The organism is Rhizobium quercicola, from assembly GCF_021168455.1.
Classification (GTDB): Bacteria; Pseudomonadota; Alphaproteobacteria; order Rhizobiales; family Rhizobiaceae; genus Ferranicluibacter; species Ferranicluibacter quercicola.
Genome location: NZ_JAJOZR010000008.1, coordinates 1 through 226259 on the forward strand (window position 1 = coordinate 1; position 226259 = coordinate 226259).

At 65.6% G+C, this 226259-nt stretch carries 218 protein-coding genes, 2 tRNA genes, 1 other RNA gene and 1 pseudogene (1 of these 222 running past the window's edge); 107 read left to right on the plus strand and 115 right to left on the minus strand.

Annotated elements, in window-relative coordinates; translation table 11 throughout:
* Window positions 1-154 precede the first annotated feature (154 nt).
* Both LRX75_RS13125 and LRX75_RS13130 read right to left on the minus strand, forming a co-directional pair.
* Window positions 155-418 carry a BON domain-containing protein gene (locus LRX75_RS13125; protein ID WP_231815042.1) on the minus strand — a complete coding sequence of 88 codons (264 nt, stop codon included), beginning with the start codon at window positions 416-418 and terminating at the stop codon, window positions 155-157.
* A 217-nt stretch (window positions 419-635) separates the two neighbouring features.
* A complete protein-coding gene (locus LRX75_RS13130) occupies window positions 636-908 on the minus strand; it encodes a DUF982 domain-containing protein (RefSeq protein WP_162742885.1) in 273 nt (90 codons plus the stop codon).
* A 131-nt stretch (window positions 909-1039) separates the two neighbouring features.
* On the opposite strand from LRX75_RS13130, the gene LRX75_RS13135 reads away from it, so the two are divergent.
* A complete protein-coding gene (locus LRX75_RS13135) occupies window positions 1040-1984 on the plus strand; it encodes an AEC family transporter (RefSeq protein WP_231815044.1) in 945 nt (314 codons plus the stop codon).
* A gap of 86 nt (window positions 1985-2070) precedes the next feature.
* Here LRX75_RS13135 and LRX75_RS13140 read toward each other — a convergent pair whose 3' ends face one another.
* Entirely contained in the window at window positions 2071-2727 is a 657-nt protein-coding gene (locus tag LRX75_RS13140) for a c-type cytochrome (protein ID WP_231815046.1), read from the minus strand.
* Between the two features lie 180 nt (window positions 2728-2907).
* Here LRX75_RS13140 and LRX75_RS13145 point away from each other — a divergent pair, with 180 nt between their 5' ends.
* From LRX75_RS13145 to LRX75_RS13155, 3 genes are all read left to right on the plus strand, one after another.
* The gene (locus tag LRX75_RS13145; RefSeq protein WP_231815048.1) at window positions 2908-3672 is read left to right on the plus strand and encodes a 3-deoxy-manno-octulosonate cytidylyltransferase; all 765 of its coding nucleotides are present in this window, start codon (window positions 2908-2910) and stop codon (window positions 3670-3672) included.
* Window positions 3669-4523, plus strand: coding sequence for a prephenate dehydratase (locus LRX75_RS13150; RefSeq protein WP_231815050.1), 855 nt, complete (start codon window positions 3669-3671; stop codon window positions 4521-4523). Before LRX75_RS13145 ends, LRX75_RS13150 begins: the two co-directional genes overlap by 4 nt.
* A gap of 174 nt (window positions 4524-4697) precedes the next feature.
* The gene (locus tag LRX75_RS13155) at window positions 4698-5759 is read left to right on the plus strand and encodes a porin (protein ID WP_231815051.1); all 1062 of its coding nucleotides are present in this window, start codon (window positions 4698-4700) and stop codon (window positions 5757-5759) included.
* 87 nt (window positions 5760-5846) lie between these two features.
* On the opposite strand, the gene nudC is transcribed toward LRX75_RS13155, so the two are convergent.
* Window positions 5847-6815 carry an NAD(+) diphosphatase gene (gene nudC, locus LRX75_RS13160; RefSeq protein WP_231815053.1) on the minus strand — a complete coding sequence of 323 codons (969 nt, stop codon included), beginning with the start codon at window positions 6813-6815 and terminating at the stop codon, window positions 5847-5849.
* Window positions 6812-7219 carry an HIT domain-containing protein gene (locus tag LRX75_RS13165; protein WP_231815055.1) on the minus strand — a complete coding sequence of 136 codons (408 nt, stop codon included), beginning with the start codon at window positions 7217-7219 and terminating at the stop codon, window positions 6812-6814. The genes nudC and LRX75_RS13165 overlap by 4 nt, the downstream gene beginning before the upstream one ends.
* 108 nt (window positions 7220-7327) lie before the next feature.
* Between LRX75_RS13165 and ffs the strand changes: the two genes are divergently transcribed.
* From ffs to LRX75_RS13180, 3 genes are all read left to right on the plus strand, one after another.
* Window positions 7328-7424: signal recognition particle sRNA small type (ffs, locus tag LRX75_RS13170), an RNA gene on the plus strand.
* Between the two features lie 117 nt (window positions 7425-7541).
* A complete protein-coding gene (locus LRX75_RS13175) occupies window positions 7542-9446 on the plus strand; it encodes a DNA polymerase III subunit gamma/tau (protein WP_231815057.1) in 1905 nt (634 codons plus the stop codon).
* Window positions 9447-9469: 23 nt separating this feature from the next.
* Entirely contained in the window at window positions 9470-9793 is a 324-nt protein-coding gene (locus tag LRX75_RS13180) for a YbaB/EbfC family nucleoid-associated protein (protein ID WP_231815059.1), read from the plus strand.
* Between the two features lie 29 nt (window positions 9794-9822).
* Here LRX75_RS13180 and LRX75_RS13185 read toward each other — a convergent pair whose 3' ends face one another.
* Together LRX75_RS13185 and LRX75_RS13190 are read right to left on the minus strand one after the other, a co-directional pair.
* Entirely contained in the window at window positions 9823-10689 is an 867-nt protein-coding gene (locus LRX75_RS13185; protein WP_231815060.1) for a DUF2865 domain-containing protein, read from the minus strand.
* A gap of 85 nt (window positions 10690-10774) precedes the next feature.
* Window positions 10775-11395 (minus strand): MOSC domain-containing protein, encoded by a 621-nt coding sequence (locus tag LRX75_RS13190; protein WP_231815062.1) that lies wholly within the window; start codon window positions 11393-11395, stop codon window positions 10775-10777.
* Between the two features lie 90 nt (window positions 11396-11485).
* On the opposite strand from LRX75_RS13190, the gene recR reads away from it, so the two are divergent.
* Window positions 11486-12091, plus strand: coding sequence for a recombination mediator RecR (gene recR, locus LRX75_RS13195; RefSeq protein WP_231815064.1), 606 nt, complete (start codon window positions 11486-11488; stop codon window positions 12089-12091).
* Window position 12092: 1 nt separating this feature from the next.
* On the plus strand, window positions 12093-13346 hold the full coding sequence (locus LRX75_RS13200) for a lytic murein transglycosylase (RefSeq protein WP_231815066.1): 1254 nt from the start codon (window positions 12093-12095) through the stop codon (window positions 13344-13346).
* 10 nt (window positions 13347-13356) lie between these two features.
* Here LRX75_RS13200 and LRX75_RS13205 read toward each other — a convergent pair whose 3' ends face one another.
* Window positions 13357-14988 (minus strand): MFS transporter, encoded by a 1632-nt coding sequence (locus LRX75_RS13205; protein ID WP_231815068.1) that lies wholly within the window; start codon window positions 14986-14988, stop codon window positions 13357-13359.
* Between the two features lie 318 nt (window positions 14989-15306).
* On the opposite strand from LRX75_RS13205, the gene rimP reads away from it, so the two are divergent.
* From rimP to infB, 4 genes are all read left to right on the plus strand, one after another.
* Window positions 15307-15942 carry a ribosome maturation factor RimP gene (rimP, locus tag LRX75_RS13210; RefSeq protein WP_231815071.1) on the plus strand — a complete coding sequence of 212 codons (636 nt, stop codon included), beginning with the start codon at window positions 15307-15309 and terminating at the stop codon, window positions 15940-15942.
* Window positions 15943-16024: 82 nt separating this feature from the next.
* Complete coding sequence (gene nusA, locus LRX75_RS13215) at window positions 16025-17647, plus strand: transcription termination factor NusA (protein WP_231815074.1); 1623 nt, start codon at window positions 16025-16027, stop codon at window positions 17645-17647.
* 5 nt (window positions 17648-17652) lie between these two features.
* On the plus strand, window positions 17653-18366 hold the full coding sequence (locus LRX75_RS13220; protein WP_420851199.1) for an RNA-binding protein: 714 nt from the start codon (window positions 17653-17655) through the stop codon (window positions 18364-18366).
* A gap of 106 nt (window positions 18367-18472) precedes the next feature.
* Window positions 18473-21133: a translation initiation factor IF-2 gene (infB, locus tag LRX75_RS13225; RefSeq protein WP_231815077.1), complete on the plus strand. Its 2661-nt coding sequence runs from the start codon at window positions 18473-18475 to the stop codon at window positions 21131-21133.
* Between the two features lie 63 nt (window positions 21134-21196).
* Here infB and LRX75_RS13230 read toward each other — a convergent pair whose 3' ends face one another.
* Window positions 21197-21646, minus strand: a complete 450-nt coding sequence (locus tag LRX75_RS13230; protein WP_231815080.1) for a DoxX family protein — start codon at window positions 21644-21646, stop codon at window positions 21197-21199.
* 218 nt (window positions 21647-21864) lie between these two features.
* Here LRX75_RS13230 and LRX75_RS13235 point away from each other — a divergent pair, with 218 nt between their 5' ends.
* The 6 genes from LRX75_RS13235 to LRX75_RS13260 all read left to right on the plus strand — a co-directional run bounded on the left by LRX75_RS13235 (window position 21865) and on the right by LRX75_RS13260 (window position 25266).
* The gene (locus LRX75_RS13235) at window positions 21865-22155 is read left to right on the plus strand and encodes an Rdx family protein (RefSeq protein ID WP_231815082.1); all 291 of its coding nucleotides are present in this window, start codon (window positions 21865-21867) and stop codon (window positions 22153-22155) included.
* Entirely contained in the window at window positions 22152-22577 is a 426-nt protein-coding gene (locus tag LRX75_RS13240) for a YqaA family protein (RefSeq protein WP_231815084.1), read from the plus strand. Before LRX75_RS13235 ends, LRX75_RS13240 begins: the two co-directional genes overlap by 4 nt.
* 119 nt (window positions 22578-22696) lie before the next feature.
* Complete coding sequence (locus LRX75_RS13245; RefSeq protein WP_231815085.1) at window positions 22697-24166, plus strand: phosphomannomutase; 1470 nt, start codon at window positions 22697-22699, stop codon at window positions 24164-24166.
* A 95-nt stretch (window positions 24167-24261) separates the two neighbouring features.
* A tRNA-Leu gene (locus tag LRX75_RS13250) sits at window positions 24262-24348 on the plus strand.
* Window positions 24349-24664: 316 nt separating this feature from the next.
* A complete protein-coding gene (locus LRX75_RS13255; protein ID WP_231815087.1) occupies window positions 24665-24889 on the plus strand; it encodes a hypothetical protein in 225 nt (74 codons plus the stop codon).
* A 149-nt stretch (window positions 24890-25038) separates the two neighbouring features.
* The gene (locus tag LRX75_RS13260; protein WP_231815089.1) at window positions 25039-25266 is read left to right on the plus strand and encodes a hypothetical protein; all 228 of its coding nucleotides are present in this window, start codon (window positions 25039-25041) and stop codon (window positions 25264-25266) included.
* A 50-nt stretch (window positions 25267-25316) separates the two neighbouring features.
* Here the strand turns inward: LRX75_RS13260 and LRX75_RS13265 are convergent, their stop codons facing one another.
* Window positions 25317-26348 (minus strand): hydroxyacid dehydrogenase, encoded by a 1032-nt coding sequence (locus tag LRX75_RS13265; RefSeq protein ID WP_231815091.1) that lies wholly within the window; start codon window positions 26346-26348, stop codon window positions 25317-25319.
* A gap of 144 nt (window positions 26349-26492) precedes the next feature.
* On the minus strand, window positions 26493-26810 hold the full coding sequence (locus tag LRX75_RS13270) for a hypothetical protein (RefSeq protein ID WP_231815093.1): 318 nt from the start codon (window positions 26808-26810) through the stop codon (window positions 26493-26495).
* Between the two features lie 194 nt (window positions 26811-27004).
* Here LRX75_RS13270 and LRX75_RS13275 point away from each other — a divergent pair, with 194 nt between their 5' ends.
* Window positions 27005-27631 carry a ribonuclease D gene (locus LRX75_RS13275; RefSeq protein WP_113149692.1) on the plus strand — a complete coding sequence of 209 codons (627 nt, stop codon included), beginning with the start codon at window positions 27005-27007 and terminating at the stop codon, window positions 27629-27631.
* A 10-nt stretch (window positions 27632-27641) separates the two neighbouring features.
* Here LRX75_RS13275 and LRX75_RS13280 read toward each other — a convergent pair whose 3' ends face one another.
* Window positions 27642-27986, minus strand: a complete 345-nt coding sequence (locus LRX75_RS13280; protein WP_231815095.1) for a DUF6665 family protein — start codon at window positions 27984-27986, stop codon at window positions 27642-27644.
* Window positions 27987-28099: 113 nt separating this feature from the next.
* Complete coding sequence (locus tag LRX75_RS13285; protein WP_231815097.1) at window positions 28100-29482, minus strand: nicotinate phosphoribosyltransferase; 1383 nt, start codon at window positions 29480-29482, stop codon at window positions 28100-28102.
* Window positions 29483-29766: 284 nt separating this feature from the next.
* Between LRX75_RS13285 and LRX75_RS13290 the strand changes: the two genes are divergently transcribed.
* Complete coding sequence (locus tag LRX75_RS13290) at window positions 29767-32142, plus strand: hypothetical protein (protein WP_231815099.1); 2376 nt, start codon at window positions 29767-29769, stop codon at window positions 32140-32142.
* A 114-nt stretch (window positions 32143-32256) separates the two neighbouring features.
* On the opposite strand, the gene rpsA is transcribed toward LRX75_RS13290, so the two are convergent.
* From rpsA to LRX75_RS13305, 3 genes are all read right to left on the minus strand, one after another.
* Complete coding sequence (gene rpsA, locus LRX75_RS13295) at window positions 32257-33963, minus strand: 30S ribosomal protein S1 (RefSeq protein ID WP_113149424.1); 1707 nt, start codon at window positions 33961-33963, stop codon at window positions 32257-32259.
* 137 nt (window positions 33964-34100) lie between these two features.
* Window positions 34101-34733, minus strand: coding sequence for a (d)CMP kinase (cmk, locus tag LRX75_RS13300; RefSeq protein WP_231815102.1), 633 nt, complete (start codon window positions 34731-34733; stop codon window positions 34101-34103).
* Window positions 34730-35539, minus strand: a complete 810-nt coding sequence (locus LRX75_RS13305; protein WP_231815105.1) for a hypothetical protein — start codon at window positions 35537-35539, stop codon at window positions 34730-34732. Before LRX75_RS13305 ends, cmk begins: the two co-directional genes overlap by 4 nt.
* A 204-nt stretch (window positions 35540-35743) precedes the next feature.
* On the opposite strand from LRX75_RS13305, the gene LRX75_RS13310 reads away from it, so the two are divergent.
* Window positions 35744-36136, plus strand: a complete 393-nt coding sequence (locus LRX75_RS13310) for a TIGR02300 family protein (RefSeq protein ID WP_092931577.1) — start codon at window positions 35744-35746, stop codon at window positions 36134-36136.
* A 215-nt stretch (window positions 36137-36351) separates the two neighbouring features.
* Window positions 36352-36427: transfer RNA gene (locus tag LRX75_RS13315), tRNA-Ala, on the plus strand.
* 58 nt (window positions 36428-36485) lie between these two features.
* Here LRX75_RS13315 and xth read toward each other — a convergent pair.
* The gene (gene xth / locus LRX75_RS13320; protein ID WP_231815108.1) at window positions 36486-37259 is read right to left on the minus strand and encodes an exodeoxyribonuclease III; all 774 of its coding nucleotides are present in this window, start codon (window positions 37257-37259) and stop codon (window positions 36486-36488) included.
* A gap of 975 nt (window positions 37260-38234) precedes the next feature.
* On the opposite strand from xth, the gene LRX75_RS13325 reads away from it, so the two are divergent.
* The 6 genes from LRX75_RS13325 to LRX75_RS13350 all read left to right on the plus strand — a co-directional run bounded on the left by LRX75_RS13325 (window position 38235) and on the right by LRX75_RS13350 (window position 43136).
* Window positions 38235-38684 carry a helix-turn-helix domain-containing protein gene (locus LRX75_RS13325; RefSeq protein ID WP_113149428.1) on the plus strand — a complete coding sequence of 150 codons (450 nt, stop codon included), beginning with the start codon at window positions 38235-38237 and terminating at the stop codon, window positions 38682-38684.
* Window positions 38684-40558, plus strand: coding sequence for a hypothetical protein (locus LRX75_RS13330; protein WP_231815111.1), 1875 nt, complete (start codon window positions 38684-38686; stop codon window positions 40556-40558). Before LRX75_RS13325 ends, LRX75_RS13330 begins: the two co-directional genes overlap by 1 nt.
* A gap of 99 nt (window positions 40559-40657) precedes the next feature.
* Entirely contained in the window at window positions 40658-40861 is a 204-nt protein-coding gene (locus LRX75_RS13335; protein WP_113149430.1) for a hypothetical protein, read from the plus strand.
* 5 nt (window positions 40862-40866) lie between these two features.
* Window positions 40867-42042 (plus strand): YcaO-like family protein, encoded by a 1176-nt coding sequence (locus tag LRX75_RS13340; RefSeq protein WP_231815113.1) that lies wholly within the window; start codon window positions 40867-40869, stop codon window positions 42040-42042.
* A gap of 7 nt (window positions 42043-42049) precedes the next feature.
* Window positions 42050-42781: a TfuA-like protein gene (locus tag LRX75_RS13345; RefSeq protein WP_231815116.1), complete on the plus strand. Its 732-nt coding sequence runs from the start codon at window positions 42050-42052 to the stop codon at window positions 42779-42781.
* A gap of 112 nt (window positions 42782-42893) precedes the next feature.
* Window positions 42894-43136 (plus strand): hypothetical protein, encoded by a 243-nt coding sequence (locus tag LRX75_RS13350; RefSeq protein ID WP_231815118.1) that lies wholly within the window; start codon window positions 42894-42896, stop codon window positions 43134-43136.
* Window positions 43137-43234: 98 nt separating this feature from the next.
* On the opposite strand, the gene LRX75_RS13355 is transcribed toward LRX75_RS13350, so the two are convergent.
* The 11 genes from LRX75_RS13355 to LRX75_RS13405 form a co-directional block, all read right to left on the minus strand.
* Complete coding sequence (locus tag LRX75_RS13355) at window positions 43235-44023, minus strand: ABC transporter permease (RefSeq protein ID WP_231815121.1); 789 nt, start codon at window positions 44021-44023, stop codon at window positions 43235-43237.
* A complete protein-coding gene (locus tag LRX75_RS13360) occupies window positions 44020-44958 on the minus strand; it encodes an ABC transporter ATP-binding protein (protein ID WP_231815123.1) in 939 nt (312 codons plus the stop codon). Before LRX75_RS13360 ends, LRX75_RS13355 begins: the two co-directional genes overlap by 4 nt.
* The gene (locus LRX75_RS13365; protein ID WP_231815126.1) at window positions 44955-46121 is read right to left on the minus strand and encodes an ABC transporter permease; all 1167 of its coding nucleotides are present in this window, start codon (window positions 46119-46121) and stop codon (window positions 44955-44957) included. The genes LRX75_RS13360 and LRX75_RS13365 overlap by 4 nt, the downstream gene beginning before the upstream one ends.
* 168 nt (window positions 46122-46289) lie before the next feature.
* Window positions 46290-47201, minus strand: a complete 912-nt coding sequence (osmF, locus tag LRX75_RS13370; protein ID WP_231815127.1) for a glycine betaine ABC transporter substrate-binding protein OsmF — start codon at window positions 47199-47201, stop codon at window positions 46290-46292.
* Window positions 47202-47339: 138 nt separating this feature from the next.
* Entirely contained in the window at window positions 47340-48962 is a 1623-nt protein-coding gene (gene abc-f / locus LRX75_RS13375) for a ribosomal protection-like ABC-F family protein (RefSeq protein WP_231815128.1), read from the minus strand.
* A 101-nt stretch (window positions 48963-49063) separates the two neighbouring features.
* Window positions 49064-50341 (minus strand): arsenic transporter, encoded by a 1278-nt coding sequence (locus LRX75_RS13380; RefSeq protein WP_231815130.1) that lies wholly within the window; start codon window positions 50339-50341, stop codon window positions 49064-49066.
* Window positions 50342-50404: 63 nt separating this feature from the next.
* A complete protein-coding gene (locus tag LRX75_RS13385) occupies window positions 50405-51622 on the minus strand; it encodes a CHASE3 domain-containing protein (RefSeq protein ID WP_231815132.1) in 1218 nt (405 codons plus the stop codon).
* Between the two features lie 145 nt (window positions 51623-51767).
* Complete coding sequence (locus tag LRX75_RS13390; RefSeq protein WP_231815134.1) at window positions 51768-52727, minus strand: sugar-binding transcriptional regulator; 960 nt, start codon at window positions 52725-52727, stop codon at window positions 51768-51770.
* A 155-nt stretch (window positions 52728-52882) separates the two neighbouring features.
* Complete coding sequence (locus LRX75_RS13395) at window positions 52883-53815, minus strand: sugar phosphate isomerase/epimerase family protein (protein WP_231815136.1); 933 nt, start codon at window positions 53813-53815, stop codon at window positions 52883-52885.
* A 10-nt stretch (window positions 53816-53825) separates the two neighbouring features.
* Window positions 53826-55337, minus strand: coding sequence for a glycerol-3-phosphate dehydrogenase (locus tag LRX75_RS13400; protein ID WP_231815138.1), 1512 nt, complete (start codon window positions 55335-55337; stop codon window positions 53826-53828).
* The gene (locus LRX75_RS13405; protein WP_231815140.1) at window positions 55334-57016 is read right to left on the minus strand and encodes an FGGY-family carbohydrate kinase; all 1683 of its coding nucleotides are present in this window, start codon (window positions 57014-57016) and stop codon (window positions 55334-55336) included. The genes LRX75_RS13400 and LRX75_RS13405 overlap by 4 nt, the downstream gene beginning before the upstream one ends.
* Window positions 57017-57888: 872 nt before the next feature.
* Between LRX75_RS13405 and LRX75_RS13410 the strand changes: the two genes are divergently transcribed.
* From LRX75_RS13410 to LRX75_RS13430, 5 genes are all read left to right on the plus strand, one after another.
* Window positions 57889-58545, plus strand: a complete 657-nt coding sequence (locus tag LRX75_RS13410) for a DUF2291 family protein (protein WP_231815142.1) — start codon at window positions 57889-57891, stop codon at window positions 58543-58545.
* Window positions 58542-60137, plus strand: a complete 1596-nt coding sequence (locus tag LRX75_RS13415) for a sugar ABC transporter ATP-binding protein (protein WP_231815144.1) — start codon at window positions 58542-58544, stop codon at window positions 60135-60137. The genes LRX75_RS13410 and LRX75_RS13415 overlap by 4 nt, the downstream gene beginning before the upstream one ends.
* A 2-nt stretch (window positions 60138-60139) precedes the next feature.
* Complete coding sequence (locus LRX75_RS13420) at window positions 60140-61180, plus strand: ABC transporter permease (RefSeq protein ID WP_420851201.1); 1041 nt, start codon at window positions 60140-60142, stop codon at window positions 61178-61180.
* Window positions 61181-61308: 128 nt separating this feature from the next.
* Complete coding sequence (locus tag LRX75_RS13425; RefSeq protein ID WP_113149446.1) at window positions 61309-62256, plus strand: D-ribose ABC transporter substrate-binding protein; 948 nt, start codon at window positions 61309-61311, stop codon at window positions 62254-62256.
* A 156-nt stretch (window positions 62257-62412) separates the two neighbouring features.
* Window positions 62413-63258 carry a DeoR/GlpR family DNA-binding transcription regulator gene (locus LRX75_RS13430; protein ID WP_113149447.1) on the plus strand — a complete coding sequence of 282 codons (846 nt, stop codon included), beginning with the start codon at window positions 62413-62415 and terminating at the stop codon, window positions 63256-63258.
* Window positions 63259-63273: 15 nt separating this feature from the next.
* Here the strand turns inward: LRX75_RS13430 and phnF are convergent, their stop codons facing one another.
* Complete coding sequence (gene phnF, locus LRX75_RS13435; RefSeq protein WP_231815146.1) at window positions 63274-64005, minus strand: phosphonate metabolism transcriptional regulator PhnF; 732 nt, start codon at window positions 64003-64005, stop codon at window positions 63274-63276.
* A 155-nt stretch (window positions 64006-64160) separates the two neighbouring features.
* Here phnF and phnG point away from each other — a divergent pair, with 155 nt between their 5' ends.
* From phnG to LRX75_RS13490, 11 genes are all read left to right on the plus strand, one after another.
* Entirely contained in the window at window positions 64161-64565 is a 405-nt protein-coding gene (gene phnG, locus LRX75_RS13440; RefSeq protein ID WP_420851204.1) for a phosphonate C-P lyase system protein PhnG, read from the plus strand.
* Window positions 64562-65152, plus strand: a complete 591-nt coding sequence (phnH, locus tag LRX75_RS13445; protein ID WP_231815148.1) for a phosphonate C-P lyase system protein PhnH — start codon at window positions 64562-64564, stop codon at window positions 65150-65152. Before phnG ends, phnH begins: the two co-directional genes overlap by 4 nt.
* A gap of 3 nt (window positions 65153-65155) precedes the next feature.
* Window positions 65156-66259: a carbon-phosphorus lyase complex subunit gene (locus tag LRX75_RS13450; RefSeq protein WP_231815151.1), complete on the plus strand. Its 1104-nt coding sequence runs from the start codon at window positions 65156-65158 to the stop codon at window positions 66257-66259.
* Window positions 66256-67155, plus strand: coding sequence for an alpha-D-ribose 1-methylphosphonate 5-phosphate C-P-lyase PhnJ (locus LRX75_RS13455; protein ID WP_231815152.1), 900 nt, complete (start codon window positions 66256-66258; stop codon window positions 67153-67155). Before LRX75_RS13450 ends, LRX75_RS13455 begins: the two co-directional genes overlap by 4 nt.
* Window positions 67152-67925, plus strand: a complete 774-nt coding sequence (phnK, locus tag LRX75_RS13460) for a phosphonate C-P lyase system protein PhnK (RefSeq protein ID WP_231815155.1) — start codon at window positions 67152-67154, stop codon at window positions 67923-67925. Before LRX75_RS13455 ends, phnK begins: the two co-directional genes overlap by 4 nt.
* Window positions 67926-67954: 29 nt before the next feature.
* Entirely contained in the window at window positions 67955-68707 is a 753-nt protein-coding gene (gene phnL / locus LRX75_RS13465) for a phosphonate C-P lyase system protein PhnL (RefSeq protein ID WP_420851202.1), read from the plus strand.
* Window positions 68704-69324, plus strand: a complete 621-nt coding sequence (locus tag LRX75_RS13470; protein ID WP_231815158.1) for a DapH/DapD/GlmU-related protein — start codon at window positions 68704-68706, stop codon at window positions 69322-69324. The genes phnL and LRX75_RS13470 overlap by 4 nt, the downstream gene beginning before the upstream one ends.
* A gap of 123 nt (window positions 69325-69447) precedes the next feature.
* Entirely contained in the window at window positions 69448-70311 is an 864-nt protein-coding gene (gene phnC / locus LRX75_RS13475) for a phosphonate ABC transporter ATP-binding protein (RefSeq protein WP_231815160.1), read from the plus strand.
* A 29-nt stretch (window positions 70312-70340) separates the two neighbouring features.
* Window positions 70341-71336: a phosphonate ABC transporter substrate-binding protein gene (phnD, locus tag LRX75_RS13480; RefSeq protein ID WP_231815163.1), complete on the plus strand. Its 996-nt coding sequence runs from the start codon at window positions 70341-70343 to the stop codon at window positions 71334-71336.
* Between the two features lie 87 nt (window positions 71337-71423).
* Window positions 71424-72254 carry a phosphonate ABC transporter, permease protein PhnE gene (gene phnE, locus LRX75_RS13485; protein WP_231815165.1) on the plus strand — a complete coding sequence of 277 codons (831 nt, stop codon included), beginning with the start codon at window positions 71424-71426 and terminating at the stop codon, window positions 72252-72254.
* A 72-nt stretch (window positions 72255-72326) separates the two neighbouring features.
* The gene (locus tag LRX75_RS13490) at window positions 72327-73466 is read left to right on the plus strand and encodes an alpha-D-ribose 1-methylphosphonate 5-triphosphate diphosphatase (RefSeq protein ID WP_231815167.1); all 1140 of its coding nucleotides are present in this window, start codon (window positions 72327-72329) and stop codon (window positions 73464-73466) included.
* Between the two features lie 20 nt (window positions 73467-73486).
* Here LRX75_RS13490 and LRX75_RS13495 read toward each other — a convergent pair whose 3' ends face one another.
* From LRX75_RS13495 to LRX75_RS13520, 6 genes are all read right to left on the minus strand, one after another.
* On the minus strand, window positions 73487-74146 hold the full coding sequence (locus LRX75_RS13495; RefSeq protein ID WP_113149458.1) for a peroxiredoxin: 660 nt from the start codon (window positions 74144-74146) through the stop codon (window positions 73487-73489).
* A gap of 185 nt (window positions 74147-74331) precedes the next feature.
* Window positions 74332-74934 (minus strand): DUF922 domain-containing Zn-dependent protease, encoded by a 603-nt coding sequence (locus LRX75_RS13500; protein WP_231815169.1) that lies wholly within the window; start codon window positions 74932-74934, stop codon window positions 74332-74334.
* Window positions 74935-75003: 69 nt separating this feature from the next.
* Entirely contained in the window at window positions 75004-75180 is a 177-nt protein-coding gene (locus tag LRX75_RS13505; RefSeq protein ID WP_165906652.1) for a hypothetical protein, read from the minus strand.
* Window positions 75177-75344 (minus strand): hypothetical protein, encoded by a 168-nt coding sequence (locus tag LRX75_RS13510; RefSeq protein WP_231815172.1) that lies wholly within the window; start codon window positions 75342-75344, stop codon window positions 75177-75179. The genes LRX75_RS13505 and LRX75_RS13510 overlap by 4 nt, the downstream gene beginning before the upstream one ends.
* A gap of 238 nt (window positions 75345-75582) precedes the next feature.
* Complete coding sequence (locus LRX75_RS13515; RefSeq protein ID WP_231815175.1) at window positions 75583-76893, minus strand: NAD(P)/FAD-dependent oxidoreductase; 1311 nt, start codon at window positions 76891-76893, stop codon at window positions 75583-75585.
* A 401-nt stretch (window positions 76894-77294) separates the two neighbouring features.
* The gene (locus tag LRX75_RS13520) at window positions 77295-77477 is read right to left on the minus strand and encodes a hypothetical protein (RefSeq protein ID WP_231815177.1); all 183 of its coding nucleotides are present in this window, start codon (window positions 77475-77477) and stop codon (window positions 77295-77297) included.
* A 221-nt stretch (window positions 77478-77698) separates the two neighbouring features.
* On the opposite strand from LRX75_RS13520, the gene LRX75_RS13525 reads away from it, so the two are divergent.
* The 3 genes from LRX75_RS13525 (at window position 77699) to LRX75_RS13535 (ending at window position 78403) form a co-directional block, all read left to right on the plus strand.
* Window positions 77699-77872, plus strand: coding sequence for a DUF1328 domain-containing protein (locus tag LRX75_RS13525; RefSeq protein WP_110800399.1), 174 nt, complete (start codon window positions 77699-77701; stop codon window positions 77870-77872).
* Window positions 77873-77952: 80 nt separating this feature from the next.
* The gene (locus LRX75_RS13530) at window positions 77953-78111 is read left to right on the plus strand and encodes a YqaE/Pmp3 family membrane protein (RefSeq protein WP_092986011.1); all 159 of its coding nucleotides are present in this window, start codon (window positions 77953-77955) and stop codon (window positions 78109-78111) included.
* 103 nt (window positions 78112-78214) lie between these two features.
* Window positions 78215-78403 (plus strand): hypothetical protein, encoded by a 189-nt coding sequence (locus LRX75_RS13535; protein ID WP_231815179.1) that lies wholly within the window; start codon window positions 78215-78217, stop codon window positions 78401-78403.
* Here LRX75_RS13535 and LRX75_RS13540 read toward each other — a convergent pair.
* Entirely contained in the window at window positions 78400-79638 is a 1239-nt protein-coding gene (locus LRX75_RS13540; protein ID WP_231815180.1) for a TIGR03862 family flavoprotein, read from the minus strand. The genes LRX75_RS13535 and LRX75_RS13540 overlap by 4 nt on opposite strands.
* 154 nt (window positions 79639-79792) lie before the next feature.
* Here LRX75_RS13540 and LRX75_RS13545 point away from each other — a divergent pair, with 154 nt between their 5' ends.
* Together LRX75_RS13545 and LRX75_RS13550 are read left to right on the plus strand one after the other, a co-directional pair.
* Entirely contained in the window at window positions 79793-80593 is an 801-nt protein-coding gene (locus LRX75_RS13545; protein WP_231815182.1) for a YdcF family protein, read from the plus strand.
* On the plus strand, window positions 80590-81225 hold the full coding sequence (locus tag LRX75_RS13550; protein WP_231815184.1) for a trimeric intracellular cation channel family protein: 636 nt from the start codon (window positions 80590-80592) through the stop codon (window positions 81223-81225). The genes LRX75_RS13545 and LRX75_RS13550 overlap by 4 nt, the downstream gene beginning before the upstream one ends.
* 15 nt (window positions 81226-81240) lie before the next feature.
* On the opposite strand, the gene irrA is transcribed toward LRX75_RS13550, so the two are convergent.
* Window positions 81241-81660: an iron response transcriptional regulator IrrA gene (gene irrA, locus LRX75_RS13555; protein WP_092931486.1), complete on the minus strand. Its 420-nt coding sequence runs from the start codon at window positions 81658-81660 to the stop codon at window positions 81241-81243.
* A gap of 301 nt (window positions 81661-81961) precedes the next feature.
* Here irrA and fabA point away from each other — a divergent pair, with 301 nt between their 5' ends.
* From fabA to fabI, 3 genes are read left to right on the plus strand one after another with little or no spacing between them, the layout of a single operon-like run.
* Window positions 81962-82477: a 3-hydroxyacyl-[acyl-carrier-protein] dehydratase FabA gene (gene fabA / locus LRX75_RS13560; protein WP_113149465.1), complete on the plus strand. Its 516-nt coding sequence runs from the start codon at window positions 81962-81964 to the stop codon at window positions 82475-82477.
* Between the two features lie 55 nt (window positions 82478-82532).
* Window positions 82533-83756 carry a beta-ketoacyl-ACP synthase I gene (fabB, locus tag LRX75_RS13565; protein WP_113149466.1) on the plus strand — a complete coding sequence of 408 codons (1224 nt, stop codon included), beginning with the start codon at window positions 82533-82535 and terminating at the stop codon, window positions 83754-83756.
* Window positions 83757-83762: 6 nt separating this feature from the next.
* The gene (fabI, locus tag LRX75_RS13570) at window positions 83763-84569 is read left to right on the plus strand and encodes an enoyl-ACP reductase FabI (protein ID WP_231815186.1); all 807 of its coding nucleotides are present in this window, start codon (window positions 83763-83765) and stop codon (window positions 84567-84569) included.
* Window positions 84570-84682: 113 nt separating this feature from the next.
* On the opposite strand, the gene LRX75_RS13575 is transcribed toward fabI, so the two are convergent.
* The 6 genes from LRX75_RS13575 to rbfA all read right to left on the minus strand — a co-directional run bounded on the left by LRX75_RS13575 (window position 84683) and on the right by rbfA (window position 92162).
* Window positions 84683-85699: a class I SAM-dependent methyltransferase gene (locus LRX75_RS13575; protein WP_231815188.1), complete on the minus strand. Its 1017-nt coding sequence runs from the start codon at window positions 85697-85699 to the stop codon at window positions 84683-84685.
* A gap of 170 nt (window positions 85700-85869) precedes the next feature.
* Window positions 85870-88002: a polyribonucleotide nucleotidyltransferase gene (pnp, locus tag LRX75_RS13580; protein ID WP_231815190.1), complete on the minus strand. Its 2133-nt coding sequence runs from the start codon at window positions 88000-88002 to the stop codon at window positions 85870-85872.
* A 293-nt stretch (window positions 88003-88295) separates the two neighbouring features.
* Complete coding sequence (gene rpsO, locus LRX75_RS13585; RefSeq protein WP_092931474.1) at window positions 88296-88565, minus strand: 30S ribosomal protein S15; 270 nt, start codon at window positions 88563-88565, stop codon at window positions 88296-88298.
* Between the two features lie 197 nt (window positions 88566-88762).
* A complete protein-coding gene (locus LRX75_RS13590; RefSeq protein ID WP_231815192.1) occupies window positions 88763-90469 on the minus strand; it encodes a sensor histidine kinase in 1707 nt (568 codons plus the stop codon).
* Window positions 90470-90733: 264 nt separating this feature from the next.
* Entirely contained in the window at window positions 90734-91669 is a 936-nt protein-coding gene (truB, locus tag LRX75_RS13595) for a tRNA pseudouridine(55) synthase TruB (protein WP_231815194.1), read from the minus strand.
* Between the two features lie 79 nt (window positions 91670-91748).
* A complete protein-coding gene (rbfA, locus tag LRX75_RS13600; protein WP_231815196.1) occupies window positions 91749-92162 on the minus strand; it encodes a 30S ribosome-binding factor RbfA in 414 nt (137 codons plus the stop codon).
* A gap of 178 nt (window positions 92163-92340) precedes the next feature.
* Between rbfA and LRX75_RS13605 the strand changes: the two genes are divergently transcribed.
* The 3 genes from LRX75_RS13605 (at window position 92341) to LRX75_RS13615 (ending at window position 94469) form a co-directional block, all read left to right on the plus strand.
* Window positions 92341-93081: a type 1 glutamine amidotransferase gene (locus LRX75_RS13605; protein WP_231815199.1), complete on the plus strand. Its 741-nt coding sequence runs from the start codon at window positions 92341-92343 to the stop codon at window positions 93079-93081.
* A 110-nt stretch (window positions 93082-93191) separates the two neighbouring features.
* Window positions 93192-93971, plus strand: coding sequence for a pentapeptide repeat-containing protein (locus LRX75_RS13610; RefSeq protein WP_231815201.1), 780 nt, complete (start codon window positions 93192-93194; stop codon window positions 93969-93971).
* Window positions 93972-94010: 39 nt separating this feature from the next.
* Complete coding sequence (locus LRX75_RS13615) at window positions 94011-94469, plus strand: GFA family protein (protein ID WP_231815203.1); 459 nt, start codon at window positions 94011-94013, stop codon at window positions 94467-94469.
* A 3-nt stretch (window positions 94470-94472) separates the two neighbouring features.
* On the opposite strand, the gene LRX75_RS13620 is transcribed toward LRX75_RS13615, so the two are convergent.
* The 4 genes from LRX75_RS13620 to lepA form a co-directional block, all read right to left on the minus strand.
* Window positions 94473-94772, minus strand: a complete 300-nt coding sequence (locus tag LRX75_RS13620) for a CcdB family protein (protein ID WP_231815205.1) — start codon at window positions 94770-94772, stop codon at window positions 94473-94475.
* Entirely contained in the window at window positions 94772-95002 is a 231-nt protein-coding gene (locus LRX75_RS13625) for a type II toxin-antitoxin system CcdA family antitoxin (protein ID WP_231815207.1), read from the minus strand. The genes LRX75_RS13620 and LRX75_RS13625 overlap by 1 nt, the downstream gene beginning before the upstream one ends.
* A 243-nt stretch (window positions 95003-95245) precedes the next feature.
* A complete protein-coding gene (locus LRX75_RS23415) occupies window positions 95246-95620 on the minus strand; it encodes a YegP family protein (protein ID WP_420851203.1) in 375 nt (124 codons plus the stop codon).
* A gap of 149 nt (window positions 95621-95769) precedes the next feature.
* Window positions 95770-97650 carry a translation elongation factor 4 gene (gene lepA, locus LRX75_RS13640; RefSeq protein ID WP_269456205.1) on the minus strand — a complete coding sequence of 627 codons (1881 nt, stop codon included), beginning with the start codon at window positions 97648-97650 and terminating at the stop codon, window positions 95770-95772.
* A gap of 76 nt (window positions 97651-97726) precedes the next feature.
* Between lepA and LRX75_RS13645 the strand changes: the two genes are divergently transcribed.
* Genes LRX75_RS13645 through LRX75_RS13655 form a run of 3 tightly spaced genes read left to right on the plus strand, consistent with a single transcriptional unit; the run spans window position 97727 to window position 99630 of the window.
* Window positions 97727-98326, plus strand: a complete 600-nt coding sequence (locus LRX75_RS13645; RefSeq protein ID WP_231815211.1) for an XRE family transcriptional regulator — start codon at window positions 97727-97729, stop codon at window positions 98324-98326.
* Entirely contained in the window at window positions 98323-98910 is a 588-nt protein-coding gene (locus LRX75_RS13650) for a GNAT family N-acetyltransferase (RefSeq protein WP_231815214.1), read from the plus strand. Before LRX75_RS13645 ends, LRX75_RS13650 begins: the two co-directional genes overlap by 4 nt.
* Window positions 98911-98964: 54 nt before the next feature.
* Window positions 98965-99630 (plus strand): YiaD family glycine zipper/OmpA-like lipoprotein, encoded by a 666-nt coding sequence (locus LRX75_RS13655; RefSeq protein ID WP_113149479.1) that lies wholly within the window; start codon window positions 98965-98967, stop codon window positions 99628-99630.
* A 59-nt stretch (window positions 99631-99689) separates the two neighbouring features.
* On the opposite strand, the gene LRX75_RS13660 is transcribed toward LRX75_RS13655, so the two are convergent.
* On the minus strand, window positions 99690-100754 hold the full coding sequence (locus tag LRX75_RS13660) for a lysine-2,3-aminomutase-like protein (protein ID WP_231815217.1): 1065 nt from the start codon (window positions 100752-100754) through the stop codon (window positions 99690-99692).
* Complete coding sequence (gene epmA, locus LRX75_RS13665; protein WP_231815220.1) at window positions 100751-101815, minus strand: EF-P lysine aminoacylase EpmA; 1065 nt, start codon at window positions 101813-101815, stop codon at window positions 100751-100753. Before epmA ends, LRX75_RS13660 begins: the two co-directional genes overlap by 4 nt.
* A 211-nt stretch (window positions 101816-102026) precedes the next feature.
* Between epmA and efp the strand changes: the two genes are divergently transcribed.
* A complete protein-coding gene (gene efp / locus LRX75_RS13670) occupies window positions 102027-102596 on the plus strand; it encodes an elongation factor P (protein WP_231815222.1) in 570 nt (189 codons plus the stop codon).
* 78 nt (window positions 102597-102674) lie between these two features.
* Here the strand turns inward: efp and LRX75_RS13675 are convergent, their stop codons facing one another.
* On the minus strand, window positions 102675-103004 hold the full coding sequence (locus LRX75_RS13675; RefSeq protein WP_113149482.1) for a hypothetical protein: 330 nt from the start codon (window positions 103002-103004) through the stop codon (window positions 102675-102677).
* Between the two features lie 43 nt (window positions 103005-103047).
* Complete coding sequence (locus LRX75_RS13680; protein ID WP_062471330.1) at window positions 103048-103302, minus strand: GlsB/YeaQ/YmgE family stress response membrane protein; 255 nt, start codon at window positions 103300-103302, stop codon at window positions 103048-103050.
* A 232-nt stretch (window positions 103303-103534) separates the two neighbouring features.
* On the opposite strand from LRX75_RS13680, the gene mbfA reads away from it, so the two are divergent.
* Window positions 103535-104518, plus strand: coding sequence for an iron exporter MbfA (mbfA, locus tag LRX75_RS13685; RefSeq protein WP_231815224.1), 984 nt, complete (start codon window positions 103535-103537; stop codon window positions 104516-104518).
* 45 nt (window positions 104519-104563) lie between these two features.
* On the opposite strand, the gene LRX75_RS13690 is transcribed toward mbfA, so the two are convergent.
* On the minus strand, window positions 104564-105184 hold the full coding sequence (locus tag LRX75_RS13690; protein WP_231815226.1) for a transglutaminase-like cysteine peptidase: 621 nt from the start codon (window positions 105182-105184) through the stop codon (window positions 104564-104566).
* 465 nt (window positions 105185-105649) lie between these two features.
* On the opposite strand from LRX75_RS13690, the gene LRX75_RS13695 reads away from it, so the two are divergent.
* The 5 genes from LRX75_RS13695 to LRX75_RS13715 all read left to right on the plus strand — a co-directional run bounded on the left by LRX75_RS13695 (window position 105650) and on the right by LRX75_RS13715 (window position 111049).
* Window positions 105650-107008, plus strand: a complete 1359-nt coding sequence (locus LRX75_RS13695) for an extracellular solute-binding protein (RefSeq protein ID WP_231815227.1) — start codon at window positions 105650-105652, stop codon at window positions 107006-107008.
* 81 nt (window positions 107009-107089) lie between these two features.
* Window positions 107090-107980, plus strand: coding sequence for a carbohydrate ABC transporter permease (locus LRX75_RS13700; protein WP_231815229.1), 891 nt, complete (start codon window positions 107090-107092; stop codon window positions 107978-107980).
* A 7-nt stretch (window positions 107981-107987) separates the two neighbouring features.
* Window positions 107988-108875: an ABC transporter permease subunit gene (locus LRX75_RS13705; protein ID WP_231815231.1), complete on the plus strand. Its 888-nt coding sequence runs from the start codon at window positions 107988-107990 to the stop codon at window positions 108873-108875.
* 39 nt (window positions 108876-108914) lie between these two features.
* Entirely contained in the window at window positions 108915-110036 is a 1122-nt protein-coding gene (ugpC, locus tag LRX75_RS13710; protein WP_231815233.1) for a sn-glycerol-3-phosphate ABC transporter ATP-binding protein UgpC, read from the plus strand.
* Between the two features lie 74 nt (window positions 110037-110110).
* A complete protein-coding gene (locus LRX75_RS13715; RefSeq protein ID WP_231815235.1) occupies window positions 110111-111049 on the plus strand; it encodes a sugar phosphate isomerase/epimerase family protein in 939 nt (312 codons plus the stop codon).
* 33 nt (window positions 111050-111082) lie between these two features.
* On the opposite strand, the gene LRX75_RS13720 is transcribed toward LRX75_RS13715, so the two are convergent.
* Window positions 111083-111883 (minus strand): alpha/beta hydrolase, encoded by an 801-nt coding sequence (locus LRX75_RS13720; protein WP_231815237.1) that lies wholly within the window; start codon window positions 111881-111883, stop codon window positions 111083-111085.
* A gap of 234 nt (window positions 111884-112117) precedes the next feature.
* Between LRX75_RS13720 and infC the strand changes: the two genes are divergently transcribed.
* Window positions 112118-112654 (plus strand): translation initiation factor IF-3, encoded by a 537-nt coding sequence (gene infC / locus LRX75_RS13725; RefSeq protein ID WP_092931434.1) that lies wholly within the window; start codon window positions 112118-112120, stop codon window positions 112652-112654.
* 100 nt (window positions 112655-112754) lie between these two features.
* Here the strand turns inward: infC and LRX75_RS13730 are convergent, their stop codons facing one another.
* A complete protein-coding gene (locus tag LRX75_RS13730) occupies window positions 112755-114272 on the minus strand; it encodes a glycosyltransferase family 39 protein (protein ID WP_231815239.1) in 1518 nt (505 codons plus the stop codon).
* A gap of 1 nt (window position 114273) precedes the next feature.
* Window positions 114274-115275, minus strand: coding sequence for a glycosyltransferase family 2 protein (locus tag LRX75_RS13735; protein WP_231815240.1), 1002 nt, complete (start codon window positions 115273-115275; stop codon window positions 114274-114276).
* Between the two features lie 144 nt (window positions 115276-115419).
* On the opposite strand from LRX75_RS13735, the gene LRX75_RS13740 reads away from it, so the two are divergent.
* From LRX75_RS13740 to pheT, 8 genes are all read left to right on the plus strand, one after another.
* Entirely contained in the window at window positions 115420-116343 is a 924-nt protein-coding gene (locus tag LRX75_RS13740; RefSeq protein ID WP_231815242.1) for a lysylphosphatidylglycerol synthase domain-containing protein, read from the plus strand.
* Window positions 116344-116489: 146 nt separating this feature from the next.
* Window positions 116490-116693, plus strand: coding sequence for a 50S ribosomal protein L35 (rpmI, locus tag LRX75_RS13745; RefSeq protein WP_029620731.1), 204 nt, complete (start codon window positions 116490-116492; stop codon window positions 116691-116693).
* A 37-nt stretch (window positions 116694-116730) separates the two neighbouring features.
* A complete protein-coding gene (gene rplT / locus LRX75_RS13750) occupies window positions 116731-117135 on the plus strand; it encodes a 50S ribosomal protein L20 (protein ID WP_062595423.1) in 405 nt (134 codons plus the stop codon).
* Window positions 117136-117240: 105 nt separating this feature from the next.
* Window positions 117241-118326 carry a phenylalanine--tRNA ligase subunit alpha gene (gene pheS, locus LRX75_RS13755; RefSeq protein ID WP_231815244.1) on the plus strand — a complete coding sequence of 362 codons (1086 nt, stop codon included), beginning with the start codon at window positions 117241-117243 and terminating at the stop codon, window positions 118324-118326.
* Between the two features lie 37 nt (window positions 118327-118363).
* The gene (locus tag LRX75_RS13760; protein ID WP_231815246.1) at window positions 118364-118654 is read left to right on the plus strand and encodes a BrnT family toxin; all 291 of its coding nucleotides are present in this window, start codon (window positions 118364-118366) and stop codon (window positions 118652-118654) included.
* Complete coding sequence (locus tag LRX75_RS13765) at window positions 118596-118913, plus strand: BrnA antitoxin family protein (protein WP_231815247.1); 318 nt, start codon at window positions 118596-118598, stop codon at window positions 118911-118913. The genes LRX75_RS13760 and LRX75_RS13765 overlap by 59 nt, the downstream gene beginning before the upstream one ends.
* 120 nt (window positions 118914-119033) lie before the next feature.
* A complete protein-coding gene (locus LRX75_RS13770; protein ID WP_231815249.1) occupies window positions 119034-119507 on the plus strand; it encodes a hypothetical protein in 474 nt (157 codons plus the stop codon).
* A gap of 18 nt (window positions 119508-119525) precedes the next feature.
* Window positions 119526-121958 (plus strand): phenylalanine--tRNA ligase subunit beta, encoded by a 2433-nt coding sequence (gene pheT, locus LRX75_RS13775; protein WP_231815251.1) that lies wholly within the window; start codon window positions 119526-119528, stop codon window positions 121956-121958.
* 72 nt (window positions 121959-122030) lie between these two features.
* On the opposite strand, the gene LRX75_RS13780 is transcribed toward pheT, so the two are convergent.
* From LRX75_RS13780 to LRX75_RS13795, 4 genes are all read right to left on the minus strand, one after another.
* Window positions 122031-123068, minus strand: a complete 1038-nt coding sequence (locus LRX75_RS13780) for a CobW family GTP-binding protein (RefSeq protein ID WP_231815253.1) — start codon at window positions 123066-123068, stop codon at window positions 122031-122033.
* Window positions 123065-123361, minus strand: a complete 297-nt coding sequence (locus LRX75_RS13785) for a hypothetical protein (RefSeq protein ID WP_231815256.1) — start codon at window positions 123359-123361, stop codon at window positions 123065-123067. Before LRX75_RS13785 ends, LRX75_RS13780 begins: the two co-directional genes overlap by 4 nt.
* Before the next feature lies 1 nt (window position 123362).
* Window positions 123363-124262: a polysaccharide deacetylase family protein gene (locus LRX75_RS13790; RefSeq protein ID WP_231815258.1), complete on the minus strand. Its 900-nt coding sequence runs from the start codon at window positions 124260-124262 to the stop codon at window positions 123363-123365.
* 63 nt (window positions 124263-124325) lie between these two features.
* Window positions 124326-125276 (minus strand): aldo/keto reductase, encoded by a 951-nt coding sequence (locus LRX75_RS13795; RefSeq protein ID WP_231815260.1) that lies wholly within the window; start codon window positions 125274-125276, stop codon window positions 124326-124328.
* Window positions 125277-125503: 227 nt separating this feature from the next.
* Between LRX75_RS13795 and LRX75_RS13800 the strand changes: the two genes are divergently transcribed.
* Both LRX75_RS13800 and LRX75_RS13805 read left to right on the plus strand, forming a co-directional pair.
* Window positions 125504-126490 (plus strand): Gfo/Idh/MocA family protein, encoded by a 987-nt coding sequence (locus LRX75_RS13800; RefSeq protein ID WP_231815262.1) that lies wholly within the window; start codon window positions 125504-125506, stop codon window positions 126488-126490.
* Window positions 126491-126644: 154 nt separating this feature from the next.
* Window positions 126645-127799 (plus strand): IS4 family transposase, encoded by a 1155-nt coding sequence (locus tag LRX75_RS13805; RefSeq protein ID WP_231815265.1) that lies wholly within the window; start codon window positions 126645-126647, stop codon window positions 127797-127799.
* 80 nt (window positions 127800-127879) lie between these two features.
* On the opposite strand, the gene LRX75_RS13810 is transcribed toward LRX75_RS13805, so the two are convergent.
* The gene (locus LRX75_RS13810) at window positions 127880-128143 is read right to left on the minus strand and encodes a spike base protein, RCAP_Rcc01079 family (RefSeq protein ID WP_231815267.1); all 264 of its coding nucleotides are present in this window, start codon (window positions 128141-128143) and stop codon (window positions 127880-127882) included.
* 144 nt (window positions 128144-128287) lie between these two features.
* On the opposite strand from LRX75_RS13810, the gene xseA reads away from it, so the two are divergent.
* From xseA to LRX75_RS13830, 4 genes are all read left to right on the plus strand, one after another.
* A complete protein-coding gene (gene xseA / locus LRX75_RS13815) occupies window positions 128288-129856 on the plus strand; it encodes an exodeoxyribonuclease VII large subunit (RefSeq protein WP_231815466.1) in 1569 nt (522 codons plus the stop codon).
* Window positions 129857-129925: 69 nt separating this feature from the next.
* Complete coding sequence (locus LRX75_RS13820) at window positions 129926-130537, plus strand: NAD(P)H-dependent oxidoreductase (RefSeq protein WP_231815269.1); 612 nt, start codon at window positions 129926-129928, stop codon at window positions 130535-130537.
* A gap of 50 nt (window positions 130538-130587) precedes the next feature.
* The gene (locus LRX75_RS13825; protein ID WP_092985922.1) at window positions 130588-130938 is read left to right on the plus strand and encodes a MarR family transcriptional regulator; all 351 of its coding nucleotides are present in this window, start codon (window positions 130588-130590) and stop codon (window positions 130936-130938) included.
* Window positions 130939-130974: 36 nt separating this feature from the next.
* On the plus strand, window positions 130975-131841 hold the full coding sequence (locus tag LRX75_RS13830; protein WP_231815271.1) for a C40 family peptidase: 867 nt from the start codon (window positions 130975-130977) through the stop codon (window positions 131839-131841).
* Window positions 131842-131850: 9 nt separating this feature from the next.
* On the opposite strand, the gene LRX75_RS13835 is transcribed toward LRX75_RS13830, so the two are convergent.
* From LRX75_RS13835 to LRX75_RS13865, 7 genes are all read right to left on the minus strand, one after another.
* Window positions 131851-132813, minus strand: a complete 963-nt coding sequence (locus LRX75_RS13835; RefSeq protein WP_231815272.1) for a 2-hydroxyacid dehydrogenase — start codon at window positions 132811-132813, stop codon at window positions 131851-131853.
* A 35-nt stretch (window positions 132814-132848) separates the two neighbouring features.
* On the minus strand, window positions 132849-134477 hold the full coding sequence (locus LRX75_RS13840; protein ID WP_231815275.1) for an ABC transporter ATP-binding protein: 1629 nt from the start codon (window positions 134475-134477) through the stop codon (window positions 132849-132851).
* A complete protein-coding gene (locus tag LRX75_RS13845) occupies window positions 134474-134971 on the minus strand; it encodes a type II toxin-antitoxin system VapC family toxin (protein WP_231815277.1) in 498 nt (165 codons plus the stop codon). Before LRX75_RS13845 ends, LRX75_RS13840 begins: the two co-directional genes overlap by 4 nt.
* Window positions 134968-135279: a hypothetical protein gene (locus LRX75_RS13850; protein ID WP_231815278.1), complete on the minus strand. Its 312-nt coding sequence runs from the start codon at window positions 135277-135279 to the stop codon at window positions 134968-134970. Before LRX75_RS13850 ends, LRX75_RS13845 begins: the two co-directional genes overlap by 4 nt.
* Before the next feature lie 63 nt (window positions 135280-135342).
* Window positions 135343-136485 (minus strand): ABC transporter permease, encoded by a 1143-nt coding sequence (locus tag LRX75_RS13855; protein WP_231815280.1) that lies wholly within the window; start codon window positions 136483-136485, stop codon window positions 135343-135345.
* Window positions 136485-137576, minus strand: a complete 1092-nt coding sequence (locus LRX75_RS13860; RefSeq protein ID WP_113149512.1) for a microcin C ABC transporter permease YejB — start codon at window positions 137574-137576, stop codon at window positions 136485-136487. The genes LRX75_RS13855 and LRX75_RS13860 overlap by 1 nt, the downstream gene beginning before the upstream one ends.
* Before the next feature lie 177 nt (window positions 137577-137753).
* Entirely contained in the window at window positions 137754-139661 is a 1908-nt protein-coding gene (locus tag LRX75_RS13865; protein WP_231815282.1) for an extracellular solute-binding protein, read from the minus strand.
* Between the two features lie 184 nt (window positions 139662-139845).
* On the opposite strand from LRX75_RS13865, the gene mepA reads away from it, so the two are divergent.
* The 6 genes from mepA (at window position 139846) to LRX75_RS13895 (ending at window position 146039) form a co-directional block, all read left to right on the plus strand.
* Window positions 139846-140964, plus strand: a complete 1119-nt coding sequence (mepA, locus tag LRX75_RS13870) for a penicillin-insensitive murein endopeptidase (RefSeq protein ID WP_231815285.1) — start codon at window positions 139846-139848, stop codon at window positions 140962-140964.
* A 74-nt stretch (window positions 140965-141038) separates the two neighbouring features.
* A complete protein-coding gene (locus tag LRX75_RS13875) occupies window positions 141039-141419 on the plus strand; it encodes a methylglyoxal synthase (protein WP_231815287.1) in 381 nt (126 codons plus the stop codon).
* Window positions 141420-141539: 120 nt separating this feature from the next.
* Window positions 141540-142565, plus strand: coding sequence for a glucokinase (locus tag LRX75_RS13880; RefSeq protein WP_231815289.1), 1026 nt, complete (start codon window positions 141540-141542; stop codon window positions 142563-142565).
* 102 nt (window positions 142566-142667) lie between these two features.
* Complete coding sequence (locus tag LRX75_RS13885; protein ID WP_231815291.1) at window positions 142668-144509, plus strand: ABC transporter ATP-binding protein; 1842 nt, start codon at window positions 142668-142670, stop codon at window positions 144507-144509.
* Window positions 144510-144517: 8 nt separating this feature from the next.
* Window positions 144518-145339, plus strand: a complete 822-nt coding sequence (gene dapB, locus LRX75_RS13890; RefSeq protein ID WP_231815294.1) for a 4-hydroxy-tetrahydrodipicolinate reductase — start codon at window positions 144518-144520, stop codon at window positions 145337-145339.
* A 64-nt stretch (window positions 145340-145403) separates the two neighbouring features.
* Window positions 145404-146039: a 2,3-bisphosphoglycerate-dependent phosphoglycerate mutase gene (locus LRX75_RS13895; RefSeq protein WP_231815297.1), complete on the plus strand. Its 636-nt coding sequence runs from the start codon at window positions 145404-145406 to the stop codon at window positions 146037-146039.
* A 151-nt stretch (window positions 146040-146190) separates the two neighbouring features.
* Here the strand turns inward: LRX75_RS13895 and LRX75_RS13900 are convergent, their stop codons facing one another.
* Both LRX75_RS13900 and LRX75_RS13905 read right to left on the minus strand, forming a co-directional pair.
* Window positions 146191-147063, minus strand: a complete 873-nt coding sequence (locus LRX75_RS13900; protein ID WP_231815468.1) for a methylated-DNA--[protein]-cysteine S-methyltransferase — start codon at window positions 147061-147063, stop codon at window positions 146191-146193.
* A gap of 97 nt (window positions 147064-147160) precedes the next feature.
* Entirely contained in the window at window positions 147161-147661 is a 501-nt protein-coding gene (locus LRX75_RS13905; protein WP_231815299.1) for a DUF2244 domain-containing protein, read from the minus strand.
* Between the two features lie 85 nt (window positions 147662-147746).
* Here LRX75_RS13905 and nth point away from each other — a divergent pair, with 85 nt between their 5' ends.
* On the plus strand, window positions 147747-148463 hold the full coding sequence (nth, locus tag LRX75_RS13910) for an endonuclease III (RefSeq protein ID WP_420851205.1): 717 nt from the start codon (window positions 147747-147749) through the stop codon (window positions 148461-148463).
* Window positions 148464-148466: 3 nt separating this feature from the next.
* Here nth and LRX75_RS13915 read toward each other — a convergent pair whose 3' ends face one another.
* On the minus strand, window positions 148467-149681 hold the full coding sequence (locus tag LRX75_RS13915; protein ID WP_231815303.1) for an MFS transporter: 1215 nt from the start codon (window positions 149679-149681) through the stop codon (window positions 148467-148469).
* 260 nt (window positions 149682-149941) lie between these two features.
* Here LRX75_RS13915 and LRX75_RS13920 point away from each other — a divergent pair, with 260 nt between their 5' ends.
* Entirely contained in the window at window positions 149942-150934 is a 993-nt protein-coding gene (locus tag LRX75_RS13920) for an adenosine kinase (protein WP_231815304.1), read from the plus strand.
* Window positions 150935-150993: 59 nt separating this feature from the next.
* Here the strand turns inward: LRX75_RS13920 and LRX75_RS13925 are convergent, their stop codons facing one another.
* A complete protein-coding gene (locus LRX75_RS13925; protein ID WP_231815306.1) occupies window positions 150994-151578 on the minus strand; it encodes an SH3 domain-containing protein in 585 nt (194 codons plus the stop codon).
* A 284-nt stretch (window positions 151579-151862) separates the two neighbouring features.
* Here LRX75_RS13925 and LRX75_RS13930 point away from each other — a divergent pair, with 284 nt between their 5' ends.
* The gene (locus tag LRX75_RS13930) at window positions 151863-152867 is read left to right on the plus strand and encodes a 2-hydroxyacid dehydrogenase (RefSeq protein ID WP_231815309.1); all 1005 of its coding nucleotides are present in this window, start codon (window positions 151863-151865) and stop codon (window positions 152865-152867) included.
* Here LRX75_RS13930 and moeB read toward each other — a convergent pair.
* From moeB to LRX75_RS13960, 6 genes are all read right to left on the minus strand, one after another.
* Window positions 152864-153628 carry a molybdopterin-synthase adenylyltransferase MoeB gene (gene moeB, locus LRX75_RS13935; RefSeq protein WP_231815311.1) on the minus strand — a complete coding sequence of 255 codons (765 nt, stop codon included), beginning with the start codon at window positions 153626-153628 and terminating at the stop codon, window positions 152864-152866. The two genes, LRX75_RS13930 and moeB, sit on opposite strands and share 4 nt — an antisense overlap.
* Window positions 153621-154763 carry a DNA replication/repair protein RecF gene (gene recF / locus LRX75_RS13940; RefSeq protein ID WP_231815313.1) on the minus strand — a complete coding sequence of 381 codons (1143 nt, stop codon included), beginning with the start codon at window positions 154761-154763 and terminating at the stop codon, window positions 153621-153623. The genes moeB and recF overlap by 8 nt, the downstream gene beginning before the upstream one ends.
* A 112-nt stretch (window positions 154764-154875) precedes the next feature.
* Window positions 154876-155610, minus strand: coding sequence for a glutathione S-transferase (locus tag LRX75_RS13945; protein ID WP_231815315.1), 735 nt, complete (start codon window positions 155608-155610; stop codon window positions 154876-154878).
* A 148-nt stretch (window positions 155611-155758) separates the two neighbouring features.
* The gene (gene dnaJ / locus LRX75_RS13950; protein WP_110727601.1) at window positions 155759-156892 is read right to left on the minus strand and encodes a molecular chaperone DnaJ; all 1134 of its coding nucleotides are present in this window, start codon (window positions 156890-156892) and stop codon (window positions 155759-155761) included.
* Window positions 156893-157161: 269 nt separating this feature from the next.
* Window positions 157162-159081 carry a molecular chaperone DnaK gene (gene dnaK / locus LRX75_RS13955; RefSeq protein WP_231815317.1) on the minus strand — a complete coding sequence of 640 codons (1920 nt, stop codon included), beginning with the start codon at window positions 159079-159081 and terminating at the stop codon, window positions 157162-157164.
* Window positions 159082-159312: 231 nt separating this feature from the next.
* Window positions 159313-161580, minus strand: a complete 2268-nt coding sequence (locus LRX75_RS13960) for a transglycosylase domain-containing protein (RefSeq protein ID WP_231815320.1) — start codon at window positions 161578-161580, stop codon at window positions 159313-159315.
* 627 nt (window positions 161581-162207) lie between these two features.
* Between LRX75_RS13960 and LRX75_RS13965 the strand changes: the two genes are divergently transcribed.
* Entirely contained in the window at window positions 162208-162471 is a 264-nt protein-coding gene (locus LRX75_RS13965) for a hypothetical protein (RefSeq protein WP_231815322.1), read from the plus strand.
* Window positions 162472-162564: 93 nt separating this feature from the next.
* Complete coding sequence (locus LRX75_RS13970) at window positions 162565-162834, plus strand: hypothetical protein (protein WP_110727608.1); 270 nt, start codon at window positions 162565-162567, stop codon at window positions 162832-162834.
* Between the two features lie 58 nt (window positions 162835-162892).
* On the opposite strand, the gene queC is transcribed toward LRX75_RS13970, so the two are convergent.
* From queC to LRX75_RS13990, 4 genes are all read right to left on the minus strand, one after another.
* Window positions 162893-163609 carry a 7-cyano-7-deazaguanine synthase QueC gene (gene queC / locus LRX75_RS13975; RefSeq protein WP_231815324.1) on the minus strand — a complete coding sequence of 239 codons (717 nt, stop codon included), beginning with the start codon at window positions 163607-163609 and terminating at the stop codon, window positions 162893-162895.
* Window positions 163610-163825: 216 nt separating this feature from the next.
* Window positions 163826-165358 carry a YifB family Mg chelatase-like AAA ATPase gene (locus LRX75_RS13980; RefSeq protein WP_231815326.1) on the minus strand — a complete coding sequence of 511 codons (1533 nt, stop codon included), beginning with the start codon at window positions 165356-165358 and terminating at the stop codon, window positions 163826-163828.
* 139 nt (window positions 165359-165497) lie between these two features.
* On the minus strand, window positions 165498-166457 hold the full coding sequence (gene gshB, locus LRX75_RS13985; RefSeq protein WP_231815328.1) for a glutathione synthase: 960 nt from the start codon (window positions 166455-166457) through the stop codon (window positions 165498-165500).
* Between the two features lie 129 nt (window positions 166458-166586).
* Window positions 166587-167138, minus strand: a complete 552-nt coding sequence (locus tag LRX75_RS13990; RefSeq protein ID WP_231815330.1) for a cupin domain-containing protein — start codon at window positions 167136-167138, stop codon at window positions 166587-166589.
* Between the two features lie 203 nt (window positions 167139-167341).
* Here LRX75_RS13990 and LRX75_RS13995 point away from each other — a divergent pair, with 203 nt between their 5' ends.
* Window positions 167342-167848 carry a hypothetical protein gene (locus tag LRX75_RS13995; protein ID WP_231815332.1) on the plus strand — a complete coding sequence of 169 codons (507 nt, stop codon included), beginning with the start codon at window positions 167342-167344 and terminating at the stop codon, window positions 167846-167848.
* Between the two features lie 72 nt (window positions 167849-167920).
* On the opposite strand, the gene LRX75_RS14000 is transcribed toward LRX75_RS13995, so the two are convergent.
* The 3 genes and pseudogenes from LRX75_RS14000 to LRX75_RS14010 form a co-directional block, all read right to left on the minus strand.
* On the minus strand, window positions 167921-168865 hold the full coding sequence (locus tag LRX75_RS14000; protein WP_231815333.1) for a lysylphosphatidylglycerol synthase domain-containing protein: 945 nt from the start codon (window positions 168863-168865) through the stop codon (window positions 167921-167923).
* A gap of 239 nt (window positions 168866-169104) precedes the next feature.
* Window positions 169105-170511, minus strand: a complete 1407-nt coding sequence (locus LRX75_RS14005) for a M20/M25/M40 family metallo-hydrolase (protein WP_231815334.1) — start codon at window positions 170509-170511, stop codon at window positions 169105-169107.
* A 174-nt stretch (window positions 170512-170685) separates the two neighbouring features.
* Window positions 170686-171102, minus strand: a pseudogene (locus LRX75_RS14010) (MarR family winged helix-turn-helix transcriptional regulator); the annotation flags it as partial.
* Window positions 171103-171569: 467 nt separating this feature from the next.
* Here LRX75_RS14010 and polA point away from each other — a divergent pair.
* Both polA and LRX75_RS14020 read left to right on the plus strand, forming a co-directional pair.
* Window positions 171570-174587, plus strand: a complete 3018-nt coding sequence (gene polA, locus LRX75_RS14015) for a DNA polymerase I (protein WP_231815335.1) — start codon at window positions 171570-171572, stop codon at window positions 174585-174587.
* 27 nt (window positions 174588-174614) lie between these two features.
* Complete coding sequence (locus LRX75_RS14020; RefSeq protein ID WP_231815336.1) at window positions 174615-175598, plus strand: isopenicillin N synthase family dioxygenase; 984 nt, start codon at window positions 174615-174617, stop codon at window positions 175596-175598.
* Window positions 175599-175769: 171 nt separating this feature from the next.
* On the opposite strand, the gene LRX75_RS14025 is transcribed toward LRX75_RS14020, so the two are convergent.
* Together LRX75_RS14025 and LRX75_RS14030 are read right to left on the minus strand one after the other, a co-directional pair.
* On the minus strand, window positions 175770-176063 hold the full coding sequence (locus LRX75_RS14025) for a type II toxin-antitoxin system RelE/ParE family toxin (RefSeq protein ID WP_231815337.1): 294 nt from the start codon (window positions 176061-176063) through the stop codon (window positions 175770-175772).
* Complete coding sequence (locus LRX75_RS14030) at window positions 176060-176305, minus strand: CopG family ribbon-helix-helix protein (RefSeq protein ID WP_231815339.1); 246 nt, start codon at window positions 176303-176305, stop codon at window positions 176060-176062. The genes LRX75_RS14025 and LRX75_RS14030 overlap by 4 nt, the downstream gene beginning before the upstream one ends.
* A gap of 143 nt (window positions 176306-176448) precedes the next feature.
* Between LRX75_RS14030 and LRX75_RS14035 the strand changes: the two genes are divergently transcribed.
* Window positions 176449-176778: a helix-turn-helix domain-containing protein gene (locus LRX75_RS14035; protein ID WP_231815340.1), complete on the plus strand. Its 330-nt coding sequence runs from the start codon at window positions 176449-176451 to the stop codon at window positions 176776-176778.
* A gap of 84 nt (window positions 176779-176862) precedes the next feature.
* On the opposite strand, the gene LRX75_RS14040 is transcribed toward LRX75_RS14035, so the two are convergent.
* The 4 genes from LRX75_RS14040 to dut form a co-directional block, all read right to left on the minus strand.
* Window positions 176863-177489: a TetR family transcriptional regulator gene (locus LRX75_RS14040; protein WP_231815341.1), complete on the minus strand. Its 627-nt coding sequence runs from the start codon at window positions 177487-177489 to the stop codon at window positions 176863-176865.
* Between the two features lie 83 nt (window positions 177490-177572).
* Window positions 177573-180752, minus strand: a complete 3180-nt coding sequence (locus LRX75_RS14045) for an efflux RND transporter permease subunit (RefSeq protein WP_231815342.1) — start codon at window positions 180750-180752, stop codon at window positions 177573-177575.
* 9 nt (window positions 180753-180761) lie between these two features.
* Window positions 180762-182066 (minus strand): efflux RND transporter periplasmic adaptor subunit, encoded by a 1305-nt coding sequence (locus LRX75_RS14050; protein WP_231815343.1) that lies wholly within the window; start codon window positions 182064-182066, stop codon window positions 180762-180764.
* A gap of 210 nt (window positions 182067-182276) precedes the next feature.
* Entirely contained in the window at window positions 182277-182759 is a 483-nt protein-coding gene (gene dut, locus LRX75_RS14055; RefSeq protein ID WP_231815344.1) for a dUTP diphosphatase, read from the minus strand.
* Between the two features lie 113 nt (window positions 182760-182872).
* On the opposite strand from dut, the gene LRX75_RS14060 reads away from it, so the two are divergent.
* Window positions 182873-184456 (plus strand): peptide chain release factor 3, encoded by a 1584-nt coding sequence (locus tag LRX75_RS14060; RefSeq protein ID WP_231815346.1) that lies wholly within the window; start codon window positions 182873-182875, stop codon window positions 184454-184456.
* A 158-nt stretch (window positions 184457-184614) separates the two neighbouring features.
* Here LRX75_RS14060 and otsA read toward each other — a convergent pair whose 3' ends face one another.
* The 8 genes from otsA to LRX75_RS14100 form a co-directional block, all read right to left on the minus strand.
* The gene (gene otsA / locus LRX75_RS14065) at window positions 184615-185988 is read right to left on the minus strand and encodes an alpha,alpha-trehalose-phosphate synthase (UDP-forming) (RefSeq protein WP_231815347.1); all 1374 of its coding nucleotides are present in this window, start codon (window positions 185986-185988) and stop codon (window positions 184615-184617) included.
* Window positions 185989-186052: 64 nt separating this feature from the next.
* Complete coding sequence (otsB, locus tag LRX75_RS14070) at window positions 186053-186886, minus strand: trehalose-phosphatase (protein WP_231815348.1); 834 nt, start codon at window positions 186884-186886, stop codon at window positions 186053-186055.
* Window positions 186887-186944: 58 nt separating this feature from the next.
* A complete protein-coding gene (locus LRX75_RS14075; RefSeq protein ID WP_338110319.1) occupies window positions 186945-187625 on the minus strand; it encodes an HAD family hydrolase in 681 nt (226 codons plus the stop codon).
* 749 nt (window positions 187626-188374) lie between these two features.
* The gene (iolB, locus tag LRX75_RS14080) at window positions 188375-189175 is read right to left on the minus strand and encodes a 5-deoxy-glucuronate isomerase (protein WP_231815350.1); all 801 of its coding nucleotides are present in this window, start codon (window positions 189173-189175) and stop codon (window positions 188375-188377) included.
* A gap of 213 nt (window positions 189176-189388) precedes the next feature.
* On the minus strand, window positions 189389-190291 hold the full coding sequence (iolE, locus tag LRX75_RS14085; protein ID WP_231815352.1) for a myo-inosose-2 dehydratase: 903 nt from the start codon (window positions 190289-190291) through the stop codon (window positions 189389-189391).
* 38 nt (window positions 190292-190329) lie between these two features.
* Window positions 190330-192222: a 3D-(3,5/4)-trihydroxycyclohexane-1,2-dione acylhydrolase (decyclizing) gene (gene iolD, locus LRX75_RS14090; RefSeq protein WP_231815354.1), complete on the minus strand. Its 1893-nt coding sequence runs from the start codon at window positions 192220-192222 to the stop codon at window positions 190330-190332.
* 96 nt (window positions 192223-192318) lie between these two features.
* Complete coding sequence (locus LRX75_RS14095; RefSeq protein WP_231815472.1) at window positions 192319-194247, minus strand: bifunctional 5-dehydro-2-deoxygluconokinase/5-dehydro-2-deoxyphosphogluconate aldolase; 1929 nt, start codon at window positions 194245-194247, stop codon at window positions 192319-192321.
* A gap of 106 nt (window positions 194248-194353) precedes the next feature.
* On the minus strand, window positions 194354-195271 hold the full coding sequence (locus LRX75_RS14100) for a MurR/RpiR family transcriptional regulator (protein ID WP_113149707.1): 918 nt from the start codon (window positions 195269-195271) through the stop codon (window positions 194354-194356).
* 247 nt (window positions 195272-195518) lie between these two features.
* Between LRX75_RS14100 and LRX75_RS14105 the strand changes: the two genes are divergently transcribed.
* On the plus strand, window positions 195519-196325 hold the full coding sequence (locus tag LRX75_RS14105; protein ID WP_231815356.1) for a class II glutamine amidotransferase: 807 nt from the start codon (window positions 195519-195521) through the stop codon (window positions 196323-196325).
* Here the strand turns inward: LRX75_RS14105 and coaBC are convergent.
* From coaBC to ubiE, 7 genes are all read right to left on the minus strand, one after another.
* Window positions 196322-197581, minus strand: coding sequence for a bifunctional phosphopantothenoylcysteine decarboxylase/phosphopantothenate--cysteine ligase CoaBC (coaBC, locus tag LRX75_RS14110; RefSeq protein WP_231815357.1), 1260 nt, complete (start codon window positions 197579-197581; stop codon window positions 196322-196324). The genes LRX75_RS14105 and coaBC overlap by 4 nt on opposite strands.
* A gap of 100 nt (window positions 197582-197681) precedes the next feature.
* Window positions 197682-200216, minus strand: a complete 2535-nt coding sequence (locus tag LRX75_RS14115; protein WP_231815474.1) for an HWE histidine kinase domain-containing protein — start codon at window positions 200214-200216, stop codon at window positions 197682-197684.
* Between the two features lie 37 nt (window positions 200217-200253).
* A complete protein-coding gene (locus tag LRX75_RS14120) occupies window positions 200254-200745 on the minus strand; it encodes a biliverdin-producing heme oxygenase (protein WP_231815358.1) in 492 nt (163 codons plus the stop codon).
* 171 nt (window positions 200746-200916) lie between these two features.
* Window positions 200917-202863 (minus strand): MacB family efflux pump subunit, encoded by a 1947-nt coding sequence (locus LRX75_RS14125; RefSeq protein ID WP_231815476.1) that lies wholly within the window; start codon window positions 202861-202863, stop codon window positions 200917-200919.
* 23 nt (window positions 202864-202886) lie between these two features.
* Window positions 202887-204167 (minus strand): efflux RND transporter periplasmic adaptor subunit, encoded by a 1281-nt coding sequence (locus LRX75_RS14130; RefSeq protein ID WP_231815359.1) that lies wholly within the window; start codon window positions 204165-204167, stop codon window positions 202887-202889.
* A gap of 156 nt (window positions 204168-204323) precedes the next feature.
* Window positions 204324-205898, minus strand: a complete 1575-nt coding sequence (ubiB, locus tag LRX75_RS14135) for a 2-polyprenylphenol 6-hydroxylase (RefSeq protein WP_231815360.1) — start codon at window positions 205896-205898, stop codon at window positions 204324-204326.
* 55 nt (window positions 205899-205953) lie between these two features.
* A complete protein-coding gene (ubiE, locus tag LRX75_RS14140; RefSeq protein WP_231815361.1) occupies window positions 205954-206730 on the minus strand; it encodes a bifunctional demethylmenaquinone methyltransferase/2-methoxy-6-polyprenyl-1,4-benzoquinol methylase UbiE in 777 nt (258 codons plus the stop codon).
* A gap of 220 nt (window positions 206731-206950) precedes the next feature.
* Between ubiE and mutM the strand changes: the two genes are divergently transcribed.
* The 3 genes from mutM to dnaA all read left to right on the plus strand — a co-directional run bounded on the left by mutM (window position 206951) and on the right by dnaA (window position 210865).
* On the plus strand, window positions 206951-207847 hold the full coding sequence (gene mutM / locus LRX75_RS14145) for a bifunctional DNA-formamidopyrimidine glycosylase/DNA-(apurinic or apyrimidinic site) lyase (protein ID WP_231815362.1): 897 nt from the start codon (window positions 206951-206953) through the stop codon (window positions 207845-207847).
* A 201-nt stretch (window positions 207848-208048) separates the two neighbouring features.
* Complete coding sequence (rpsT, locus tag LRX75_RS14150; protein ID WP_062471541.1) at window positions 208049-208315, plus strand: 30S ribosomal protein S20; 267 nt, start codon at window positions 208049-208051, stop codon at window positions 208313-208315.
* A 1086-nt stretch (window positions 208316-209401) separates the two neighbouring features.
* On the plus strand, window positions 209402-210865 hold the full coding sequence (gene dnaA, locus LRX75_RS14155; RefSeq protein WP_231815364.1) for a chromosomal replication initiator protein DnaA: 1464 nt from the start codon (window positions 209402-209404) through the stop codon (window positions 210863-210865).
* 70 nt (window positions 210866-210935) lie between these two features.
* On the opposite strand, the gene LRX75_RS14160 is transcribed toward dnaA, so the two are convergent.
* Window positions 210936-212354, minus strand: a complete 1419-nt coding sequence (locus LRX75_RS14160) for a leucyl aminopeptidase family protein (RefSeq protein ID WP_231815365.1) — start codon at window positions 212352-212354, stop codon at window positions 210936-210938.
* 174 nt (window positions 212355-212528) lie between these two features.
* Between LRX75_RS14160 and LRX75_RS14165 the strand changes: the two genes are divergently transcribed.
* Entirely contained in the window at window positions 212529-213395 is an 867-nt protein-coding gene (locus tag LRX75_RS14165) for a tetratricopeptide repeat protein (protein WP_231815366.1), read from the plus strand.
* 93 nt (window positions 213396-213488) lie between these two features.
* Here the strand turns inward: LRX75_RS14165 and LRX75_RS14170 are convergent, their stop codons facing one another.
* From LRX75_RS14170 to LRX75_RS14210, 9 genes are all read right to left on the minus strand, one after another.
* The gene (locus LRX75_RS14170; RefSeq protein WP_231815367.1) at window positions 213489-214457 is read right to left on the minus strand and encodes a type II secretion system F family protein; all 969 of its coding nucleotides are present in this window, start codon (window positions 214455-214457) and stop codon (window positions 213489-213491) included.
* Window positions 214458-214469: 12 nt separating this feature from the next.
* Entirely contained in the window at window positions 214470-215480 is a 1011-nt protein-coding gene (locus LRX75_RS14175) for a type II secretion system F family protein (RefSeq protein WP_231815368.1), read from the minus strand.
* Window positions 215481-215483: 3 nt separating this feature from the next.
* Window positions 215484-216944, minus strand: a complete 1461-nt coding sequence (locus LRX75_RS14180; RefSeq protein WP_231815369.1) for a TadA family conjugal transfer-associated ATPase — start codon at window positions 216942-216944, stop codon at window positions 215484-215486.
* A gap of 45 nt (window positions 216945-216989) precedes the next feature.
* Window positions 216990-218279, minus strand: coding sequence for a CpaE/TadZ family protein (locus tag LRX75_RS14185; protein WP_231815370.1), 1290 nt, complete (start codon window positions 218277-218279; stop codon window positions 216990-216992).
* Window positions 218280-218306: 27 nt separating this feature from the next.
* On the minus strand, window positions 218307-218993 hold the full coding sequence (locus tag LRX75_RS14190) for a CpaD family pilus assembly protein (RefSeq protein WP_420851206.1): 687 nt from the start codon (window positions 218991-218993) through the stop codon (window positions 218307-218309).
* 75 nt (window positions 218994-219068) lie between these two features.
* Complete coding sequence (locus LRX75_RS14195; RefSeq protein WP_231815371.1) at window positions 219069-220616, minus strand: type II and III secretion system protein family protein; 1548 nt, start codon at window positions 220614-220616, stop codon at window positions 219069-219071.
* Between the two features lie 23 nt (window positions 220617-220639).
* On the minus strand, window positions 220640-221452 hold the full coding sequence (gene cpaB, locus LRX75_RS14200; protein ID WP_113149567.1) for a Flp pilus assembly protein CpaB: 813 nt from the start codon (window positions 221450-221452) through the stop codon (window positions 220640-220642).
* 135 nt (window positions 221453-221587) lie between these two features.
* A complete protein-coding gene (locus tag LRX75_RS14205; protein WP_231815372.1) occupies window positions 221588-222100 on the minus strand; it encodes an A24 family peptidase in 513 nt (170 codons plus the stop codon).
* A gap of 150 nt (window positions 222101-222250) precedes the next feature.
* Window positions 222251-222430 (minus strand): Flp family type IVb pilin, encoded by a 180-nt coding sequence (locus LRX75_RS14210; RefSeq protein WP_132711954.1) that lies wholly within the window; start codon window positions 222428-222430, stop codon window positions 222251-222253.
* Window positions 222431-222734: 304 nt separating this feature from the next.
* On the opposite strand from LRX75_RS14210, the gene LRX75_RS14215 reads away from it, so the two are divergent.
* The 5 genes from LRX75_RS14215 to LRX75_RS14235 form a co-directional block, all read left to right on the plus strand.
* Complete coding sequence (locus tag LRX75_RS14215) at window positions 222735-223106, plus strand: pilus assembly protein N-terminal domain-containing protein (RefSeq protein WP_231815480.1); 372 nt, start codon at window positions 222735-222737, stop codon at window positions 223104-223106.
* A 97-nt stretch (window positions 223107-223203) separates the two neighbouring features.
* The gene (locus LRX75_RS14220; protein ID WP_231815373.1) at window positions 223204-223797 is read left to right on the plus strand and encodes a TadE/TadG family type IV pilus assembly protein; all 594 of its coding nucleotides are present in this window, start codon (window positions 223204-223206) and stop codon (window positions 223795-223797) included.
* A 1-nt stretch (window position 223798) separates the two neighbouring features.
* On the plus strand, window positions 223799-224395 hold the full coding sequence (locus LRX75_RS14225) for a TadE/TadG family type IV pilus assembly protein (RefSeq protein ID WP_231815374.1): 597 nt from the start codon (window positions 223799-223801) through the stop codon (window positions 224393-224395).
* Between the two features lie 130 nt (window positions 224396-224525).
* Window positions 224526-225743, plus strand: a complete 1218-nt coding sequence (locus LRX75_RS14230; RefSeq protein ID WP_231815375.1) for a phosphopentomutase — start codon at window positions 224526-224528, stop codon at window positions 225741-225743.
* Window positions 225740-226259, plus strand: partial view of an adenosine deaminase gene (locus LRX75_RS14235; protein WP_231815377.1) — the 5' portion only. It continues 449 nt past the right edge of the window; the window shows 520 of its 969 coding nt (coding positions 1-520); its start codon is at window positions 225740-225742; the stop codon falls past the right edge of the window. The genes LRX75_RS14230 and LRX75_RS14235 overlap by 4 nt, the downstream gene beginning before the upstream one ends.

Here is a 226259-nt window from a genome sequence, read left to right on the forward strand (position 1 = left end):
GACCGCCGAACGATCGAGGAGGCTTGGCGCGAGGTCGGAAGCCTCCTCACTCACTTCAGCCCAACAGAATGCGCCGCGTACCTGCGACACGCAGGGTATGGTGCAATAACAGCCTGACAGACTCTAGTCCCGTCTTTCCAGACTTCGGAAACGCTCAGTGATGGCGGATGGTTACTGTGTTTTCGACAAGATGGACGCCGATGACGGATGCCGCTGCCTGCTCGACGCAGCCGACCTCCGCCTCGTTGGCAACGGAGCCGGAGAGGATGATGGTTCGCCCGATGGCCATGACGTTGAGGTGCGTCGTATCCACAAGCGCGACATACTGGATGTAGCGGGCAACCTTGCCCGCGAGGTCGTCGTCCCGCAGGTGCGGTTCGTCGTCGCGTCGGGAATAGATCTGCTTGTCCATCGGCATGCCCGCATCCCTCGTTGCTTGCCGGCCGCTTGCTGCCTCAGCCCCTATCAGGGCCTCGTGCCGATCGGCCTTCGGGTGACGGGCAAACGCCGGGTCTTGCCGGAATGTTCCATCGGGGCGGATGCCTGCCGCCAATAGCGGGCCAAAGCGTTTGGCGATCGGCATGTCGTTCGCGCAGAACCGCTGCACACTTTTCCGCGACACGCTCCAAGAGACATCAAGAGACCGGTGGGCGGCTCTCGTCGACGTGAATATAGGCCTCCACCGCAGCGGCGATGAAATCCTCGCGTGCGTAGTCGGCGGGCTGCTCTCCGTTGAGAACATAGCGACACATCCGGATGGCGGCCTTGTAGGCGGCGCCCTCATGGGTCGGCCATCTGTCGAGCAGGACTTCCGCCGCCTCCCGCGTATTGCGAACGACGCTGTAATCCCCGATGCCGTCCAGTTCGAGCAGAACCGGTTGCCGCCACCATTTTTCGCTGACCGCCATGTCCAATCCCTTCATTGCGGGTGACCGGCCGGCAATATGACAGTCGAGGCTTACGCTAGCATTGCGTCGCAAACGGAAAGGTTGCGAACCGCGTGCAAAGCAGTCTATGCGATAGAGGCACGGAGTGTCTCATGTCCGACGTCCTGATCAATGTCCTCCCCCTCTTCGTTCTGATCTTTGCCGGCTGGCTGATCGTGCGCACCGGCTATCTGAAGCCGGCCGTCGGCGATGCGCTCGGCGACTTCGTCTTCAAGGTTTCCGTGCCCATCCTGCTGTTTCGGACCATCGCGACGGCGGATTTCACCGGGGGCTCGCCCTGGCCGCTGTGGGTCGCCTATTTCTCCGGCGTCGCAGTCGTCTGGACGCTCGGCCATTTCGTCGCCACGCTCGGCTTCGGGCGGGACCGGCGCATCGGCGTCCTCGCCGGGGTCTCCTCGGCCTTTGCCAACACGATCTTCATCGGCCTGCCGCTGGTCTCGCGCAATGTCGGCGATGCCGGTATCGTTGCGCTGTCCATCCTCATTTCGGTCCATCTTCCGGTGATGATGATCGCCGGCACGATCCTCATGGAGCGGGCGGAGCGCAAGACCAATGGCGGCGTGGCGCAAAGCCCGCTGGCGCTCGCCCGCGGCATCCTGCGGAACCTCGTGCGCAACCCGCTGGTGATCGGGCTCGTCTGCGGCGCGCTGATGCATGTGGCCAACCTGCCGCTGTCAGGACCGCTCCGGATCGCCATCGACCAGACCGCCGCCGTCGCCGGCCCGGCCGCGCTGATCTCGATCGGGATGGCGCTCGACAAATACGGGCTCTCGGGCAATCTCGGCCTTGCCGCCTTCACCAGCACGCTGAAACTCGTGGTGCTGCCCGCCTGCGTCTTCGCTGCCAGCCATCTGCTTGGGCTTGATCGCGACTGGACGGCAGCGCTGGTGCTGACCTCCGCCGTCCCCACCGGCGTCAATGCTTGGCTGATCGCCAACCACTTCAATGTCGGCCACGGCCTTGCATCCTCGACCATCACGCTGACCACGGCGTTCGGCGTCGTCACCGTCTCCGCCTGGGCCTACGTGCTTCTCTGACGCCACAGCAGACGCCTTTCTTCCGGACATGAAAAAGCCCGGCGCGGGCCGGGCTTCGATAGGGGCTGTCTCTGGAAGGAACCGGCTTACTTCGCCGGTGCAGCAGGTGCCGGTGCAGCAGGCACCGGTGCAGCAGGTGCGGCACCTTCGGCGGGGGCCGCCGGTGCGGCGCCCTCTGCCGGCGCGGCGGATGCGGAGGCCGCGGGAAGGGCGACCGGTGCGTCGGACTGGCCACGCAGCCAGGCGATGAGATTTGCGCGCTCATCCGGCTTCTTCACGCCGGCAAAGCCCATGGCGGTGCCGGGCACATGCTTCTTCGGCGCCTCGACGAAATAGCTGAGGTGGTCGTAGGTCCAGGTCTTGTTGGCCTCGGCGAAGGTCTTCATGCCGGCCGAATAGGCAAAGCCCTCATGCGAGGCGATCGGCCGCTCGACCACGCCCCAGAGATTGGGGCCGACCTTGTTCGGTCCGCCCTTCTCGATGGTGTGACAGGCGGCACATTTCTTGAACACCGCTTCGCCGGCGCTCGCATCGGCGCTGGCCAAGAGCGGCTTGATGTCGACCTCGACCTCGGCTGCAGCACCCGCTCCCGCTTCGCCCGTCGTTTCCTCCGCGATGATGGCGAAGCCCGGCTTTTCCGGCGCTTCCGAATGGAAAATCCCCTCGGAGGCGATCGATACGGACATCAGCACGAAGACCGTTCCGAGAAAGGCTCCCACGGCCATATTTACATGCGAGTTCATCAACACACCTCCCCTTGCGTCCGGCTTCAAGCTTATGCGCGCGCCGCCGATATGAACAATCTGCCCCGGCACCTTGAAATCGCGCGGAAGCTATGTCTTTTGACCGAGCGTTGCAACAGCGATATCCGTGCCGGACGAACCACTTCTGGCACTTTTCGCGTGCGTTTTGAAGGGCTCGGCATGAAAAGCGACAATTTGGCCAGAACACTCGTGCTGATCCCGGCGCGAATGGCCTCCACGCGGCTTCCCGGCAAGCCGCTGGCCGACATTTGCGGGCTGCCGATGATCGTTCAGGTGGCGCTGCGCGCACGCGACGCAGCGGTCGGACGCATCGTCGTCGCCGTCGATCACCCCGACACGTTCGACGCCGTGACGGCTGCCGGTTTCGAGGCCGTGATGACGCGCACCGACCATCCGTCCGGCTCCGACCGCATCTACGAGGCCCTGACCCTGTGCGACCCGGACGGCCTGGTCGAGACCGTCATCAACGTGCAGGGCGACCTGCCGACGATCGAGCCGGAGACCATCCGCGCAGCCCTGCGGCCGCTCAACGATCCGGCCGTGGATATCGCGACGCTGACCGTCGAGATCGTGCACGAGGCGGAAAAGACCAACCCCAACGTGGTCAAGGTCGTCGGCGCACCGCTGTCCGACAGTCGCCTGCGGGCGCTCTATTTCACCCGCGCGACCGCGCCGCACGGGGCGGGGCCGCTCTATCACCATATCGGCCTTTACGCCTATCGCCGCGCCGCTCTCGAGCAGTTCGTCGCCCTGCCGCCCTCGTCGCTCGAAAAGCGCGAATCGCTCGAACAGCTGCGGGCACTGGAGGCGGGCATGCGCATCGACGTGGAAATCGTCAGCTCCATTCCGCTCGGCGTCGATACGCCTGAGGATCTCGAGGCCGCACGGCGGCTGCTGTCGACGCGCATCGGAGCCGCATCATGATGCCCGTCACGAACCGCATCTCCTTCCAGGGCGATTACGGCGCCAATTCCGACATGGCCTGCCGGGACATGTTCCCGACGATGGATCCCCTGCCCTGCCAGACCTTCGAGGATGCCTTTCTCGCCGTCGAGAACGGCGAGGCGGATCTCGCGATGATCCCGATCGAAAACACGATCGCGGGCCGCGTTGCCGATATCCACCATCTCCTGCCCGAATCACGCCTGCACATCATCGGCGAATATTTCATGCCGATCCGCTTTCAGCTGATGGTGCTGCCGGGCGTGTCGCGCAGCGAGATCCGGACGGTGCACAGCCACATCCATGCGCTCGGCCAATGCCGCAAGATCGTGCGTGCCAATGGCTGGAAGCCGGTCGTGGCGGGGGATACCGCAGGTGCCGCCAAGCTCGTGTCCGAGACCGGCGACCGCTCCATGGCCGCCCTTGCGCCACGGCTGGCGGCAGACCTCTACACGCTCGACATCGTCGCCGAGAACGTCGAGGATACCGAAAACAATGTGACGCGCTTCGTCGTGCTTTCGCGTGACGAGAAACCGATCCGGCGCGATGCGGATGCCGACCTCATCGTCACCACTTTCGTCTTCAATGTCCGCAACATCCCGGCCGCGCTCTACAAGGCGCTGGGCGGCTTTGCCACGAACGGCATCAACATGACGAAGCTGGAGAGCTACCAGATCGGCGGCAAGTTCATCGCGACGCAGTTCTACGCCGATATCGACGGGCATCCCGACGACGCGAACGTCAAGCGGGCGCTGGAGGAACTGCGGTTCTTCTCCGAAAAAGTCCGGATCCTCGGCTCCTACCCGGCACACCCGATGCGGCGCGTGTTATAAAAGTCGCGCCCCTGCGAAATCCTTCGCGCAGGGGCGGACCGACCGAAAATGTGGGGTAGTGTTTGTCGCGCGAAAGTGATTGCGTACGGCAAAGAGGTGACTGATTTGCGGCGATGCCGCGCGCGCCTCTCGTTTCGACAGCCGCGGGACGGCGGCATCCGGAGGACGCCTACCATGATCATCAGAACCCTTTTTCTTGCCTCGACGGCAGCCCTTTCCATCACCGCCGGCGCGCAGGCCGCCGATGCCATCGTGGCAGCGGAACCGGAAGCCATGGAATATGTCCGTGTCTGCGACGCCTTCGGTGAAGGCTTCTTCTACATTCCGGGCACGGAAACCTGCCTGAAAATCGGTGGCTACGTCCGCTTCGACAACAATGTCGGCGATAGCCCCTATGACGGCGAAGATCAGGCCTGGTCGCCGTTTACGCGCGGGACCCTGACGCTCGACGCCCGCAGCGATACCGAATACGGCCAGCTGCGCTCCTTCATCGAGATGCGCTCGGAAGCCAGCGGCGGCGAGACGACGAGCTACATCAATTCCGGCTTCATCACGCTCGGCGGCTTCATGGCCGGCGTCAATGATTCGCGCTACGACCTGTTCCTCAATTCGGCCGGCAACATCATCAACGACGACGTCATCGACTATACCGGCAGCCGGACCAACCAAATCAGCTACCAGTGGGGCGGCGACAAGGGCTTCTCGGCCTTCATCGGCCTCGAGGAAGGCGGCGGCTCCTACGACACCGGCTTCCTCGGCCGGCCGACCGAAGATTACAAGGGCGCCCATCCGCTGGCCGGCGCGCGCATCCAGGAAGACTGGGGCGGCCTGTTCGTCATCGGCGGCTATGATACGGAAGCCGATGCCTTCGGCGGCAAGATCCGCGCCGACGTCGTCTTCAACGATGTGTTCAAGATCTTCATCATGGCCGGCTACCAGTCCGACTGGGACAACGACAAGGGCATCGGCAACACCCGCCAGCGCAACTATTACGGCCCTTGGAACGGCGACTGGGCGGCCTGGGGCGGCTTCACCGCGACGGTCAACGACAAGACCTCCATCAACGGCCAGGTCGCCTATGAAGAGGATGGCACGCTCGCGACTGCCCTCAACATGGAGTACATGATCGTCGATAACTTCAAGGTGCAGCCGGAATTCAACTACACCAAGTTCGACGGCGAGCGCGGCAATGGCGATGCCTTCGGCGGCACGATCCGCTTCCAGCGCGACTTCTGATCGCGGTTTTTTCCAGCGGCACGACGGATAGGAACCGGCGCCTGCGCCGGTTCTCTTCGTTTCAGGCTGTTCGTTTTCGGGCGGCCGTCAGGCGGGCCAGTCCAGCCAGTCGCGCATCAGCTGGTGGGCGATCGCGCCCTTGGGCGGTGTGGAGGGATGGCTCGCGTCCTGGCCCGTGTTGCGGGCGAGCATGGCGCGCGTTTCCTCGCGGGTAAACCAGCGGCAGTCTTCCAGCTCCAGATCGTCCATGCGGATGTCGCTCGACTGCGCTTCCGCATAGCAGCCGATCATCAGGCTGTGCGGCATGGGCCAGGGCTGCGAGGCGTGGTAGCGCACGCGGCCGGTGCGGATGCCGGATTCCTCCAGCGTCTCTCGGCGAACGGCATTCTCGATCGTCTCTCCCGGCTCCAGGAACCCGGCAAGGCAGGAATACATGCCTTCCGGAAAATGCGGGCTGCGGCCGAGCAGGCAGAGATCGCGCGCGACGTCGATCGTCAGCATGATGACGACGGGGTCGGTACGCGGGAACGCCAGATGGCCGCAGGCCGTGCACACCCGCCGATATCCGCCGCCCTTGGCCTCCATCGGGCTGCCGCACTTGCCGCAGAAGCGGTTGGAGGCATTCCAGGCGATCAGGCTTGCTGCCTGCGCGAACTGTCCGAGGAGTTCGTCGGGCAGCATCGCCTGGCGATAGAGGCTGCGGCCGTCGGCGAGCTTGAACGGCTCCTCCAGCGTCGCCTCCGTGCGGTTGACGGGAACGGCGATCCGCGGCTCGCCCGATGGCAGCCGGCCGAGAAGGACGGCAGCCTCGAGATCCGGCTCGAGAGCGGCGATCTCGTAGGGCGCAAACAGCGGGTCGATGATGTTTTCGTCGTGCTTGACGACCAGCTTTCCCTCCGCAAAGGCGAAAAGATGCGCGCCTTCCGTCTTCAGCGCCTGTTCCAGGCAATCGTCGCTTCGCTGTTCGCTCTCGCGCACGAGATGATTCTCCGCGAAGGCAACGAGCGAGCTCGGTTCGGGATGGGGTCCCTTGAGGTCGAAAATGGGGTGGGTCATGTCAGGGATTCCGTCAGACGGTGGAGGAAATCGTCGCGCTCGGCCTTGTCCCAGGCCTGCGCCGTGCCGAAGCCCCAGATCGGGCCGGGCCAGTTCACATCCCCTTCGGTGCGGGCGACGACATGGACATGGAGCTGCCGGACGATATTGCCCAGGGCGCCGATATTGATCTTGGTCGCTCCGGTCACCCGTTTCAGGGCGGCCGCGACACGGTTGGCTTCATCGGACAGCGTCGCCTGCTCGTCGGGCGGCAGATCGAACGTCTCGCTGACGGCGTTTCGCTCGGGGATGAGGATGAGCCAGGGCCAGCGGGCGTCCCGGCTCAGCCGGAGCTGGCAGAGATCGAGATGGGCCACGAGGTCGCTGTCGCGCGCCAGGCGCGGGTCGAGATCGAACGGGGTCACGGTTCCTCCTTCCGGCATGCGTCGTCTTTTTCAGAGTTCTGACAGGGATGCCAGATTCTTCCAAGGGCCGACTTGCATTCCGGCGCGATATTGCCGATATGGAGGTCGGGAGGTTGGTGGTGGACGAGCCACTCGCCAACCGGGTCAGGTCCGGAAGGAAGCAGCCCCAACGAGCCCGGCACGGGTCATCGTGCCAGCCTCCCACCCTCAGGGTCTTCGTGAGAGACCTTGAACCTTCAGACCAGCGCCGCCCGTTCGCAAGCTCGCTGCCGCGTCTAAAGCTTGCCGACTGTCCGGACAGACGGAACCAGCGGCGGGGCGCATGAACGACATCACCACCACATCTCCTGACGCAGCCTCGACCGAGAAGCCGGCCGCCTATCGCGTGCTGGCCCGCAAGTACCGGCCGAAGGATTTCTCCGACCTGATGGTGGGGCAGGAGCCGATGGTGCGGACGCTGACCAACGCGTTCGAGACCGGTCGCATCGCCCAGGCCTACATGCTGACCGGCGTGCGCGGCGTCGGCAAGACGACGACCGCCCGTATTCTCGCGCGCGCCCTTAATTACAAGACGGACGAGATCGACAAGCCGACGATCGACCTTCGCACGCCCGGCGAGCACTGCCAGGCGATCATGGAAGGCCGGCATGTCGATGTAATCGAGATGGACGCCGCCTCGCACACCGGCATCGACGACATTCGCGAAATCATCGAGCAGGTGCGCTACCGGCCCGTTTCCGCGCGCTACAAAGTCTATATCATCGACGAAGTGCACATGCTCTCGACGCAGGCCTTCAACGGGTTGTTGAAGACGCTCGAAGAGCCGCCGGAGCATGTGAAGTTCATCTTCGCCACGACCGAAATCCGCAAGGTCCCGATCACCGTCCTGTCGCGCTGCCAGCGGTTCGACCTGCGGCGGATCGCGGCGACCGATCTGGTCGGCCTGTTCTCCACCATTCTCGGCAAGGAGGGCATTACGGCGCAGGCCGAGGCGCTGGCGATGATCGCACGCGCCGCCGAGGGCTCGGCCCGTGACGGCCTGTCGCTGCTCGACCAGGCGATCGCCCATGGCGGCGGTATCGTGGAAGCCGAGGCGGTGCGCAGCATGCTCGGCCTTGCCGATCGCGCCCGCATCGTCGATCTCTTCGGCCATGTGGTGCGCGGCGATGTGAAAGCGGCGCTGGAAGAGTTTGCCTGGCAGTACGAAGCGGGCGCCAGCCCGGCCGTCGTGCTGACCGATCTTGCCGATTTCACCCATCTCGTGACCAAGCTCAAATTCTCCGCGGAAGCAGCCAACGACCAGTCCCTGAGCGAGGTCGAGCGGGTGCGCGGCGCGGAATTCTCCGCCGCCGTCGCCGTGTCCACCCTGTCGCGGATCTGGCAGATGCTGCTGAAGGGCATACCGGAGACGGAGAATGCCGCGCGTCCCGCGGGGGCAGCCGAAATGGTGCTGATCCGGCTGACGCATGCGGCCCACCTCCCCTCCCCGGAAGACGCCGCGCGCCGGCTGCTGGAGATGTCGGGCAGCGACGCCGGACGCCCTGCGCCCCGCGGGCCGGCCCCCGGCCATGGTGGCGGCGCTGGCAACGGTGCGGCCTCGTCCCTACCGCCACAGGGCCAGAGCAGCCTTCAGGCGCGCGCCGGCGAACCGGTCACGCCCTCGCGGATGACGGCCAATGGTGCGGCCATGCTGCGCGCCGTGCCGGAGGCCGAGCTTCCCGCCGCGCAGGAGCGCGGAAACATCGACATCCAGCCGGCATCGGCCGAACCGGTCGTGCCGCTGCGCTCGGTCGCCGATATCGTCGATCTCTGCCAGAAGAACCGCGACATTCTTTTGAAGACGCTGGTGCGCAATTTCGTGCGTCTCGTACGGCTCGAACCGGGCCGTCTGGAAATGAACGTTCCGGACGACGCGCCGAAGACGCTGGTGACCGATCTGCAGCGGCGGCTGGAAGAATGGACCGGCCTGCGCTGGATGGTGACGGTGAGCCGCGAGCCCGGCCAGCCGACGATGGTGGAGACCGAGGCGGCGGCGAAGGAGCAGCGCTTCAACGATGCGCGCCAGGACCCCGACGTCGCCGCCATCCTCGCCCGCTTTCCCGGCTCGAAGATGGTCGACGTCCGCATCAAGGTGTCGGAGGTCGAGCTGGACGAGACGCCAGAGGTGGCCGCTGTGGCCGAGTCCGAAGAGGGCGACATCCTTCCCGGCGACGATATCGAACATTAAGTGATCAGCAGAGGAGACGGACGATGCGCGACATCATGGGTATGATGGGCAAGGTCAAGGAAATGCAGGCCAAGATGGAGAAGCTTCAGGAGGAAATCGCCCTCCTCGAAGTGGACGGCACCTCGGGCGGCGGCCTCGTCACCGTCCGGCTCGATGGCAAGGGCATGCTGAAGAGCATCAATATCGACCCGTCTCTCTTCAAGGAAGACGATGTCGAGATCCTCGAGGACCTGATCGTTGCCGCGCACAAGGACGGCAAGGACAAGGCCGAGGCGATCACCGCGGAGAAGACCCGCGAACTGACCGCCGGCCTGCCGATCCCGCCCGGCATGAAACTGCCGTTCTAGCGTCCGTCCGGTTCATTGCGAACGTTCGCTCAGGGCTCCGGCAGAAATGCCGGGCCGACCATGCGCACCTTGCGCGGAAGCCTCGGAATATCGGTCTTCGTGCCGCGCAGGCTGACATTCATGAAAAGTCCCGTCGTCGGCTGGTTTTCAAGGGCCGCAAGAACCGTCGGCTCCCCTGCCGGACTTGCCTCCGCGGCCGCCTCTGTCACCGTGGGCGGAGCGATCGCGGCGGGTGTCGGCCGCGCAGCCGTCGAGGACAGCCGGCTCATGTCGCAGGCCTTGGCCTCGGCCGCGGTGCGATAAAGGCCAGCGGTGGCGAGATCGCCATAGCGCTTGCCCGACGACAGCGAAATCATATCCTTCGGGTCGCCTTGTCCCACGTCGTGGCGAAAGACGTCCATATCCGCAGTGTCGCAGATGGCCTTGCACTGCGCGGCGAGAGTCTCGGTCGAGGCGGGTGTGGCCGCGAAGCCGGAATTGGGCGTCGGGAAATAGTATCCGTCGGACAGCCGCACGCAGAGCGTTGCGGCGCGTGTCGTCGCGGCTTCGGCCGCGACCTTGACGGGCTTGCGCACAACGGCGCGTTTCGGCTTCGGCTTGACCTCCTCCCGCACGGTGCGGACAACGGGCTTACATGCGGACGGCAGGGCGGCCAGTTCGGCGCGCGCCTGCGCGATGCGACCGGCGATTTCCCGGCAGGCAAAGCCGCCGCTTCCGACGGTGCAGGCGTGATTGCGTGCCATGGCCATGTTGGAGGCGATCTGGCGCTGGAGGCGCGACGCTTCGCTGCCCGACGGCGTACAGGTCTTGGCAAGGCTATGGCTTGCGGGTACCGCGACAAGGAGAAGGAGCGCGAGCCATCCCGCCGGCCGTCTGATCCTGTCTGCCCGAGCCATCGCATCTCTCCATCACCAGCCTCACGGGCATGCCGAGGACATAGCCGAGAGGACGGCGCGCGCGAAGCGGATCCTTAAGGAATGGTTAAGGCGCGCAGGCATCCAGCTGGGCGCGAACGCGCGCGCTGATCGGGGCTGCGCGGTAGCGGGCGCGATCCTCCTCCGACAGGGTCTTGACCGAGGCTCCGAGCATATCCGGCATCGTGATCCTCGGCCCCTGAAATGCGCGATAGGTGACCGCATCGCCGATCCCGAGCGTGCCTTGCCGCAGCACGCGGCAGTAGAAGCCGGGCCTTGCGACCCTGCGGAACCTGCGGGCGAAGCCGGGATCGTTCAGCCGCAGCGACAGCGTCGAGCAGGGGATGCGGGTGGAGGTGACCTCCAGGGTCACGCTCTCCGTCTCGAACCGGTCGCCGACGGCAATTATCCGACTATCGATCTGCGAAATCACGAGGTTTTCCCCGAACAGGCCGGGCTCGATCTTCTGGCCGAGCTCGTCCGCCCAGGCCGCGAGATCCAGAGAGCCGAGACCGTAGACCGCCTGATCCGGTCCCCCGTGATATTTGCGATTGCAGACGGCATCGCCGGCGAGCCCCGCGGCATCGACGATGACGGTGCCGCCCTGCGGATGCTTGACGATGCCGGTCTTCGCCTTCTTGCCGTCGATGACGGCGGCAGGACCGAGGCAGACGGCGTCGATCTTCATGGGGCCCCTTCTTTCCTCCGCCCTTGCGGATCGTGGCTGCGCGATGCAAAGCATTTTCACTCGCGCCGCATATGGGGTAGAACGCGCCTCATGGCAAAGCGAGTCACCGGCCCCGAAATCGAAAAACTCATCCAGCTTCTGGCGAAGGTGCCGGGCCTCGGGCCGCGCTCGGCGCGCAGGGCCGCGCTGCACCTCGTCAAGAAGAAGGACCAGCTGCTGGGGCCGCTCGCCGACGCAATGGTCGAGGCGCACCGCAAGGTGCGGATCTGCTCCTGCTGCGGCAATGTGGACACGAGCGATCCGTGCAGCGTCTGCACCGATGCGCGGCGCGACCATAGCTGCATCATCGTGGTCGAGGATGTCGCCGATCTCTGGGCGCTGGAACGTACAGGCGCCATGAACACCGCCTATCATGTGCTCGGCGGCACGCTGTCGCCGCTCGATGGCGTCGGGCCCGACGATCTCAACATCCGCGGCCTGGTCGATCGCGTGGTCAAGGGCGAAGTGCGCGAGCTGATCATCGCCGTCAACGCCACGGTCGAGGGCCAGACCACGGCGCATTATATCACCGACCAGCTCGACGGGCTGGACGTTCGCATCACCCGGCTTGCCCATGGCGTTCCCGTCGGGGGCGAGCTCGATTATCTCGACGACGGCACACTGACCGCGGCTCTGCGGGCGAGAACGGCAATCTGATATGACAGTCCTGAAACAATTCCGCCGCCTGGGCCTTGCCGCCCTCCTCTGCGCCGCAACCGCCGCGCCGGCGCTCGCCGCCTCCAGGACCGAGACCGAGGCCCAGTTCCGCCGCTGGCTGCAGACCGACCTCTGGCCGCAGGCACAGAAGGGCGGCATTTCCAAAAGCGCATTCGACAAGGCCTTCGCGGACGTGAAGCTCGACTGGGACCTGCCGGACCTCGTGCCGCCGGGTTCCGGGCCGCAGGGCGAGCAGAAGCAGAGCCAGGCGGAATTCGCCTCGCCCGGCGCCTATTTCTCCGAAAAACGCTTGCAGGGGCTGGCCGCGACCGGCCGGAGTCTCGCTTCGACGCATGCCGCAACCTTGCGGCGGATCGAGAAGACCTATGGTGTGCCCGGGCCGATCGTGCTGGCGATCTGGGGTCGTGAGTCCGGCTTCGGCCGGGCGAAGATCCCGCATCCGGTGCTCGATGTGCTCGCGACCAAGGCCTTCATGTCGACCCGCGGCGAGCTCTTCACCCGCGAGTTGATCTCCGCCCTGCACATCCTGGAAAGCGGCGACGTTGATGAAGCCGACATGCGCGGCTCGTGGGCGGGCGCCATGGGCCAGCCGCAGTTCCTACCCTCGAGCTTCCTGCAATATGCCGTCGATTTCGACGGCGACGGGCGGCGCGACATCTGGAACTCGGTGCCCGACGTGCTCGGCTCCATCGCACATTACCTGTCGGAAAAGGGCTGGCAGCGCGGGCGCGACTGGGGCTTCGAGGTCACGATCCCGCAGAACGTTTCCTGCGCGCAGGAAGGGCCCGATCTCGCAAAGCCGCTCGGTCAATGGGCTGCGACCGGCATCACCCGCATCTCCCGCAAGGCGTTTCCCCGCAGCGAGGCCAAGGCCGGTGGCATGATGCTGGTGCCAGCCGGCCGCCACGGGCCGGAATTCCTGGTCACGCCGAATTTCTACGTGATCAAGGAATACAACAATTCCGACCTCTATGCCCTCTTCATCGGCAATCTCGCCGACCGGATCGGCCAGAACGGCGGGGCCTTTCAAGGCAGCTGGGGCGATGTCGGCAAGATGCTGCGCTCGGACGTGCTGACCATGCAGAAGCGGCTGGAGGCGCAGGGCTACGACATCGGCAAGGCCGACGGGCTGGCCGGTTACAAGACCCGGCGCTCGCTCGGGCAGTGGCAGGAGAAGAACGGCCTTGCGGCGACCTGCTTCCCGGATGCGGGGCTGAAGGCGACACTGCGATAGATCACACGGCTCAGTGGCCGATATCGACCTGCCGTTTGAACTGCTCGTATTCGTGCGGCAGGATGGTCTGGCGCTCGATCATCCGGTGAACATACGGTGCATTTTCGCCGCGGTGGAGCGCGCGGAGCTGTTCGTGGATCGCCGCGTCGTCCTGCGTACGCCGCTGGTTGTGGCGGACATACTCGACCCATGTCGGCACGTGGTAGGTCTCCGTCCAGATCTCCGGCCGCTCCAGATCGCGCATCAGGGTCCATTGGCCGGCACCGTCGCGGATGCGGACGCGGCGGCGCTCCGTCATGATCGACAGGAATGCCTCGACATCGGCCAGATCGATCTCGTAGTCGATCATCACGACGATCGGTCCGCTTCTCGGCTTCAGGTCGAGTTTCAGCATGGGTTCGGTGAAACGCCCGAGCGGATCGAGATTGAGCGCCTTGAACTCCGGCAGGGCGAAACGCAGGCCGACAGCCGCGCCGAACAACATGACGACCGCCGAGGCGACGAGCGCCGTCGAGGGGCCGTAGGCCTCCGCCGCCGCACCCCAGACCCAGCTGCCGAGCGCCATGCCGCCGAAGGTCGTGGTCTGGTAGAGCGACAGGGCCCGGGCAACCACCCAGCGCGGGGTGGAGAGCTGCACCGTGGTGTTGAACAGCGACAGGGCCAAGACCCAGCCGGCACCCGACATGAGCATGGCCAGGCCCGTGACGATCTCCGAGCGGCTGAGCGCGGCCATGACGGCGGACAGGGCAAAGCCGAGGAAGGCGATGCGCACGATCGCTTCGCCGGCCAGACGCTCGCGCAGCCGGGCGCTGAGCAGCGCGCCGCCGATGGCCCCGATGCCGAAGGCGCCGAGCAGGACACCATAGGTCAGCGGCCCGCCGGCCACGAGATCGCGCGCGACCAGCGGCAGAAGGGCGAGGATGGCGCTTGCGGACAGGCCGAAGAGAAAGCCGCGCAGCATGACCTTGAGGATGTTCGGCGACATCGCGACATAGCGCAAGCCCGCCCCCACGGCACGCGCCAGCGGCTCGCGCGGCAGCGCGTTCGGCGCCGGCGTCCGCTTCCAGCGCAGCAGCGCCGTGATCAGCGCGAAATAGGTGAGCGTGTTCACCGCGAAGGCCGCCGCCGCGCCCGCCGCCGCGACGATGACGCCGCCGATGGCCGGGCCGACGCTGCGCGTCATGTTGAAGCCCATGCTGTTCAGCGACACGGCGCCCGGCAGGTCCTCGCGCGGAACCATGTCGCCGACGGAGGCCTGCCAGGCCGGGTTGTTCAGCGCCGTGCCGCAGCCGATGAGAAAGGTGAACATCAGGAGCAGCCACGGCGTGATGAGCCCGAACCAGGCGAACGCCGTGAGCAGCGCCGACACGACGAGCATGAAGACCTGCGCGACCAGCATGATCCGCCGCCGGTCGAAACTGTCGGCCAGTGCGCCGGAGATCAGGGAAAACAGCATGATGGGCAGTGTCACGGACGCCTGCACCAGGGCGACCATGTTCACCGAGGTGGAGATCGAGGTCATCATCCACGCCGCGCCGACGGACTGGATGAGGCCGCCGAAATTGGAGGCAAGGCTTGCGATCCAGATGATGCGGAAGGTGTCGTGGCGGAAGGGTGCCAAGGGCGATGTTCGATCTGGCACGTCCGTCTCCTTCTTCACGCACGATCTAGCCGCAGATAGCCTTGCCGCACCCTGCGGGGTCACGACTGCAGTTCGGGGAACGGCATCCTCGGGCGGCTTGAGGTCCTCGAAGGCAATGTAGCCCGAAGGCCGCGGGCGGCAACCCGCACCGGCGGTCGAAATTCGGCAGTCGGGCCGCATCGGCGCGGCGCTTGCAATTGCGGCGGATGCGGCGTATATGACGCTCAAATTCTTGATCGGTTGATGAAGAGTGGGCCCGCAAGGACCCGCTCTTTTTTATTACCATCATGACAGAACATGCATGACGGGAGACATCGCTTGTCCGACATCGACACGGCAGACATCCAGCAGGAACCGCGCCTGATCACCGAGACCGGGATCGATCGCCGCGTCGCCGACATCATCGAACCCGTGCTGATCCCGATGGGCTACCAGCTGGTGCGCGTGCGGCTTTCGGCCCAGAACGGCGCGACGCTGCAGATCATGGCCGAGCGCACCGACGGCACCATGACCGTGGAAGACTGCGAAGCCGTCTCCACGGCGATCTCGCCGGTGCTCGACGTGGACGATCCGATCGGCAAGGCGTATCATCTGGAAGTGTCCTCGCCGGGTATCGACCGGCCGATGGTGCGCAAGGGCGATTTCGTGCGGTGGACCGGCCATCTCGTCAAGTGCGAGACCTCGGTTCTCGTGGAGAACCGCAAGCGCTTCCGCGGCGTCATTCTCGGTGCGGATGCGGACGGCTTCACCATCGAGCGCGACCAGCCGGGTCCGGACGAGGCGCCGACCGTCGTCGTGCCGTTTTCGGCACTGGCTGAAGCCAAGCTGATCCTGACGGACGAGCTGATCCGCGATGCGCTGACGGCCGACAAGAAGGCCAAGGCCGCACGCGAGGCGGCGAACGAGAATTTCGAAGAGCTCGACGGCGACGACGAGACCCCTTCGCAGGAATGATACGCGCCCGACCGGCGCTTCTCCACTGGAGCGCCGGCCGAGAGGCACCACCCGGACTATTCGACCTACGGAGACCTACCCCATGGCAGTCAGTGCTAACCGGCTCGAACTTCTGCAGATCGCGGATGCCGTCGCGCGCGAAAAGGTGATCGACCGCGAGATCGTGCTGGCCGCCATGGCCGACGCGATCCAGAAGGCGGCGCGCTCGCGCTACGGCTCGGAAAGCAACATCCGCGCCGACATCAACTCCAAGACCGGCGAGATCCGCCTGCAGCGTCTTCTGGAAGTGGTCGAGGTCGCCGAAGACTACGGCACGCAGATCCCGCTGGAACTGGCGCGCGACCGCAACCCGGACGCCAAGCTCGGCGACTTCATCGCCGATCCGCTGCCGCCGATGGATTTCGGCCGTATCGCCGCCCAGTCCGCCAAGCAGGTCATCGTCCAGAAGGTTCGCGAAGCCGAGCGTGACCGCCAGTTCGACGAATACAAGGACCGCATCGGCGAGATCGTCAACGGGACCGTCAAGCGCGTCGAATACGGCAACGTCATCGTGGACCTCGGCCGCGGCGAAGGCATCATCCGTCGCGACGAGATGATCCCGCGCGAGAACATGCGCTATGGCGACCGTGTCCGCTCCTATGTCTACGACGTGCGCCGCGAACAGCGCGGTCCGCAGATCTTCCTGTCGCGCACGCATCCGCAGTTCATGGTCAAGCTCTTCACCATGGAAGTGCCGGAGATCTACGACGGCATCATCCAGATCCGCTCGGTCGCCCGTGATCCGGGTTCGCGCGCCAAGATCGCCGTCATCTCCAATGACTCGTCGATCGATCCGGTCGGCGCCTGCGTCGGTATGCGCGGCAGCCGCGTCCAGGCCGTCGTCGGCGAGCTTCAGGGCGAGAAGATCGACATCATTCCGTGGAGCCAGGATCCGGCCTCCTTCATCGTCAACGCCCTGCAGCCGGCGGAAGTCGCCAAGGTCGTTCTGGACGAGGATGCAGAGCGCATCGAAGTCGTCGTGCCCGACGAGCAGCTGTCGCTGGCCATCGGCCGTCGCGGCCAGAACGTCCGTCTGGCATCGCAGCTGACCGGCTGGGACATCGACATCATGACGGAAGCCGAAGAGTCCGAGCGCCGCCAGAAGGAATTCAACGAGCGCACGAACCTCTTCATGGAATCGCTCGACGTGGACGAAATGGTTGGCCAGGTTCTGGCGTCGGAGGGCTTCGCGCAGGTCGAGGAACTCGCCTATGCCGAACTCGACGAGATCGCCTCGATCGAGGGCTTCGACGAGGAGACCGCCAGCGAGATCCAGACGCGTGCCCGCGAATATCTCGACAAGCTGGAAGCCGAGATGGACGAGAAGCGCAAGGCGCTGGGCGTCGAGGACGAGCTGCGCACGATCAACGGCATGACCGGGCAGATGCTGGTGGCGCTCGGCCAGGACGGCATCAAGACCATGGAAGACTTCGCCGGCTGTGCCGCCGACGATCTCGTCGGCTGGTCGGAGCGCAAGGACGGCGAGACCAAGCGTTTCGAAGGCCTGTTCTCCAAGCTGGAAATTTCGCGCACGGAAGCCGAAACCATGATCCTTCAGGCGCGCCTGGCTGCGGGCTGGATTACGGAGGAAGACCTTGCACGCGAGACCGAGGCACTCCAGATAACGGAAGGTGTCGAGGAGGACGAGGCGGAAGCCGCGTCCTGATCCCCATGAATTCCGTACCCAACCCGCCAGACATGGCACCGGACGATGTGAACGTCCCCGCGGAGGACGACGACGTGCCGCTCAACGGGCGCATGTGCATCGTCACCCGCACGAGCGGCCCGGCCGATGACGGCCTGATCCGCTTCGTCGCGGGGCCGGACGGCCGGGTGGTTGCGGACCTGAAACGCCAGCTGCCGGGTCGCGGCTGCTGGGTCACCGCCGAGCGGGCGGTTCTGGAGACGGCGATCAAGCGCAAGCTCTTTGCGCGGGCGCTGAAGACGGCGGAGGCCAAGCCCGGCCCCGAGCTTCTGGACGAGGTCGACAGGCTTCTCGTCCAACAGCTCGTCGGCATGATGAACATGGCGCGAAAGGCCGCGCAGTTCATCACCGGGTCTTCGAAGGTGGAACAGGCGGTTCGCGGCATGGCGGCGCTCGCCACGTTCCACGCCACCACGGCCGCACCCGACGGTGTGCGGAAAATAGACCAGGCGCGCAAGGCCATGAGCTTTGTCGCCGATGACGGCGAGCAGATACCCACCTTCCGCTTCTTCACCGGAGAGGAATTGGATACGTTGCTCGGAAGTAATTCTTTTATCCATGCCGCAGCGCTTGCAGGGCAGGCGGGTGAGGGTGTAGTGAAGCGCGCAAACATGCTGGAAAGATACCGGGGCGACGTGTCCCCCCGTGCCTTCGGCGACGCTTCCCAGCCGACATTATGACGCGGGACACCGGCCACGGCCGTGACGACCGCAATACGGTAAGACGACAATCGAACGACGGGGTCTGGTGATACGCATCCGGCTTCGATCTTAGGAACGGAACGGAATGACCGATAACAACGACGACAAGACCCTGAGCGGAGCCGGCAAGAAGACTCTGACGCTGCGCCCCTCCGGCGTGAGCCAGGGCACAGTCCGCCAGGACATGGGCCGCGGCCGCACGAAGGCTGTCGTGGTCGAAACCCGCAAACGCCGCCCCACACGGCCGGAAGACGAGAAGCCGGTCGCACCGATCGCCTCGGCTCCCGTTCGTGCGCCGCAGCCGCGCCCGCCGGAAACGCGCCCCATGCAACAGACCACGGTTCGCCCGCAGCCCCAGGCGCCGCGGCCCGATCCGGCGCGTCCGCGCACCGGCGTGGTTCTGAACCAGCTGTCTGCCGGTGAAATCGATGCGCGCCGCCGCGCACTCGCCGAAGCGCAGATCCGCGATGCCGAGGAAGCCAAGGCGCGCGCCGCTGCCGAAGAGAAGCGCAAGATCGAGGAAGCCGAGCGCCTGAAGCGCGAAGCCGAGGAAGCCGCCCGCCGCGAAGCGGAAGAGGCTGCCCGGCCCGCCGCCGAGCGCGAAGCCGAGAAGGCAGCGCTCGCCGCTGCCGCCGAAGCCGAAAAGGCAGCGGCCGCCGCAGCCGCGGCTGCGCCGCCGGTCGTCGAACGCCCGGCGCCCGTCATCACGACGGACGCGAACGGCGTGCGTACGCGCCGCACCAACGAGGCCGAGGAAACCCGCCCTGCCCGTCCGGGCGCGGTGCCGGTTCGCGGCAAGCCCGTGCGTCCCGAGCCTGCCAAGGCTCCCGCACGTCCGAAGACCGAGGAAGAGCGCCGCAAGGGCAAGCTGACGCTGACGGCAGCGCTCGACGACGACGGCAATGCCCGTGGTCGCTCGCTCGCGGCCATGCGTCGCCGGCAGGAGAAGTTCCGCCGCAGCCAGATGCAGGAAACGCGCGAGAAGGTCATGCGCGAGGTCATCCTGCCGGAAACCATCACCATTCAGGAACTGTCGCAGCGCATGTCCGAACGTGCCGTCGACGTCATCAAGTACCTGATGAAGGACGGCCAGATGATGAAGCCCGGCGACGTCATCGACGCCGATCTCGCCGAGATCATCGCCGCCGAATTCGGCCACACCGTCAAGCGCGTATCGGAATCCGACGTTGAAGAAGGCATCTTCAACCAGGCCGACGACGCCGGCGAAATGGTGTCGCGTCCTCCGGTCGTGACCATCATGGGCCATGTCGACCACGGCAAGACCTCGCTGCTCGACGCCATCCGCCAGACGAGCGTCGTCTCGGGCGAAGCCGGCGGCATCACGCAGCATATCGGTGCCTATCAGGTGGAACAGAACGGCCAGAAGATCACCTTCATCGACACGCCCGGCCACGCCGCCTTCACGGCCATGCGTGCCCGTGGTGCGCAGGCAACCGACATCGCGATCCTCGTGGTCGCGGCCGACGACAGCGTCATGCCGCAGACGATCGAATCCATCAGCCACGCCAAGGCTGCCGACGTTCCGATCATCGTGGCGATCAACAAGATCGACAAGCACGAAGCCAACCCGGACAAGGTGCGCCAGCAGCTGCTGCAGCACGAAGTGTTCGTGGAATCGCTCGGCGGTGAGGTCCTCGACGTCGAAGTGTCGGCCAAGAACAAGGTCAACCTCGACAAGCTGCTCGAGGCCATCCTGCTGCAGGCTGAAATCCTCGACCTCAAGGCCGATCCGAGCCGGACGGCCGAAGGTATCGTCATCGAAGCCCAGCTCGATCGCGGTCGTGGCTCGGTCGCCACCGTTCTTGTCCAGAAGGGCACGCTGAAGCCCGGCCAGATCATCGTGGCCGGCGACCAGTGGGGCCGCGTGCGCGCGCTCGTCACCGACAAGGGCGACCATGTCAAGGAAGCCGGTCCGGCGACCCCGGTCGAAGTCCTCGGCCTCTCGGGAACGCCGGCTGCCGGCGATCGCTTCGCCGTGGTCGAGAACGAAGGCCGTGCCCGCGAGATCTCCGAGTATCGCCAGCGCCTGACGCGCGACAAGGCGGTTGCCCGCCAGTCCGGCCAGCGCGGTTCGCTCGAGCAGATGATGAGCAAGCTGCAGAACACCGGGTTCAAGGAGTTCCCGCTGGTCATCAAGGGCGACGTGCAGGGTTCGGTCGAAGCCATCATCGGCGCGCTCGATCGTCTCGGCACCGACGAAGTTCGTGCCCGCATCGTTCATTCGGGCGCCGGTGCGATCACCGAGTCGGACATCGCGCTGGCGGAATCGTCGGATGCTGCGATCATCGGCTTCAACGTTCGCGCCAACGTCCAGGCACGCCAGGCGTCCGAGCGTTCGGGCATCGAGATCCGCTACTACAACATCATCTACGACCTGGTGGATGACGTGAAGGCAGCGATGTCGGGCCTGCTCTCGCCGGAGCGCCGCGAAACCTTCCTCGGCAATGCCGAAATCCTGGAAGTATTCAACATCACCAAGACCGGCAAGGTCGCGGGTTGCCGCGTGGTCGAGGGCAAGGTCGAGCGTGGTGCGGGCGTCCGCCTCGTGCGCGACAACGTCGTCATCCACGAAGGCAAGCTCAAGACCCTCAAGCGCTTCAAGGACGAAGTGTCCGAAGTGCCGGTCGGTCAGGAATGCGGTATGGCCTTCGAGAACTACGAGGACATCCGCGCCGGCGACACCATCGAGTGCTTCCGCGTGGAGCACATCACCCGCACGCTGTAAGGCGCAGGTGGATCACAGGTTTGAAAATGGCGGCTTCGGCCGCCATTTTCATTTCTGGTTTGCTCAGATCTGGCGGCCGAGCTTTGCGTCGACCGATTGCGCGTTCGAGCCGCGCACGGCGAAGTAGAGAAAGATCGCCGCCCACAGGATGGACTTCTCCGCACCGGCCAGCCCCTCGGCCTTGACGATGCCGTGGACGTAGACGGTCACCAGGAGAACGATCATCGAGGCGAAGGCTGCGGGCCGCGTGAAGAGGCCGATGGCGACGAAAATGCCGCCGAAGAACTCGGTGGCGGCGAGCAGCGGCGACCAGAAGACGCCGGGATAGAAGCCGAGGCCCTCGACCATGCCGACGGCGCCGAAGGGGTTGGTGATCTTGCCGAAGCCGTGGGTGACGAGAAGAGCGCCGGCGACGACGCGCAGGACGGTTTCCGCCGTCGTATCGAAGGGACGATAGAGGCGCTGGAGGGTGGGGAAGATCGGCCGCGGGCGGTCGGAAACGGGATCGGTCATCAAATGGGCTCCTGGGTTCGGGGCAAACGACGTGCCCTCCCCCTCTTCCCGCAGATAATCGCCACCGCAAGGCGCGCCGTCGAAAAACCTGAGGCTTCAGGTTAACATTTGCGTGAAAGTCCCGATCGAAAACCGGCCGGACCCTGCGCGAACCGTTTCGGTCAGCCCGGGAATGCAGTAAGCCTCGTGCGCAACCACACCGCCCAAGGAGCCCGCTCATGAGCCAGGGAAAACCCCGTGTCAGCATTCTCTATTGCACGCAGTGCAACTGGCTTCTGCGCTCCGGCTGGATGGCGCAGGAGTTGCTGCAGACCTTTCCGGACGCGCTGGGCGAAGTCGCGCTGATCCCGGGTACCGGCGGAAACTTCGAAATCCACGTCGGTGAGACCCTGATCTGGGAGCGCAAGCGCGACGGTGGGTTTCCCGGACCGAAGGAGCTGAAGCAGCGGGTGCGAGACATCATCGCGCCGGAGCGCGATCTCGGACATACGGATCGGCCTTCCTCTTGAGTCTTGCAGCCCTCGCCGGCGTCTTTGCCGCCGCCTTCCTGTCCGCCACGCTTCTGTTCGGTCTTTCCGAAGCCGCCGTCATCGCCGCCCTTCAGGATCCGAACCTGCCGCGCGGCTTCGTCTTTCTGGTCGCAACGGCCGGCAATGTGCTGGGAGCGGTCGTCAACTTCGTCCTCGGCCGCTTCTTCCTGCGGTTCGAGGGGCGGCGGTGGTTTCCGGTATCGCAGAAAGGTCGGGCACGGGCGGAGGCCATCTTCCGGAGATACGGCCAGCCGGTGCTGCTTCTCTCCTGGGTGCCCGTTATCGGCGATCCGCTGACGCTGGCAGCCGGCCTGCTGCGCATGCCGTGGCTGCCGTTCCTGATCTATGTCTCCATCGGCAAGGCGGCGCGCTATGCCGTGCTGGTCTGGGCGTTCGGATGAGGCGGCCTCTTTAACCGCCTTGCGCTTTTTCCGCCGCGCATCGCGCGTATGCCTGTGATGCGGCACGGCTTTGCGATATTCCTGCCTGCAACGCTTCGCAGACGCAGGAGAGCCGCGACATGAGCCTGAAATTCGGAACCAGCGGATTGCGTGGCCTGTCTGTCGATCTCGAGGGTCCGGCGGCCGCGCTCTATGCCACGGCCTTTGCGCATTATCTGCTCTCCACCGGCCAGGCGAAGCGCGGCGATACCGTCCTCATCGCCCGGGATTTCCGCGCGTCCAGCCCGGCGATCGCGGCGATTGCCGCGGGTGCCCTTCAGCGCGCCGGCCTGACCGTTCTCGACTGCGGCACCGTACCGACGCCGGCGCTGGCGCTGCAGGCGCTGTCCACGCGGTCCGCGGCCCTGATGGTCACCGGCTCGCACATCCCCGCCGACCGCAACGGCATCAAGTTCTACCGCCCGGACGGCGAAATCGCCAAGGCGGACGAAGAGGCGATCACCGCGGCGGCGGATCGGCTTCGCGCCAGCCAGACCGCGATCGATGCCACGCCGGCCGACGTGCCGACCATCGCGGCCACGGTGCGCGATCTCTTCGTCGCCCGCAACGTGCGCCTGCTGCCCGATCGCGCGCTCTCCGGCCTCCGGGTGGGCGTCTACCAGCATTCCACGGTCGCGCGCGATCTCTTCGTCGAGGTTCTCGCGCATTACGGCGCCGACGTCGTGCCGCTCGGACGCTCGGAGACCTTCATTCCGGTGGATACCGAAGCGGTCTCCCCGGAGACCGTGGCGGCCTTGCGCGGCTGGGCGCGCGAACATCGGCTGGACGCAATCGTTTCTGCCGATGGGGACGGCGACCGCCCTCTCGTCGGCAACGAGGCCGGCGAACCGATCCGGGGGGATCTCCTCGGTCTGATCGCCGCCGAATTCCTCGGCGCCACCGTCGCGGTCACGCCGGTCACCTCGAATTCGGGGCTGGAGCGCCGCGGGACGACCGAGATCCTGCGGACGCGCGTCGGCTCTCCCTTCGTCATCGCGGGCATGCAGGACGCGGCGAAGGCCGGGCATGAGCGGGTGGTCGGCTTCGAGGCCAATGGCGGAACGCTGACGGGAAGCGCCGTGATGGTGAACGGCACCACGCTTGCCGCCCTTCCGACCCGCGACTGCTTCCTGCCTGTGCTGGCGATCCTCTCCGAGGCTGCAGAGCGCCGTCAGCCGCTGTCGGCCATCGTCGACCGCTACAGCCTCCCCATCGCCCTCAGCGACCGTCTGGAGCGGTTTCCGGTGGAAACCAGCCAGGCCTTGATGGCACATCTCCGCAGCAGCCCTGCGGCGCTTGCGGCCTTCCTGGAACCGCTCGGCGTACCCGCGTCCGTCAGCGATATCGACGGCCTGCGCGTGACGCTTGCGGACGACAGCATCGTCCATCTCCGCCCCTCCGGCAATGCGCCGGAAATGCGCTGCTACGTCGAAGCGGAGACGGAAGCCAAGGCTGTCGCCCTGCTGACCGCCGGCCTTGCCCGCATTCGCGCCTGGGCCGACCCGGCAGGCTCAAGACAGGCGACGGAGCCCGGGAAAGCCGCAGAATGAAAAGATAGCGAATACAGCACCTTACTCAAGGTGTCGTGAATTCTTCAAAATCGCTGTTGACACCGGACGCCCGGCCTTTTACATCCCCGCTCGTCGCCCAGATGGCGGAATTGGTAGACGCGCCAGCTTCAGGTGCTGGTACCCGAAAGGGTGTGGAGGTTCGAGTCCTCTTCTGGGCACCAAATTCCCGAGAACGATCCATAAAGCCCTGCTCGCGCAGGGCTTTTGGCGTTTCGGGACATGGATGCACCAGAGCGCGGCCATCGGATGTCGGCGGGCCGTGCCTGCGGCGGGGTCATACGGGCTATGAACCGCGTGCGGAACCACCATGTCGAACGGCATGTCACAAAACTCTTACTTTTCATCGTGCAGAAGTCACGCTTCTCAGCCGACGAGATTTCGCATCTTCTTGAACATGTTTCCATGATTCGCGGCGCGCCCGTTTGCACCTCGGAGGGAACGCGTCGAGCTTCATGATCAAGCGAAGGGGGTGTCGTGATGGGGAAAAACGATAACGTTGAAAACTGGGCCGTGCTGCGGGCGCAGCAGATCCTGATGCGGGAGGGCATGGACCTTGCCGTGTCGGCCCGCGATGCGAATACGGGGGCGGTTCGCGCCAAGGGAAAGCTTCTGGCCATGGCGATCGCCGCATCGCTGATGGAGGCATCCGCCTCGTCCCTGCGGGCCGAGGGGACCTCCCAGGGCGCCATTCGCCATATGTAACGCCCGGCGTCGCTCTGCGGCGCCACCGCTGCGGCGGCGTGTCGTCCCGGCGTCGCGTCGTTACGCAGCCAGCGGGCCACAGATCTAGCGATGTCGAGACGGGCACGACACAGCTACAGTGCGCCTTCCTGAAGAGGGAGGGAGCCTTCATGTCGTTTCTATCGGATATGGCGCTCGAGCAAACGGAGATCGATATCGTCTATCGGGCGCTCGATCTCTGGTGTCGGGAGATCGGCGCGCCCATCGACAGCACGGACGGCCGCGATGTCGCGACCGTGCTGCTCGCTCTCTACAAGACGGGCCATACGAACGAGACGGCGCTTCTGGCGGCGATGCGCAGGATCAACCCCGAAGGGCCGATCCCCGCCTCTCGTTAAAAAGGTCCTGACGGCCGAAGCCGCGGCACAGTTTCGGGATACACCTGGTCTCAGTTGTTGGTGACGGGCTTGGAGCGCATGCGGGAGACGGTCTCGCGCTCCGCGCGCTTGCAGCGCATGGGCGGCAGTCCGCGATCCATCAGGTCCATATCCTCCAGCACCATGTCGCCCATCTTCTTGAAGGCGCTGTCGAGCGCCCCCGCCCGGTGCGCGGACCGCAGGAAGCCGGGCAGGCTGCGGACCTTGTGGTCGAGCGGCAGCGGCTCTTCGGGGAAGACATCGCTGGCCGCGACGATATGGCCCGCTTCGACGGCGGCCATCAGATCGTCGAAATCCACCACATTGGCGCGGCTCAGCAGAATGAAGGCGGCGCCCTTCCTCATCCTTGCGAAGGCCTGCGCATTCAGGAAATTCTGGTTCTCGCTGGTCACGGCCGCCACGACGAAGATGAAATCGCTTTCGGACAGCACGGTGTCGAGATCCGCCGGAATGACGCCGTTGTCCTTGAGGATCGAAGCGGGCAGCCACGGATCGAACACGCGCGTGACCGTCCGGAAGCCGGTAAGCACCCGGTTCAGCGCCTTGCCGAGGTCGCCGAAGCCGATGATGCCGACGTTGGAACCGCTCAAAAGCCGTGCCGTCCGGTTGCCGTCGCCACCCCAGAGCTCGCGCCCTTCCCGGAAGTCGAGATCGGCATCGACCATACCGCGCGCGATGCCGAGCGCCATGGCAAGGCCCAGTTCCGCGACCGGCTCGGCAAAGACCTGCCCGGTGGTGACGACATGGATGCCGCGCTCGAACAGCACGTCATAGGGCATATTGTTGATCAGGTTGCTTTCCACATTGAGGACGCAGCGCAGCTGCGGCATCCGCGCGAGCGTCGCGGCATCGAGCGGCGGCTGGCCGAGCACGTAGCGCGCCGCTCCCAGAACATCGCCATCGAGGCTCGCCACCGTGTCTGCCTCCACCTCCACGATCCGGTATCGGTCGTGGAGAACGCCGAGGGCTTCCGGCGTGAAAATCAGATCGAGCGTTCGCGGCTCGGGCGCGCTGATCACCAGCGGCTTTTCGTTTTCGGACATTCGCATTCCTCCCGCATCATTCCGGCCCTGTCTCCTCGCGGTCGAGCCTCACAGGGCAGAGGCCGGACCGTCGCTCCAACCTCCCGCGGTTGACGACGACCCTGCGTATCAGAGGGAAGGGGTGGAGGACATCGGGGGATGGCGTCAATAATTGAAGCCGCGAAGCTGCCGGTAGTTCGACGGCGGCAGGCGGGGAGAGACAAACTCCGGGCCGCCATCGCGGCTGCAGACGTTGACCGTGTGATAGCGCGGCCCCCGACTGGGCAGGATATTGCCCTGCGCGCGATCGATCAGGGCCTGCTCGCAGCGCAGATTGCTGGTCGTGCCGATCGGATCGAGTGGCTCGACGCCGGGCAGGCTATCGAAGGTGACGACCGGCTGTTGCGGTTGCGCGGCAACCGGCATCGTCGTCGCGCTGAGCACTGCCAGGATGCCGAGAAGAACGATCGATCCGATTCGCATACCTGCTCGTCCCATGGCTCACGCCCCTTTCGCCCATCATCCGGCAGCCAAGCGAACGCTATCGCATCGGGGCCGGTTCCGCGTTATACCGCCTGAGCATTCCACCGGTTGCGGCACCGCCTTGGTGACAGCCCCGACCGTCGACAATGGCCGGCAGCCTGCCCATCGGGCAGGATGATGATGTGGGGAATTCCATGCCGAATACAATACGGTTTCACGAAGGTGATATCGCCGCGGAAGACGCCGCCCGCTACAAGGGCGCGATCGCGGTGGATACCGAGACGCTGGGCCTCGTGCCGCGTCGCGATCGTCTCTGCCTCGTGCAGCTTTCGCCGGGCGACGGAACGGCCGATATCGTGCAGATCGCGCCGGGACAGACGACAGCGCCGCACCTCGTGCACATGCTGGCCGATCCGGCGCGGCAGAAGATCTTTCATTATGGCCGGTTCGATATTGCCGTGCTCTTCCACACCTTCGGGGTCACCACGACCCCGGTGTTCTGCACGAAGATCGCCTCACGCCTCGCGCGCACCTATACCGACCGCCACGGCCTGAAGGACAATCTGAAGGAAATGCTGGAGGTCGATATCTCCAAGCAGCAGCAATCGTCCGACTGGGCCGCCGCCACGCTGACGCCGGCACAGCTGGACTATGCCGCCTCCGACGTGCTGCACCTGCATGCTTTGCGCGACAAGCTGAACCAGCGGCTGATGCGCGACGGGCGGATCGACCATGCGGAGGCATGTTTCGCCTTCCTGCCCACCCGCGCGAAGCTCGACCTCATCGGCTGGGAGGCCACGGATATCTTCGCGCACAGCTGAGCGGGCATCGTCACGTTTGCGAGGGCTTGCGCACCACGCCGAGGCGGGCGACGACCTCCTTGGGAATGCCGTAGCGCTCGATGGCATCGCGGTTGGAGCGCAGGCCGCAGATCTCCCGCTGGATGAAGAAGGACCAGACGGCGTCGGCCGCCGCATCCAGCAGCGCCTCGCGGCCCTCCGGCGTCGTCTCCGGCTCGCCGAGCCCCTGCAGCGCGGCGATCGCCTTTTCCACCCTCAACCCATGACGACCGAGCGCATCGGCGCGTTCGGCCATCAGCTCGTATTCGAGGATATCGAGGCCGCCCTGACGGGCACCTCCGGGATTGCCGAACGATTGGGGTGGCCTGACCGACATTTCGGACCTCCTGCTTGCGTCTCGCCGTGCGGCCGGGCAGCCGTCGTGCGTCCGGCGTCAGTCCGGATCTGGGGATCGCGCCCCTGCCCTGCAAGAGGTGCGGTACCCTCATCTCACCGGGCCTGCGCGCGAACCTCCTCGAACGACCAGTCCTTCAGCAGGCGGCCGTCCTGCCAGACGGGCCGCAAATGGTTCTCGCGGCCGGCCAGCGCATCGAGCCGCACGGCCTCGAGGCCCGCCATACCGGACACGACGGCCTGCCGGCCGGCTTTCGAGGCCTTGACGTTCATCGTGGCCGGGCGCTTCCAGACATCGTGCCAGCGGCCGGCCGTGTCCTGGCGCGCATTGGCCTTCATGGCGAAGGCGTAGCTATCGCGGTTGACCTTCTGGAGAATGCCGCCCCCCATGGCGAAGGTCATGTTCTCCGCCGAATAGCCGAAGGCCTCCAGCCGGTTCAGGATCTGGTTCATGTCGGCAAGCGTGATGCCGTCGCCCTGGATCACCCGGACGCAACGGTCGAGAACCTTGAAGCCCTTGCGGTTCTGCGTCGTGCCGAAACGGTAGTCGAGCTGCTGCACCACCTGCACCGGGGTCTCGATCGGGTCGCCGCTGTCCGGCCGGATATAAACGGTGGCGCCGCTGGCCTTGACCGTGTCGCGCAGCTGCTTGCCCCAGATGAAGGATACGGCCTGATTGATGTCGTAGCTGTCGGACACCACGGCGAAGGCGCCGGAGGGCGCAAAGCGCGAGACCATGTTGGCATAGGCATCCGCCTCGCGGTCGCCGCCCCAGGCCGTCATGGTCGAGTGCTCGGAGGCGGGCATGGAACGCCCGGCCATGACGGCACCATAGCAGCGGCGTGCGGTGAGGACGCCGGACAGCGTGTCCGTGCCGGTGAAGTGGACGAGATGGGCGGCACCGCCGATGCCGGCCTGCTCGAACGCGCCGACGCCGCGGGCACCGTAATCCAGCAGACGCGAGGGCAGCAGAAGCTCGGGCTCGTCGGCCGTGCGCTCCAGCGCGTCGCGCAGCGCGAGCTTGACCTTGCGGACATTGCTGGCAACGGTCGAGGGATACCAGACGGCGCGCAGCAGGGCCGTCTCGATATGCGAGGTCAGCCACCAGCAAGCCGGGTCGGTGTTGACGACCTGAACCAGCGGCACGCCCCGGCGCGTTAGGGTGCCCTCCGGCAGCGCCTCGATCCGCAACGGCAGGTAGCCGCCATGCGCGTTGACGATATGCATCCAGCCGGCGCGATCGAATGGCAGGCCGTGCGCCTGCGCGACCTCCTCGGCCTCGGCAACGTCGCTCATGGCGACCGGGCGGCTCAGCACATCCTTCAGGAAGATCTGGAGACCGAAGAACACCACGTCGATCAGATCGCTCCCGCCGCGTGTTTCGATATAGGAGGAGATCGCGGCTGTTTCCGGCGGATATTGCAGGAAATGGCTGAGCTTGTAGCTGTCGGTGTTGAGGATGAGATTCGCCCAGTTCATGTCGTTCGGCCTTCCGTCCATCGCGCGGCATGCGATCCGCAATCCGGTAACGATATCGTAACCATATTGCGCTAATCTGGAGACATTCATGCCAAGCCGGCTCTTTTTCCGGCACGTGCTGCCTCCAGGTGTATCCTGTCGGGCATGCGCATGACGCGCCCATGGACATCGTGACACCGGCACGTTTGCCGCGCCTGAACCCGCCGGCGGCAGGGCACTCCCGTTCCCTGCGTCGCTCTTCAGCAATCGCACCCGGCCGAAGCCGGTTATGGACGGAGACTGCCATGCAGACATCGACCGCCATCTCCCGGAGTGCCGCCGCCGCCCTGACCGATGGCGGGACGGCGAAGGACCGGCACGTGCTGCCGGCAGCGGCGACGAAGCGGTTCGATGCCATCCTCCATGTCATCGAGATCGTGCTGCGCGACATGGCGAATGCCGATCCGGCAACGCGCGTCGCGCTGGCGCGCCTGACCGAAGCGCTGGCCCGGATCGTCGATTTCCCCCCGCAACCGCAGGAGAGCCTGCGCGACTTCACCCGCCGGCTGGCCGCCCATATGGACGTTCTGCCGCCTGCCGCCCGCGCGCTGCTCGAGAAGCAGCTGAACCAGCAGCCGCTGCTCGCGGCCTTGAAGATGCTGGTGGAAACGCTGCGTCCGGCGCTGACGCTCGATCTGCGGATCGACCTGCCGCTCACGCGCGACGGCCTCTGGCACCCGGATGCCGTTTCCGCCCTTTTCCCCGACGAGGACGAGCGGCCCGCCTTTCGCCAGCCGACGATCCAGGCGCCGCTTCCCACCCGCATGGCCTTTTCGCAGGCGCCGGGCGTGGCACCCGGTGCGCCGCATCTGCAGCAGGCTCTGGGGCAGGCCTTCTCGCCCGAGACGACGGCGCGGGCGCCCGCTGCAACAGGCTATCCGCCGCAGACCGCGGACGAACCCCTGCCGCCCCTTCGGGAAGCCGCAGCGTTCCTCGCCTCCGACGCCCACGCGCTCGCGCAGGCCGTGGCCATCGCCCGGGGGCATGCCGCCGATGTCCCGATCGGCCTCGTCGCGGATCGTCCGCCCGCCGACCTCGATCCGACCGCTGCGGGTATGGTCCAGCCCGACATCGAGACGGCCGCTGCGGGAACCCCGCCTGAAACGGGCACCAATGAGCCTGCCGACGCGCATCTCGCGAGCGTCGCAAGGCCGGACCGGCCGATCACGTCCTTGGCGGAGCCTCATTCTGCGTCACCGAAGCTCGCCGCCGCGGAAGGCCTTCAGCCTGCAGAGGACGAACAAACGCTTCGTTCGGGGCCCATGGCATCCAAGCCCAGCGAGACGATCTCCAAAGGTGAGCTCCCGGTGCTCGCACGGCCGACCGACACTGTCGCCCGCCAGATGCCGACCGGGGCGGAAGCGGCAAGCGCCCTCCTGCAGCCGGAGGAAGACGCGACGGGCCAGCCCGTCGCGCCACCGTCGCTGCGTCCGATGCCCCGAACCGATGAATCGACCCGCAGCTTCGCAGCGGCCACGGCCGTGTCGATCACCGGCGGCGGCGAAGGGCGTGCGGTGGCACAGCCGGTCGCCGTGGGGCCTGCAACCGTCTCCGAGCCTCCGAACCCGAGACGATCCGAGGGGGTTCCTTCGACGCACAGCCAGCTATCGTTCGAACCGAAACAGACACCGCGCAGTGCAACGCCGATGCAGACGGACCGGACCACTGCCGCCGGCCCCTCCCCCGCGCAGGCGGCTGAAGCTGCGCGCAAGACCGTGACAGCAGCAGCCACAACGGCAAACCGCCTTGCCCCGCACGCGACAGAAGGCCTGCCGCTTGCCACAGGCGAGCATCCGATCGAAGAGACGATCACGTTTCGCGTTCGCCCGATCCTGTCCGACATGCCTGCCGCGCGATCGAGACAGGAACAGGCGCCACCGGCGGGAGACGTCACGGCGCGGTCCGCCGCGGCGGAGCATGATGGACAACGCGCGCGGCGGCCCGGTCTATCGCCCGACGCAGATCGCAGCGCGGACGCGCATCGCTCGCGCGAACCGGGCGGCGCCGCGTTCGATCATCTCCTGCCCAAGGTGGAGATCGCCCTGATGACGACGGGTGCCCGCGAGGTCGCCAACACGATCGGGCAGCTCAATGAATGGGAGACACTGTTCTACATGCTGTCTGGCAGCCTCGGTGAGACCTCCGAGACGCCTGCGCCGCAGGAGGCCTCTCTCGCGCCAGAGCGACAGGAGGAGACGGGCGGTGCGCGTCCGCCTGCAGGCCATGGCGTCGAGGAGGACCTGCTGTCGGTCACCGACGAGGATCGCACGGCGCAGGCGGCCGCTCCGCAGCCATCCGCCGAAGACGCGCCTCCCGTGCCACTTCTGCCGCGCGGTCTGGAGGTCGCCATCGCCCGGGAAACGATCGGCTATCCGTTCGTGCCCTACCTCCCCGTCGCCGATACCGGCAGCGTCGAGGTCGAAGAGGACGAGCCTCGTCGCCAGCGCCGCGAGAACGAGGCCGGCTTTTCCGGAGGCGAGGAGGACGGGAGCGGTGGACGCGAATCCGGCGCATCGTCGATGCAGGACGAGACACCCGGCGCCGAACCGTCCGAAGACAAAGAGGACGGCGAGCGTCATGACGCCTACGATCTCTACCAGCGCCTTTCGGACCTGCCCTGATCGCCACAGACCGTCCGCTTTGTCACGACCCAACGTAAAAGGCCCGCGGCGATGTCTCGCCGCGGGCCTTTCGTTTCAAACCATGTTCGACGGAACTGTCGAACGGAGCAAGGATTACTCGTTGCCGCCGCGGTTCTTGAGGGCTGCACCCAGAATGTCGCCGAGCGACGCGCCGCTGTCGGACGAACCGAACTGTGCGACGGCTTCCTTCTCTTCGGCGATTTCCAGCGCCTTGATCGAAAGCATGACCTTGCGGTCCTTCTTGGAGAAGTTCGTGACGCGGGCGTCTACGGTCTGGCCGACCGAGAAACGCTCCGGACGCTGCTCGTCACGGTCGCGCGACAGGTCGGCACGACGGATGAACGAGGTGATGTCCTCGTGGTTGACGAGACGAACTTCGAGGCCACCGTCGTTGACGGCGATGACTTCGCACGAGACGACGGCGTTCTTGCGCAGTTCGCCGGACGTTGCGGCTTCGCCGACCGCATCCTTGCCGAGCTGCTTGATGCCGAGCGAGATGCGCTCCTTGTCGACGTCCACATCGAGAACGACGGCCTTGACCATGTCGCCCTTGTTGTATTCCTCGATGACCTGCTCGCCCGGACGGTTCCAGTCGAGATCCGACAGGTGCACCATGCCGTCGACGTCGCCGTCGAGGCCGATGAACAGGCCGAATTCGGTCTTGTTCTTGACTTCGCCTTCAACTTCCGTGCCAGCCGGGTGGCTGTGCGCGAAGGCCTGCCACGGGTTCTCGAGCGTCTGCTTGAGGCCGAGCGAGATGCGGCGCTTGGTCGGATCGACTTCGAGAACGACAACATCGACTTCCTGCGTCGTGGACAGGATCTTGCCGGGATGTACGTTCTTCTTGGTCCAGGACATTTCCGAGATGTGGATCAGGCCTTCGATGCCCGGCTCCAGCTCGACGAATGCACCGTAGTCGGTGATGTTGGTGACGGTACCGGAGATCTTCTTGCCGACCGGGTACTTCGCACCGATGCCATCCCACGGATCCGACTCGAGCTGCTTCATGCCGAGCGAGATGCGGTGGGTTTCCTGGTTGATGCGGATGATCTGAACTTTGACCTGCTGGCCGATGTTCAGGATTTCCGACGGATGGTTGACGCGGCGCCATGCCATGTCGGTCACGTGCAGCAGACCATCGATGCCGCCGAGGTCGACGAACGCACCGTAATCGGTGATGTTCTTGACGACGCCGTCAACGACCTGACCCTCTTCGAGGTTCTGGACGATTTCCGAACGCTGTTCCGCACGCGATTCTTCGAGAACGGTCCGACGCGAAACCACGATGTTGCCGCGACGCTTGTCCATCTTGAGGATTTCGAAGGGCTGCGGGTTGTGCATCAGCGGGGTGACGTCGCGGATCGGGCGGATATCGACCTGGCTGCGCGGCAGGAAGGCAACGGCACCGTCCAGATCGACGGTGAAACCGCCCTTGACCTGGTTGAAGATGACGCCTTCGACGCGTTCGCCGGCTTCGAACTTCACTTCCAGGCGCATCCAGCTTTCTTCGCGGCGAGCCTTCTCGCGCGACAGAACGGCTTCGCCCAGAGCGTTTTCGATGCGCTCGACATAGACTTCGACTTCATCGCCGACCTTCAGCGTGCCGTCCTTGGCCTTCGCGCCGAATTCCTTCAGGGCGACGCGGCCTTCGACCTTGAGACCGACGTCGACGATGGCGACGTCCTTCTCGATGGCCGTGATCACACCCTTTGTGACGTAGCCTTCGGCCAGATCCTGCTGGGCAAAGGATTCCTGCAGCAACGCTGCGAAATCGTCGCGGGTGGGTTGTGCTTGAGACATGAATACTCCTGGTCGTGCCATCGGGCACGGGCGCCGGGGGTTTGCGTTGATCATATCCGATGACCCTCCGCTCCCGATCGCCCCATAGGGCATCGTATCGGGAACAATTCCGGCGCGGGGACGGTCGGTTCGGACTGCTAGTGCGCTAACGCGGCGTCGATCACTGACTTCGCCGCTGAAAACGCCGCCTCTATACCCATTTCCGAGGTATCGATCAAGTGCGCGTCTTCGGCGGGGCGCAAGGGGCTGTCGGCGCGCCCCATGTCGCGCTCGTCGCGCTTGAGGATATCGGCGAGGACGGCAAGATAATCGGCGGGCACGCCGTGTCCCGTCATCTCGTCGAAACGCCGCCGCGCACGCACCTCGGCCGAGGCCGTGACGAAGAGTTTCACCTGCGCCTGCGGGCAGACGACGGTGCCGATGTCGCGGCCGTCGAGCACCGTGCCGGGGGTGCGGCCCGAAAATGCCTTCTGCGCCTCGACCAGCGCACGCCGGACCGCCGGCATCACCGCGATCTTCGAGGCGGCTTCGCCGATCTCGTGCGCCGCGAGGACGGAGCGATCGAGCCCGGCCAGATCGACCTTGAACGCCATGGCCTCCGCCACCGCCTCGTCGTCGAGCGACAGGCCGGCATCGAGCAGCGCCTTGGCGGTCGCGCGATAGGTCAGCCCGGTATCCAGATGGTGAAAGCCGTAGGTTTCGGCGACCCGGCGCGAAAGCGTGCCCTTGCCCGCCGCAGCCGGTCCGTCGATCGCGATAATGAATGTCATGGTCTCACCTGAAAATGAATATGGTCGTCGTGACGCGCTGCGCGGCATCCCTGAAATCGAATGGCGTCATCCCCGACGCCGAGCCTTCTGGCAAGATGGGGCTCGATGAAGATCTTTTCCACACCGAGATCCGTCCCAAGCGTCGAAAGCCAGGAAACGGCGGCAGCGGTCTGGGCCTCGTCCAGTGGCAGACGCTCGAACATCGGCTGCAGCACATCGAGATCCCACCGGAAGCTCAACAGGTCGTGCCGCCCGGCGCAGGGAAGCACATCGCCGGGCTGCGGCTCCTCGAACGCGAAATAGCCGAGCGGTGAGCGCGTGACGCCGTTCAGCGGCTCGCCGTCGGGTGCCCGATAGTAGAAGGCGACATCGAGCTTTCTGCCATCATTGTGCGACAGATGCGGCAGAAGCGGAAAACCGCGAAAAAACGGAAAATTCGCATCGAGCGCCAGCGTGACGGTGCCGGGATACGTCGTCTCCATGTGGCGGGCGAGCGCGATCGCGGCCGTCTTCATGGCCGGCGTCACGTAGTTGCGGTTGAGCGCGCAGAAGAGCGGCGACCGGACCGCCAGCGGCATATCCGCCTGCCCGCAGGACAGCGGCACCCGCCCGAAGAGCGGCGCGACCGACCGTGTGAGGACGGTCGCCCCGGCATAGACGACGAGGAACACACAGAAGGTCGCCACGCCTTTGCGTCCCCCGGCAAGACGCACCAGCCCGAACGAGACGAGATAGGCAAGGCCTCCGATCTGCGTCAGGGCGGTGAGGAGAAGGACCAGCAGAAAGCGCCAGAGAAAGATCATCATGGTTCCATCGTGAGGATATCGTGCGGTGCCCGCCGTCCGGCACCGCCTTACAACCCCTTCCCGCGCAGGGAAACGGTCTCCATTCACGTTTTGGCTTTGACAGTTTCCGCCCTTACGATTAAGGGGACCGGCTAATTCATCTTAGGTTTACCGCCGGCATTCCGGCTGACGCCGGTTCGTCCGGCCGTTCAAGAGGCATTGACAGTGGCAAAAGCGGAACTCGGAACCAAGCGCATCGACCCGGAAACGGGACGCAAGTTCTATGACCTGAACAAGGACCCGATCGTGTCGCCGTACACCGGCAAGTCCTACCCGCTCTCCTTCTTCGAGGAGACATCGGTCGCCAAGGTCATGGAAAAGGCTGCAGCCGAGGAAGAGGACGTCGCCGAAGTCGATACCGAGAACCCGGAGGTCGAACTCGTCTCCCTGGAAGAGGCCGACGAGGGCGCGAACGGCGACGACATCCCGGATCTGGGCGACGACGAAGTCGAGATCGACAATGACGACGACGACACCTTCCTCGAAGAAGACGAGGACGACGACAATGACGGCCTGTCCGACCTGATCGGCGTCAACGACGACGACGACGAAGTCTGATCGTCCCCACCATCGCACGTTTCGAGGCCTGCCTTTCCCCGCGAAAGGCAGGCCTTTTCTTTGGCCCGGACAAGGCTTTTCGACGCTATTTCAACAAAATGTCGATGCCACCGATTTTATGGCTTGCCATCTCCGGGAAGCGGAAGTAATAAGCCGCACCTGCCCGGCACGAAGCGCCTGGCGGCACCCGGAACCGGCCTTGCCGGACCCTTTATGGGGCTATAGCTCAGCTGGGAGAGCGCTTGCATGGCATGCAAGAGGTCAGCGGTTCGATCCCGCTTAGCTCCACCAAATCCTTTCCGATCAGAAAAATCACCGACGGTCCCGCCTTGGCGCAGACGCGTGTCTCCTACAGCGATAGCTCGACCCAGACCGGCGCGTGGTCGCTGGTCTTGTCCCATCCCCTCACATGACGATCGACGCCGCAGGCGGTGAGGTGGGGCGCGAGGTCGGGGCTGAGCAGGCAATGGTCGATGCGAAGGCCGGCGTTTCGGGCGAAGGCGTTGCGCAGATATTTCCAGAAGGTGAAGATCTGCTCGTCCGGATGCAGCGCGCGGACGGCGTCCGTCCAGCCGGTCGCGACGAGGTCTCGATAGGCCTTGCGGATCTCGGGGCGGAAAAGCGCATCGTCCTGCCATCGCGCGGGATTGTAGACGTCGAGATCCGTGGGCATGACGTTGAAGTCGCCGATGAGCGCGGCCGGCATGCCGAACTCCAGAAGCGTTTCGCCATAGCGCGTCAGGGACCGGAACCAGTCGAGCTTCCGGGCGAATTTGGGTCCGGGATACGGATTGCCGTTCGGGGCGTAGAGGCAGCCGACGATCACGCCGCCTGTGATGACCTCGATATAGCGGCTTTCCGCGTCGTCGCCTCGGTCCGGCAAGCCGCGGCGCGCGAGAACGGGGACGGACCCGCGCGCGAGGATCGCCACACCGTTCCAGGCCTTCTGCCCATGCCAGACGGCGCCATAGCCCGCCTTCTCCAGAGCCTTCTCCGGAAACCGGGCTTGGGGCGCCTTCAGCTCCTGCAGGCAGACGATGTCCGGCCGGCTTTCCTTCAGCCAGCGAAGAAGAATGTCGAGCCGCCCGTTGATACCGTTGACGTTATACGTCGCGATGCGCATGTGCTGTCCGGCTCCGATGCGGCTCGTTTCTGAACATGCAGGCTGTCGCGCCGAGGCGTCCGCTGCCGTGGCGATCGCCCCCTCCGGGCCCGCCGTTGTCTTCATATCGTGGCTTGAGCCAGCCGACCGCGAGCGGCCGTCATCGACGTTTTCCCTAAAGCGGCGTTGCGCATCGCGACGGACATAGCGCTTGTCCGTGCCCGTCTCGACCCATTCCTGCCCGGCCATGCCGTCTCCTCTTGGCGAACGATACCGGAGAACGCGATGCGGGCCAAAAGGATGCGTGTCGCGGGCTCTTGCGCGAGACACGCATCACCATGGCTCCGCATCGGACGTGGCGTGATGCCAGACGGACATGCCGGGACACCACGCGGACGAACGGCGTAGACGAAGAGAGATCGGAGATGCAGGCGTGGAAAGCTCCTCCAGAAACTGAAAAGCCTGCCGCGGGAGGAGGTGCGGCAGGCTTTCCAAAAGAACCGAACAGCGGCTGGGAGGAGGAGTGCCGCTATTCCTACAGGGGTCCGGGGAGGAGGATCGGAGCCCTGAAACTCGAAGGACGCGGGAGGAGGTGCGTGCTTCGATGAGGCTGATCATACGCGAAAACGGAAGATCCGAAAGTCGTTATATTGCAGTGCAGCCATGCGACGGAAGCATACCTCGTGCGATGACGGCGACGATAACGGCTAAATCTTCATCGTTTCCGAACCCGCCCTCCGCACATTCGGAGGTCACGCCCGAACGCCGGGAGAATTTCGAACCGCCTCTGTCGAAATATGCGTCTCCCACACTGACCATCGCGATCTGCCTGCGACCAAAAAGGGTGGCGGAGCGGGGCGGAAAACGTTATCGCTTGCTAACCAGAAGTGCCATGAGCCCGCGATCGCACCCCCGCAGGAAATTCGTTGCTCTTTCTGAAAAATCATACATTCTCGCGCAAACGAGAATTCAGCCGGTATTTCTGCAGGAGCGACTATGAACGCGAAGGCCCCCCATGCGATCGATATTTACGTTGGAGGTCGTGTTCGTGCGCGCCGGCTTATCCTCGGGATGAGCCAGACGGCGCTGGGCGACAGGCTGGGCATCACCTTCCAGCAGATCCAGAAGTACGAAAAGGGCGTGAACCGGATGGGCGCGAGCCGGCTGCAGGCCGCCGCCGATATTCTGAGCGTGCCGATCAGCTACTTCTTCCAGGACAATCCGAGCGACCAGACCCGCCCTGAGGCCGCCGATTTCGACGCGGTCAATGCGTTTCTCTCCACGCGCGAGGGTCTGTCGCTCAACAAGGCGTTCTCCTCCATCAAGAGCCCCGACATCCGCAAGACGGTCGTCGCCCTCGTGACCTCGCTGGCGCAGGGCGAAGAGGCTGCTGCCCGGCAGCCGGCGGATGCTTCCGCCGTGCAGGCGTCCGCCAACGCCTCCTGATGTGCCCGCTGCGGCTGCAGACCTTCGGCAACCTGGCGCTCAAGAGCCGGAGTGGCGAGGACCTCGCCTTTCCGCAGAAGGCCCTGTTGCTCGTCTGCATGCTGCGCCTGGGCGAACGTCCCGTCCTGCGACGGGACGAAGCCTCGGCCCTCCTCTGGCCGGAGGCGGACCGGGAGGCGCAGCAGATCAACCTGCGCAAGATGGTTTCGCGCATCCGCAAGGCGCAGCTCGCCTATCACAGCGTGATTCTCGATATCGACGACACGTCCATCACGCTGGGCGATGACGGGCAGCGGCTGGTCGTGGACGCCGCCTGCTTCCGCCGAGACGACACATCGCTCGAAACCATGCTGGCCCTGCTTCGGGAGCGCTTTCTCGGCGGCAAGCTGCCGGACGGCCCCTTGCGTCGCTGGGCCGATTTGCAGGTCAATAGGCAGTACCACTTTCTGCGCGCGCGCCTGCTCGCCTCGCCCGGCGCGGCCCCTGCCGGCCCGGATATCGCGGCGATGCGGGAGGCGGCCTTTCTGCTCCTCGAACGCAACGTGCATGACGAGCCGGTGCGGTCGCTTCTGGAGGCCGACGCTCCGTCGTCGCAGCCGGCGATGCGCGCGACCGCCGACGGGCAGGCTCCGCGATCGGCAGCCACGCCAAGAAGCACGGCACTGGACACGCGCCAGCCCGTCTATGCCGAGGTCATGCCGCGCGTGCAGCGCGCACTGACGGTGACGGCATCGCTGCCGCGGCTGGCGCTCTTGCCGCCCGCCTTGCGGGCCGGCGCATCGCGAACGCTGACCGGCACGGTCGCCGCCCTCATCGACGACATCGCCATCAGCCTCTGCACCCTGCGCGACATCTCGATCGTCGCGCCTCACACCGCCAAACGGATCCAGGAAAGCAACGACAAGATCGCCATGCTGGAAACGCATGCCGTCTCCTATCTCGTGGATACGACCCTCTGCGCGGAAGGCCTGATGGTGCAGATCATCTTCGTGCCGCTCGATCGGGTCATCTGGGCAGAGCGCTTCGCCCTCGACGTTCCGTTTTCCTCGCATCGCAAGGTGATCGCCCGCATCATCGCGGACAGCATTGCCGCGGAGCTCAAGCGCAATCAGAATCCGCTGGTCGAATACGAACATCATCCCGATGCCTATCGCGCCTATCTCTCCGGCGCCCGCCAGACGAAGGATCTCTCCCTGCCCTCCATTCGCGGTGCGCGGCGCGGCTTCCGCGAGGCGCTCCAGTATCGGCGGGACTTCGCACCGAGCTTCATCGGGCTCGCACGCACCTACTCGCTGGAGTGGGTGCTGACGGCACGCGGCGACAAAAGCCTTCTCTTCAAGGCGGCGGATCATGCCCGGCTCGCCATCGCGCAGGATCCGGACGGGGCTGCCGGCTACAAGGAACTCGGCGTTGCCAAACTGTATCTCGGCGATCTCGACGAAAGCCTCGAGGCTCTGGCGCGCGCGGAAGCGCTCAGCCCGCATTACGCCGATGCGATCTACAGCTATGCCGATTCGCTCGTTCATGCCTCTCGGCCCGACGAGGGGCTGCGCAAGATTGAGCGGGCGATCGAGCTCAATCCGCTGAGCCCCGACGATTATTTCTGGAGTGCGGCCGGTGCGAGCTACTTCGTCGGCCACTACCAGGATGCCATCGACTATATCGGCCGAATGTCCCACCCGTCCTCGGCCGACCGCCTGAGAGCGGCCGCCTTCGCCATGCTCGGCGATATTCCGATGGCCCGGCGCTACCGGCGCAAGGATCGCGAAGCGAACCCGCATTTCGACCTCGACCGCTGGCTCTCCGTTCTACCCATACGAGAAATCTGGCAGAAAGAGCTTTACCGCGAAGGCCTTTCACGGGCAGGATATTAACGGCAGAATCGCTTGTCGATCCTGCCGGGACAGCCATTTTCGTTCTCAACCAGAGGCGGCAACCGGTTGTCTTTTCATTCTCGCCATGAAGGAAATCGCATGTCCAAAACTGTTGTTTTCGGCTTCCCCGGTGATAGCCAGCTCTATGTCGCCGATGTCGAGGCGGGCACCGTCAAGCCGCTCGAGGACACGGATGGTCGAGCCGGCGAACTGCGTTCGTCGCGCGCGCCGTTCATCCGCGGCGTCGATATCGCCGTCGCGCTCGATCCCGCCGACAAGGCCTTCTCCGGCCTCTTCGACTGACGCCATTGCGCCTTCAGAGCTTCGACAGACAGTGCACCGCGGCCGAAACTTTCGACCGCGTTGCACCTTTGCTTGCCGGTTACGGCATTACCCGGGTCGCCCGGCATACCGCGCTCGACCGGATCGGCATTCCCGTCTGGTGCGCCTACACGCCGAACGCCCGATCGATTGTCGTGGCGCAGGGCAAGGGCGCGACCGATGCGGATGCGCGGACCTCCGCCGTCATGGAAGCGCTGGAACGGGCGATCGCCTGCGATCCCCCCGTGGCGGCGACCAGAGCGAGCATGGCGGATCTGACGCGGCGCGGACGGGCCTTTCATGCGCTGCCGGGATTGGTCGCCTCCGGTCATGATCCGCTTTCGGCGGACGACGAGACAGACTGGGTCGAGGGGCGGGATCTCGTCAGCGGCGAGACGATCCTCGTGCCGTGGCAGGCCGTCGTCCTCGACCGGACGATCCACGACAGCCGCTACTGGCAATCCTCCGACGGGCTCGCCTCCGGCAACACGCCCGAGGAGGCGATCTTGCATGGGCTGATGGAGCGCGTGGAACGCGATGCGCATACCCTCTGGCAGTTGCGCCCGCAGGCAGCACGGCAGGCGTGCTGCGTGGCGCCGTCCGGTTTCGACGATCCCGCCATCCTCGACGCGGAACGCCGTATCGGCGATGCCGGGCTGACGCTGCGCCTGTTCGATGTCACGAGCGATCTCGGCCTTCCCTGCTTTGCCGCGTTTCTCGGGCCGGATGCGGCGCGTCTCGCGGGAAAACGGCTGCGGCATGTGGATGTGACCTTGGGATGCGGCGCACACCCCCTGCCCCGGCAGGCAGCCCTGCGGGCCATCACGGAATGCGCCCAGTCGCGCCTGACCTATATCAGCGGCGCGCGCGATGACGTGTTTCCCGCCGACTACGACCGACCCTTGGCGGAAAGCATCTGGCACGCGATGATGGCGGCACCCGTCGCCCGCACCTTTGCCGAGCAACCTGCGTGCACGCCCGAAACCCTGATCGACCATCTCCACGAGCGGCGTGCCGGCCCGATGATCGCGGTGCGGCTCTCCCCTCCCGAGCGTCCCTTCGCCGTCGTCAAGGTTCTGGCGCCCGCGCTCGAAAATCCGGAAGGGAAGCGCCGGCAGCGATACGGGACGCGCGCGCTCCGTCAGGCACTGGTGCAAGGATGAGACGTGCATGAAAGTTCTGTTCGTCGGGCCGACGCTGCCGGACGCCGCGCGATGCGCGCCCGGCCTCGACATCCGGCCGCCGGCCATCCAGGGCGATCTCTATCGCGCGGTGCGCGATGGCGCCGCCGTGATCGGGCTGGTCGATGGCGGGTTCGAATACACCGCGCCGGTCTGGCACAAGGAGATCCTCTACGCCTTGTCCGAGGGCGTCGCGGTTCTCGGCGCCGCCAGCATGGGCGCGCTGCGGGCGGCCGAGTGCCGGGCCTTCGGCATGGTGGGCATCGGCACGATCGCGCAGGCCTATGCCGATGGCACGCTGGTGGACGATGCCGATGTGGCGCAGCTTCACGCACCGGCCGAACTGGGATGGGCGAGCCTGACCGAGCCTCTGGTCAATATCGTCGCCACGCTGCAGCAGCCCCATCTGCCGGCCGGCTTCACGCCGGACCTGTGCGACCGGATCGAGGCGGCCGCGCGCCAGCTGCATTTCAAGGAACGGACCTGGGCGGCCATCGCCGATCGCGTCGATCTTCCGGACACGGGGCTTCGCACGAGGCTCGAAAGGGACCTGAAGGCCAGCGCCTGCAACCGGAAGCGGGAGGATGCCCTGCTTCTGGTCGCCGCGATGACGGCGCATGCCGGCGAACGGTCACCCGACCGGCCCGCTTGGGTCTTTCAGGAGACGACGCTCTGGCGCGACCTTCTGGACCGGGAAAATGCGAAACTGCTTATGTTTTGAAGGACCTCTACCCGCATGTGACAAGTCACGCTTTGCATGTCACGGCTATGTCACGCGCGATTTCCTCCGTCAGCGTCTACAGTCATTCCGGGACAACGGAACGGCTTGGAACATGACACTCAGCAACCCGCATGCGGAACAGATCGACGTCGCTCACGCCGAGCGAGACCCTCAGGAAGTCCGGGCCCTCGCCCGGTTGATCGTGTTCGCCCGGCAGAATGCGATCGATCTCCAGATGGAGCATGCGGTACACTGCCTCGATCTCGCTCTGCGATCGGTTCTGCAGGAAGGCGACAGCACCTTCGATGGTCTCGCCTTCCCCGATTCGAGCCTGCAGAGGCTGCGCGCGCATTAATTGCCGTCACGGCTTCGCCGTCGGACAGGTACGAACGGACACTCTCGCCTCGGCCTCCGGCCGGGGCGTTCTTGTCTCTAGAGATCGGTCTCGATGGGTCAGAGGCCGGCGCGGCGGCGCAGTCGGGCTTCCAGCGCCGAGAGGCCGTCATAGATGAGAACGGCAAGTGCCCCGACGATCAGGCCGCCCTGCAGGATGAAGGCGAGGTTGTTGGACTGCAGGCCGGCGATGATGACCTCGCCCAGCGTCCGCGCCGCAACCGTGGAGCCGATGGTCGCCGTGGCGAGGCTGACGGTGATCGACAGCCGGATTCCAGCGAGAATGACGGGGGCTGCAAGCGGCAGCTCCACCCGGAACAGGCGCTGCCTGTCCGTCATGCCGGCGCCCCTTGCGGCCTCCATCACGGCTGGCGGCAGGGTGGTCAGCGCCGTCAGGGTGTTCTCGAAGATCGGCAGCAAGCCATAGAGAAAGAGCGCCACCAGCGTCGGCTTCTCCCCGAAGCCGAGAGCGGGCACTGACAGCGCGAGGACGGCGACGGGGGGAAAAGTCTGCCCGACATTGACGAGGCTGCGCGACAGGGGAAGGAACTCCGCCCCGAACGGCCGCGTCACAAGAATGGCGAGGGTGACCGCGACCAGAATGGCCGCCGTCGTGGCGATCGCGACGATGCGCAGGTGCAGCAGCGTCAGGGTGAAGAGGCTCCCCTGATTGTAGATCGCCGGCGCATTGTCCTGCACCAGCGGCCTCAGGATCGGTTCGAAGATCGCCGGCGCGAGGAGGAAGGTGAGAAGCACGACGAGCAGCAACGCCCGCAGGGCCAGCGGTATCCACGTGCCTGTCCGCGGTGCTTCCGCGGCGCGGCCGGTCTGGGCGAGAGACACCGTCATCGGCGCCTCGCGGCGCGGCGGACCAGCCCGTCGAGCGTGACGCGTCCGATCGGCTGGCCGTCGGCACTGGCAACGGGTGCCGCGTCCCGGCCGCTCCACAGGAGTTCGGCCAGCGCATCCCTCTGGCTCGTCGCCGCGGCGATGGCGGTGCCGTGCGCCTCCCCCGGCTCGGCGGCGGCACCCGCCGTCTCGATCGACAGCATGCGGAACGGACGCTCCGTGGCGCCGATCAGGGTTTCGACGAAACCGGTTGCGGGACGCTCCACAAGTTCGGCGGGCAGGCCGTATTGCACGAGTTCGCCCTTGTCCATGACGGCAATGCGATCCGCGAGGTGAAACGCCTCCTCCATGTCGTGCGTCACAAGAATGATGGTCGTGCCGAGCAGACGCTGGATCGCCAGCAGGTCTTCCTGCGCCTTGGCGCGGATGATCGGGTCGAGCGCACCGAAGGGCTCGTCCATAAGCAGCACGTTCGGCTCTGCGGCGAGCGCGCGGGCAACGCCGACACGCTGCTGCTGTCCGCCGGAGAGTTCGTGCGGAAAGCGATTCGCGAAGGTCTCCGGATCGAGCTGGAAGAGCGCCAGCAGCTCGGCCACCTTGGCCTTGATGCGCGCCGTATCCCAGCCGAGCAGCACAGGCACCGTCGCGATGTTTTCAGCCACCGTTCGGTGCGGAAACAGGCCGTGGCCCTGGATGGCGTAGCCGATGCGGCGGCGCAGCTCGAAGCCGGGAACGGCGCGGTTGTCCTCGCCATCCAGGCGGATCGCGCCCGAGGTCGGCTCGACCAGACGGTTGATCATGCGCAAGAGCGTCGTCTTGCCGGAGCCCGACGTCCCCACGATCACGGTCACCGTTCGCGGGTCGATGGTCATCGTCACATTGTTGACGACGGTGTTGTCGCCATAGCGCTTGGTGATGCCGTCGATCTCGATCATGCGGTCCTGCCTGCGCGGTTGAGCGGCGCGTTGATCTCGATGAGGGCATCGAGGATGATGGCGGCGGCGAAGGCGAGCAGCACGGTCGGTACCGCGCCGAGCAGCACCAGATCCATGGCCGTCTGGCCGATACCCTGAAAGACGAAGACGCCGAAGCCGCCGCCGCCGATCAGCGCCGCGATGGTGGCCAGTCCGATATTCTGGATGAGGACGATGCGGATGCCGGTGAGGATGACCGGCAGGGCCAGGGGGAACTCGACCCGCAGCAGCCGCTGCGCGCCCGTCATGCCGATGCCGCGCGCGGCTTCGTTCGCCTCGCGGGGCACGCCCGCGAGCCCGACAACCGTGTTGGCGACGACCGGCAGCAGAGAATAGAGAAACAGCGCCACGAAAGCGGGCGCCGCGCCGATGCCGCGCACGCCGAGCGCATAGGCGCCGGGCACGTTGACGGCGATCCAGCCGAGCGGCGCGATGAGAATGCCGAACAGCGCGATCGAGGGGATCGTCTGGATGAGGTTGAGGATGTTGAGCACGCCGGCCCGCAACGATCGCACCCGGTGACAGAGGATGCCCAGCGGCAGGCCGACCACGACGGCGGCAATGAGCGAACCGATCGCCAGCGTCACATGCTTGGCCGCTTCGGTCCAGAAGACATCCGCCCGCCCGGAATACTCTTTCAAAAGCGACAGCGCATCCCACCGCCCGGAGGCAAGGACGGCGGCAAGCGCGCCGAGCGTCACGCCGAGGAGAATCACGCGGACCGCGGGCTTCGGCTTCAGCCGCGTGATGGCATCGGCCGCGAGCAGCAGGAAGGCGAAAAGAAGGACCCAGAAGCCGGATGCCGGGGAAACCCGCGCATAGGTGTTGCCCTCCGGCGTCAGGAAGCTTCCCGCCGTGCCGATCAGCAGAATCAGCCCGAGCACGCCCGCAGCGGCGACGCCAAGCCTCGCTGCGGCCGGGGTTCGAAGGAGCGCGAGGAGGGCTGCCACAACGAGCGCGATGATGAGCGCCACGCCCCAGCCGGGCGGCAGGGATTCAAGGATGGACCGCGGACCACCTGGCACGATTCGGTTGGCGCGGAACGTCGCGAACGGTGCCAGAAGCGTACCGACGCCCAAAAGGATGGCGATCAGGACGCCGAGCTTGTCGAAGCGAATGCGCATGCCTCTCCTGACGTTGGGAAGGACGACCCGGCACGACAAGCCTGCTCAGGCTCCGGGACATGGGCTTTGTCGTGTGAGATCTTACAAGAGATGCGCAGCATGTCCGCCACCGTCGTTCGATGGCGGACAGGAAAAAGCCGGGAGACATCCGTCGCCCGGCCCTGTCGCTTACTTCAGGAAGCCGTTCTTTTTCAGGAAGTCCTCGGCCACGGCCTTGGCCGGCTCGCCGCCCACCTGCACGCGACCGTTGAGGTCCTGCAGGGTCACGAGATCGAGCTTTTCGAAGACGGGCTTCAGAAGCGTCTCGATCTCGGGGGTCTCCTTCAGCACGGCTTCGCGAATGATCGGCGCGGGCTGGTAGACCGGCTGGACGCCCTTGTCGTCTTCCAGAACCACGAGGCCGGACGGCGCGATGCCACCGTCGGTGCCGTAGACCATGGCCGCATTGGCGCCGTTCGTCTGGTTGGCGGCAGCGGCGATGGTGGCCGCCGTGTCGCCGCCCGACAGCGTGATCAGCTGGTCGGGCTTCAGCGTAAAGCCGTAGGTGGTCTGGAAGGCCGGCAGGGCGGCGGCGGAATTGACGAATTCCGAGGAGGCCGCGAGTTTCACCGTGCCGCCATCCGTGACGTATTTGCCGAAGTCGGAGAAGGTCTTGACCTTGGCGCTGTCGGCAAGGTCCTTGCGGATTGCGACGGCCCAGGTGTTGTTGGCCGGCGACGGCGTCAGCCAGACGATCTTGTTGGCGTCGTAGTCGAGCTTCTTGGCCTCTTCATAGGCCTTGACGGCATCCTTCCAGGCGGGGTCCTCGGCCTTTTCGAAGAAGAACGCGGCATTGCCCGTATATTCCGGATAGATATCGATCTCGCCGGCGGTGATCGCCTTGCGCACGACCGGCGTTGCGCCGAGCTGCACGCGGTCCGTCGTCTTGATGCCGTTCGCATTCAGGACGGACAGAATGATGTTGCCGAGCACGCCACCTTCGGTATCGATCTTGGAGGACACGACGACCTCGGCCTGGGCCGCGGCGGAAAAGGACAGGACAGCGGCTGCCGCCGCGATGAGTGTAGACTTGAGACGCACGTGAATTCTCCCCTGATGGTAGCCTATCGTCCACGCGATGGCAGCGATCGTCGCGGCATAAGCTGCCATATGTGGCGACATCGGAGGAAAAACAGAGCGGTCGCGGGGCAAAATGCGACCGGTTCGTTTCAACGCAGCCTAGACGTGTATGCCGGGCGCTTCCTGCCCTGTCCGCTCGACATATTCGGTATATCCGCCACCATACTGATGGATGCCGTCCGGCGTCAGTTCCAGCACGCGGTTGGAGAGGGCGGCGAGAAAATGGCGGTCGTGCGAGACGAACAGCATCGTGCCCTCATAGGCCTGGAGCGCCTTGATCAGCATTTCCTTGGTGTCGAGGTCGAGGTGGTTGGTCGGCTCGTCGAGCACGAGGAAATTCGGCGGATCGAACAGCATGGCCGCCATGACGAGGCGCGCCTTTTCGCCGCCCGAGAGAACCCGGCAGCGCTTGTCGACGTCATCACCGGAAAAGCCGAAGCAGCCCGACAGCGCCCGCAGCGGTGCCTGTCCGGCCTTGGGAAACTGCTCCTCCAGCCACTGCAGAACCGTGCTCTCGCCGTCGAGCAGATCCATCGCATGCTGTGCGAAGTAGCCGAGCTTGACGCTGGCGCCGACCGTGACGGTGCCCTTGTCGGGCGCCGTCGTTCCCGTCACGAGCTTCAGCAGCGTCGATTTTCCGGCACCGTTGATGCCCATGATGCACCAGCGCTCGCGGCGGCGCACCATGAAGTCGAGCCCGTCATAGATCGTCCTTGAGCCGTAGGCCTTGTGGACCTGCTTGATGTTGACGACGTCTTCGCCCGAGCGCGGTGCCGGCAGGAAGTCGAAGGCGACCGTCTGGCGGCGTTTGGGCGGTTCGACGCGGTCGATCTTTTCGAGCTTCTTGACGCGGCTCTGCACCTGCGAGGCGTGCGAAGCGCGCGCCTTGAAGCGCTCGATGAACTTGATTTCCTTGGCGAGCATGGCCTGCTGGCGCTCGAACTGCGCCTGCTGGTGCTTTTCGCTGAGCGCCCGCTGCTGCTCGTAGAAGCCGTAATCGCCGGAATAGCTGGTAAGCGAACCGCCATCGATCTCGATGATCTTGGTGACGATGCGGTTCATGAATTCGCGATCGTGCGAGGTCATCAGCAGCGCGCCGTCATAGGTCTTCAGGAAGGTTTCGAGCCAGATCAGGCTTTCGAGATCCAGGTGGTTGCTCGGTTCGTCGAGCAGCATGACGTCGGGCCGCATCAGGAGAATGCGGGCGAGCGCCACACGCATCTTCCAGCCACCCGAGAGCTTGCCAACATCGCCGTCCATCATCTCCTGGCTGAAGGACAGGCCGTCGAGCACTTCGCGGGCGCGGCCCTCGAGCGCATAGCCGTCGAGCTCCTCGTAGCGGGCCTGCACCTCGCCATAGCGCTCGATGATCGCATCCATCTCGTCCATGCGGTCGGGGTCGGACATGGCGGCCTCAAGCTCGCGCAGTTCGGCCGCCACGATGCTCACCGGCCCCGCCCCCTCTATGACCTCGGCGACGGCGCTGCGGCCGGACATCTCGCCGACATCCTGGTTGAAGTAACCGATCGTTACGTTCTTCTCTGTCGCAACTTGGCCTTCGTCGGGCAGTTCCGAGCCGGTGATCATGCGGAACAGGGTCGTCTTGCCCGCCCCGTTCGGGCCGACGAGGCCGATCTTCTCGCCCTTGTTGAGCGCCGCGGAAGCCTCGATGAAGAGAAGGCGGTGGCTGTTCTGCTTGGAGATGTTTTCGATGCGGATCATGATCGGTCGGGCCCGGCTGCGTTGCGGGTCGCCTTATGGCACGGGATCGCCCTGTTGTCCCGGCTTTTTGCTGCAGCGCACGCGAGCCATGTCCCGAGGTGTCACAGCAGAGATGCGCCGATCAGGGTGGCGATGGAGAGGAGGAGCGCGGGGATCATCACCACGACCCCGAGCTTCAGGAATGCCCATGTCCCGACCTCGATGCCCTCGCGCCGCAGGGCCGTCAGCCAGAGGATGGTGGCGAGCGAGCCGGTGACGGAGAGGTTGGGGCCGAGATCGACGCCGATGAGGATGGCGGCCGCAACGAGGCTCGGCGCGCCTGCGGCCTGTACGGCGCTGCCGGCAAAGAGCCCGGCCGGCAGGTTGTTGACGAGGTTGGCCGCAAAGCCGACACCGACGCCGGCGACCCCGGCCGTCCAGGCGGGCGATGTCGCCGCGTTGCGGGCAAGGACATCGCCGAGCATGCCGACGAGCCCGGTGCCGCTCAGCGCCTCCACGATGACGAAGAGGCCCGCGACCAGCGGGAGGACGCTCCAGGAGATGCCCTTGACGACCTCCACGGGCGGCTCGCGATTAACTACGACGATCAGCAGCGTCGTGGCGATGCCGGCCACGAAGGTGGGCAGGCCGAGGTCGAGATCGAGCGCGGAGACGATGACGAGGCCGATGGCCGTCAGGGCAAGGCCGATGCCGGCGACGCGCGCGGCGGGCGAGAGGCTGGGCGTCGGCACGTCGGCGGCGACCGTTTCCCCGGCGAGGGTGCGGCGCTGGGTGAAGGCGAGGGCCGCATAGGTGACGAGGATGGCGACGATCGACGGCAGCGTGAAGGTGCGCAGCCACTCCCCGAGCGGGGGCATCTCGCCGCCGCCGAAGATCACGAGGTTGGCGGGATTGGAGATCGGCAGCACGAAGCTCGCGGCATTGGCGATAAAGGCGCAGATCAGCAGATACGGCAGCGGATTTGCAACCTTTGCCGCCCGTGTGGCGGCATAGACGGCCGGCGTCAGCACCACGGCCGTGGCATCGTTGGAGAGGAACACGGTGACGAGCACGCCGACCGCATAGATCAGGAAGAACAACCGTTTCGGCGATCCCTTCGCGTGCCGCGTCGCGATGGCGGCGAGCCAGTCGAACAGGCCTTCCTTGCGCGCCAGTTCCGACAACAGCATCATGCCGATCAGGAAGAGATAGACGTCCGTGCCGCGGGCTATGCCGGTCCACACCGCCGACAGCGGCATGAGGCCGAGCGCTGCGATGACCGCAGCGCCCGCCACGGCCCACACGGCCTCCGGCAGGCGGAATGGCCGGGTGATGACGCCGGCGACGGCAAGGGCTGAGATGCCCCAGGTGAGCATGACGGGGGAGAGGAACGTCGGCATGGGTTTTCCGGCTGTGTTGACGCTTGAGAGACGGCGGGGAAGCGGGTTGTCTGGACCGGCCTTCTACACGGCCTGAGCCCGCACGCGAAAGGCGCTGATCGGCTGGGCGATGTTCTTGACATGCTGGAAGCCGAGATCGTCGAAGGTCAGAGGGCGCTGCTTGCGGACATGGTCGCGCACCGTGCGGGAGATGCAGATCGCGCCCGGCTCGGCCAGCGCCTCCAGCCGTGCCGCCACATTGACCGTATCGCCGAAGACATCGCCGTCCTGCACCACGACATCGCCGACATTGATGCCGATCCGGAACATCAGCCGGGCGTCGTCCTCGAGCCGGGCATTCACCTCCGCCATCGCCTGCTGGATCTCGATCGCGCAATCGATGGCGGAGAGGGCGCTTGCAAAGGCGGCGAGAACGCTGTCGCCCGCGGTGGTGACGATCGTGCCGCTGTGGTTCTCGATGATCGGATCGATCCGGTCGCGCACGAACTTGAGGCGGGCGAGCGTCTTCGTCTCGTCGCCCTCCATCAGGCGGGAATAGCCGACGACATCGGCCGCCATGATGGCGAGCAGACGACGGTCGAGACGCGAAAGCAGTTCGTCGCGCGTCAGCTCGGCGGAGCGGGCGCGGCGCGCGGTGGCGCGGACCGCCACGAGCGCGAAGACGGCGGTGAGCAGCGCCAGCGCGAACACCACCATTTCCATACGCGCGCCGGCCTGGCGCGCTTCGGCCACGCGTGCCATGCGCTGGTTGCTCTCCTCCGCCCGCATGGTCTTCAGCGCATTGCGCACGCCGTCCATCAGCATCTTGCCCTGGCCGGTCTTCATGATGGCGAGCGCCCCTGCCGTATCCCCCTCGCGCTGACGGTCGATACTCTGGCGCAGCTCCGACAGCTTCTGGACGATCAGCGAGCGCAGCACGGCGACGTTGGCATCCTGACGCGTGTTGTCGGAAAGTCCCGCGGCAAGCTCCTCCATCATGCGGTCGATGTCGGCGATCGAGGCCTCGTAGGGCTCCAGATAGGCCCGGTCCTGCGTGATGAGGTAGCCGCGCTGGCCGATCTCGGCATCCTGCAGCAGCGATTGCAGGGTCGAGATCCGCCGCTCGTTGCCGATCGTGTGGGCGATGGCCTCCTGCGCCTCGCGCTCGCGCTGGGACAGCAGGACCGAGGCGCCGATGGAGGCGAAGGCGACGAAGAGCATGGCGACGATGATCATGCCCGCGCTCTGGCGCACCTCGTTGCGCGCCTGCAGCAGGAACTTGTTCACCGTCGGTCTGGCCATGGTCCCTCGCGCAGCAGCGTCACGGGCGTGCCGTGCGGCCCCGTGTGACAGATACATGTGGTCGTCCCGTCGAATGGAAAGCGTCGGCCACGCATTTATGATGCACGGCTTTTCCACCAGATCCTCACGTGCCGACGGATCGGCGTCACGCCGTGTCGAGCAGGGCCTGCGCGGTGCGCTCGTCGGTGATGAGGCCGGACAGGCGGCGGCTGGTGAGCACGGCGCGAATGGCCTCCACCTTGCCCGGTCCACCGGCGATGGCGACGATGCGATCGGCCTTTGCGGAGTGGAAGGAGACCGACAGCGTGCGGGCCGTGAGCATGGTCTCGAGCAGGCGGCCGCGGGCATCGAAGAAATGGCCGAGAAGCTCGCCGACGGCACCGTTGCCGGAGATCTCGCGGATCTCGCGCGGCTCGATCATGCCGGAGGCGACGAGCTGGGCCGCGGGCTCCACTGTGCCGATGCCGACGACCTTGAGGTCGGCGCCTTCGGCCAGCGCGAAGACCTCGCCGACACCGCGCTGGGAAAGAAGCACCTCGCGATCCTCCGCCGTGTTGGCGAAGAAGGGAACGGGCATGACATAGGCCGTCGCGCCCGTCTTCTCCGCGATCTGGTGCATCACGTCATGCGGGTTGATCGCATAGTTGCGGGTAACGCCGCCGAGAAGCGACACGAAGGACACCGTGCTTCCGGCCAGACGCGGCATGTGGCGCACGGCGGCCGCCAGCGTACGGCCATGGCCGAGGCCGATCATCCCGTGGTCGCCGCGCTCGATCTCCCGCCGCAGATAGGCGGCGCCGGCAGAGGCGAGCGCGCGCAAGGGCAGGCCCTCCTCGCGCATGTCCGGCGCGACCTCGCAATAGTCGAGGCCATAGCGTTCGGCGAGGCGGACCTCCAGATCGACGCATTCCACGATGTCGCCGTCGATGGTGACCTTGACCATGCCATCCGCCACGGCGCGGGCGATCATGCGGTGGGTCTTGACGGAGGGCAGGCCGAGCATCTTGGCGACAGCCGCCTGGGTCATGCCGCCGACATAGTGCAGCCAGGCGGCGCGGGTCGCGAGCGATTCGTCGGGATCGATGGGACGTCGGGTTCCTGTCATGCGTTCTGCCACACGTCCTGCCCCGCGTTCTGTCCGGGCCTCTCGCTGCCGGCGTCCTGCCGCAGACCGATCCGTTTCGCCCTCCCCTTCGCCATACACCCCGCGCCGCATGCTGGCACCTTTTTTCGGCGGTTCGCCGGACGCTACCTGCCGCCTCAGATGTTGAGGTCGGCAGCGCCCGTGTCGATATGCGGCGCCCAGAAGGCGACGCTTTCGGCGATCTGCTCGATCACCTGACGGTCGTTCGGATCGCGTTCCTTGAAGGACAGCTCGAGGCAGATCTCGTTGTCCTCGGCGCCCCCCTCTGCCAGCGCCGTCAGCAGCGGCTCGGGATGCACCCGGCCGCGGGCGTTGAATTCGGCGGTAAACGGGCGGTGGCCGCCCTTGTCCATCAGGCTCTGCTTGATGTGGATGATCGGCGACAGCTTCGGCACCGCCCGCGCCCAGGCATAGGGGTCGATATCGTCCGGATTGGGCGAGGTGACGTCGCCATGGTCGATATCGGCCATCATCCACATGGGAATGGCCATGTCGGCCGCCGTCAGCCGGTCCTGCAGGCGAATGGACTCCGCGATCGTCTCGCCGAATTCGCGCCCGACGCTCATCGGCTCCCAGAAAATGTAGGCGAGCCCCGCCGCCTTGCCATGCTCGGCCACCTCGGCCCAGCAGTCGATGGCAATCTTGACGAGGTCCTCGCGCCGTGCGGGATCGTCGAAATCCTTGTAGGTGAAGATGGCGAACTGGGTGCCGACGGACACGCCGCCGAGGTCGGCGGTGATATCCGCAAAGGTCTTGAACCAGTCGACGTAATAGCGCCGCACGTCGCGGTCGGGGTGGCCGAAATGGTTGAGGCGGCCATAGGGGCCCGTCATGCCGGAGGTGACGCGCACGCCGGTGCGGGCGAGCGCCGCCTGCATCTCCCGCGTCAGGCGGCGGATGACGGGTGCGGGCCAGCTCGGATTGATGAACTCGTGCGTGAGCTGGAGATCGCGGATCTTCAAGGCGTGCGCGACGGTATCGATCAGGTCGTCCGGCGTGGCGAAGCGGTTGACCAACGGATTGGTGTTGAGCGAGAGGGTCAGCGTCATGGTCGTCTCCTCACGCGGCCAGCGCGACATGGGCGAAGAACCATTCCGTGAACGCGGCCCGCTCGGCCTCCGTCAGGTGCAGGTTCTGCTTGGTGCGGCGGACGAGCACATCCTCGGCCGTCTCCGCCCATTCGTTGGCGATGAGGTAGCGCACCTCGGCCTCGTAGAGCTGTCCCCCGAAATGCCGACCGAGCCCGTCGAGCGACGTCGCGCCCTTGACGATGCGGTTGACCCGGGCGCCGTAGAGGCGGCCGTAATGGTTGACCAGGGCGCGCGGCATCCAGGGATAGTCGCTGCGCATGCGGTCTGCGAACTGCACATAGTCAGCATTGGGGATCTCGCCGCCAGGCAGCGTCGCGTCCCGCGTCCAGTCGCCCTTCATGTTCGGGAAGAAACCGGCGATCTTCTGGATGGCGTGCTCGGAAAGCTTGCGGAAGGTGGTGATCTTGCCGCCGTAGATATTGAGCATCGGCGCGCCGCCGGTCTCGTCGAGGTCGAAGACATAGTCGCGCGTGACGGCGGAGGGGTTGCCCTTGCCGTCGTCGAAGAGCGGGCGAACGCCGGAGAAGCTGTGCAGCACGTCGCTGCGGCGCAGCTTTTCCTTGAAGTAGCGGTTCACGGCCGCGAGCAGGTAGTCGATTTCCTTCTCCTCGGCCTGCACCTCTTCCGGACGGCCTTCATAGGGGATGTCGGTGGTGCCGATCAGTGCCTTGTCGCCCTCGTAGGGGTTGATGAAGATCACCCGCTTGTCGTGGTTCTGCACCAGATAGGCTTGGCTCCCCTCCCAGAACTTCGGCACGATGATGTGGCTGCCCTTGACGAGGCGGACATTGCGGCTGCTGTTGGAGCCGGCGACCCGGCCGACGATGTCGTTGACCCAGGGGCCGCCGGCATTGACGAGAACCTTCGCGCGGACCGACGAGATTTCGCCGGTGCGCTCGTTGCGCGTCTCCACCCGCCAGCCGCCGTCTTCGCGGCGCGCGCTGATGCAGGCGGTGCGCGTCAGCACCGTCGCGCCGCGCTCCCGGGCGTCGAGCGCGTTCAGCACGACGAGGCGCGCATCGTCCACCCAACAGTCGGAATACTCGAACCCCTTGGTGTATTTGTCGAGGATGGGCGCGCCTTCCGGATCCTTGTGGAGATCCAGCGTGCGCGTGCCGGGCAGGCGCTTGCGGCCGCCGAGATGGTCGTACAGAAAGAGGCCGAGCCGGACGAGCCAGGCGGGACGATCGTCCGGGCTGTGGGGCAGCACAAAGCGCATGGGCCAGATGATGTGGCTTGCCGAATTCAACAGAACCTCGCGCTCGATCAGCGCCTCGCGCACCAGGCGGAACTCATAATATTCGAGATAGCGCAGGCCGCCATGCACGAGCTTGCCGGAGCGCGACGAGGTGCCTTCGGCCAGATCGCCCTTTTCGCAGAGAACGACCGAAAGGCCGCGGCCTGCGGCATCGCGCGCGATGCCGGCGCCGTTGATGCCGCCGCCGATCACGAAGAGATCGACCGTCTTTGCTTCTGTCATGTCAGGCTCCTCAAAGGTGGAATGCGGGACGACGGGCTTGCGCCGTCGCGCCTCGTCATGTCGGCAGGATCGGGGGCGGTCTTCGCCTCATCCTCATCGTGGATCGCCTTATCGTGGGTTGCCGGCGCGCGCTCGCGGCCGAGCGTTTCCCAGACGGGCGCGAGCGACTGGCGGGCCTCGACATAGGCCGGGTACAGGCGGTCGTATTGGCGGGCGAGATCGGGATCGGGGGCTTCGGCCTGCCCGAGAAGCGGGCTGACCCATTCGTCGATGCAGCTATCCATCGTGGGGTAGACGCCCAGTGCCACGGCCGCCATCATCGCGGCACCGGCGGCACCGGCCTCCTCGCGGTCGGAAATGCGAACCGGGGCATCGACCGAGGCGGCGAGGACGCCGCGCAGGGCGCGCGAGCGCGCGGCACCGCCGGTCAGCCGCAGCTCGCTCGGCATGGCGCCCATCGCCGCGTAGCAATCGCGCGTCGCCATGCCCAGACCCTCGACCACGGCACGCAGCATGTCGGGAAAGCCATGACGGGTGGACAGGCCGATGAAGCCGGCGCGGGCATCGGCATTGACGAAGGGCCCGCGCTCGCCGGCTTCGGAAATATACGGGTGATAGAGCAGCGCACCGGGCCGCGTCGTTTCCAGCCAGTGCTCGATCCGCCCGACGAGATCCGAGAAGGCGACCTGCCGGCCCGCATCCGCCATCAGATCGGCGGCCAGGCGCAGGATCCAGTCGATGTTGAGCGTGGCCCCCATGTTGGTCTGAACCTGGGTGACGATACCGGGCACCGGCAGCGCGATGACGTAGCCGGTGCCCTCGGCATTGAGGTGCACCGCGTCCACGGGCTTGGCGCGCATGTGGACGCCGGTGGAGCCGACGGTGGAGCAGGCGGCATTCGTCGCGTGCGTGCGCACGCCGGCACCGAGCGCGGTCATGACCATATCGACATAGCCGAGCGACACCGGCGTTCCCGCGAGCAATCCGGTCGCCCGCGCCGCGTCGGCGGAGAGCGGATGCATCACCTGCGTGCCGTCGATGATATCGGGCAGGAGCGTGCGGCGATGCGTCAGGCCGAGACTGTCGATGGCCACGTCGTCATAGCGCCGCGTGCGGAAATTGCCGAAGGTGAAGCTTGCCTCCGACGGGTCGGTGGCGCGGATGCCGGTGAGGTTGAGGTAGAGCCAGTCCTTGCAATGCAGGGCGACATCGGCATTGTCCAGAAGCTCGGGCCGGTGCCGATCCATATGCGCCATCTGGGCGCCCTGCTGGCAGGTATTGAGCCCGGTGCCCGTCGCCTCGAACCGCGCGCGGTCCGCGCTTTGGCCGGCAAGACGCCGTACGGTGGGCGCGGCGCGGGCATCGAGCCACAGCCAGGCATCGCCGACGGGACGGTTGTCCGCCCCGACGAGCCAGGTTCCGTCACCCTGCGCGGTGACGGCCAGCGCCGCCGTTCGCGCGGCAAGCCCCTCGATCTTTTCGGAAAGACCCTTCAAAGCGGACACGCAATCCGCCCAGGTCTGCGTCAGGGACTGGGTGGCCGAACCATCGTCACCGGTTACATAGATGTTGCGCACCGAGGCGCAGCCGAGCTGCCGACCGCCGAGATCGAAGGCGACGGCTTTGATGACCGACGTTCCCGCGTCGATGCCGATGATGATATCCCGGCCATCACGCATGATGCCGGCTCCAGCGCACCAGGACGGGTCGCAGCGGCGCTCCTGCACATGGCATCATCGAAACTCCTCCCATTCTCGCGAACCCTTCCTCCGAAGGGTGCCCGCCGCCGGCTCCTCCGAGCGGCGACCGGAAAGCAGACCCCGTGAAACGTCCAGCCCACCGGAACGATCGATATCTCACAAACATAACATCGTTATCGAAATATCTTTCTGCGTTGACACTTTTTTTCACAACCGTCAAGATGTGTCAAGATCGACAGCAGGCGATCCCAGCCAGCCCTGCAGGTTTGCCATCTCCGCCGGCCCCCCACGGGCACGTGGCAGATCGGCCGGGGCCGGCAATCGCCCGAGACGTCTTATTTCCAGTACATTTGTCATGTTTTTCAATCTTATAACTGGCTCTCTCGACGGATCGAATGCTTTCTGTACTCCCGATAGGTTCTCCCCACCCGGCGTGAACCGGGTCGTGCGCATCCTCGATATCCGAGCTCATCCATCGTTCCCGATCCGAAAATCCCCCACTTACAAACAGGCGTTTCCAAACGTCGCGACCGTTGACACCTCAAATTTTTTCTATCATTGTTCGCCTCGTTGATAACACAGAGCTACCATCTCTTATCAACCAGCATGAAGGCCGACGGGAGGAGATCGTCGGCGGATGCGTGAAGGAGGAGACGTCATGATCAGCACTGCGACCCCGTTCCGCCGCCCGGCCCTGTTCCCGCGGCAGGCATCGACCTCCGGCACGCGCAGTCCCACCCTCCCCTGCCAGCGCTGACACCCGACCCGACCGATCGTTCGTCGCGGGACGCTGCAGCGCCTTCGACCCCTCTGCCTCTTTCGAGAGGTTTTCCAGATTTGAGGCTTTCGTCATGAGCACCGTTGCCGACACGAAATCGCTGAACACCCCTCTCCTGACCCGTGGACGCGTGATCGCGGCCGCGCTCGCCGTCATCCTCGTCGGCGCCATGGCCTACGACACGAGAGTGGTGCGGATCGGCTCGGAGCACGACGTGCGCGCCGACGTGTTCTCGCCCGAGGCCTTCGGGACCGAGAATTTTCCCAAGGTGCGCGAGAGCGTGGTCAGCCGCGCCGTCGATGCGGCCGAACTCGGCAGCGCCATCGCGACCGACAAGGCGGCGGCGGGCACGAAATACGGCATTGCCACCAGCACCGGCCCGGTCATTCCGGTCAAATTCACCGGCACGGTCGGGGAGCGGAAGTCGAGCACCAACACGATCGCCGTGCCCGGCCTGCCCGAGGGCACCGTGGTGCGGGTGCAAACGGGACCGGCCATCAACGGCACGGACCTGCGCGACGCGACGGGCGAGATCGAATTCGGCCAGTTCACCAACCAGATCGAATACCAGAACGCCGGCTCTGCGCTGAACAATGCCATGAAGAAAGAGACGCTCGGGAGCATCGACCCGGCAGCGCTCGACGGCAAGACGGTCGAGATCACCGGCGTCTTCAAGCTGATCAACCCCAAGAACTGGCTGGTGACGCCCGTGACGGTGACCGTGAAATGAGCGCCGTCGCCGACAGCACAGCCCGCACGATGTCCGAGGGCCACGGCACGGTCGTCATGGAAGCGCGCAATATCGCCAAGTCCTATGGCAGCATCCATGCGCTGAAAGGCGTGAATTTCGAGATCCGCCGCGGCCAGGTCACCACGCTCTTCGGCGAGAACGGCGCCGGCAAATCGACATTGATGAAGATCCTCTCGGGCGTGGTGCAGCCGACCTCCGGCGAGATCGTGCTCGACGGCCAGCCCGTCAGCTTCGCCTCCTCGTCTCATGCCCGCGACAGCGGCGTCTCGATCATCCACCAGGAACTGTCGCTGGCGCTGAACATGAACGTCCGCGACAACATCTTCATGGGCCGCGAGATCATGGGCCCGACCGGTGTGAACTATGCCGAGGAAGAACGGCAGACGCGGCTGCTGATGGAGGAGCTGGAGGAAGACATCGACCCGCTGACGCCCGTCGAGGCGCTGCGCCTCGGGCAGCAGCAGATCGTGGAAATCGCCCGTGCGCTCTCGGTCAATTCCCGCATCCTCATCATGGACGAGCCGACATCGGCGCTGAGCGCCTCCGAAGTCGAGGTGCTGTTCAAGGTGATCCGCGACCTCACGGCGCGCGGCGTGTCGATCGTCTATATCTCGCATCATCTCGAGGAAGCGCTGCAGATCACCCATCACGCCGTGGTGCTGCGCGACGGGACGATGACGGCCTATGCGCCGCGCGCGGATATCGATCTCGAATGGATTGTTCGCAACATGGTCGGCGAGAATTTCGACCTCGGCGCACCGCCGACGGGCTATGCCTTCGGGCCGGTCGCCCTGTCGATCGAGAACCTGTCGGTGCCGGATGCCTCGGGCGCCGGTTATTCGGTGGTCGATACTCTTTCGCTCGATGTCCGCGCCGGCGAGGTCGTCTGCATCTACGGGCTGATGGGGGCCGGGCGCACCGAGCTTCTGGAATGCGTCGCCGGCCGTCTGCAGCCGTCGTCCGGTCGCGTCATGCTGCACGGGCAGGACGTCTCGTCGCTCTCCATCGCCCAGCGCATAGACAACGGGCTCGTCCTTGTGCCGGAAGACCGGCAGCGCGACGGGCTGGTGCAGACGATGACGGTCGGCAGCAACCTGTCGCTGGCCAGTATCGGCGCCTTCACCCGGGGCATCTTCACGTCGCGCCGCAGCGAGGCCGGCCTCGTGACCGACGCCATCGCCAAGGTTCACATCAAGACGGCTGGCGGCGCGGCGCCGATCGGCTCGCTGTCGGGCGGCAACCAGCAGAAGGTCGTCATCGGCAAGATGCTGGCGACCAATCCCGAAGTCATGCTGCTCGACGAGCCGAGCCGCGGCATCGATATCGGCGCGAAGTCCGAAGTGTTCAAGCTGCTGGCCGAGCGGGCCCGCCAGGGCCTCGCCGTCATCTACTCCACGTCGGAAGTGGGCGAATGCCTCAGCATCGCGCACCGCATCGTCGTCATGCGCCGCGGGCGGATCTCCGCCGAGTTCGGCTCCGACGTCACCAAGGAAAGCATCATGGCAGCATCCGGCGAGAAAGCCGGCGGCCATGGATCGGATGGGCACGCGCCCGAAACGAGGACACACTGATCATGTCGGCAACCCACTCGCCAGCGACCGCAAGACCGACCCCGAAGAAGACGATGAACATCGGCCATCTTCTCCTGGAAGGCCGCGCCTTCTTCGCGCTCATCGCCATCATCGTCGTGTTCTCCTTCCTGTCGCCCTATTATTTCTCGGTCGCCAATTTCCTGATCATGGCGTCGCATGTCGCGATCTTCGGGCTGCTGGCCATCGGCATGCTGCTCGTCATCCTCAATGGCGGCATCGACCTCTCGGTCGGCTCGACGCTCGGCCTCTCGGGCGTGGTTGCCGGCTACCTCATGCAGGGCGTCACGCTCAGCCATCTCGGCGTCGTGGTCTACCCGCCGGTCTGGGTCGTGGTCATCCTCACCTGCGCGCTCGGCGCCTTCGTCGGCGCCATCAACGGCGTGCTGATCGCCTATCTCCGGGTGCCTGCCTTCGTGGCGACGCTCGGCGTGCTCTATGTGGCGCGCGGCGTGGCGCTGCTGATGACCAACGGCCTGACCTTCAACAATCTCGGCGGACGGCCGGAGCTCGGCAATACCGGCTTCGACTGGCTGGGCTTCAACCGGCTGTTCGGCGTGCCGATCGGCGTGCTCGTGCTCGCGCTCCTCGCCATCCTCTGCTTCGTCATGCTCAGCCGCTCGGCCTTCGGCCGCTGGCTCTACGCGTCCGGCGGCAACGAGCGGGCGGCCGAGCTGTCCGGCGTGCCGGTCAAGCGGGTCAAGATCATCGTCTACGTGCTGTCCGGCGTCTGCGCGGCCATTGCCGGCCTCGTGCTCTCGTCGCAGCTGACCTCCGCCGGCCCCACGGCCGGGACGACCTACGAGCTGACGGCGATCGCGGCCGTCGTCATCGGCGGCGCGGCGCTCACCGGCGGCCGCGGCACGATCGGCGGCACCATGCTCGGCGCCTTCGTCATCGGCTTCCTGTCGGACGGTCTCGTCATCATCGGCGTGTCCTCCTACTGGCAGACGGTCTTTACCGGCGCGGTCATCGTGCTCGCCGTCCTGCTCAACAGCATCCAGTACGGCCGCCGCCCGAAGTAGGCGGCGACCGACACACGACCTTCTCCGCATCACCGGCCCCTGCCTTCAGGAGAGGCAGCGCCGGTCTCGGACAAGCACCGCCGGGTGACCGGCACACCGAAACCGCATTTCAAACCGGGAGAGAGACCATGATGAGACAAGCAACCCGCCTGCTGATGGCCGCCGCCGCTGCCGCCACCATGTTTGCCAGCACCGCCTATGCCGACGGCCTGATGACGGTGATCGTCAACGATCCGTCGAACCCCTACTGGCTGACCGAAGGCAATGTGGCCAAGGCCGCCGCCGAAAAGCTCGGCTATACCGCCACCGTCGGCGCGCACAAGGGCGACACCAATACCGAGAGCAACCTGATCGACACCGCGATCACCAACAAGTCCGTCGCGATCATCCTCGATCCGGCCAATGCCGACGGCTCCGTCGGTGCGGTGAAGAAGGCCGTTGCCGCCGGCATCCCGGTCATTCTCGTCAATGCCGAGATCAACCAGGAAGGTCTCGCCAAGGCGCAGCTCGTGTCCAACAACGCGCAGGGTGCCGCGCTCGGTGCCACGCAGTGGGTGGAAGCCGTCGGCGACAAGGGCAAGTATGTCGAGCTTTTCGGCGCGCCCTCCGACAACAATGCCGCGACCCGCTCCAACGGCTACGAGACCGTGCTGACGCAGTATCCGGACCTCGAAAAGGCCGCCTCCGAAGTGGCCGACTGGGACCGCACCAAGGGCCACGACAAGATGCAGTCCATGCTGCAGGCCAATCCGGACATCAACGGCGTGATCTCGGGCAATGACGAAATGGCGCTCGGTGCCATCGCCGCGCTCAAGGAAGCCGGCAAGATCGCCAACGTCAAGGTCGGCGGCTTCGACGGTTCGCCGGATGCGGTCGCTGCCATCAAGGCCGGCGAACTGCAGTACACCGTGCTCCAGCCGGTCGCCGTCTTCTCGGAAGAAGCCGTGAAGCAGGCCGACAGCTTCATCAAGACGGGCGCGACCGGCGCCAAGTCCGAAAAGCAGCTGTTCGATTGCCTGCTCATCACCAAGGACAATGTCGACAAGTACTCGGCCCCCTTCGTCCTCGACAAGTAAGCCTTCGATACCAGGGAGGGTGCCGCCCGCGGCACCCTCCTTCCACCGGCAGTCCCCCATCGTCGCGGCGTCCCGCGGCCGCATCCTTTCGAACGGGTTTTCAGTTAGAGGTTTTATGCGCTAGGACGCATGCAGAGCGAACAGAGGGGCAACCGGATGACGAACAAGACAACCGTCGGTCAGTTCATGTCCGAGCTTCCGAGCGACAGCCGCCATGCCCGCCAGATCGTGCGCCGCCAGCTGATCGCCGAGGCCGTGATGGCCGAGGGGTCGATGCGGATCGAGGATCTGACCGACCGCTTCGGCATCAGCCTGATGACCGCCCACCGCGACGTCGACGAACTCGTCAGCCGCGGCCTCTTCCGCAAGACCCGCGGCATCGTGACGGCCGCCCCGACGAGCCTCATCGAATCCAGCGACGTCTACCGCTCGAGCCGTCAGGCCCGGGAGAAGGCCGCGATCGCCCAGGCGGCGATGACCTTCATCGAGCCGGGACAGGCGATCTTTTTCGACGACAGCACCACCGTGCTGCAGATGGCCCACCACCTGCCGGAAAAGGTGCCGCTGACGGTCATCACCAATTCGCTGAACCTCATGAACGACCTGAAGGCCGTGCCGGACGTGACGCTGCTCGGGCTGGGCGGGCAGTTCTACAACTGGTGCAACGCCTTCATGGGGCGCATGACCATCCGCGAGATCGAGAAGCTGCGGGCCGATACCGTGTTCATGTCGATGTCGGCCATTCTCGACGACGTCGCCTTTCACCAGTCGCCGGAAATGGTGGAGACCAAGCGGGCCATGTTCGACAGCGCCGCCATGCGCATCCTTCTGGCGGATCACACGAAATTCGAGCGCCGGGCGCTCTATTCCTTCGCCGCGCTCACCGAATTCGACCTCGTCATCGTGGACGACAACATCGCGCCGGAGCATCTGGAGCGCATGCGCTCCAAAGGCATCAACCTGATGGTCGCGCCGGTGGACCGGCCGAAGGCCGGGAGATAGACGGCGGTTGCTGGCTCAGACGTTTTCCGGAGCGACGAAGACCAGTTCCATGCGGTCGGCGAGGAAGCGCGTGCGGATCGCCTGCACCGGCCGGTCCTCGAGATCGACATCCACGGCATGGGTGACCAGCACGATCGCATCGCCCGCGCAGGAAAGCGCATCGGCGTCGCCCGAGGAGACGCGTTCGGCCGTCAGCCGCGTCTCGCGCCGGCGATAGTCGGCAAGTCCGCAGCGGCGCAGCGCCTGGGTGATCGAGCCCTCCTGCGCATAGGCCGCGATGATGCCGGGGAAACGTTCGGCCGAGAAATGCGAGGTGGAGCGGGACAAAGGCACGCCGTCCACCACCGCCATATGATCGAGCCGGTGAAGGGGCGCGCCCGGCGCAAGACCGAGCAGCCGTGCCATGGCCCTGTCGGCCGCCACCTTCTGCGAGCCCACGAGCCGGCCCGAGGGCTCCAGCGACTGGCGCATCATGTTTTCGGAAAACCGCGCCCGCGCGCCGATCGGATAGGAAATGCGCGGCGCGACCGGATTGACGAAGGTGCCACGCCCCCGCTCCGCCCGGACGATTCCCTCCGCTGCGAGCGCCGCGATGGCGCGGCGCACCGTGTGGCGGTTGACGCCGTAGTCGGCGGCCAGATCCGTTTCCGGCGGCAGGCGGTCGGTCACGCCTTCTTCCAGGATCGACGCGCGGATGCCGTCGGCGACCCGCCGCCAGCGTGAGATGCCGTCATCCTGTCCGTCCAAAGGCAATCTCCTGCGCGTGTCATAGCGGCGTCATGATCTCAAGGTTATAAATCAGATCAAGATTGGTTGTCTACACAAATAGACAAATAGGATCCGGGATGACCAGACACGATGAGACACAGGGCCGCAAGCGCGCGCTCGACGCCATGGCCTCGATGCCGGCCGATCTTCTGGGAGAACGCTACGGCGCGATCGCGAAGACCGCACCGGCTGCCATTCCCGTCCGCGGCCCGGAGATCGGCGCCGTGATGGTGCGCGGACGGATCGGCGGCGGCGGGGCCCCGTTCAATCTCGGCGAGGCAAGCGTGACACGGGCGACGGTGAAGCTCGACAGCGGCGAGGTCGGCCATGCGATCGTTCTCGGCCGCGACACCGAAAAAGCCCGCATGGTCGCGCATCTCGATGCCCTCGGACAGCTCGCCGCCTGGCAGGCCGTGATCGAGACGGATGTCGTCGCACCGGCGCTGGCGCTCGACGCCGAGGAGCGTCGCCAGCGCGCGGAAGAAACGGAAGCGACGCGTGTCGATTTCTTCACACTGGTCCGGGGAGAAGACCGATGAGCCTCACCATGGTCGATGGCGGTTTCGCCGAGCCCGTCTTCGGATCGCAGCGCGCCTTCCGCGCGCTGATGGATGCCTTCGCCCGACCGGGAAGCATCGCCGATCTCTCCGGCCTTGCCTCACCTCCGGCGCCGATGGCGCCTGCGGCCGGCGCGATCCTTCTGGCGCTTGCCGATGCGGACACGCCCGTCTTCTTCGAGGCAGACATGCCGGAGGCGAAGGCCTGGGTCGGCTTTCACACCGGTGCTGCGGCAACCGCGGATGCGCCATCGGCGCGCTTCGTCCTTCTCGCCGATGACAGCGATTGCGACGGCTGGAACCGGTTCGCGGTCGGCACGGCGGACTATCCGGATCGCTCGGCAACACTGCTCCTCCCTGTCGCAGCGCTTCATGGCGGGCGGCCCCTCACCCTTACCGGCCCGGGCATCGAGACCACGACCGATATCGCACCGCAGGGTCTGCCGGCAGGTTTTGCCGATGTCATGGCCGCCAACCGCGCGGGCTTTCCGCTCGGCTTCGATCTCGTCCTCGTCTCGGGCGACGCAGCGCTGGCGCTGCCGCGCACCACACGCATTCAGGAGGCCTGAGCCATGTATGTCGCCGTCAAGGGCGGGGAAGCCGCCATCGAGAAGGCGCACCGGCTGCTCGCCGACCGCCGCCGGGGGGACCGGTCGGTTCCCGCTCTCTCGCTCGAGCAGATCGCCGGACAGCTCTCGCTTGCCGTGGACCGGGTCATGGCCGAGGGATCGCTCTACGATCCCGAGCTTGCCGCCATGGCCGTGCGCCAGTCGCGCGGCGACATGATCGAGGCGATCTTTCTCATCCGCGCCTATCGTACGACGCTGCCGCGCTTCGGCGCCACGCGGCCGGTGGAGACGGCGACGATGCGGATCGAGCGGCGCGTGTCGGCCACCTACAAGGACATTCCCGGCGGACAGCTGCTCGGGCCGACCTTCGACTACACCCACCGCCTGATCGACCCCGACATGGCCGGCGACCACCCCGTCGAGCCCGGCGCGCGGCGGGCGGTTGCCGAAGACGCGGCCTACCCCCGCGTGACGGATATCCTCAACGGCGAAGGCCTGATCGAGCCGGATATCGCGTCCGACGCCGAGCCCGGCGACCTCACCCGCGACCCGACCGGCTTTCCCGCGGGCCGTGACCTGCGGCTGCAGGCGCTGGCGCGCGGCGACGAAGGCTTTCTGCTGTCGCTCGGGTATTCGACCCAGCGCGGCTACGGCCGCACGCATCCCTTCGTCGGCGAAGTGCGCATCGGTCTCGTCGATCTGGAGATCGACCTGCCTGAACTCGGCTTTGCCGTCAATATCGGCGCGATCCGTGTCACAGAGTGCCAGATGGTGTCGCAGTTCAAGGGCGGCGGGCAGGATGGTCCGCGCTTCACCCGCGGCTACGGTCTCGTCTTCGGGCAGTCGGAGCGCAAGGCCATGTCGATGAGCCTCGTCGATCGGGCGCTGCGCGCGGACGAGTTCGCCGAGAACCGGGTGGCCCCGGCGCAGGACGAGGAGTTCGTCCTCTCCCATTGCGACAATGTCGAAGCCACCGGCTTCGTCGAGCACCTGAAGCTGCCGCATTATGTGGACTTCCAGGCCGAACTCGACCTGCTGCGCATGCTGCGGCGGGAGCACGCGGCGGAAAAGACCGCCGAGACGGACCGACAGGAGGCCGCGGAATGACCTTGCCCGCCTATAACTTTGCCTATCTGGACGAACAGACCAAGCGCATGATCCGCCGCGCGATCCTCAAGGGCATCGCCATTCCCGGCTATCAGGTGCCGTTCGCCTCCCGCGAGATGCCGATGCCCTATGGCTGGGGCACGGGCGGCGTGCAGGTGACGGCGGCCATTCTCGGGCCGGACGACGTCCTCAAGGTGATCGACCAGGGTGCCGACGACACGACCAACGCCGTCTCCATCCGCGCCTTCTTCGCCAAGACGGCCAATGTGGCGACGACCACGAAGACGGCGGAGGCGACGATCATCCAGACCCGCCACCGCATTCCGGAAGAAACGCTGCGGGCGCACCAGACCATCGTCTTCCAGGTGCCGATCCCCGAGCCGCTGCGCTTTCTCGAGCCGCGCGAGACCGAGACGCGGGTGATGCACGGGCTGGAGGAATACGGTCTCGTGCATGTGAAGCTCTACGAGGACATCGCCCAGCACGGCCATATCGCCACCACCTATGCCTATCCGGTGAAGGTCGAGGGCCGCTACGTCATGGACCCCTCGCCCATTCCGAAATTCGACAATCCGAAGCTCGATCGTTCCCCCGCCTTGCAGCTGTTCGGCGCCGGCCGCGAGAAGCGCATCTATGCGCTGCCGCCGTTCAGCCAGGTCACGAGCCTCGATTTCGAGGACCACCCCTTTACCGTCCAGACCTTCAGCCGCCCCTGCGCGCTCTGCAATGCGACGGGAGTCTATATGGACGAGGTGGTGACCGACGACCGCGGCGGGCGGATGTTCGTCTGCTCCGACACCGACCATTGCGAGACGCGCCAAGCGGACGGCCACACGGGTTCCGGCCTGCCGCAGATCGGGGACCACGCATCGAAGGCGCAGGAGACCACGCAATGACCGATCCCATTCTCTCCGTCCGCGGCCTCGAAAAGCGCTACGGGTCCTTCATCGGCTGCACCGACGTCTCCTTCGACGTCTGGCCGGGCGAGGTCGTCGCCATCGTGGGCGAATCCGGCTCCGGCAAGACGACGCTGCTCAACTGCATCTCCGGCCGGCTGGAGCGCTCGGCCGGCGAGATCCGCTACCGGATGCGCGACGGGCGTTTCCCGGATCTGGCCGACCTCTCGGAAGCCGAACGCCGCTTTCTGATGCGCACAGACTGGGGCTTCGTACACCAGAACCCGGCGGACGGGCTGCGGATGCGCGTTTCGGCCGGCGCCAATGTCGGCGAGCGGCTGATGGCGGTCGGCGAGCGCCATTATGGCGATATCCGCCGCACGGCCGGCGACTGGCTGTCGCGCGTGGAGATCGCCGCCGAGCGGATCGACGACCAGCCCATCGCCTTCTCCGGCGGCATGCGCCAGCGCCTGCAGATCGCCCGCAACCTCGTCACCCATCCCCGGCTGATCTTCATGGACGAGCCGACCGGGGGGCTCGACGTTTCCGTGCAGGCGCGCGTGCTCGATCTCCTGCGCGGGCTCGTCACCGACCTGCAGCTCGCCGTCGTCATCGTCACCCACGATCTCGCCGTCGCGCGGCTCCTGTCGCAGCGGATGATCGTCATGAAGGGCGGGCATATCGTCGAGGCCGGGCTGACGGACCGGGTGCTGGACGATCCGCGCCATGCCTATACCCAGCTTCTCGTCGCCTCCATTCCCGAATCCTGAGCCCCAGAAGCCCGAGCCGGAGTCCGCCGATGCCCCTCTCTTCCCTCCCGCCGACCCACCAGAGGATGCCGGACGGCGCGCTGCTCAGCGTGCGCGACGTCGCCAAATCCTTCGTCATGCATCTGCGCGACGGCGTCGTGCTGCCTGTGGTGGCCAATGTCTGCTTCGATCTCTTCCCCGGCGAATGCGTCGTTCTCGGCGGTCCCTCGGGCGTCGGCAAATCGTCCATCCTGCGGATGGTGTATGGCAACTACGCCATCGACCAGGGCTCCGTCCTCGTGCGGGATCCCGACAGCGGCGCGGTTCGCGATCTCGGTGCCGGCGATCCGCGCCTCGTTCTGGCCATCCGGGAGAACGGCATCGGCTATGTCAGCCAGTTCCTGCGCGCCGTGCCCCGCGTCTCCGCGGTCGAGATCGTCGCCGAACCGCTCGTGTCGCGCGGCGTCGAGCGGGCGGAGGCCGTTTCGCGCGCCCGCGACATGCTCTCCCGGCTGAACCTGCCGGAAACGCTGCACGGGCTTCCACCCGCCACCTTCTCGGGCGGCGAGAAGCAGCGCGTCAACATCGCCCGCGGCTTCATCACCGATCACCCCGTCCTCCTCCTCGATGAACCCACAGCCTCGCTCGATGCGGAGAACCGCGACGTGGTGACCGTCATGATCGGCGAGAAGCTCGCGCGCGGCACGGCAATCCTCGGCATCTTTCACGATCAGCCGGTGCGCGAGGCCGTGGCGACCCGCACCATCGACGTTTCCGCATTTTCCGCCCGAAAGGCTGCATGATGGCCAAGCTTTCCGAACATCATCCTGCGATCCACGAGACCGCCAGGGTCACCGACTGCCGGCTTGGCCGCTATGTCGAGATCGCCGAGCGGTCGCGTCTCGGCGAGGTCGCGCTCGGCGACTACTCCTATGTCATGGAAGACTGCGCCCTCTGGTGCGCGACCGTCGGCAAGTTCGTCAATATCGCCTCCATGGTGCGGCTCAACGCCACCAACCACCCGATGGACCGCGCCAGCCTGCACCATTTCACCTACAGGGCCGGCGACTATTTCGAGGGCGCCACGGACGAGGCGGACTTCTTTGCCGCGCGGCGGGCCCGGCGCGTCACCATCGGCCACGATGTCTGGATCGGCCACGGCGCGACGGTTCTGCCGGGCGTGACGGTGGGCAATGGGGCCGTCATCGGCGCGGGCGCCGTGGTGTCGCACGATGTGGCACCCTACACGATCGTCGGCGGCGTGCCGGCCCGGCTGATCCGCGACCGCTTCGCACGCGCGACGGCCGAGGGCATGGAGCGCCTTGCCTGGTGGGACTGGCCGCACGACAGACTGTTCGCGGCGCTCGAGGATTTCCGCACGCTGACGGGCGCGGCGTTTCTCGAACGCTACGCCGCCTGATGTCAGCGTCTGACGCAAAAGTTTCATGCGACCGTCACGCAACCATCATCGCTTGCCGCTCACAGTCCTTGGACGTGCAGCCGGCATGAGGTCGGCTTTCACGCTGCTGTTCGGGATCATATCATGACCGGGATTACCCCCATTGCGCTGTCCGTGACCCATCTGTCGAAACGCTATGGCGAGACGCGGGCGCTGAACGGCGTCAGCCTGATGCTGGAGCAGGGCGAGATGGTGGCGCTCATCGGCGCGTCCGGTTCCGGCAAGAGCACGCTCATCCGCCACATCGCCGGTCTCGAGATCGGCGACGGCGAGAGCGGACGGGTCGAGATCCTCGGCGCGGTGTCGCAGGCCGGCGGACGCATGAACCGGGAGGCCGCGCGCGGCCGCGTCGCCGTGATCTTCCAGCAGTTCAACCTCGTCGGACGGCTGTCCGTGCTGACCAACGTGCTCATCGGCCATCTCGGCCGCATACCCCGCTGGCGGGGCACGCTCGGCCTGTTCAACGCCCGGGAGAAGGACAAGGCCCGTGCGGCGCTGGCCCGCGTCGGCATTCCGCAGGTTGCCGCGCAACGCGCCTCGACGCTGTCGGGCGGCCAGCAGCAGCGCGCCGCCATCGCCCGAACGCTCGTGCAGGAAGCCCGCATCCTGATCGCCGACGAACCGATCTCGGCGCTCGATCCCTCGGCGGCCCGCCGGGTGATGGACGTGCTGGCCGATATTTCCCGCGAAGACGGCATCACCGTGCTCGTGTCGCTCCATCAGGTCGAATATGCGCGGCGCTATTGCCGCCGCACGATCGCCATGCGCGACGGCGCCATCGTCTATGACGGCCCGTCCACCGCCCTTTCCAACGATTTCCTCGCCGAACTCTACGGAGCGGCATCGGAAGAACTCGTCCTGCCGGATGCTGCCTCGAGCGGCCCGGCCGACCCCATGACGCCCACGGGCGTCGAGCCCAAACGCCAGGCGGCGCTCGCCACCGTCTGATCCGACATCACTGTCAACCGGAGACCACCATGAACGCGATCTTCAAGAGCATTGCGGCGCTTTCGCTCGCCGCCGCCCTCGGCCAGCAGGCGCTGGCCGCCGACACCATCAACTTCGGCATCATCTCGACCGAATCCCAGCAGAACCTGAAGACGGCCTGGGAGCCGCTGCTGGCCGACCTCAAGACCAAGACCGGTCTCGACGTGAAGCCCTTCTTCGCCTCGGATTATGCCGGCATCATCGAAGGCATGCGCTTCAACAAGGTGCAGGTCGCCTGGTATGGCAACAAGTCGGCCATGGAAGCGGTCGACCGTGCCGATGGCGAAGTCTTCGTGCAGAGCGTCGCCAAGAACGGCGATCCGGGCTACTGGTCGGTCGTCATCGTTCCCAAGGACTCGCCGATCCAGACGATCGACGAGCTTCTGACCTGCGACAAGTCCAAGAGCTTCGGTCTCGGCGATCCGAACTCCACCTCCGGCTATCTCGTGCCCATGACCTTCGTGTTCGGCGCCCGCGGCATCGACCCGAAGGATTGCTTCAAGACGGTGACCAACGCCAACCACGAGACCAATGCCATGGCGGTTGCCATGAAACAGGTCGATGCGGCGGCCAACAACACCGAGAACATGGCGCTGATCCAGCAGAACAAGCCGGATGCCTTCGCCAATATCCGCGAGATCTGGCGCTCGCCGCTGATCCCGTCCGATCCGATCGTCTGGCGCAAGGACCTGCCGGAAGAGACGAAGACCAAGCTGCGCGACTTCTTCCTGGCCTACGGCACCGCGACCTCCACCGGCGACGTCGCTCATGAGAAGGACGTTCTGGCCGGCCTGAAATGGGCGCCCTTCAAGGCCTCGACCGACAAGCAGCTCCTACCGATCCGCGTGATGGAACTGTCGAAGGCGATCTCCAAGATCGAAACGGACGCTTCCCTGTCGGCCGACGCCAAGGCCGAAAAGATCAAGCCGCTGACCGAGCAGAAGGCGAAGTTCGAAGCCGAACTCGGAACGGCCTCCAACGGCTGATGCCCCTGACCGGAGCGGGCGACACCGTCCGCTCCGGTTCTCTCTCGCTTCTCTCGCTCGCTGCCCGACCCATCAAGGACGACGCCCATGACCGACGTCATCGCCTCCACAGGTGTCACCAACGCCCGCTCGACGGCCGGCCAGACCGGCACGAAGCCTGGCCAGGGCAGCCTGCGCGGCTGGTTCGTCACGCTCGTTTTCGTCGGTGCGCTTGCCGCCAGCTGGGGACCGGCCGAAATGGGGCGGTGGACCTATCTCTTTTCGGATGCCGGCAACATGGCGGAATATGCCCGGGACTTCCTGAAGCCGGACTTCAAGGAGTGGGCTTCCTATCTCCGCGAGATGATCGTCACGATCCAGATCGCGCTCTGGGGCACCTTCCTCGCCGTGCTGCTCTCCATTCCCTTCGGCATTCTCTCCGCCCACAACATGGCGCCCTGGTGGGTGCTGCACCCCGTTCGCCGGCTGATGGACCTGTTCCGGGCGATCCACGAGATCGTCTTCGCCGTGCTCTTCGTCGTCGCCGTCGGCCTTGGGCCGTTTGCCGGCGTCATGGCGCTGTTCGTTCACACGACGGGCATTCTCGCCAAACTCTTCTCCGAGGCCGTCGAAGCGATCGATCCGCGTCCGGTCGAGGCGATCCGCACCACCGGCGCCTCCCGGCTGCAACAGGTCATCTTCGGCGTCATCCCGCAGGTGCTGCCGCTCTGGATCTCGTTTTCGCTCTATCGCCTCGAATCCAACATCCGTTCCGCCACCGTGCTCGGCCTCATCGGCGCCGGCGGGATCGGACAGATCCTGTTCGAGAGCATTCGCGGCTTCTACTATCCGCAGGCCTCGGCCATTCTTCTCATCATCGTTGCCACCGTGACGTTGATGGATATTCTCTCCCAGCAACTGCGCAAACTCGTCATCTAAGGCGGCCTCTTTCCCGCCCCTCTTTACCTCTCACCCGAAAAGCCGCAGCGAGACGCTGCGGAACGGCAGACCATGACCCGCGAACAGATCTTCACCCACTGCGCCATCATCCTCCCCACCGAGATCGTCATGGGCACCGTCGTCGTGCGCGACGGCGTGATCGCCGACATCTCTCCGGGCACGACGGCGCAGGGCATGGACATGCAAGGCGACTACTTGATGCCGGGCTGCGTCGAACTGCACACCGACCATCTGGAAACCCATATCCAGCCGCGCCCGAAGGTGCGCTGGAATCTTGCCGCGGCGCTCCAGGCGCATGACGGGCAGATCGCCACGGCCGGCATCACCACCGTGTTCGACGCGCTTCGGGTCGGGATGGACGGCGATACCGATCTCGGGACCGGCGATATGGCCGACATGGCGGCGACCATCTCGGCGGCGACCGCGGTGAACCGGCTGCGCGCCGAGCATTTCATTCACTTGCGCTGCGAAGTCTCCATGCCGGATGTGGTCGAGCAGTTCGACGCGTTAAAGCGCAACGACCGGGTGCGGCTCGCCTCCCTCATGGACCACGCGCCCGGGCAGCGGCAGTTCGTGAGCCTGGAGGCCTACCGGATCTATTACCAGGGCAAGAAGAAGATTTCGGATGCAGACTTCGAGGCGTTCAGCGCCCGGCGCATCGCCCAGTCGGTGGAGAATGCCGACCGCAACCGTCTGGCGCTGGCCACGCGCTGCCGCGAGGCCGGCATCCCCATGGCCTCGCATGACGATGCGACGGCGGCGCATGTGCGCGAGAGCGTCGATCTCGGCATCGCGCTCGCCGAATTCCCGACCACGATCGAGGCGGCGACACTTTCCAAGGCGTCAGACCTGCAGGTGCTGATGGGGGCGCCCAACGTTGTCCGGGGCGGATCGCATTCCGGCAATGTTTCGGCGCTCGACCTGCTGGAGCGCGATGCGCTCGACATTCTCTCGTCGGATTATGTGCCGTTCAGCCTGTTGCAGGCCGCATTCCTGCTGGCCGAGCGCGGGCAGACGGACCTGCCGCATGCGGTGCGCATGATTACCGCCAATCCGGCGCGGGCCGCGGGCCTTGCCGATCGCGGCCGGATCGAGACCGGCCTGCGGGCCGATCTCGTTCGCGTGCGGGCGCAAGCCGGAGCGCCGCCGCTGGTGGCCGGCGTCTGGCGGGCCGGCGAACGCGTCGCCTGACGCGCCGCCAGTCTCCGGCCTCAGGCGGTCGGCTGCTTGGTCTTGCGCAGGTAGGGCAGCACCGTGTCGAAGCTGCCGAAGCGGGCGATAGCGTCTTCGTTGGAAACGGCGGCGGTGATGATGACGTCCTCGCCCTGCTTCCAGTTGGCGGGCGTCGCCACCTGATGCTTGGCGGTCAGCTGGATCGAGTCGATCGCACGCAGGATCTCGTCGAAGTTGCGGCCGGTCGTCATAGGATAGGTGAGGATCAGCTTGATCTTCTTGTCCGGCCCCACCACGAAGACCGAGCGAACCGTGGCATTGTCGGCGGGCGTGCGGCCTTCCGAACTTTCGCCGGCACCGGCCGGCAGCATGTCGTAGAGCTTGGCGACGGCGAGGTCCTTGTCGCCGATCAGCGGGTAATCGACCTCGAAGCCGGTCGCCGTGCGGATGTCGTTCTTCCAGCGCTCATGGCTCTCGACCGGATCGACCGAAATGCCGATGACCTTGACGCCGCGCGCGGCGAACGCGTCCTGCAGGCCGGCCATGGCGCCGAGCTCCGTCGTGCAGACGGGCGTGAAATTCTTCGGGTGCGAGAACAGGACGCCCCAGCCATTGCCGATCCAGTCATGGAACGAGATCGTCCCCTTGCTGGTTTCCGCAGTAAAATCAGGGGCGATATCGTTGATGCGCAGGCTCATGGATCGGTCCTCTTTTCCGGTTGTCGGAAAGTGGCATCATCGCGGCTCCCGTTCAAGGCTGCGCCGGTCGGCCGGCCGCAGAGCCGGCCATCAATTTTTCTCCTCCGGCACCGGGAATGACGAATGCGATGCCTTGACGGATGAGCGGGCGGGCCTGCAGCCGTCACCCGCACGGCGGCTGGCTCTCACGGCCCGTTGACCAGCGCCAGGATGAGCGCATGCACCGCGCCGCCCTCGGTGAACTCCGCCTGGTCGAAGGCCCGGTCGAGCGCGCGCCGTTCGTCGGAGATCGCGCCGAGCCGGCGGTTCATCTCCGTCTTGATCTTCGTGCAACCGGGATCGTCCGGCTGCCTGAGCCCGATGGTCGCCGTCTCGATCTTCGCCACGAGGTCGCGGACATAGGTTCCATGCACCGCCTCGTGCCGGCGAACGCCGTCGATGAAGGTCGTCCAGCTGTCGCGGACGGGCGCCGGCAGCTTGTCCGTCGGCTTCGGCAGGGTGGTGATGATGGTCAGCCGCGGGATCGCCGTCGCCAGCACGCAGTCGTTGCCCTGCCTCTGATAGTCGCGCCGCCAGGTCAGTTTGAAACGCGTGTGGGCAATGACGCGGTTTGCGCCGAGAAGCGGCCCGCGCTCGCCGATGGACGCGTAGAGCTCCGCGCCCGTCCTGCCCGAGATCGCATAGGTCTCGACCGTCTCCGTCGCCGTCACCTCGGCACTCCCCGGCAGGGACATGGCAAGCGTCATGATTGCTGCCGCGAAACCCCAGATCGTCTTTATCAGCGTCACCGTCATCCGCCCCTGCTTGCGGGCCAGACCCTAGGCGGAATGGCAGTGTGTTGCAATTCGCCTCGGAGATCAGACCCGCACGGTGCTCGCATAGATCAGAATGCCCAGATACAGCAGGAAGGCGCCAATGGCGAAAGCTGCGATGAAGATGACGATGCCTTTGCCGGCTTTCGATTTGCGCGCCGTCTGTTCCGGCGAGTCGGCCGAGGGGGCGATATAGGGCTCGCGGCTTCGATCCCCGGTCAAGACGCTCTTCCCCGTTCGAGCGTCGTCTCGCGGCGATCCCGTCGACCGGACGAGGCCGTCGCGGCATTGCGCCGCCGGCTGCGCAGCGTCCAAACGCCCACGGCGCCGCAGACGATTACGAGCACGACCGCCATGACGATCAGGGATATCAAATTCTCAGGCATATTAACCTCACGCTCGGCGCACCGGGTGCGCCTTTAATGCGCCTGTCGCGGCAGAACCGGCGACAGGGGAGCCGGCGCAGCCGCGACAGGCATGCCGGCACGAGGCCGGATGAAAGGATGGCAGGGAGTTCCCGCGCATCGACTGTCGGGGATCGAACCAGTCGAGACGCCAAAGGTTCCGCAATCGGAGACGCGAAAGCCCGAGCGTGTCATGCGCCGTATTCCGACACCGCCGATGTCAGCGGATGATGGCGGGTGCCACGTCTTCCTTGTCGTTCTCGTCGATCAGCCGCGCACCGCGCTGGCGCGTCAGGTACCGCCAGATCCACTGGACGGTGACCAGCATGCGCTTCTCGAAGTTGACGAGAAGATAGACATGGACGATCGCCCAGAGGATCCAGGCGAAATAGCCCTTCAGCGTCCAGCGGCCGAAATCGAAGATCGCAGCGTTGCGGCCGATGACCGCCGTGTTGCCGCGATTGGCGAAATGAAACGGCCTGGCCGTCTCGATCGCTTCGGGCTTGACGAGAAGCTTGCCGAGATAGCGGCCCTGCTGCTTGGCCACCTGTGCCAGGGCCGGCAGCGGCGCACCCTGCTTGTCCGGCTGGAACGAGGTGTCGCCCAGCGAGAAGATATCCTTGAAGCCCTCGACCCGGAGCTTCGAATCGACGGGGATGCGGCCGTTGGCCTTGCCCTCGATGCCGAGCCACCGGAAGGCCGGCGAGGCCTTGACGCCCGCGCCCCAGACGATGCTGCCTGCGGGCACCATCTCCCCGGCGATGACGGCGCCGTCCGCGGTGATGTCGGAGACCTGCGCGCCCAGCCGCACCTCGACGCCCATCTTTTCGAGATGGCGCAGGGCATAGGCCTGAAGATGTTCGGGGAAGGCGGCGAGGATGCGCGGGCCGGCCTCGACCAGGATGACGCGCAGATCGCTCGAGGGAATGGTGCGGAAGTCCCGCACGGCCATGGAGCGGCCGAGCTCGGAAATGGCGCCCGCCATCTCCACACCGGTCGGCCCGCCACCGACGACGATGCTGGTCAGCAGCGCCTTCCGCTCCGCTGGATCTTTCGTCCGCTCGGCCTTTTCGAACGACAGAAGCAGGCGATGGCGGATGCGTCGGGCCTCGTGAAGCGTCTTCAGGCCGGGTGCGAAATGCTGCCAGTCGTCATGGCCGAAGTAGTTGTAGTCCGAGCCGGTGGCGATCACCAGCTGGTCGTAGAACACCGTGCCGCCGTCCTTCAACTTGACCTGCTTGGTCTCGACCTCGATGCCCTCGGCTTCCGCCAGCATGATGTGGATGTTGCGATAGCGCCCGAGCGTGCGGCGGATCGGCTCTGCGATGTCGGCCGGCGACAGGGCGGCGGTTGCGACCTGATAGAGCAGCGGCTGGAACAGATTGTGGTTGCGGCGGTCGATGACGATCACGTCGACATCCGTGTCTCCGAGCGCGCCGGCACAGGCGAGACCGCCGAAGCCGGCACCGATGATGACGACCCGGCGGCGCGGCGGTGCAATGACGGGGTCTGCGGGTTCCAGATTGTTCATCACCGTGAGCTCCTCGCAGAGTATGAGAGACGTTTATGCGCAATGCTGCACATGAAGCATGAACGGGGTGTGTAGACAAGACGAACAGCCACGGTGACGCAAACCGCCGGGGTTCGCCCTGGTTCCCGGGAGGTTGCCGCTGCGCGTGCAAGGCCTGATGAAATCTCGCGCCCGGCCGGAACCAAGCAAGGTTCACTTACTTCCATGAGAGATCGCAGGCCGTGTCAGGCGGACGCGATGGGGATGAAGAACATAGGGATTTTTCCGCTTTCTTCCTATGGCCAACGCAATGGCAGTCGAGCTTCCAACCCATCCGGCCAGCGATCACCACCACCCCTGCGGCAGGGCCGCCGTCGCCCCCCAGAGAGCCCTCGGGGCGAGCGGCTTCCGGGTGCCTGCGGCTAGCGGGTTGTTTCGTCCTGCTGCATTTCCCGCTGCAGGCGAAGCCGTTTCAAGCGCTCCGTCTTTTCGCGGGCGGCACTCAGCTGCGTGTCGATGATCGCCTGGGCGACCACCTTGGTTTCATCGATATTCCCGAGGGCCGGCCCCGCTTTCGGACGACGCTTCTTCTTCTCTTCGGTCATAGAGGTTCTCTGTCCTTTTCAAGACGAGCGTTGTCCTCCGCAATGCGCCGGGCGTCATTCAACTATTTTAATGCGGATCCGACCGTACGGAACTGGACCGTTTTTCACGCCCATGATGGCACGGACACAGACAGGCGTTTGGCCGTAGGCGACGCTGCCATCAGGAACAAAAATCGCATGAATGCGTTTACCTTCCGAACCCGTTCGTAAAGGAACCACCAATGCTCAAGTGGGCGCTGATCTTCTTCGTCGTTTCCCTCATCACCGGCTTTCTCGGCTTCTCCGGCGTTTCCGCGGCGACCGCGACGATCGCGCGCGTGCTGTTTGCCATTGCCGTCGTGGTCTTCCTGATCTTCGTGGTGCTTGCCTTCATGGCCGGCAGCGCCGTCCTCTAAATTCGGCGGCCACGGCGCTGCCGGCTGGACCATAGTCCTGCCGGGGCCCCTGCCCGCATTCTTCCACGAAAGAGACCTTTATGGACGTCCTCCGCATTCTGCTCGCCATTCTCGTGCCGCCTCTCGGCGTATTTCTTCAGGTTGGCATCGGCCTGCACTTCTGGCTGAACATCCTGCTCACGATCTTCGGTTACATCCCCGGCATCATCCATGCCATCTGGGTCATTCTGAAGAAGTAAGGCAGACGGTCCATTGCCACTGACTGAAGAAAAAAATCACAACCGCGACGGAACCATTTCCCTCGCGGCGTGTTTGCTATGCGCCAAACGAAGGGGATGGACCGTGAGCGAGCATATCGATGTTGCCAAAGTGGAAAACAGCCCCTTGCGCCGTGTGCGCAGCGTGGACGATTTCTGCCGTCGATATCGGCTCGGCGATGAGGAAAAGAACCGTTTGACCCGCCTTTTCGGTTCGTTTGCGACTGAGCAGGAATTGCTGACGAACGCCACGCGGGCGCCGGTCTTTCGCTAGACGCCGCGCCTGTCGGCAAGCCAGTCCAACAGGCCTGACGCTGCGAACCGGCCGGTTGCGAGGCACGCCGTCAGCAGATATCCGCCGGTCGGCGCTTCCCAATCCACCATTTCACCCGCGACGAAAACGCCGGGCATCTGCCGGATCATGCCGGCAGGGTCGATCCCGTCGAGACGGAGGCCGCCGGCAGAGGAGATGGCCTCTTCGATCGGCCGCGGCCTGGTCAACGGGATCGGCAGCATCTTCAGGGCGGCAGCGAGATCGTTTGCCGGCAAACGATCCGCATCGGGCACGATCTCCCGCAACAACGCCAGCTTCACGCCATCGATCCTTGCGGCCTTGCGCAGCCGGTTGCTGAAGCTTGCCTTGCGCGGGGCCGCGTCCAGCGCCGATGCCACAGCCTCCAGCGATCGGCCGGGCAGAAGGTCGAGGCAGAGATCGGCGTCTCCCGCAGCCTCCAGCCTGTCCCGCAGCGCTGCCGAATGGGCATAGACGAGGCTTCCCTCGATCCCGTGACGCGTGATGACGAACTCGCCTTGCGTGCGGCCAGATTCCGACATGGCTGCGACCGACTTCACCGGAGCGCCGGCGAACCGCGCGGCAAAATCCGCGCTCCAGGCGACATCGAATCCGCAATTGGCCGGACGGAACGGCGCAACGGCAATCCCCCGCGCCTCCAGCATCGACACCCAGCGCGCATCAGATCCGAGACGCGGCCAGCTTGCGCCGCCGAGCGCGAGCAGCGTCGCATCGCTGGCGACAGCCTGCACACCGTCCGGCGTCTCGAAGACCAGCGCGTCGTCCGCGCCGAAGCCGATCCAGCGCCAGCGGGTCCGGATGGCGACACCACGCATCTCCAGCCGCCGGCGCCAGGCGCGCAGCAGCGGCGAAGCCTTCATGGCTTTGGGAAACACCCGTCCCGACGAACCGACGAAGGTCTCGACATCGAGCCCCTGCGCCCAGCCCCGCACATCATCCGGGGTAAAGGCATCGAGAGCCGGCCGCAGGCCGGCCGTGGCGGCACCGAAGCGGCCGGCGAAGCTCTCATAGGGCTCGGCATGCGTCAGATTGAGGCCCGACTTGCCGGCGAGCAGGAATTTCCGGCCGATCGTCGGCATGGCGTCATAGACCGTGACGCGATGATGCGTTTCCGACAGGACCTCGGCGGCCGCCAGTCCCGCCGGTCCGCCGCCGATGATCGCGATCGTCTTTGCTGTGCTGTCCGCTATCGTCATGGTCCGTTTCATGCGGCAAACGCCGCTTCGGGGCAAGCCGGGGAGATCACGCCATGGTCACAAACGCGCCTCCCGCGCGGCAGCCGGTTGCTTCCGGGCAAGGCTGACGTCTATGGTCGGCCATCGATGTCCGAACCGCGCGTGCCCCAAGCCCATGTTTCTCGTCTCCAAGATCTTCTGGCTTCTCGCACAGCCGCTGTCGCTTGCCTTTGCGCTGGTTCTCTCCGGATTCGTCTCCGCCGTCGCCGGCTATCAGCGGCTCGGGCTTCTCCTGTCGGGCCTTGCCGCGCTCCTCCTCTTCGTGGCGCTGTTCACGACGACCGGCAGCGTGCTCCTGCAGCGGCTCGAAGACCGGTTTCCGCGGCCGCCGGCCCTCCCCGCCGATCTCTCCTGCATGATCATTCTGGGCGGCGCCTTCGAGAACGAGGTGATGGCGACACGGGGCGGGATCGAGTTCAACCAGGCGGCCGATCGCTTCGTCGAGGCGCTGCGCATCGCCCGCCTCGTGCCCGCGGCGCGCATTCTCGTGTCGGGCGGCGACGGTTCGCTCAGCGGAACCTATGATGGCGATGCCGATGCCGCCGAGCGGTTCTTTCCCCTGTTCGGCGTGCCCGTCGAGCGCCTGATCCGCGAGGACGCCTCGCGCACGACCTTCGAGAACGCGGCGAACACGCAGGCGATCCTGTCGCAGAACGGGCTGTCGAACTGCCTGCTGATCACCTCGGCCTTTCACATGCCGCGCGCCATCGGCCTGTTCCGCAAGCTCGGGATCGCCGTGACCCCGTGGCCGACGGATTACCGCACGACCGGCAAGGCGCGCCCCGGCTTCGACTTCAGCCAGCCGGCGCTGAACGCCCAGCTGACGACGACCGCGGTGCGCGAGTGGATCGGCCTTGCCGCCTATGCCGCCACGGGCCGCACCTCCGCCCTCTTCCCGTCCGTGGAAAGCCCATGACCGTTCTCGATCTTCTCGATTATGCCGGCGTCGCCGTCTTCGCCGCCACGGGCGCGCTGTCGGCCTCGCGCAAGCAGCTCGATATCATCGGCTATGTCTTCCTCGCCTCCATCACCGGCATCGGCGGGGGCACGCTGCGGGACGTCATCCTCGGGGCGACGCCGGTCTTCTGGGTCAAGAACCCGCTCTACCTCGTCATCTGCGCGAGCGTCGGCGTCATCCTGTTCCTCTCCTCGCACCGGCTCGATTCGCGGTATCGCGCGCTCGTCTGGCTCGATGCGATCGGGCTGTCCGCCTATTGCGTCATGGGCGCCGCCAAGGGTCTCTCGGCCACCGGTTCCCCCGTCGTTGCGCTCGTCACCGGCATGCTGACGGCCACCTTCGGCGGCATCCTGCGCGATCTTCTCGCGGGGGAACCCTCGGTGCTGCTGCGTCCGGAGATCTATGTGACGGCGGCGTTGACGGGCTCGGCCGTCTTCACGCTCGCAACGCTTGCCGGTCTGCCGCTGATCGCCGCCTCCGCGCTCGGCATCGTCTGCGCCTTCATCGTGCGCGGCGGTGCGCTGAAATTCGGCTGGACGCTGCCCACGGGCAAGGCGGGCCCGGGACGGGACCCGGACGACATTCTGTAACGAAGGGACGAGAAATCAGCGCTGCTTCGGCTTCAGCCGGATCACCACGTCGACATGGGAAATCTCCATGCCTTCGGGCGGCTCGGGAAGATTGCCGATGGTGATGTTGTTGACCGGGATATCCAGCACCTCGTTCGCGCCCTCCACGAAGAAGTGGTGGTGGTCGGAAACATTGGTGTCGAAATAGGTCCGTGCGCCCTCCACCGAGAGAACGCGGATCATGCCGGCCTCGGTAAACTGATGCAGCGTGTTGTAGACGGTCGCCAGCGACACGGGCACGCCGACGGTCACGGCTTCCTCGTGCAGTTCCTCCACCGTCAGGTGACGGTCGCCCTTTGCAAACAGAAGGTCGGCCAGCGCCATGCGCTGCCGCGTCGGCCTGAGGCCGAAGCGGCGCAAACGGTCGTCGGGCCTCATCTCTGTTTCCATCGTCATGCAGACTTGTCCGGGCAGCTCTTGTTAAGTGGAGTCATCGTGTCGATATAACTTTGGTGAGCTTGGCTTTCAATACACATAAAGGTGCCGGACCCGTCTACGGAGATAAAACGGCCCGAAAAGTTGCGGATATGGCAATTGCTACTGGTTGTTTCCGGTATAGTGCGCTATGCGACTGCGGATATGGGCCAGAGCCGGCACGTCCCGGACGGTATCGGACGACGGGCGGAACGGCTCGGCAAGACAAGACCCGGTGTGCGATCGGGCTCACGAGACACCTTGGCGGAGACACCAGACGTTCATGACGACCAGACAATCCAGCTACGGCTACGACGACATCCTGCGTTGCGCGCGGGGCGAACTGTTCGGCCCCGGCAATGCGCAGTTGCCGCTTCCGCCGATGCTGATGGTCCATCGCATAACGGAGATTTCCGAAACCGGCGGCACCTTCGACAAGGGCTTCATCCGGGCCGCGTATGACGTGAAGCCTGACGACTGGTATTTTCCCTGCCACTTCCCCGGCAATCCCATCATGCCCGGCTGCCTCGGCCTCGACGGCATGTGGCAGCTGACGGGCTTTTTCCTCGGCTGGCTCGGCGAGCCCGGCCGCGGCATGGCGCTGTCCACCGGCGAGGTGAAGTTCAAGGGCATGGTTCTTCCCGATACCAAGCTGCTGGAATACGGCATCGACTTCAAGCGCGTGATGCGCGGCCGGCTGGTGCTCGGCATCGCCGATGGCTGGCTGAAGGCCGATGGCGAAACCATCTACCAGGCAACGGACCTTCGCGTCGGCCTGTCGAAGGAGAAGGCTGCCTGATCCCGCAAGGATCGCAGGCGCTTTCTCCAGTTCACTTCAAGAAAAGGTCATCGAGATGAGACGGGTTGTTGTCACGGGTCTTGGTATCGTTTCCTCCATCGGAAACGACGCCGAAGCAGTCACGGCTTCGCTGCGCGATGCGCGCTCCGGTATCAGCTTTTCCAACGATTTCGCTGAACACGGATTCCGCTGCCAGGTCTGGGGCTCGCCCGATCTGGACACGACGGACATGGTCGATCGCCGCGCGGCGCGCTTCCTGTCGCAGGGCGGCGCCTGGAACCATGTGGCGATGAAGCAGGCGATCGCCGATTCGGGTCTCGAAGAGAGCGACATCTCCGGCAACGAGCGCACCGGCATCATCATGGGGTCGGGCGGACCGTCCACCAAGACGCTGATCGAAGCCGCCGACATCACCCGCAAGAACAACAGCCCCAAGCGCATCGGCCCGTTCGCCGTGCCGAAGGCCATGTCCTCGACCGCCTCGGCGACCCTCGCCACTTGGTTCAAGATCCACGGCGTCAACTATTCGATCTCGTCGGCCTGTTCGACGTCTGCCCATTGCATCGGCAATGCCGCGGAAATGATCCAGTGGGGCAAGCAGGACATCATGTTCGCCGGCGGCCACGAGGATCTCGACTGGACCATGTCGAACCTGTTCGACGCGATGGGCGCCATGTCCTCGAAGTTCAACGACACGCCGGCCACGGCCTCGCGCGCCTATGACGTTTCCCGCGACGGCTTCGTCATCGCCGGCGGCGCCGGCGTTCTGGTGCTCGAGGAGCTGGAACATGCCAAGGCCCGTGGCGCCAAGATCTATGCCGAGCTGACCGGCTACGGCGCGACCTCCGACGGTTACGACATGGTCGCACCGTCGGGCGAAGGCGCCATCCGCTGCATGCGCCAGGCGCTGGCGACCGTGAAGACCGAGATCGACTACATCAACACGCACGGCACCTCGACGCCGGTCGGCGACAGCAAGGAGATCGGCGCGATCCGCGAGGTCTTCGGGACCAAGATTCCGCCGGTCCAGTCGACCAAGTCGCTGACGGGCCACTCGCTGGGTGCGGCCGGCGTGCAGGAATCGATCTATGCGCTGCTGATGATGCAGGAACGCTTCATCGGCGAAAGCGCGCATATCACCGAGATCGACCCGGAATTCGACGGCGTGCCGATCGTTCGCAAGCGCATCGACGATGCGAAGATCGACACCGTGCTCTCGAACTCGTTCGGCTTCGGCGGCACCAATGCCACGCTCGTTTTCCAGCGTTACAACGGGTAAGTTGCCATGACCGGTCTCATGTCGGGGAAGCGCGGGCTCATCATGGGCGTCGCCAACAGTCATTCGATCGCCTGGGGCATTTCCCAGGCGCTTTCGCGCCAGGGCGCCGAGCTTGCCTTCACCTATCAGGGCGACGCGCTCGGCAAGCGCGTGAAGCCGCTGGCGGCACAGCTGAATTCGGACCTGCTGCTGCCCTGCGACGTCGAGGACCTCGCCTCCGTCGATACGGTCATCGACACCTTGAGGGAACGCTGGGGCAGCCTGGATTTCATCGTCCACGCCATCGGCTTTTCCGACAAGAACGAGCTGAAGGGCTTCTACGCCGATACGAGCCGCGACAATTTCAGCCGGACCATGGTCATCTCCTGCTTCTCCTTCACCGAGATCGCGCGCCGCGCGGCCGAGATGATGACCGACGGCGGCGCGATGCTGACCCTGACCTATGGCGGCTCCGTGCGCGTCATGCCGAACTACAACGTCATGGGTGTCGCCAAGGCGGCCCTCGAAGCGTCCGTGCGCTATCTCGCCGCCGATTACGGCCCGCGCGGCATCCGCGTCAACGCGATCTCGGCCGGCCCGATCCGCACGCTTGCCGGCGCCGGCATCTCGGACGCGCGCGCCATGCTCTCCTGGAACCAGAAAAACGCGCCGCTGCGCCGCACCGTCACCATCGACGACGTCGGCAATTCCGCCCTCTACCTCCTCTCCGACCTCTCCTCCGGCGTCACCGGCGAGATCCACTACGTGGATTCCGGCTACAACATCACCTCGATGCCGGTGCTGGAGACGTTGCGGAACGCGGACGGGGAGTGAGGTTGCTCCGCAGCCGTCTCCTCTGATCCCATCTTATCCCTGCATGTGCAAAAGGCGCCGCGATCGTCTCGCGGCGCCTTTTGCATGAAGGGCGTCTATCGTCCGAAGTCGGCCTACTTCCGGCCCCACAGGATTTTGAAGCGGGCGTTGCGGCAGGTTTCGCCCCATTCCTTGAAGGTCGTGTTCATGGTCGGCTCGTAGGGCAGACCGCGGTTGGCGACCAGCATGAGGCGGCCGCCGGCTTTCAGGGATTTGGCGGCCATGGCGATCATGGCGACGCCGAGCGCCGGATCGGCAGCCTGGGTCTCGTGGAAGGGCGGGTTCATGACGATGAGGTCGTAGTGATCGCGCGGGGCTTCCTGCGTCAGGTCCTGCCAGTGGAAGCGGGTCGGCACCTTGGGCGCATTGGCCTTCAGATTGCCGCGGGCAGCCTCCAGCGCGTGATAGTCGGCCTCGAACAGGTCGATGCCTTTGACAGCCGGCGCGCGCTCGGCGAGCATGACCGAGAGATAGCCCCAGCCGGCGCCGAAATCGGCGGCATGGCCGGCAAAGTCCGTCGGCAGGCGCGAGGCGAGCAGTTCCGAGCCGCCATCGATCCGGTCGTGCGAGAACATGCCGGGAGCGGCATCGAAGCGGCCTTCGACGCGAACCGGGCTCGAGGCGAAGCGTTCGATCTCGGCTGCCGGGTCCTCGGGGCGCGCGAACCAGAAGGCGACGCCGTGATATTTCGGCATGCTGTCGCCACCCCACTCCAGCGCGCCGATGCGCTTGCGCAGCGACTGGATGCCGTCTTCCTTGGTGCCGGCCACGACGATGAGGCCGCCGATGCGGGTACGCTTCAGCGCCTCGGCAATACGGTTCTCGTTCTCGCCGCGGTGCTTGCCGCAGAGGATCAGCGTCGCGGCATAGTCATCGCCCTCGACGAAGGGCGTGACGGTCGCGCCGGCGGATACCAGCGCGCGGTAGGCCGGGCGGTTCGGCTGGACGCAGACCAGGGCCGCATCGAAGCCGTCCGGCAGCCGGTAGCCGGTTTCGGCGGCCAGGAAGAGGACGCGTTCGCCTTCGCCCGGCGGCGACAGCACGCCGCTGTCGAAGGGATGAAACAGGGTCTTGACCTTGTCGCTCGTCATTCGTCTTGCCTCTTCGGCAACCTCTTGCGGCTGCCCGTCATGCCGGATCCTGACAGGAGCCCAGCGGTGTTCGTCCCGACACTGCCGCGTGGCAGCGTCCTTGATGATGCAAGAAGGGCGCGGAGCGATCAACGCCCCGCGCCCTTCCCGTCGATGGTCGGCGGCTCGCCTTATTCGGCGGCTTCGCCACCCTTTTCGCTGACTTCCTTGCCGGTCGCCTGGTCGACGACCTTCATGGACAGGCGCACCTTGCCGCGCTCGTCGAAGCCCATCAGCTTGACCCAGACCTTGTCGCCTTCCTTGACGACGTCGGAGGTCTTGGCGACGCGGTCGGTCGCCAGCTGCGAGATGTGCACGAGGCCGTCACGCGGGCCGAAGAAGTTGACGAAGGCGCCGAAATCGGCGGTCTTCACAACGGTGCCTTCGTAGATCTGGCCGACTTCCGGTTCCGCGACGATCGAGTGGATCCACTTGCGGGCCGCTTCGATTTCCTTGCCGGAAGACGAAGCGATCTTGATCGTGCCGTCGTCCTCGATATTGACCTTGGCGCCGGTCTTCTCGACGATTTCGCGGATGACCTTGCCGCCGGAGCCGATGACTTCCCGGATCTTGTCGACCGGGATCTGCATGACTTCGATGCGCGGTGCGAATTCGCCGAGCTGCGAGCGACCCTCGGTGATGGCGTTCGCCATCTCGTTGAGGATGTGCTTGCGGCCACCCTGTGCCTGGCTGAGGGCGACCTTCATGATCTCTTCGGTGATACCGGCGATCTTGATGTCCATCTGCAGCGAGGTGATGCCGGCGTCCGTGCCCGCAACCTTGAAGTCCATGTCGCCGAGGTGGTCTTCGTCACCCAGGATGTCGGAGAGAACCGCAAAGCGGTCGCCTTCGAGGATCAGGCCCATGGCGATGCCGGCAACCGGCTTTGCCAGGGGAACGCCGGCATCCATCAGAGCCAGCGAGGTGCCGCAGACGGTGGCCATCGAGGACGAGCCGTTCGACTCGGTGATCTCGGAGACGACGCGCAGCGTGTAGGGGAACTGGTCCGGGCTCGGGAGCATCGGACGGATGGCGCGCCATGCGAGCTTGCCGTGGCCGATTTCGCGGCGGCCCGGGGAGCCCATGCGGCCCGTTTCGCCGACCGAGTAGGGCGGGAAGTTGTAATGGAGCAGGAAGCGTTCCTTGTACATGCCCGTCAGGCTGTCGACGTACTGTTCGTCTTCGCCGGTGCCGAGCGTGGCGACGACGATCGCCTGCGTTTCGCCGCGGGTGAAGAGGGCCGAACCGTGGGTGCGCGGCAGGATGCCGACTTCCGAGACGATCGGACGAACGGTCTCGAGATCACGGCCGTCGATGCGGCTCTTGGTGTCGAGGATGTTCCAGCGGACGATCTTGGCCTGCAGGTGCTTGAAGACGGCGCCGATGACTTCGCTCGTGTAGCGGGCGTCCTCGCCTTCCGGGAAGAAGTGCGTCTTGACCTTGGCCTTCACGGCGTCGACGGCCTTGTAGCGGTCGGCCTTCTGCGTGATCTTGTAGGCATCGCGCAGTTCGGCTTCGAAATGCTGGAGCATCTCGCCTTCGAGCGCGGAATGATCTTCCGGTTCGAATTCGCGCGGCTCCTTGGCCGCGACTTCGGCCAGCTTGATGATCGCGTCGATCACCGGCTGGAAGCCCTTGTGGCCGAACATGACGGCGCCGAGCATGATCTCTTCGTTCAGTTCCTTGGCTTCCGACTCGACCATCAGGACGGCGTCCTGCGTGCCGGCGACGACGAGGTCGAGAACCGATTCGTCCATCTCGTCGAGATGCGGGTTCAGGACGTATTCGCCGTTGATGTAGCCGACGCGTGCGCCGCCGACCGGGCCCATGAAGGGAACGCCGGAGAGCGTCAGCGCAGCCGAGGCCGCGACCATCGACAGGACGTCCGGATCGTTTTCAAGGTCGTGCTGGACGACGGTGACGACGACCTGTGTGTCGTTCTTGTAGCCTTCCGGGAAGAGCGGGCGGATCGGACGGTCGATCAGGCGGGAAACCAACGTTTCCTTTTCGCTTGGGCGACCTTCGCGCTTGAAGTAGCCGCCCGGGATCTTGCCGGCGGCATAGGTCTTTTCCTGGTAGTTGACGGTCAGCGGGAAGAAGTCCTGGCCGGGCTTGGGCGCCTTGGCCGAAACGACGGTGGCGAGAACGACGGTTTCGCCGTATGTGGCGAGAACGGCGCCGTCGGCCTGGCGGGCGATCTTGCCCGTTTCCAGCTTCAGCGGGCGGCCTGCCCATTGGATTTCGACGCTATGGGTATCGAACATATCTTGTCCTAACATTTGTGCGGCAAGGCCGCGCCGCAGGCCTTGGATAAGAACGGCGCGGGCGGCCCTGCATGGTCGACGCATCACGGGCAAGACAACGGGAGGCTTCCGGGTTCACGGAGCCTGAAGAGGCTCCGAAGCATCCTGCAATCCTGCCCCATGACAGGTCATCTGTTGCTCTGCAGTCCGGCACGTCCGGCCTGCTCGTGGACTTTCAGGCGCGATGCGGAAACCGCATCCGTAAAAGAGGCCGGCGGGCGAGCGCCTGAAGGCGCCGCCCGCCGGGAACGATCTTAACGGCGGATGCCGAGGGAAGTGATCAGCTTGGTGTAGCGGGCCTCTTCCTTCTTCTTGAGGTAGTCAAGAAGCGAACGACGGCTCGAAACCATGGCGAGAAGGCCACGACGCGAGTGGTTGTCCTTCTTGTGGCCCTTGAAGTGTTCGGTCAGGTTGTTGATCCGCTCGGTCAGGATGGCCACCTGGACTTCCGGAGAACCGGTGTCGCCTTCGGCGGTTGCGTATTCCTTGATCAGCTGGGTCTTGCGTTCTGCAGTGATCGACATCGTGTGATCCTTTCGATTTTAAGGATTGCGGGTCGCCGGCAGCCGGGATGTCGTCTAGCTGCGGCCTTGAAGGCAGAAGGAGACGGGCACCAAAGCCCATCCTTATGCTGGCGGTGCCTATAAAGCATTCGTGACGGAAAGGAAAGAGCTGCGTGCCCGGCCTCTCTTCCGCCGCCGCGCCCTTCTGCCGCGGCGCTCTACTCCGCCGCAGCGCCCTGGCCGCCGTCGGGCGCCGGCGTGTTCAGCCGGGCGCTGTCGATCTCCACCCGCCACTCGATACCGTCCTCGTGCATCAGGCGCTGCAGCCGCGCGTCGAGCGACATGCCGAGCATCCGCTCCAGCACGAGCGTGCCGAAGCCCTTGCGGCCGGGCGCGCGCATCTCCGGCGTCAGGTCGGCGCGGCTTTCGCGCCAGACGAGGCGGAACGTTCCCTCGTCGAGGATCCAGGACAGATCGACCCGGCCCGTCGCATTCGCGAGCGCGCCGTATTTGGTGGCGTTGGTGGCAAGCTCGTGCAACGCCATGCCGAGCGTCTGCGACACCTGCGCATCCAGCAGCACCGGCGGGCCGGAAATGTGGAAGCGATCGCCATCGTCGGGAAGGAAGGGCTGCAGCTGGTTGTGCGCCAGCTCGTCCATGTCGATGCCCTGGGCGGCATTGGCGATCATCAGGTCGGTCGACCGTGCGAGGCCCGCGACGCGCCGGCGGAAGGTGTCCACGAAGTCCTGCCGGCTTTCCAGCGACGCCGCCGACTGGGTCAGCATGGACTGGATGACGCTCAGCTGGTTCTTGGAACGGTGGGCCACCTCGCGCATCAGGAAGCGGATTTCCGCCTCGGCCCGCACCCGCTCCGCCGCAGCTTCCGACAGCGCGGTCGAGACGATGGTCACCTCCTCCACCATATGCGGCCGCATCGCGACCGGCTCGCCCTGCCCCAGCCTGCGGGCGTCGTCCGCCAGCAGGCGCACACCCCGGCTCATCATGCGCGCGATGGCGAGCGAGATGCCGAGCGCGATGGCGGCAAACACCAGTGCCCCGCCCGCCAGCCATGCATAGGAGCGGCGCGCGGCCGCCTCGACATCGGAGGCCTTCGCCCAGGCGACGATCTTCCAGCCGCTCAGCACAGAGAACTCTGTGACCGTGCGGTAGCGGGTGCCGCCCTCGTCCGCTTCGCCGACGCCGACGCGTAAGGAAGGCACGATGGACATGAAGAACGGCTTGCCGGGCTCCACCTTCGGGTCCGATGCGGCCACGACATCGCCGGCCCCGTCGATGATCGCGGCGTTCCAGCCGGGCGACAGGACATCCCGGCCGATCGAGCGCTCCAGCGACACCGCGTCGCGCGTCAGCGTCATCAGATAGTCGCCATGCCGGTTGGCCGAAAAGATGGGTAGGTAGACGTTGAACACCCATGTCTGGGCCGTGCGCCCGAAGAACACCGTCGAGACCAGAGGGGCGCCGCTGCGGAAGGCCTGATCGACCGAGACCGGATCGGATGCGCGGCCGAGCGGCTGGCCGAAGGGAATGCGCGTGTTGACCAGTTGCTGGTAGCTGCGGTCGATGATCAGGAGGTTCATGCCCGTGCCGGCCAGCGCCGAGGACGCGCGCCGGTAGAAGGCACCGAGATCCTCGTTTTCCAGCGTCCGTGACGAGGCGAGCACGCGCAGCGTCGTCAGCATGCCGTCCACCTCGCGCTCCACGGCCCGCGTGACCGAGCCGGTCGAGGCTTTCAGAAGCGCGGTCACCACGCGCTCCTGATCGTCCATGCTGCGTTTCAGCACGGCCATCGAGAAGAGGAAGGAGGGGATGATCGCGACGAGCAGCAAGGCGGCGAGGTAGAAGGCCAGTGGCCGGCGCAGGCTTTTGCGCAGGCCGGACAGCCCGCTGATCGTTCGTTGGCGCAAGCCTCTGTTCAGCCCTACACCCAAGCTCTCTCGCCCCTGCAGCGCCGCGTCTCCGTGTGGACACGCCGGAGGCGCCGCCTTTCAACCCCGTTCCGGACGGCAGATGCCGGCTCGCTCCTCACCCGGCAGGCGCCTCCTCCGGCCGGTCAGGCCGATGCGCGCGCTTGCCGCGAATCACGGCCACTAGACCACGCCCGCGCCCTGTTTGAAAGGACACGGATTCGTGTGTGCGCAAGCGGAGGGTCCGGCCGCGTCCGGGGCGGATCAGTCGGTGTTGAAGACGCGCTTGGGGCGGAATTCGCCTTCGCCGATCTCGCCGATCGCCACCAGCCGACCGCGAACGGTGGCATAGGCCTCGTCTTCGGCGAGCGGTGCATCGCGACCGCGCAGGATGATCGGATTGCCCATGCGGATCCGGTGCGCCTGATCCTCGGTGATGGCGATATGCGGCAGGTTCGACAGGGCCTCGCCGGTATCGATCAGAAACGCATCGAGCGCCGCCAGCCGGTCTTCGTCGCTTTCCATGGCCTCGAGCGCCGTCAGTTGCGACAGCGGCACCATCTTGTCCTCGGCAAAGGGCGCGACGAAGGAGCGGCGCAGCGAGGCGATATGGCCGAAGCAGCCGAGGTCGCGGCCGAAATCGCGGGCGAGCGAGCGGACATAGGTCCCCTTGCCGCACTCGATCTCGAAATGCGCCAGATGGGGCGTGCAGCCGAGCAGCGACAGGCGGAAGATCTCCACCTCGCGCGGGGGAATGTCGAGCACCTCGCCGCCGCGCGCCAGATCGTAGGCGCGCTCGCCGGCGATCTTGATGGCGGAGAATTGCGGGGGGACCTGCTCGATGACGCCGGTATAGTTCGGCAGCAGGGCGCGGACCTCTTCCTCGCTCGGGCGCGTGTCGGAGGACTGGACCACCGCACCTTCCAGGTCGTCGGTCGTGCGCTCCTCGCCCCAGGCGACGGTGAATTCGTAGACTTTGCGCCCGTCCATGACATAGGGCACGGTCTTGGTGGCGTCGCCGAGCGCGATCGGCAGCATGCCGGAGGCCAGCGGATCGAGCGTGCCGGCATGGCCGGCCTTCTGGGCCTTGAAGAGCCACTTGATCTTGGAGACGGCTTCCGTCGATCCGAAATCCAGCGGCTTGTCGAGGATCAGCCAGCCGGAGACCGGCCGCCCTTTTGGTTTGCGCGGTTTACCCATCGTCTTGTCGTTCCACTGTTCGTGTCGGTTTCGTCGACCCCCGGGGGGCCGCTTCACTGTGCAGGCTCGTCCTGCCGCCCTAGCGGTCGTCGGCCTCGTCGTCGGTTGGACCAAGGTCGCGGGCGACATCGGGCGACCGCAGGAGGTCGTCGATCTTCTTGTAGTTGTCGAAGCTCGTATCGTCCTTGAAGCGCACTTCCGGCATGTATTTCATCTGGCGCAGATGCGGCGACAGGCGGCCACGCAGGAACTTGGCATGCCGGTTCAGCGCGTCGATGATATCGGCATGATCGGCGACCCCGAGCGGCGTCACATAGGCCGTGGCCACCTTCAGGTCGCTCGACATGCGGACTTCCGAGATGGAGATAACCGTGTTTTCGATCAGCGCATCGCGCACCTCTCCCCGCTGCAGAACCTGGACCAGGGCTGCGCGGACTTGTTCGCCGACCCGCAGCATGCGCTGGGTGCGGCCCGAAGAGGTGGATTTGGCCATGATATATCCAGTATCGAGCGCCGATCTCGGCGCGATTGAGGCGGTGCAATGCCTCTTTCGCGGCGGAAGGTCAAGGCTCGGCGCGCAAAAGTCCCGCAAATGCGGGCTTGCGCCACCCTCTTGAACCAAATCGCCGCGCATGATCTCTATCCGGCAACGTCACGCCTGCGGAGCCGCCATGCACGTCCTCGTCGTCGAAAACATGCCCCATTCGGATCTCGGTCTCGTCGGCGTCGCGCTGGCGGAAGCGGGCGCAGGACTGGATATCCGCAAGGCCTATGCGGGCGATGCCCTGCCGGCCGGGCCGGACGCCTATGATGGCATGGTGGTGCTGGGCGGGGAGCAGAGCGCGCTCGACGATACGCTCCATCCCTATCTGCCGGTGCTTTGCGATCTGATGCGCCGGTTCACCGAGACGGACCGGGCGGTGCTGGGCATCTGCCTCGGCAGCCAGCTTCTCGCCCGGGCCCATGGCGGCGACAATCGTCTGGGCGCGGCGCGCGAGTTCGGCTGGCACGAGATCGGGCTGACGGCGGCGGGACAGGCGGACCCGGTCCTGTCGGCGGCCGGCGCACGCTTTCCGGCCTTCCAATGGCATTCCGACACCTTCACCCTGCCGCATGCAGCGACGGTTCTGGCCGGGAACGACGCGGTTCCCCTGCAGGCCTTCCGCATCGGCCGGGCGAGCTACGGGACGCAGTTCCACTTCGAGGCGGGAACGGCCGTCATCGGCAGATGGAAGGCGATCTACCGGGACCAGATCGACCGGATCGACCCCGGCTGGCTCGCCCGCTCCGCAGACCTCGAAGCGCAGCACGGTGCCGCGTCGGACACGGCGGGCCTCGCGCTCGCACGCGCCTTTGTCCGCACGATCGTCGTCGCGCGGCAGGGATCGGCGGCACGGGTGGATGCGGCCTGAGGCGCCGGTCACGAAACCCGGCTTCACCATTGCAGCCCGTGTTGCTTCCACCTATGTTCGTCATCATGAACAGGTGGAGGACACGCCGGTTTGCGGCGTGCGAGGCGAAGATGACGAACCACACCGGCCGGGCCCGGACCCATTCCTTTCGCGCCTGGGCCTCTCTCGACCGCATCAAGGCCGCCCGGCATGCCGGCCTGCCGCTGGCAGGCCTCTGCGCCGGCCTGGTCCTCGCCGGCCTCTCCGGCACGGCCGGCCCGGTGGCGGCTGCGGATTGCGAGGCGACGCCCAATGCGGGGATCGACTGGAGCGGCTGCAGCAAGGCCAACCTGATGCTGCCCTCGAGCACCCTGACCAAGGCGGTTCTGGCGGGCGCGAACCTTTCGGCCACCGATCTCGGCAGTTCTGATCTGACCGAGGCGAACCTCGAAAAAGCCACGCTGATCCGGGCATCGCTGAGCGGCGCCACGGCCGGAAAGGCAAATTTCTCCCGGATCGAAGCCTATCGCTCCAACTTTTCCGGCATCAAGGCAGCCGGGGCCTCCTTTGCCGGGGCTGAGCTGCAGCGCACCAACCTGACGGAAGCCGATCTGACCGGCGCGGATTTCAGCAAGGCGGAACTCTCCCGCGTCAACTTCTCGAAGTCGACCATCACCGGCACGCGCTTCTCGCTCGCCAACCTTGCCCGCGCCAAGCTGACCGGCGCGATCTTTACGGGCCCGATCGCCTTCGACGAGGCGTTCCTGTTCCTCACCCGCGTCGAGGGACTGGATCTATCGGCGGCGACCGGCCTGAAACAGGAGCAGATCGCGCTGGCCTGCGGCGACGGGAAGACCAAGCTTCCCCCCGGCCTGACGCCGCCGCCCACCTGGCCGTGCAAGCACGACTGAAGCGGGCACGACGGAGACGGCACAACAAAGGGAACCGGAATGGCGCTTTCACCGCATCTGCCCCTGACCGGCGCCTGCCGCTGCGGCAAGGTCCGCCTGCGCATCACCGCCGGGCCGATCCTGACCATGGCGTGCCATTGCACCGGTTGCCAGAAGATGACGGCCGGGCCCTATTCGCTGAGCGTGGCGGTTCCGGCGACCGGCTTTTCCGTGACCGAGGGCACGCCCGTCATCGGCGGCCTGCATGGCGAGATGCTGCACCACTTCTGCTGCCCGCACTGCTTCAGCTGGATGTTCACGCGCATCGAAGGCATGCCGGAGATGGTCAACGTTCGCGCGACCATGCTGGACGATATCGCCTGGTATCGCCCGTTCATCGAGACCTATACCTGCGAGAAGCTCGGCTTCGCCGAGACCGGTGCCGCCCATAGCTACGAGCGCTTTCCCCCGATGGAGGATTTCGCCGGGCTGATCGCCGCCTATCACGCGACGGCGTGACGCTCAGAAGCCCTGGAAGAGAAAGTCGAGGGCGGCCGTAATCTCGTCGGCGCGTTTCCTGAGATCGACAATGGTCGCTCCGATCTCTCGCGTCGGCACCACGGCCATGAATTGCGTGGCCATCACGAGCCGGGTGCCCTCGATCTCGAATGTCGGGTTGAGACGCGGGAACGTCTTGGCGATCGCGTCCTGCGACAGAAGCGGTATCATCGTTCGCGTATCCAGATCGCCAAGGATTTCCGCCTGGACGTCGAGGGCCAGAGCACCGTCATATTTCAAGCGATGGACGCAGAACCGCGCCATTAGAACTGGCGATAGCGCGCGAGCGGCAGACCGTGTTCGGCGACATACCGATTGCTGGCGGCAAAAGCCTCGGCGTTCTCGATCAGCCAAAGACGCTCCCGCTCCGCCTTGACCGCCTTGGCGATGCCGTCGGCGGCCGCGCTCGAGAGATCGATGTTCAGTTCCAGCGCGTCGGCGACGAGTTGATCGTCGAGCGACACGTCGGGCCGTATCCGGGCAGTGTTCGACATGAGAGCGTCCTTGATGAAAACCCCGACGCATTCTGCAGATCGTCGTCCAACGCTGCAGGCCGCGTCCGGGCCGGTGCCATCAGGATAGACCATCCCGCCCGGAAAAAAAGGGGCAAATCGTTCCGCATCGTCACGGCCGCGACGAGGGCTTCCCGCGGGATATCCACCTCGCTGGCCTTGGGCCTGTCGCGCAGCGTGCGGCGAACTTTGCCGCAGGACCGACGGGGCTTGACGACCTGCGGTTCAGACCGTGACGGTCTCGTCCTCGACAGGTGCGGCCGGCGCGTTCTTCTTGACGGATTCGATGCAGTTCTTGGCGCTGGCCTTCGAGGCATAGGCCTCGGACTGGACCATAGGCTCGCCGTTGGCCGCCTTGAAGCGGACGAAATGCTCGCAACTCTTGGTCTCGACGATTTCGAAGCGATAGCCGGAGCCGGTTTCATCCTTGGTCAGATCGACCGTCGACGCGCCCGGGGCATTCTTCTTGATGGAGTCGATGCAGTTCTTGGCGCTGGCCTTGGACGCGTAGTTCTCCGACCAGACCATGACCTCTGCGTTGTAGAGGAACTGCACGCGGAACTGGCCGCCGGCGGCTTTCAGGATCTTGAACTTATGCATGTCATGTCCTCCCTTCGCTCACGGCCGGGCACCGGCCGCCGTCAGGGAGATCTACACCAAAATTCACGTTTTCGAAATGCCGACGAGAAAATGACATCCTCCGTTGCGCCGCCGAGACTCCGGCAACGCCTGGACGACGTCTCGCTTCTCTATTCGTCGCTCATCTTCAGGGCGGCGATGAAGGCTTCCTGCGGGATATCGACCTTGCCGAACTGGCGCATGCGCTTCTTGCCGGCCTTCTGCTTGTCGAGCAGCTTGCGCTTGCGGCTGGCGTCGCCGCCATAGCACTTGGCCGTCACGTCCTTGCGCATGGCCGAGATCGTCTCGCGGGCGATCACGTTGCCGCCGATGGCCGCCTGGATCGGGATCTTGAACATATGCCGCGGGATCAGGTCCTTCAGCTTCTCGCACATGTCGCGTCCGCGCTTCTCGGCGGCCGAGCGGTGCACGAGCATGGAAAGCGCATCGACCGGCTCGCCATTGACCATGATCGACATCTTCACGAGGTTTCCCTCCCTGTAGCCGTCGAGATGGTAGTCGAAGGAGGCATACCCCTTGGAGATCGACTTCAGCCGGTCGTAGAAGTCGAAGACGACTTCGTTGAGCGGCAGCTCGTAGGTGAGCATGGCGCGCTTGCCGACATAGGTCAGTTCCGTCTGCACGCCGCGCCGGTCCTGGCAGAGCTTCAGAATGCCGCCGAGATAGTCGTCGGGGGTGAGGATCGTCGCCTTGATCCAGGGTTCGTGGATCTCGGAGATGCGCACCGGGTCCGGCATGTCGGCCGGGTTGTGCAGCTCCTTCTCGGAGCCATCCGTCATGGTCAGCTTGTACACCACGGAGGGAGCGGTGGCGATCAGGTCGAGGTCGAACTCGCGCTCGAGGCGTTCCTGGATGATCTCGAGATGCAAGAGGCCGAGGAAGCCGCAGCGGAAGCCGAAACCGAGGGCTGCCGAGCTTTCCATTTCGAAGGAGAAGGACGCATCGTTGAGGCGCAGCTTGCCCATGGCCGAGCGCAGATCCTCGAAATCGGCGGCATCGACCGGGAAGAGGCCGCAGAACACCACCGGCTGGGCCGGCTTGAAGCCCGGCAGGGCCTGTGCTGTCGCGCGCTTGTCCTCGGTGATGGTATCGCCGACGCGGGTATCGGCCACTTCCTTGATGGAGCCGGTGAAGAAGCCGATCTCGCCCGGGCCGAGGCTGTCGACGGCGAGCATCTTCGGCGTGAGAACGCCGACGCGCTCCACCTGATACTTCGCGTCCGTACCCATCATCCGGATCGTCTGGCCCTTGGTCAGCACGCCGTCGATGATGCGCACGAGAACCATGACACCGAGATAGGTGTCGTACCAGCTGTCCACCAGCAGCGCCTTCAGGGGCGCCTTGTCGCCGCCGGGGCTTTTCGGCGCCGGCAGCTGGTGGACGATGGCTTCGAGAACATCGGGAATCCCCAGGCCGGTCTTGGCCGAAATCAGCACCGCCTGGCTCGCATCGATGCCGATGACCTCTTCGATCTGCTCGCGGATGCGGTCGGGCTCGGCCGCCGGCAGGTCGATCTTGTTGAGGACCGTGACGATCTCGTGGTTGTTGTCGATCGCCTGATAGACGTTGGCCAGCGTCTGCGCCTCGACGCCCTGGCTGGCATCCACCACCAGCAGCGAGCCTTCGCAGGCCGACAGCGAGCGGGAGACTTCGTAGGCGAAGTCCACATGGCCGGGGGTGTCGATGAGGTTCAGGATATAGGTTTCGCCATTGTTGGCCTTGTAGTGCAGACGCACCGTCTGGGCCTTGATGGTGATGCCGCGCTCGCGCTCGATATCCATCGAGTCCAGCACCTGCTCGGACATGTCGCGCTCGGCAAGGCCGCCCGTCGACTGGATCAACCGGTCGGCAAGCGTCGATTTGCCATGGTCGATGTGGGCGACGATGGAGAAGTTGCGGATGTGATCCAGCGGCGTCTTGGAGGATGGTGTGCTCATGCGCCCGCATATAGCAGCGCGTCCGACGCCCGCAAAGCGGGAAATGCAGGGCATTCAGCTTTCGGATACCATAAATCCCCGGCCCTCGGCACCGCTTGACTCCACTATAGAAGACTGAAATTCTTTTTTAATGGAATCAAACATCCCACCATCCGACGCGGATATCGGCAGAAGACTGCGATCGTTGCGCCAGCAGCAGGCGACCACGCTCGATGCGCTGGCAGAGCGTGCCGGCGTCAGCCGCGCCATGATCTCGCGGATCGAGCGGGGCGAGGCCAATCCGACGGCGCAGCTCCTCGCACGGCTCTGCCATGCGCTCGGCACGACCCTGTCGCGGTTCTTCGCGGACGATGCGCCACGGACAAGCCCCTTGCGGCGGGCCGCCGAGCAGCATGTCTGGCGGGATCCGGGGACCGGCTATATCCGGCGGGCCGTGTCGCCGGAGGCCACGGGGTCGCCGGTCGACATCGTCGATGTCAGCTTCCCCCCGGGCGGACGTGTCGTGTTCGAGCCGCAGGCCTTCGACAGCGGCACGACGCAGCATCTCTGGCTGCTCGAAGGCCGCATGACGATGACGGCGGGCGAGGAGACCTACGATCTCCACCCCGGCGACTGCCTGTTCATGCGGCTCGGCGAGATGATCGTGTTCTCCAACCCGCATGCGGATCTCGCCCGCTACGCCATCATCCTCCATCGCGGCCATTCGCAAACGCGCAAGGAACGCCCATGAACCCGACTGCGATCGAACATACGCCCGCGATTCGCCGCCTGACCGATGCAGACGCCCGCGCAGCGATCGCCGAACTCTCGGCGATCCTGATCGACTGCATTGCCGACGGCGCGTCGGTCGGCTTTCTGTCGCCCTTCGGCGATGCGGATGCGGCACGCTACTGGGCCGGTGTCGCGGAGGCCGTTGCCGCCGGGCAGACCGTCCTGTTCGCAGCGGAAGCAAACGGCGCGATCCTCGGCACCGTGCAGCTCGGCATCGGCCTGCCGCCGAACCAGCCGCACCGCGCCGACCTGAAGAAGCTCCTCGTCCACCGTCGTGGCCGCGGCCGGGGGCTCGCGCGCCTGCTGATGACGGCCGCCGAACGCGAAGCGCTGGCGCTCGGCCGGCACCTGCTCGTGCTGGATACGGCAACCGGCAGCCCGGCGGAGGCGATCTATACGCGCCTGGGCTGGAGCCGGGCCGGCGTCATTCCGGACTATGCGCTGTTTCCGGACGGGAGCTTCTGCAGCACCACGCTTTTCTACAAGTCGCTCGTCCCGTCCGAGGCCGCGGCGCGTTCCGCCGAGACCCGATCTCCATCATAAGGCCGCAATCCATGGTATGAGGAACAGGGAGCAATTTTGGGGACTCTTGATTCGATGATGAAGAAAATCGCCATCGTGGCCGTCTCGGCCATCTACCTTTCCGGCTGCACGACGACCGACCCGTACACGGGCGAGCAGAAGATGTCGAACACGGCGGGCGGCGCCCTGATCGGTGCCGGCCTCGGTGCCGCGACCGGCCTTCTCGTCGGCGGCAGCGCCCGTGGACGGCGGGATTCCGCGCTGGTCGGCGCCGGCATCGGCGCGCTCGGCGGCGGCCTCATCGGCAACTACATGGACAGCCAGGAAAACGAGCTGCGTGCGCAGCTGCAGGGCACGGGCGTCTCCGTCACCCGCCAGGGCGACCGCATCATCCTGAACATGCCGTCGAACATCACGTTCGCGACCGACCAGGATCAGGTCATGCCCGGCTTCTATTCGACGCTGAATTCGGTGGCGATTGTGCTGCGCAAGTTCAACAAGACGCTCGTCGATGTCGATGGCCACACGGACTCGACCGGCAGCGCGGGCCACAACCAGGCCCTGTCGGAACGCCGCGCCGCCTCGGTCGCCAATTATCTCGGCAGCCAGGGCGTGGACCAGCGCCGCATGTCGGCCATGGGCTATGGCGCCGAACGCCCGGTCGCGTCCAATTCGAGCGAAGCCGGCCGCGCCCAGAACCGCCGCGTGGAAATCTCCATCGCGCCGATCAAGGAACAGTAAGCGCTATTTCGCTTCGGAAATGATGAGAGCCGGCGCCGCAAGGTGCCGGCTTTTCTCGTTCAGCGGGGCGGATAGTCGTGGAGACCGCCGCGGAAATCCTCGACCCTGTGGCCGTCTCCGGACGGCGCAATGCTCGGGGCTGCGATGACCGCCTTGCCATGACCGCCGGGGATGTCCAGCACGTAGGTCGGCTGGCAGAGGCCGGAAATCGTGCCGCGCAGGGCGGCGACCAGCGCCTGCCCCTCTTCCACCGACAGGCGGAAATGCGCCGTTCCCGGCGCCAGATCGGGGTGGTGCAGGTAATAGGGCTTGATGCGCGTCTCCACGAAGGCGCGCATGAGCGCCGACAGCGTTTCGACATCGTCGTTCACGCCCTTCAGCAGCACCGTCTGGCTGATCATGACGATGCCGGCCTCCACCAGCCGGGCGCAGGCGTTGCGCGCCTCCTGCGTCAGCTCGCGCGGATGGTTGGCATGCAGCGCCACATAAACCGTCTTGCCGCTCGCCTTGAGGGCGGCGATCAGCGCCACATCGATCCGCGCGGGATCGACGGCGGGAACGCGGCTGTGCAGACGGACGATCTTCACATGGTCGATGGCAGCGAGCCGCCCCATGATATCGGCGAGCCGGCGGGGCGAGAGCACCAGCGGATCGCCACCGGTCAGAATGACCTCCCAGATCTCTTTATGGTCGGCGATATAGGCGATCGCCGCATCCAGCGCGTCGGCGGCCAGCGTTCCCAGACCGTCCGGGCCGACCATCTCGCGGCGGAAGCAGAAGCGGCAATAGACCGGGCAGACATGCACGGCCTTCAGGAGCACGCGATCCGGATAGCGATGGACGATGCCTTCGACAGGGCTGTGGGCGGCATCGCCGATCGGGTCGGCGCGCTCTTCGGGCCTGTGGTCGAGTTCGGCGATATCGGGCACGAATTGGAGCGCGATCGGATCGCGGGGATCATCGGGATCGATCAGCGCGGCCATGGCCGGCGTGACGGCGACGGCGTAGCGGCGCGCGACCGCCTCGACATCGCCGGCCTCTTCGCCCAGGAGCCCGGCATCGCGCAGTTGAGAGATGCTTTTCAGCACCACACGGCTCCCCGGGCCTGCCCTCGGACCGCTCATCGTCCCGCTTCCGTGCCTGCCACCGGCGCCCAGAGCACCTGCTCGATCCGGGCGGCGTCCGTCGCCAGCATGACGAGACGGTCGAAACCGAGCGCGCTGCCGCTCGCCTCCGGCATGATCGCAAGGGCCGCGAGAAAATCCTCGTCCAGCGGATAGCGCTCGCCATAGATGCGGCTCTTCTCCGCCATCTCCAGCTCGAACCGCCGCCGTTGCTCGCCGGCATCCGTCAGTTCGCCGAAGGCATTGGCGAGCTCGACGCCGCAGGCATAGAGCTCGAACCGCTCCGCCACGCGCCGATCTCCATGCGACGGGCGGGCGAGCGCGGCTTCCGCCACCGGATATTCCATGAGGATCGTCGCCCGGCCGATGCCCAGATGCGGCTCGATCTTTTCGACCAGAACACGGCTGAAGAGATCGGACCAGCTGTCGTCGCCTGCCATGCGGATGCCGGCGCGGACGACGGCTGCGGCCAGGGCGTCCCGGTTGGTCGCGCCATCGCGGTCAAGCGTTGCGAGAAGATCGATGCCCGCATACCGGTCGAAGGCGTCCGCCAGCGTCAGACGCTCGGGCACAAGCGCAGGATCGCAGACACGGCCGCGATGTGCGAGCCTCCGCGTTCCCGCAGCCTCCGTCGCGCGCATCAACATCGCGTGGCAGTCGGCCATCAGCGCCTGATAGGTCTCGCCGGTGCGATACCATTCGAGCATGGTGAACTCGGGATGGTGCAGGGGTCCGCGCTCGCGGTTGCGATAGACCGGTGCGAAGCAGGCGATGCGCCGTTCGCCGGCCGCCAGCAACTTCTTGCAGGCGAATTCCGGCGAGGTGTGGAGGTAGAGCGGCGTGCGCGTGCCGTCATGGTCGATCGCGGCGGTCTCGAAGGCATGGAGATGGGCTTCGTTGCCGGGCGAGACCTGAAGGGCCGCGGTCTCCACCTCGATGAAATCCGCGCGCGCGAGATAGTCGCGCAGCGCCGCCTTGATCCGGTTGCGGGCAAGCAGAAACGGGCGGCGATCGGCGTGGACATGCGGTGTCCACCAGGGGGAGGCTGCGGCTGGCGTCATGGCAGGGTCCATCTGCGGTTCGGGGTCGGGCATCGCTCGCGGGTGCGATCCGCCCTTCATGGATCAGGCATTCCTGTGCCGCTCGCGCGACCCGCACTGGCTATTTGCCCTGATATGCGCTAGGTGCGGCCCAAATCCGGTTTTACCCGCATCGCAGATGGGCAGATTTCAACGCTCTACGATGCATCTTTATCAGTTACAAGGAAGACTTATGGTCAAGGTGATCGCCTCCTCCGTTCGCAAGGGCAATGTGCTCGACGTCGACGGCAAGCTTTACGTCGTTCTCACGGCCGCCAACTTCCACCCCGGCAAGGGCACGCCGGTGACGCAGGTGGACATGCGCCGGATCTCCGACGGCGTGAAGGTTTCCGAGCGCTACCGCACGACCGAGCAGGTCGAGCGCGCCTATGTCGAGGACAGCGACCACACCTTCCTCTATGAAGACGGCGAAGGCTTCCACTTCATGAACCCGGCGAGCTACGACCAGCTCGTGATGACGGCCGAGGATATCGGCGACCAGAAGGTTTTCCTGCAGGACGGCATGACCGTGACGCTGTCGATCCACGAGGGTCTCGCCATCGCGATCCAGCTGCCGCGCCACGTGACGCTCGAAATCGTCGAAACCGAGCCGGTCACCAAGGGCCAGACGGCGTCATCGTCCTACAAGCCCGCCATCCTGTCGAACGGCGTCCGCACGCTCGTTCCCCCGCATATCGTCGCGAACACCCGCGTCGTCATCGCGACCGAAGACAATTCCTATGTCGAGCGCGCGAAGGACTGATCGTCCGGCACACGCACAATAGAAAAAGGGCGCCGAGAGGATCGGCGCCCTTTTTGCATTTTCGATCGACAGCGGACGTCAGTGCTTCAGCTCGGGATAGGCCTCGTCCACGTCCGAGGCGTCGCTTCGCGTATCGTCGTACCCTTCGAGCGTTACCGACAGGGCATCGCTCACATCCAGCCCGCCTTCGCGACGGACGGGAATGCGGTCGCCATTGGCACGCACGAGTGTCGCCTCACCCTTGAAGCCCTGGTTGAGCAGCCAGTCGCGCGGGGCGTTGAGGCGGATGCGCACCTGACGCGAATCGTCTTCTTCCCGGGCGACGACAAGTTCGTACGTCACAGGCGCCGTCTGCCCGTTGATTTCCAGCTTGCCCTGACCGTTGCCTTCGGCAGCGAATGTCAGCATGTTGATCTCCTAGAAACGTTCGCGCTCGGATGCTGCAGACCGCTTAGCGGCGCACCATGCGCCCGATGGCGATGAGGATGCAGGCACCGATGAAGCCGGTGATGAGGTAAGCGATCCAGCCTGCGCCCAGCGATACGCCGATGGCGGCGAGGATCGCGTTGAGGACGACGGCACCGATGATGCCGAGGATGATGTTCATGAACACGCCCATATTGGACTTCATGAACTGTTCTGCGAGCCAGCCTGCAAAGCCGCCGATGATGATAGCTGCGAGCCAGCCTACGCCGTTAACGTCCATTGTCATTCTCCGTGGGTTCAATGATTCCGAATTGCCGAAGTGAACGTGGAGCGTGTGGTTTTGTTCCCGCGCCGTCGTGCGGGTTCGGCGTCGTTTCCGCGCAATGACGAAACGCCGCGCCATCCCGCAGCTGCGCACCGACGCCAGGCTTCCGGGATCGGCCGCGCGCATTCGGCCTTGATCTTGCGGCCAAAAGGTCTAGTTTAGAATTATTCTAAATTCAGGACCGACCATGCTGACGAGCTTCTTTTCCCGTTCCCGCCGCGCCTTCGACAGTTTGGGCGAGCAGGAAATTCTCGCGCTTGCGATCTCGTCGGAAGAAGACGACGCGCGGATCTATCTCGCCTATGCCGATCACGTGCGCGCTGCCTATCCCGCCTCCGCCAAGGTGTTCGAGGACATGGCGGCGGTCGAGCATACGCACCGCAACATGCTGATCGACATGCATCGCCGCCGGTTCGGCGAGCGGATCCCGCTGATCCGCCGCGAGCATGTCAGCGGCTTCATCCGCCAGAAGCCGGATTGGCTACAGCGCAACCTGACGCTCGACCGGATGCGCCACGAAGCCGAAGCCATGGAACGGCAGGCGCAGAACTTCTATCAGGAGGCGGCCAAACGCACCGGGGATGCGGAGACGCGAAAGCTGCTCGGCGATCTCGCGCTGGCCGAGGAAGGTCACGAGGACATCGCCCGGATGCTCGGCGCACGGCACGCGCCGGACGACGTCAAGGCCTCCGAAGACGACACGGCGCGGCGGCAGTTCGTGCTGACCTATGTCCAGCCGGGGCTCGCGGGCCTGATGGACGGGTCGGTCTCGACGCTGGCGCCGATCTTCGCCGCCGCCTTTGCCACGCAGGATACCTGGCAGACCTTTCTCGTCGGCCTGTCGGCCTCCGTCGGCGCCGGCATTTCCATGGGCTTTACGGAGGCGGCGCATGACGACGGCAAGATTTCCGGGCGCGGGTCGCCGCTGAAGCGCGGCCTTGCCTGCGGCATCATGACCGCCGTCGGCGGCCTCGGCCACGCTTTGCCCTATCTCATCCCGGATTTCTGGACCGCAACCACGCTCGCCGTCGCCGTCGTCTTCATCGAACTCTGGGCCATCGCCTTCATCCAGAACCGCTTTATGGAAACGCCGTTTCTGCGCGCAGCCTTTCAGGTGGTGCTGGGCGGCGGGCTGGTGCTGGGGGCGGGCATTCTGATCGGCAACAGTTGAGACGTTCTCAGGCGCGTCTGGGTACGTCCCGGCGGTCGCCGGGCGTTACCGCCCGACCGAACCCACGACGATTTCGGCACCGTTCTCGATGGTGACCCAGCGGCCGGTGTTGAACGAGGCCTGGCGCTTGAGGAAGCGGTAGGGCGTCTTGGTCCAGAGCTTCACGTCGTCGTCGAGATTGTCGAGGATGAAGTCGCCCTGGGCGGTGCGCACGGTCAGGACCGCATGGCCTTCGCCGTCGGGCTTGCGCACGACGGTGATCAGCACGTCCGCCGGCGAGAAGCCCTTTTCCATGAGCCGCTTGCGCTTGAGAAGAACGTAGTCCTCGCAGTCGCCGGCGGTTTCCGGATAGGCCCAGACCTCGTCCCGGCCGTAGAGCTCGAGATCGGTCATCGGCGTGATCTCGTGGTTGGTGTCGGCATTGACGGAACGGATGACGGACCAGCCATAGGCGGTGACGCGGGGTGCGGGCGTGGAGCGTGTGCGGATGTCGCATTCGGCGGCATGCGTCTTGCAGAATTCGTAATGGCCGATGGGCTGGGACGTGATGGCGCCCGTCTGCATGGACAGTGCGGTTGCCGAGAGCGCCGGTACGGCGGCACCTGCCGATACGAGAAGGCTCGCGAACGCGACGACCATTCCCTTGAGCCCCGTCATCTGTGCCATGCACATCCCCTATGGCGCAGGGATGCCTTCGCCGCACAGCATGCGACGTCCGGTCCCCGCTCGAAAAGTGACAACAACGCCGGTTTCGCGTCTTGAAGGCTGCGCGCACCGCTCTAATCGTTAACAGAAAGTTAACAGCCTCCTTCCCCCTGCGTCAATCTGAAGATTTGGCGATCGATCCATATGGTTAAAATGGGAGACATTTCGGCATCACCTCCTCTATGTCTCTGAAAAAATTCATCTTTTCGAGATGACTGTCGCCGTGTCGCAAAGGTTAACGCCGTGCCTGCGCCGTCCTTTGGCCATTTGCCGGCTTTGCGGGCGCCGCACGGCGTCCTTCCCACAGTCATGATTCCGTAAACAAACCGACGCCTGACTGTCATGCCCGGCTGCTAGCAGCGGCGAGGATTTATCCGTGGCCTCGAGCCCGGATAGGCCTTCCCGTCCCTGCAAGAGGCACAAGCGATGAAACTCTCCGTTCTGACATCCGTCCTGGCGGGCCTTCTGGCCGCCACCACCCTCACCGCCACGACCTTCACGGCCACCCCGGCCCATGCGGAAAAGACCAAGTTCGAATTCTGGTACGGCCTGTCGGGCGATCTGGGCGAGCGCGTGCAGGAAGCCTGCTCGAAGTTCAACCAGTCGCAGGGCGACTTCGAAATCGTCTGCACCTCGCAGAACGGCTACGACACCACGCTGCAGAACACGATCGCGGCCTACCGCGCCAAGAAGCAGCCGGCCATCACCCAGATCTACGATGCCGGCACGCTGGACCTGATGCTGTCCAAAGCCTTCATTCCGGCCAAGACGCTGATGGCCGACAATGGCTACACGATCGACTGGAACAACTATTTCGGCGGCATCGCCAATTATTACGCGACGGCGGCCGGCGAGCTGAACTCCTTCCCGTTCAACTCCTCCACGGCGATGTTCTACTATAATGCCGACGCCTTCGCCAAAGCCGGCATCGACTTCAAGCCGGACACCTGGGAGCAGGTCGAAGAGGCCGCGCGCAAGCTGAAGGCTGCCGGCTACGAATGCCCGATGGGCATGAGCTTCGACACCTGGGCGACGATGGAGCAGTTCTCCGCCATCCACAACCAGCCGATCGCCACGCAGGCCAACGGCTACAAGGGCCTCGATGCCGAAGTCGTCTTCAACAAGACCAAGTTCGTCGACCAGGTGACGTTCCTGAAGAAGATGGCCGACGAGAAGCTGGTGGTGATCAAGACCAAGCAGCTCGGCATGGACGTCGTTCCCGCCTTCACCTCGCAGACCTGCCAGATGATCCAGACCTCGATCGCCGACCACGGCACGATCGGCAAGACCCTGCCGGAAGGCGTGAAGTGGGAGGTCGCCATGCTTCCGGTCTGGAAGGGCACCGAGCGGCAGAACTCGCTCGTCGGCGGCGCCTCGCTCTGGGTCATGGCCGGCCTTCCCGATGCCCAGTACAAGGGCGCGGCCGCCTTCCTCAACTATCTCGGCACGCCGGAGATGGCGCAGTGGTGGTCGACGGTCACCGGCTACATCCCCGTCACCAAGACCGGCTTCGATGCCATGAAGGCCAACGGCTTCTACGACAAGGCGCCCTACAAGGGTCGTGAACTGGCGATCGCCAGCCTCACCTACACGCCGACCTCGGAGAACACCCGCGGCATCCGCCTCGGTGGCTTCACGCAGATCCGCAAGGAAGTCGGCACCGCGCTCGAGGCGATCTTCATGCAGAACGCCGACGTGCAGACCGAACTCGACAAGGCCGCCGAACGCAGCAATGCCGTCCTGCGCCGCTTCGAGAAGACCTATGCCGGCCAGACGCTGAACTAAGCGATCCCGCCGCCATCCTCGGGCCTGCCGCGACCTGCGGCAGGCTCTCCTGCCGTCTGCTTACTTTCGGGTTCCCACATCATGGACAAACGCGCCGTCTTTCGAAGCTGGTGGCTTCCGACCGCCTTCGCCCTGCCGCAGCTCGCGCTGATCGCGCTGTTCTTCTACTGGCCGGCCGTCGCCGTCGTCCGCTGGGCCTTCACGCTGGAGCCGCCCTTCGGCGGAGCGGCCGAATTCGTCGGCCTTGCCAACTTCCGCGACGTGTTCGCCGATCCGCTCTACTGGAACTCGGTCGTCGTAAGCCTCATCTTCGCGCTGGCCGGCACGCTCAGCACCATCTTCATCGGCCTCGTGCTGGCGCTGGCCGTGGACCGGCAGCTGCCGGGCTCGGGCGCCGTGCGCTTTCTCTACATCCTGCCCTACGCCATTGCCGGTCCGGCCGCGGGCATGGCCTTCCGCTTCATCCTGTCGCCCGAACGCGGGCTGATGGCCTCGGTGAATTCTGCCTTTCCAGATTTCTGGAATCCGGCGAAATACGGCAGCCACGCGCTGATCCTCGTTATCGTCGTCTTTGCCTGGAAATGGGCCGGCTACACCTTCATCTTCCTGCTGGCCGGGCTGCAATCCGTGCCGAAATCGCTGACCGAAGCGGCCGCGATGGATGGCTCCGGGCCGATCCGGCGGGCGATCGACATCCAGATCCCGATGCTGGCGCCTACCCTGTTCTTCCTGCTCGTGACCATGATGACCGAAGGCTTCGTCGGTGCCGACACCTACGGCATCGTCGCCCGCACGACGGATGGCGGTCCCAATCACGGCACCGAGGTCATGGTCTACCGCATCGTCGAGGAAGCTTTCCGCGGCCTCAACTATTCCGGCGCCTCCGCCCAGAGCATCGTCCTCATCGGTCTCATCATGATCTTCACCTTCATCCAGTTCCGCTTCATCGAGCGGCGCGTTCATTACAAGTGAGACGGCCGTGATCCAGCGCACCCCTTACGCCGACGCCTTCACCTACGCGCTGATGGCGCTCGGCTTTCTCCTCCTCATCGGCCCCTTTGCGGTGATCGTCGCCGGCGCCAGCCAGACGGTGCAGCAGGTGAACGCCGTGCCGTTCAACTTCCTGCCGCAGAACCAGCTTCTGGCCAATATGGCGGAGGCCTGGCAGCGGGCCAATCTCGGCACGGCCATGCTGAACAGCTTCATCATGGCGAGCCTCGTCACCTTCGGAAAGGTCGCGCTCTCGGCCATGACGGCCTTTTCGATCGTGTTCTTCCGCACGCGCTTCAAGCATGTCTTCTTCTGGATCGTGTTCATCACGCTGATGCTGCCGCTCGAAGTGCGCGTGGTGCCGACCTATGCGGTGGCCGCCGATCTGTTCGAGCCGATCCGCCTGCTGATCGCCTGGGTCACCGGCATCACCGTCTCGATCGAATGGAACCTGCTGAATTCCTATGCCGGGCTGACGCTGCCGCTGGTGGCGACGGCCACCGGCACCTTCCTCTACCGCCAGTTCTACCTGACGCTGCCGGACGAGCTGGCCGAGGCTGCCCGCATGGACGGGTCGGGGCCGATCCGCTTCTTCTTCGACGTCGTCCTGCCCCTGTCGCGCACGACGATGCTGGCGCTGACGACCATCATGTTCGTCTATGGCTGGAACCAGTATCTCTGGCCGCTCCTGATGGTCACCGATCCCACCTACAAGACCACCATGATGTCGCTCGTCGCGCTGCTGCCTTCCGAAAACGGCACGCCGGACTGGAACGTCACGCTGGCCGGCTCCCTCATCATCATGCTGCCGCCGCTCCTCGTCGTCGCCGTCCTCCAGCGCTGGTTCGTGCGCGGCCTCGTCTCCAGCGAAAAATGACCTCCGGCGCTGAACAGCATTCACAGAAAGGCTTCACCCATGGCTGACATCACCATCCGGGCCGTCCGCAAATCCTACGGCAAGACCGCGACCCTGCACGGCATCGACCTTGCCTTCGCCTCCGGCGAATTCGTCGTCATCCTCGGCCCCTCCGGCTGCGGCAAGTCCACGCTGCTGCGCATGATCGCGGGGCTCGAGGACATCACCGGCGGCGAGATCGAGATCAACGGCCGCGTCGTCAACAAGCTCGAACCGCGCGAGCGCGGCTGCGCCATGGTGTTCCAGAACTATGCGCTCTATCCGCACATGACGGTCGCCGACAATATCGGCTATGCCCTGAAGGTGGCGGGCGTTCCCAAGGCCGAGCGCCGCACCCGCATCGTCGAGACCGCCAGGATCGTCGGGCTCGGCGACTATCTGGAGCGCCGGCCGGCAGCACTTTCGGGCGGCCAGCGCCAGCGCGTCGCCATGGCCCGCGCCATCATCCGCGAACCCGGCGTCTTCCTGTTCGACGAGCCCCTGTCGAATCTCGACGCCACCCTGCGCGTCACCATGCGGGCAGAAATCCGCAAGCTGCACCAGCGGCTGTCGGCCACCTCCGTCTTCGTCACGCACGACCAGGTGGAGGCGATGACGCTCGCCGACAAGCTGGTCGTGATGAACAAGGGGCATGTGGAGCAGGTCGGCCAGCCGCTCGACATCTATCACCGCCCGGCGAGCACCTTCGTCGCCTCGTTCATCGGCGCGCCGCCGATGAACCTGATCGATGCGCGCATCGACGCATCCGCGCCCGTCGCCCGCCACGAGCATCTGGCGATCCCGGTGCCTGCCGCCATGGCTGCCGCCCTTGCCGGGCGCGACGTCACGCTCGGCATCCGCCCGGAGGAATGCCGCGTGCTGCCGGTCGGCGAAGGCCTGCCGGCCCGGGTCGATTTCGTCGAGGAGCTCGGCTCGGGGCGGATCGTCCATGTGGCCTTCGGCAGCCGCACCTTTGCAGCCGCCATCCCGCTTGATATCCGTGTGGTGCCCGGCGATCTGATCGGCCTTGCCCTGCCGACCGCCCAGCTGCACGTCTTCGACCGGGAAACCGGGCGTCGCCTCGACGTGACGCATTCGGCGGGGCGGCAGGAGCCCGTCCGCCAGGCTGCGGAAACCGTTTGACCGAACCGTATCCTCGCGGCGTACCGCGCCGCGATGACAGACCGATTTCAACAGACGATGAGGACGATTCATCCATGAGCGACATCATTTCCGCCGTTGGCTTCTGCAACCGCACCGGCAGGGGCGACCTGTCCGAGCTCGACGCCTCTCTGCGCGAGATCGCCGAGACCGGCGCCAATGCCTGCGAGATCGGCATCTATGGCGAGGAGATCATCGCCGGCGGCCGGATCATCGAGGACCGCACGCAGCGGGTCATCGATATCGTCCGGCCCTACGGCTTCCAGAAACTCTCCCTGCACGGGCAGATCGTCTCCAACTTCATGGACCGCCAGCACCTGCACCTGCAGAAGAAGGTGGTTCGCGCCATGCTCGAGCTCTGCGACCGGCTCGGCGCCGGCATTCTCGTGCATCATTCGGGTGCCGCCCTGCTCGGACCGGACGAAAACGGCGCGGATCTCGACCGCATGGAGCGCGATGCACTGGCCGAGATGGGCGAGATCGCCCGCGGCTACGGCGTACGCATCGTGCTGGAAAACATCTTCACCACCGAAAGCGGGCAGTACCGCCAGACGCCGCGCCAGGTGGCCGAGACGGTGCAGGCGATCGGCTCCGACCATGTCGTGGCGCTGATCGACTTCTCGCATGCCTATATCGAATCGACCTTCAAGGGGCTCGATTTCCGCGACGAGCTGCGCGCCATGGCGCCGGTCACCGGCCATCTGCACGTCCATGACAGCTTCGGCCTGCCCTCCACCAAGAAGACCTTCTACCACCCGGCGGAGGCGACGGCGCTCGGCATCGGCGACCTGCACCTGCCGATCGGCTGGGGCGACATCGCCTGGGAGGAGATCTTCTCCGAGCTGACCTTCCTGCCCGATACGACGCTGATCATGGAAATCGACTCGGGCCGCTTCCTCGACCAGCAGCCAGCCTGCCTGCAAAAGGCCCGCACGCTGGCAACCCTCGTCAACCAGCGCGCAGCGGCCACGGCACGCGAAGCCCTGCGCGCCTGAGACAGCGCGGCACCTGAAAAGGTCGCGGCGGGATCAGCCCGCCGTCAGGCCGTCGATCGCCGCGAGGATCCGCTCGATATCCTCGGGGCGGGACAGGCGGTGATCGCCGTCGCCGATCAGCGTCATGACGACGTCGTCGGCCGGCAGGTGTTCCATCAGCTTCAGGGCATGGGCAAAGGGCACATCCGGGTCCGCCATGCCCTGGAGGATGTGGATCGGGCATCCCGTCTCAATCATGCCGGAGAGGACCACGTTCGCCCGCCCGTCCTCGATGAGGGCCGAGGTGAAGACGTTGGCGTCGGGGCCGTAGGGCGTCGGCTCCTCGAAATAGCCGCGCTCGGCAAGCGAGGTCCGCTCCGTGTCCGTCAGGTTCGGCTCGATGAGATCGACTGTGAAATCCGGCGCCGGCGCGATCAGCACGAGCCCCTGGAGCCGCTCGCCTTCGCCGCGGGCCCGCAGGGTCTGCACAGTGCGCAGCGCGATCCAGGCGCCCATGGACGAGCCGATGAGGATCATCGGGCCGCGGACGACGTGGTCGATCACGGCAAGGCTCTCCTCCAGCCAGCGCGAGATCGTGCCGTCGCGGAAGGCGCCGCCGGACGCGCCATGGCCGGAATAGTCCAGCCGCAGGCAGGCACAGCCCGTCTCGCGCGCATGCCGCTCGATCTCCACCGCCTTCGTGCCGCTCATGTCGGAGCGGTAGCCACCAAGCCAGACGAGGGTCGGCTTCGTCTCGTCGGTGCCAGCTTGGAGGATGTAGGCGATGCGCCGTGCGGCGGCCTCCGTTCCGACAGTCAGGGTCTCCGGCTGGACAAGCTGGGGGGTGAGCGACATATCCGTTCCTTCCAAGACGACGTCTTCAGGCCAAAGCGGCACATTCGGGCAAAGAGGTGACCGAAATTGTTCTAAAACAGATTTTGCGGGCGCATGACAGGTGGTGATTTTCTTTCCGGCCTGTGGTAAAGACGTCGCCTCAAACGATCAAGGCAATCCCGCGGCCAGCGCCGCCTTCGGATCCTGCCTCGTCGAACATCAAAACGTCGTCAACAACTCGAGGAGAGTACGACCATTCGCAGACCTTTCAAAAATGATGCCCCGGTCAAGGACGGCCCCCGTTCCAACAAGGAGATCCGCGTTCCCCGGATCCAGCTGATTGATGCCGAGGGCGGCAACCAGGGCATCGTGCCGACCGACCAGGCACTCCGCATGGCAGAGGAAGCCGGCCTCGATCTCGTCGAGATCTCGCCGAACGCCGAACCGCCGGTGTGCAAGATCCTCGATCTTGGCAAGATGAAGTACGCGACCCAGAAGAAAGCCGCCGAAGCCCGCAAGAAGCAGAAGATCATCGAGATCAAGGAGATCAAGATGCGTCCGAACATCGACACCCACGACTACGAGGTGAAGATGCGCGCGATGAACCGCTTCTTCGAGGAAGGCGACAAGGTCAAGGTGACGCTGAAGTTCCGCGGCCGTGAAATGGCGCACCAGGAACTCGGCATGAAGCTTCTGCTTCAGGTCAAGGAAGACACGACCACCATCGCCAAGGTGGAAGCCGAGCCCAAGCTCGAAGGCCGCCAGATGATGATGGTGCTCGCCCCGAGATAACGCCGGGCGAGACGCGCTGCCGGGAACGCCCGGCCAGCATCCAAAAGCCGTCCGCGACATCGTCCCGGACGGCTTTTTCATGGCGTTTTCGCGTGAGCCCTCACGGCGTCGGCGGATACACCCACGCATAGCGAACATGATAGAGATCCCCCGGCCGGCCGTAGTGATAGGGCAGCGCGATGTCCTGCGCCTCGACCGGCCGGGAGGTGCCGCCGGCGGCGGCGCGGACATAGGCGTCCTGCCAGTCCCGCAGCAGCGGCGCCAGCGGCGCATCCGCGTGCCCCTCGTCGCGCCACACCATCAACAGGGGATGCCCGGCATCGAAGGCGACCTGCGGCTGGAAGGCCTCGTAGCCCGGTATCATCACCGGTATGCCCGGCGCGTTGAGGCGGAGATTGCCGGCCATCTGCAGGTCGGCGGTCGCGATCAGCGTCGGGGGGTGACGACCGGTCGCCAGGATCGCCTCGATCGCGGGCTGGTAGGGCACGTTGATCTTCTTGTAGTCGCCGGTCAGCCGGGCCGCGGGCACGCGCACGAAAAGCACAAGGGGAACGGCGACCATGAGAAGGATGGCGATCCGGCCGAAGTGCTTCGGCGCAGCGCCGAGCGGCTGGTCCAGAAGATCGATCTTCAGCGCGAGATAGACCGGCAGCAGGAAGAAGAACGGCGTCAGCCACCGATCCTTGATGTGGGAGGCCCCGCCGACCAGAACGAGCAGCACGAGCGCTGCGACGAGGACGAGCAACATCCGGCCGATCAGCCGCGACCAGGCGCTTTCCGCGCGCCATGCGGCCGGCAGCAGCCGGGCGAAGATGCCGGCGAACACGCCGATCGTCACCACCGAAAAGGCAATCAGGGCCTGCGCGAGCGAGATCAGACCGTCCGCGATCTGGTCCAGCCGGCCGTCATCGCCGTCCTGCGTCAGCTTGCCGAGCGTCCGGTCCGTCGCCGTCCGAAAGTGCTCGAGGAACCACACGCCGTGCGGCATCACGATCGCGGCCGCGACAACGGCCGTCAGCACCAGCCGCACATCGAAAAGCCGCCGCCGGAAGACGGGATCGAGCAGGACGGCGACGAGAGCCGCGACGGGAAGCAGAACGAAATTGTACTTAGCGATGGTGCCGAGCCCGATCGCAAGCCCCGTCAGCGCATAATGGCCGGCCGTCGGCTGCTGCAGGGTCGCCACCAGCGCATAGACGAAGAGACAGGCGGCAAAGAGCACGGCCACGGTGTGCGTGAGGTCGCGCTGCGCCTCGAAGACGACCTGCGGCACGGTGAGGAGCCCGAGCACCGCGATGACAATGAGAACGGGATTGCGGATGATCCGGGCCGCCGTCATGCCCACCAGCCCGTAGCAGGCAAACAGCATCGCATTCTTGAGCAGCGACAGCGCCAGCACGGTATCGCCCAGAAGCTGGACGACGCCATATTGCAGCCAGTTGTAGAAGGGTGGCTGGCTGTCGTAACCGACGGCCAGCCACTGCGCGAGGAACAGTTGCTGCCCCTCGTCGAGTTCCAGCGAGGCCGGCAGGGCGAGCCTGAGCGCGATGTTGACGAGGAAATAGAGGGCGAGAAGTCCTGCGAGCCACCCGCGACGCCGCGACAATGCTTCGATCACGTCAGGCGTCCCGGCCGTGGACGCGGCGCACGATATAGTTGGTTTCCCCGATCTGCATGCGCGCCAGCATCTCCGCCACGATGCCGGTGGTGATCATCTGCACCGATGCGATGAAGAGCATCACGGCGATGATGAACATCGGCCGCGTGCCGATGTCCTGCCCGAGCACGAACTTCGTCCAGGCGAGATGGATGAACATCAGGCTGCAGACCGCCCCGAAGACGAGGCCGATGGAGCCGAAGAACTGGGCCGGGCGCTGGCGAAAGCGCATGAAGAACAGCACCGACAGAAGATCGAGAAAGACGCGGAAGGTGCGCGAGATCCCGTATTTGGATTCGCCGAACTGGCGGGGATAGTGATTCACCACCATCTCGCCGATGCGCGATGTCGGCACCACGGTCGCGATCCAGGCGGGGATGAAGCGATGCATGCCGCCGAGAATGCGGATCTGCCGGAGAATGTCGGTGCGGTAGAGTTTCAGGCCGCAGCCGTAATCGTGAATGTGCACGCCGGTGATCTTGCGGATCAGCCGGTTTGCGAACCAGGACGGGATCAGCCGCAGAACGAGCCCGTCCTGCCGCGCCTTGCGCCAGCCGCAGAGAAGATCGAGGCCGCGCTCTTCCAGCACCGCGACCATGCGCGGGATATCGTAGGGGTCGTTCTGAAGATCGCCATCGAGCGTAACCAGCAGGCGACCGCGCGCCGCGTCGATGCCCGCCTGCAGGCCCGCCGCCTTGCCGAAATTGCGCTGGAACTCGACGATCCGCAGATCGAGCCCGGGCCGGGCGAATTCCCGGCGCAGCTGCGCCAGCGTCCCGTCCGTCGAGCCGTCATCGACGATGATCACCTCGAAGGGCCTGCCAAAACCCTGCATCGCATCGCAGATCTTTTCGAAAAGCGGCGAAATGCTCTCCTCTTCGTTGCAGACCGGAATGAGGATCGAAAGCGCGACCTCGCCTGCGATCTCGTCCGCAGTCTCTGTTTCTGGCGTGGGTTCCCGCACGTGGCGCTCCGGATCTATCTGGTTTTTCCCGCGCTTCCGTTATAGCAGGCGGCCGCGGGGAGCAATCCGCAGCGCAGGGCGGCATGCCGTCGCAGGGACGGCCGGGGAGACGAGAGCGTGCAAACGTCGAGAAAACACAACCGTATGCTGCTGCTTACCCTCGGCGTCGTCGGTCTCTATGCCCTCTTCCTGCAGTGGTTCCTGGGATGGGGCGAGATCCTCTCGCGATGGCGGGCCGTGGGGCCGGGGACGGGCACGATGGCGCTGGCGCTGCTGGTGGTCACCTACATCATCCGCACCCATCGCATGCAGGACTATTTTCGCCACGAGACGAAAGGCCGCTTTCTCGCGCTCTTCCGGGTGACGCAGATCCACAATCTCCTCAACATCATGATGCCGCTGCGCACCGGCGAGACGAGCTTTCCCCTGTTGATGCGCTCGGAATTCGGTGTGCCGCTGGCGCGCGGCGCCTCGGCCCTCTTCGTCCTGCGCCTGCTCGATCTCCATGCCCTTCTCGCCGCCGGCGGCGTGGGACTGGTCGCGACGGCCGCGCGGCCTGCGGTTGCGGGATGGCTATGGGCGCTCTTTCTCGTGCTGCCCCTTCTCCTGTTTCCCTTGCGCAAAAGTGTCGTCAGGCTTGCGAAACGGCATCTTCCAGCAAAACTGACACGGGTGACCGACGAGATCGATGCCGGCATTCCCGCCGATCTCGGTGCTTTCGGCCGCGCCTGGTTCCTCACCGTCGTCAACTGGGGCATCAAGGTGGCAGTGCTCGCCTGGGTTCTCGCGCTGATGGGCGTCGGGCCGCTCTCGGCAAGCGTCGGAGGTGCACTGGGCGGCGAGATCTCCTCGGTCTTGCCCCTCCACGCACCCGCAGGGGTGGGAACCTATCCGGCCGGCATTGCGGCCGGTGCCACAGCACTCGGCGCATCGCGCGCGCCGGATGCGCTGGAGACGCTCGCCGGCGCCAGCGTCAACACGCATCTGCTGATCGTCGTCTCCGCCCTCGTCGGCACCGGGCTCTCGCTCATCCTGCCGTTTCTGGCGGGCGGACGTCCTCGCTCATGAGAATCCCGCGGTCGGACTGTTGCTCTTTCCCCGTCCTGCGGTTATAAGCCGCCGTCCGAACGGTCCGGCAGGGCATGCCGTGGCCGTTCTTTTACGCTCGAGGCGACCTCGTCAGTCACCTCACATAATCAGAATGGAGTAGCAAAATGCCCAAGATGAAGACGAAGTCCTCTGCCAAGAAGCGGTTCAAGATCACCGCGACCGGCAAGGTCGTAGCAGCTGCCGCCGGCAAGCGCCACGGCATGATCAAGCGGTCCAACAAGTTCATTCGCGACGCCCGCGGCACGATGGTTCTGGCCGAGCCCGATGGCAAGAAGGTCATCAAGAACTACCTGCCCAACGGTCTCTGAGACGTCTGGCACTATTGGATTTTAAGGAGATCATACCATGGCACGTGTAAAGCGCGGCGTAGCCGCTCACGCAAAGCATAAAAAAGTCCTCAAGGCAGCCAAGGGTTTCTACGGCCGCCGCAAGAACACGATCCGTGCAGCCAAGGCTGCCGTCGATCGTTCCAAGCAGTTCGCCTACCGCGACCGCAAGGTCAACAAGCGCAATTTCCGCGCGCTCTGGATCCAGCGTATCAACGCTGCCGTCCGCGAGCATGGCCTGACCTATGGCCGCTTCATCGACGGCCTGAACAAGGCCGGCATCGAAGTCGATCGCAAGGTTCTGTCGGACATGGCCATCCATGAAGCCGCTGCCTTCGGCGCGCTCATCGAAGCCTCCAAGAACGCCCTGTCCTACCTCAAGGACGCCGGCACGAAGAACGAGTTTGAAAGCGCGGTCAAGTAAGCCAGCGCTTCCCTGACGACAGACGACTTTGGGAAACCCGCGCTGGCAGGCTAGCGCGGGTTTTTTCCGTTTTTGAACACGCCCCATCGACAAGGCAGACGACGAATGAGCGACCTCGACACTTTGCAAACCACTCTTCTCGGCGAGATCGCCTCCGCCGACAGCGAGGCCGCGATCGAGGCGGTGCGCCTTTCCGCGCTCGGCAAGAAGGGGTCGGTTTCCGAGCTGCTGAAAACGCTGGGCACGATGACGCCGGAGGAGCGCCAGACGCGCGGCGCGGCCATCAACGCGCTGAAAGGCGTGGTCGGCGAGGCGATCGCAACCCGCAAGGCGGATCTCAAGGACGCGGCGATTGCCGAGCGCCTGGCCCGCGAGACCGTCGATGTGACCCTGCCGGTGCGCGCATCGCCCGCCGAGCGCGGCCGGATCCATCCGATCAGCCAGATCACCGACGAGATCACCGCGATCTTCGCCGATATGGGCTTCTCGATCGCCGAAGGTCCGGACATCGAAACGGACTACTACAATTTCACCGCGCTGAATTTCCCGGAAGGCCATCCCGCCCGCGAAATGCACGACACGTTCTTCTTCCCCCCGGACGAGAACGGTGCGCGCAAGGTGCTGCGCACGCACACCTCGCCCGTGCAGGTGCGCACCATGGAAGGCCAGAAGCCTCCGATCCGGATCATCATTCCCGGCAAGACCTACCGGCAGGATTCCGACGCGACCCATTCGCCGATGTTCCACCAGGTCGAGGGCCTCGTGGTCGACACGAAGGCGAACGTCGCCAATCTGCGCTGGGTGCTGGAGGAATTCTGCAAGGCCTTCTTCGAGGTCGACAGCGTCACCATGCGCTTCCGCCCCTCCTTCTTCCCCTTCACCGAGCCGAGCTTCGAAGTCGATATCCAGTGCGACCGCTCGTCGGGCCCGATCGTCAAGTTCGGCGAGGGCACCGACTGGATGGAGATCCTCGGCTGCGGCATGGTGCATCCGAACGTGCTGCGCGCCGGCGGTCTCGATCCCGACGTCTACCAGGGTTTCGCCTGGGGCATGGGCCTCGACCGCATCGCCATGCTGAAATACGGCATGCCGGATCTGCGCAACTTCTTCGACGCCGACGTCCGCTGGATGTCGCATTACGGCTTCCGCCCGCTCGACATGCCGACGCTGTTCGGGGGCCTGAGCGGCTGATTTATTTGTGGCCACAAATTGAGATCTGTGGTAGAATATGGACTTGGAGTGGGACGAGGACAAGCGACAGAAGAACCTGCGGGAGCGGGGAATCGATTTTGCGTCAGCGGCCGAGATGGATCCCTCATCGGCCGTGACTGTCATCGACAGCCGCTCCGATTACGGTGAGCCGCGCTTCCTCGTCTTCGGGTTCATTCAGGCGCGCCTTCATGTTCTCTGCTGGACGCCGAGAGACGGCAGGATGCGGGTCATATCTTTAAGGAAAGCCAATGAGCGTGAACAGAAAGCCTATCTCGACGCTTCCGGATCACCTTCCCCCTCTCACTGACGAGGACGGCGAGGTTCGCGAGATCACAGCCGAAGACCTGAAGCATTTCCACCCCGTGACGGATGCCTTGCCTGATATCCTCGAGGCCCTGGAACGATCCCGCGGCCAGCGGGGACCGCAGAAGGAGCCGGTCAAGGAGCGCGTCGGCCTGCGGCTCGATCACGCCGTGGTCGAGCATTTTCGCCGGACCGGACCGGGCTGGCAGAGCCGGATCAATGCCGTGCTGGCGGCGCATGTGAAGGCAACGAAGAATTCTTGATATCCGGGCCGGGACCGGCCGCGAAGGAAACGGCTTCCGCCCGCTCGACATGACGACGCTGTTCGGGGGCTGAGCGAGTACAGTGAGATTTCCGATCAAACGACGTGAAGAGGAGCACCGATGACAGATTTGATCAATAAACCTGAGTGGCTAGCGCTCCTTGGCATTTTTCTATCAGCGATCGTCGGCGCCATAGCATATCTTTTCCAAAAGAGAGCCGATTTAAAGAATCATCTCCAAGAGATTCGTCGAAGGGAGTACGCGAATTACTTCGGATCTCTAGCTAATAAGCTCCATTATCAAACGATTTCGGCTAATAATGAGACTGAAAAACTTGAATACAACAAGAAACATATCGATGCTTTAGGTGAAATGCGGAGGTCGTACTTTGTCATTTCGGTTATCTCGTCTGATGCAGTCTGCAGAAACCTATTTGAGCTTCAAACCTGCATCTCAGCGGAAGAGAGCGGCAGAAAGGAAAATCAAGTCGGGATCGCGCTAGCCCATTTGCTAAAAGCTATTAGAAATGAAGGTTATGGAAAATCTCGGCTGAGCATCGAAGAAATATCGTACGCGCTTGCAACAAAAATTTGACCTACGAGTAGAAACATCATGAAATTCACACTCTCCTGGCTCAAGGACCACCTTGATACCGACGCCTCGCTCGACGAGATCTGCACGCGCCTGACGGCAATCGGGCTCGAGGTCGAGGATATCGACGACAAGGCGGCGTTCAAACCCTTCGTCATCGCCAAGGTCCTGTCCGCCGAAAAGCATCCGCAGGCCGACAAGCTGAAGGTGCTGATGGTGGATACCGGTGCCGGGCAGCCGGTGCAGGTCGTCTGCGGTGCGCCGAATGCGCGCGCGGGCCTCATCGGGGCGTTTGCCGCGCCGGGCGCCTATGTGCCGGGGATCGATGTGACGCTGTCCGTCGGCACCATCCGCGGCGTGGAAAGCCGCGGCATGATGTGCTCGGAGCGCGAGCTGCAGATGTCCGACAGCCATGACGGCATCATCGACCTGCCGGCGGATGCGCCGGTCGGCACGAGCTTTGCCGCCTATGCCGGGCTCGACGACCCGATCATCGAGATCAACCTGACGCCGAACCGGCCGGATTGCACCAGCATTCACGGCATTGCCCGCGATCTCGCAGCCTCCGGCCTCGGCACGCTGAAGACGCAGCCGGCGCCCGCGTTCTCGACCGAGGGCGAGACGCCGGTCGAGGTCCGTCTTGACCTCGGCACCGACACGCATCTCTGCCCCGGCTTCGCGCTGCGCCTCGTGCGCGGCGTGAGGAACGGCCCGAGCCCCGCCTGGATGCAGAAGCGGCTGCTCGCCATCGGCCTGCGCCCCATCAACGCGCTGGTCGATATCACCAACTACATGACCTTCGACCGGGGGCGGCCGATGCACGTCTTCGATGCCGCCAAGGTGAAGGGCGATCTCACCGTGCGCCGCGCCGTCGAGGGGGAAACCATTCTCGCGCTCGACCAGCGGACCTACACGCTGACGCCGAACACGGTCGTCATCGCCGACGAGAACGGTCTGGAATCGATCGGCGGCGTCATGGGCGGCGAGCATTCCGGCTGCGACGAGACCACCACCGACGTGCTGATCGAATCGGCCCTCTGGGACCCGATGAACATCGCCCGTACCGGCCGCAGCCTGGGGATCATCACCGATGCGCGCTACCGTTTCGAGCGGGGCGTCGATCCGGCCTATATGGTGCCGGGGCTCGACCGCACGACGGAGCTCGTGCTGGAGCTGTGCGGCGGCACGCCGGCCGCGGCGCGTATCGTGGACGGGCCGAAAACGACGCCGAAAACCGTCGATTTCCCGGTGTCCGAGGTCAAGCGCCTGACGGGGCTGGAGGTCGGCGCCGCGGAGAGCGTCGCCATTCTGCGCGGCCTCGGCTTTGCTGTCGAGAACGGCGCGGACGACGGGCGCTTCACCGTGACGGTTCCCTCCTGGCGTCCCGATGTGGATGGCAAGGCCGATCTGGTCGAGGAGGTCATGCGCATCCACGGGGTCGATCATATCCGACCGGTCCCGCTTGAGCGCGACGTCTCCGTCAACACCCGCATCCTCACGACGCTGCAGATCCGCACGCGGTTGGCCAAGCGCGCACTTGCCGCCCGCGGCATGCTGGAGGCCGTCACCTGGTCCTTCATCCCGAAGGCGCAGGCGACCCTTTTCGGCGGCGGCGCTCCGGCGCTGGCCCTGTCGAACCCGATTGCGGCCGATATGTCGGACATGCGGCCCTCGCTGCTGCCCGGCCTGCTGACCGCCGCCCAGCGCAATGCCGACAAGGGCTATGGCGACGTCGCGATCTTCGAGGTCTCCGGCACCTATGAGAACGACCGGCCCGAGGGCCAGCGGCGCGTTGCGGGCGGCATCCGTCGTGGCACGGCGAGCCTTTCCGGTGCCGGCCGCGCCTGGTCGAATGCAAGCCGCGGCAGCGGCAAGCCGGTGGATGTCTACGACGCCAAGGCCGATGCGCTGGCGGTGCTGGAAGCCTGCGGCGTGCCCATGGCCAATGTGCAGATCGAAGCGGGCGCCCCCGGCTGGTTCCATCCGGGCCGCTCCGGCACCATCAAATACGGTCCGAAGATCACGCTCGGCCACTTCGGCGAGTTTCATCCGAAGACGCTGGAGGCTCTCGACGTCTCAGGGGCGCTTGCCGGATTCGAAGTGTTCGTGGATGCCCTGCCCGAGCCGAAGAAGAAGGCAACCCGCACCAAGCCCGCGCTCGAGCTCTCACCGTTCCAGGCCGTGAAGCGCGACTTCGCCTTCGTGGTGGATCGCGCGGTCGAGGCTGCCGCCATCGTCAAGGCAGCCTCGGGTGCCGACCGCAAGCTGGTCGCAGGCGTCACCGTCTTCGACGTCTTCGAAGGTGCCGCGCTCGGCGAGGCCAAGAAGTCGGTCGCCGTCGAAGTCGTCATCCAGCCGGCCGACCGGACGCTGACAGACGAGGATTTCGAGGCCCTGACCGCGAAGATCGTCGCCAACGTCACCAAGACCACCGGCGGCGTGCTGCGCGGATAGGCACAGCGTCAGAGCGCTGACGTCACCACCTCAAGCCCTCGGCGAACCCGGTTCGCCGAGGGCTTTTTCCTGTCACAGGCTTGCCGGAATAGCGGTGCGGACCTCGGCTTGCGTACCCATGAAGGCGGCAAAGGAGCGCTGGAGATCGCCCAGATCGCCATCGGTGATGAGCACCAGCAGGCTCGCCGTCTCGCACGGCCATGCGTCGAGGTGAAAGGGCGGATGGATCAGGTGCTGGACGCCGTGCACCACGACGGGCGATGCGGCCCCTTCCACATCGAGAATCCCCTTCAGCCGCAGGATGCGCGTGCCGTGGCGATGGACCAGCAGCGACAGCCAGAGCGAGAAGCGGGCCCAGGCAATGGGGCGATCCATCGTCAGCGACACAGCGCGGATCTCGCCGTGCCGGTTGCGGTCCGCGCCCCCGTGGTAATGGTCGCCATGCCGGGCGGAGGCCACCCATCGCCGCGCTTCCGCCGGGCGGGAGGCGAGGTCGTGAATATCCTGCGTCAGCAGAGCGGCGACAGTGCCGCTGTCGTCACCCGATGTCACGACGGCGGCAGGGTTGATCGCCTCAACGGCGATGCGCAGCGCATGGCACGCCTCGGCAGTTGCGAGATCGGTCTTGGTGAGGACGATGCGGTCGGCGAGCGCCACCTGACGGGCCGCCTCCTCGAAGGTCTCAAGATTGTGCAGGCCGTTCGGCACGTCGATCACCGTGACGACATTGCCGATGGCGAAATGATATTTGAGCATCATGTCGGCGGCGAGCGTCGCGATGATCGGCGCGGGATCGGCAAGCCCCGTCGTTTCGATGACGAGACGGCGGAAGGGCGGAATGTCGCCGCGGGCGCGGCGCTCGAACAGCGCGAGCACGGCATCCTTCAGATCGCCGCGAACGGTACAGCAGACGCAACCGCTCTTCAGCAGCACGATATCGCCGTCGACAGACTGCACCAGGAGATGATCGAGGCCGATATCGCCGAACTCGTTGATGATCACGGCGGTGTCGGCGAGATCAGGCCCCGACAGCAGCCGGTTGAGGAGCGTCGTCTTGCCGGCGCCGAGAAAGCCGGTCAGCACGTTGGCGGTGATCAGCTCCCGCGTCATCCCGCCGCTTCCAGCCGCGCCATCAGGCCGAGATCGAGCGGATCGAAGCGGCCGCCAAGGCTGTCGGCCGCCGGCCACAACGCGCCGAGATGATCGACCACGATGCTTTTGCCCGTCGGTCCGCGCAATACGAAACGATCGGCCCAGACCGACAGCTTCAGACCGCGGGCGGCGAGCACGCGGTTGGCGGCCGCCGCCTGCCGCATGCGCTCCGCAGCCGGCATGACGCGCGCCACGTCACCGCCCTGGCTCCAGTGGTCGGCATTGCTGAAGGCACCGCAGAGGCCGCACATGTCAGGGCTTCGGCCGCTCCGCATCGGCGCGCGGGTAGCGCGTGGCGAAATCCTGTGCGATCTCCTCCATCGTCACGAATTTCACGCCTTCATAGCCTTTGAGCGTTTCGAACAGGCGTTCGTGCATCTTCAGCACATGCGGCCGGCCGGAAACGTCGGGGTGGATGGTGATCGGGAAAACGGCATAGTCGTAATTCTCGTAGACCCATTCGAACTGGTCGAGCCATTGCTGTTCCAGATCGCGCGGGCTGACGAAGCCGTGGCTGTTGGGCGCGGCCTTGATGAACATCATCGGCGGGAGATCATCGAGGTTCCAGGAGGCGGGGATCTCGATCAGATCCGTCTCCGGTCCCGCGACATAGGGCTTCATCCAGGTCGAGGGATGCTGCGAATAATCGATCTTCGTCCATTCGTCGCCAACGGTGACGTAATAGGGGAAGTGGTCGTTGTGCATCAGGGAGTGGTCGTAGAGAATGCCCTTTTCCTTCAGAAGCGCATTGGTCTTGGAGCCGAACTCCCACCAGGGCGCGACATAGCCGCGCGGCGGCCGGCCGGAGAGCTGCGTGATCAGATCGACGCATTTGTCGAAGATCGCCTCTTCCTGCTCCGGCGTCATGGCGATCGGGTTTTCGTGGCTGTAACCGTGCATGCCGATCTCGTGACCGGCGTCCGCCACCGCCTTCATCTCGTCCCAGAAGGTCTCGATGGAGTGGCCGGGAATGAACCAGGTGGTCTTGATGCCCCATGTCTCGAACATCTTCAGCAGGCGGACGCTGCCGACCTTGCCGGCAAAGACGCCGCGCGAGATGTCGCAGGGGCTGTCCTCGCCGCCATAGGAGCCGAGCCAGCCGGCAACCGCATCCACATCGATGCCGTAGGAAACGAAGATCTCTTTCGCCATGGCGTTTTCCTTATCCGAAGCGCGTCGAAAGCGTCAGCTTAGACGGACGCGACCGCGCGTCAACTATTCGCTGGCTTCGTTGAGCCGCTGGCAATCCTCGTCCGAGAGATCGATATCGGCGGATCTCGTCAGGCTCTGCAGCTGTTCGAGGCTCGTGGCACTGGCGATCGGCGCGGTGACGCCGCGGCGGGCCATGATCCAGGCCAGCGCGATCTCGGCCTGCGTCGCGTGCTTCTCCGCCGCGATGTCGTCGAGCGCACCGAGAATGCGCATGCCGCGGCCATCGAGATATTTCTCCACCCCCTTGCCACGCGCCTTGCCCTCGAGATCCTTGTGCGAGCGGTACTTGCCCGACAGGAAGCCGGAGGCGAGGCTGTAATAGGTGATGACGCCGATCTCCTCGGCGATGCACAGATTGCGCAGCGCGCCGTCGAAGCTCGCGCGGTCGTAGAGATTGTATTCCGGCTGGAGCACGTCGTAGCGCGGCAGGCCGTGTTCCGCGGCAACGTCGAGCGACTGGCGCAGCTGCCCCGCATCGAGATTGGAGGCGCCGACGGCGCGGATCTTGCCCTGCTTGACGAGGGCGTCATAGGCGCCCAGCGTTTCCTCGTAAGGCGTCTCGGCATCCGGCCAGTGCGAGAGGTAGAGATCGATATGGTCGGTGTTCAGCCGCAGCAGCGAATCGTCCACGGCCTTGCGGATCCACGTTTCCGAAAGCCCCTTCTTCCCTTCGCCCATGTCGGAGCCGACCTTGGTGATGATGACGATCTCGTCGCGCGGACGCTTCGTCTGGCGCAGCCATTTGCCGATGATCGTCTCGGACTCGCCGCCCTGGTTGCCGGGCGCCCAGGCGGAATAGACGTCGGCCGTGTCGATGGCGTTGAAGCCGGCATCGAAGAAGGCGTCGAGCAGGCGGAAGGACGTGGTCTCGTCCGCGGTCCAGCCGAAGACATTGCCCCCGAACACCAGCGGCGCGATGGAAAGACCTGTACGGCCCAGATGTCTCTTTTCCATGAAAACTCTCCGGTTTGGTCTCGGATCGAACGGTTCAGGCCGCAGCCCAGCCTTCGACATAGGGGCGCCCGACACCGCCTGACAGGGTGCGCTTGGCAAAAGGTGCGGCCGGCATCGCAAAAGCCGCACCAGAAACATGGGGGAAGCGCGGCCATCCGCGGACCACGACACAGACAGTCCGCCGCGTCCATGGCATAGTCCGGCGCACAGTCAGGGAGAAGCATGTCATGTTGAGGTTCGGAATTCTGTCGACCGCCAAGATCGGTCGCGATGCGGTCGTTCCCGCCATCCAGGACGCGGAAAACTGCGTCGTCACCGCCATTGCCAGCCGCGACGGCGCCCGCGCCCGCGCCATGGCGGACCGTTTTTCCGTGCCGCACGCCTTTGCGAGCTATGAGGAGATGCTGGCCTCCGACGTGATCGACGCCGTCTACATCCCCCTGCCGACCGCCCAGCATGTCGAATGGTCGATCCGGGCGGCGGAAGCCGGCAAGCATGTGCTCTGCGAAAAGCCGATCGCCCTGAAGGCAGCAGAGATCGACCGGCTGATCGAGGCGCGCGACCGCACCGGCGTCCTGATCTCGGAAGCCTATATGATCACCTACAGCCCCGTCTGGCACAAGGTCCGCGCGCTGCTCGCCGAAGGCGCGATCGGCCGGCTGCGGCATGTGCAGGGCGCCTTCACCTATTTCAATCGCGACCCGGCGAACATGCGCAACATTCCCGAACTCGGCGGCGGCGGCCTTCCCGATATCGGCGTCTACCCCACCATGGCGACCCGGTTTTCGACCGGCATCGAGCCGCAGCGGGTGCAGGCGACGACGGAACGCGATGCGACCTTCGGCACCGATATCTATTCGAGCGTCCGGGCCGATTTCGGCACGTTCGAACTGTCCTTCTACATCTCCACCCAGCTTGCGGCCCGCCAGGTCATGGTGTTCCACGGCGAGGAGGGCATGATCGAGGTGACCTCGCCCTTCAATGCCGAGCGCTACGGCCGCCAGGAAGTGGCCCTGACCAACCAGAACCACAGCCAGTCGCAGCTTTTCCGCTTCCAGGACACGCGCCAGTACAAGCTTCAGGCCGAAGCCTTTTCGCGCGCGGCCACGGGCGGCAAAGACGATGTCGTGACGCTCGAAAACTCGCGCGCCAACCAGGCCTTCATCGACGCGATCTACCGCGCCAGCGACAAGGACGGCTGGGAAGCCGTCTGAGACTTCCGATAAAGCGCCGCATCGTCTCCTCCGTCATCCTTGGGCCTTGTCCCACTGCTGTCCGGTTTAAATTTGTAGACAAGGTGCACGGTGTTGATTCTACTCGTATTCGAGCGTTTGGCGACGATCTCGGACACGAAAGGGAGGCAACACCGTGCGGCATCACAATAGCGTCTTTCATGATCTTTTGAAGCGTGTTCCCTGGTCGGCGTTCGATCGGCTGGTCGAGGAACACAATGCCGACAAGCATGTGCGGCGGCTGTCGACGAAGACCCAGTTGATCGCGCTTTTGTACGGCCAGCTTGCGGGCGCCGTGAGCCTTCGCGAGATCGCCGCAGGGCTGGAGAGCCATTCGGCACGGCTCTATCATCTGGGCGCGCGGCCAACCACGCGCTCGACGCTTGCTGATGCCAATGCGAAGCGATCCAGTGCGGTGTTTGCCGGCCTCTTTGCCGAACGGGTGGCAAGAGCGGGGCGCGGCCTTCGCCGGGCCGTTGGCGAGGCGACCTATCTTATCGATGCGACAGGGGTTCGCCTGTCGGGTGCCGGATCGCAATGGGCGCGGTTCTCCCATCAGGCCTGTGGCGCCAAGGTTCACGTGATCTACGATGCGGATGCCGAACGGCCGATCTATGCGACCGTCACCCCGGCCAATGTTAATGACATCACCGCGGCCAAAGCCATGCCGATCGAGCCGGGCGCCACCTATGTCTTTGATCTTGGCTATTATGACTTCGGCTGGTGGGCTGAAATGGACAAGGCGGGATGCCGGATCGTAACCCGGTTCAAGTCGCACACGCCGCTGACCGTAACACGCGAACAGCCGGTCGAAGAGACCGGCCCGATCCTGTCGGACCGCATCGGTTTCCTGCCGGCACGTCAGGCAAGAAACCGGAAGAACCCGTTCGGTGATCCGGTTCGCGAGATCACCGTGAGAACCGAGACAGGCAAGGTGCTGCGGGTTCTCTCCAACGACCTCGATGCGCCGGCACAGGAGATCGCGGATCTCTACAAGCGCCGTTGGGCGATCGAGCTGTTTTTCCGCTGGGTCAAGCAGACGCTGAAGATCCGGCATTTTCTGGGCACGTCGGAGAACGCCGTCCGCATTCAGATCGCCGTCGCCCTGATCGCCTACCTCCTGCTGCGATGCGCGCAGGCCGACCAGACGATCATCTCGAGCCCGATTGCCTTCGCCCGTCTGGTGCGCGCCAACCTGATGCACCGCCGCCGAACCGACCGCCTCCTCGAGCCGCCGCCAAACCACATCCGAAGTAAGAACCAATTGGCGTTCCAATGGGCAGAGATTTAAACCGGACAGCAGTGGGACAAGGCCGAGGATGACGATCGTGGAGGGTTGTTGGTCATCCATCGGTGATAGCCGGGAAACGGTCAGACGAGCCCGACGAGGCTCGACGCGGTGGTGCCGGTCGCAAGGATGCGGTCGGCCCGCAGCGGCAGCAGCGTGCCCTGGGGAATGCCGGTAAGCGTGACGAGCGCGCCGGACTGCATGCGCAGCGCGAGCGAGCCTTCCGATCCCACGAAGATCGCCCGCGTCGTCTCGGGCAGGTCGGCCGTGTCGGCCGGCGTGATGGCGAAGGCGTGGGTGGCGGGGCTCGAAAGAGAATTTGCCGTGTGGGCGAAACGGTCGGTCATGGGTCTGTCGTCCTTCTCTCGGTTCACATTGGTCTTTCGCCGACAGAATGCCGCAGGACGGCGCGGCGGGGAAAAACGATGGCGACATTCTTCGCCGGAACGCCGCATCTGGTCTTCTGCGCGGGGGCGCGTCACAATGGCGGCATGAGCTTTTCCTTCGATGCCGATTCGCCGTCAAACCTGTGGGAATATTCCGTTTCCGAGCTGTCCGGCTCGATCAAGCGGACGATGGAGCAGGCCTTCGACCAGGTGCGCGTGCGCGGAGAAATCTGCGGCTATCGCGGTCCGCATTCCTCGGGCCATGCCTATTTCGGGCTGAAGGACGAACGCGCCCGCATCGACGCCGTGGTCTGGAAGGGCACGATGGGCAAGCTGCGCTTCAAGCCCGAAGAGGGCATGGAGGTGATCGCCGTCGGCAAGGTCACGACCTTCCCCGGCTCGTCCAAATACCAGATCATGATCGAGACGCTGGAGCCTGCCGGTGCCGGCGCGCTGATGGCGCTTCTGGAAGAGCGCCGGCGCAAGCTTGCCGCCGAAGGCCTGTTCGAGGACAGCCGCAAGCAGCGCCTGCCGTTCATGCCGCGCGTCATCGGCGTCGTCACCTCGCCCACCGGCGCCGTCATCCGCGATATCCTGCACCGCATCGCCGATCGCTTTCCCGTGCATGTCGTCGTCTGGCCGGTCAAGGTGCAGGGCGAGGGCTCCGGCGACGAGGTGGCCGCCGCCATCCGCGGCTTCAATGCGCTGGAGCCCGGCGGGCCGATCGTCCGGCCGGACGTGCTGATCGTCGCGCGCGGCGGCGGCAGTCTCGAGGACCTCTGGGGCTTCAACGACGAGGCCGTGGTGCGGGCCGCCGCCGCCTCCGATATTCCGCTCATCTCCGCCGTCGGGCACGAGACCGACTGGACGCTGATCGACCACGCGGCCGACCGTCGCGCGCCGACGCCGACGGGTGCCGCGGAAATGGCGGTGCCGGTGCGCGCCGACCTCGAGGCGACGCTGACGGCGCTGACGGCGCGCCTGCGCAATGCTGCCGGCCGGCATATGGACCATCGCCGGCACGCGCTGCGCGCCCTTGCACGCGCGCTGCCCTCGCTCGATCAGGTGCTCGCCCTGCCCCGCCGCCGCTTCGACGAGGCGGCCTCCGGGCTCGTGCGCGGGCTGGTGTCGAACACCGCCGACAAGCGCCGCAGCTTCGAGCGCGTCGGCGCGCATCTGCGCCCCGACATGCTCGCCGCCCGGATCAACGACCGCCGCCAGCGGCTTCTCGAACGGATGGTGCGGGCGGAGCGCAATGTCGAACGGCTGATCGCCCGCGCCGGCACGCGCGTGACCTCGGCGGATGCGGCGCTGCGCGGCCTGCCCGTGCGGCTGCTCTCGCAGATCCATCGCTCCGCCGACCGGCTGCACGGCCTGTCAGGCCGCGCGGACGCCGCCGTCGCCGCCGAGCTGCGGCGCGCCCGCAGCGCTGTTACGGCGCAGGACCGGGTGCTGCAGTCGCTCTCCTACCAGAACGTGCTTGCCCGCGGCTACGCGATCGTGCGGGATGCCGACGGCGCACCGGTCAAGGCCGCCGCCGCGCTCTCCACCGGCCAGTCCGTGGCCCTGCAATTTGCCGACGGCACGGTCGGTGCAATCACCACCGAGGGAACGGCACCGAAAACGCGCAAGCGCGGCAGCGCGGTGCCGGCCAAGCAGGGCAGCCTGTTCTAGGGCTTGGCAAGCACAGACGGGCCGGGTTGCCGCAGACCGATGCGACGACGAACCGTTCGAGGATATCCGATGCATTTCCTTCTCGTGCTCGCCCATCCGCTGCAGGACAGCTTCGCCGGGGCCGTGGCCGACACCGCGACGCGGGCGCTGGAGGCCAATGGCCACAGCGTCGATCGGCTCGACCTCTATGCGGAGGACTTCGATCCGCGCCTCGCCCAAGCGGAGCGACGCGGCTATTTCGACGACCCCTACGACACCACGGGCATCGCGCCGATCGTGGAGAGACTGTCGGCGGCCGAAGGGCTGATTCTCGTCTTTCCGCAATGGTGGTTCAATTTCCCGGCGATCCTCAAGGGCTTCTTCGACCGCGTCTTCGTGCCCGGCATCGCCTTCACCCATGACGCGGCGCGCGGGCGGATCGTGCGCAAGCTGACGAATATCCGCCTGCTCCATGCCTATACGACCACCGGCTCGCCCTGGTGGGTCGCACGCCTCGTCATGGGCGACCCCGTTCGCCGACTGATGCGGCGCGGCATCGCGCCGTTCTGCGCCGAGGGCGTGGACTTCCGGATGCTGTCGCTGCACGACATGGACCGGGTGACGGACGCGCGACGCCGCGCCCATCTCGAGCGCATCACGCGGCGCCTGCACCGGGTCGGGCGTGCGGGAACGCTTCCGTAACGATTTTCCGGGACAAGTTGGATCTGTTTTCCGCGAAGCCCGGAGGGATCATGCCGGTCGAACTGTCCGCAACGCAGGCGCTGACGCTCTGGCACACGGTCTCGCTCGATCAGGTGCGCATCGAGACCGGCGACCTGACGCTGCGGCAGATGGCCATTCTTCTCCATATCTACCTCGTCCCGCCGCCGCACACGGTGCGCGGCCTTGCCGCGACGCTGGGGGTCACCAAGCCGGTGATCACGCGGGCACTGGACACGATGGGCGAGCGCGGACTGGTGGAGCGGGTGCGCGACGAGCGCGACCGCCGCAACGTCGTCATCAAACGCACCGTCACCGGCGCGCTCTATCTTGAAAAGCTCGGCGATCTGATCATTGATCGTGGCCGTAGACTGTCGCTCTGACCCTCTCCTTCCCACACCTCCTTTCCTGTGAGCGTAATGACCCATTCCTTCGACCGCAGGCTTCATGCCTTTCGCCCGGATCTCGCGGAGGAAAGCCTGCGCGGCCATGTGGATGCGCTGGCCTATACCGCCGGTTCGTCTGCCGTCTGCTGCGTGCCGGTGATGCCGCTGCGGGCCGAGCCGGATCTCGGCTGCGGCACCGATACGGAGCTCCTGATCGGCGAGACCGTGCGTGTGCTCGACACCTCGCAGGGCTGGGCCTGGGTCAAGGCGGATGCGGACAGCTATGTCGGCTACGTCCCGGATTTCGCGGTGGTCAGCATTCAGAAGAGCCCGACGCACATCATCACCGCGCCGCGCACCTTCGTCTATTCCGGCGCGGATCTGCGCTTTCCCACCGTGCAGGCGCTGTCGATGGGCAGCCGCATCACCGCGATCGACGAGCGTGGCACCCGCGGCACACGCTATTTCCTTCTGGAGAATGGCCAGGCGGTCGTCGCCGGTCATTGCGCGCCGGTCGGCGAGGCCCTGCCGGGCGACTATGTCTCCATCGCCGCACGCTTCCTCGAAACGCCCTATCTCTGGGGCGGCCGTTCCGGCTTCGGCATCGATTGCTCGGGGCTCGTGCAACTGTCGCTGATGATGACCGGCGTCAGCGCGCCGCGCGACACCGACCTGCAGGCCGCATCCCTCGGCCACGAGATCGCCCGCGAAGATCTGCGCCGCGGCGACCTCGTCTTCTGGAAAGGGCATGTGGCGATTATGGAGGATGGCGCGACCCTGATCCATGCCAATGGCAACACCATGACGGTGGCGCGCGAAGGGCTGGACGAGGCCATCGAGCGGATCGGATGGCTCTACGAACAGCCGACCGCCTTCCGCCGGCCCGTCGAACGGCTCTGAAACACGAGATCAATAGCCGGCTGTTCGATCGACCAGATGCTCGAAGGGCAGGCCCGCTTCGTGCCGCTCGATCTGCTTTTCCACATGGCGGAAGAGCGCGCGGACATCCGACGCCGCGGCGGCATGCGGCGTCACGATGACGTTCGGCAACGTCCATAGCGGGCTATCGGCCTCCAGCGGTTCGGAGGAGAACACGTCGAGCGACGCCCCGTGCAGCACGCCGGAGCGGACGGACGCGACGATGTCAGCCTCCACCTGACTGCCGCCCCGGCCGGCATTGATGAAGACGGGTGCACCGAACGGTCCCTTGCGGCTCAGTTTCGCAAACAGCGCCGCATCGAACAGGCCGCGCGTCTCCGCCGTCAGCGGCAGGAGGCCGACGAGGATATCGGTGCGCGCGAGGAAGGTGTCGAGGCCGGTCTCGTCATAGGTGTCGATCCCCTCGATCGTCTTTGCCCGGCGCGACCAGCCGATGACGGTGAACCCCATCGTCTTCAGCTTGCGCGCCGCATCCTGGCCCAGCACGCCGAGGCCCATAACGCCGACGGTGAGCTCCCGCGCCTCCGGCTGGGAAAGCTCGGCCCAGACGCCGCGCCGTGCCTGTTCCTCGTAGCGCACATGCTGGCGCAGATGCAGCAGGCACTGCAGCACCACCCATTCGCTCATGCGGGTGGTGAGCGTCGGATCGACGAAGCGCACCAGCGGCACATCCGGCAATCCCGGCAGCGTCAGCACGTGATCGACGCCGGCACCGCCGGAGAATACGGCATCAAGGTTCGGCGCACGGTCGAAGAGATCGGGCTGCGACTTCCAGACCACGGCATAGCGGGCCTGCGACAGATCGCGCCCGGCATCGGCGGGATCGGCGCGGTTGATGACGTGGCGTCCGGGAAAGGCGCCGACAAGCGCTGCCGTCACCTCGTCCGCGTTGAACTTCAGGTCGATGACGACGGGGGCGGCGGTGGAGGGCATGACGTCTTTCCGGAAACGGTGATCTTGGCCGCAGCCTACTGGCGCACGGCGGGGACGGGCACGGCCTCGAGATCGAAGGCAGCGGCCATGAGGGCCTTGGTATAGTCGTCGCGCGGCGCGGTGAAAATGGCTTCCGCCGGCCCTTTCTCCACGACCTTGCCGAGGCGCATGACGATCATGTCGTTGGCGAGCGCCCGCACGACCTTGAGGTCGTGGCTGATGAAAAGATAGGCGAGCCCATGGCGCGCCTGCAGGTCGCGCAGCAGATCGACCACCTGCGCCTGTACGCTCATGTCGAGCGCCGAGGTCGGCTCGTCCAGCATCACGAATTGCGGCTTCAGCACCATGGCGCGGGCGATGGCGATGCGCTGCCGCTGGCCGCCGGAGAACTCGTGCGGGTAGCGCCAGCGCGTGGCAGCGTCGAGGCCGACCTCCTCCAACGCCGCGGCCACGCGCGTGTCCCGCTCCCGTGCCGACAGGGACGGCTCGTGCACCTGCAACCCTTCGCCGATGATGTCGGAGACGGCCATGCGCGGGCTGAGCGAGCCGAAGGGGTCCTGGAAGACGATCTGCATGCGCCGGCGCAGCGGCCGCATCTGGCTGAAGGAATAGCGCTCGATCGTCTGTCCCTCGAAGCTTATGCGCCCCTGCGACCCGATCAGCCGGGTGAGCGCGAGGCCGAGCGTGGTCTTGCCGGACCCGGATTCGCCGACGACGCCGAGCGTCTGGCCGGCGCGCAGCGTCAGGTCGATGCCATCGACCGCCTTCACATGGTCCACGGTCTTGCGCAGGAAGCCGGCCTTGATCGGGAACCAGACCTTCATGTCCTTCGCCTCGATGACGATCGGCTTCGTCTCGTCGGAAGCCGGCGGCTTGCCGCGCGGCTCGGAAGCGAGCAGATGACGGGTATAGGCGTGCTGCGGATTGTCGAAGATCTCGGCCGTCGGCCCGGTTTCCACGATCCTGCCCTTCGTCATGACGCAGACGCGGTCGGCGATCTTGCGGACGATGCCGAGATCATGGGTGATGAACAGCATGGACATGCCGTGCTCGTCCTTCAGCTGCTTGAGAAGCGCAAGGATCTGCGCCTGCACGGTCACGTCGAGCGCCGTGGTCGGCTCGTCGGCGATCAGCAGCTCCGGCCGGTTGGCAAGCGCCATGGCGATCATCACGCGCTGGCGCTGTCCGCCGGAAAGCTCGTGCGGATAGGCCTTGAGGCGCTTCTCCGGCTCGCGGATGCCGACCTGCCGCAGAAGCTCCAGCACGCGCGGCCGCGCCTGCGCCGGCTTGATGCCCTGGTGCAGGTCGAGGATTTCCGCGATCTGCCGCTCGATCGAATGGAGCGGATTGAGCGAGGTCATCGGCTCCTGAAAGATCATCGTGATGTCGTTGCCGCGCACGTCCCGCAGCGCGGCATCGTCGATCTTCAGCAGGTCGCGCCCGTTGAACAGGATTTCCCCGCCCGGATGACTGGCGGCGGGATAGGGCAGAAGCTTCAGGATCGAATTGGCCGACACCGACTTGCCGGACCCGGATTCGCCGACGAGTGCCACGACCTCGCCCTTCGCGATATCGAACGACACCCGATCGACCGCCAGAGACGTCTTGCCGCCCTGGTGGAAAGCCACGGAGAGATCGCGCACGGAGAGGAGCGGTTCGGTCATGGGGACAGGGATTCCAGGAGGGTGGTGAGTGTGGGGATGTCGGGAGCGGCCATTTTGATCGAAGCGGCTTTCCGCACGCCATAGCGGAGGTTGTAGATTTCATCGACCTTCCGCAGATCACGATCATCGGTAAGGAAGAGCGAGCATTCACATCCAAAAGCTGTTGAAAGGTGAATGGCGTCAGGCAGTTTCAACCGTGTTTGCGACCGAAGCACGGCGGCATACCAGAGCACCTGCCGGGAAACGGGTTCGACATCCAGCCAAGCACACTGCCGAACCATATTATCATAACGAGAGATGAGTTCGTCATCGTGATTTTTATAGGGTTTGGTAAGAACCTCGGCCAGCGTGAGTTCACTGGTCAAAATAATGGGTGAGTCGGCTGCCTCGGAGATCGAAATCAAGTCGATCAATAAGGCTGAACGTTCCGATTTCTCTTCTGCGACGAAAATGAAGGCGTTCGTGTCGAAATAGATCCTTGGTGCCTTCCTCATTCATCATCCCATTCGTCCCGCAGCTCCCGTATCCGGCGAACAGCTTCCTCGGCATCTGTCGTCGATCCGCGCTTTTCCTTGTAAGCTCGAATATCTTTCAACAGGTCCGCAAGTTCTACCGGTGCACCCGGCTCGCGATAGGTCGGAAGGAAAAGCGGAGTCTTCTCCGCTACGCCGCGTTCAGGCACATCAGGCGATATGTCCTGTTGTTCGATGACGATTCGAACCGTTGCGTCGGAGTCGAAGCCACTCCTGAGGTCATCAGGAAGTTTCGATGCGGGGTAATGAGCGCGCACGATCTTGTTCATCTCTCGTCCTTCCTTTGTATTGCGGTGCAACCATCATACCGCCAATACCTTCATCTGGCGAGATCACCCAAACGTCTTTCGCGGATCGAAGGCGTCGCGGGCGGCCTCGCCGATGAAGATCAGGAGCGACAGCATGACCGACATCACCAGAAAAGCGGTGAGGCCGAGCCAGGGGGCCTGGAGGTTGGACTTGCCCTGCGCGATCAGCTCGCCGAGCGAGGGCGAGCCGGGGGGCATGCCGAAGCCGAGGAAGTCGAGCGAGGTGAGCGTGGTGATGGAGCCCGAAAGGATGAAGGGCAGGAAGGTGAGCGTGGCGACCATGGCGTTGGGCAGCAGATGCCGCCACATGATCGTGGCATTGCCGACGCCCAGCGCCCGGGCGGCGCGGACATATTCGAAATTGCGCGCCCGCAGGAATTCGGCCCGGACCACGCCGACGAAGCCGACCCAGGAGAAGAGCAGCATGATGCCGAGCAGCACGAAGAAGCCGGGCGGCAGGATCGCCGCGATGATCAGGAGGATGTAGAGCACCGGCATGGACGACCAGATCTCGATGAAGCGCTGCATCAGAAGGTCCGTCCATCCGCCGAAATAGCCCTGCACGGCACCGGCGGTGACGCCGACGACGGCGGAGGCGAGGGTCAGCGCCAGACCGAAGAGCACCGAGATGCGAAACCCGTAGATCGTGCGGGCGGCAACGTCGCGCGCCTGGTCGTCGGTGCCGAGCCAGTTGAAATTGCCGGGCGTGCAGCCGCGATCGGCCTCCCCTTGCGGGTAGCCGGAGCAGCGCTCCGCCGCGCTCATCGTCCAGAAGGGCGCCGTGGGGGCGGAATGCGGGATGTTGGAGTTGGCGCTGCGGTAGGAATAGCGGATCGGCGGCCAGACCATCCAGCCGTTCGCCTCGATCTCCTCGCGGATGAAGTCGGAGGCATAGTCGGTCTCGGCCAGAAAGCCGCCGAACCTGTCTTCGGGATAGTTGACCAGCACCGGCACCAGCAGTTCGCCCTTGTAGGAGACGAGGATCGGCCGGTCGTTGGCGATGAATTCGGCGCAGAGGCTGAAGCCGAAGAGCGCGAGGAAGATCCAGAACGACCAGTAGCCGCGCCGGTTGGCCTTGAAGTTCTCCCAGCGGCGCCGGGCGACGGGCGACAGGCGGCCGGGCCGGACAAGGGCGGCACCGGCCGGGTGCGCGGTGATGTCCGTCATCAGACGTCCCTCCGCTCGAAGTCGATGCGCGGATCGACCCAGGTGTAGATGAGATCCGACAGAAGGCTGACGACGAGGCCCATCAGCGAGAAGATGAACAGCGTGCCGAAGACGATCGGATAGTCGCGCTTGACGACGGCGTCATAGCCGAGACGGCCGAGGCCATCGAGCGAGAAGATGTATTCGGTCAGAAGCGAACCCGTGAAGAAGGCGGAGATGAAGGCGGCGGGAAAGCCGGCGATGATGATCAGCATGGCGTTGCGAAAAACATGGCGATAGAGCACCTGCCGCTCCGCCAGCCCCTTGGCGCGGGCGGTGACGACATATTGCTTGCGGATCTCGTCGATGAAGGAATTCTTGGTGAGCAGCGTCGTGGTGGCGAAGGCCGACAGCAGCAGCGTGATCAGCGGCAACGTCATGTGCCAGAGATAGTCGAGGATCTTCTGCCACCAGTTGAGCTGGCTGAAATTGTCCGAAACGAGACCGCGCAGCGGGAACCAGTCGAGGAAGGAGCCGCCGGCAAAGAGCACGATCAGCAGGATGCCGAACAGGAAGCCCGGCACGGCATAGCCGACGATGACGATGCCGGAGGTCCACACGTCGAAGCGCGAGCCGTCCGACACCGCCTTGCGGATGCCGAGCGGGATGGAGATCGCGTAGGAGAGGACGAGGATCCACAGGCCGAGCGAGATCGACACCGGCATCTTGTCGAGGATGAGGTCGATGACCGAGGTGTTGCGGAAGAAGCTCTCGCCGAAGTCGAAGCGCGCATAGTTCCACATCATCGTCAGGAAGCGTTCGAGCGGCGGCTTGTCGAAGCCGAACTGCTTTTCCAGCTTGGCGATGAAATCGGGGTCGAGCCCCTGCGCGCCGCGATAGCTGCCGCCGCTCTGGTCGCCGCCGGAGGCGCCCGCAAGGTCGCCACCGCCGCCGGACAGCCGGTCGCCGCCCTGGTTCGGCCCGGTGAGATCGGCGATGACCTGCTCGACCGGACCGCCGGGTGCGAACTGGACGACGGCAAACGAGATGGCCATGATGCCGATGATCGTCGGGATCATCAGGAAGAGGCGGCGCAGGATATAGCCGCCCATCAGATCCGCACGCCCGACATGAGCCGCGCCAGCCACGTGACGGCGGCGCAGAGGGCGCCGCTGCGGCCCCCCGTCTGATGAAACCCGATTGTGCGATGTGCGATCAAAGCGCTGACGTTCCCGTTCCTGATTCGCGGCCTGCCTATGAAAAGCAGGCCAGTCTGACGTGCAAGGCTTTCATGGAGCTTTCGCGGCGGCGGACCACCAGATCGCGGGAAAGCCGACATTGTATTGCGGCAGATTTTCAGGATGCGTCAGGTCCTGCGCATAGGCGATCCGCATGTCGCGCGAGGCATAGCTGGGAATGACGATCTGCTGTGCCAGGAGCACGCGGTCGAGCGCCTTCGTCGCGGCGACCAGATCGGCGCGATCCTTGGCAAAGATCACCTTGCGGATCAGGGCATCGACACCCGGATCGGCAAGACCGGAGAAATTCTGCGAGCCTTCGCGCGAGGCGGCCGTCGTGCCCCAGTATTCCGTCTGCTCGTTGCCCGGGTTGAGAGACTGCGCCCAGCCGAGATAGATGGCGTCGAAGTCCTTGGATCGCCAGCGATTGGTGTACTGCGAACTGTCGACGGTGCGAACGCGCGCCTCGATGCCGATCTTCCGCAGGTTCTGGCTGAAGGGCAAGGCGACGCGCTCGATCGTCGTGCCGTCGAGCAGGATCTCGAAGCTCAGCGGCTTGCCCGTCTTGGTTTCGATCATCCGGTTGCTCTTCAGCTCGAAGCCCGCCTCCTTCAGAAGCCCGATCGCCTTGCGCAGATTGTCGCGAAGCTTGGCCGGGTCTCCGCCGACGGGGTTCGTGTAAGGCTTGGTAAAGACGGTCGGCGGAACCTTGTCCTTCAGTTCCGTGAGAATCTCCAGCTCCCGCCCCTTGGGAAGTCCCGAAGACGCCAGTTCCGTCGGAAAGAAGAAGCTGTCGATGCGATCATACTCGTTGTAGAAGATCGTCCGCTTCAGCTCCTCGAAATCGAAGGCGTAGTTGAGCGCCTCCCGCACCCGGACGTCCTTGAACGGCTCGCGGCGCAGGTTGAGGATGAAGCCGACCATGACGCCGCTGTCCCGGTTGTCGTTCTCCAGCCGCTCGAGCTTGATCCTGCCATCCTTGATCGCGGGGAAATCGTAGGCTGTCGCCCAGCGTCGGGCGGAATTCTCCCAACGGTAGTTCGCATTGCCCGACCGGAAGGCTTCGAACGCAACGTCGAGGTCTGCATAATAGGTGAAACTGATGGCCTTGAAGTTGTTCTGCCCCACATTGACGTTCAGATTCCGGCCCCAGTAGTCGTCCCGCAATTCGTAGCGGACGGTGGAGCCGGCTTTCATGGACGTCATCTTGTAGGGGCCGGACCCCATGGGCATGTCGAGCGTCGTGCGCGCGATATCGCGCGGCCGCCCGTCCGCGTCCTTTCCTTCCCACCAGTGTCTGGGCACGATGAGCAGGCTGCCGGCCACTTTCGGCAATTCCCGGTTTCCGACCTCGTCGAAGGAGAAGGTCACCTCGCGTTCGCCGGTCTTCTCCACCTTGGCGATATGCCCGTAGTAGGACGCCGCCTTGGGATCGAGTTCCTTGGCCTTGTCGAAACTGAAGACCACGTCCTCCGGCGTCACCGGTGTGCCGTCCGCCCAGGTCGCTTCCGGCCGGAGACGGAACTTCGCCCAGGCGAAATCATCGGGATAGGCAACGGCCTCGGCCAGCAGGCCGTAGTCCGTGAGAACCTCGTCCATCGAGGGCTTCATCAAGGTTTCGAACACCAGTCCGACGGACATGCCGGAGGCGCTGGCAACGGGACCGACCACGCCTGCGGCCATCTCGCCCTTGGCCAGCACCGGGTTGAACGTGTCGAATGTGCCCATGGTCGCCAGCCGGACCTCGCCCCCCTTCGGCGCCTGCGCATTCACATAGTCGAACTGCTTGAACCCTTTCGGATATTTCAGCTCGCCCACGGTCGACATGCCGTGGCGCCATTGCGGGTCCTGCGCCTGCGCGGGACGTGAGACGACGGAAATGGCGAGGATGGCGGCGGCGATGAGGCCGAGGGTGCCGAAGGTCCGTGCCGGTGTCGTCCTGCTCGTCGTCTGCCGCATGCGGTTCGTCTCCTTGGTCGTGTTCGCCGCACACAATAGGCGAAATGCGGCCGATTGACAGGCGGGGTTCCGGGTCGGACGCGAAATCCGCCGTCACTTCGGCTTGACCGCAAGTCTGACACAAAGACCGTGTGAGAGAGAAAGGACGACATCGCCCGATCACGACAAGCCCGGACAGACCCGCATGACATCGTCTTTCACACGATTTTCCGTCGGCACACGATTCCCGGCCCGCGCACGCGTTTCGGCCGGATGGGCGGCCAGAGCCTTTCTCGCGGCCGCCCTCGTCCTGCCCCTCCTCGGGCTCGAGCCCGCCCTGTCGGCGGAGCCGCAGACGGCCAAGCAGCTGTTCGGCGGCATGACGCTGCCCAGCAAAACCGCGCCCGCCTCCTTCGGCTCCTACGCCAAGGGGTGCCTGTCCGGCGCAGTCGCGCTGCCGGCCGACGGGCCGACCTGGCAGGCCATGCGCCTCTCGCGCAACCGGCGCTGGGGCAATCCGCACATGATCATGTTCCTCGAGCGCTTCTCGCGCGATGCGGCCGAGATCGGCTGGGGCTCGGGCATCCTGCTCGGCGACATCTCCCAGCCCCGCGGCGGGCCGATGCTGACCGGCCATGCCTCCCACCAGATCGGGCTCGATGCCGACATCTGGTTCCAGCCCAAGCCCGCGCGGGCGATGAGCGTCGCGGAACGCGAGACCAGACCCTTCGTGTCCATGCTCGACAAGACCAAGTTCCTCACCGTCAATCCGGAGCGCTGGACGCCCACCCATGCGCGGCTGCTGATGCGGGCCGCGAGCGAGCCGGAGGTCGATCGCGTCTTCGTCAATCCCGCGATCAAGAAGAAGCTGTGCGAGACCTGGACCGGCGACCGGACGGCGATGGGCAAGATCCGCCCGATCTACGGCCATGACGAGCATTTCCATATCCGCATCAAGTGCCCGGCCGATTCGCCCGGCTGCAAGCCGCAGGCGGCCGTGGCGCCCGGCGACGGCTGCGACAAGTCCCTTGCCTGGTGGTTCACCCAGGAGCCCTGGGCGAAACCCAAGCCGAACCCGGACGCAAAGCCGGTCAAGCCGCGCTTCGTCATGCTGTCGGACCTGCCGCAGGCCTGCAGCGGCGTGCTGGCCGCGCCATCCTCGTCGGAAGCTGCCTCGACCTTCGGTGGCGCCGTTCCGGTCTCCGGGCCGGCCTCTGCGCCGGTCTCGGCCTTCGCGCCCGCCGCCATCATGCCACCCGCCACGATTGACGATCCCTCCGTTCCCGTGCCCACGCGCCGTCCGCTTGCAGGCGGGGTCCAATGACGCGTCCGCACTTTCCTCTTGAATCGATTTAGGTTCCGGGAAATATGAGCGGAGAGGATGATGCGGAGGACGCGATGACGGCTCGCAAATGCATGGCGCTGATCGCGCATGACCTGAAGAAGCAGGACATGGCGGAATTCGCCAAAGCCCATGAGCGCGTGCTGGCGGACTGGCGGATCGTCGCCACCGGCACCACGGGCGGCCGCGTGCAGGAGGCCTGCCCCGGCCTCGACGTGACGCGGCTGAAGAGCGGGCCGCTCGGCGGCGACCAGCAGATCGGCGCGCTGATCGCCACCGGCGATGTGGACCTTCTGATCTTCTTCATCGATCCGCTGACCGCGCTGCCGCACGATGTCGACGTGAAGGCCCTGACGCGGCTGGCGACCGTCTACGACATCCCCATGGCGCTCAACCGCGCGACCGCCGAGCGCCTGGTGGATTTCCGGCCGCTCTGAGCCCCGGGTATCGTCAGTCCCGACTTTTGCACTGGAGCGGCCCGGCAAAACATGCGAAGCGCTTTCCGCCCGCTGATCCCGGTCGCCCGATCCCCATAGCCCGATCCCTCAGGAGGTTTCATGTCCGCGTCTGCAGAAACGGTTCCCGGTCTCGCCTTTCCCATCCTGATCGGCGATATCGGCGGCACCAATGCCCGTTTCGCGCTGCTGAACGATGCGACGTCGGAGCCGGTGGTGTTTCCCGTGGTGCCGACCGGGGGTTATCCGAGCATTCAGGCCGCGCTCGAAACCAGCATTCTTCCGCACGCCGCCCAGCGCCCGCGCTCGGCCATCATCGCCGTCGCCGCCCCGGTCAAGGGCGACGCGATCCCGCTGACCAATGCCGGCTGGGTCATCACGCCGGCCGACATGATCGCGACGCTCGGCCTGTCGGACGTCATCGTTCTCAACGATTTCGAGGCGCAGGCGCTGGCCGTGGCCGCCATCGCCAAGACCGACTGCGCGCAGATCGGCACCGGCACGCCCCTGGAAAGCGCCTCCTGCGCGGTGCTTGGCCCCGGCACGGGCCTCGGCGTGGCCGGGCTCCTGCACACGCATGCCACCTATTTCCCGGTGCCCGGCGAGGGCGGCCATGTGGATATCGGCCCGCGCACGCCGCGCGATACCGCCCTCTGGCCGCATCTGGAGACGATCGAGGGCCGGATCTCGGCCGAGCAGCTGCTCTGCGGCCGCGGCATCGTCAACATCTATCAGGCGATCTGCCACACGGACGGGCTGACGCCCGAACACACCGACCCGGCCGACGTGACCTCGGCGGCCCTTGCCGGCACGGACGCGGCCTGCGTCGAGACGCTGTCGCTCTTTGCCGGCTATCTCGGCCGCGTGGCGGGCGACATGGCGCTGATCTTCATGGCGCGCGGCGGCGTCTATCTCGCCGGCGGCATCTCGCAGAAGATCCTGCCCGCCCTGCAGCAGCCGGAATTCCGCGCCGCCTTCGAGGACAAGGCGCCGCATTCGGCGCTGATGCGCTCGATCCCGACCTATGTGGTCACCCATCCCTTCGCCGCTCTCGCCGGCCTTGCGGCCTTCGCGCAGACCCCGGCGCGCTTCGGCGTGGCCACCACCGGGCGCCACTGGAAGGACTGACCGGACCCCAAAAGGGCCGAGACTCGCCAAACGGCTCCAGAGGCACTATAGAGCGCGGCGCAAGCATCCGATCGAAGGACCGCCCGGTCAGGGAAAGAGCTTTTGAAAGATCAGAAGAAGAAGCACACGCCAGTGGACGCCGAGACGATCACCAGCGTGCTCAAGCGGGTCGCGCGGGAGAACGGGCGGGCACATATCAAGGGCTATCTGTTCGCCATCGCCTGCCTCGCGCTGGTCGCGGCGTCCACGGCGTTCACGGCCTGGATCATGGAAGCCGTGGTCAACGAGGCCTTCGCCAACAAGCGCGCCGACATGGTGCTCATCATCTGCGCCGCCATCTTCGTCGCCTTCGTCGTGCGCGGCTTCGCCACCTACGGGCAGGCGGTCGCCCTGTCGAAGATCGGCAACAATATCGTCGCCAGCTATCAGCGCCGGCTGTATTCGCACCTGATGGCGCTCAGTGTCGGCTATTTCACCGATGCCCGCTCGGCCCGCATCTCCGCCAAGATCAGCCAGAACGTGTCCGGCATCCGCGACGTGCTCAACATGACGGTCACCTCGATCGCGCGCGATCTCCTGACCCTGATCGCGCTGATCGGCGTCATGCTCGGCAAGGACTGGGTGCTGACGATCATCGTCTTCCTCATCGCGCCGCCGCTGCTGATCGGCCTGCGCTACGTCTCGCGCCGGCTGCGCAATGCGACGCGCGAATCGGTCGAGATCAACAGCCACGTGCTCGGCGCCATGCAGGAGACGATCCAGGGGATCACGATCGTCAAGGCCTTCACCATGGAGGACCAGCTGAAGGGCAAGGTCGAGGCGATCATCCAGCGGGCGGAGAACCGCGCGAACCGCATCGCCCGCCTGTCCGAGCGCACTGCGCCGATGACGGAGACCTTTGCGGGCTTCGCCATCGCCAGTGTTCTCGGCTATGCCGCCTTCCGCTCGATCTACGACAACGTGCCGCCCGGCGCCTTCTTCTCCTTCGTCACCGCCCTGCTGATGGCCTATGATCCGGCCCGGCGGCTCGCGCGCCTGCAGGTGTCGCTGGAGCGCGCCGCGGTCAATGCGCGGATGATCTACGAGGTGCTCGACACGGTGCCGCACCAGCGCGACCAGCCGGATGCCAAGGCCCTGGACGTGTCCTCGGCGACGATCACCTTCAACAACGTCCATTTCGCCTATGGCAATGGCGAGGAGATCCTCAAGGGGGTCAGCTTCGTGGCCGAAGGCGGCAAAACCACGGCGCTGGTCGGCCCCTCGGGCGCGGGCAAATCGACGGTCATCAGCCTCATTCCGCGCTTCTACGATCCCTCCGTCGGCGAGATCCTGATCGACGGTCAGGACATCGCCCACATCACGAAGCTGTCGCTGCGCAACGGGCTCGCCTATGTCTCGCAGCAGCCCTATCTCTTCGAAGGCTCGATCGGCGACAACATCCGCTACGGCCGGCCGGAGGCGACCGACGAAGAGGTGTACGAGGCGGCCCGGCTTGCCTATGCGCACGACTTCATCCTCGCCCAGCCGCAGGGCTACGACACGCCGGTCGGCGAAAACGGCGTGACCCTCTCGGGCGGCCAGCGCCAGCGCCTCTCGATCGCCCGCGCGCTCGTGCGGCGCGCGCCGATCCTGCTGCTCGACGAGGCGACGTCCTCGCTCGACACCGAATCGGAATCCGCCGTGCAGAAGGCGCTCGACCATGCCATGGACGGCCGGACCGTCGTGGTGATCGCGCACCGGCTCTCCACCATCGTCAATGCCGACAAGATCATCGTCATGCGCGACGGTCTGGTGGTCGAGGAAGGCTCGCATACGGAGCTTGCGGATCGCAAGGACGGGCTTTACGCTCGCCTTCACAATCTCCAGGGCAGCCAGTCGGCTGCCACCATCGAAGATCTGGTCGCCGGCGAAGAGCGGGTCGACAGCACGGAAAAGACGCCATGAGCGCCGACATGAGCACTGCGGACATGAAACTCGTCGTGGTCGGCGCGGCGGGCCGCATGGGCCAGACGCTGATCCGCACGATCCACGCCATGCCGGGCGTCACGCTGTCGGCCGCCGTCGAGCGTTCGGGCTCGGCCTTCATCGGGCGGGATGCCGGCGAGATCGCGGGCCTCGGCCCCACGGGCATCCTCGTGACGGACGATCCGCTGCGCGCCTTCGTCGAGGCCGAAGGCGTCCTCGACTTCACGGCACCGGCTGCCAGCGTCGAATTTTCCGGGCTCGCCGCCCAGGCCCGCATCGTCCACGTCATCGGCACGACCGGATGCTCGCCCGCCGACGAAGCGCGGTTCGATGCCGCCGCCCGCCATGCGCGCGTGGTCAAGTCCGGCAATATGAGCCTCGGCGTCAATCTGCTCGGCGTTCTCGTGCAGCAGGCCGCCCGCGCCCTGCCCGCCGCCGGATGGGATCTCGAAATCCTCGAAATGCACCACAGGCACAAGGTGGACGCGCCGTCCGGCACGGCGCTGCTTCTCGGCGAAGCGGCCGCGCGCGGCCGCGGCATCGACCTCGAAAGCCAGTCCGTGCGCGTGCGCGACGGCCATACGGGCCCGCGACCCGAGGGCACGATCGGCTTTGCGACGCTGCGCGGCGGTTCGGTCATCGGAGAACACTCGGTCATCCTCGCCGGCGAGGGCGAGAGCGTGACGCTGTCCCATTCGGCGACCGACCGCTCGATCTTCGCACGCGGCGCCGTGACGGCCGCCCTCTGGGCGCGGTCGCAGAAGCCCGGTTCCTATTCCATGCTGGACGTGCTGGGGCTGACGGCCTGAGCCCGTCGCCTCCCTTCGTCCGCCCTTTTGCCCGACTGAAACACACAATGAGGAATGAACGATCATGAGCGGCACGCTTGTCCTGGTGCGTCACGGCCAGAGCGAATGGAACCTGAAGAACCTCTTCACCGGCTGGAAGGACCCCGACCTGACCCCGCTCGGGATCGAGGAAGCCGAGACCGGCGGCAAGGCGCTCGCCGCCACCGGCCTCACATACGACATCGCCTTCACCTCCGACCTCACGCGCGCGCAGAAGACGCTGAAGATCATTCTCGACGCCGTCGGCCAGCCCGACCTCGAAACCATCCGCGATCAGGCGCTCAACGAGCGCGACTATGGCGACCTCTCCGGCCTCAACAAGGACGACGCCCGCGCCAAGTGGGGCGAGGAGCAGGTGCATATCTGGCGCCGCTCCTACGACGTGCCCCCTCCGGGCGGCGAAAGCCTGCGCGACACCGGCGCCCGCGTCTGGCCCTACTACCTCACCGAGATCCTGCCGCGCGTGCTCAAGGGCCAGACGGTCCTCGTCGCCGCCCACGGCAATTCGCTGCGCGCGCTGGTCATGGTGCTCGACCGCCTGACGAAGGACGAGATCCTGAAGCTCAACCTCGCAACCGGCGTCCCCATGGTCTACACGCTCAACGCCGATTCGACCGTCGCGTCGAAAGAGGTCCTGGGCGACATGTCCGGCGCGCACTGACGCCCGCCTACCTCCCCTGACCGTCATCCTCGGGCTTGTCCCGAGGATCTGCCGCCGGCCAGACGAGCCGCACCGTCGACGACGGAAGGCCGCTTCACCGGATCCTCGGGACAAGCCCGAGGATGACGAAAGCAGGAAGCCTCGCTGACGCCTATACCTTTCCCGCCTCCCAGCCGAGCATGGCGCGCTTGCGCGTCAGGCCCCAGTGATAGCCGGTGAGTGCGCCGCTCTTGCCGAGGGCGCGGTGGCAGGGGACCACGAAGGAGATGGGGTTGCGGCCGATGGCGGCGCCCACGGCGCGCGAGGCCTTGGGCTGACCGATGCGGCCGGCGATCGCCGAATAGGTCTCGGCCCGTCCCATGGGAATGTCGAGCAAAGCCTGCCAGACCCGCACCTGAAAATCCGAGCCGATCAGCACGACCCGCAGCGGCTGCTCGGCCTCCCAGCGGTCGGCCTCGAAAATCCGCGCGGCATAGGGTGTGGTGGCCGCGATGTCCTCGACATAGGTCGCGTTCGGCCAGCGCCCGGCCATATCCGCAAAACTCTCGCGCTCCTGCCCCGCATCGTTGAAGGCGAGGCCGGCGAGGCCCCGCTCCGTGACCATGATCAGCGCCGTGCCGAAGGGCGACGGGTGGAAGCCGTAGCGGATGGTCAGGCCCCCGCCCCGCAGTTTCCATTCGCCTGGCGACATCGCCTCGTGCGTGACGAACAGGTCGTGCAGCCGCCCCGGGCCGGACAGTCCGAGCTCGAGGCTCGCCTCCAGCAGCGGCAGGCCTTCACGGCCGAGCAGGCGCTTGGCATGGTCGAGCGTCACGGCCTGCAGAAAGGCTTTCGGCGAGAGGCCCGCCCAGCGGGTGAAGGTGCGCTGCAGATGCGTCGGCGACTGCCCGAGCCGCGCGGCGATGTCGTCGAGACCCGGCTGGTCGCGGTAATCGTCGGTCAGCAGCTCCACCACGCGGCAGACGGTTTCGTAATCGGTGCCCTCGGGCGTGATCTCCGTCGTCAGGCGCGGCATGATCGTCATCATCGTCTCCTCCTTCGCCCTCTCACGGGCGGCGCGCAGATAAGCGCGGGGCCGAGACCATCACATCCCGGCCGTCGCCGCCACCCGATTTCCGCTCTCACACCCGCCGCTTCACCGTCGCCAGGGCGCGGGAAAAGGCGGTGGCGAAGGTCTCGCGATCGTCGCGATTGAGGAAGGAGCCGATATCCGTCGCCTGGCGCCGGTCGCGGACATGCATGGAGACGATGCCGATCTCGTCATGGCGGGCGACGTCGAAGCGGGTCCAGACCGGATGGAACCGGTGCTCGGTCATGCGGCCGCTGGCGGCGAACTTGCGCACGGCGACATCGTCGCGCGAAATGCTGACCTCCTCGCGCATGCCGGCCGCGCGGTTGTTGAGCCAGAAGGCGCCGAACAGGCCCGCAAAATCCAGCCCGAAGAAGAACACGACGGGCCAGGCACCGATGACGAGGAACACGAAGACATGGACGAGGCTCATCAGCGCGGCGATGAGGAAGACGACGCGCAGGCCCTTGCCGCCGAGCGAGCGATAGGGCGTCAGCTCGGCGGCGAAAACCGGCTTGTCAGCAGGGCGCATGTCGGCGTTGCCATCGTTCATGGCACGCCAGTATAGAGAAGACATGACAGAGCCGAAACCGAAATCCGTGAAGCTTGCGGCCCTCCAGCCAGCGTCAAAGCCGCGCATGTCCAAAGCGACGGCCAAGCCGCGCAGGCCGAAGAGCGCCTATACCGGCGCGGAGGTCGAGGAGATCTTCCGCCGGTTCTCCGTGCAGCGGCCGGAGCCCAAGGGCGAGCTGAACTACGTCAACCCGTTCACGCTGGTGGTCGCGGTGGCGCTGTCGGCGCAGGCGACGGATGTGGGGGTGAACAAGGCGACGAAGGCGCTCTTTGCCGTGGCGGATACGCCGGAAAAGATGCTGGCGCTCGGCGAGGATGCGGTGCGCGAGCATATCCGCACCATCGGGCTCTATCGCAACAAGGCGAAGAACGTCATCGCGCTCAGCCGCATGCTGGTCGAGAATTTCGGCGGAGAGGTGCCGCCCGACCGGGACGAGCTGGTGACGCTGCCCGGCGTCGGGCGCAAGACGGCCAATGTCGTGCTCTCCATGGCCTTCGGTCAGGCGACGATCGCGGTGGATACGCATATCTTCCGCATCGCCAACCGCATCGGCCTTGCGCCGGGCAAGACGCCGGATCAGGTCGAGGACCACCTTGTCCGGGTCATCCCCAACCATTACCTCTACCATGCCCACCACTGGCTGATCCTGCACGGACGCTACACCTGCAAGGCGCGGCGTCCCGAATGCGAGCACTGTATCATCGCGGATCTCTGCAAGGCGGCGGAGAAGACCAGCACCATCCCGGCGCCGCTGGTCGCCCTGCCACCGCAGGTGTTCTGACGCTTATCGCCGCTCGGTGAGGCTGTAGAGCAGGCCTGCGGCCGGCAGGGCGAAGCCGAGGAGCGAGGCGCCCCACCAGCCGTAATGTCCGTAGAGCCAGGCACCGGCGGCCGACCCCAGCGCGCCGCACAGGAAGAAGCTCGCCATGAAGAGCCCGTTCAGCCGGCTGCGATGCGCGTCGCCCAGCACGAAGATCGCCCGCTGTCCAAGAACAAGGGTCGTGGACACGGCGAAATCGAGGCCGATGGCGGCAAGCGTCAGCACGGCGAGGGCGACGGTCGAGCCCTCCGGCGCGAGATGCGTGACGAGGAAGGCGCAGGCGCCGCAGACGAGCGCGATGCGGGTGGCGGCAAAGCTCAGGCCCCGGTCGGCCAGACGTCCGGCGATGGGGGCTGCCAGCGCCCCGGCCGCCCCTGCAAGCGCGAACAAGGCGATGCCGACCTGCGACAGGCCGAAGGCCGGGCTCGACAAGAGCAGCGGCGTCACCGTCCAGAAGACGCTGAAGGCGGCGAACATGCAGCCCTGATAGGCCGCACGCCGGCGCAGCACGGGTTGCGTCGCAAACAGCCGCGGCAGCGAGCCGATCAGCGCGCCGTAGCGAAGGCGCGACGTCGGCACGCGGCGCGGCAGGACGCGGCCGAGGAAGAGCGCAAGGCCGGTCATGGCAAGGGCCGAGAGCACGAAGACCATGTGCCACGGCAGGAAGGCGGCGATGAAGCTCGAGACCGGGCGGGCCAGCATGATGCCGACCATCAGGCCGCTCATGACATTGCCGACCGCGCGGCCGCGCTCGGCCGCCGGCACCATCTGCGCCGCATAGGGAACGATGATCTGCACGGCCACGCAGCAAAGCCCGATGGCGAAGGCGGCGACCAGAAAGGCCACCACCTGCGTCAACAGGCCGGCCGACAGCACGGCCAGAATGGACAGGCCGAGCATCACGAGGATCAGCTTGCGGTTCTCGAAGAGATCGCCCAGCGGCACGATCAGCAGCAGGCCGAGGCCGTAGCCGAGCTGCGTCAGCATGACGATCAGCCCTGCCGCATCCGGCGACAGGCCGAGCGCGGCACCGATCGGCCCGACGAGCGGCTGGGCGTAATAGAGGTTCGCGACGATGAGGCCGCAGGCCGCTGCAAGAACGAGGTTCAGGCGCGCCGAAAGCCCGCTGGCCCCTGGTTCGTCCGTCGCGTCTGGCTCCGATGAGATCGTGGCCGTCATGAACGCACTCCGTTTTCCCCAGGCTCCCGTCGCAAGCCGCATTTCGAAAGGGCCCGTCTCCCGAACGCTTTCGCCGGCCGAAAGGCGGCCTCCTTGCGGGAGACAGGCGAACGATATGCCATGCCGACCCTGTCGTCCGCAACGCGACATTTGCACGCGGAAAGCGTCGCACGAGAGGTCGCAGGCCGATAGGATCTTCCAAAGTGCGGGAATTCGCGTAAGACCGAACCCCGGCCACAGTGTTTTTCCAGGCGGGGTTCATGACCACATTCGACGTCCTGACGATCGGCAATGCCATCGTCGATATTATCGCACGCTGCGAAGAGCGGTTTCTGACCGACAACGGCATCATCAAGAGCGCGATGAACCTCATCGACGCCGAGCGCGCAGAGCTTCTCTATTCGCGCATGGGCCCGGCGCTCGAAGCCTCCGGCGGCAGCGCCGGCAATACGGCGGCCGGCATTGCCAGCCTCGGCGGCAGGGCCGCCTATTTCGGCAAGATCGCCAACGACCAGCTGGGCGAGATCTTCACCCACGACATCCAGGCGCAGGGCGTGCATTTCCGCACGCAGCCGCTCGACACGTTTCCGCCGACGGCGCGCTCCATGATCTTCGTGACCGAGGACGGCGAGCGCTCCATGAACACCTATCTTGGCGCCTGCGTCGAGCTCGGCCCGGAAGACGTCGAACCGGATGTCGTCGCCCATGCGGCCGTTACCTATTTCGAGGGCTATCTCTGGGATCCGCCGCGCGCCAAGGAGGCCATCCGCGATGCGGCGCGCATCGCGCACGAGAACGGCCGGGAGGTCTCCATGACCCTGTCCGACAGTTTCTGCGTCAACCGCTACCGCGCCGAATTCCTGGAGCTGATGACGAGCGGCACGGTGGATATCGTCTTCGCCAACCGGGCCGAGGCGCTGGCGCTCTACGAGACGGAGGACTTCTCCGAGGCGCTGACCCGGCTTTCGCGGGATTGCCGCCTGGCGGCGGTGACGATGAGCGAGGAAGGCTCGATCATCGTGCGGGGCGAGGAGCGGATCAGGATCGAGGCGACCAAAGTTGCGCGCGTCGTGGACACGACGGGTGCCGGCGATCTCTATGCCGCAGGCTTCCTGTTCGGCTACACCGCGGGCAAGCCGCTCGACATCTGCGGCAAGCTCGGCAGCCTTGCCGCCGGCATCGTCATCGAGCAGGTCGGTCCCCGCCCGATGCTGTCGCTGAAGGACGCGGCGGCCAGAGCGGGCCTGCTGTAAGCGGTCGAGGCCGCTCCGGCGGGTGATACGGCTTCCGGTCGATCGGACCGGAAACCGTCTTACTTGAACGCCTCGCCGGGATAGGCGCCCCAGATCTCGGTCTGGACGATCCAGCCTTCCGCCCCTTGCGCTTCGGCCTTGCACCATTCGCCGGTGCACTGGCCGATGTGCAGCATCACGCCCGGCTCGACGCGGGCGACGATGCTGGCGTTGGATTGCGGCTCGCGGCGCATGTTGACCAGCACGCCCTGCCCCTTGCCGCGCATCCACGGGGCGGCCAGCGCCGTGCGGGCGCCGGAGAGCAGCGCCTGGTTGACCCAGCCTTCCGTACCGTCCGCATCGCGCACGCGCCGCCAGTTGTCGTATTCCTGGATGATCTCCACCGGCACGCCGGGCTTGAGGTAGCGCCAGGAGACCGCATAATCGACGCTCGGACCGACGCGCAGGTTGACGCTCTTGGATTTCAGGCTGACGAAGCGTGGCAGCGGCAGGCCGCTCGCACCCTTGGCCGCCTGCGCCCCTGCGGGATCTGCGATGCCGGAGAGCGCGACGGCTGCAAGCAGGCCGGCCGTGAGACCGCGCCGGGCGGCCCGCCGCGCCTTCACACCGAGCTGCGCGATCACATTGAGATGGAACTGGCGCATGGCGAAATCCGTTTTCCGAACCGGTCGAACAGGGTGGGCATCGTCAGCGGAGCGACCGGAGGCCGGAGCGCCGCGCGTCGGTCAGGACACGCGAAGGTCGCTCCGAGACGTCAAGCCTGCAGGGTCTCGAGACCTCCGGTCACACCGGTCGCTTCGAAGGCAGGCTGTGTTGGTCTTCCCGTGCGTCTCTGCTAGATAACGCTCTGCGGATACGATCCATCATCTTGGTTAAGAAGCCGTCAACGCGATGCACCGCCTGGCGCGGGTCGGGGAGAGATTTGACGATGACGCAGAGACAGAAGCCGACGGTCTACATCACCCGCAAGCTGCCCGATATCGTCGAGACCCGCATGCGCGAACTCTTCGACGCCGAACTCAACATCGACGACACGCCGCGCAGCCAGGAGGCGCTGGCCGCCGCCATGGCCCATGCCGACGTGCTGGTGCCCACCGTCACCGACCGCATCGACGCTGGCCTGATCGAGCAGGCGGGGCCGCGGCTGAAGCTGATCGCGAGCTTTTCCAACGGCGTCGACAATATCGACGTGGATGCCGCCGCGCGGCGCGGCATCACGGTGACGAACACGCCCGCCGTTCTCACCGAGGACACGGCCGACATGACGCTGGCGCTCATTCTCGCCGTACCCCGGCGGCTCGTGGAAGGTGCCGCGATTCTCGCCGACCGCCGCCACGACTGGGCCGGCTGGTCGCCCAACTGGATGCTCGGACGGCGGATTTCCGGCAAGCGCATCGGCATCGTCGGCATGGGCCGCATCGGCACCGCCGTCGCGCGCCGCGCCAAGGCCTTCGGCCTCTCCATCCACTATCACAACCGGCATCGCGTCAGCGCGGAGACGGAAGCAGCGCTGGAGGCGACCTATTGGGACAGCCTCGACCAGATGCTCGCCCGCGTCGACTTCGTGTCGGTCAACTGCCCCTCGACGCCGGCGACCTATCATCTTCTCTCGGCCCGCCGCCTGCAGCTCATGCAGCCGACAAGCTACCTCGTCAACACCGCCCGCGGCGGCATCGTGGACGAGACCGCGCTCATCGCCTGCCTGCGCGAGGGCCGCATCGCCGGTGCCGGGCTCGACGTCTACGAGAACGAACCGGCCATCAACCCGAAACTCGTGAAGCTCGCCGCCGAAGGCAAGGTCGTGCTGCTGCCGCACATGGGCTCGGCGACGCTCGAAAGCCGTGTCGACATGGGCGAGAAGGTCATCATCAACATCCGCACCTTCTTCGACGGCCACCGCCCGCCGGACCGGGTGCTGCCGGGCCGCAATTAGAGATCCGCCCGGCGGCGCCTGTAGCGGATGGTCTCGAACCGGGCGGCCAGCGCGTCGTAGAGCAGCAGGCGGCCGACGAGGGGGTCTCCGGCACCGGTGACGAGCTTCACCACCTCCATGGCCTGCAGCGTGCCGATGACGCCGGTCAGCGCGCCGACGATGCCGGCCTCCGCGCAGGAGGGCACCGTGCCGGGTGGTGGCGGCGCGGGAAAGAGATCGCGGTAGCGCGGCGCGGGTCTGCCGCCGGCGTCCGATGTCCACGGCAGGAGGACCGTCAGCGACCCGTCGAAGCGGCCGACCGCGCCGGTGACGAGAGGGATGCGCAGGGTTTCCGCCGCTTCGGCCACGAGATAGCGCGTCTCGAAATTGTCCGAGCCATCGACCACGATATCGTAGCCGGCGAGCGTTTCGGAAACGGTCTCGGATGTGAGCCGGAACGGCAGCGGGCAAACGGTCACATGCGGGTTCAGCCGCGCCACCGCGTCCCGCGCGCTCTCCACCTTGCGGGTGCCGACCGCTGCGGTCTGGTGGACCACCTGCCGCTGGAGGTTCGACAGCGACACGACATCGTCGTCCACGATACCGAGCGTGCCGATGCCGGCGGCGGCGAGGTAGAGGAGGACGGGGGCACCGATGCCGCCCGCGCCGACCACCAGCACGCGCGCCGCCTTCAGCGCCTGCTGCCCCTGCCCGCCGATTTCCGGCAGCAGGATATGGCGCGCATAGCGGTCGATCTCCTGGCGTGTCAGCGGCTCAGCCATGCCCCGGCCCTCCTTCGAAAACCTGCCCGTCGGCAACCGTCAGAAACTGGGCGCGATCGCCCAGCGCCGAAAACATGGCACGATCGGTGCCGGTCATGAAGGCCTGCCCGCCGAGATCGTCGACGATATCGAACAGCGCCGCCCGGCGCCCGGCGTCGAGATGCGCGGCGATTTCATCCAGCAGCAGCACGGGCGCGTGCCCCGTGAGGTCGGCCACAAGCCTTGCATGCGCGAGCACCAGACCGACGAGCAGCGCCTTCTGCTCGCCCGTCGAGCAGCGCTCCGCCTCGATGTCCTTCGCCCGGTGGCGGATCAGGAGATCGCTGCGGTGCGGGCCTTCGAGCGTGCGCCCTGCGGCGCCGTCGCGCCAGCGGCCGGTGCGCAGCCGCTCCAGATACTCCTCCTCCAGATCGAAGGCCGGGCGGTGCCATTCGCCGTCGAGGAAGCCCGACAGAGCGAGATCGGCTTTCGGAAACGTCCCGTCATCCGGGCTGCGGTCGATGAGCGCTGCCAGCAGGCCGAGCATCTCGTTGCGGGCGAGTGCCATGGCGATGCCCAGTTCGGCCAGCTGGCGCTCCAGCCCGGTCAGCCAGACCGGATCGGCGCCGGGCTCGGAAAGAAGCTTGTTGCGGCTGCGCATGGCGCGCTCGAAATCGGTGGCCCGCCGCCCGTGGTCCGGATCGAGCGAGAGGACGAGCCGGTCGAGAAACCGGCGCCGGTCGCCGGAGGCGCCGGTGAACAGCCCGTCCATGGCGGGCGTCAGCCACAGGACGCGCAGATGGTCGAGAAGCTCGTCGATCGCCTTGGCATTGGTGCCGTTGAGGCGCAGGCGGCGCGCCTGCCCCTCCTCGGTCCCGAACGTCCCCGTGCCGATCTCGACATCGCCCTGCATGCCCTCGATGGCGGCGAAGATCGAAAACCCCGCCGCGGTGCCGACGCGCGGCACGTCGGCATAGGCGGCACGGCGCAGGCCCCGCCCCGGCGACAGGAAGGAGACGGCCTCCATGAGATTGGTCTTGCCGGCGCCGTTCTCGCCCGTCAACACCACATGGCGTGCGTCGAGATCGAGCGAAAGCGCCGCGTAATTGCGGAAATCGCCGAGCTTCAGACGGGACAGGGAGACTTTTTGCGGCATGCCGTCCGGCTCTAAGCCCTCTTGCGATATCTGACAAGCACGGCGGCGGGCACGGTGACGGGCACGGTAACTGGCTTGGTAACTGGCACCGTGACGCGCGCCGTCGGTTTGCTCATTCGTCGTCACCGGTCTCGATGCCGTCGAGCTCGGGATAGTGGCGGAAGATGCAGGATTCGTTGAAGGGAATGCGCCGGTCGGAGACGCGGTAGGCGGCGATGTTCGGCAGGCTTGCCACACGGGTGCGCAGCGCTTCGAGATGCGGCCAGCGCGCGCCATAGGCCGTCATGGCTTGGGGAAAAGCATAGTGCAGGCCTTCGAGCAGGTGATGCAGCGACAGGTCGCCATAGGAGAGCGCATGGCCGATGACATGCTGCGGCCCCGCGGGATTGGCCGACAGCATGCGCTCGAAGTGGTCGAGGAATTTCGGGATGCGGGCCGTGCGGAAATCGGCGGCACGGCGTTTCGCCTCCGGCTTCTGATCCTCGTAGTAGAGGCCGGTCGCCACGGGGTGATGCGTGTCGTGCGCCTCGGTCACCATATCGGCGATCGTCATCTGCAGCGCGTTCAGCCGGTGGCGCTCGCCTTCGCTCTCCGGCGCGAGGCCGAGGCGGGGTCCGAGATAGAAGAGGATATTGGCCGTCTGCGAGAGGATCAGGTCGCCGTCCTTCAGGAATGGCGGCGCAAACGGCGCATCGGCCCGATCGTCCTCCATGATCTCCAGCATCCGGTCGGTACCGTCCTGCCGGCGGGCGATGTCGATATAGGCGGCGCCCGCCTGCTCGAGCGCCAGCCGCACGAACTCGCCGCGACCGGGAAGGCCGTCCCAGTAATAGAGCGCATAGGTCATGGCGGGCATCCTCTCTTGAAACGGACCGATCGTCTTCGTCAGGCTCCAAGAGATGGGGCGGATCGAAGCCATGGCAATGACGTCCGTCCTCATGACAAAGGCCGGAAACAGTCCTGCTTCCGGCCCTTGTCGATGATATCCGTCCGTATCAGCCCTCGAAGAACTCCTTCATCCGAGCGAAGAAGCCGGCGGATTCGGGATTGTTGTCCTTGGAGGAGATCTCGGCGAATTCCTCGAGCAGCTCGCGCTGGCGCTTGGTCAGCTTCTGCGGCGTTTCGATGCCGATCTGGATGTAGAGATCGCCCACCTGCGTCGAGCGCAGCACCGGCATGCCCTTGCCCTTCAGGCGGAACTGCTTGCCGGCCTGCGTGCCCTCGGGAACGGTGACGCGCGACTTGGTGCCGTCGAGCGTCTGCACGTCGAACTTGCCGCCGAGCGTCGCCGTCGTCATCGAAATCGGCACGCTGCAATAGAGGTCCGCACCGTCCCGCTGGTAGAACTCGTGCGGCTTGACCGAGAGGAAGATGTAGAGATCGCCCGAGGGACCGCCGCGAAGACCGGCCTCGCCCTCGCCCGACAGGCGGATGCGGGTGCCGTCCTCGATGCCGGCGGGGATGTTGACCGACAACGAGCGCTCTTCGGTGACGCGGCCCTGGCCGTGGCACTTGGTGCAGGGATCGGGAATGATCGTGCCGCGACCCTGGCAGGTCGGGCAGGTCCGCTCGATCGAGAAGAAGCCTTGCGCGGCGCGCACGCGGCCGGAGCCCTGACAGGTGCCGCAGGTCGTCGGCTTCGTTCCGGGCTTGGCGCCCGAGCCCGAACAGACGTCGCAGGTGATCGAGGTGGGGACGCGGATCTGCGCGGTCTTGCCGGCATAGGCCTCCTCCAGCGTGATCTCCATGTTGTAGCGGAGATCGGCGCCGCGTTCGCGGCCGCCGGACGAGCGCTGGCGCTGGCGTCCGCCGCCCATCATCTCGCCGAAAATGTCCTCGAAGATATCCGAGAAGCCCGCCGCACCACCGCCCATGCCGGCACCACCGCCACCGCCCATGCCGCCCTGCTCGAACGCAGCGTGGCCGTAGCGGTCGTAGGCGGCCCGCTTCTGCGGGTCCTTCAGCGTTTCATAGGCCTGGTTGATGTCCTTGAAGGTCTTCTCGGATTCCGCATCGCCCGGATTCTTGTCCGGATGGTATTTCATCGCCAGCTTGCGGAAGGCGCTTTTCAGCTCCTTCTCGTCAGCCGTCTTTGCAACACCGAGTGTTTCGTAAAGATCACGTTTCATGTGGTCGCGCGTATCCCGTTGAACCGCGGCGACGGGACCGGCCGTCGGTCGTCGCCAGATTTCCTTGAGCCAGATGTCGTATCGCCGAATGCCCTTGACAAGGATTTAGGAAATCCCGGCCTCCGATACCATAGCGAATCCGCGCCGATTCCGGCTTTTTCGACGAAATGAAGGCAAGATCCATGCCTGCGTCGATTTTCGACACTCACGAAAAAGGCCCGGAACGTTCGCTCCGGGCCCCTTTTCGTGGCGTGAGGCCCTTGGACCCCTTACGCGGACTTCTTGCGGTCGTCTTCGTCGCTGACATCTTCGTAGTCGGCATCGACGACGTTGTCGCGCGCAGCGTCGGCTGCGGCATCGGCATTGGCCGCGTCGGTCTGCTGCGACTCGTACATCGCCTGACCGAGCTTCATGGAGGCCTCCAGAAGCGTCTGGGTCTTGGCCTTGATGTCCTCGGCGTCCGGCTCGGAAGCCTCGACCGACGTTTTCAGGGCGGCGATCGCGTCGGAGATGGCGGTGCGGTCGGCTTCGGTGACCTTGTCGCCATATTCCTTCAGCGACTTCTCGGACGAATGGATCAGGCTTTCGGCCTGGTTCTTCGCCTCGACGCCGTCACGACGCTTCTTGTCGCTCTCGGCATTGGCTTCGGCGTCCTTGACCATCTTCTCGATGTCGGCGTCGGACAGACCGCCCGAGGCCTGAATGCGGATCTGGTGCTCCTTGCCGGTGCCCTTGTCCTTGGCCGAGACGTTGACGATGCCGTTCGCGTCGATGTCGAAGGTGACTTCGATCTGCGGAATGCCGCGCGGTGCCGGCGGAATGCCGACGAGGTCGAACTGGCCGAGCAGCTTGTTGTCCTGCGCCATTTCGCGCTCGCCCTGGCTCACGCGGATGGTGACGGCCGACTGGCTGTCTTCCGCGGTCGAGAAGGTCTGGCTCTTCTTCGTCGGGATCGTCGTGTTACGTTCGATCAGACGGGTGAAGACGCCACCGAGCGTTTCGATGCCGAGCGACAGCGGGGTCACGTCGAGCAGCAGGACGTCCTTGACGTCGCCCTGGAGAACGCCGGCCTGGATGGCGGCGCCGAGCGCGACGACTTCATCCGGGTTGACGCCCTTGTGCGGCTCCTTGCCGAACAGCTGCTTGACGACTTCCTGCACCTTGGGCATGCGGCTCATGCCGCCGACCAGCACGACTTCGTCGATCTCGGACGCGGAAACGCCGGCATCCTTGAGCGCCGCCTTGCAGGGCGCGATCGTGCGCTGGACCAGATCGTCCACCAGCGCTTCGAACTTCGCACGCGTCAGCTTCAGCGTCAGGTGCTTCGGGCCGGAGGCATCCGCCGTGATGAAGGGCAGGTTGATTTCCGTCTGCTGCGAGGAGGACAGCTCGATCTTGGCCTTTTCGGCTGCTTCCTTGAGGCGCTGCAGCGCGAGCTTGTCGTTCTTCAGGTCGATGCCCTGGTCCTTCTTGAACTCGCCGGCGAGATATTCGACGAGACGCATGTCGAAGTCTTCACCACCGAGGAAGGTGTCGCCGTTGGTCGACTTCACTTCGAAGACGCCGTCGCCGATTTCCAGAACCGAGACGTCGAACGTGCCGCCGCCAAGGTCGTAGACGGCGATCGTCTTGCCTTCGGTCTTGTCGAGGCCGTAGGCGAGCGCGGCTGCCGTCGGCTCGTTGATGATGCGCAGCACGTCGAGCCCGGCGATGCGGCCCGCATCCTTGGTGGCCTGACGCTGGGCGTCGTTGAAGTAGGCGGGAACGGTGATGACGGCCTGCGTGACCTTTTCACCGAGGTAGGATTCCGCTGTTTCCTTCATCTTCTGAAGGATCATGGCCGAGACCTGCGACGGGGACTGGTTCTTGCCGCCGGCCTTGACCCAGGCATCGCCGTTATCGCCCTTGACGATCTCGAACGGCACGAGGGCCTTGTCCTTTGTCACGGTCGGGTCTTCGTAGCGGCGGCCGATGAGGCGCTTCACGGCGAAGAGGGTGTTTTCCGGATTGGTGACGGCCTGGCGCTTGGCCGGCTGGCCGACGAGGCGCTCGCCATCATCCGAGAAGGCGACCATGGACGGCGTCGTGCGCGCGCCTTCCGCATTTTCGATGACCTTCGCGTCCTTGCCGTCCATGACGGCGACGCAGGAGTTGGTCGTTCCCAGATCGATACCGATTACTTTTGCCATGTCGTTCTCTCCTTGCAGCGGACTGTCGGAACCCGGTCAGGCATTCGTGCGACAGCCCCTAGGGATGCTCTTGTCGTGTTGTGCCGCGGCCCGGAAGCCTTGGACGTGCGGCGTATATAAGGACGGGTTTTTTGCTGTGCAAGGCGTCGCAAGCCCTGAAGACGGTGAAAAGAAATGCGGAGACGAAAGAGTTTAGACCGGTTTCCGGATCCGCATGTCCGCGGGCCGCCGTCAACCCCCGGTCAGGATATCGAAGAGGGTCGTGCGGCGCGTCTGCGGCGTGCCGCCGGTGGTCTGACCGACATCGGCCGGCGGCACCGGACCACCTTCCGCGGCATCCACCGCGCCGCCTTGCCCGCGCGGTATGTCGGACGGCGGCATCTCGGCATCCGCCACCGGCGCATCGGGGTAGACGTCCCTGGGCTTCTGCCCGAACGCGCCGGAAATGACGTCGCCGATGGTGCGCTGGATGCCGGGATCGTCGAAGGAGGGCTGGATGCCCTTGGTGCCGAAGATCGGCGAGGGCGTGAGCCCCTCATGCGCTTCGGTCATGTAGATATGCCAGGCTTTCGCCGGCAGCCCGCCCCCCGTCACCTTCTTCATCGAGGTGCCGTCGTCGTTTCCGAACCAGACGCCCGTCGTCAGGTTGTTGGTAAAGCCGACGAACAGCGCATCGCGGAAGGACTGGGTGGTGCCCGACTTGCCGGCGGCCTGCCAGCCCTTCAGCTTGGCGTTCTTGCCCGTGCCGCGCTCCACCACGCCCACCATCATCTGGTTCATTTCCGAGACGATCTCGGGATCGAGCACGCGCGGCGGGTTGTCGTAGGTGTTTTCGTAGAGAACCTTGCCCTCGGCGGTCGTCACCCGCTTGACGATGTGCGGCGTCGCCTTGAAGCCGCCATTCATGAACGGCGCGTAAGCCGAGGTGAGCTCCAGCAGGCTGACCTCCGAGGTCCCCAGCGCGATGGAGGCATTCGCCTGCAGCTCCGACTCGATGCCGAGGCGATGGGCGAGCTTTGCCACCTGCGGCGGGCCGACCTCCATGACGAGCTGGGCTGCGATGGTGTTGAGCGAATTGGCGAGCGCGTCGGCCAGCGACACCTCGCCGCGATATTTCTGGTCGTAGTTTTCCGGCGTCCACTTGCCGATGCGCACCGGCGCGTCGTTGCGGATCGACATCGGCGTGCGGCCGATCTCCATGGCCGCGGCATAGACGAAGGGCTTGAAGGCCGAACCTGGCTGCCGCTTGGCCTTCACCGCGCGGTCGAACTGGCTTTCGGCATAGTCGCGCCCGCCGACCAGCGCCCGGATCGCGCCCGTCGCATCCACCGACACCAGCGCTGCCTGCGAGGCACGCGATTTCGCGCCGCTCTCCTTCAGCATGTCGGAGAGCGTCTTTTCGGCCTTGGCTTCGAGATCGAGATCGAGCGTGGTTTCCACGACCAGATCCTGCTTGACGGCACCGACGAGGCCGGGAAGCTGGTCCATCACCAGATCGGCGGCATAATATTGCGCGCCGGACCAGAAGCTCTTCGCCTTGGTCGGCGGCTGCGACATCGCGGTCTTCACCTCGTCGTCGGTGATCAGCCCTTCCTCGCGCATGGCGCCCAGCACCACCTGCGCCCGCTCCTCGGCCGCCTTCGGATCGCGTGCCGGCGACAGGCGCGAGGGCGCCTTCAGGAGACCGGCGAGAAGGGCGGCCTCGCCGAGGTTCACGTCGCGCGCGGATTTGTTGAAGTAGCGCTGCGAGGCGGCCTCCACGCCGTAGGCGTTCGAGCCGAAGAAGACGCGGTTGAGATACATGGCAAGGATCTGGTCCTTGGAATATTTCTGCTCCAGCCAGAAGGCGAGCAGCACCTCCTGCACCTTGCGCTCCAGCGTGCGCTCCGGCGAGAGAAACAGGTTCTTGGCCAGCTGCTGCGTCAGCGTGGAGCCGCCCTGCACCATGCGGCCGGTGGTCACGTTGGTGATCATGGCCCGTGCCAGACCCAGCGGATCGACGCCGAAATGGGAATAGAAGCGCCGGTCCTCGATGGCCATGACGGCCTGGGGAATGAAGGGCGACATATCCTCGAGCGCGATCGCCTCGCCGCCGGTGGCGCCGCGATTGGCGAGCGTGTCGCCGTTGACGGCCAGGATCTTCACGTTCGGCGGCCGCTCGGGAATGGTCCAGCTGGTCGCGTTCGGCATGCGCGAGCCGTAATAGAGCACGAGGCCGCCGATCCCCATCGCGCCCCAGATACCCGCGACGATGCACCAGTAGACGAAGGCGCGCAGGAAGCCGAACAGGCCGCCGCCACCGCCGCCCCGCCGCCCGCCGCGCCCCTTGAGAGACCGGCGCGCGGTCTTGCCGCTGCTCTTCGACCTGCCGGGCTTGGAGGATTTGGACGCTGTCGGCCGTCCGCTCACGCGGTCACTCGCATCGACGCGGAATCCCCCGTCGTCACCGCTCGAAAAGGACGGATCGATGCGGGGACGTGAACGCGATGTGCCTGCCATACCGGGATGTGACCGCTCCGTGTGTGCGCTGAAGACAAGGCGACCGGCAAGCCGCCCAAGCCGTCGCAGGGTGCGGTGAACTGTAAATGCGGCGATTTAAGGGGGCGTTAACGACACGCTTGTGCACCCGGCAGCGGGTTTGCGGCGGCGATCGCGGCGACGAAGGCGTTCGTTGCGGCAACGGAGAGGGATGCGGCGCGCGTCCTGCTGCCGGAGCGTGCAAAATGGAACGAAACCGGAAATCACGCGTTCGTTACATGTCAAACAAGGGAACCCGTCATGAACAATATCATCTATATCGTCGGACTGGTCGTCGTCGTTCTCGCCGTCCTCTCGTTCTTCGGACTGCGCTGAGCCGGTATCGACCCGCCTGAAGCCTCAAAGCCCCGCTTGCCGGGGCTTTTTGCCGTTCATGCCACACCGCCGGCGGGCGGAAACGATGTCGCCCGAAACCCGGTTTCCGCGACAGGCTTTCGTCCGACGGCTTCGTTCCCGAAATCGATTCCGGATTCGGGAATTATGCAGTAGGGTTTCGTACCAGAGCCGCCTGACGCGGCGCGGACCGCGGTAGACCAGAGTGACAGCGACGACATTTCCCCTCATCGGCCCTTCGTGCAGCAGACACCCATGAAAACGCAGGAAGATCTGGCGATCGCCGTTCGCCGCATGCAACAGCAATATGAAAGAGGCCGCATGGACCGCGATATCCTGCGGGGCTGGGTGCTCGGCCTTCCCTCCTATCCGCAGCCCCACGGCGCCGCGGTCGATGCCCTGAAAGCCTGGTTCGCGATCCGGCAGAGCGACGTCACGCCGGAGATCCGCGCGCGCGATCTCGACAGGCTGGCAGCCGTCGCGGATGCCTCGGCCGTCAGGATCCCGGACGGACTGTGACCCGCGTCTGACTTGAAGGACGTGTGCGGCAGGCTATGCTTTGCGCGGCGTTGCGGTGTAGAACGAGCAGAAGATCGAGAATGGCGAGGACCGATGTCGAACGATAATGAACCGGAAATGGAGTATTCGGAGCTGTCCGGCGAGTTCACCGAAGACGGCGTGACCGTGCTGGTCGATATCTCGCGGCCGGCGGGTACGAATCTCGACTGGCAGATGCTGGTGCTGACGCAGGAAGAAGACGTGACCGAGTGGGAAGACCCCTTCCCGACCGACCGCGAAGCCTTCGACGAGTTTCTCGCGACCGTCGCCCGCGAAGGCATTCGCTCCTTCTTCGGAGACGAAGAGCCGCCGACGCTGCAGTGATCCGACCCGGGACCACGACGACGGAACGGCAAAGGCGGGTTCGCGCCCTTGCGACGTCTCAGCGGACCTCTTGCGCCACGGAGCGCCCGACCCCGCAGGCCTCCCGCCAGAAATCGGCATCCTCGTAGAGCGTCGGGTCTTCGACGCCCGCGAGATGGAAGGCCTCGCGCCGCTCCACGCAGGTGCCGCACCGTCCGCAATGCACCGTGCCACCCTTGTAGCAGGACCATGTCCGCGCGAAGGGCGTGCCGTTGCCGGCGCCCTCCGTGACGATGTCGGCTTTCGTGCGCTCGACATAGGGGGCGTAAAGGTCGACCGAGGCATAGCCGTCCAGCGCGTGTGTCTGCATGGTCTGGAACGCGCGGATGAAATCGGGCCGGCAATCGGGATAGATGAAGTGATCGCCGCCATGAACGGCGACGGCGACGGCATCGAGCGTCTGCGCGGCCGCAAGGCCGAAGGCGATCGTCAGCATGATCGCATTGCGGTTCGGCACCACCGTCGTCTTCATCGTCTCCTGCGCATAATGCCCGTCCGGCACCGCGATATCGTCCGTCAGCGCCGAGCCGGTCAGATGCGCGCCGATCGGCCCGATGTCGATCAGATGGTGCGGCACGCCGAGCCTGTGCGCGGCCTCGGCCGCAAAGTCCAGCTCCCGGCGATGGCGCTGGCCGTAGTCGAAGGACAGGAGGCCGGCGAGATGACGGTCGCGCGCCACGTGATGGGCGAGCGTGACGGAGTCCAGTCCGCCGGAGCAGACGACGAGCGTTTTCATGGAGAGCGTTCCCTTGTTTTGACCGGGTGGGCTGCGACCGGCATCGGATACGGCAGAACGGTGCCGTCCTTGAGGGCGAGACATTGCCGCATTCTCCCGCGCGGATAAAGGGCCTCCGCGTTTTTGACAGTCCGGCATTCCCCCGGTTTTCCAGACGCCCGGTTTCAAAACCCGCGCCGTCTCGAGCCGACGGCAATCCGGCGGCCGGCCCGCGTCTCACGCCGCGCTGGTCACGCGGTCCGCGGCGATGCGGTAGGAGATGGCTTCGGCGATGTGGATCCGGCCGACGGTCGGGCGGGCGTCGAGATCGGCCAGCGTGCGGGCGACCTTGAGGACGCGGTGATAGGCGCGGGCCGAAAAGGTCATCCGTTCCGCGACCTCGCGCAGGAGCTGCAGCCCGCCGGCATCGGGTTCGGCCAGCGTCTCGATCATCGAGGTGGTGCAGCGGGCGTTCGCGGTGATCTTCGGCATGCCGAAGGCGATGAAGCGGTCGGTCTGGATCGCCCGGGCATGGGCGACGCGGGCGGCGACGACCGCGCTGGTTTCGGCCGGCGCCGGGCGGATGAGATCGGCAGCGGACACGGCGGGCACGGAAATGCGGATGTCGATCCGGTCCATCAGCGGGCCGGAGATGCGCGCCTGATAATCGCTGGTGCAGCGCGGGCCCCGCGCGCAGCTGTGCCCCGGCTCGCCCGCCATGCCGCAGCGGCAGGGGTTCATGGCGGCGACCAGCTGGATGGCGGCGGGATAGCTGATGCGGTGGTTGGCGCGCGCGATGATGCATTCGCCGGTCTCCAGCGGCTGGCGCAACGCGTCCAGCGCCTGCGGCGAAAATTCCGGGAACTCGTCGAGAAACAGTACGCCGTTATGGGCAAGCGACGCCTCGCCCGGCCGGGCGCGCAGACCGCCGCCGATCAGGGCCGCCATGGTGGCGGAGTGGTGCGGCGTGCGGAAGGGCCGGCGATCCGAGAGCTTGCCGCCCGCCAGCTGCCCGGCGATCGAGTGGATCATCGACACCTCGAGCAGCTCGCCCGGCGACAGCGGCGGCAGGATGGAGGGCAGGCGTGCGGCGAGCATCGACTTGCCCGAGCCGGGCGGGCCGACCATCAGCAGATTGTGGTTTCCGGCGGCGGCCACCTCCAGCGCGCGCTTGGCGCTTTCCTGCCCCTTGATGTCGGCGAGATCCGGCAGATTGGCGGCCGTCGCGCGGATGGCCGGCTCCGGCCGGGTCAGCACCTGCGTGCCGCGGAAATGATTGGCGAGCGCGATCAGGCTGCGGGGCGCGAGAATGTCGATCTCGGAACCGGCCCAGGCGGCCTCCGGGCCGCTGTCGGCCGGGCAGATGAGGCCCTTGCCGATGGCGTTCGCACCGATGGCGGCAGGCAGCGCGCCGGCAACGGCCGCGATCGTGCCGTCGAGGTTCAGTTCGCCGATGACGACGTATTCGGCCAGCGCATCCGACGGAATCGCGCCGAGCGCCGCCATCAGCCCGAGCGCGATCGCAAGGTCGAAATGGCTGCCTTCCTTCGGCAGGTCGGCCGGCGCGAGATTGATCGTCACGCGTTTGGGCGGCAGGGAAAGGCCGGAGGCGTGGAGGGCCGCGTGCACCCGTTCCCGGCTTTCGGCCACCGCCTTGTCCGGCAGGCCGACGATCTGCACGCCGACCTTGCCGGGCGCCACCATCACCTGCACATCGACCGGAACGCCCTCGATGCCCTGAAACGCCACCGTGCCGACCCGTGCCACCATATTCCCGCCACTCCGACCGATGCGCTTATGAGACTTTCCTCACATTACACGGCAGCCGGAATAAAACAAGAACATTGGCGGAACGATTACAATCGACCATGTCGGCAAGGTTGTAAACATCACAACCCGGCCGGATTTTTCAGCCGCGCTTGCGCTCGATCGCATCCCAGAGAAGGCTCGCGATATCGGCACCGCCGAATGTCTTCACCTCGCGGATGCCGGTCGGGGAGGTCACGTTGATCTCGGTCATGACGTCGCCGATGACGTCGATGCCGACCAGCAGGAAGCCGCGTTCGCGCAAGGCCGGGCCGATGCGGGCGCAGATCTCCCTCTCGCGCGCCGTCAGCTCCGTCGGCTCGGGCTTGCCGCCCGCATGCATGTTGGAGCGGGCATCGTGCTCGGCCGGCACGCGGTTGATGGCGCCGACGGGCTCGCCGTCGACGAGGATGATGCGCTTGTCGCCCTTGCGCACGGCCGGCAGGTATTCCTGCGCGATGAAGGGCTCGCGGAACATCTGCCCGAACATTTCGAGCAGCGAGGACATGTTGCGGTCGTCGCGGGTGGCGTGGAACACGCCCGCACCCCCGTTGCCGTAGAGCGGCTTCAGGATGATGTCGCCCATTTCTTCACGGAATTTGGCGATTTCGGCCGGGTCGCGGGTGATCAGCGTCTTCGGCATCAGATCGGGAAATTCGGTGACGAAGATCTTTTCCGGTGAGTTGCGCACCCAGGCGGGGTCGTTCACCACCAGCGTTTTCGGGTGAATGCGCTCCAGAAGATGGGTCGAGGTGATATAGGCCATGTCGAAGGGCGGATCCTGACGCAGGAGCACCACATCCATGGTGGAGAGATCGAGCCGCTCAGGCTCGCCGAGCGTGAAATGATCGCCCTTCACGTCGCGCAGCGTCATCTGCTGCGCCGTGGCATAGACCTGCCCGTCGCGCAGCGACAGCCGGTCCGGCGTGTAGTGAAACAGCCGGTAGCCGCGGTTCTGCGCCTCCAGGCTCATCGCAAAGGTCGAATCGCCCGCGATATTGATGGTGGAGACGTGGTCCATCTGAACCGCGACGTTCCGGAGTGCCGTTCTGCTGGCTGCCATTGTCTTCCCCTGCCGATCGACCCGCCGCGTCTCCGGCGGGCCTCATGACGTAGGACGGGACGCGCCCGAACGCAACGGCAGACCGCCCTGCGGCTGAGCGAAAGTCGCGCGGCCGCCCGACGAACCCGATCAGGCGGCGAGGGCCGCCTTGGGCGCTTCGCCGCGCAGCATGTCGCGCAGGCGATAGGCCATGACGACGGGTTCGGGGAATTTCTTGCGGCAGAAGGCGATCTTGCGGACATAGGTCTCGATGCGCCAGTTGGCCCAGGTGCCGCCGTTGAAGAAGCCGATATCGCCGGCACGCAGCACCGTCTCGGTGCCGTCCTCGGCCGTCACATGCACCTCGCCTTCGAGGATGACGACCGTTTCGTCCCAGCCGAAATACCAGTTGAATTCGCCGGCCGTGCAATCCCACATGGCGGTGACGGCGGCATCGTCGTGGCTGCGCGAATGCTCGGCCAGACGCGCAACCGGCGCACCCGCGACGATCCAGTCGGGATTGATCGGGGAAGGCAGCATGGGCAGGTCCATGGCCGGCGACGCGATCATTGCCTGGCGGCGGCCTGCGGCCTGTCTGCTCAGCTGCTTGCCCGCCTCTTTCGGGCCGGCAAGCCTCGGCGCAAGCGGCGTCACCCGCACCGCAACCGCCATCAATTCCGCAAAAAGCATCTTCAGCGCCATGTCGTCCCCCGGCAAAAAATCTGTTCCGGACAGGACGGTAGCGAAAAGACGGAAAGACAGCGTTGAAGCGATCGCTACCATTTGAGCGATCGTCGCATTGCCGGCCGTTCCCGATGCCTGAGCGTCGTCAATTTGCCGCATGTCGGTGGCCTAACGATGCGGCATCTTCACGAGAAGATGCGGCATCTTCACAAGGACGTTCCATGCCCCATCGCGCCTTTGTCTCCCTCGCCCTTTCCGCCGCCCTTCTGGCCGGAAGCTTCGCCGTTCCACACGCAGCACTCGCGCAGGACGTGCCCTATGTCGACGATCGGTCGGACGGGGCAAAGCTCGTCCGCTCGCTCTACAATGCCATCGCGCGCAAGGAATATGCCCGCGCCTATGCCTATTTCGGCGACAAGCCCCCGGCCGGCGACTATGCGAGCTTCGTGCTGGGCTACAAAAACACGGTCGATGTCGAGGTGAAGACCGGCGTCGTGACGCAGGAGGGTGCAGCCGGCAGCCTCTACGCGCCGGTGCCCGTGGCGGTGCGCTCGGTGGACAAGGACGGAAAGGAGCGCGTCTTTGCCGGCTGCTACGTGACGCGCATCGTCAATGCCGCCATCCAGGAACCGCCGTTCACGCCGCTGCACATCGAGCGCGCCGAACTCGGCGAGGTGAAGACGCCCTTTGCCGAGGCGGTCCCGAAGGTCTGCCATTCCCCGTCGTAAGAGCAAATCCAGCAAAAGTGCGACGCGGTTCTGCGTCCGGAGTTGCGTGAAAAGAGACCAGACCGTCCCGGATCAAGGCCCCGCGCGGCGGCGCTCCAGAAACTGGCGGCGCTCGAATAGCACGACCACGACGAGCGCCATCAGGAAGGGGATGACGAGGTAGAACAGCCGGAAGATGACGAGGGCGGCCAGCACCGAGGCCGCATCGATCTCCGGCAGGGCCGCGATGAAGATCAGCTCGAGCACGCCGATGCCGCCCGGGGCGTGTGACAGGAGGGCGGCCGAGAACGAGGCGAGGAACACGCCGAGCACCACCATATAGCCCGGATTTCCCGCCTCCGGCAGCGCGAAATAGATGATGGCGGCAGCCCCGATCAGCTCGACCGGCGCGATCAGCAATTGCCGCACCGCCAGCGTCGGCCGCGGATATTCCAGATGGAACCACCGCGTGCGGATGGGCCTGAAGCCGATGAGACTTCCCAGGAGGTAGAGGCCGATCAGCGCGAGAATGACGATCGCCGTGGAGATCGAGGCGCCGAGCGGGATGACGTCCGAGAAGCGATCGACGATCTCCGGCTCGATCAGAAGCACGATCGCCGACAGCGTCAGCGTGCCCAGCGCGAAGGTCAGCGAGCAGAAGGCAACGAGAATGCCGGTTTCGCTGACGCTCAGGCCCTTCGACCCATAGGCCCGGTAGCGCACGACGGCGCCCGAGAAGACCGAGGCCCCGATGGTGTGCGACAGGGCATAGGCGGTGAACGAGCAGACGGTGATGAAGGTCAGCGACAGGCGCCGGCCGAGATGTTCGAGCGCCAGATGGTCGTAGGCCGCAAGCGCCGCATAGGCCACCAGCGTGGCCCCGGCCGCCAGCAGCCAGCTTTTCAGCGGCACGGCCTGGAAGCTCGTCAGGAAGTCGTCGAGCGAAAGCCCCCGCAGCTCGTGGTAAAGGCCGTAGAGCGAAAACAGGATGGCCGCCAGCCCGACGGCCGGCCAGATCAGGGCGCGGATCGTCTTCATGCAGGTCTTTTTCGGTCCGGCGGAGGCAGTCTCGACGTCATATGGGTCATGAGACCATCGCCACCCGGCCGGGTCAAGGGCGTCCCGGCCGGCGGCGCCTTCACAAAATCTTGAGATTTCAACGTGTCAGCGCCGCATTTCGAATCTGTCCGGTTCATTCTGAACCGGACAGATTCTGGTTTTCTTTGATTTCGTCTGTCTTGTCGGGATAACCGGTTTCCACTTGTCCCTGACAAACGCTAGCGAGCGGCCGCCAGCGCGTCGAGGATGCGCACCCAGGAGCGGATGCCCTTGTGGAAGGACTGGAGGTCGTATTTCTCGTTGGGCGAGTGGATGCGGTCGTCGGACAGGCCGAAGCCGACCAGCAGCGATTCCATGCCCAGCATCTTCTGGAAATCGCCGACGATCGGAATGGAGCCGCCCATGCCGATGATGACCGCGGCCTTCGGCCACTCCTCCGACAGCGCCGATTTCGCCGTGTTGAGGAGCGACGAATCATACGGCAGCTGGATGGCCGGCGAGCCGCCATGCTCGTGGAATTCCACCGAGCAATCGTCCGGAATGCGGGCGCGGACGTAATCGCGGAAGGCCGCGCGGATCGCATCGGGGTTCTGCTGGCCGACGAGGCGGAAGGAGATCTTCGCCGACGCCTTTGCGGCGATCACGGTCTTGAAGCCCTCGCCCGTGTAGCCGCCGGTGATACCGTTGACCTCGGCCGTCGGGCGCGCCCAGATGAGTTCGAGGACCGAGCGGCCCTGCTCGCCCGAGGGGATGGCAAGGCCGATCTCGCCCAGCATCTTCTCCGCCGTCTGGCCGAGCGTTTCCCAGGCGGCCTTGATCTGCGTCGGCGTCTCCTCGACGCCGTCATAGAAGCCGTCAAGCGTCACGCGGCCGGTCTCGTCGTGAAGGCCGGCGAGAATGCGCGACAGGATGTGGATCGGATTGGCGGCAGCGCCGCCGAACATGCCGGAATGCAGGTCGCGGTCGGCGGCGGTCACCACCACCTCCTCGCCCACGAGGCCGCGCAGGCCGGCCGCGATGGCCGGCGTCTCGCCGTCCCACATGCCGGTGTCGCAGACCAGCGCATAGTCGGCTGTCAATTCCTCGGCGTTCGCGGTCAGGAAGGGTTTCAGCGACGGCGAGCCGGATTCCTCCTCGCCCTCGAACAGCACCGTGACGCGGCACGGCAGGCTGCCATGGGTTTCCTTATAGGCGCGGCAGGCCTCGACGAAGGTCATCAGCTGGCCCTTGTCGTCGGAGGTGCCGCGGCCGGTGATGACCTTGCGGCCAGGGGTGCGGCCAGGCGACAGCTCGCGCACGGACGGGGTGAAGGGGTCGGTTTCCCAGAGCGACAGCGGATCGACCGGCTGGACGTCGTAATGACCGTAGAACAGCACGTGCGGCGCATCCGGGGTGGCACCGTCGTGATGCGCGACGACCATGGGATGGCCGGGCGTATCGCGCACCGAGGCCGTGAAGCCGAGGCCCTGAAGGTCCGCGACCAGCCATTCCGCCGCCGTGCGGCAGGCGTCCTTATAGGCCGGATCGGTCGAGATGGAGGGAATGCGCACGAGGTCGAAGAGCCGTTCGAGGCTGGCGTCGAGATTGGCGTCGGCCTTAGCGAGAACGCCGGTGATATCGGTCATGGCAATGCTCCTTGATGTCGGCGCGACCCTACTCAAAAATTCGGGCTTGGGAAGACCCACCCGTCACCGCGGGCGTTCGCCCGGACTGTCCGGGCCGGCGTCTCGCGGGGCGTCCGCCTCCGCCCCCTGCCGCACCGGGGCCTCGTGCATGGCATCGACGGGGGAAAGGTCGGCATTGGCGATGGCCATGCGCATATATTCGAGCATCAGCGCCCGCTCGAAGCGGCGAAAGCCGGTCAACAGCGCATCGTCGGCCGCCCGCGCCGCCATCATCGCGTCACCCTCCAGCGCGCGACCGCGCTCGGTCAGGAAGATCTGCTGCGCCCGCCGATCCGTCGGGTGGGGGCGGCGCGTGATCAGCGCATCCCGCTCCATCCGCGCCAGCGTGTTGGCGATGGTCGCCTGCTCGGCATCCAGCCGGTCGATGAGCTGGCGCTGCGTCAGCCCGTCCTCGTTCCACAATTCGGCCAGCACGGGAAACTGCCCCGGCGCAAAGCCGAGCTTGCGGCCCCTCTCCTGCAGCTGGCGGGAGAAGCGTCTGGCCAGCAGGCTGGCGAGATAGGTGGCGGACTCCATGCGGTCGTAGGCCATGACAATGGGTACGCCCGGGACGGCACGGTGACAAGATCGCAGCCGACGCCGGAACCGAAAAAACCGCCCCGCCCCGAAGCGGAAGAACCATCGTGCCCCGAGACGGAAATACCGCCATGCCCCGAGACGGAAAAACCGCCATGGCGGAGGCGGGGCCATGACGGTTTTTGATAATGGACAAAGGCCCGGAGAGGGGGGTTAGGCCTTTGTCCTTGCATCTGGGGTCGGCGGGGGACAGGCCTCGACCAGATGACGGCGCTTGTCGCTGCCGTTGACCCTGATTTGTGGGTCCGAATGTGGCTTTTCAAGGGAAGCGCCGGGGACGGCTGATTACAAATTGGTAAGGTTTGAAACAGCCTCTCATTTTCGCAAGGGCGCACGCCATCGAACGTCGGGACCCCGGAACGGCATCGACGAGACGGCTTGCCCGATGGACCTTTCGCGCCTGCCGCGCTATCCGTGTCTCCATGAAAAAAGGCGATCATCTCTTCCTCGTAGACGGCTCCGGCTTCATCTTCCGGGCCTTCCACGCGATTCCCCCGCTGAACCGCAAATCGGACGGCCTGCCCGTCAATGCGGTCTCGGGCTTCTGCAACATGCTGTGGAAGCTTCTGACGGACGCGCGCGACACCTCGGTCGGCGTCACGCCGACGCATTTCGCCGTGATCTTCGACTATTCCTCGAAGACCTTCCGCAACGATCTCTACGACAAGTACAAGGCCAACCGCACGGCCCCGCCGGAAGACCTGATCCCGCAATTCGGCCTGATCCGCCATGCGACGCGCGCCTTCAACCTGCCCTGCATCGAGATGGAGGGGTTCGAGGCCGACGACCTGATCGCCACCTATGCCCGCATGGCGGAGGAAGCCGGCGGCGACGTGACCATCGTGTCCTCCGACAAGGACCTGATGCAGCTGCTCACCCCGTGCGTTTCCATGTATGACAGCATGAAGGACAAGCAGATCGGCATTCCCGAGGTCATCGAGAAATGGGGCGTGCCGCCGGCAAAGATGATCGACCTGCAGGCGCTGACCGGCGACTCGACCGACAACGTGCCCGGCATTCCCGGCATCGGCCCGAAGACCGCCGCCCAGCTTCTGGAAGAGTTCGGCGATCTCGACACGCTGCTCGCCCGCGCCGGCGAGATCAAACAGGTCAAGCGCCGCGAGAACATCCTCGCCAACGCCGATCTCGCCCGCCTGTCGCGCGAGCTGGTGACGCTGAAGACCGACGTTCCGGTGGAGACCCCGCTCGACGCGCTCGACCTGCATCCGCAGGACGGGCCGAAGCTCGTGGCCTTCCTGAAGGCGATGGAATTCACCTCGCTGACCCGCCGCGTGGCCGCCGCCACCGATACGGATGCCGATGCGGTGGAAACGGCGCATGTCCCCGTCGAGGGCGGCGCGCAGGCGCACGGGCCGGATCTCGACAAGGGCGAGGCTGCCGGCACGGCTCCGGCGGGCGCGCCGGCCGCGGAAGCCTCTCCCGAAACGGCCGAGGAGGCGGCAAAGGTCTTGCGCCAGGCGCCGGTGCTGCCGGTGGAAACCGGCGCGACGCCGCAGGCGCTGGCGCAGTCCCGCGCCGAAGCCTTTGCCACCGCCCCCATCGACCGCTCGACCTATGTCACGATCCGCGACGTCGCGACGCTTCAAAGCTGGATCGCGGCCGCCCGCGAGGCCGGCCTCGTCGCCTTCGACACGGAAACCAATTCGCTCGATGCGATGCAGGCCGATCTCGTCGGCTTCTCGCTCGCCATTGCCGACAACAGCCGCGACGCCTCCGGCACGTCCATCCGGGCGGCCTATGTGCCGCTGCTCCACAAGAGCGGCGTCGGCGATCTCCTCGGCGGCGGGCTCGTGGAAAACCAGATCCCCGACGGACAGGCGATCGCCCTTCTTAAAGACCTGCTGGAAGACCCCGCGGTTCTCGTCGTCGCCCAGAACATGAAATACGACTATCTCGTCATGAAGCGGCAGGGCGTGGAGATCGCCCGCTTCGACGATACGATGCTGATGTCCTACGTGTCCGATGCCGGCGCCAACACCCACGGCATGGACGCCTTGTCCGAGCACTGGCTCGGTCACCAGCCGATCCCCTTCAAGGACGTGGCCGGCAGCGGCAAGTCGATGGTGACGTTCGACTATGTCGACATCGACCGCGCCACCGCCTACGCGGCCGAGGATGCCGACGTGACGCTGCGGCTCTGGCATGTGCTCAAGCCCCGGCTTGCCGCCAAGAAACTCGTGCGCGTCTACGAACGCCTGGAGCGGCCGCTGGTACCCGTGCTCGCGCGCATGGAAGAGCGCGGCATCTCCATCGACCGGCAGATCCTGTCGCGGCTCTCCGGCGAGCTGGCGCAGGGCGCGGCGCGGCTGGAGGCCGAGATCCACGAACTGGCGGGCGAAAGCTTCAACATCGGCTCGCCCAAGCAGCTGGGCGACATTCTGTTCGGCAAGATGGGCCTGCCCGGCGCGTCGAAGACCAAGACCGGGCAATGGTCCACGTCGGCGCAGGTGCTGGAAGACCTCGCCCTTTCCGGCCACGACCTGCCGCGGCGCATCGTCGACTGGCGCCAGCTGACCAAGCTGAAGTCCACCTATACCGACGCCCTGCCCGGCTTCGTGCATCCGAAGACGGGCCGCGTCCACACCTCCTATGCGCTCGCCGCCACGACCACGGGGCGCCTCTCCTCGTCGGAACCCAATCTGCAGAACATCCCGATCCGCACGACCGAAGGCCGCAAAATCCGCACGGCCTTCATCTCGACGCCGGGCCACAAGCTGATTTCGGCCGACTACAGCCAGATCGAGCTGCGGGTGCTCGCCCATGTCGCCGATATTCCCCAGCTGCGGCAGGCCTTCGCCGACGGCATCGACATCCATGCGATGACGGCCTCCGAAATGTTCGGCGTGCCGGTCGAGGGCATGCCGAGCGAGATCCGCCGGCGGGCGAAAGCCATCAATTTCGGCATCATCTACGGCATCTCCGCCTTCGGGCTTGCCAACCAGCTCTCCATCGAGCGCTCCGAGGCCGGCGACTACATCAAGCGCTATTTCGAACGCTTCCCCGGCATCCGCGACTATATGGACGCGACCAAGGCCTTTGCCCGCGAGAACGGCTATGTCGAGACCATCTTTGGCCGGCGGGCGCATTACCCCGACATCCGCTCCTCCAACCCCTCCGTGCGTGCCTTCAACGAGCGCGCGGCGATCAACGCCCCGATCCAGGGCTCCGCCGCCGACGTCATCCGCCGCGCGATGGTGCAGATGGAGCCGGCGCTCGAAGCCGCCAAGCTTTCCGACCGCTGCCGCATGCTCCTGCAGGTGCATGACGAACTGATCTTCGAGGTGGAAGACGCCGACATCGACAAGGCCATCCCCCTCATCGTCTCCGTCATGGAAAACGCCGCCATGCCGGCGCTGGACATGCGCGTCCCCCTCAAAGTCGACGCCCGCGCCGCCCACAATTGGGATGAGGCGCACTGAACCCTCCATAATCTTACAGGAGCTGCCATGTCCCTGCCCGCTTTCCCCGTCTTCGATCTCAGCCGCTTCGAGCGAGCGGAGCCAGACGAGAAACAGCGGCTGGGACGCGAGGTGGATGCGATCTGCCGCGAAACCGGCTTCCTCGCGATCCGCGGACATGGCGTCTCTCAGGCCGTCATCGACGATGTCTGGGAGAAGGCCCGAACGTTCTTCGATCTGCAGCCGGAGGCAAAACAGGCCGCACGGGCGCCCTACAAGGGTTACCCATACGGCTATCTCGGGCCGGAACTGGAAGCGCTCGCCAAATCCCGCGACGTCGACAGTCCGCCGGACCTGAAGGAGAGCTTCAATGGCGGACCTCTTGCGCGTCCCCCATCGATCACCGATCCCGAGGCGCTCGCCTTCTGCTATGCCGACACCATCTGGCCGGACGTGCCGGACGGTTTCGTCGCAGCCTGGCAAGCCTATTACCGTGCGATGGAAGATCTCGCGGCCCGGATCATGCGGCTCTTTGCGGTGGCGCTTGATCTGCCGGAGACCTATTTCGATCGCTTCATCACCGCGCCGATCAGCGCGCTGCGGGCGCTGAACTACCCGCAGCAGCATGTCGCGCCCAAGCCCGGTCAGCTTCGCGCCGGCGCCCATACCGATTATGGCAGCCTGACGATCCTGCTGCCGCAGGCAGGCTCGCGCGGGCTGGAGATCCTCTCGCCCGACGGCACATGGACCGGCGTCCCGCCGATTTCAGGCGCCTTCGTCATCAATATCGGCGACCTCATGGCGCGTTGGACCAACGATCGCTGGGTGTCCACCCTGCACCGCGTCGTCAATCCGCCGCCGGAAGACGGCGGGCTCGACCGCCGCCAGTCGCTTGCCTTCTTTCATCAGCCGAACTGGGACGCCGAAATCACCGTGCTCGACGCAACGCTCCGACACGGCGAGACTCCCCGCTATGCGCCGGTTCGGTCCGGGCCCTATCTGATGGGGAAGTTCAAGGCGACCTCGGCTTGAGGGCTGTCACGGAGGGGAGACCACTGAGGCAGCATATCGGGATCACAGGCCTTCTTGTCCGCCGCCGATGCGTCGCAGGCCGACGTCGTGACAGCGTTGGGTACTAGAACCATTTGGAAAGATGTTGAAGCGTTCGTGATGTAACCATCTCAGGTCTGACGGCGTCTGCTCCTAAAACGCCTGCGGCCACTTCTGGGCCGTGTGGAGCACGGTCAATATCTCAATTCCGTTGCCCCCAACCCGATACGGAAGAATATACGAGATATCAGGAAGCACGAGTTCTCGCGTCCCTTTGATGCGTCCTACACGCCCCATGGCAGGCTGCTCCGTCAGGGCTTCAGCCGCAGAGGTGATGCGAGAGACGACGCGGGCGGCGGCAAGCGGATCATCTTTTTCGATATACGCCCCGATGTCATCGAGCCGACGCAATGCCCGTTGTGTCCAACGAAGCGTTCTTCTGCTCATGATGGGCGGGCAGATTTGACATATTTCCCGACGACGTTCGCCACATCGTCGGCACTGGCGAAGTCACCACGATCAGCTTCTGTCAATCCAGCCTCGATTTCGGCAAGCTGCCACTCCTCACGGGCGATAAAGTCCTCGATCGCCTGCGCGGCCACGTAAGAGCGGGAGCGGTCAAGCTTTTCGGCCAGTTGGTCAAGCCTTGCAGCCGTCTCGTCCGGCACGCGTACAGTGAACGCAGTCATGGTTTAACCTTTCATTGGTTCACCATGATGATTGTTGAACCAGCATGGTTCGTCAAGATTTCGCTTTTCAGCTCAAACTGGATTTATATCTTTAAATATATGGACCGCCCCCCGTTTCGATTCCTGGCGGAAGGAGAAAAACGATGCGCAATGACTGGAAGACGCTCCGTGCCGATCTCCCGGAAGACGTTCGTTCGCGCCTCGACGAGAAGCGCGGTGCGCGGCGCTTGGGCAAGGCTCTGACTGAGGTGCGAAAGGCAATGAACGCAACACAGCGGGACGTCGCCACGCGCGCCGCCATGACGCAGAATACCGTCTCGAAGATCGAGAACGCTGACGATATTCTCGTTTCCTCCGTTATGCGCTACACGCATTCCATCGGAGGTGGTGTCGAGCTTATCCTGAAGACCCCTGACGGCAAGGCGGCGCGGGTCGATTTCGATCCCGAGATCTCGATCAAGCTCTCCACCTAACCGCACCGCACTCTTTCCCGAAAGGGCCGCTCCAAACCGAAATTCCCGGACGCAAGCCCGCCCCCCGCACGTCCCTGCACCTGCTCAGACCGCCTGCGCGTCCTCCCGGCGGAAGCAGCCGAAGAGGCGGGCGAGGCCTTGGCGGCCTTCGCCGGCGAGGTCGAAGCGGCGGCCGAAGAGGAGCCATTCGCTGCAGAGGCCCTTGATCATCCAGCGCATCGCCCGGGCGGCGCTGGAGGGCGTCCAGGCGCCGCTGAGGGCGCCGCGGGAGGCGGCCTTGCCGAAGGCGTCTTCGAGAAACCGGGTGTGCTCGTCGTCGATTTCCTGCTGGCGCCCGAGCACCGGGGCGAGGTCGCTCGTATAGTCGCAGCGCAGCAGGATGGTGAGGATGCGCTGGCGCTGCTCGTCGCAGGCCATGACGTCGAGCCAGTCGCCGGCCACCGCCTCGATATGGGCGAGGATATCGATGCCGACATTCTCGATCTCGTCGCGCAGCAGCTCCTCGTCGGGCAGCGGCACCGCTTTGTAGAGTTCGAGAAAGATATCGGCCTTGTTCTGGAAGTGCCAGTAGATCGCGCCGCGGGTCACGCCCGCGACCGACGCGACATCCTCGAGGGTCGCGTTGGAGACGCCCTTTTCGAAGAAGACGTGCTCCGCCGCCGTCAGGATGCGGTTGCGCGTTTCCTCCGCTTTCGCCTTCGTCCGCCGCATGGTGTCTTGTCGAACCTCCCAAAGGCTTTCACGAGGGGCTTTCACAGGGCGCCGGCCCGCCCGAGGGCGGGCCGGAACCGAAATCATTCGGCCGGCGTGGTGCCGCCGGCGTGCCCCGAGGCCGGAGAAGGGGTCGCCTGAGACGGGGTCGCCGGGGCGTGATCGTTCGTCTTGCCGCGCTGGAAGATCTTCATCACGAAGACGAAGAAGACGGGCACGAAGAACACCGCGAGGATCGTCGCCGAGATCATGCCGCCGAGAACCCCGGTGCCGATCGCGTTCTGGCTGGCGGCCGAAGCACCACTGGCAATGGCGAGCGGCACGACGCCGAGCGTGAAGGCGAGCGAGGTCATGAGGATCGGGCGGAAGCGCAGATGCGCCGCCTCGATCGTCGCATCCATCAGCGACTTGCCCGCCTCCATCTGCTCCTTGGCGAACTCGATGATCAGGATCGCGTTCTTGGCCGACAGGCCCATGATCGTGATCAGGCCCACCTTGAAGTAGACGTCGTTGGAGAGGTCGCGCAGCGTGATGGCGATGACCGCGCCGATGATGCCGAGGGGAACGACGAGCATGACGGAGATCGGGATCGACCAGCTTTCGTAAAGGGCGGCAAGGCACAGGAAGATCAGCAGGCAGGAGAGCCCGATGAGCAGCGGGGCCTGCGAGCCCGACTGGATTTCCTCGCGCGACTGGCCGGACCACTCATAGGCAAAGCCCGAGGGCAGCTGGCCCATCAGCCGTTCCATTTCCGCAATCGCCTCGCCCGAGGAGTGGCCGGGCGTCGCCTGGCCCGAAATGCGGATGGAGGGGTAGCCGTTATAGCCGACGGTCTGGGCCGGGCCCATCTGCCACTCGATGGAGGAGAAGGCGGACAGGGGCACCATGCCGCCATTGGTGTTGCGCACGTTGAGCGTCAGCAGGTCGGAGGGCTTGGTGCGCTTGGTCACGTCGGCCTGCACGGTCACGCGCTGCAGACGGCCCGAATTCGGGAAGTCGTTGACGTAGGTGGAGCCGAGATTGGTCGAGATCGTGGCGTTGATATCGGCAAAGGCGACGCCGAAGGTGTTCGCCTTCTCGCGGTCCACGATCAGGTTCAGCTGCGCGACGTCCGGCAGGCCGTCGACGCGGACGCCGGCAAGGATCTGGCTCTGTGCGGCAAGGCCGAGCAGCTGGTCGCGGGCGGCGGCGAGCGCCGTATCCCCCTGTCCCGCCCGGTCCTGAAGACGGAATTCGAAGCCGTTGCTGGTGCCGAGACCCTGGATCGGCGGCGGCGACAGCGCAAAGGCGATCGCGTCGCGGATCTGGCTGAAGGCGATGGAGGCGCGCATGGCGATCGAGGCGGCCGCATCGTCGGCACCGCGATCCGCCCAGTCCTTCAGCGTGATGAAGGCGAGGGCGGCATTCTGGCCGGAGCCCGAGAAGGAGAAGCCGTTGACGGCGATGATGCGATCGACGGCGCCTTCCTTGCCGAAGAAGCCTTCCACCTGCTGGATGACCTCGGTCGTGCGGTTGGCGGTGGCTTCGGAGGGAAGCTGCATGGAGACGATGATGTAGCCCTGGTCCTCGTTCGGCAGGAAGGCCGAGGGAAGCCGCATGAACAGGTAGCCCATGGCGGCGACGATCACGAGATAGACGAGCATGAAGCGGCCCGACCGCTTGATCATCCACCCGACCCAGCCGCTATAGCCGTGCGAGGTCTTGTCGAAGCCGCGGTTGAACATGCCGAAGAAGCCGCGCTTCTGCTGGTGCTGGCCCTTGGGGATCTGCTTGAGGAAGCTGCCGGCGAGCGCCGGGGTCAGCGACAGCGCCAGGAAGGCGGAGAACAGGATCGAGGTCACCATGGTCAGCGAGAACTGCTGGTAGATGACGCCGACCGAGCCGGGGAAGAAGGCCATGGGAATGAACACGGCGGAGAGAACCAGCGTGATGCCGATGACGGCGCCGGTGATCTGGCCCATGGCCTTGCGCGTCGCCTCCTTCGGCGTCAGCCCCTCTTCCGTCATGATGCGCTCGACGTTCTCGACCACGATGATGGCGTCGTCGACGAGAATGCCGATCGCCAGCACCATGGCGAACATGGTCAGCACGTTGATGGAGAAGCCCGCGGCATAGATGATGGCGCAGGTGCCGAGCAGTGCGACCGGCACGACGATGGTCGGGATCAGCGTGTAGCGGATGTTCTGCAGGAACAGGAACATCACGAGGAAGACGAGCGCGACGGCTTCGAGCAGCGTGTGCAGCACCTTTTCGATCGAGACCTCGACGAAGGGCGCGGTGTTGTAGGGAATGGAATATTCGACGCCTGCGGGGAAGTACCCTTTCAGTTCTTCCATCCGCGCCTCGATCAGCGTCGCGGTGTTGAGCGCGTTGCCGGTCGGGGTCAGCTGGACGGCGATGGCCGCCGACGGCTTGCCGTTGAGGCGTGTCGAGGTGTCGTAGCTCTGGCCGCCGACCTCGATGCGCGCGACGTCGCGCAGGCGCACGGCCGATCCGTCGGGATTGGCGCGCAGCACGATCGCGCCGAACTCCTCCGGCGAGGACAGCTGGCCCTTGACGAGGACCGGGGCGGAAACCTGCTGGGTGATCGGGTTCGGCTGGGCGCCGATGGAGCCCGCGGCGATCTGGGCGTTCTGCGCCTGGATGGCGCTGGTCACGTCGCCGGCCGTCAGGTTGAGGCCCACCATCTTGTCGGGGTCGATCCAGACGCGCATGGAGCGCTCGGAGGAGAACAGCTGCGCCTGGCCGACGCCCTCGATGCGCTGGATTTCATTGAGCACGTTGCGGCTGAGATAGTCGCCCAGACCGATGGCGTCCATGGAACCGTCGGTGGAGGTCAGCGAGATGATCAGGAGGAAGCCGGAGCCGGCTTCGTCCACCTGGATGCCCTGCTGCGTCACCGCATCCGGAAGGCGCGGCTCGACGCGGCGCACGCGGTTCTGCACGTCCACGGCCGCATCGCCCGGATCGGTGCCCGGTGCGAAGGTGACGTTGATGGAGACGGCGCCGGCGGCGTTCGACGTGGACTCGAAATACTGGAGACCGTCGATGCCGTTCAGCTCGTTCTCGATCAGCTGCGTCACGCCCTGATAGGTCTCGGTGGAAGACGCGCCGGGATAGGTGGCGGAGATGCTGATCTGCGGCGGCGCGACGCTCGGATACTGCGCGATCGGCAGGAAGGGGATCGCGATGATCCCGGCGATCATGATGAAGAGGGCGACGACCCAGGCGAAAATGGGCCGGTCGATAAAGAAACTGGGCATGGACCGTCCTTACTTCGCTTGTGCAGGTGCCGCTTGTGCAGGCTTGGCGCCGCCTTCGGGCGCGGCAGGCTTGTCGGCGGAGGCCGCGGGGGCGCCCGCCGGATCGTTGCCCGCAGGCGCGCCTTCCGGCTTCGTGGGGGCGGCGGGGGCCGCGTCGCCTTCCGGCTTGGCCGGCTGCGGGTTCCAGTCCACGGCCTTGACCGGCGCGCCGGGGCCGACCTTCTGGAAGCCCTCGACGATGATCTTCTCGTCCGCCTTCAGGCCGTTCGAGATCACCCAGCGGTCGCCGACCACGCGGCTCGTGGTGACGGGACGGATCTCGACCTTGCTCTCGCCGTTGACGACGTAGACCAGCGCCTTGCCGGCGGTGTCGCGCTGGATGGCCTGCTGCGGCACGGCGATCGCATTGCGCTCGATGCCCTGCTGGATGAGGCCGCGGACATACATGCCGGGCAGGAGATCGCCGTTCGGATTGGCGAACTCGCCGCGCAGCGTGATCTGGCCGGTGGTTTCATCGACCGCGGCTTCGGAGAAGAGCAGACGGCCCTTTTCCGGATAGGGCGTGCCGTCGTCCAGCACCAGCTGGGCGGCCGCCTCGTTGGCATCCGTCATCAGCTGGCCGTCCTGCAGCGCCTTGCGCAGGCGGATGACGTCGGTCGCCGTCTGGGTGAAGTCGGCATAGACGGGGTCGAGCTGCTGGATCGTCGCGAGGTTCTCGGTGCCGCTCTGGCTGACGAGCGCCCCTTCGGTGATCAGCGCGCGGCCGATCCGGCCGCTGATCGGCGCGGTGACGTTGGTATATTGCAGGTTCAGCCGGGCGGAGGCGACGCCGGCCTCGGCGATCGCCACGTCCGCGTCCGCCTGCGCCAGAAGCGCGACGGCGTCGTCGAAGTTCTGCTGCGTCGCGACGTTCGAGCGGCGCAGCTGCTCCTGGCGGTCGGCGGTGTTGCGGGCCTGCGTCTGGGCGGCGCGCGCCCGGGCGAGCGTGCCCTCGGCGCTGTCCACCTGCACCTGGAAGGGCTTCGGATCGATGCGGTAGAGCACGTCGCCCTGCTGCACCGTGGTGCCCTGCTCGAACACGCGCTCGACCACGATGCCGGACACGCGCGGGCGAACCTCCGCGGTGCGGGTCGCGGCGATCCGGCCCGGAAGCTCGTTGGTGATCGGCAGCTCCTCGGTCTTCGTCGTGACGACCGCGACCTCGGAGGGCGGCCGCTCCGGCTGCCCCTGCGCTTGGCTCTCTTCCTGCTGGCAGGCACTCAAGAAAGCCGCGCTGATGACGAGAGCGGCGAGCGTCAGACGATTGGTCCGCATATGAAGGTCCCACGAAAAAGACCGGCGCGCGCATGAGGTCTCATGGCGTCGGCCGGAGGAAACGATAATCAGACAGTGGCCCGGAGACGGATTCAGGGCAGGTCGTGGCCTATACAAACACGAGTGTATGTTTTCGAGTCAAGCGGATCCTGCCGATGATGCAGCGCACAATTTTGTGATGACTTACCAAATCGACGCCGCGCCTTGACGTCAGACGCCGGTCGAACCGAAGCCGCCGGCACCGCGCGCCGTTTCCGAAAAGGCGTTCGCCTCGACGATGCGGGCCTGCGTCACCGGCGCGATCACCATCTGGGCGATGCGCATGTCGCGGGTGACAGTGAAGGGCTGCGCCCCGTGGTTGATCACGAGCACCTTCACCTCGCCGCGATAGTCGCTGTCGATCGTGCCCGGCGTGTTGAGGCAGGTGACGCCGTTCCGGAAGGCAAGGCCCGAGCGCGGGCGAACCTGCCCCTCGAACCCGTCGGGAATCTCGAAGACGAAGCCGGTCGGCACCAGCGCGCGTTCGCCGGGCGCGATGACCAGCGGCGCGTCCTCCGGCACCGCCGCGCGCAGGTCCATGCCCGCGGCACCCGCCGTCTCGTAGGCCGGCAGCGCCAGACCCTTGCCATGCGGGAGGCGGACGAGGGCGAGGACGGGGATGACATCGGCGCTGTCCGGGGCGATATCCGGCATGATCGGCTCCTTCACGAGGCGTGTCCTTGACGGACGGTTGGCGGCGTCAACGGCGTCAATTGCATATCGGTCGCCATATCGCTAGATAAGCCCCAGAAAACAGGACAATCCCGATGGCTGAAACGCTTGCCGATGCGGTCTCCCGCCGCCGAACCTTCGCGATCATCGCACACCCCGACGCGGGCAAGACGACGCTGACCGAAAAGCTGCTGCTGTTCGGCGGCGCGATCCAGCTCGCCGGCGAGGTCAAGGCGAAGAAGGACCGCATCCAGACGCGGTCCGACTGGATGAAGATCGAGCGCGAGCGCGGCATCTCGGTCGTCACCTCGGTGATGACCTTCGAATATGGCGGCAACGTCTTCAACATTCTCGACACGCCCGGCCACGAGGACTTCGCCGACGACACCTATCGCACGCTGACGGCGGTGGACGCCGCCGTGATGGTGATCGACGCCGCCAAGGGCATCGAGCCGCGGACGCTGAAGCTGTTCGAGGTCTGCCGCATGCGCGACATCCCGATCATCACCTTCATCAACAAGATGGACCGGGAAAGCCGCGACCCGTTCGAGATCCTCGACGAGGTCGAGGAGAAGCTCGCGCTCGACACCGCGCCGATCACCTGGCCCATCGGCCGGTCGAAGAGCTTCTGCGGCTCCTATTATCTCGCCGAGAACACGGTGCGCGGCGCCGATACGCAGGTCGAGGCGCTGAAGGTCAACGGCCCGCAGGCCGTCGCCGACCGGCTGCCGGAAAACGAGCGCGCCGCCTTCATCGAGGAAACCGAGCTTGCCATCGAGGCCTGCCGGCCGTTCGACCGTCAGGCCTTCCTCGAAGGCCACATGACCCCGGTCTTCTTCGGCTCGGCCCTGCGCAATTACGGCGTGCGCGACCTCATCGATGCGCTGGGCGCCATGGCCCCGCCGCCGCGCGACCAGGTGGCCGATATCCGCACCGTGCATGCGAGCGAGGACAAGATGACGGCCTTCGTCTTCAAGATCCAGGCCAATATGGACCCGAACCATCGCGACCGCATCGCCTTCGCGCGCATCTGCTCGGGCAAGCTGGAACGCGGCATGAAGGCGCGGCTCGCCCGCACCGGCAAGCAGCTCGGCCTCACCGCGCCGCAGTTCTTCTTCGCCTCGCAGCGCCAGCTGGCCGATACGGCATACGCCGGCGACGTGGTCGGCATCCCCAACCACGGAACCCTGCGCATCGGCGACACGCTGACGGAAGGCGAGCCGCTGGTCTTCCAGGGCGTGCCGAACTTCTCGCCGGAGATCCTGCGCCGCGTGCGGCTGGAGGATGCCATGAAGGCGAAGAAGCTGAAGGAAGCGCTGCAGCAGATGGCCGAGGAGGGCGTCGTGCAGCTGTTTTCGCCCGAGGACGGCTCGCCGGCCATCGTCGGCGTCGTCGGCGCGCTGCAGCTCGACGTGTTGAAGGAGCGGCTGCAGGGCGAATACGGCCTGCCCGTCTCGTTCGACATGGCCCGCTTCTCGATCTGCCGCTGGGTCTCTTCCGACGAGCCCGGCGAACTCGACCGCTTCATCACCGCGCGCCGCGGCGACATCGCCCGCGATCTCGACGGCGACCCGGTGTTCCTCGCGCAGGACGGCTTCTCGCTGAACTACGAGGCCGATCGCTGGAAGGCGATCAAGATGGTGGCGATCAAGGAATATCACGTCGCCAAGGCGGCGTGATCTTTCCTCCCCGCAACGTCATCCTCCCTCGCGAAACGTCATCCTCGGCCTTGTGCCGAGGATCTGCTGTCGTCCCCGCAAACACCACGGTCCTTCAGCGCGCGGCCCGTGCAGCAGATGCTCGGGACAAGCCCGAGCATGACGACGTTGAGTCTCCCTTACGCCACCAGATCCTTCAGGAAATCGTCGCACCAGCGCACCACGTCGTGCTCGTTCAGATAATCCATCATCTTGCCCCACCGCTCCTGCCGCTCGGGCAGCGGCATGGACAGCGCGCGGGCGATCGCGTTCGCCGTGCCCTCGATGTCGTAGGGATTGACGAGCAGCGCCCCGTCGAGCTCGCGGGCCGCGCCGGCAAAGCGTGAGAGAACCAGGACGCCCGGATCGTCCGGGTCCTGCGCGGCGACATATTCCTTGGCGACGAGGTTCATGCCGTCGCGCAGCGGCGTCACCAGGCCCACCTTCGCCATGCGGTAGAGTCCGGCAAGGATCGGCCGCGAGATCGAGCGGTTGATATAGCGGATCGGCACCCAGTCGACCGTGCCGAGCGCCCCGTTGACGCGCCCCGCCTGTTCGGCCACCGTCCGCTGCATCGCCTCGTATTCCGGCACTTCGGAGCGGGATTTGGGCGTGACCTGCAGATAGGTCACCTTGCCCTGCTGGCCGGGGCTTGCCTCGATGAAGCGCTCGAAGGCGTCGATGCGCTGGGTGATGCCCTTGGAATAGTCGAGCCGGTCCACCCCGATGATCAGATCCCGCCCCTCGATGCTCGCGGCCGCCTTGCGCACCATCGCATGCGAGGCGCTCTTGCGCGCGAAGCTGGCGAAGGCCTTGGTCTCGATGCCGATACCGTAGGTGCCGCCCTTGAAGATGCGGCCATGCGCACTGTAGCGGCCGGGCTTGATCTCGTTGCCGATGCCCTCGCGCCGCAGCCCGCCGGCGAAATTCTCCAGATCGTGATCCGTCTGGAAGCCGATCAGGTCGTAATGCGACAGACCGCGCATGATCTCCTCGTGCACCGGCATGGCGAACAGCACGTCGGCGGGCGGCCAGGGAATGTGGAGGAAGAAGCCGATCCGGTTCTGGATGCCCATCTGGCGCAGCTCGGCCGCCAGCGGGATCAGGTGATAGTCATGGATCCAGATGACGTCGTCCGGCTGCAGCAGCGGCGCCAGGCGATGGGCGAAAAAGCGGTTCACGCGGAAATAGCCGGCCATTTCCTTGCGGCCATATTCGGCAAGGTCCAGCCGGTAGTGGCAGATCGGCCAGAGCACGCGGTTGGCGAAGCCGAAATAGTATTCGTCCACATCCTTGTCGGTCAGGTCGGTCAGCGCATAGGTGATCTTGCCGCGGTCCTTGAGGTCGAGCGCGGCAGGCTCGCGCGTGCCGCTGGACTTGCCGGACCAGCCCATCCAGATGCCGCCATGCTCCTCGAGCGCGGCCTGCAGGGCGACGGCGAGGCCGCCGGCCGGGGCATCGCCCGAATGTTCCGGCACGGGGACGCGGTTCGACACGACGATGAGACGACTCAAGACTTCTTCCTTTCAAATGTCGGGCTGCCGGTCTGCCGGCAGACGGACAGGGGCACAACGCCGCTCACGGCCTGGCCGCGGTGGCGAGTGCGGTCAGCGCGTCGCGCACCGCCTGCGCCGAGCCGATGGTCGCCTGCGCCTGCGTCTCGAAACCGGGCGGTCCGACCCGCAACGACAGTCCGCCGGCGGCATTGGCGATCTTGAACATGGCCTCGTCGGTCACGTCGTCGCCGATGGCGAGCGGCTTGCGCCCCTCGAAGGGCGCCTGCGACAGAAAGGTCATGACGGCGGCACCCTTGCTCGCCGTCGAGGGACGCAGCTCCACCACCATCTTGCCGAATTGCAGGCCCCAGTCGCCGCCGATGGCGACGGAGGCGCGCCGCATGATCTGCTCGACATCGGCGCAGCGTTCCGGCGCCTGCCGGTAGTGCAGCGCGACGGCCGCCCCCTTGTCCTCGAACAGCACGCCGTCCCAGTCCTTGATCGTCTTTGCAAGCTCGCTCTTCAGCGTCACGAAGGCGGGCGTGATCTCCGGCCGCGTGATCGCGCCCGACTGGTCGCGCAGTTCGGCGCCGTGCAGGCCGGCAATGGGGAAGGTCGCGGGATCGAAGAGCACGTCGGCATAATGCAGCGCCCGGCCCGTGACGAGCGCGAGCGCCCCGCCCAGACGGTTGGAAAGCGCCATGAGCGTTGCCGGCAGGTCCGGGGGCACGACGATCGCGTCCGGCGTTTCCGCCAGATCGACCAGCGTGCCGTCGATATCGAGGAACAGGGCCCAGTCGTCGGGTGCCGCGGCAATGCGCCCGAACACGTCGGCAGACGCGCCGGGAAGCGGCTCTTCCTGCGCGAGGGTGACGCCCGGATCGGGCACGGGAAGGGTGTGGCTGTCGTTTGGCATGAGCGTCTAGTTAGGTCGCCGCGTGGCCGCGGCAACCCTTGACGCGGGACGCATGCGCTCAGGCGGCAGGCGTTTCGACCAGCATGAGACGTCCGTCGGCTGCGATTTCAACCGCAAGTCGCTCGTATCCCGGGATCGTGAGATGCGTCGTTTCCATCGGATGTTCATGCGTCGTCGTCACCACGACCACGTCCGCGCCGGCGGCCTCCCCGGCCTTGACGCCGGCGGGAACGTCCTCGAACACGAGGCAGTCGGCCGCATCGAAGCCGACGCGCTCGGCGCCCAGCCGGTAGCAATCCGGCGCCGGCTTGCCCTGCGTCACGTCTTCCGCCGTCACGAGAAATTTCGGCGCGGTGATGCCGGCCTTGGCAAGGCGGGCCCGTGCCAGCGGCAGCGGCGAGGAGGTGACGATCGCCCAGCGATCGGCCGGCAGCGTCTTCAGGAATTCGAGTGCACCGGGGATCGGCTTCACGCCCTCGACGTCGTCGATCTCCGCCTGCGTGATAAAGGCCGCCTCGGTTGCAGGATCGACGCCGGGCAGGTTCAGCTGCGTGATCGTGTCGATGCCGCGCTTGCCGTGCATGAAGGGCAGAAAGGTCGCAAGGTCCAGCCCGTGCGCCAGCGCCCACTTGCCCCAGACCCGCTCGGCCGCCGCAATGGAATTCAGGAGAGTGCCGTCCATGTCGAACAGGAAGGCGGAAAAGGGTTTGCCGAGCGTGGGGTGCGAAGGGGAAGACAAGGTTTGAAAATCCTTTCGGGCTTTGGAGATATCAGCCGGCGGGCGCAGCGGTCTGCGTTCGGACTGGCGTGAAGGCAAGGAGATAGAGAGTTTTCCCGTTTCGGGGAGACGCGGAAAGGTTCCGGAGGGATCCGGCAGCCGTTCCGGCGGTTGGACGGGCACGGCATACGGGAAATCGGCTGTCGAATCAAATCCGCGCGGCCCGCAGGCCCTCTCAGGCCGCGCGCACCGCGTCTTGCGAGGTCCCGGAAACGGGGAAAATTTCGGCACCCCTTGCCTGTCACATCAAGGCCTTGCCGGAAATTTCGGCCGTATCCATCCCCGCCCGTCCGCGTCCATGTCATCATCCTCCCGTTCCGTCGCGGATACACCGGAAGGCGTTCCGGCGAGGCGGGATCGGCTCCGTGCGGCAGGGGATGGACGCAAGCCCGGCCGCACGGGGCCCGCAGAAAATGGTCTCCCTCCGGGTGGCGGCCCGATGCGGTGCATCGGGTGTGAATCGTCCGGACGTGCCTGTGGGGCACACAGACTTCGCCATGCTGGTCCAGATCCCGCTCTCCGGAGAGGGGCCCGGTCCGGGGCGAGGAGCAGAGGGACTGCAGTTGCGGGCTCAAACGGCTGAACGGGGCACCGGAAGGTGTCATATCAAAATTATCCTTCGCGGCAGCTTTCGGTGCCCCGTCCGATAAACGATCGTCAAGCCTCCGGCGTTTTCGCGCGCGGGGTCGCCGCGACATGCCGGGACAGCGTCACACGCCCGTGAAGAGCCAGGCATGCTCCTTGGCATTGTTGAACTTCCACGCCCGCGAGGGACCGGCCATGACGTTGAGGTAGTAGAGATCGTAGCCATGGATCGCGGCCACCGGGTGATATCCCTTCGGCACCAGCACGACGTCGCCGTTCTCCACCGCCATGGTCTCGTCCAGCGCGCGGTCGTCGGTATAGACGCGCTGCATGGCGAAGCCCTGCGACGGGTTGAGGCGGTGATAATAGGTCTCCTCGAGGAAGCTTTCGGCCGGCAGGTTGTCCTCGTCGTGCTTGTGCGGCGGATAGGACGAGGTGTGGCCGCCCGGCGTGATGACCTCGACCACCAGCAGCGACTGTGCCGCCCCGTCATCCTCCGGCATGATGTTGGTGACGTAGCGGGTGTTGGTGCCCTTGCCGCGCGTCATCTGCGTGTGCCGGTCCGGCCGGATGACCTGCGCCGTGAACCCCTCGCCGCCCGGCGCCGAGCAGAGCCCAAGTTCGAGATCGGTCGTCGCCGTCACCGTGTAGGACGCGCCTTTCGGCACGTAGACCGAAAAGGGCGCGCCCTCGAACGGCGTCATCCGCTCGCCCAGCTCGCCGAAATCCTCGCCATCCACCGTCACCCGCGCCTTGCCGGCGACGAGGACGAGGCAGACCTCCCGCGCGCCCGTTTCACCGGACATGGTTTCCCCGGGCGCGAGCCGGTGCAGCGCGAAGCCGACATAGGTCCAGCCGGCGCTCTCCGGCGTGATGTCATGGACGAGACCGCTTGTGCCCTGCGGCTTGACGAGGAGGTTCGGCATGGTGATGTCCTATGCTTGCAGGAAAATCGTTACGACGGTGGAGACCGGCTCTGCCCTCCCCCTCTCCCCGCTTGCGGGACGAGGGGACGAGGCGTGCTCGACCTTTCAGCGGGGGGCAAACATCCGCCCCACGTCCCTTCGCCCCGCTCAGCGGGGAGAAGGTGCCGGCAGGCGGATGAGGGGCCATCGCCAGCGCCATCTTGATCGCCAGGATCAGCGCCGGTCCAGCCCCGCCTCTTTCGCGAAGGCCTTGAGCGACTTGAATCCGAGCGACTGGTACTCGAGGGGAATGCGGATGGCGCTGTCCTGTTCCGCCTCGATCACCAGCCAGCCGTCATAGCCATGTTCGGCGGCGATTTTCAGGACGGGCACGAAATCGACGCCGCCCTCCGCATCGCCCGGCACGGTGAAGACGCCGCGGCGCACGCCTTCGAGGAAGGAGAGGCCGTTCTCCTCTACATCCCTCCGGACGTCGCGGCGGACGTTCTTGGCATGGATGTGGCGGACGCGGTGCATGTATTTTTTGGCGAGCTCCGCCGGGTCCGAGCCGCCGAACCAGGCGTGACCGGTGTCGAGCAAGAGCTTGGTCGCCGGCCCCGTCGTTTCCATCAGCCGGTCGATCTCGGGCCCGGTCTGGACGATCGTGCCCATGTGGTGGTGGTAGACGAGATCGATGCCCTGATCGGCGCAGTATTGCGCGATCGCCTCGATGTCGGCGCCAAATTTCTCCCATTGGTCGTCGGGCAGCACCGGCTTGTCGGCCACCAGCGAGGTCGCGTCATCGCCATGGATGGCGTTCGACGTCTCGCAGACGATGCAGACCTTGCAGCCATTGGCCTTCAGCAGATCGAGATGCGGCTGGATCGCGTGTTTCTCGGCCTCGACGTCATGGGTGAGAAGATTGGTCGAGTGCCAGCCGGAGACGAAGACGAGGCCGTATTCGGCAAGCTTCGCCTTCAGCGCCTCGGGATCGCTCGGCATCTTGTGCCCCTTCTCGATGCCGTCGAAGCCGATCGTCTGGCAGTCGGACAGGCAGTCTTCGAGCGAGAGATGGGCGCCGATCGTCTGATCGTCGTCGTTGCTCCAGGCGATCGGGTTGGTTCCGTAGCGGATCATGATCTTGTCTCTGTGAGGGTGGAACGATGAGGGATGGATCAGCCGACGCGCTGGGCGGCGAGCGCCCGCTCGTAGGCCCGGCGCGCCGCGCCGACGGCGTCGCGCTCCGACACCTCGGGCACCGCGACATCCCACCAGTGGCCACCGGCATCGGTGGTGATCAGCGGGTCGGTGTCGATGACGATGACGGTGGTGCGCGCTTCGTCCGCCGTTTCCACGAGCGCCGTCTCCAGCTCGGCGAGCGACGCGACCTTGCGCGTCACCGCGCCCATGGCGGCGGCGTGGGCGGCGAAATCGATCGCCGGCAGCTCGACATGGTGCGTGTCGCGCAGCAGATTGTTGAAGTTCGCCCCGCCGGTCGCCATCTGCAGCCGGTTGATGCAGCCATAGCCGGCATTGTCGAGAAGCACGATGGTGATCTTGGCGCCGAGCATGATGGAGGAGGCGATCTCGGCGTTCAGCATCATGTAGCTGCCGTCGCCGACCATCACGATGACGTCGCTGTCGGGCTTTGCGAGCTTCACGCCGAGGCCGCCGGCGATCTCGTAGCCCATGGTCGAGAAGCCGTACTCCATGTGGTAGCTGCCGGGCTTCTCCGCCCGCCAGAGCTTGTGCAGCTCGCCCGGAAGACCGCCGGCCGCGCAGACCAGCGTGGTATCGCCCTTGCGAGCCCGCATGACGGCGCCGATGACCTGCGCATCGGAGGGAAGCGCCACATTGGTGGCGGCCAGCGCCGTGTCGGCGGCGGCCTGCCAGTCGGCCTTCAGGGTGCGGGCCTTGTCTCCCCAGGTGCTGTCGGCGTGGTAGGCTCCGAGCGCTGCCGAGAGTTCGGCAAGCCCGGTGGCGGCGTCGCAGACGAGAGGCAGGGATTCATGCTTGGCAGCATCGAAGGCCTGCACGTTGAGACCGACGATCTTCAGGCCGTCGTTCTTGAACAGCGCCCAGGACCCGGTGGTGAAATCCTGCAGGCGGGTGCCGACGGCCAGCACGAGGTCGGCCTCTTCGGCGAGCGCATTGGCCGCCGATGTGCCGGTGACGCCGACGGAGCCCATGTTGAGCGGGTGGCTGTCGGGCAGCGAGGACTTGCCGGCCTGCGTCTCGACAACGGGGATGCCGTGTTTTTCGGCGAAGGCGGCCAGCGCCGCACTCGCCGCGCCATAGAGCACGCCGCCGCCGGCGATGATGATCGGCGTCTTCGCATGGGCAATGGCCGTGGAGGCAGCCAGCCGCTCTTGCGTGTCGGGACGGACTTTCCTCGGCAGCCAGACCTTCTCGGCAAAGAAGCTTTCGGGATAGTCATAGGCCTCGGCCTGCACATCCTGGCAGAGCGCCAGCGTCACCGGGCCGCACTCGGCGGGGTCGGTCAGCACCTGCATGGCGCGGCGCAGCGCCGGGATGATCTGCTCGGGCCGCGTGATGCGGTCGAAATAGCGCGAGACCGGGCGGAAGCAGTCGTTGACGGTCATGCTGCCGTCGCCGAAATCCTCGATCTGCTGCAGCACCGGGTCCGGCCGGCGATTGGCGAAGACGTCGCCGGGCAGAAGCAGCACCGGCAGCCGGTTGACATGGGCGAGTGCCGCCGACGTCACCATGTTCAGCGCACCGGGGCCGATCGAGGTCGTGCAGGCCATGAAGCGGCGGCGGAAGCTCGCCTTGGCGAAAGCGATCGCCGCATTGGCCATGCCCTGCTCGTTCTGGGCGCGGTAGGTCGGCAGCGTGTCCTTGATGCCGTGCAGCGCCTCGCCCATGCCGGCGACGTTGCCGTGACCGAAGATCGCGAAGACGCCGCCGAAGATCGGCACGGTCTCGCCGTCGATCACCGTCATCTGCCTGGTCAGAAAGCGCGCCACGGCCTGCGCCATGGTGAGCCGCACCGTTCCCGGCTGGCGGGTGCCGATGTCGCCCGATGCGATGGGGGCTTGCTGGTTCATGATCTCAAGGTCTCCTCACGCCGCAGGTTTTGCGCCTGCCTGTCCTTGCCGCCCCTGCGGGCGGTGCTTGTCGTCATCCGTATCGGCCGAAACCGGTCAGGCCGCCTTGTCCTTGTCGAGGCCGACCCAGAGGTCGACCAGCTGCTTGAAGCGCCGTGCCATGTCGTCGATCGCCGCGGCGTCGTCGATCTCGCCGGCCAGCCAGCGGCGCGCCGCATCCACGAAGATCGTACGCCCCACGGCAAAGCCGCGGACCTGGCGCGAGGTGCGGGCGGCGGCAAAGCCGTCCTTCAGCGCCTCGTAGGAGGCTTCGAGGCCGAGCAGCACCACGCCGCGGCAGAGCGGATCGCGCGCCTCGATGACGTCGTCGATGGCGCTCCAGGCGCTGCGGCTTGCCTGCGGCTCCAGCTTCCACCAGTCCGGCTTCAGCCCGGCGTCGTAAAGTTCGTTCAGCGCGCGGGGAATGGTCGTGTCGTCCAGCGGGCCGTGCTTTCCGGCGATGATCTCGATCAGGATCTCGCGGCCGACCTTGCGGGCCGCCTCGAAGGCCGAGCGCAGCTTGGCGATCTGGGTCGCCTTCATGTCAGTCGGATCGTCCGGGTGATAGAAGCTCAGCACCTTGATGCAGTGATCGACCGGCCAGTCGATCAGGCGGCTGCCGAGATCCTGGCTGAACTCGAACTGCAGCGGGCGGGAGCCCGGCAGCTCGATCGGCTTTGCCACCCAGAAATCCCTGAGCGCGCCGGCCGCGTACAGCGCGTCGCGGCCGTATTTGTCGTCGATCAGCATGCCGAAGCCGGGCCGGCCATCGGCGATCTTTGCCGCGGCCTTGACGGCGAGGACCTTGAAGGCGGGAATGCGCGCGAGCTTCCCGGCATCGTCCCCGGCCATATCCTCCAGCTGGCTGCGGTGGTCGATGGCAAGCGCCATCAGGCTCGGGATCGCGCGGCGGCGGGTGGTCGCCCAGTGCACATGGTTGATGTCGGCGTCCTTGCGCAGCGCGTGCTCCTTGCTGCCGTTCTCCAGGAAGAACTGCAGCTCCGTCCAGGTCGGAATTTCCGGCGCACAGAGCAGCCGCGAGACGGCGAAGGCGCCGCAGGCATTGGCCCAGGTCGCAGACGTCGCATGCGGCTCGCCCGCCAGCCAGCCGCGCAGAAAGCCGGACATGAAGGCGTCGCCCGCTCCCAGAACATTGTAGACCTCGATCGGGAAGCCCTTTCCGACGATGCCGTCCTCCAGATCGTCGGAAATCCCGCCGTCATAGACGATACAGCCCATCGGGCCGCGCTTGAGCACGATCGTGGCGGTGGACTGCGCGCGAATGGTCTTGAGCGCGGCGAGAAGATCGCTTTCGCCGGACGCGATCAGCACCTCCTCTTCCGTGCCGACGATCAGGTCGCAATCGGCCAGCACCGTCTTCAGATGCGCCGAGACATGGGCGGAGGCGATGTATCGGTTGTCGCCGGCGTCATGGCCGGCCAGACCCCAGAGGTTCGGGCGATAGTCGATGTCGAAGGCGATCTTGACGCCGGCAGCCTTGGCGATGCGGATCGCCTTGCGCTGCGCGGCATCGGTGTTCGGCCGCGAGAAATGCGTACCCGAGACGAGGATCGCACGGGACGAGCGGATGAAGGCCTCGTCGATATCGTCTTCGCAGAGCGCGTTGTCGGCACAGTTGTCGCGGTAGAACAGCAGCGGAAACGAGTGGTCGTTCTCGACGGCGAGAATCGCAAGGGCGGTCAGACGCTCGGGGTCCGTCACGATGCCCTTCGTTTCCACGCCCTCGCGGGTCAGCTGCTCCACGATGAAGCGGCCCATCTGCTCCTTGCCGACGCGGGTGAGCAGCGCCGATTTCAGCCCGAGGCGGGCGGTGCCGACCGCGATATTGGTCGGGCAGCCGCCGACAGACTTGGCAAAGCTTGCCACGTCTTCCAGCCGGGTGCCGATCTGCTGGCCGTAGAGATCGACCGAGGCGCGACCGATGGTGATGATGTCGAGCGGCCGTGCCGCATCCCTCTGGCTGATCCCGGTCAACGTTCCTGTCCTCCCGACGTGCGGCGTATCGTCTTTTTTCGTTTTCGAATGGAGCCCCATGAAACATAAATTCCGCGGCTCCGTCAATATGGAATTTTCATTCCATCTCTGTGCCAGCCACATTCGACGCCAGCGGGCCACGCTGCCGTTTTTCGGCAACGGCAACCGTCAGGGCCATGGCGAAGGCCATGCTGGCCGACAGCGAGCGAAAGCCCGCATGATCGGCCTCGACGATCTCGAACCAGACTCTCGAGGACTCCACCAGCGGCGAGAACGCGCTGTCGGTCAGGGAGACCACCGGCACCTTGCGGTTTGCGAGAAGCCGGGCCTGATGGATGCTTTCGGACGTGTAGGGCGAGAAGCTGACGGCGAAGGCCGCATCGCGCCGCCCGGCCAGCGCCAGAATATCGTCGTCGATGCCGGCGGCCGTGCCGACCATCTGATAGCGGATCTTCAGCTTGCCGAAGGCATAGGCCATGTAGCCGGAGATCGGGTAGGACCGGCGCTTGGCGATCAGGAAGATGGTCTCGGCCTTCGCCAGGATATCGACCGCCTGCTCGAAGGCGGCGGGATCGACCGAACCGGCGATATTGTCGAGCGACCGGTGGGCGGCGGCGACGAAGCCGTTGAAGATCGCGCCGCTTTCCAGCCGGCTGTGGCCGTTGTCGCCCAGGGCGCGCAGCCGCTCCTCATAGCCCGGATTGCGCTCGCGCAGCCGGGCCCGAAAGATCTGCTGGAGGCTCGAAAAGCCCTCGAAGCCGAAATGCTGGGCGAAGCGAACGAGGGTCGAGGGCTGCACGTCGGCAGCGGCTGCGATGCTTGCGGCCGTGCCGAAGGCGATCTCGTCGGGCTGATCGAGCGCATAGGCCGCCACCTGGCGCAGGCGCTTGGGCAGTTGCGCCTTGCGCTCCAGAATGACCGCCTTCAGCGCATCGAAATCCTGCGGCACGGCGGCCAGCGTCGCGGCGGCGTCGCTCTCGTCCTCGATCGTCGGCGCGGCCTCGGCATCCGGCATCATGCAGTCATCCCCGTCTCCCGCGCTGCGCTCGTCATCTCGGTCGATCGTAACGCCTCGGCGACGAGAATGATAGAACGTTCGTTCCAGAACCCGACTGTCGCCCAAAGGGCACAGGAGATCGTTAACGCATTTTTACCATCTTTCGTCCCAAGATCGGCACGGCTTATGGTTAAGACGATCGAAACGTCCGATTCGCGACTGCCGATCGATCCGGCAACGATATCCGACAAGGAGTGTCAGCAGCATGTGCCGATGGGCAGCCTATCGCGGAGAGCCGATCTATCTGGAGGACCTCGTCTCCTCGCCGGCCCATTCGCTGATCGAGCAATCGCACTGCGCCACCCGGGCAAAGACCGCCACGAACGGCGACGGCTTCGGCATCGCCTGGTATGGCGATCACCCCGAGCCCGGCCGCTACCGCGACATCCTGCCGGCCTGGTCGGACTGCAACCTGAAGAGCATCGCCCGCCAGATCCGCTCGCCGCTGTTTCTCGCCCATGTCCGGGCCGCGACCGGCGGCGGCACGCGCCGCGACAATTGCCACCCCTTCGTCCACGGCCGCTGGTCGTTCATGCACAATGGCCAGATCGGCGGCTTCGAGCATCTGCGCCGGCCGATGGAGGCGATGCTGGACGACGCGCTCTACACCGCGCGCACCGGCACCACCGACAGCGAACTGCTGTTCCTGATGGCCCTGCAGTTCGGCCTCGACCGCGATCCGCTGGGCGCGATGGCGGAGACGCTGTCCTTCGTGGAACGGCTGGCGGCGCATATGAAGCATGCGGTTCTCGTGCGCTTCACCGCTGCCTTTTCCGACGGGATCAACCTCTACGCCGTGCGCTATGCGTCCGACCGGTTCGCGCCCACGCTCTACGCCGCGCCGATGGGACCGCAGGGCGGATACTGCCTCGTCTCCGAACCGCTCAACGACGACGACGATGCCTGGGTGGAGATCCCCGAGGGAACGGCCGTGGTGCTTGGCGAGAACGGCATCGACATGCGCATCTTCCACCTCGACCCGGAGATCGAGGCGAAGCGGGCGCTCCGCTAGTCCAGCCTCGAGGCGATCAGGCCCGCGAGCCGTTCGGCCACCGCGTCCTTGTCAAGCTCCGGCCAGCTGTCCTCGCTGTCGCGACCGATGACGGTCACGCGGTTGCGCGTTCCCCCCATGACGCCGCCCGCAACGCCGCTGGCAGCGGACACGTCGTTGGCAACGATGAAATCGGCCCCCTTGCGGGCGAGCTTCGAGCGGCCGTTATCAACCGTATCGTCCGTCTCCGCGGCAAAGCCGACGACGAGGCGCGGACGCTGCGCGTGATGGCCGACGGTCTTCAGGATATCGGGATTTTCCGTCAGCCGCAGCGGCGGCGGGTCCTCGCCCGGCGCCTTCTTGATCTTGCCCCCGGCGACATCGGCGACCCGCCAGTCGGCGACCGCTGCGACCATGACGGCGATATCGGCGGGCAAGGCGGCGAGCACCGCATCCCGCATCTCCACCGCCGTCTGCACGCGCACGACCGTGACGCCCTTGGGATCGGCCAGCGTGACCGGGCCGGAGACGAGCGTGACCTCTGCCCCCAGCCGCGCAAGCGCGGCCGCGATGGCGTGGCCCTGCCGGCCGGAGGAGCGGTTGGCGATGTAGCGCACCGGGTCGATCGGCTCGTGGGTCGGGCCCGAGGTGACGATGGCGCGGCGTCCGGAGAGCGGGCCGATGGGCTTGAACGCGAAAAGCCGCGCTTCCACGGCAGCGACGATCTCGAGCGGCTCGGCCATGCGGCCCTCGCCGCGCTCGCCGCTTTCCGCCATTTCGCCGCGGCCGGGACCGACGAAGCCGATGCCGTCGCCGGCGAGGGTTTCGCGATTGCGGCGGGTGGCGGGATGCGACCACATCTTCGGATTCATCGCCGGCGCCAGAAGCACCGGCCGGTCTGTGGCCAGCAGGATGGTGGAGGCGAGATCGTCCGTCAGGCCCTGCGCCATCTTGGCCATGATGTTGGCGGTCGCCGGCGCGACGAGGACGAGATCGCAGTCCCGCGCCAGGCGGATATGCCCGACATCCTGCTCGTCCTCGCGGGAGAAAAGCTCGGTGAAGACCTTGTCGGCCGCCAGCGCACCGACGGCCAGCGGCGTGACGAAGGCCTGGGCCCCCGCGGTCATGACCGGGCGGACCCGCGCGCCGCGCTCCCTCAGCCGGCGGATCAGGTCGAGGCTCTTATAGGCTGCGATGCCGCCGGAGATGATGAGGAGAACACGCGTCCCGGACAGGCTGTCGGGCGACGTCTCGGACGGGGACTGGGAGACAGGCATGAAACCACCGCTGCGGCATGATCGATGCGCGACCCTAGACCATGCTGCGCCGAACAGGAATGCAGCACCCGACAATTCCTGCGCCGGGCTGAACAGCGCCTCAGGATTTCAGCAAGGTGCTCATCGTGTGCACCAGCGCATCGCGTTCATAGGGCTTGCGCACCACGGGCACGTCGGCAAAGCCGCTCGGAATGGGCGACAGATTGCCGTAGCCGGTGGCAAACATGAACGGGATCTCCCGGCGCGTCAGCTCGGCGGCGACTTCGATGGAGGTGCCGGTGCCCAGATTGACGTCGAGAATCGCCACATCCGGCTTGAAGCTGGCGAGCTTGGCCAGCGCCTCGTCGGCCGAGGCCGCCGTCAGCACCTTCTGGATGCCGTGGTCGGACAACATGCCCTCGACATCCATGGCGATCAGCATCTGGTCTTCCACGAGCAGCACGCGCAGCTCCGGATCGAGGTTGGCACCCGCCGTCGTCGCCTCCGGTCCGGCCGCGATGCTGCGGTCCTCGCCCTGCTCGGACAGCGAGACATGCTTGGCCGGCAGCACGAAGTCCGCCTCCACGCCGCCCGGGGCATAGGTCACGGCGCTGCGCCCGTCGAGATCGTAGGGAACGCTGCGGTCGATCAGCGCGCTGCCGAAGCCGTTGCGCGTCGGCGGCAGCACCGCCGGTCCGCCGCTTTCGCGCCAGGCGATCTCGCAATCGCCGCCCTGCGTCAGGCGCCAGCTGACCGACAGGGCGCCGCCCGGCCGCGACAGGGCGCCGTATTTGGCAGCATTGGTCGAAAGCTCGTGCAACACCAGCGCCATGACGGAGAAGGCCCGCGAGTTGAGCAGCACCGGCGGACCCGACAGGCGGATGACGTTGGCCGTGTTGCGATAGGGGCTCAGCTCCGCATCGAGCAGGTCCGACAGCATGCCGCCGCCATCGCCGCGCACGACCTGGTCATGGGCAAAGGAGAGCGCCTGAATCCGGCCCTTCAGGGAGGTGACGTATTCCGTCAGGCTGCGGCCGTCGCCGACGGGCTGGCTGACGAGCGACTTGATCAGGGCGAGGATGTTCTTGACCCGGTGGTTCAGCTCCTCGTTCAGCATGCGCTGGCGCACGTCGGCGCGGCTGCGCTCCTCGGCCATCAGCTCGCTATGGCGCAGGCCGATCTCCACGAGGGCGGCGCGCGTCACCTCGGCGATCTCGCGATCGGCCTCGGTCCAGGGCTGGGCCTGCAGCTGCACGGTCTCCTTCCAGATCGCGAAGCTCTTGCGCGGGGTCAGGCGCTCGCCCAGGGGGCCGCTCTCGTAGGATTTGTTGGGATCGCCGCCCCAGTTCAGGGTCTGCTCGAATTCCTTGCGGAAGAAGAACAGATAGTCGCGATGCAGCTGCGTCAGCGGCACGGCCAGAAGGCCGGCAGCCTGCGCGCGGAAGGTCTCGGCCTCCGGCAGGCGCTGCGCCATGGCGTGCGTCGCCCAGACCTGTCCGGCCGCGACCGACCCCATGAGCCGGAGGATGGCCGGCACGGCGGTGGCGGGCGGCGCCGAGCCGAACGACGTCCATGTCCCGTTCATCCACAGCCCGATGCCGTCGCAGGCCATCAGCGAGGTGAAATGCGAAAGATGGTCGCGCAGCAGCTCGCCCATGTCGGCATGGTGCGAGGCCATGCGCAGGAAGCGATCGAGCGAGGACCGGGCGCGGTTGGCGGTGTCGAGCTTCTGCTTCTGCTTCAGCGCATGCAGATGGAGGGAGAAGAACTCGCCGAACATCTCGGCTGCCACGCGCTGCGCCATGGGCAGGATGCGCGGCTGGTAATGATGGCAGGCGATGAGCCCCCAGAGCTTGCCGTCGACGATGATGGAGATCGACATGGAGGCAGCGACGCCCATGTTGCGCAGATATTCGCAATGGATCGGCGAGACGCTGCGCAGATGCGCGAGCGACATGTCGAGCGCCTCGCCCGAGACGTCGATTTCCGGCACCAGCGGAATGCGCGTGCCGCTGGCGTCGCCGATGATGCGGATGGTGTTCTGCAGGTAGAGGGCCCGCGCCTGCTGGGGAATGTCGCTGGCCGGAAAATACTGGCCGAGGAAGCTTTCGAGATCGCCGCGCTTGGCTTCGGTCACCACCTTGCCGGCGCCGTCCTGCTCGAAGGCGTAGATCATCACGCGGTCATAGCCGAGCATGCCGCGGATGAGGCGGGCCGACTGGCGCAGGAGCTGATCGACATCGGCGATATCGGTGATGCGGCCGATCAGCGTGCGCGCCAGCTGCAGCGGCTGCCCGTCCGTTGCCGGCTCGAACTCGATAATGACGGTGGCCTTGTTGAGATGGATGGCGACGTCGTAAGCGCCGTTGGCGAGCTTCAGCGCCGACAGCAGCGCCGGCCGGCTGCCGTCGCGCAGCGCCGCCACGGCATTGCGCAGGGTGTGCGTCGCCTCGTAGCCGATCAGCGCCTCCAGCGGCTGGCCGTTGACCTCGCCGTGAAGGCCGAGGAGATCCGGCGCGTTGGCGGAATGGCGCAGCACCATGCCGGCCCGCGCATCGCAGGCGAGCAGGCAGCCATGCGACTGGATGTTGCCGGGAATATGGATCGGCTCGCGGTCGCAATTGGTCAGATCGATCGGCTCGCCGGGTTTCACCATGCGGCTATCGGCGGGCGTGGTCTGGACGCGCGTCCGGTCATTCAGCAGCATGGGAAGCCCTCCGGAAGGCCGTCTCCGCGACCGTGAACGTGGCCCTGGAGGCGCTCGCGACGCGATCGATCTCGATGGCGTCGGCCGATTCCAGAAGATGCAGGAAGCGCGACCAGCGGTCGCTCTTTTCCGCCTGTGCCGCAAGATGGCGCGCACCGAAGTCCGCCCGCAGCCCGAGCAGCTGGGCGCGGCGATAGAGAAGCCGGGCGCCGAGCGCCGAGCCTTCGAGAACATAGAGCATGCCGAGCATGTCTTCCCGCGCGCCGCCGATTGCCGGCACGGGCACCGCCTCGTCGGCGGGGATGTCGAGATCGGCGAGATCGGCCCGGATGAGGGCGCCGAAGGCCTGCTCCGACCAGATCGCGAGATCGGCCGGCCAGGTGCGACCGGCCAGCATCGCCTCGACCGGGATGCGGAAGGCGCTCATGCCGCGCAGATAGGTCTTGTAGGAGGTCAGGCTGTCGAAAGCGCCGATCATGTCATCGAGCGCCGCATGGGCATCAGCAGTGCTCTCGCGGAGAAAGACTCGGCGCGACCGGTCGTGCATAGAGGTGTTCCGGACATTCAACAAATGGCGTCAGACAGTGTATAAGGTTCGAACAGCGGTTCGGTTCCACGGCGAACGAAATTTTCTTCACGCGACCCTGCCTTAAGGCGCCGAGAGGGCAACGGCCGGCTGAAGGCGCGACGCGTTATGCGCCGGGAGATAGCCAAACACAAGACCGGTGACGAAGGCGCTGGCGAAGGCGAGGAGGACCGGCCCGGCGGAGAAGCTGACCGGCACCCCGAAGGCCTGCGCGATCGCCCCGATCGACAGGCCGAGACCGACGCCGATGAGGCCGCCCAGCGCCGAGACCACCAGCGCTTCGACGATGAACTGGGTGAGGATGTCGCGGCCACGCGCACCGGTCGCCATGCGGATGCCGATCTCGCGCGTGCGCTCGGTCACGCTGACCAGCATGATGTTCATGACGCCGATGCCGCCGACCAGCAGCGAGATCGCGGCGATGGAGCCGAGAAACACCTTGAGGATATTGGAGGTCTCGGTGAAGGTCTCGCGGATGGCGGCGAGGTTGGCGATCTGGGTATCCTGGCGCTGGTGGCGCTCGTCGAGCAACGCCTGGATCTGGTCCTGCGTGATGTTGATGGCGCTGTCGTCCTTCACCTGCACGGTGATGGAGCGGACGTTGCGCGCGCCGAAGAGGCGGAGATTGCCGGTGGAGAGCGGCACCAGCACCGTATCGTCCTGATCGTTGCCGCCGGCCGTCGCCCCCTTGGGAGCCATGATGCCGATGACCTGAAAGGGAATGTTCTTGATGAGGATATACTGGCCGAGCGCATCGGCACCGTCGGGAAAGAGCGTATCGGCCACGGTCTTGCCCAGCACGGCGACGCTCGCATAGCTCTGCATATCGGCCGGCGCGAGGAAGGCGCCTTCGGCGAGCGGCCAAGTCTTTGCCTCGGGAAACTGCGGCACCGTGCCGTTGACGGTCGTCTGCGTGTCGAGGTTTCCGGCGCGCACGGTGAGCGAACTCGACATTTCCGGCACGGCGAACGAGATGTTCGGCAGTTCGAGGATCGCATCCGCGTCGGCTGGAACGAGCGAGACGATGCTGCCGCCCTCGCCGCCGCGGAAGTTCGCCATGTTCGGCCGGACGACGAGCAGATCCGAGCCCATGGCGGCGATGCGGCTGAGCACCTGATCCTGCGCGCCGGTGCCGATCGCCAGCATGGCGACGACCGAGCTGACGCCGATGACGATGCCGAGCAGCGTCAGCACCGTGCGGAAGAAATTCGCCCGCAGCGCCCGGAACGACATACGCACGGCTTCCGCCACGTCGGAAAACAGGGCGGCCTCGCCGGCCTGGGTCGCAAAGACCCGCGGCGCAGCGCGCACCGGACGGGTGATGCGGCGCGGCAGGCGGTCGGCGACGATCAGGCCATCGCGGATCTCGATGACGCGGTCGGCCGATTCGGCCAGATCCGGCGCATGGGTGATGATGATGACGGTATGCCCGTCCTCGTTCATGCGCCGCAAGGTCGCCATGACGTCCTTGCCGCTCTGGCTGTCGAGCGCGCCTGTCGGCTCGTCGGCCAGAATGATCTGGCCCCCGTTCATAAGGGCGCGGGCAATGGAGACGCGCTGCTGCTGGCCGCCCGAGAGCTGGCTCGGCAGATGGTCCATGCGGTCGCCAAGCCGCAGCGCGCCGAGAAGCTCGCGCGAGCGCGCCTCGCGCCGTTTCGCCGAGACGCCGGCATAGATCGCGGGGATCTCGACATTCTCCCGGGCGGTCGAGGTCGCCACGAGATTGTAGCTCTGGAACACGAAGCCGAACATCTGGCGGCGGCGCTCGGCCAGCTGGTCGGCATCGAAGCCCGCGACGTCCTCGCCATCCAGATGGTAGGCGCCGCCGGTCGGCTGGTCGAGGCAGCCGAGAATGTTCATCAGCGTCGACTTGCCCGACCCGGACTGACCGACGATCGCGACGAACTCGCCCGGCGCGATGTCGAGCGAGACGCCGCGCAGGGCGTCCACCGGCACATCGCCGGTCATGAAGGTCTTGCGGATATTCCGGAGCGAGATCAGCGGCGTCATCGTCGTGGTCATGGCGGCGCCCATCAGAACATCGGCGGCGGTCCGCCGCGTGTCCGGGTTGCGGCGCGCTGGGCATTGGAGGCCCGGCCCTCCGTGCCGGAGCCGACCACGACCTTGTCGCCTTCGGCAAGGCCGCTGCGGATCTCGACGCGGACCCGGTTGCGGATGCCGGGCTCCACCGCGCGCACCGCCTGCCGGCCATCGTCCGAGACGACGGCGACCTCGGCCCGATTGCCGCCCTCGCGCAGGCGCAGCGCCGCGACCGGGATGGTCAGTACGCCGGTCGCGCGGGACTGCACGAAGAAGACCTGCGCCGTCATGTTCATCATCAGGCGGCGATCGGGATTGGGCACGTCGAACAGGGCGTAATAGAGGACGACGTTGTTTTCGGTCGAAGGGGTCGGCTTGATCTGCCGGAGCGTGCCGGCATAGCGCTCGCCCGGCTGGCCGAGAAGCGTGAAATAGGCCTCCATGCCGATCTTGAGCTTGCCGATATCGGCCTCCGAGACCTCGGCCTCGACCGTCATCGTGTCGAGATCCGCCACCGTGACGATGGTGGGGGCCGACTGGTTGGCGTTCAGCGTCTGGCCTTCCTTGGCGACGACATCGACGATGGTGCCGGCGAGCGGCGCGTAGATCTTGGTATAGCCGAGGCTGATGCGCGCATCCTTGAGCGTCGCCTGCTGCTTGCGGACCTGCGCCTCGAGCGCGGCGACATTGGCCTCGGCCGTGGCCAGCGACGCGATGGCTTCGTCCAGCGCCGACTGCGCTGCGCTGTTGCCGGCGACCAGGCTGCGCTGGCGGGTGAGATTGGCGGCGGCCAGCACCACCTGCGCCTTCTTGTCGGTCATCTGGGCATCGAGATTGGCCAGCTCGGCTTCCGCGATCTCGATCTGGGTCTCGATGGAGGCGCTGTCGATCTCGGCGATCAGCTGGCCCTGCGTCACCATGTCGCCGACATCGACCTTGAGGCTCTTCAGCTGGCCGGAGACCTGCGCGCCGACATCGACATCGCGGATGGGGCTGAGGAGCCCGGAGGCGGTGACGCTGTTTTCGATGTCGCCGCGGGTGACGGCTTCCGTGACCACGGCCTGCGTGACGCCGGCCGCGCGATAGGTCGTCCAGCCGTACCAGCCGCCGAGGCCGAGGATCGCGAGAACGCCGGCGAGCAGGGCCATGCGGCCCTTGCGCCGACGCGGCTTCGCCTTTGCTGCCGGAGCGAGCGGCGGCGCCGTTTCCGGCTGGCCCTGCGGCAGGCTTTCGGGCGAGCGGGGCTCAACGATCTTGGGATAGGCGTCCGCCATTCAGGCCGGTCCTCCGGAAGGTTTCTTTACCCTCCAGTTAAGCCGTGACTGCGGTGAATTGAAGTCGTGCCGGATTACATCTCTGTCATGTCCGCGGTTTCGCGCGTTCCCGGACAGGCCCTTTCGCGGCGGAGCCCATCCGGAAACGGCGTTTCGTCAGAGGATCTTGACGACGATGACCGCGAGAAGCGCGGCGATCACCCAGAGCGCGGCGCGGCCGGAACGGGTGTGGCGCGCTTCGGCGCGGCCGATGGCTTCGGCCGTTGCCATGTCGAACTTCAGGCCGTGCTCGGCCATTTCGGTCAGATCCCGCGAGAAGCGCTCGGTCTTGGCAACGATCTCGGGCGCGGCCTCCGCGAGGCGCAAAGCGGCGTGCAGGCCGTCCTTGAGGTCGGTCACCACGCGTTTCGGCCCCAGATTGTCGCGAATCCAGGCGCCGACCACGGGTTCGGAGGCCTTCCACATATTGAAGCGCGGATTGAGCGAGCGGGACACGCCTTCGACGACGACCATCGTCTTCTGCAGCATCACCAGCTCGGGGCGCGTTTCCATGTCGAAAAGTTCGGTGACCTCGAACAGGAGGGTCAGGAGCTTCGCCATGGAGATGGTCTCGGCCGGCTGGCCGTGGATCGGCTCGCCGATGGCGCGGATGGCCTGGGCGAAGCTCGCGACATCGTGATGCGAGGGCACATAGCCCGCCTCGAAATGCACGTCGGCCACGCGGCGATAATCGCGGGTGATGAAGCCGAAGAGGATTTCGGCGAGGAACCGCCGCTCCTTCTTGCCGAGGCGCCCGACGATGCCGAAGTCGACGGCGACGATCATGCCCGCGTGATCGACCAGCAGATTGCCCTGGTGCATGTCGGCATGGAAGAAGCCGTCGCGCAGCGTGTGGCGCAGGAAGGACTGGATGAGCGTTTCCGCCAGCTTGTTGAGGTCGTGGCCGGCGGCGCGCAGCGCCTCCACATCGGCCATGCGGGTGCCGTCGATCCACTCCATGGTGACGACGTCGCGTCCCGTCCGCTCCCAATCGACGCGGGGCACGCGAAAGCCCTCGTCATTGGCGGTGTTCTCGGCGATTTCGGACAAGGCCGCGGCCTCAAGCCGCAGGTCCATCTCGACCTTGGTCGTCTGCTCCAGCGTCTTCGTCACCTCCACCGGGCGCAGGCGCCGGGTGTGCGGCAGAAAACGCTCCTGCAGGCGGGCGACGAGATACATGGCCTCGAGATCGTGCGCGAAGCGCTGGCGGATGCCGGGCCGGATCACCTTGATCGCCACCTTCTCCTCCCGCCCGTCGCGCATCACCCAGCCCGGATGGACCTGCGCGATGGAGGCGGCGGCGATCGGATCCTCGATGCGGCTGTAGAGATCCGCGACCGACCGGCCGAGCGAGCCCTCGACGGCGGCATAGGCCTCGGTGACCGGGAAGGTCGCCATGCGATCCTGCAGGAAGGCGAGGTCGGCGGCGAAATCCGCGCCGACCACATCCGGACGGGTGGCCAGGAACTGCCCGATCTTCACATAGGAGGGCCCGAGCCGGCCGATGGCGCGCGACAGGCGGTCGCTGCGCTCCTCGAACTGGGCGCGGCGGCGCTCCAGAAGGCCTGCGAGCTTCTGGGCGAAGCGGGCAAAGGGCGGCAGGTTCTCCGGCGGTATGGCCGTGACGACGCCCTCGCGCACGAGAACCCAGCCGATTCTGACGATGCGGAGATAGGTGGCGGGCGTGCTCATGGGTGCCGGGCACTCGCCTGGCGGCACGGCGGGAACGGGAGGCTGTTCATGCGCTCTAGATCTTCCATGCGGAATGCAGCGCCGCGATGCCGCCGGTATAATTGGTATAGGTGACGCGCGCGAAGCCGGCTTTCTCGATCATGCGGGCGAAATCCGTCTGGTTCGGGAACTTCCGGATGGATTCCACCAGATACTGGTAGGGCTCGGCCTCGCCGGTGATCATCTTGCCGAAGCGGGGAATGGCGTTGAACGACCAGGCGTCATAGACCTTGTCGAGCAGCGGCATCTCGACATCGGAGAATTCGAGCACCAGCAGCCGACCCCCGCGCTTCAGCACGCGATAAGCTTCCGACAGGGCGACATCGATGCGGGGTACGTTGCGGATGCCGAAGGCGATCGTATAGGCATCGAAACGGCCATCCTCGAAGGGGAGGCTTTCCGCATTGGCCTCGACGAAGTCGAGATTGGCGGCCAGGCCCTTTTTGCGGGCGCGCTCGGCCCCGACGCCGAGCATGGAGCCGTTGATGTCGAGCACGGTCGCCTGGGCCAGCCGGCCCGACGCCTCGACGATGCGGAAGGCGATATCGCCCGTGCCGCCGGCGACGTCGAGAACCTTGTAATCGGCGCTGCGGCGCGGATGGAGGGCGGCCACCATCGCATCCTTCCAGGCCCGGTGCAGGCCCATCGACATGACGTCGTTCATGATGTCGTAGCGCTTGGCGACCTTGTGGAACACATCGTTGACGAGGCCCTGCTTCTCGCCCTCGTTCACGCGGCGGAAACCGTAGGACGTCTCCATGCCGCCCTCGGCGGAAACCCGTTCGTCCGTCATACCGTCTATCCCCTGTCCATTCCAAAGCCGGGAGCCGGGCCTCGGCACCGGCGAAACCCCGTCATGCCGGACCATCGTCCTCTTCCGTCAACCGGCACATAGGACGTTTGCGTCCATCCTGCCAGCCACCGGCATCGCCAGACCATAGCGAATCCGATCCGGCGACGCTATCTCTTGCGGGACGCCCGCCGATGCGCCCGCTTTGCGAAAAGGACTGTCCATGCCCGAACTGCCCGAGGTCGAAACGGTCCGTCGCGGCCTTGCGCCCGTGATGGAAGGGGCGCTGATCACGCGTGCGGAGGTGCGCCGGGCGGATCTGCGCTTTCCCTTTCCGCCCGATTTCGCGCGCCGCATCGAGAACCGGCGGATTGTCGCTCTGTCGCGCCGGGCGAAATATCTTCTCATCGAACTCGACAATGACGATGTCGTCATCGCGCATCTCGGCATGTCCGGCTCGTTCCGCGTGGTCGAGGCGGCAACCGGGGACGCCGACACGCCGGGCGACTTCCATCATGTCAGGGGCAAGGACGCGCGGCACGACCATGTCGTGCTTCACCTTCTCGGCGACCGCGGGCCCGTGCAGGTGATCTACAACGATCCGCGCCGGTTCGGCTTCATGGATATCGGCCCGCGCGAAACGCTGGCGGCCCATGCCTTCTTCCGGCAGCTGGGCGAGGAGCCGACCGGCAACCGGCTGGACGCCGCCTATCTCGCCGGCCGCCTTGCCGGCAAGGCGCAACCGTTGAAATCGACGCTGCTCGACCAGCGGGTCATCGCCGGGCTCGGCAATATCTATGTCTGCGAGGCGCTGTGGCGGGCGCGTCTGTCGCCGCTGAAGGCCTCGGGAAAGCTGGTCGACGCCAAGGGGCGGCCGCGCGCGCCGCTCGTCGTGCTGACGGAGGCGATCCGGGCCGTCATCGCGGACGCGATCGCCGCCGGCGGCTCGTCGCTGCGCGATCACATCCAGACGGACGGATCGCTCGGCTATTTCCAGCACACCTTCGCCGTCTACGACCGGGAGGGCAAACCCTGTGCACGACCGGGCTGCGGCGGCATCATCGCGCGGATACCGCAGGCGGGACGCTCGACATTCCACTGCGCTTCGTGCCAGGTGTAGCGGCAACCTCGCATATCCGCTGTCGATGCCGCTTGAAATAGCGCGTTGACGAAATGGGCGTTTGCGTCTATACGGCGCCCACAGTTTGGGAAGCCACGTTGCAGGTTTCTCGCTATTGCCTCCGAAGAGCTTGGATGACAGGTCGCAGTGACCCGACACGGCGAGGCGGAGGTGCTTGTCAGAATCTGAAGAGAGAAACCCATGGCCAATACAACTTCGGCGAAAAAAGCGACCCGCAAGATCGCGCGTCGCACCGAGATCAACAAGTCGCGCCGCTCGCGCGTTCGCAACTTCCTCCGCAAGGTCGAAGAAGCCATCGCTTCCGGCGACCAGGCCGTTGCCCAGGAAGCCCTGCGCGTCGCACAGCCCGAGCTGATGCGCGCTGCCAGCAAGGGCGTCGTGCATGCCAACACGGCATCGCGCAAGGTCTCGCGCCTGGCCAGCCGCGTCAACGCCCTGTCGGCCTGACGCTTCAGCATTTTACCTTTCAAGAGAGCGGCCCGGTCATCGACCGGGCCCTTTCGATTCGTACGCCGGCTTTTTGCGCCGATCGGGCCCCATGACGACTTCATGTCATGCGTGTGAACAGATATTCCCCATATTAACAACGGCTTGCGAAGGTTTGTGACAGGCCGGCCTCATATAAGCCGCCGCCTTCTCAGGGAATCTGAGTCAAGCGATTTTTTATTTTTCTTGCTTTTCGGGGTGGCTTTAGAGCCTTCAAAAACAAAGCCTTTGATTCGACTACGATTCTCAAAAGGCGGCTTCGGGCAGTTGCAAAACGCTGCTTGAGAGTCAACGGGCAAGGCCTCGCGGGCCGTAAAAATGGCGATTGATCTTGGGTCATGATCCTGCCTAAATGGTTTCAGCAAGAGACGTGGGACAGCGAGTTTTCGATGTCGGCAACAGGCCCTGACAAGGGTCCGTTCAGCCTCCACAATTCTTGAACTGGGGTGGACATCACAATTTTCCATCAACTGAAGAGAGGTCTCACCCCGTCCGGTTCGCCGTACGGGAACGAGAAACCGCATCTTAAGGTTGAGGACAATCGGGAACCTCGGACGGCCCTGACGGGCCGTTGGCCGGCTGTGACAGCCGTGGCGGGAGATCGTGCCCGGCGGATGCGCCGGAGGAAAGACCTAGTGCAGGAGACCTCGAAGCCGTCGCGGCTTTCAAGGAACGATGGCACCAGTCGAGACGGCAGCGCGGCTTGCAGGACCGGAAACGGCTTGCGGCGCGCCGGAGTGGTCCCACGGCAAGCGGGGACCCGGATGGCACGGTCGGACAGGCCGACGCCGGACGGGTTTGACGGCGGGACCTCGAACGAGCGGGAAACGAGGATCCCGACCGTTCGGACAGCACCATGATGATGCCGCGATCGGCGGCACATCCGACAACAGACTGCCGGCGATGGAAGCCGGTATCGGGACAGACATTGGAAGGCGGCACATGCTTGGAAATTCGGTGACCTCGGGGCGCACATTCGCTGGCGGCGAACATGCTCGGCCGATCAAGAGCGGGCAGAACGAACAGACGACAGGAGAGCAGGCCATCATGACCCAGAGCGCACTTTTCGATCGGGTCAGCGCTCTCCTCAAGGCCCAGGTCGGTCCTGACGTCTTTGCAAGCTGGTTCGGTCGGCTGAAGCTGCACTCGATGTCCAAGAGCGTCGTGCGTCTCTCCGTGCCCACCACCTTCCTCAAATCCTGGATCAACAACCGCTATCTCGACCAGATCACCACGCTCTTCCAGCAGGAAGACGCCGAGATCCTGAAGGTCGAGATCGTGGTGCGCAGCGCCATGCGCGGCACCCGTGCGCCGATTGAAGCCGAGCTGACCGTCGGCGACGCCGCGACGTCGGCACCGGCCGCCACCGCCGCGCGCAGAAATGCGGCGCAAGGCCTCGGCCAGAGCATCGGACAGCAGGCGACGGCCGCCCTGCCGGCCGCCGCAAAGCTTCCCGTCGCCACGCCCCTGTTCGGTTCGCCGCTCGATCCGCGCTACAGCTTTGCCAGCTTCGTCGAAGGCTCGTCCAACCGCGTCGCGCTGGCGGCCGCCAAGACGATCGCGGAAGCCGGCGCCGGCGCCGTGCGCTTCAACCCGCTCTTCATCCATTCCTCCGTCGGCCTGGGCAAGACGCACCTGCTGCAGGCCATCGCGATCGCCGCGATCCAGAGCCCGCGCGCCTCGCGCGTCGTCTATCTCACGGCCGAATATTTCATGTGGCGCTTTGCCACTGCCATCCGCGACAACGACGCCCTGTCGCTGAAGGAAACGCTGCGCAATATCGACCTGCTCGTCATCGACGACATGCAGTTCCTGCAGGGCAAGTCGATCCAGCACGAGTTCTGCCATCTGCTCAACATGCTGCTCGACAGCGCCAAGCAGGTCGTCGTCGCGGCCGACCGCGCGCCCTGGGAGCTGGAATCGCTCGATCCGCGCGTCCGCTCGCGCCTGCAGGGCGGCGTCGCCATCGAGATGGATGGTCCGGACTACGAGATGCGTCTGGAAATCCTGAAGCGGCGCCTCGACGTGGCGCGCGAGGAAGATCCATCGCTCGACATTCCCGCCGATATCCTCAGCCATGTCGCCCGCAGCATCACCGCCAGCGGCCGCGAACTGGAAGGCGCGTTCAACCAGCTGCTGTTCCGCATGTCGTTCGAGCCGCAGCTCTCCATCGAGCGCGTCGACGAACTGCTCGGCCATCTCGTCAATGCCGGCGAGCCGCGCCGCGTGCGGATCGAGGACATCCAGCGCGTCGTCGCCAAGCATTACAACGTCTCGCGCCAGGAGCTGGTCTCCAACCGGCGCACCCGTGTCATTGTCAAGCCGCGCCAGATCGCCATGTATCTGGCCAAGACGCTGACGCCGCGCTCCTTCCCGGAAATCGGCCGCCGCTTCGGCGGGCGCGATCACACGACCGTGCTGCATGCCGTGCGCAAGATCGAGGACCTGATCTCCGGCGATACCAAGCTCAGCCACGAGATCGAGCTTCTGAAGCGCCTGATCAACGAATAGGCCGTCTTTTCCGTCAGAATGGTGAGGCGCCGGAGCGATCCGGCGCCTTTTCCGTTGTCGCGCGGGGACGTTACGGGTCGCGCGCGATGATCTCGTAGAGCGCGCGGATGCCTTGCGCCTCACCGCCGACGGGCGCGTGCGGACGCTCGCTCGGGTTCCAGCCATAGACGTCGAGATGAACCCAGCCGCGCGTGTCGGCCACGAAGCGCTTGAGGAACAGAGCCGCGGTGATCGCGCCCGCCATGCCGCCGGAGGGGGCGTTGGTGAGGTCGGCGACGCGCGTCGCCACGTCCTTCTCGTAACCCTTGAAGAGCGGCAGCCGCCAGAGCGGATCATGGGTCGCGACGCTCGCGCGGGAAATGTCTGCGGCCAGCGCCTCGTCGTCGGTGAAGAACGGCGGCAGGTCGGGACCGAGCGCGACGCGGGCGGCACCCGTCAGGGTCGCCATGTCGATAAGGAGATCGCTCTCGCTTTCGCTGGCATAGGCGAGCGCATCGGCGAGAATAAGCCGCCCTTCCGCATCCGTATTGTCGATCTGCACGGTCAGGCCCTTGCGCGAGCGGTAGATATCGCCCGGCCGGAACGCATTGCCGGCTATGGAATTCTCGACCACCGGCACAAGCACCCGCAGCGAGACGTCGAGGCCGGCCTCCATGATCATCAGGGCCAGCCCCATGACGTTGGCCGCACCGCCCATGTCCTTCTTCATCAGCAGCATGGAGGCCGCCGGCTTGATGTCGAGGCCGCCGGTGTCGAAGCAGACGCCCTTGCCGACGAGGGTGATCCGCCGGGCACCCGCGCCCCAGCGCATCTCCAAGAGACGCGGCGCCTGCTCGGCGGCCCGGCCGACCGTGTGGATCAGGGGGAAGTTCTGCATGAGGAGATCTTCGCCGAGGATCGTCGTGACCGTCGCACCGTAATGCCGGCCGAGCGCCTGGAAGGCCGCCTCCAGCGCATCCGGTCCGAGATCGTTGGTGGGTGTGTTGATGAGATCGCGGGCCAGCGTGATGCCGGCGACCGTGCGCTCGAGCGCGGCCCGGTCGATGCCGCCGTCGAGTTCGAGCAGCGGCCGCTCGCCGGTTTTCGGCTTGTAGCGATCGAACCGGTAGGCGCCGAGCGCGAAGCCGAGGGCCGCCTGTTCGGCGGGCAGGCGGCCGGAGACGATCCGCCAGTTGCCCGGCGGCAGGCTGCGGGCGAGCTTGCCGGTGGCAAAGGGCGCATCGTGCGGATGGGTGCCGAGACCGAAGAGAGCGCCGCCGAGCCCGTCCGCGGCACCCTCGCCGCCCGGCCGCGCCGGCACGAGGAGGAGCGCGCCGCTTTCGGCTGTAAAGCCGGCATGGCGCGCCCAGGTCCGCAGAAAGGGATCGAGCGTCTCGTCCATCAGATCGTCGGGCGTCAGCGCATGGACCGGCAAAGCCGGTCCCGAGGATGTGGATCCCTCCCCCGGCGTGAAGGGCGACGGGCGGTGATCGAGGGAAAAGGGCGGCATGGGTTCTCCTGAAGGCAAGCGACGGCGGTCGGCCTCTCGCGCCGCTGCGGCGGGGTGGTCGGCTGGCCGCCATTAACACTCTGTTAGGGTTAACAGATTATTGATGATGATACGATTTGCGCCGTGAAAGTTGATGCGTGCCGGTGCTTCCCCTTTCTGTCCGGGAGCTTTGCCATGGCGGCACCAGTCTACCAGCCTCGTCCGCGGCGTGCGCTCCGCGCATCCGTCCACCTGTCCCTGTCCGCTGTTCTCATCTCGGGCCTTCTTGCCGGCTGCGCCTCCCCCCGCAAGGAGCTGACCACCGGCTCGATCCCCACGGCCAGCGCGTCCGGCTCGGCCTCCCTGAATGCGGCCGCGATGAATGCCGGGCAGCTCAACGCCGCCGCGCAGAGCCTGGGAAAAGCCTATGAGAAGAATCCGAAGGATCGCACGGTTGGCCTGAACTACGCCAATGTGCTGCGCATGACCGGGCGCAACGATCAGGCCCTTGCCGTCATGCAGCAGGTGGCGATCCAGTATCCCGCAGACCGGGAGGTGCTGGCCGCCTATGGCAAGTCGCAGGCGGCGGCCGGCCAGCTCGACCAGGCGCTCGTGACCGTCGGCCGGGCGCAGACGCCGGACCGCCCGGACTGGAAGCTGAAATCCGCCGAAGGGGCGATTCTCGACCAGCTCGGCCGTTCGCCGGAGGCGCGCCAGCGCTACCGCGAGGCCCTCGACATCCAGCCGAACGAGCCGTCCGTCCTGTCCAATCTCGGCATGTCCTACCTCCTGTCGAAGGACCTGAAGACGGCGGAGACCTATCTGCGCAAGGCGACCGAACAGCCGGGCGCCGACAGCGGCGTGCGCCAGAACCTCGCGCTCGCCATCGGCCTGCAGGGCCGCTTCCCCGAAGCCGAGGCCATCGCCCGCCAGGAACTCTCGCCCCAGCAGGCCGAAGCGAACGTCGCCTATCTCCGCTCGATCCTGTCGCAGCAGAACGCCTGGCAGAAGCTGGCGAAGGACGGCAAGCCCGCCAAGGCGACGGAAACCGGAACGAACTGAGCCTTGAAACCGATAAGGGCCCCGCATCCTGACCGGATGCGGGGCTCTTATCGTATGGGACATCGGCCGGAAATCCCGTCTACATGCGATCGGCTACATGCGATCGGCGACCTGGATGCCGGCCGGGCCGAGGATGACAGCGATCAGCACCGGCAGGAAGAACAGGATCATCGGGACGGTGAGTTTCGGCGGCAGGGCGGCGGCCTTCTTCTCGGCCTGGTTCATGCGCTGGTCGCGGCTTTCCTGCGCCAGAACCCGCAGCGCCTGCGCGATGGGCGTCCCGTAGCGGTCCGCCTGGATCAGCGCCTGCGTGACCGCCTTCACATCCTCGATGCCGGTCCGCAGGCCGAGATTCTCGAGCGCGACGCGCCGGTCCGGCAGGAAGGACAGCTCGGCCGTCGTCAGCACCATCTCTTCGGCGAGCGCCGGCGACTGCCCGGCGATCTCGTCGGCCACGCGGCGCATGCCGAGTTCCATGGAGATGCCGGATTCCACGCAGATGAGCAGCAGGTCGAGCGCATCGGGCCAGGCCCGGCGGATGGAGCTCTGCCGTTTGCCGATCGCATTGCTGATGATGATGTTGGGCAGGTAGAAGCCGATATAGGCGGCGATGATGACGCCGAAGAGCCGCATGGTGAACGGCCGGTCGGCAAAGGCGCCGAGGCCGAAGACATAGAGGATCGCCAGAGCCAGAAAGACGAACGGCAGCACGAAGCGCGCGAAGAGAAAGATGTTGAGCGCGTTCTGCGACCGGTAGCCGGCCATCTTCAGCCGGTTGACGGTCTTGTCGTCCACCAGCGCCTTGCGCAGGTTCAGCCGCTCGACGACCTGCAGCACCGAGGTGTTGTTCTTCGCCCGCAGAGAGGCGCGCCCGGTGATCTCGTTGTTCAGCCGCGCCCGTTCGCGCGCGCGGATCTGCTCGCGCTCGGAGGCGACGGATTTCATGCGCTTCTGCAGATTGTCGCCCTCGAGGAAGGGGGCTGCCAGCGTGTAGATCGTGGCCATGACGGCGATGGAGACGAGGACCGCCACGATGGTCGCCGGGGTGAGGAAGTCCATCATGAGGCCGAATCCCTACATATCGAAGTTGATCATCTGCCGCATGACGAAGATGCCCATGCCCATCCAGATGGCGGAAATTCCCATGATCATGTGACCGCGCGGATCGGTGAACAGGACCATGATGTAATCGGGCGAGCTGAGATAGACGAGCAGCGTGACGATGAAGGGCAATGCCCCGATGATGCAGGCCGAGGCCTTGGCTTCCATCGACAGGGCCTGGACCTTCGCCTTCATCTTGCGGCGCTCGCGCAGCACCTTGGCCAGGTTGCTCAAGGCCTCCGACAGATTGCCGCCGGCCTGCGACTGGATGGTGATGACGACCGAGAAGAAATTGACCTCCTGCAGCGGCACCGTCTGGATCATCCGCGTGCAGGCCTCCGGCACGGTCATGCCCACGCCCTGCGCATCGATGACCCGGCGGAACTCGGTCTTGACCGGCTCCTGCCCGTCGCTGGCGATGAGGCGGATGGCGTCGCTGAGCGGCAGGCCCGACTTGATGGAGCGCACCATGACCTCGAGCGAATTGGGAAATTCCTCGATGAATTTCTTGCAGCGCCGATTGACCAGAAAGCCGACGATCCAGCGCGGCAGACCGAGCGAGGTGAAGATCATGATGCCTGCGGCGATGAGGAACGACCCGCCGACGAGCAGCGCCACGAGGAACGCGAACAGCCCGAGAATGCCGCTGAAGACGTAGAACTGCGTGATCGAGATCGACAGGCCGGCCTGGGTGAGACGCAGCTTGATGGGGGGCTTTGCCCGCGCCGATTTTTCCTTCTGCTTCTTCTGCAGGTCCTTCAGCGAGTCCTGGACCGACTTCCGGCGCTTGGACAGTTCGTTCATGCGGTCGCGGGCGGCCTTGATGTTGACCCGGTCCGTCTCGGCGGCCTTGATCTTGCGGAAGCGCACATTCGCCTTCTTCTCGTCCTGGATGCGCGAGAACAGGAAGCCGTAGCCGAGGCCGGCCGTCGAGACGGCGGCGAGAACGGCGATGGCGACGATCAAGGGATCGAGACCGAACATGCCCTATTCCTTGTTCATGGTGTCGAGCGTGGCGGCGAGACGCTTGTCCTCGTTGAAATAGCGGGCGCGATCCCAGAAATGCGGCCGGCCGATGCCCGAACCCTTGTGGCGGCCGACGATCTTGCCGACGGCATCCTCGCCCTCGATCTCGTAGCGCATCAGGTCCTGCGTGATGATGACGTCGCCTTCCATGCCGACCACTTCGGTGATGTGGGTGATGCGGCGCGAGCCGTCGCGCAGGCGGGCGGCCTGGATGATGACGTCGATCGATCCCGCGATGATCTCGCGCACCGTGCGGGCCGGCAGCGTGTAGCCGCCCATGGCGATCATCGATTCCATGCGGGCGAGGCACTCGCGCGGCGTGTTGGCGTGGATCGTGCCCATGGAGCCGTCATGGCCGGTGTTCATGGCCTGCAGGAGGTCGAACACTTCGGCGCCGCGCACTTCGCCGACGATGATGCGTTCGGGCCGCATACGCAGGCAGTTCTTGATGAGATCGCGCATGGTGATCTCGCCTTCGCCCTCGATATTGGGCGGCCGGGTTTCCAGACGCACCACATGCGGTTGCTGCAGCTGGAGTTCGGCGGTGTCTTCGCAGGTGATGACGCGCTCGTCGGCATCGATATAGGCGGTGAGGCAATTGAGGAGCGTCGTCTTGCCGGAGCCCGTGCCGCCGGAGATGACGACGTTGCAGCGAACCCGGCCGATGATCTGGAGCAGGACGGCGCCTTCCGGCGTGACCGCCCCGAAGCGCACGAGCTGGTCGAGCTTCAGCTTGTCCTTCTTGAACTTGCGGATCGTCAGCGCCGCGCCATCGATGGCGAGCGGCGGCGCAATGACGTTGACACGCGAGCCGTCGGGCAGGCGCGCATCGCAGATCGGCGAGCTTTCGTCGACACGGCGGCCAACCTGGGACACGATGCGCTGGCAGATCGACAGGAGCTGGGCATTGTCGCGGAAGCGGACGTCGCTTTCGATCGTCTTGCCGTTGACTTCGATGAAGGTCTGGCCGGCGCCGTTGACCATGATGTCGGCGATGTCGTCGCGGGCCAGCAGCGGCTCCAGCGGGCCGTAGCCGAGAACGTCATTGCAGATATCCTCGAGCAGCTCCTCCTGCTCGGAGATCGACATGGCGAAGTTCTTGATCGTGATGATATCGTTGACGATATCGCGGATTTCTTCGCGCGCGCTTTCCCCATCGAGCTTGGCGAGCTGCGACAGGTCGATCGTATCGATCAGCGCCGAGAAGACCTGCGCCTTGGTGTCGTAATAGTCTTCCGTGCGGGGCGCGCGCTTGCGCGGTGCCGGAGGTGCCGGCTGGCGCACGAGCGCGGCCGCCTCGCGGGCCGTTTCCGCCAGCACGGGGGCGGCGGGCCGCTCCATCACGGCAACGGCCGGCGGGGCCATGGCAGGCGGCGGACTGGCGATCCGGCCGGTGCTGTCGTTTCCGCGTTTACCAAACATGGCTGTCCACCTGATTGCGTCTCATCGTCGCGTTTCCTTCCCGGCTCAGCTGCGGCCGAGAAGGCCGAGCACCATGCCGAGACCCGCCTTCTTCGGCTTCTTCGCCGTGACCCGGCCCGTGAGCAGATGCGCCAGCTGCGAGAAGATCTCGGCCGTCGGAGCCTTCTTGTCGGTCTCGCCGATCATGCGCCCGCTGTTTGCCGCCGTGCCGAACAGCGCGGCATCGAAGGGAATGATCGCCGCCGCCTCGATTTCCAGCGACTCGCAGAAGTCGGCGACGGAAATTTCGGGCCGCTTGGGCATGCCCACCTGGTTGAGGACCAGATGCGGCGCCTTGTCGTTCGGGCGCAGCTTGCGGATGCTGTCGAAGAGGTTCTTGGCATTGCGGAGATTGGCAAGGTCGGGAACGGCGGTGATGACGAGCTCGTCCGCTTCGCCGACGATGTTGCGCGTCCACTCGTTCCAAGTGTGCGGCACGTCGAGCACGGAGACCGGGGCATTGCGCTGGAGGATTTCGGCCAGCGCCTGAAAGGCGTTTCCGTCGAAATCATAGGCGCGGTCGAGCATGGAGGGGGCCGCCAGCAGCGAGAGATGCTCGGAGCATTTCGTCAGAAGCCGGTCGAGGAAGACCTCGTCGAGGCGTTCCGGCGAGAAGACGGCCTCGGCCACGCCCTGCGGCGGGTCCTGGTCGAAATTGATGTTGGCCGTGCCGTAGGGCAGATCGAGATCGGCCAGGACGGTTTCGGTGGAGAAGAGATGGGAGATGCCCCAGGCGCAGTTGTGCGCCAGCGTGGAGGACCCCACGCCGCCCTTGGCGCCGATGAAGGCGATGTTGCGGCCGAGCGGCTCGGCCTCGGGATCGACGAAGATCGCGGAGATCGCGCCCATCAGGTCGGACATGGCGACGGGCGCCACCATATATTCGGAGATGCCGTTGCGGATCAGCTCGCGGTAGAGGCCGATATCGTTGTAGCGGCCGATGAGAATGACCTTGGTGCTGGGATCGCAGACCTGCGCGAGCGGCGCGAGCTCCTGCATGAGGATGCCGGGCTCCGACGAGGTCTCGAGAATGATGAGGTTCGGCGTCGGCATGGTGGCGAACATATTGGCGGCCGTCGCCACGTTGCCGCTGTTGATGCGGAAGCCGACCTTCGCCATGCGCCGGTCCTGCCCGCAGCGCTCCAGGGCGCGCTGAACGGCATCCGTCTCGCAGAAGGCGTGGATGGAGATGCGGGGCAGCGGACGCAGGTGCTCGATGTCCTGCGGCAGGACGACGTCGGCCTGGGCCGGCGCCTCGCCGCTCAGGCTCTCGATCTTGTAATCAATGGCGCTCATGTGGTGCCCCGCGACGCGTCAGCTGCGTCAGTTGTTCGTGATGGAAATCGTGGTGTCCGGCGGAGCTGTGCTGAGCCCCCTATAGTCCTCGATGACCTGGCCGCGCCGGGCGGCATCGATCGGCGATTGCGCCTGCGGCCCGAGCAGATCCGTGGGATTGGCGATCTGGGCTGCGAGGTTGGACTGGCTGGCGCAGCCGAAATTGCTCCAGTTGCGGTTTTGGGTCGTGTTGCTGACGAGGTCTTCCGGCCAGGCGCCGCAGGGGCCCGTCGAGGCGGTGATGGCGGTGAAGCTCAGGCGCACGGGCGCGGCATCGCCGCTGCCGGCCGCGTCGTAGCGGGTTTCCAGAAGCCGGTTTGCCGGAACGCCGGTCTGGACGAGGATCGCCCGGATATCCCGGCGCACGGAATCGACCGCGGCGCCATTGCGCGAGCCGCTCGGCAGCATGATCTGGACGACGCCGTTGGCCGAGCCGCGATAGGTCTGGGCAAAGCCCTTGATGACCTCGCGCGTGCCGACGGGAAGCCGGCGGTCGCTGGAGGCGATGGGAATGTCGATCGCCCGTTCGCTTTCGCCCACGACGATCGGATGCCGGGTGCGGTAATCGTCGGGAATGGCGCCCGTCGACAGGTCGTCGCGCCGGGCACAGGCGGCAAGGCTTGCCGCGATGCCGAGGCCGAGCAGAGCGATACGGGCCATGCGGGAGGGGGCGATGCGGGATGGAGACGGCATGGCCGAACGCCTTTCGAACGGGGGGAGCGCACTCACTGATGTCATGTCCGTTCCCGCCTATTTGTAAATGAAGCCGACATTGCCGTGGTACTGCCCGACCGGCTGGGCGCCACGGTTGCCGTAGATGCGATTGACTTCGCCCAGGAAGAAGCCCGGAAGATCGGCGGACGGGTTGAAATTGTCGTCCGGCCGGGAGATCTGGTTGCGGGCGACGGGGCGCACGAGATAGGGCGTGGCGATGATGACCAGTTCGGTCTCGTTGCGCTGGAAATCCCGGGAGCGGAACAGCGTTCCGAAGATCGGGATCTTGGCAAAGCCCGGGACACCGGAAATGGCCTGGCGGATGTTGTCCTGAACGAGACCGCCGATGACGATCGAGCCGCCGGAGGGAAGCTCGACGCTGGTGGAGGCCTCGCGCTTGCGGATCGACATGTAGTTCTGGCCGGGAATTCTCTGAAAGCTGCCGCTGACGACACTGCCTTCGAAGGTCGGTTCGGACACGTTCGTCTCGATGTCGAGCGCAATACGTCCGGGTCCGAGAACGACCGGCTTGAAATTCAGCTCGACGCCGTATTCGACGGTTTCGACCTTTCGTTCCAGCACGGGTTCCATCTGCCCGGTCACTTCGTTCTTTTTCGTCGTCACCTCCTGACCGGCCGGAAGACGGTAGTCTCCGCCGACGAAGAACTTGGCGCTCTTGCCCGAGATGGCCGTCAGACTGGGTTCAGCCAGCGTTCGCATGACGCCCGCCTGCTCCATCGCGTTGATGGAACTGGCAAGGCCAATGGCTCCGCCGGCAATGCTTCCTCTGACGATGGACGATGCGGGATTGATGGCATTGCCCAGATTGGCGGGGTTTTGGAACGTGATCTCCGCGTTCTTGCCTGCAACGTCCCCCGAAAAGCCAAGCTGCTTGAGGATCTGACGCGAAACTTCCGCGACCGTCACCTTCAACATTACCTGATCTTCGCCATCAATGGTCAGGAGATTGACAATTTGAGACTGCTGGCGGTCTTCTGCGTAGATGTCGGCATCGCCATTGGTGCCCTGCGCAGTGATGTTGCGGGTCGTCGCCTCGCCGCCCTGGAGGAAAGCTTTGGCAAGTCTTTCGGCTTGGCTCGAATCGATCGGCGTGCGGACGGAGCCGGTGAGCACGATGTTGTCCGAGACGATCTCGACGTTGATATCGGAGTCCGGCAGGTAGCGACGAAGATTGGACTGGAGCGTGGAGACGTCGCGCTCGATTTCCAGATCGAGGCTGACGATTTCCTCGCCGCCCGCGCCGAAGATGAAGATGTTGGTCTGACCGACGGACTTGCCGAAGAGATAGATACGGCGGGACGTGCGCGTGACGGCATCGGCAAGCGACGGATCGGCGACGAGGATGTCATGGGCATCCGTCGGCAAATCGATGACGACGGCCTTGTTGAGACCGAGCTTGATGGTCTTCTTGACGCCGGGGCCACTGTCGACGATACGCACGAGCGCACTGTCGGCGGCCTGTGCGACACCGGCAAAGCCCGGCAGAACCGGGACGGCCGTCACGGCCAGCGCCACGGCGAGAACGCCGGCAAGCGGTGCGCTGAGCTTTTTGCCGAACGTCATGGGGCTCTTTCCTCGGCTGTCCATCATTGCATCGCTCCCGTCTTGGTCTCGCCGTCGGAGGAGACGATGGAGCCGGATTTGATCAGCTGGACGGCCGGACGGCTGCCGCCGGAGAGCAGGTAGTCGGCCGCGATCGTGTCGGGTTCCTGCGCGTCGGCGATCGAGCGCAGGGCGAGCGACAGGCGATCGGCCATCTGCTGGGCGACGGCGAGGACCTTGGCCTGATCGGGCGTCAGTTCCAGCGTCGCGGTGGTCCCGAGCACGGTTTTGGAGCCATCGTCCTTCTCCTCGATCTGCTGATCGACGGCGAGGATGCGAACGTTGCTGAGCACGGTTTCCGTGTTGAAGGTCTTGCCCTCGCCCTTGCGGACCATGATGACGTCGACGCGGTCGTTCGGCAGGATGAAGCCGCCGGCGCCGGTGGCAACCGTGATTTCGGTCGAAACCGCGCGTTTGCCGGCCGGCAGGATGGAGGAGAGGATCTGGCCGGAGGCATCGGCGATCTTTTCGGAGCGAACCGGCTCGCCATTGAGAAGCGGCAGGCGAACGACGGACCCCTGCAGTTGCGTGGCCGCATCCGGGCGGGCCTCATCCGTGATGAAGCCATCGACGATTCCGGCCTTCGGCCAGGCCATCCACCGGATGGCATCCGCGCTGAGGCGCGCGCCGACCGGCAGGCTCTTGGCCATGACGAGGACGTTGACGGTCGGCTCGCGCTCGATGACCGGCTCTGCCGTCTCGACGACGGTCGGCCCGGTAATGCTCATCGCCAGCAAGCCGGCAAGGCCGGCCGAAACGACCGCAACCGCCAAAATAAAAACGCGCGCCGGCTTCATCTGATGGACCGAACCCTTCCTTGATCACGCTGGGATCACATGGGAAAAGGCTACGGCGTAAAGGTATAATTAAGGTTAACGAAACCGAATCGATCATGCTTAACGGAGGGTTAAGGCGGACGACCGGGTTGCGCGTCAGCGGATGTGGGCCAGCGCCAGCTGCATGAGGGGGGATTCCGGAAAGGTCAGGAAAGCACCGCAGCCGATGGCGACGCCATAGGGCACCTTGGAGCCATGAAAGAGCTGGGCGGGGACCGGAATGCGGTAGGCGAGGATAAAGTTTTCTTCTTTCCGCAAAAGAAGGATCGCCAGCACGAGAACGCCACCGAGGAAGGAGACGGCCACGAGGAAGGTGAGCAGGCTCATGTTCCAGCCGAACCAGACGGCGCTCGCTGTCAGCAGTTTGGCATCACCGCCGCCCATGACGTTGAAGGCGAAGAGCGCGAAGCACACAGCGAATACCGCAAGGCCGGCCGCGAGATGAAGCCCGATCTGGGTCATGTCGAGCCCGGCCAGCGGGGCGATCAAGACGAAAGCGCCAAGCAGGATCGCGGAGACCCTGTTGGGAATCGTCATCGAGAGAAAGTCGGAACAGGCGGCAAAGGCCAGGCACAGGGGAAAAATGACGAATATGGCAGCCTGAACCATGGGGGACCTTCTTCGAACAAGGCACACTTTAACGATATCCGCCTTAAGGAAGTGCGAAAGCGAAATGCTGCTGTCAGATAAACCGACATAAAAATGGCCGCCTTCCGAAGAAGGCAGCCACGTTAATGCATTGAAGGCACACGCCAGAAATCAAGTCGGCGTTGCGCCTGCGAGCTTCGTCTTGATCGTTGTAAAGGTCGTGTTGATCTGGGTGCCCAGGGCGGTGGCGCCGAGGATCATCGCCAGAGCGATCAGCGATGCGATCAGGCCGTATTCGATGGCGGTCGCGCCGGACTCGTCCTTGAGAAAACGCGCGAAAACTGCGGTCATGTCATTTCTCCTGCTTGAATGTTTCGTGTTCAGCACTCCCTCCGACATGTCTCTGTCGGCCGGTTGCCATGAACTTACAGAGCGCGCATTTCGATCCGCTTAAAAAAGAACGTTAGCGGAAAATGAATGAATCGGCGCAACTTTGAGGGATGTTGCCAATCCTTGCATCTCTCTCTTAAGTCCTTAATCCTTCATTCACCAAAACCACGGATGCTGTGTCATCGGCATCACCGGATCCTGCAGCCTCATGGCCCTTCTCTCGTCTTCCCGCGTCTCTTCCCCTGCCCGTCCGCGCTCGCGCGCCATGCTGTGCGTGGCGCTGTGCCTGGCTGCGGGTGCCGTGGCGCCGGGTTCGGCGATCGCGCAGGATGCCGCGCTGATGAACGTCTATCTCAACCATGCCCGGGTTCTCAAACTCGACCGCAGCGTCAGCCGGGTGATCATCGGCAGCGCCGAGATCGCCGATGCCACCGTTGCCGATGCGCAGACCATCGTTCTCACCGGCAAGGCCGTGGGCACGACGAACATCGTCATTCTCGACGAGAACGACAATCCGATCGTCGATCAGCGCATCCTCGTCTCGACGGACGAAGGCAACACGCTGCGCGTCTATCGCTCGACGGCTCGCGCGGTTCTCACCTGCACGCCGAGCTGCGAAGAGCACTCGAAGAAGTAGGCGTCGCCCGGCACGTCCGTCTCTTCGCTATCCCCGCGTTACGAAGTAGAAACGCTTTCTTGGTAAGCTGGCGTTCACGCGGGATATGGCGGGTACGATGGCGCTGACGAGACGGAACGACGGACAGGATTGCGGGGAAGGCCGGACGGTTGTCGGCCGCTTCGCGCGCGATCGCAAGGGCGCGGCCGCCATCGAATTCGCCATTCTCGTCATTCCCTTCCTCATGGTCATTTTCGCCTCGATCGAGACCTTCGTCGCCTTTACCGGCGAACAGATCCTTGCCAATGCCACCCAGACCATGGCCCGCAAGATCCGCACCGGCCTGCTGCCGGCGACGATGAACCAGAGCGAGTTCCGCGCCGCCTTCTGCAACGAGCTGACGGCCATGCTGAGCTGCTCGACCGGCGAGGTAGGAACACCATCCAAACTGCTGATCGACGTTCGCAGCTATGCAAGCTTCAGCGATATTCCGATCGCCATTCCGCGCAAGGGCGGCGACCTTGACGTCACCGGCTTCAAATACGCGCCCGGCGGTCCCGGATCGATCAACCTGATCCGCGCCTATTACCGCTGGACAGTCGTGACCGATCTCGTGCGTCCCTACATCACCAATCTGCGCCCAGCAGGCAGCTCCATGCCGAACGACTATCTGATGGCGACGACGGCCGCCTTCATGAACGAGAAATTCTGAGATGACCGGCGCAAACCGCACCACCCGCCCGCGTTTCCGTTTCGCTGCCCGGCTCCGCCGCCTGGCGCGCGACCGGCGGGGAACAAGCGGCATCGAATTCGCGCTGATCGCACCGATCCTCCTGATGATCTATCTCGGCGCGTTCGAGCTGTCTGTCGGTTTCAACATGTCGCAGAAGGTATCGCAGGCCACCGGCACGGTCGCCGACATCCTCAGCCAGAAGACCGAGGTGACGCCGAGCGAACTCGACGGCATGAAGAACGTGGCTCTGAGCATCATGGCGCCTTTCTCGATCAGCAAGTACACGCTGAAGGTCTCGGGCATTCGCGTCACCGCGCCGGGCGTCGGGGTCGTCGCCTGGTCGCGCGACGAAAAGGGCGGCACGCCCTATGCCGTCAATGCCGTCGTGTCCGTTCCCTCCGATCTCACCGTGCTCAACACCTTCGTCGTGCGCTCGGAATTCTCCGTTCCCTATGAACTCATGCTGTTCACGCCGCCCGGGATGAAGGAAAATTCGCTGGAGGTCATGAACCTCGCGGAGAACTACTATTACCGACAGCGCGTCGGCCTCGGGATCAGCTGCGCGCTCTGCAAGTAGGAACTGCCGCGCGCCAGGCCGCACGCCCGGTTTGCAAAACGGCAAGGTGCAGCGTATCTCTTGCCGAAGATGATCGGACCCGGTGCCGGGCATCGATATCGGTGGCCGATCCGTCAGGAGAGTGTGGAACGTGCGGGCTTTTCTCTTCGTTCTCGACTCCCTCGGCATCGGCGGCGCGCCGGATGCCGGCGCCTTCGGCGACGAGGGTGCCGACACGCTCGGTCATATCGCCGAATTCTGCGCAGCCGGTGCGGCCGACCGCGCGGGACTGCGCGCCGGGCCGCTGGCCCTTCCCAACATGGCCGCGCGCGGGCTGTTCCATGCCGCCCGCCTGTCGAGCGGCACCCTGCCCGCCGGCGTCACCCTTCCCGAGACCATCGACGGCGTCTATGGCGCGGCCGAGGAGGTTTCGCGGGGCAAGGACACGCCGTCCGGGCACTGGGAGATCGCGGGAACGCCGGTGCGCTTCGACTGGGGATATTTTCCCGCGACGGGCGACGCCTTTCCGGAGGCTCTGGTCGCCCGCATCTGCGACGAGGGTGGTGTTCCCGGCATTCTCGGCAATTGCCACGCCTCCGGCACCGACATCATCGCGCGGCTCGGCGAGGCCCACCTACAGACCGGCCGGCCGATCTGCTACACCTCCTCGGATTCCGTCTTTCAGATCGCCGCGCATGAGCAGAGCTTCGGACTTGAGCGCCTCTTGGACCTCTGCCAGACCGTTCGCCGCCTGCTCGACCCCTATAATATCGGGCGGGTGATCGCCCGTCCTTTCCTCGGGCAAACCGCGCAGGATTTCGTGCGGACCGGAAACCGGCGCGACTATTCGGTGCTGCCGCCCGAGCCGACGCTGCTCGACCGGTTGACCGAGGCGGGCCGCACCGTGCACGCCGTCGGCAAGATCGCCGATATCTTCGCCCATCAGGGCATCGGCCGCACCATCAAGGCGAACGGCAACGAAGCGCTCTTCGACGCCAGCCTGACGGCGATCGAGGAGGCCGGCGACGGCGATCTCGTCTTCACCAATTTCGTCGATTTCGACATGCTCTACGGCCATCGCCGGGACGTGGCGGGCTATGCCGCGGCGCTGGAAGCCTTCGACCGGCGGCTGCCGGAGCTCTACGCCGTGCTTGCTCCGGGCGACATCGTCATCCTGACCGGCGACCATGGCTGCGACCCGACCTGGCGGGGCACCGACCATACGCGCGAGCGGGTTCCCGTGCTGCTCTTCGGCCCCGGCATCGCCAGCCGCCCGATCGGCATCGTCCCCGGCTTTGCCGGGATCGGCGAGACGGTGGCCCGGCATCTCGGCATCGCGCCCGGCCCCCATGGAAGGAGTTTCCTGTGACGCTGCATCTCAAGAAGGCGGAACTGCACTGCCATATCGAGGGTGCCGCGCCGCCGGCGCTTGCCCTTGCGCAGGCGGACAAATACGGCGTGGACGTCTCCGGCCTCATCGAGGACGGATCCTATGTCTGGACCGACTTCAGCGAATTCATCGTCTGCTACGACCGCGTCGCTTCGCTGTTTCGCACCGAGGAGGACTATGCGACGCTCGCGGAAACCTACCTGACGGAGCTGAGCGCGGCGGGCACGATCTACAGCGAGATCATCGTTTCGCCCGACCATGGCAACACGATCGGCATCGGTGCCGATGCCTATCTCCGCGGGCTTGCCGCGGGCATCGAGGCGGCGAAGGCTGCAACCGGCATCGAGGGCCGGATGATCATCACCATCATCCGGCATCTCGGTGGGGAACCGGCCGAGCGCACCGCGTTCTATGCCGCCCGGCGGGATCATCCGCTCGTGACCGGCTTCAACCTCGCCGGCGAGGAGCGCATGTACCGGGTCGCGGATTTCGCGC

Bases quoted from the DNA above. Each gene is read 5' to 3' on its own strand.
- LRX75_RS13125 (WP_231815042.1), bottom strand. From the start codon at position 418: ATGCCGATGGACAAGCAGATCTATTCCCGACGCGACGACGAACCGCAC.
- LRX75_RS13130 (WP_162742885.1), bottom strand. From the start codon at position 908: ATGGCGGTCAGCGAAAAATGGTGGCGGCAACCGGTTCTGCTCGAACTG.
- LRX75_RS13135 (WP_231815044.1), top strand. From the start codon at position 1,040: ATGTCCGACGTCCTGATCAATGTCCTCCCCCTCTTCGTTCTGATCTTT.
- LRX75_RS13140 (WP_231815046.1), bottom strand. From the start codon at position 2,727: ATGAACTCGCATGTAAATATGGCCGTGGGAGCCTTTCTCGGAACGGTC.
- LRX75_RS13145 (WP_231815048.1), top strand. From the start codon at position 2,908: ATGAAAAGCGACAATTTGGCCAGAACACTCGTGCTGATCCCGGCGCGA.
- LRX75_RS13150 (WP_231815050.1), top strand. From the start codon at position 3,669: ATGATGCCCGTCACGAACCGCATCTCCTTCCAGGGCGATTACGGCGCC.
- LRX75_RS13155 (WP_231815051.1), top strand. From the start codon at position 4,698: ATGATCATCAGAACCCTTTTTCTTGCCTCGACGGCAGCCCTTTCCATC.
- nudC (WP_231815053.1), bottom strand. From the start codon at position 6,815: ATGACCCACCCCATTTTCGACCTCAAGGGACCCCATCCCGAACCGAGC.
- LRX75_RS13175 (WP_231815057.1), top strand. From the start codon at position 7,542: ATGAACGACATCACCACCACATCTCCTGACGCAGCCTCGACCGAGAAG.
- LRX75_RS13180 (WP_231815059.1), top strand. From the start codon at position 9,470: ATGCGCGACATCATGGGTATGATGGGCAAGGTCAAGGAAATGCAGGCC.
- LRX75_RS13185 (WP_231815060.1), bottom strand. From the start codon at position 10,689: ATGGCTCGGGCAGACAGGATCAGACGGCCGGCGGGATGGCTCGCGCTC.
- LRX75_RS13190 (WP_231815062.1), bottom strand. From the start codon at position 11,395: ATGAAGATCGACGCCGTCTGCCTCGGTCCTGCCGCCGTCATCGACGGC.
- recR (WP_231815064.1), top strand. From the start codon at position 11,486: ATGGCAAAGCGAGTCACCGGCCCCGAAATCGAAAAACTCATCCAGCTT.
- LRX75_RS13200 (WP_231815066.1), top strand. From the start codon at position 12,093: ATGACAGTCCTGAAACAATTCCGCCGCCTGGGCCTTGCCGCCCTCCTC.
- nusA (WP_231815074.1), top strand. From the start codon at position 16,025: ATGGCAGTCAGTGCTAACCGGCTCGAACTTCTGCAGATCGCGGATGCC.
- LRX75_RS13220 (WP_420851199.1), top strand. From the start codon at position 17,653: ATGAATTCCGTACCCAACCCGCCAGACATGGCACCGGACGATGTGAAC.
- infB (WP_231815077.1), top strand. From the start codon at position 18,473: ATGACCGATAACAACGACGACAAGACCCTGAGCGGAGCCGGCAAGAAG.
- LRX75_RS13230 (WP_231815080.1), bottom strand. From the start codon at position 21,646: ATGACCGATCCCGTTTCCGACCGCCCGCGGCCGATCTTCCCCACCCTC.
- LRX75_RS13235 (WP_231815082.1), top strand. From the start codon at position 21,865: ATGAGCCAGGGAAAACCCCGTGTCAGCATTCTCTATTGCACGCAGTGC.
- LRX75_RS13245 (WP_231815085.1), top strand. From the start codon at position 22,697: ATGAGCCTGAAATTCGGAACCAGCGGATTGCGTGGCCTGTCTGTCGAT.
- LRX75_RS13255 (WP_231815087.1), top strand. From the start codon at position 24,665: ATGGGGAAAAACGATAACGTTGAAAACTGGGCCGTGCTGCGGGCGCAG.
- LRX75_RS13260 (WP_231815089.1), top strand. From the start codon at position 25,039: ATGTCGTTTCTATCGGATATGGCGCTCGAGCAAACGGAGATCGATATC.
- LRX75_RS13265 (WP_231815091.1), bottom strand. From the start codon at position 26,348: ATGTCCGAAAACGAAAAGCCGCTGGTGATCAGCGCGCCCGAGCCGCGA.
- LRX75_RS13270 (WP_231815093.1), bottom strand. From the start codon at position 26,810: ATGCGAATCGGATCGATCGTTCTTCTCGGCATCCTGGCAGTGCTCAGC.
- LRX75_RS13275 (WP_113149692.1), top strand. From the start codon at position 27,005: ATGCCGAATACAATACGGTTTCACGAAGGTGATATCGCCGCGGAAGAC.
- LRX75_RS13280 (WP_231815095.1), bottom strand. From the start codon at position 27,986: ATGTCGGTCAGGCCACCCCAATCGTTCGGCAATCCCGGAGGTGCCCGT.
- LRX75_RS13285 (WP_231815097.1), bottom strand. From the start codon at position 29,482: ATGAACTGGGCGAATCTCATCCTCAACACCGACAGCTACAAGCTCAGC.
- LRX75_RS13290 (WP_231815099.1), top strand. From the start codon at position 29,767: ATGCAGACATCGACCGCCATCTCCCGGAGTGCCGCCGCCGCCCTGACC.
- rpsA (WP_113149424.1), bottom strand. From the start codon at position 33,963: ATGTCTCAAGCACAACCCACCCGCGACGATTTCGCAGCGTTGCTGCAG.
- cmk (WP_231815102.1), bottom strand. From the start codon at position 34,733: ATGACATTCATTATCGCGATCGACGGACCGGCTGCGGCGGGCAAGGGC.
- LRX75_RS13305 (WP_231815105.1), bottom strand. From the start codon at position 35,539: ATGATGATCTTTCTCTGGCGCTTTCTGCTGGTCCTTCTCCTCACCGCC.
- xth (WP_231815108.1), bottom strand. From the start codon at position 37,259: ATGCGCATCGCGACGTATAACGTCAACGGTATCAACGGGCGGCTCGAC.
- LRX75_RS13325 (WP_113149428.1), top strand. From the start codon at position 38,235: ATGAACGCGAAGGCCCCCCATGCGATCGATATTTACGTTGGAGGTCGT.
- LRX75_RS13330 (WP_231815111.1), top strand. From the start codon at position 38,684: ATGTGCCCGCTGCGGCTGCAGACCTTCGGCAACCTGGCGCTCAAGAGC.
- LRX75_RS13335 (WP_113149430.1), top strand. From the start codon at position 40,658: ATGTCCAAAACTGTTGTTTTCGGCTTCCCCGGTGATAGCCAGCTCTAT.
- LRX75_RS13345 (WP_231815116.1), top strand. From the start codon at position 42,050: ATGAAAGTTCTGTTCGTCGGGCCGACGCTGCCGGACGCCGCGCGATGC.
- LRX75_RS13350 (WP_231815118.1), top strand. From the start codon at position 42,894: ATGACACTCAGCAACCCGCATGCGGAACAGATCGACGTCGCTCACGCC.
- LRX75_RS13355 (WP_231815121.1), bottom strand. From the start codon at position 44,023: ATGACGGTGTCTCTCGCCCAGACCGGCCGCGCCGCGGAAGCACCGCGG.
- LRX75_RS13360 (WP_231815123.1), bottom strand. From the start codon at position 44,958: ATGATCGAGATCGACGGCATCACCAAGCGCTATGGCGACAACACCGTC.
- LRX75_RS13365 (WP_231815126.1), bottom strand. From the start codon at position 46,121: ATGCGCATTCGCTTCGACAAGCTCGGCGTCCTGATCGCCATCCTTTTG.
- abc-f (WP_231815128.1), bottom strand. From the start codon at position 48,962: ATGATCCGCATCGAAAACATCTCCAAGCAGAACAGCCACCGCCTTCTC.
- LRX75_RS13380 (WP_231815130.1), bottom strand. From the start codon at position 50,341: ATGCCGACGTTCCTCTCCCCCGTCATGCTCACCTGGGGCATCTCAGCC.
- LRX75_RS13385 (WP_231815132.1), bottom strand. From the start codon at position 51,622: ATGGCCAGACCGACGGTGAACAAGTTCCTGCTGCAGGCGCGCAACGAG.
- LRX75_RS13390 (WP_231815134.1), bottom strand. From the start codon at position 52,727: ATGACAGGAACCCGACGTCCCATCGATCCCGACGAATCGCTCGCGACC.
- LRX75_RS13395 (WP_231815136.1), bottom strand. From the start codon at position 53,815: ATGACGCTGACCCTCTCGCTCAACACCAATCCGTTGGTCAACCGCTTC.
- LRX75_RS13400 (WP_231815138.1), bottom strand. From the start codon at position 55,337: ATGACAGAAGCAAAGACGGTCGATCTCTTCGTGATCGGCGGCGGCATC.
- LRX75_RS13405 (WP_231815140.1), bottom strand. From the start codon at position 57,016: ATGCGTGATGGCCGGGATATCATCATCGGCATCGACGCGGGAACGTCG.
- LRX75_RS13410 (WP_231815142.1), top strand. From the start codon at position 57,889: ATGAGCACCGTTGCCGACACGAAATCGCTGAACACCCCTCTCCTGACC.
- LRX75_RS13415 (WP_231815144.1), top strand. From the start codon at position 58,542: ATGAGCGCCGTCGCCGACAGCACAGCCCGCACGATGTCCGAGGGCCAC.
- LRX75_RS13420 (WP_420851201.1), top strand. From the start codon at position 60,140: ATGTCGGCAACCCACTCGCCAGCGACCGCAAGACCGACCCCGAAGAAG.
- LRX75_RS13425 (WP_113149446.1), top strand. From the start codon at position 61,309: ATGATGAGACAAGCAACCCGCCTGCTGATGGCCGCCGCCGCTGCCGCC.
- LRX75_RS13430 (WP_113149447.1), top strand. From the start codon at position 62,413: ATGACGAACAAGACAACCGTCGGTCAGTTCATGTCCGAGCTTCCGAGC.
- phnG (WP_420851204.1), top strand. From the start codon at position 64,161: ATGCCGGCCGATCTTCTGGGAGAACGCTACGGCGCGATCGCGAAGACC.
- phnH (WP_231815148.1), top strand. From the start codon at position 64,562: ATGAGCCTCACCATGGTCGATGGCGGTTTCGCCGAGCCCGTCTTCGGA.
- LRX75_RS13450 (WP_231815151.1), top strand. From the start codon at position 65,156: ATGTATGTCGCCGTCAAGGGCGGGGAAGCCGCCATCGAGAAGGCGCAC.
- LRX75_RS13455 (WP_231815152.1), top strand. From the start codon at position 66,256: ATGACCTTGCCCGCCTATAACTTTGCCTATCTGGACGAACAGACCAAG.
- phnK (WP_231815155.1), top strand. From the start codon at position 67,152: ATGACCGATCCCATTCTCTCCGTCCGCGGCCTCGAAAAGCGCTACGGG.
- phnL (WP_420851202.1), top strand. From the start codon at position 67,955: ATGCCCCTCTCTTCCCTCCCGCCGACCCACCAGAGGATGCCGGACGGC.
- LRX75_RS13470 (WP_231815158.1), top strand. From the start codon at position 68,704: ATGATGGCCAAGCTTTCCGAACATCATCCTGCGATCCACGAGACCGCC.
- phnC (WP_231815160.1), top strand. From the start codon at position 69,448: ATGACCGGGATTACCCCCATTGCGCTGTCCGTGACCCATCTGTCGAAA.
- phnD (WP_231815163.1), top strand. From the start codon at position 70,341: ATGAACGCGATCTTCAAGAGCATTGCGGCGCTTTCGCTCGCCGCCGCC.
- phnE (WP_231815165.1), top strand. From the start codon at position 71,424: ATGACCGACGTCATCGCCTCCACAGGTGTCACCAACGCCCGCTCGACG.
- LRX75_RS13490 (WP_231815167.1), top strand. From the start codon at position 72,327: ATGACCCGCGAACAGATCTTCACCCACTGCGCCATCATCCTCCCCACC.
- LRX75_RS13495 (WP_113149458.1), bottom strand. From the start codon at position 74,146: ATGAGCCTGCGCATCAACGATATCGCCCCTGATTTTACTGCGGAAACC.
- LRX75_RS13510 (WP_231815172.1), bottom strand. From the start codon at position 75,344: ATGCCTGAGAATTTGATATCCCTGATCGTCATGGCGGTCGTGCTCGTA.
- LRX75_RS13515 (WP_231815175.1), bottom strand. From the start codon at position 76,893: ATGAACAATCTGGAACCCGCAGACCCCGTCATTGCACCGCCGCGCCGC.
- LRX75_RS13520 (WP_231815177.1), bottom strand. From the start codon at position 77,477: ATGACCGAAGAGAAGAAGAAGCGTCGTCCGAAAGCGGGGCCGGCCCTC.
- LRX75_RS13525 (WP_110800399.1), top strand. From the start codon at position 77,699: ATGCTCAAGTGGGCGCTGATCTTCTTCGTCGTTTCCCTCATCACCGGC.
- LRX75_RS13530 (WP_092986011.1), top strand. From the start codon at position 77,953: ATGGACGTCCTCCGCATTCTGCTCGCCATTCTCGTGCCGCCTCTCGGC.
- LRX75_RS13540 (WP_231815180.1), bottom strand. From the start codon at position 79,638: ATGACGATAGCGGACAGCACAGCAAAGACGATCGCGATCATCGGCGGC.
- LRX75_RS13545 (WP_231815182.1), top strand. From the start codon at position 79,793: ATGTTTCTCGTCTCCAAGATCTTCTGGCTTCTCGCACAGCCGCTGTCG.
- LRX75_RS13550 (WP_231815184.1), top strand. From the start codon at position 80,590: ATGACCGTTCTCGATCTTCTCGATTATGCCGGCGTCGCCGTCTTCGCC.
- irrA (WP_092931486.1), bottom strand. From the start codon at position 81,660: ATGACGATGGAAACAGAGATGAGGCCCGACGACCGTTTGCGCCGCTTC.
- fabA (WP_113149465.1), top strand. From the start codon at position 81,962: ATGACGACCAGACAATCCAGCTACGGCTACGACGACATCCTGCGTTGC.
- fabB (WP_113149466.1), top strand. From the start codon at position 82,533: ATGAGACGGGTTGTTGTCACGGGTCTTGGTATCGTTTCCTCCATCGGA.
- fabI (WP_231815186.1), top strand. From the start codon at position 83,763: ATGACCGGTCTCATGTCGGGGAAGCGCGGGCTCATCATGGGCGTCGCC.
- LRX75_RS13575 (WP_231815188.1), bottom strand. From the start codon at position 85,699: ATGACGAGCGACAAGGTCAAGACCCTGTTTCATCCCTTCGACAGCGGC.
- pnp (WP_231815190.1), bottom strand. From the start codon at position 88,002: ATGTTCGATACCCATAGCGTCGAAATCCAATGGGCAGGCCGCCCGCTG.
- rpsO (WP_092931474.1), bottom strand. From the start codon at position 88,565: ATGTCGATCACTGCAGAACGCAAGACCCAGCTGATCAAGGAATACGCA.
- truB (WP_231815194.1), bottom strand. From the start codon at position 91,669: ATGGGTAAACCGCGCAAACCAAAAGGGCGGCCGGTCTCCGGCTGGCTG.
- rbfA (WP_231815196.1), bottom strand. From the start codon at position 92,162: ATGGCCAAATCCACCTCTTCGGGCCGCACCCAGCGCATGCTGCGGGTC.
- LRX75_RS13605 (WP_231815199.1), top strand. From the start codon at position 92,341: ATGCACGTCCTCGTCGTCGAAAACATGCCCCATTCGGATCTCGGTCTC.
- LRX75_RS13610 (WP_231815201.1), top strand. From the start codon at position 93,192: ATGACGAACCACACCGGCCGGGCCCGGACCCATTCCTTTCGCGCCTGG.
- LRX75_RS13615 (WP_231815203.1), top strand. From the start codon at position 94,011: ATGGCGCTTTCACCGCATCTGCCCCTGACCGGCGCCTGCCGCTGCGGC.
- LRX75_RS13620 (WP_231815205.1), bottom strand. From the start codon at position 94,772: ATGGCGCGGTTCTGCGTCCATCGCTTGAAATATGACGGTGCTCTGGCC.
- LRX75_RS13625 (WP_231815207.1), bottom strand. From the start codon at position 95,002: ATGTCGAACACTGCCCGGATACGGCCCGACGTGTCGCTCGACGATCAA.
- LRX75_RS23415 (WP_420851203.1), bottom strand. From the start codon at position 95,620: ATGCATAAGTTCAAGATCCTGAAAGCCGCCGGCGGCCAGTTCCGCGTG.
- lepA (WP_269456205.1), bottom strand. From the start codon at position 97,650: ATGCCCTGCATTTCCCGCTTTGCGGGCGTCGGACGCGCTGCTATATGC.
- LRX75_RS13645 (WP_231815211.1), top strand. From the start codon at position 97,727: ATGGAATCAAACATCCCACCATCCGACGCGGATATCGGCAGAAGACTG.
- LRX75_RS13650 (WP_231815214.1), top strand. From the start codon at position 98,323: ATGAACCCGACTGCGATCGAACATACGCCCGCGATTCGCCGCCTGACC.
- LRX75_RS13655 (WP_113149479.1), top strand. From the start codon at position 98,965: ATGATGAAGAAAATCGCCATCGTGGCCGTCTCGGCCATCTACCTTTCC.
- LRX75_RS13660 (WP_231815217.1), bottom strand. From the start codon at position 100,754: ATGAGCGGTCCGAGGGCAGGCCCGGGGAGCCGTGTGGTGCTGAAAAGC.
- epmA (WP_231815220.1), bottom strand. From the start codon at position 101,815: ATGACGCCAGCCGCAGCCTCCCCCTGGTGGACACCGCATGTCCACGCC.
- efp (WP_231815222.1), top strand. From the start codon at position 102,027: ATGGTCAAGGTGATCGCCTCCTCCGTTCGCAAGGGCAATGTGCTCGAC.
- LRX75_RS13675 (WP_113149482.1), bottom strand. From the start codon at position 103,004: ATGCTGACATTCGCTGCCGAAGGCAACGGTCAGGGCAAGCTGGAAATC.
- LRX75_RS13680 (WP_062471330.1), bottom strand. From the start codon at position 103,302: ATGGACGTTAACGGCGTAGGCTGGCTCGCAGCTATCATCATCGGCGGC.
- mbfA (WP_231815224.1), top strand. From the start codon at position 103,535: ATGCTGACGAGCTTCTTTTCCCGTTCCCGCCGCGCCTTCGACAGTTTG.
- LRX75_RS13690 (WP_231815226.1), bottom strand. From the start codon at position 105,184: ATGGCACAGATGACGGGGCTCAAGGGAATGGTCGTCGCGTTCGCGAGC.
- LRX75_RS13695 (WP_231815227.1), top strand. From the start codon at position 105,650: ATGAAACTCTCCGTTCTGACATCCGTCCTGGCGGGCCTTCTGGCCGCC.
- LRX75_RS13700 (WP_231815229.1), top strand. From the start codon at position 107,090: ATGGACAAACGCGCCGTCTTTCGAAGCTGGTGGCTTCCGACCGCCTTC.
- ugpC (WP_231815233.1), top strand. From the start codon at position 108,915: ATGGCTGACATCACCATCCGGGCCGTCCGCAAATCCTACGGCAAGACC.
- LRX75_RS13715 (WP_231815235.1), top strand. From the start codon at position 110,111: ATGAGCGACATCATTTCCGCCGTTGGCTTCTGCAACCGCACCGGCAGG.
- LRX75_RS13720 (WP_231815237.1), bottom strand. From the start codon at position 111,883: ATGTCGCTCACCCCCCAGCTTGTCCAGCCGGAGACCCTGACTGTCGGA.
- LRX75_RS13740 (WP_231815242.1), top strand. From the start codon at position 115,420: ATGCTGCTGCTTACCCTCGGCGTCGTCGGTCTCTATGCCCTCTTCCTG.
- rpmI (WP_029620731.1), top strand. From the start codon at position 116,490: ATGCCCAAGATGAAGACGAAGTCCTCTGCCAAGAAGCGGTTCAAGATC.
- rplT (WP_062595423.1), top strand. From the start codon at position 116,731: ATGGCACGTGTAAAGCGCGGCGTAGCCGCTCACGCAAAGCATAAAAAA.
- pheS (WP_231815244.1), top strand. From the start codon at position 117,241: ATGAGCGACCTCGACACTTTGCAAACCACTCTTCTCGGCGAGATCGCC.
- LRX75_RS13760 (WP_231815246.1), top strand. From the start codon at position 118,364: ATGGACTTGGAGTGGGACGAGGACAAGCGACAGAAGAACCTGCGGGAG.
- LRX75_RS13765 (WP_231815247.1), top strand. From the start codon at position 118,596: ATGAGCGTGAACAGAAAGCCTATCTCGACGCTTCCGGATCACCTTCCC.
- LRX75_RS13770 (WP_231815249.1), top strand. From the start codon at position 119,034: ATGACAGATTTGATCAATAAACCTGAGTGGCTAGCGCTCCTTGGCATT.
- pheT (WP_231815251.1), top strand. From the start codon at position 119,526: ATGAAATTCACACTCTCCTGGCTCAAGGACCACCTTGATACCGACGCC.
- LRX75_RS13780 (WP_231815253.1), bottom strand. From the start codon at position 123,068: ATGACGCGGGAGCTGATCACCGCCAACGTGCTGACCGGCTTTCTCGGC.
- LRX75_RS13785 (WP_231815256.1), bottom strand. From the start codon at position 123,361: ATGTGCGGCCTCTGCGGTGCCTTCAGCAATGCCGACCACTGGAGCCAG.
- LRX75_RS13790 (WP_231815258.1), bottom strand. From the start codon at position 124,262: ATGGCGAAAGAGATCTTCGTTTCCTACGGCATCGATGTGGATGCGGTT.
- LRX75_RS13795 (WP_231815260.1), bottom strand. From the start codon at position 125,276: ATGGAAAAGAGACATCTGGGCCGTACAGGTCTTTCCATCGCGCCGCTG.
- LRX75_RS13800 (WP_231815262.1), top strand. From the start codon at position 125,504: ATGTTGAGGTTCGGAATTCTGTCGACCGCCAAGATCGGTCGCGATGCG.
- LRX75_RS13810 (WP_231815267.1), bottom strand. From the start codon at position 128,143: ATGACCGACCGTTTCGCCCACACGGCAAATTCTCTTTCGAGCCCCGCC.
- xseA (WP_231815466.1), top strand. From the start codon at position 128,288: ATGAGCTTTTCCTTCGATGCCGATTCGCCGTCAAACCTGTGGGAATAT.
- LRX75_RS13820 (WP_231815269.1), top strand. From the start codon at position 129,926: ATGCATTTCCTTCTCGTGCTCGCCCATCCGCTGCAGGACAGCTTCGCC.
- LRX75_RS13825 (WP_092985922.1), top strand. From the start codon at position 130,588: ATGCCGGTCGAACTGTCCGCAACGCAGGCGCTGACGCTCTGGCACACG.
- LRX75_RS13830 (WP_231815271.1), top strand. From the start codon at position 130,975: ATGACCCATTCCTTCGACCGCAGGCTTCATGCCTTTCGCCCGGATCTC.
- LRX75_RS13835 (WP_231815272.1), bottom strand. From the start codon at position 132,813: ATGCCCTCCACCGCCGCCCCCGTCGTCATCGACCTGAAGTTCAACGCG.
- LRX75_RS13840 (WP_231815275.1), bottom strand. From the start codon at position 134,477: ATGACCGAACCGCTCCTCTCCGTGCGCGATCTCTCCGTGGCTTTCCAC.
- LRX75_RS13845 (WP_231815277.1), bottom strand. From the start codon at position 134,971: ATGAGGAAGGCACCAAGGATCTATTTCGACACGAACGCCTTCATTTTC.
- LRX75_RS13850 (WP_231815278.1), bottom strand. From the start codon at position 135,279: ATGAACAAGATCGTGCGCGCTCATTACCCCGCATCGAAACTTCCTGAT.
- LRX75_RS13855 (WP_231815280.1), bottom strand. From the start codon at position 136,485: ATGACGGACATCACCGCGCACCCGGCCGGTGCCGCCCTTGTCCGGCCC.
- LRX75_RS13860 (WP_113149512.1), bottom strand. From the start codon at position 137,576: ATGGGCGGCTATATCCTGCGCCGCCTCTTCCTGATGATCCCGACGATC.
- LRX75_RS13865 (WP_231815282.1), bottom strand. From the start codon at position 139,661: ATGCGGCAGACGACGAGCAGGACGACACCGGCACGGACCTTCGGCACC.
- mepA (WP_231815285.1), top strand. From the start codon at position 139,846: ATGACATCGTCTTTCACACGATTTTCCGTCGGCACACGATTCCCGGCC.
- LRX75_RS13875 (WP_231815287.1), top strand. From the start codon at position 141,039: ATGACGGCTCGCAAATGCATGGCGCTGATCGCGCATGACCTGAAGAAG.
- LRX75_RS13880 (WP_231815289.1), top strand. From the start codon at position 141,540: ATGTCCGCGTCTGCAGAAACGGTTCCCGGTCTCGCCTTTCCCATCCTG.
- dapB (WP_231815294.1), top strand. From the start codon at position 144,518: ATGAGCACTGCGGACATGAAACTCGTCGTGGTCGGCGCGGCGGGCCGC.
- LRX75_RS13895 (WP_231815297.1), top strand. From the start codon at position 145,404: ATGAGCGGCACGCTTGTCCTGGTGCGTCACGGCCAGAGCGAATGGAAC.
- LRX75_RS13900 (WP_231815468.1), bottom strand. From the start codon at position 147,063: ATGACGATCATGCCGCGCCTGACGACGGAGATCACGCCCGAGGGCACC.
- LRX75_RS13905 (WP_231815299.1), bottom strand. From the start codon at position 147,661: ATGAACGATGGCAACGCCGACATGCGCCCTGCTGACAAGCCGGTTTTC.
- nth (WP_420851205.1), top strand. From the start codon at position 147,747: ATGTCCAAAGCGACGGCCAAGCCGCGCAGGCCGAAGAGCGCCTATACC.
- LRX75_RS13915 (WP_231815303.1), bottom strand. From the start codon at position 149,681: ATGACGGCCACGATCTCATCGGAGCCAGACGCGACGGACGAACCAGGG.
- LRX75_RS13920 (WP_231815304.1), top strand. From the start codon at position 149,942: ATGACCACATTCGACGTCCTGACGATCGGCAATGCCATCGTCGATATT.
- LRX75_RS13925 (WP_231815306.1), bottom strand. From the start codon at position 151,578: ATGCGCCAGTTCCATCTCAATGTGATCGCGCAGCTCGGTGTGAAGGCG.
- LRX75_RS13930 (WP_231815309.1), top strand. From the start codon at position 151,863: ATGACGCAGAGACAGAAGCCGACGGTCTACATCACCCGCAAGCTGCCC.
- moeB (WP_231815311.1), bottom strand. From the start codon at position 153,628: ATGGCTGAGCCGCTGACACGCCAGGAGATCGACCGCTATGCGCGCCAT.
- recF (WP_231815313.1), bottom strand. From the start codon at position 154,763: ATGCCGCAAAAAGTCTCCCTGTCCCGTCTGAAGCTCGGCGATTTCCGC.
- LRX75_RS13945 (WP_231815315.1), bottom strand. From the start codon at position 155,610: ATGACCTATGCGCTCTATTACTGGGACGGCCTTCCCGGTCGCGGCGAG.
- dnaJ (WP_110727601.1), bottom strand. From the start codon at position 156,892: ATGAAACGTGATCTTTACGAAACACTCGGTGTTGCAAAGACGGCTGAC.
- dnaK (WP_231815317.1), bottom strand. From the start codon at position 159,081: ATGGCAAAAGTAATCGGTATCGATCTGGGAACGACCAACTCCTGCGTC.
- LRX75_RS13960 (WP_231815320.1), bottom strand. From the start codon at position 161,580: ATGGCAGGCACATCGCGTTCACGTCCCCGCATCGATCCGTCCTTTTCG.
- LRX75_RS13965 (WP_231815322.1), top strand. From the start codon at position 162,208: ATGAAAACGCAGGAAGATCTGGCGATCGCCGTTCGCCGCATGCAACAG.
- LRX75_RS13970 (WP_110727608.1), top strand. From the start codon at position 162,565: ATGTCGAACGATAATGAACCGGAAATGGAGTATTCGGAGCTGTCCGGC.
- queC (WP_231815324.1), bottom strand. From the start codon at position 163,609: ATGAAAACGCTCGTCGTCTGCTCCGGCGGACTGGACTCCGTCACGCTC.
- LRX75_RS13980 (WP_231815326.1), bottom strand. From the start codon at position 165,358: ATGGTGGCACGGGTCGGCACGGTGGCGTTTCAGGGCATCGAGGGCGTT.
- gshB (WP_231815328.1), bottom strand. From the start codon at position 166,457: ATGGCAGCCAGCAGAACGGCACTCCGGAACGTCGCGGTTCAGATGGAC.
- LRX75_RS13990 (WP_231815330.1), bottom strand. From the start codon at position 167,138: ATGGCGCTGAAGATGCTTTTTGCGGAATTGATGGCGGTTGCGGTGCGG.
- LRX75_RS13995 (WP_231815332.1), top strand. From the start codon at position 167,342: ATGCCCCATCGCGCCTTTGTCTCCCTCGCCCTTTCCGCCGCCCTTCTG.
- LRX75_RS14000 (WP_231815333.1), bottom strand. From the start codon at position 168,865: ATGAAGACGATCCGCGCCCTGATCTGGCCGGCCGTCGGGCTGGCGGCC.
- LRX75_RS14005 (WP_231815334.1), bottom strand. From the start codon at position 170,511: ATGACCGATATCACCGGCGTTCTCGCTAAGGCCGACGCCAATCTCGAC.
- polA (WP_231815335.1), top strand. From the start codon at position 171,570: ATGAAAAAAGGCGATCATCTCTTCCTCGTAGACGGCTCCGGCTTCATC.
- LRX75_RS14020 (WP_231815336.1), top strand. From the start codon at position 174,615: ATGTCCCTGCCCGCTTTCCCCGTCTTCGATCTCAGCCGCTTCGAGCGA.
- LRX75_RS14025 (WP_231815337.1), bottom strand. From the start codon at position 176,063: ATGAGCAGAAGAACGCTTCGTTGGACACAACGGGCATTGCGTCGGCTC.
- LRX75_RS14030 (WP_231815339.1), bottom strand. From the start codon at position 176,305: ATGACTGCGTTCACTGTACGCGTGCCGGACGAGACGGCTGCAAGGCTT.
- LRX75_RS14035 (WP_231815340.1), top strand. From the start codon at position 176,449: ATGCGCAATGACTGGAAGACGCTCCGTGCCGATCTCCCGGAAGACGTT.
- LRX75_RS14040 (WP_231815341.1), bottom strand. From the start codon at position 177,489: ATGCGGCGGACGAAGGCGAAAGCGGAGGAAACGCGCAACCGCATCCTG.
- LRX75_RS14045 (WP_231815342.1), bottom strand. From the start codon at position 180,752: ATGCCCAGTTTCTTTATCGACCGGCCCATTTTCGCCTGGGTCGTCGCC.
- LRX75_RS14050 (WP_231815343.1), bottom strand. From the start codon at position 182,066: ATGCGGACCAATCGTCTGACGCTCGCCGCTCTCGTCATCAGCGCGGCT.
- dut (WP_231815344.1), bottom strand. From the start codon at position 182,759: ATGCCGGATATCGCCCCGGACAGCGCCGATGTCATCCCCGTCCTCGCC.
- LRX75_RS14060 (WP_231815346.1), top strand. From the start codon at position 182,873: ATGGCTGAAACGCTTGCCGATGCGGTCTCCCGCCGCCGAACCTTCGCG.
- otsB (WP_231815348.1), bottom strand. From the start codon at position 186,886: ATGCCAAACGACAGCCACACCCTTCCCGTGCCCGATCCGGGCGTCACC.
- iolB (WP_231815350.1), bottom strand. From the start codon at position 189,175: ATGCCGAACCTCCTCGTCAAGCCGCAGGGCACAAGCGGTCTCGTCCAT.
- iolE (WP_231815352.1), bottom strand. From the start codon at position 190,291: ATGATCCGCTACGGAACCAACCCGATCGCCTGGAGCAACGACGACGAT.
- iolD (WP_231815354.1), bottom strand. From the start codon at position 192,222: ATGAACCAGCAAGCCCCCATCGCATCGGGCGACATCGGCACCCGCCAG.
- LRX75_RS14100 (WP_113149707.1), bottom strand. From the start codon at position 195,271: ATGCCGGATGCCGAGGCCGCGCCGACGATCGAGGACGAGAGCGACGCC.
- LRX75_RS14105 (WP_231815356.1), top strand. From the start codon at position 195,519: ATGTGCCGATGGGCAGCCTATCGCGGAGAGCCGATCTATCTGGAGGAC.
- coaBC (WP_231815357.1), bottom strand. From the start codon at position 197,581: ATGCCTGTCTCCCAGTCCCCGTCCGAGACGTCGCCCGACAGCCTGTCC.
- LRX75_RS14115 (WP_231815474.1), bottom strand. From the start codon at position 200,216: ATGGTGAAACCCGGCGAGCCGATCGATCTGACCAATTGCGACCGCGAG.
- LRX75_RS14120 (WP_231815358.1), bottom strand. From the start codon at position 200,745: ATGATCGGCGCTTTCGACAGCCTGACCTCCTACAAGACCTATCTGCGC.
- LRX75_RS14125 (WP_231815476.1), bottom strand. From the start codon at position 202,863: ATGACGCCGCTGATCTCGCTCCGGAATATCCGCAAGACCTTCATGACC.
- LRX75_RS14130 (WP_231815359.1), bottom strand. From the start codon at position 204,167: ATGGCGGACGCCTATCCCAAGATCGTTGAGCCCCGCTCGCCCGAAAGC.
- ubiB (WP_231815360.1), bottom strand. From the start codon at position 205,898: ATGAGCACGCCCGCCACCTATCTCCGCATCGTCAGAATCGGCTGGGTT.
- ubiE (WP_231815361.1), bottom strand. From the start codon at position 206,730: ATGACGGACGAACGGGTTTCCGCCGAGGGCGGCATGGAGACGTCCTAC.
- mutM (WP_231815362.1), top strand. From the start codon at position 206,951: ATGCCCGAACTGCCCGAGGTCGAAACGGTCCGTCGCGGCCTTGCGCCC.
- rpsT (WP_062471541.1), top strand. From the start codon at position 208,049: ATGGCCAATACAACTTCGGCGAAAAAAGCGACCCGCAAGATCGCGCGT.
- dnaA (WP_231815364.1), top strand. From the start codon at position 209,402: ATGACCCAGAGCGCACTTTTCGATCGGGTCAGCGCTCTCCTCAAGGCC.
- LRX75_RS14160 (WP_231815365.1), bottom strand. From the start codon at position 212,354: ATGCCGCCCTTTTCCCTCGATCACCGCCCGTCGCCCTTCACGCCGGGG.
- LRX75_RS14165 (WP_231815366.1), top strand. From the start codon at position 212,529: ATGGCGGCACCAGTCTACCAGCCTCGTCCGCGGCGTGCGCTCCGCGCA.
- LRX75_RS14170 (WP_231815367.1), bottom strand. From the start codon at position 214,457: ATGATGGACTTCCTCACCCCGGCGACCATCGTGGCGGTCCTCGTCTCC.
- LRX75_RS14175 (WP_231815368.1), bottom strand. From the start codon at position 215,480: ATGTTCGGTCTCGATCCCTTGATCGTCGCCATCGCCGTTCTCGCCGCC.
- LRX75_RS14180 (WP_231815369.1), bottom strand. From the start codon at position 216,944: ATGTTTGGTAAACGCGGAAACGACAGCACCGGCCGGATCGCCAGTCCG.
- LRX75_RS14185 (WP_231815370.1), bottom strand. From the start codon at position 218,279: ATGAGCGCCATTGATTACAAGATCGAGAGCCTGAGCGGCGAGGCGCCG.
- LRX75_RS14195 (WP_231815371.1), bottom strand. From the start codon at position 220,616: ATGACGTTCGGCAAAAAGCTCAGCGCACCGCTTGCCGGCGTTCTCGCC.
- cpaB (WP_113149567.1), bottom strand. From the start codon at position 221,452: ATGAAGCCGGCGCGCGTTTTTATTTTGGCGGTTGCGGTCGTTTCGGCC.
- LRX75_RS14205 (WP_231815372.1), bottom strand. From the start codon at position 222,100: ATGGTTCAGGCTGCCATATTCGTCATTTTTCCCCTGTGCCTGGCCTTT.
- LRX75_RS14210 (WP_132711954.1), bottom strand. From the start codon at position 222,430: ATGACCGCAGTTTTCGCGCGTTTTCTCAAGGACGAGTCCGGCGCGACC.
- LRX75_RS14215 (WP_231815480.1), top strand. From the start codon at position 222,735: ATGCTGTGCGTGGCGCTGTGCCTGGCTGCGGGTGCCGTGGCGCCGGGT.
- LRX75_RS14220 (WP_231815373.1), top strand. From the start codon at position 223,204: ATGGCGCTGACGAGACGGAACGACGGACAGGATTGCGGGGAAGGCCGG.
- LRX75_RS14225 (WP_231815374.1), top strand. From the start codon at position 223,799: ATGACCGGCGCAAACCGCACCACCCGCCCGCGTTTCCGTTTCGCTGCC.